213 protein-coding genes and 5 pseudogenes (2 of these 218 cut by a window edge) are annotated in these 228,548 nt (G+C 62.1%); 85 read left to right on the top strand and 133 right to left on the bottom strand.

All coding sequences use genetic code 11. The features are described 5' to 3' along the window. Positions 1-401 carry the 5' portion of a TetR/AcrR family transcriptional regulator gene (locus V1277_RS26410; RefSeq protein ID WP_334418826.1) on the bottom strand. Its footprint begins 235 nt before the window's first position, so the window shows 401 of its 636 coding nt (coding positions 1-401); the start codon lies at positions 399-401; its stop codon lies beyond the left edge, outside the window. Positions 402-647: 246 nt separating this feature from the next. On the opposite strand from V1277_RS26410, the gene V1277_RS26405 reads away from it, so the two are divergent. Genes V1277_RS26405 through V1277_RS26375 form a run of 7 tightly spaced genes read left to right on the top strand, consistent with a single transcriptional unit; the run spans position 648 to position 8,658 of the window. Further along, the gene (locus tag V1277_RS26405; protein WP_334418825.1) at positions 648-1,961 is read left to right on the top strand and encodes a phytoene desaturase family protein; all 1,314 of its coding nucleotides are present in this window, start codon (positions 648-650) and stop codon (positions 1,959-1,961) included. Between the two features lie 5 nt (positions 1,962-1,966). Beyond that, on the top strand, positions 1,967-2,821 hold the full coding sequence (locus tag V1277_RS26400; RefSeq protein WP_334418824.1) for an ABC transporter ATP-binding protein: 855 nt from the start codon (positions 1,967-1,969) through the stop codon (positions 2,819-2,821). After that, positions 2,818-3,612 (top strand): ABC transporter ATP-binding protein, encoded by a 795-nt coding sequence (locus tag V1277_RS26395; RefSeq protein ID WP_334418823.1) that lies wholly within the window; start codon positions 2,818-2,820, stop codon positions 3,610-3,612. Before V1277_RS26400 ends, V1277_RS26395 begins: the two co-directional genes overlap by 4 nt. Then, entirely contained in the window at positions 3,612-5,546 is a 1,935-nt protein-coding gene (locus tag V1277_RS26390) for an AMP-dependent synthetase/ligase (protein WP_334418822.1), read from the top strand. Before V1277_RS26395 ends, V1277_RS26390 begins: the two co-directional genes overlap by 1 nt. Then, on the top strand, positions 5,547-6,419 hold the full coding sequence (locus tag V1277_RS26385; RefSeq protein WP_334418821.1) for a branched-chain amino acid ABC transporter permease: 873 nt from the start codon (positions 5,547-5,549) through the stop codon (positions 6,417-6,419). Positions 6,420-6,422: 3 nt separating this feature from the next. Beyond that, on the top strand, positions 6,423-7,469 hold the full coding sequence (locus V1277_RS26380) for a branched-chain amino acid ABC transporter permease (RefSeq protein WP_334418820.1): 1,047 nt from the start codon (positions 6,423-6,425) through the stop codon (positions 7,467-7,469). A gap of 31 nt (positions 7,470-7,500) precedes the next feature. Continuing rightward, on the top strand, positions 7,501-8,658 hold the full coding sequence (locus V1277_RS26375) for an ABC transporter substrate-binding protein (RefSeq protein ID WP_334418819.1): 1,158 nt from the start codon (positions 7,501-7,503) through the stop codon (positions 8,656-8,658). Between the two features lie 45 nt (positions 8,659-8,703). Here V1277_RS26375 and V1277_RS26370 read toward each other — a convergent pair whose 3' ends face one another. From V1277_RS26370 to V1277_RS26345, 6 genes are read right to left on the bottom strand one after another with little or no spacing between them, the layout of a single operon-like run. Continuing rightward, complete coding sequence (locus tag V1277_RS26370; protein ID WP_334418818.1) at positions 8,704-9,897, bottom strand: acyl-CoA dehydrogenase family protein; 1,194 nt, start codon at positions 9,895-9,897, stop codon at positions 8,704-8,706. Further along, positions 9,894-10,829 carry an alpha/beta hydrolase gene (locus V1277_RS26365; protein WP_334418817.1) on the bottom strand — a complete coding sequence of 312 codons (936 nt, stop codon included), beginning with the start codon at positions 10,827-10,829 and terminating at the stop codon, positions 9,894-9,896. The genes V1277_RS26370 and V1277_RS26365 overlap by 4 nt, the downstream gene beginning before the upstream one ends. Position 10,830: 1 nt before the next feature. Beyond that, entirely contained in the window at positions 10,831-11,589 is a 759-nt protein-coding gene (locus V1277_RS26360; RefSeq protein WP_334418816.1) for an SDR family NAD(P)-dependent oxidoreductase, read from the bottom strand. Between the two features lie 3 nt (positions 11,590-11,592). Next, the gene (locus V1277_RS26355) at positions 11,593-12,387 is read right to left on the bottom strand and encodes an enoyl-CoA hydratase/isomerase family protein (RefSeq protein WP_334418815.1); all 795 of its coding nucleotides are present in this window, start codon (positions 12,385-12,387) and stop codon (positions 11,593-11,595) included. A gap of 17 nt (positions 12,388-12,404) precedes the next feature. Next, a complete protein-coding gene (locus V1277_RS26350; protein WP_334418814.1) occupies positions 12,405-12,902 on the bottom strand; it encodes an aromatic-ring-hydroxylating dioxygenase subunit beta in 498 nt (165 codons plus the stop codon). Then, a complete protein-coding gene (locus V1277_RS26345; RefSeq protein ID WP_334418813.1) occupies positions 12,899-14,158 on the bottom strand; it encodes an aromatic ring-hydroxylating oxygenase subunit alpha in 1,260 nt (419 codons plus the stop codon). Before V1277_RS26345 ends, V1277_RS26350 begins: the two co-directional genes overlap by 4 nt. Positions 14,159-14,347: 189 nt before the next feature. Between V1277_RS26345 and V1277_RS26340 the strand changes: the two genes are divergently transcribed. Further along, entirely contained in the window at positions 14,348-15,535 is a 1,188-nt protein-coding gene (locus V1277_RS26340; protein ID WP_334418812.1) for an enoyl-CoA hydratase-related protein, read from the top strand. Positions 15,536-16,505: 970 nt separating this feature from the next. Here V1277_RS26340 and V1277_RS26335 read toward each other — a convergent pair. The 17 genes and pseudogenes from V1277_RS26335 to aceE all read right to left on the bottom strand — a co-directional run bounded on the left by V1277_RS26335 (position 16,506) and on the right by aceE (position 39,194). Then, on the bottom strand, positions 16,506-17,537 hold the full coding sequence (locus V1277_RS26335; protein ID WP_334420457.1) for a PHA/PHB synthase family protein: 1,032 nt from the start codon (positions 17,535-17,537) through the stop codon (positions 16,506-16,508). Further along, positions 17,529-18,046: pseudogene (locus tag V1277_RS26330) on the bottom strand (class I poly(R)-hydroxyalkanoic acid synthase); the annotation flags it as partial. The gene V1277_RS26335 and the pseudogene V1277_RS26330, both read right to left, overlap by 9 nt. Before the next feature lie 342 nt (positions 18,047-18,388). Beyond that, entirely contained in the window at positions 18,389-19,765 is a 1,377-nt protein-coding gene (locus tag V1277_RS26325) for a sigma-54-dependent transcriptional regulator (protein WP_334418811.1), read from the bottom strand. After that, a complete protein-coding gene (locus tag V1277_RS26320; protein WP_334418810.1) occupies positions 19,755-21,590 on the bottom strand; it encodes a sensor histidine kinase in 1,836 nt (611 codons plus the stop codon). The genes V1277_RS26325 and V1277_RS26320 overlap by 11 nt, the downstream gene beginning before the upstream one ends. A 49-nt stretch (positions 21,591-21,639) precedes the next feature. Continuing rightward, positions 21,640-22,644 (bottom strand): cytochrome d ubiquinol oxidase subunit II, encoded by a 1,005-nt coding sequence (locus tag V1277_RS26315; RefSeq protein WP_334418809.1) that lies wholly within the window; start codon positions 22,642-22,644, stop codon positions 21,640-21,642. Further along, positions 22,641-24,032, bottom strand: a complete 1,392-nt coding sequence (locus tag V1277_RS26310) for a cytochrome ubiquinol oxidase subunit I (protein ID WP_334418808.1) — start codon at positions 24,030-24,032, stop codon at positions 22,641-22,643. The genes V1277_RS26315 and V1277_RS26310 overlap by 4 nt, the downstream gene beginning before the upstream one ends. An 86-nt stretch (positions 24,033-24,118) precedes the next feature. Further along, a complete protein-coding gene (locus V1277_RS26305; protein WP_334418807.1) occupies positions 24,119-25,441 on the bottom strand; it encodes an NAD(P)/FAD-dependent oxidoreductase in 1,323 nt (440 codons plus the stop codon). Between the two features lie 50 nt (positions 25,442-25,491). Beyond that, on the bottom strand, positions 25,492-27,768 hold the full coding sequence (locus tag V1277_RS26300) for an NADP-dependent malic enzyme (RefSeq protein ID WP_334418806.1): 2,277 nt from the start codon (positions 27,766-27,768) through the stop codon (positions 25,492-25,494). Positions 27,769-27,841: 73 nt separating this feature from the next. Beyond that, on the bottom strand, positions 27,842-28,267 hold the full coding sequence (phaP, locus tag V1277_RS26295) for a TIGR01841 family phasin (RefSeq protein WP_334418805.1): 426 nt from the start codon (positions 28,265-28,267) through the stop codon (positions 27,842-27,844). Positions 28,268-28,288: 21 nt separating this feature from the next. Beyond that, positions 28,289-28,645 carry an acyl-CoA thioesterase gene (locus V1277_RS26290; RefSeq protein ID WP_334418804.1) on the bottom strand — a complete coding sequence of 119 codons (357 nt, stop codon included), beginning with the start codon at positions 28,643-28,645 and terminating at the stop codon, positions 28,289-28,291. 54 nt (positions 28,646-28,699) lie between these two features. Further along, the gene (phbB, locus tag V1277_RS26285) at positions 28,700-29,425 is read right to left on the bottom strand and encodes an acetoacetyl-CoA reductase (protein ID WP_334418803.1); all 726 of its coding nucleotides are present in this window, start codon (positions 29,423-29,425) and stop codon (positions 28,700-28,702) included. A 125-nt stretch (positions 29,426-29,550) separates the two neighbouring features. Then, positions 29,551-30,723 carry an acetyl-CoA C-acetyltransferase gene (locus V1277_RS26280; RefSeq protein ID WP_334418802.1) on the bottom strand — a complete coding sequence of 391 codons (1,173 nt, stop codon included), beginning with the start codon at positions 30,721-30,723 and terminating at the stop codon, positions 29,551-29,553. Positions 30,724-30,767: 44 nt separating this feature from the next. Further along, positions 30,768-32,138 (bottom strand): dicarboxylate/amino acid:cation symporter, encoded by a 1,371-nt coding sequence (locus V1277_RS26275; RefSeq protein WP_334418801.1) that lies wholly within the window; start codon positions 32,136-32,138, stop codon positions 30,768-30,770. Between the two features lie 28 nt (positions 32,139-32,166). Beyond that, entirely contained in the window at positions 32,167-33,189 is a 1,023-nt protein-coding gene (locus V1277_RS26270; protein ID WP_334418800.1) for a TAXI family TRAP transporter solute-binding subunit, read from the bottom strand. Continuing rightward, positions 33,156-34,904: a dihydrolipoyl dehydrogenase gene (gene lpdA, locus V1277_RS26265; RefSeq protein WP_334418799.1), complete on the bottom strand. Its 1,749-nt coding sequence runs from the start codon at positions 34,902-34,904 to the stop codon at positions 33,156-33,158. The genes V1277_RS26270 and lpdA overlap by 34 nt, the downstream gene beginning before the upstream one ends. Positions 34,905-34,923: 19 nt before the next feature. Then, entirely contained in the window at positions 34,924-36,486 is a 1,563-nt protein-coding gene (locus tag V1277_RS26260) for a dihydrolipoyllysine-residue acetyltransferase (RefSeq protein WP_334418798.1), read from the bottom strand. Positions 36,487-36,506: 20 nt separating this feature from the next. Next, positions 36,507-39,194: a pyruvate dehydrogenase (acetyl-transferring), homodimeric type gene (gene aceE / locus V1277_RS26255; protein WP_334418797.1), complete on the bottom strand. Its 2,688-nt coding sequence runs from the start codon at positions 39,192-39,194 to the stop codon at positions 36,507-36,509. A 543-nt stretch (positions 39,195-39,737) separates the two neighbouring features. Between aceE and lipA the strand changes: the two genes are divergently transcribed. After that, on the top strand, positions 39,738-40,748 hold the full coding sequence (gene lipA / locus V1277_RS26250) for a lipoyl synthase (RefSeq protein WP_334418796.1): 1,011 nt from the start codon (positions 39,738-39,740) through the stop codon (positions 40,746-40,748). Positions 40,749-41,445: 697 nt separating this feature from the next. Here lipA and V1277_RS26245 read toward each other — a convergent pair. Further along, positions 41,446-42,174, bottom strand: a complete 729-nt coding sequence (locus V1277_RS26245) for an SAM hydrolase/SAM-dependent halogenase family protein (RefSeq protein WP_334376184.1) — start codon at positions 42,172-42,174, stop codon at positions 41,446-41,448. Between the two features lie 152 nt (positions 42,175-42,326). Between V1277_RS26245 and V1277_RS26240 the strand changes: the two genes are divergently transcribed. From V1277_RS26240 to V1277_RS35070, 3 genes are all read left to right on the top strand, one after another. Then, positions 42,327-42,533 (top strand): DUF2905 domain-containing protein, encoded by a 207-nt coding sequence (locus V1277_RS26240; RefSeq protein ID WP_249727198.1) that lies wholly within the window; start codon positions 42,327-42,329, stop codon positions 42,531-42,533. 1,305 nt (positions 42,534-43,838) lie between these two features. Beyond that, entirely contained in the window at positions 43,839-44,060 is a 222-nt protein-coding gene (locus V1277_RS26235) for a hypothetical protein (RefSeq protein WP_334376185.1), read from the top strand. A 284-nt stretch (positions 44,061-44,344) separates the two neighbouring features. Then, on the top strand, positions 44,345-44,488 hold the full coding sequence (locus tag V1277_RS35070; protein ID WP_442894519.1) for a hypothetical protein: 144 nt from the start codon (positions 44,345-44,347) through the stop codon (positions 44,486-44,488). A 147-nt stretch (positions 44,489-44,635) separates the two neighbouring features. Here V1277_RS35070 and V1277_RS26225 read toward each other — a convergent pair whose 3' ends face one another. The 5 genes from V1277_RS26225 to V1277_RS26205 all read right to left on the bottom strand — a co-directional run bounded on the left by V1277_RS26225 (position 44,636) and on the right by V1277_RS26205 (position 48,622). Further along, on the bottom strand, positions 44,636-44,830 hold the full coding sequence (locus V1277_RS26225) for a hypothetical protein (RefSeq protein ID WP_334418794.1): 195 nt from the start codon (positions 44,828-44,830) through the stop codon (positions 44,636-44,638). A gap of 593 nt (positions 44,831-45,423) precedes the next feature. Further along, positions 45,424-46,266 (bottom strand): CheR family methyltransferase, encoded by an 843-nt coding sequence (locus V1277_RS26220; protein ID WP_334418793.1) that lies wholly within the window; start codon positions 46,264-46,266, stop codon positions 45,424-45,426. A gap of 100 nt (positions 46,267-46,366) precedes the next feature. Next, positions 46,367-47,320, bottom strand: coding sequence for a ribose-phosphate diphosphokinase (locus V1277_RS26215; protein WP_334418792.1), 954 nt, complete (start codon positions 47,318-47,320; stop codon positions 46,367-46,369). Then, on the bottom strand, positions 47,320-47,538 hold the full coding sequence (locus V1277_RS26210) for a hypothetical protein (protein WP_334418791.1): 219 nt from the start codon (positions 47,536-47,538) through the stop codon (positions 47,320-47,322). The genes V1277_RS26215 and V1277_RS26210 overlap by 1 nt, the downstream gene beginning before the upstream one ends. A gap of 196 nt (positions 47,539-47,734) precedes the next feature. Continuing rightward, a complete protein-coding gene (locus V1277_RS26205; protein WP_442894518.1) occupies positions 47,735-48,622 on the bottom strand; it encodes a LysR family transcriptional regulator in 888 nt (295 codons plus the stop codon). 245 nt (positions 48,623-48,867) lie between these two features. Here V1277_RS26205 and V1277_RS26200 point away from each other — a divergent pair, with 245 nt between their 5' ends. After that, positions 48,868-49,395, top strand: coding sequence for a nuclear transport factor 2 family protein (locus V1277_RS26200; RefSeq protein ID WP_334418790.1), 528 nt, complete (start codon positions 48,868-48,870; stop codon positions 49,393-49,395). 50 nt (positions 49,396-49,445) lie between these two features. Beyond that, on the top strand, positions 49,446-50,255 hold the full coding sequence (locus V1277_RS26195; RefSeq protein ID WP_334418789.1) for an MBL fold metallo-hydrolase: 810 nt from the start codon (positions 49,446-49,448) through the stop codon (positions 50,253-50,255). A 232-nt stretch (positions 50,256-50,487) separates the two neighbouring features. Here the strand turns inward: V1277_RS26195 and V1277_RS26190 are convergent, their stop codons facing one another. Continuing rightward, the gene (locus tag V1277_RS26190) at positions 50,488-53,592 is read right to left on the bottom strand and encodes a DEAD/DEAH box helicase (RefSeq protein ID WP_334418788.1); all 3,105 of its coding nucleotides are present in this window, start codon (positions 53,590-53,592) and stop codon (positions 50,488-50,490) included. A 617-nt stretch (positions 53,593-54,209) separates the two neighbouring features. On the opposite strand from V1277_RS26190, the gene V1277_RS26185 reads away from it, so the two are divergent. Beyond that, positions 54,210-54,482 (top strand): hypothetical protein, encoded by a 273-nt coding sequence (locus tag V1277_RS26185; protein ID WP_334418787.1) that lies wholly within the window; start codon positions 54,210-54,212, stop codon positions 54,480-54,482. Positions 54,483-54,530: 48 nt separating this feature from the next. Beyond that, a pseudogene (locus tag V1277_RS26180) lies at positions 54,531-54,791 on the top strand (LysR substrate-binding domain-containing protein); the annotation flags it as partial. 187 nt (positions 54,792-54,978) lie between these two features. Here V1277_RS26180 and V1277_RS26175 read toward each other — a convergent pair. Both V1277_RS26175 and V1277_RS26170 read right to left on the bottom strand, forming a co-directional pair. Continuing rightward, positions 54,979-56,154: a Gfo/Idh/MocA family protein gene (locus tag V1277_RS26175; RefSeq protein WP_334418786.1), complete on the bottom strand. Its 1,176-nt coding sequence runs from the start codon at positions 56,152-56,154 to the stop codon at positions 54,979-54,981. A 13-nt stretch (positions 56,155-56,167) separates the two neighbouring features. After that, complete coding sequence (locus V1277_RS26170) at positions 56,168-57,223, bottom strand: sugar phosphate isomerase/epimerase family protein (RefSeq protein ID WP_334418785.1); 1,056 nt, start codon at positions 57,221-57,223, stop codon at positions 56,168-56,170. A 258-nt stretch (positions 57,224-57,481) separates the two neighbouring features. Between V1277_RS26170 and V1277_RS26165 the strand changes: the two genes are divergently transcribed. Both V1277_RS26165 and V1277_RS26160 read left to right on the top strand, forming a co-directional pair. Beyond that, positions 57,482-58,291, top strand: a complete 810-nt coding sequence (locus V1277_RS26165) for a hypothetical protein (protein ID WP_334418784.1) — start codon at positions 57,482-57,484, stop codon at positions 58,289-58,291. 133 nt (positions 58,292-58,424) lie between these two features. Next, positions 58,425-58,700 carry a hypothetical protein gene (locus tag V1277_RS26160; protein WP_334418783.1) on the top strand — a complete coding sequence of 92 codons (276 nt, stop codon included), beginning with the start codon at positions 58,425-58,427 and terminating at the stop codon, positions 58,698-58,700. Positions 58,701-58,846: 146 nt separating this feature from the next. On the opposite strand, the gene V1277_RS26155 is transcribed toward V1277_RS26160, so the two are convergent. The 4 genes from V1277_RS26155 to V1277_RS26140 form a co-directional block, all read right to left on the bottom strand. Next, positions 58,847-60,055, bottom strand: a complete 1,209-nt coding sequence (locus V1277_RS26155; protein ID WP_334418782.1) for an ABC transporter permease — start codon at positions 60,053-60,055, stop codon at positions 58,847-58,849. Continuing rightward, the gene (locus V1277_RS26150; protein WP_334418781.1) at positions 60,045-60,806 is read right to left on the bottom strand and encodes an ABC transporter ATP-binding protein; all 762 of its coding nucleotides are present in this window, start codon (positions 60,804-60,806) and stop codon (positions 60,045-60,047) included. Before V1277_RS26150 ends, V1277_RS26155 begins: the two co-directional genes overlap by 11 nt. Further along, positions 60,803-62,140 (bottom strand): efflux RND transporter periplasmic adaptor subunit, encoded by a 1,338-nt coding sequence (locus tag V1277_RS26145; RefSeq protein WP_334418780.1) that lies wholly within the window; start codon positions 62,138-62,140, stop codon positions 60,803-60,805. The genes V1277_RS26150 and V1277_RS26145 overlap by 4 nt, the downstream gene beginning before the upstream one ends. Positions 62,141-62,333: 193 nt before the next feature. Then, on the bottom strand, positions 62,334-63,356 hold the full coding sequence (locus V1277_RS26140; protein ID WP_334418779.1) for a calcium-binding protein: 1,023 nt from the start codon (positions 63,354-63,356) through the stop codon (positions 62,334-62,336). Positions 63,357-63,665: 309 nt separating this feature from the next. On the opposite strand from V1277_RS26140, the gene V1277_RS26135 reads away from it, so the two are divergent. From V1277_RS26135 to V1277_RS26125, 3 genes are all read left to right on the top strand, one after another. Then, positions 63,666-64,190 carry an RNA polymerase sigma factor gene (locus V1277_RS26135; RefSeq protein ID WP_334376202.1) on the top strand — a complete coding sequence of 175 codons (525 nt, stop codon included), beginning with the start codon at positions 63,666-63,668 and terminating at the stop codon, positions 64,188-64,190. Further along, complete coding sequence (locus tag V1277_RS26130; RefSeq protein WP_334418778.1) at positions 64,190-65,056, top strand: anti-sigma factor family protein; 867 nt, start codon at positions 64,190-64,192, stop codon at positions 65,054-65,056. The genes V1277_RS26135 and V1277_RS26130 overlap by 1 nt, the downstream gene beginning before the upstream one ends. Before the next feature lie 736 nt (positions 65,057-65,792). After that, positions 65,793-66,944 carry a S8 family serine peptidase gene (locus tag V1277_RS26125; RefSeq protein WP_334418777.1) on the top strand — a complete coding sequence of 384 codons (1,152 nt, stop codon included), beginning with the start codon at positions 65,793-65,795 and terminating at the stop codon, positions 66,942-66,944. Positions 66,945-67,099: 155 nt separating this feature from the next. Here V1277_RS26125 and V1277_RS26120 read toward each other — a convergent pair whose 3' ends face one another. From V1277_RS26120 to V1277_RS26095, 6 genes are all read right to left on the bottom strand, one after another. Further along, the gene (locus tag V1277_RS26120; protein ID WP_334418776.1) at positions 67,100-68,542 is read right to left on the bottom strand and encodes a glycerate kinase family protein; all 1,443 of its coding nucleotides are present in this window, start codon (positions 68,540-68,542) and stop codon (positions 67,100-67,102) included. Between the two features lie 45 nt (positions 68,543-68,587). After that, complete coding sequence (locus V1277_RS26115) at positions 68,588-69,958, bottom strand: SLC13 family permease (protein WP_334418775.1); 1,371 nt, start codon at positions 69,956-69,958, stop codon at positions 68,588-68,590. A 438-nt stretch (positions 69,959-70,396) separates the two neighbouring features. Further along, positions 70,397-71,887 carry a tonB-system energizer ExbB gene (exbB, locus tag V1277_RS26110; protein ID WP_334418774.1) on the bottom strand — a complete coding sequence of 497 codons (1,491 nt, stop codon included), beginning with the start codon at positions 71,885-71,887 and terminating at the stop codon, positions 70,397-70,399. Positions 71,888-72,336: 449 nt separating this feature from the next. Continuing rightward, positions 72,337-72,591: a hypothetical protein gene (locus V1277_RS26105; protein ID WP_334376218.1), complete on the bottom strand. Its 255-nt coding sequence runs from the start codon at positions 72,589-72,591 to the stop codon at positions 72,337-72,339. A 434-nt stretch (positions 72,592-73,025) separates the two neighbouring features. After that, positions 73,026-74,387 (bottom strand): NAD(P)H-dependent oxidoreductase, encoded by a 1,362-nt coding sequence (locus tag V1277_RS26100; protein ID WP_334418773.1) that lies wholly within the window; start codon positions 74,385-74,387, stop codon positions 73,026-73,028. Positions 74,388-74,423: 36 nt separating this feature from the next. Then, entirely contained in the window at positions 74,424-75,311 is an 888-nt protein-coding gene (locus V1277_RS26095) for a LysR substrate-binding domain-containing protein (RefSeq protein WP_334418772.1), read from the bottom strand. 175 nt (positions 75,312-75,486) lie between these two features. Between V1277_RS26095 and V1277_RS26090 the strand changes: the two genes are divergently transcribed. From V1277_RS26090 to V1277_RS26080, 3 genes are all read left to right on the top strand, one after another. Next, positions 75,487-76,239 (top strand): SDR family NAD(P)-dependent oxidoreductase, encoded by a 753-nt coding sequence (locus V1277_RS26090; protein ID WP_334418771.1) that lies wholly within the window; start codon positions 75,487-75,489, stop codon positions 76,237-76,239. Positions 76,240-76,313: 74 nt separating this feature from the next. After that, positions 76,314-77,162: a transketolase gene (locus V1277_RS26085; RefSeq protein WP_334418770.1), complete on the top strand. Its 849-nt coding sequence runs from the start codon at positions 76,314-76,316 to the stop codon at positions 77,160-77,162. Further along, positions 77,159-78,172 (top strand): transketolase family protein, encoded by a 1,014-nt coding sequence (locus V1277_RS26080; RefSeq protein WP_334418769.1) that lies wholly within the window; start codon positions 77,159-77,161, stop codon positions 78,170-78,172. Before V1277_RS26085 ends, V1277_RS26080 begins: the two co-directional genes overlap by 4 nt. A 220-nt stretch (positions 78,173-78,392) precedes the next feature. On the opposite strand, the gene tenA is transcribed toward V1277_RS26080, so the two are convergent. Beyond that, a complete protein-coding gene (tenA, locus tag V1277_RS26075) occupies positions 78,393-79,067 on the bottom strand; it encodes a thiaminase II (protein ID WP_334418768.1) in 675 nt (224 codons plus the stop codon). Positions 79,068-79,284: 217 nt separating this feature from the next. Between tenA and V1277_RS26070 the strand changes: the two genes are divergently transcribed. Beyond that, positions 79,285-80,787, top strand: coding sequence for an AMP nucleosidase (locus V1277_RS26070; protein WP_334418767.1), 1,503 nt, complete (start codon positions 79,285-79,287; stop codon positions 80,785-80,787). Between the two features lie 24 nt (positions 80,788-80,811). Here V1277_RS26070 and upp read toward each other — a convergent pair whose 3' ends face one another. The 6 genes and pseudogenes from upp to hutI all read right to left on the bottom strand — a co-directional run bounded on the left by upp (position 80,812) and on the right by hutI (position 88,679). Beyond that, positions 80,812-81,441 (bottom strand): uracil phosphoribosyltransferase, encoded by a 630-nt coding sequence (gene upp / locus V1277_RS26065; protein WP_028350870.1) that lies wholly within the window; start codon positions 81,439-81,441, stop codon positions 80,812-80,814. Positions 81,442-81,537: 96 nt separating this feature from the next. After that, positions 81,538-82,776 (bottom strand): URC4/urg3 family protein, encoded by a 1,239-nt coding sequence (locus V1277_RS26060; protein WP_334418766.1) that lies wholly within the window; start codon positions 82,774-82,776, stop codon positions 81,538-81,540. A gap of 21 nt (positions 82,777-82,797) precedes the next feature. Continuing rightward, positions 82,798-84,048, bottom strand: a complete 1,251-nt coding sequence (locus V1277_RS26055; RefSeq protein WP_334418765.1) for a GTP cyclohydrolase II — start codon at positions 84,046-84,048, stop codon at positions 82,798-82,800. A gap of 174 nt (positions 84,049-84,222) precedes the next feature. Then, entirely contained in the window at positions 84,223-85,893 is a 1,671-nt protein-coding gene (gene hutU, locus V1277_RS26050) for a urocanate hydratase (RefSeq protein ID WP_334418764.1), read from the bottom strand. Continuing rightward, a pseudogene (gene hutH, locus V1277_RS26045) lies at positions 85,890-87,468 on the bottom strand (histidine ammonia-lyase). Before hutH ends, hutU begins: the two are co-directional and overlap by 4 nt. Continuing rightward, positions 87,465-88,679: an imidazolonepropionase gene (gene hutI, locus V1277_RS26040; protein ID WP_334418763.1), complete on the bottom strand. Its 1,215-nt coding sequence runs from the start codon at positions 88,677-88,679 to the stop codon at positions 87,465-87,467. The pseudogene hutH and the gene hutI overlap by 4 nt, the downstream one beginning before the upstream one ends. A gap of 87 nt (positions 88,680-88,766) precedes the next feature. Between hutI and V1277_RS26035 the strand changes: the two genes are divergently transcribed. From V1277_RS26035 to V1277_RS25995, 9 genes are all read left to right on the top strand, one after another. Continuing rightward, a complete protein-coding gene (locus V1277_RS26035) occupies positions 88,767-90,125 on the top strand; it encodes a formimidoylglutamate deiminase (RefSeq protein ID WP_334418762.1) in 1,359 nt (452 codons plus the stop codon). Beyond that, positions 90,122-90,874 carry a histidine utilization repressor gene (hutC, locus tag V1277_RS26030; protein WP_334376231.1) on the top strand — a complete coding sequence of 251 codons (753 nt, stop codon included), beginning with the start codon at positions 90,122-90,124 and terminating at the stop codon, positions 90,872-90,874. Before V1277_RS26035 ends, hutC begins: the two co-directional genes overlap by 4 nt. A 102-nt stretch (positions 90,875-90,976) precedes the next feature. Further along, positions 90,977-91,921, top strand: a complete 945-nt coding sequence (locus V1277_RS26025; protein WP_334418761.1) for an ABC transporter substrate-binding protein — start codon at positions 90,977-90,979, stop codon at positions 91,919-91,921. Positions 91,922-92,007: 86 nt separating this feature from the next. Then, positions 92,008-92,781 carry an ABC transporter permease gene (locus V1277_RS26020; protein WP_156795989.1) on the top strand — a complete coding sequence of 258 codons (774 nt, stop codon included), beginning with the start codon at positions 92,008-92,010 and terminating at the stop codon, positions 92,779-92,781. Next, on the top strand, positions 92,778-93,563 hold the full coding sequence (locus V1277_RS26015) for an ABC transporter ATP-binding protein (RefSeq protein ID WP_334418760.1): 786 nt from the start codon (positions 92,778-92,780) through the stop codon (positions 93,561-93,563). The genes V1277_RS26020 and V1277_RS26015 overlap by 4 nt, the downstream gene beginning before the upstream one ends. Positions 93,564-93,744: 181 nt before the next feature. Next, on the top strand, positions 93,745-95,028 hold the full coding sequence (locus tag V1277_RS26010) for a cystathionine gamma-synthase family protein (protein ID WP_334376234.1): 1,284 nt from the start codon (positions 93,745-93,747) through the stop codon (positions 95,026-95,028). A 98-nt stretch (positions 95,029-95,126) separates the two neighbouring features. Continuing rightward, positions 95,127-96,215, top strand: a complete 1,089-nt coding sequence (locus V1277_RS26005; protein ID WP_334418759.1) for a mandelate racemase/muconate lactonizing enzyme family protein — start codon at positions 95,127-95,129, stop codon at positions 96,213-96,215. A gap of 420 nt (positions 96,216-96,635) precedes the next feature. Continuing rightward, a complete protein-coding gene (locus V1277_RS26000) occupies positions 96,636-97,088 on the top strand; it encodes a (2Fe-2S)-binding protein (protein WP_334418758.1) in 453 nt (150 codons plus the stop codon). 2 nt (positions 97,089-97,090) lie between these two features. Then, on the top strand, positions 97,091-99,409 hold the full coding sequence (locus V1277_RS25995) for a xanthine dehydrogenase family protein molybdopterin-binding subunit (RefSeq protein ID WP_334418757.1): 2,319 nt from the start codon (positions 97,091-97,093) through the stop codon (positions 99,407-99,409). Between the two features lie 71 nt (positions 99,410-99,480). On the opposite strand, the gene V1277_RS25990 is transcribed toward V1277_RS25995, so the two are convergent. After that, the gene (locus tag V1277_RS25990; protein ID WP_334418756.1) at positions 99,481-101,211 is read right to left on the bottom strand and encodes a methanol/ethanol family PQQ-dependent dehydrogenase; all 1,731 of its coding nucleotides are present in this window, start codon (positions 101,209-101,211) and stop codon (positions 99,481-99,483) included. A gap of 67 nt (positions 101,212-101,278) precedes the next feature. Further along, a complete protein-coding gene (locus V1277_RS25985) occupies positions 101,279-101,872 on the bottom strand; it encodes a QcrA and Rieske domain-containing protein (RefSeq protein WP_334418755.1) in 594 nt (197 codons plus the stop codon). Between the two features lie 586 nt (positions 101,873-102,458). Between V1277_RS25985 and V1277_RS25980 the strand changes: the two genes are divergently transcribed. Continuing rightward, positions 102,459-103,769, top strand: a complete 1,311-nt coding sequence (locus V1277_RS25980; RefSeq protein WP_334418754.1) for an ABC transporter substrate-binding protein — start codon at positions 102,459-102,461, stop codon at positions 103,767-103,769. Positions 103,770-103,952: 183 nt separating this feature from the next. On the opposite strand, the gene V1277_RS25975 is transcribed toward V1277_RS25980, so the two are convergent. Next, positions 103,953-105,122: a Gfo/Idh/MocA family protein gene (locus tag V1277_RS25975; protein ID WP_334418753.1), complete on the bottom strand. Its 1,170-nt coding sequence runs from the start codon at positions 105,120-105,122 to the stop codon at positions 103,953-103,955. Between the two features lie 132 nt (positions 105,123-105,254). Beyond that, the gene (locus V1277_RS25970; RefSeq protein WP_334418752.1) at positions 105,255-105,677 is read right to left on the bottom strand and encodes a DUF6766 family protein; all 423 of its coding nucleotides are present in this window, start codon (positions 105,675-105,677) and stop codon (positions 105,255-105,257) included. Positions 105,678-105,878: 201 nt separating this feature from the next. Between V1277_RS25970 and V1277_RS25965 the strand changes: the two genes are divergently transcribed. The 5 genes from V1277_RS25965 to V1277_RS25945 all read left to right on the top strand — a co-directional run bounded on the left by V1277_RS25965 (position 105,879) and on the right by V1277_RS25945 (position 111,542). Next, the gene (locus tag V1277_RS25965; RefSeq protein ID WP_334418751.1) at positions 105,879-106,535 is read left to right on the top strand and encodes a cytochrome c oxidase assembly protein; all 657 of its coding nucleotides are present in this window, start codon (positions 105,879-105,881) and stop codon (positions 106,533-106,535) included. A gap of 71 nt (positions 106,536-106,606) precedes the next feature. Next, the gene (locus V1277_RS25960; RefSeq protein WP_334418750.1) at positions 106,607-107,668 is read left to right on the top strand and encodes a c-type cytochrome; all 1,062 of its coding nucleotides are present in this window, start codon (positions 106,607-106,609) and stop codon (positions 107,666-107,668) included. Continuing rightward, on the top strand, positions 107,665-108,669 hold the full coding sequence (coxB, locus tag V1277_RS25955) for a cytochrome c oxidase subunit II (protein ID WP_334418749.1): 1,005 nt from the start codon (positions 107,665-107,667) through the stop codon (positions 108,667-108,669). Before V1277_RS25960 ends, coxB begins: the two co-directional genes overlap by 4 nt. After that, a complete protein-coding gene (gene ctaD, locus V1277_RS25950; RefSeq protein WP_334418748.1) occupies positions 108,670-111,192 on the top strand; it encodes a cytochrome c oxidase subunit I in 2,523 nt (840 codons plus the stop codon). It begins immediately after the preceding gene. Beyond that, positions 111,189-111,542, top strand: coding sequence for a hypothetical protein (locus tag V1277_RS25945; protein ID WP_334418747.1), 354 nt, complete (start codon positions 111,189-111,191; stop codon positions 111,540-111,542). The genes ctaD and V1277_RS25945 overlap by 4 nt, the downstream gene beginning before the upstream one ends. A gap of 15 nt (positions 111,543-111,557) precedes the next feature. Here the strand turns inward: V1277_RS25945 and V1277_RS25940 are convergent, their stop codons facing one another. The 5 genes from V1277_RS25940 to xoxF5 form a co-directional block, all read right to left on the bottom strand. Next, positions 111,558-112,754, bottom strand: coding sequence for a fumarylacetoacetate hydrolase family protein (locus tag V1277_RS25940; RefSeq protein WP_334418746.1), 1,197 nt, complete (start codon positions 112,752-112,754; stop codon positions 111,558-111,560). Between the two features lie 434 nt (positions 112,755-113,188). Beyond that, positions 113,189-113,758, bottom strand: coding sequence for an S-(hydroxymethyl)glutathione synthase (gfa, locus tag V1277_RS25935; RefSeq protein WP_334376248.1), 570 nt, complete (start codon positions 113,756-113,758; stop codon positions 113,189-113,191). Between the two features lie 34 nt (positions 113,759-113,792). After that, complete coding sequence (locus V1277_RS25930) at positions 113,793-114,899, bottom strand: S-(hydroxymethyl)glutathione dehydrogenase/class III alcohol dehydrogenase (protein ID WP_334418745.1); 1,107 nt, start codon at positions 114,897-114,899, stop codon at positions 113,793-113,795. 73 nt (positions 114,900-114,972) lie between these two features. Beyond that, entirely contained in the window at positions 114,973-115,434 is a 462-nt protein-coding gene (locus V1277_RS25925) for a c-type cytochrome, methanol metabolism-related (RefSeq protein WP_334420455.1), read from the bottom strand. A 116-nt stretch (positions 115,435-115,550) separates the two neighbouring features. Then, on the bottom strand, positions 115,551-117,356 hold the full coding sequence (gene xoxF5, locus V1277_RS25920; protein WP_334418744.1) for a lanthanide-dependent methanol dehydrogenase XoxF5: 1,806 nt from the start codon (positions 117,354-117,356) through the stop codon (positions 115,551-115,553). A 415-nt stretch (positions 117,357-117,771) separates the two neighbouring features. On the opposite strand from xoxF5, the gene V1277_RS25915 reads away from it, so the two are divergent. After that, a complete protein-coding gene (locus V1277_RS25915) occupies positions 117,772-118,740 on the top strand; it encodes a helix-turn-helix domain-containing protein (RefSeq protein ID WP_057847777.1) in 969 nt (322 codons plus the stop codon). A 77-nt stretch (positions 118,741-118,817) separates the two neighbouring features. On the opposite strand, the gene V1277_RS25910 is transcribed toward V1277_RS25915, so the two are convergent. Both V1277_RS25910 and V1277_RS25905 read right to left on the bottom strand, forming a co-directional pair. Beyond that, the gene (locus V1277_RS25910; protein ID WP_334418743.1) at positions 118,818-121,007 is read right to left on the bottom strand and encodes a TonB-dependent receptor; all 2,190 of its coding nucleotides are present in this window, start codon (positions 121,005-121,007) and stop codon (positions 118,818-118,820) included. A 407-nt stretch (positions 121,008-121,414) separates the two neighbouring features. Continuing rightward, positions 121,415-122,764: a histidine kinase gene (locus V1277_RS25905; RefSeq protein ID WP_334418742.1), complete on the bottom strand. Its 1,350-nt coding sequence runs from the start codon at positions 122,762-122,764 to the stop codon at positions 121,415-121,417. A gap of 186 nt (positions 122,765-122,950) precedes the next feature. On the opposite strand from V1277_RS25905, the gene V1277_RS25900 reads away from it, so the two are divergent. The 7 genes from V1277_RS25900 (at position 122,951) to V1277_RS25870 (ending at position 128,999) form a co-directional block, all read left to right on the top strand. Next, positions 122,951-123,607, top strand: coding sequence for a response regulator transcription factor (locus V1277_RS25900; RefSeq protein ID WP_334376254.1), 657 nt, complete (start codon positions 122,951-122,953; stop codon positions 123,605-123,607). Next, a complete protein-coding gene (gene fghA / locus V1277_RS25895; RefSeq protein ID WP_334418741.1) occupies positions 123,604-124,449 on the top strand; it encodes an S-formylglutathione hydrolase in 846 nt (281 codons plus the stop codon). Before V1277_RS25900 ends, fghA begins: the two co-directional genes overlap by 4 nt. 111 nt (positions 124,450-124,560) lie before the next feature. Then, positions 124,561-125,742 carry an ABC transporter substrate-binding protein gene (locus tag V1277_RS25890; protein WP_334418740.1) on the top strand — a complete coding sequence of 394 codons (1,182 nt, stop codon included), beginning with the start codon at positions 124,561-124,563 and terminating at the stop codon, positions 125,740-125,742. Further along, entirely contained in the window at positions 125,727-126,731 is a 1,005-nt protein-coding gene (locus V1277_RS25885) for a YVTN family beta-propeller repeat protein (RefSeq protein ID WP_334376257.1), read from the top strand. The genes V1277_RS25890 and V1277_RS25885 overlap by 16 nt, the downstream gene beginning before the upstream one ends. A 68-nt stretch (positions 126,732-126,799) precedes the next feature. Beyond that, a complete protein-coding gene (locus tag V1277_RS25880) occupies positions 126,800-127,549 on the top strand; it encodes an ABC transporter ATP-binding protein (protein WP_334420454.1) in 750 nt (249 codons plus the stop codon). Then, a complete protein-coding gene (locus V1277_RS25875; RefSeq protein ID WP_334418739.1) occupies positions 127,546-128,394 on the top strand; it encodes an ABC transporter permease in 849 nt (282 codons plus the stop codon). The genes V1277_RS25880 and V1277_RS25875 overlap by 4 nt, the downstream gene beginning before the upstream one ends. After that, on the top strand, positions 128,391-128,999 hold the full coding sequence (locus V1277_RS25870; protein WP_334418738.1) for a hypothetical protein: 609 nt from the start codon (positions 128,391-128,393) through the stop codon (positions 128,997-128,999). Before V1277_RS25875 ends, V1277_RS25870 begins: the two co-directional genes overlap by 4 nt. Positions 129,000-129,002: 3 nt before the next feature. Here the strand turns inward: V1277_RS25870 and V1277_RS25865 are convergent, their stop codons facing one another. Further along, on the bottom strand, positions 129,003-129,578 hold the full coding sequence (locus V1277_RS25865; protein WP_334418737.1) for a PQQ-dependent catabolism-associated CXXCW motif protein: 576 nt from the start codon (positions 129,576-129,578) through the stop codon (positions 129,003-129,005). Then, complete coding sequence (locus V1277_RS25860) at positions 129,575-130,459, bottom strand: substrate-binding domain-containing protein (protein ID WP_334420453.1); 885 nt, start codon at positions 130,457-130,459, stop codon at positions 129,575-129,577. Before V1277_RS25860 ends, V1277_RS25865 begins: the two co-directional genes overlap by 4 nt. A gap of 234 nt (positions 130,460-130,693) precedes the next feature. Here V1277_RS25860 and V1277_RS25855 point away from each other — a divergent pair, with 234 nt between their 5' ends. Both V1277_RS25855 and V1277_RS25850 read left to right on the top strand, forming a co-directional pair. Continuing rightward, positions 130,694-131,620, top strand: coding sequence for a quinoprotein relay system zinc metallohydrolase 2 (locus V1277_RS25855; RefSeq protein ID WP_334418736.1), 927 nt, complete (start codon positions 130,694-130,696; stop codon positions 131,618-131,620). A 56-nt stretch (positions 131,621-131,676) separates the two neighbouring features. After that, positions 131,677-132,495, top strand: coding sequence for a quinoprotein dehydrogenase-associated SoxYZ-like carrier (locus V1277_RS25850; protein ID WP_334420452.1), 819 nt, complete (start codon positions 131,677-131,679; stop codon positions 132,493-132,495). 207 nt (positions 132,496-132,702) lie between these two features. On the opposite strand, the gene V1277_RS25845 is transcribed toward V1277_RS25850, so the two are convergent. Continuing rightward, complete coding sequence (locus V1277_RS25845) at positions 132,703-133,062, bottom strand: hypothetical protein (protein WP_334376262.1); 360 nt, start codon at positions 133,060-133,062, stop codon at positions 132,703-132,705. A gap of 86 nt (positions 133,063-133,148) precedes the next feature. On the opposite strand from V1277_RS25845, the gene V1277_RS25840 reads away from it, so the two are divergent. The 5 genes from V1277_RS25840 to V1277_RS25820 are packed head-to-tail and all read left to right on the top strand — an operon-like array spanning position 133,149 to position 136,802. Next, positions 133,149-134,123, top strand: coding sequence for an ABC transporter substrate-binding protein (locus tag V1277_RS25840; RefSeq protein WP_334418735.1), 975 nt, complete (start codon positions 133,149-133,151; stop codon positions 134,121-134,123). A 1-nt stretch (position 134,124) separates the two neighbouring features. Next, positions 134,125-134,862 carry an ABC transporter permease gene (locus V1277_RS25835; protein WP_334418734.1) on the top strand — a complete coding sequence of 246 codons (738 nt, stop codon included), beginning with the start codon at positions 134,125-134,127 and terminating at the stop codon, positions 134,860-134,862. After that, on the top strand, positions 134,852-135,580 hold the full coding sequence (locus V1277_RS25830) for an ABC transporter ATP-binding protein (protein ID WP_334376265.1): 729 nt from the start codon (positions 134,852-134,854) through the stop codon (positions 135,578-135,580). Before V1277_RS25835 ends, V1277_RS25830 begins: the two co-directional genes overlap by 11 nt. 48 nt (positions 135,581-135,628) lie before the next feature. Next, positions 135,629-136,423 (top strand): pentapeptide repeat-containing protein, encoded by a 795-nt coding sequence (locus V1277_RS25825; protein ID WP_334418733.1) that lies wholly within the window; start codon positions 135,629-135,631, stop codon positions 136,421-136,423. A 34-nt stretch (positions 136,424-136,457) separates the two neighbouring features. Further along, positions 136,458-136,802, top strand: a complete 345-nt coding sequence (locus V1277_RS25820) for a hypothetical protein (protein ID WP_334418732.1) — start codon at positions 136,458-136,460, stop codon at positions 136,800-136,802. Positions 136,803-136,820: 18 nt separating this feature from the next. Here the strand turns inward: V1277_RS25820 and V1277_RS25815 are convergent, their stop codons facing one another. The 4 genes from V1277_RS25815 to V1277_RS25800 form a co-directional block, all read right to left on the bottom strand. After that, positions 136,821-137,057 (bottom strand): hypothetical protein, encoded by a 237-nt coding sequence (locus V1277_RS25815; RefSeq protein ID WP_334418731.1) that lies wholly within the window; start codon positions 137,055-137,057, stop codon positions 136,821-136,823. 120 nt (positions 137,058-137,177) lie between these two features. Further along, positions 137,178-138,008, bottom strand: coding sequence for a hypothetical protein (locus V1277_RS25810; protein WP_334418730.1), 831 nt, complete (start codon positions 138,006-138,008; stop codon positions 137,178-137,180). Between the two features lie 321 nt (positions 138,009-138,329). Then, on the bottom strand, positions 138,330-138,410 hold the full coding sequence (gene pqqA / locus V1277_RS25805) for a pyrroloquinoline quinone precursor peptide PqqA (protein ID WP_035728097.1): 81 nt from the start codon (positions 138,408-138,410) through the stop codon (positions 138,330-138,332). A 294-nt stretch (positions 138,411-138,704) separates the two neighbouring features. Continuing rightward, positions 138,705-139,031, bottom strand: a complete 327-nt coding sequence (locus V1277_RS25800) for a hypothetical protein (RefSeq protein WP_334376270.1) — start codon at positions 139,029-139,031, stop codon at positions 138,705-138,707. Positions 139,032-139,168: 137 nt separating this feature from the next. Here V1277_RS25800 and V1277_RS25795 point away from each other — a divergent pair, with 137 nt between their 5' ends. After that, on the top strand, positions 139,169-139,432 hold the full coding sequence (locus V1277_RS25795; RefSeq protein WP_334418729.1) for a hypothetical protein: 264 nt from the start codon (positions 139,169-139,171) through the stop codon (positions 139,430-139,432). A 22-nt stretch (positions 139,433-139,454) separates the two neighbouring features. Here V1277_RS25795 and V1277_RS25790 read toward each other — a convergent pair whose 3' ends face one another. Genes V1277_RS25790 through phnG form a run of 9 tightly spaced genes read right to left on the bottom strand, consistent with a single transcriptional unit; the run spans position 139,455 to position 146,406 of the window. After that, on the bottom strand, positions 139,455-140,066 hold the full coding sequence (locus tag V1277_RS25790; RefSeq protein WP_334418728.1) for a pyridoxamine 5'-phosphate oxidase family protein: 612 nt from the start codon (positions 140,064-140,066) through the stop codon (positions 139,455-139,457). A gap of 1 nt (position 140,067) precedes the next feature. Beyond that, a complete protein-coding gene (gene phnN / locus V1277_RS25785) occupies positions 140,068-140,679 on the bottom strand; it encodes a phosphonate metabolism protein/1,5-bisphosphokinase (PRPP-forming) PhnN (protein ID WP_334418727.1) in 612 nt (203 codons plus the stop codon). Beyond that, positions 140,676-141,830 carry an alpha-D-ribose 1-methylphosphonate 5-triphosphate diphosphatase gene (locus V1277_RS25780; RefSeq protein ID WP_334418726.1) on the bottom strand — a complete coding sequence of 385 codons (1,155 nt, stop codon included), beginning with the start codon at positions 141,828-141,830 and terminating at the stop codon, positions 140,676-140,678. The genes phnN and V1277_RS25780 overlap by 4 nt, the downstream gene beginning before the upstream one ends. A gap of 13 nt (positions 141,831-141,843) precedes the next feature. Beyond that, positions 141,844-142,542 (bottom strand): phosphonate C-P lyase system protein PhnL, encoded by a 699-nt coding sequence (gene phnL, locus V1277_RS25775; RefSeq protein ID WP_334418725.1) that lies wholly within the window; start codon positions 142,540-142,542, stop codon positions 141,844-141,846. Between the two features lie 8 nt (positions 142,543-142,550). Further along, positions 142,551-143,351, bottom strand: coding sequence for a phosphonate C-P lyase system protein PhnK (gene phnK, locus V1277_RS25770; RefSeq protein WP_334418724.1), 801 nt, complete (start codon positions 143,349-143,351; stop codon positions 142,551-142,553). Continuing rightward, a complete protein-coding gene (locus V1277_RS25765) occupies positions 143,344-144,228 on the bottom strand; it encodes an alpha-D-ribose 1-methylphosphonate 5-phosphate C-P-lyase PhnJ (protein WP_334376277.1) in 885 nt (294 codons plus the stop codon). Before V1277_RS25765 ends, phnK begins: the two co-directional genes overlap by 8 nt. Beyond that, the gene (locus V1277_RS25760; RefSeq protein ID WP_334418723.1) at positions 144,225-145,328 is read right to left on the bottom strand and encodes a carbon-phosphorus lyase complex subunit PhnI; all 1,104 of its coding nucleotides are present in this window, start codon (positions 145,326-145,328) and stop codon (positions 144,225-144,227) included. Before V1277_RS25760 ends, V1277_RS25765 begins: the two co-directional genes overlap by 4 nt. Before the next feature lie 3 nt (positions 145,329-145,331). After that, the gene (gene phnH / locus V1277_RS25755) at positions 145,332-145,940 is read right to left on the bottom strand and encodes a phosphonate C-P lyase system protein PhnH (protein WP_334418722.1); all 609 of its coding nucleotides are present in this window, start codon (positions 145,938-145,940) and stop codon (positions 145,332-145,334) included. A gap of 4 nt (positions 145,941-145,944) precedes the next feature. Next, positions 145,945-146,406, bottom strand: coding sequence for a phosphonate C-P lyase system protein PhnG (gene phnG / locus V1277_RS25750; RefSeq protein WP_334418721.1), 462 nt, complete (start codon positions 146,404-146,406; stop codon positions 145,945-145,947). Between the two features lie 104 nt (positions 146,407-146,510). On the opposite strand from phnG, the gene phnF reads away from it, so the two are divergent. Then, positions 146,511-147,236: a phosphonate metabolism transcriptional regulator PhnF gene (phnF, locus tag V1277_RS25745; RefSeq protein ID WP_334418720.1), complete on the top strand. Its 726-nt coding sequence runs from the start codon at positions 146,511-146,513 to the stop codon at positions 147,234-147,236. 4 nt (positions 147,237-147,240) lie between these two features. On the opposite strand, the gene phnE (V1277_RS25740) is transcribed toward phnF, so the two are convergent. From phnE (V1277_RS25740) to phnC, 5 genes and pseudogenes are all read right to left on the bottom strand, one after another. Further along, positions 147,241-148,098, bottom strand: coding sequence for a phosphonate ABC transporter, permease protein PhnE (phnE, locus tag V1277_RS25740; protein ID WP_334418719.1), 858 nt, complete (start codon positions 148,096-148,098; stop codon positions 147,241-147,243). Next, positions 148,098-148,982: a phosphonate ABC transporter, permease protein PhnE gene (phnE, locus tag V1277_RS25735; RefSeq protein WP_334418718.1), complete on the bottom strand. Its 885-nt coding sequence runs from the start codon at positions 148,980-148,982 to the stop codon at positions 148,098-148,100. The genes phnE (V1277_RS25740) and phnE (V1277_RS25735) overlap by 1 nt, the downstream gene beginning before the upstream one ends. Positions 148,983-149,080: 98 nt before the next feature. Then, a pseudogene (phnD, locus tag V1277_RS25730) lies at positions 149,081-150,020 on the bottom strand (phosphonate ABC transporter substrate-binding protein). Positions 150,021-150,080: 60 nt separating this feature from the next. Beyond that, positions 150,081-151,016 (bottom strand): phosphonate ABC transporter substrate-binding protein, encoded by a 936-nt coding sequence (phnD, locus tag V1277_RS25725; RefSeq protein WP_442894602.1) that lies wholly within the window; start codon positions 151,014-151,016, stop codon positions 150,081-150,083. Between the two features lie 63 nt (positions 151,017-151,079). After that, a complete protein-coding gene (gene phnC / locus V1277_RS25720) occupies positions 151,080-151,895 on the bottom strand; it encodes a phosphonate ABC transporter ATP-binding protein (RefSeq protein ID WP_334418716.1) in 816 nt (271 codons plus the stop codon). Between the two features lie 189 nt (positions 151,896-152,084). Here phnC and V1277_RS25715 point away from each other — a divergent pair, with 189 nt between their 5' ends. Genes V1277_RS25715 through V1277_RS25705 form a run of 3 tightly spaced genes read left to right on the top strand, consistent with a single transcriptional unit; the run spans position 152,085 to position 154,650 of the window. Further along, complete coding sequence (locus tag V1277_RS25715) at positions 152,085-152,750, top strand: transferase hexapeptide repeat family protein (protein ID WP_334418715.1); 666 nt, start codon at positions 152,085-152,087, stop codon at positions 152,748-152,750. Then, positions 152,747-153,940 (top strand): alpha-D-ribose 1-methylphosphonate 5-triphosphate diphosphatase, encoded by a 1,194-nt coding sequence (locus V1277_RS25710; protein WP_334418714.1) that lies wholly within the window; start codon positions 152,747-152,749, stop codon positions 153,938-153,940. The genes V1277_RS25715 and V1277_RS25710 overlap by 4 nt, the downstream gene beginning before the upstream one ends. Before the next feature lie 20 nt (positions 153,941-153,960). After that, entirely contained in the window at positions 153,961-154,650 is a 690-nt protein-coding gene (locus V1277_RS25705) for a DUF1045 domain-containing protein (RefSeq protein WP_334418713.1), read from the top strand. A gap of 12 nt (positions 154,651-154,662) precedes the next feature. On the opposite strand, the gene V1277_RS25700 is transcribed toward V1277_RS25705, so the two are convergent. Genes V1277_RS25700 through V1277_RS25690 form a run of 3 tightly spaced genes read right to left on the bottom strand, consistent with a single transcriptional unit; the run spans position 154,663 to position 157,630 of the window. Then, on the bottom strand, positions 154,663-156,162 hold the full coding sequence (locus tag V1277_RS25700) for a tripartite tricarboxylate transporter permease (protein ID WP_334418712.1): 1,500 nt from the start codon (positions 156,160-156,162) through the stop codon (positions 154,663-154,665). Positions 156,163-156,189: 27 nt separating this feature from the next. After that, positions 156,190-156,639 carry a tripartite tricarboxylate transporter TctB family protein gene (locus V1277_RS25695; protein ID WP_334418711.1) on the bottom strand — a complete coding sequence of 150 codons (450 nt, stop codon included), beginning with the start codon at positions 156,637-156,639 and terminating at the stop codon, positions 156,190-156,192. Between the two features lie 10 nt (positions 156,640-156,649). Beyond that, positions 156,650-157,630, bottom strand: coding sequence for a Bug family tripartite tricarboxylate transporter substrate binding protein (locus tag V1277_RS25690; protein WP_334418710.1), 981 nt, complete (start codon positions 157,628-157,630; stop codon positions 156,650-156,652). Positions 157,631-157,867: 237 nt separating this feature from the next. Here V1277_RS25690 and V1277_RS25685 point away from each other — a divergent pair, with 237 nt between their 5' ends. Beyond that, positions 157,868-158,794 (top strand): LysR substrate-binding domain-containing protein, encoded by a 927-nt coding sequence (locus V1277_RS25685; protein ID WP_334418709.1) that lies wholly within the window; start codon positions 157,868-157,870, stop codon positions 158,792-158,794. A 64-nt stretch (positions 158,795-158,858) separates the two neighbouring features. Next, the gene (kdgD, locus tag V1277_RS25680; protein ID WP_334418708.1) at positions 158,859-159,809 is read left to right on the top strand and encodes a 5-dehydro-4-deoxyglucarate dehydratase; all 951 of its coding nucleotides are present in this window, start codon (positions 158,859-158,861) and stop codon (positions 159,807-159,809) included. 10 nt (positions 159,810-159,819) lie between these two features. Here kdgD and mmsB read toward each other — a convergent pair. From mmsB to ytfQ, 11 genes and pseudogenes are all read right to left on the bottom strand, one after another. Then, a pseudogene (gene mmsB, locus V1277_RS25675) lies at positions 159,820-161,002 on the bottom strand (multiple monosaccharide ABC transporter permease). Continuing rightward, entirely contained in the window at positions 160,999-162,561 is a 1,563-nt protein-coding gene (gene mmsA, locus V1277_RS25670) for a multiple monosaccharide ABC transporter ATP-binding protein (protein WP_334418707.1), read from the bottom strand. The pseudogene mmsB and the gene mmsA overlap by 4 nt, the downstream one beginning before the upstream one ends. Positions 162,562-162,636: 75 nt before the next feature. Beyond that, positions 162,637-163,710 (bottom strand): multiple monosaccharide ABC transporter substrate-binding protein, encoded by a 1,074-nt coding sequence (gene chvE, locus V1277_RS25665; protein WP_334418706.1) that lies wholly within the window; start codon positions 163,708-163,710, stop codon positions 162,637-162,639. A gap of 113 nt (positions 163,711-163,823) precedes the next feature. Continuing rightward, complete coding sequence (locus V1277_RS25660; RefSeq protein ID WP_334418705.1) at positions 163,824-164,726, bottom strand: SMP-30/gluconolactonase/LRE family protein; 903 nt, start codon at positions 164,724-164,726, stop codon at positions 163,824-163,826. Further along, entirely contained in the window at positions 164,723-165,862 is a 1,140-nt protein-coding gene (locus V1277_RS25655; RefSeq protein ID WP_334418704.1) for an aldose epimerase family protein, read from the bottom strand. The genes V1277_RS25660 and V1277_RS25655 overlap by 4 nt, the downstream gene beginning before the upstream one ends. Beyond that, on the bottom strand, positions 165,859-166,791 hold the full coding sequence (locus tag V1277_RS25650) for a Gfo/Idh/MocA family protein (RefSeq protein WP_334418703.1): 933 nt from the start codon (positions 166,789-166,791) through the stop codon (positions 165,859-165,861). The genes V1277_RS25655 and V1277_RS25650 overlap by 4 nt, the downstream gene beginning before the upstream one ends. Then, complete coding sequence (locus tag V1277_RS25645; RefSeq protein ID WP_334418702.1) at positions 166,788-167,567, bottom strand: FadR/GntR family transcriptional regulator; 780 nt, start codon at positions 167,565-167,567, stop codon at positions 166,788-166,790. Before V1277_RS25645 ends, V1277_RS25650 begins: the two co-directional genes overlap by 4 nt. After that, a complete protein-coding gene (gene yjfF, locus V1277_RS25640; RefSeq protein ID WP_334418701.1) occupies positions 167,564-168,547 on the bottom strand; it encodes a galactofuranose ABC transporter, permease protein YjfF in 984 nt (327 codons plus the stop codon). Before yjfF ends, V1277_RS25645 begins: the two co-directional genes overlap by 4 nt. Beyond that, positions 168,544-169,527, bottom strand: a complete 984-nt coding sequence (locus V1277_RS25635) for an ABC transporter permease (protein ID WP_442894601.1) — start codon at positions 169,525-169,527, stop codon at positions 168,544-168,546. The genes yjfF and V1277_RS25635 overlap by 4 nt, the downstream gene beginning before the upstream one ends. Further along, positions 169,527-171,071, bottom strand: a complete 1,545-nt coding sequence (locus V1277_RS25630) for a sugar ABC transporter ATP-binding protein (protein WP_334418699.1) — start codon at positions 171,069-171,071, stop codon at positions 169,527-169,529. Before V1277_RS25630 ends, V1277_RS25635 begins: the two co-directional genes overlap by 1 nt. 136 nt (positions 171,072-171,207) lie before the next feature. Next, positions 171,208-172,173, bottom strand: coding sequence for a galactofuranose ABC transporter, galactofuranose-binding protein YtfQ (ytfQ, locus tag V1277_RS25625; RefSeq protein ID WP_334418698.1), 966 nt, complete (start codon positions 172,171-172,173; stop codon positions 171,208-171,210). 322 nt (positions 172,174-172,495) lie between these two features. Between ytfQ and garD the strand changes: the two genes are divergently transcribed. Next, positions 172,496-174,031, top strand: coding sequence for a galactarate dehydratase (gene garD, locus V1277_RS25620; protein ID WP_334418697.1), 1,536 nt, complete (start codon positions 172,496-172,498; stop codon positions 174,029-174,031). Between the two features lie 162 nt (positions 174,032-174,193). On the opposite strand, the gene V1277_RS25615 is transcribed toward garD, so the two are convergent. After that, the gene (locus tag V1277_RS25615; protein ID WP_334376306.1) at positions 174,194-174,649 is read right to left on the bottom strand and encodes a host attachment family protein; all 456 of its coding nucleotides are present in this window, start codon (positions 174,647-174,649) and stop codon (positions 174,194-174,196) included. Between the two features lie 143 nt (positions 174,650-174,792). Here V1277_RS25615 and V1277_RS25610 point away from each other — a divergent pair, with 143 nt between their 5' ends. Continuing rightward, positions 174,793-175,125, top strand: a complete 333-nt coding sequence (locus V1277_RS25610) for a hypothetical protein (RefSeq protein WP_334376307.1) — start codon at positions 174,793-174,795, stop codon at positions 175,123-175,125. Positions 175,126-175,256: 131 nt separating this feature from the next. Further along, positions 175,257-175,688 (top strand): CBS domain-containing protein, encoded by a 432-nt coding sequence (locus V1277_RS25605; RefSeq protein WP_334418696.1) that lies wholly within the window; start codon positions 175,257-175,259, stop codon positions 175,686-175,688. Positions 175,689-175,964: 276 nt separating this feature from the next. On the opposite strand, the gene V1277_RS25600 is transcribed toward V1277_RS25605, so the two are convergent. Beyond that, positions 175,965-176,174, bottom strand: coding sequence for a DUF6496 domain-containing protein (locus V1277_RS25600; protein ID WP_057847722.1), 210 nt, complete (start codon positions 176,172-176,174; stop codon positions 175,965-175,967). 515 nt (positions 176,175-176,689) lie between these two features. On the opposite strand from V1277_RS25600, the gene V1277_RS25595 reads away from it, so the two are divergent. Both V1277_RS25595 and V1277_RS25590 read left to right on the top strand, forming a co-directional pair. Beyond that, entirely contained in the window at positions 176,690-177,001 is a 312-nt protein-coding gene (locus V1277_RS25595) for a hypothetical protein (protein ID WP_334376308.1), read from the top strand. A gap of 240 nt (positions 177,002-177,241) precedes the next feature. Continuing rightward, positions 177,242-177,964 (top strand): DUF72 domain-containing protein, encoded by a 723-nt coding sequence (locus V1277_RS25590; RefSeq protein WP_334418695.1) that lies wholly within the window; start codon positions 177,242-177,244, stop codon positions 177,962-177,964. 262 nt (positions 177,965-178,226) lie between these two features. On the opposite strand, the gene V1277_RS25585 is transcribed toward V1277_RS25590, so the two are convergent. The 3 genes from V1277_RS25585 to V1277_RS25575 all read right to left on the bottom strand — a co-directional run bounded on the left by V1277_RS25585 (position 178,227) and on the right by V1277_RS25575 (position 178,906). Further along, entirely contained in the window at positions 178,227-178,463 is a 237-nt protein-coding gene (locus V1277_RS25585; RefSeq protein WP_057847844.1) for a hypothetical protein, read from the bottom strand. Positions 178,464-178,546: 83 nt separating this feature from the next. Then, a complete protein-coding gene (locus V1277_RS25580) occupies positions 178,547-178,732 on the bottom strand; it encodes a hypothetical protein (protein ID WP_334420550.1) in 186 nt (61 codons plus the stop codon). A gap of 18 nt (positions 178,733-178,750) precedes the next feature. Further along, complete coding sequence (locus tag V1277_RS25575; protein ID WP_176722019.1) at positions 178,751-178,906, bottom strand: hypothetical protein; 156 nt, start codon at positions 178,904-178,906, stop codon at positions 178,751-178,753. Positions 178,907-179,348: 442 nt separating this feature from the next. Here V1277_RS25575 and V1277_RS25570 point away from each other — a divergent pair, with 442 nt between their 5' ends. Beyond that, on the top strand, positions 179,349-179,576 hold the full coding sequence (locus V1277_RS25570; protein ID WP_334418694.1) for a DUF2188 domain-containing protein: 228 nt from the start codon (positions 179,349-179,351) through the stop codon (positions 179,574-179,576). 124 nt (positions 179,577-179,700) lie between these two features. Here the strand turns inward: V1277_RS25570 and V1277_RS25565 are convergent, their stop codons facing one another. Beyond that, positions 179,701-179,850 (bottom strand): hypothetical protein, encoded by a 150-nt coding sequence (locus tag V1277_RS25565; RefSeq protein ID WP_156795607.1) that lies wholly within the window; start codon positions 179,848-179,850, stop codon positions 179,701-179,703. Between the two features lie 29 nt (positions 179,851-179,879). Beyond that, the gene (locus V1277_RS25560; RefSeq protein WP_334418693.1) at positions 179,880-180,224 is read right to left on the bottom strand and encodes a cupin domain-containing protein; all 345 of its coding nucleotides are present in this window, start codon (positions 180,222-180,224) and stop codon (positions 179,880-179,882) included. A 540-nt stretch (positions 180,225-180,764) separates the two neighbouring features. On the opposite strand from V1277_RS25560, the gene V1277_RS25555 reads away from it, so the two are divergent. Further along, entirely contained in the window at positions 180,765-180,989 is a 225-nt protein-coding gene (locus tag V1277_RS25555; RefSeq protein ID WP_334418692.1) for a hypothetical protein, read from the top strand. A gap of 18 nt (positions 180,990-181,007) precedes the next feature. On the opposite strand, the gene V1277_RS25550 is transcribed toward V1277_RS25555, so the two are convergent. From V1277_RS25550 to V1277_RS25490, 13 genes are all read right to left on the bottom strand, one after another. Continuing rightward, positions 181,008-182,342: a c-type cytochrome gene (locus V1277_RS25550; protein WP_334418691.1), complete on the bottom strand. Its 1,335-nt coding sequence runs from the start codon at positions 182,340-182,342 to the stop codon at positions 181,008-181,010. Positions 182,343-182,354: 12 nt separating this feature from the next. Further along, entirely contained in the window at positions 182,355-182,735 is a 381-nt protein-coding gene (locus V1277_RS25545; protein ID WP_334418690.1) for a DUF971 domain-containing protein, read from the bottom strand. Positions 182,736-182,749: 14 nt separating this feature from the next. Next, positions 182,750-182,905 carry a hypothetical protein gene (locus V1277_RS25540; protein WP_334418689.1) on the bottom strand — a complete coding sequence of 52 codons (156 nt, stop codon included), beginning with the start codon at positions 182,903-182,905 and terminating at the stop codon, positions 182,750-182,752. Between the two features lie 34 nt (positions 182,906-182,939). Beyond that, positions 182,940-183,968 (bottom strand): formate dehydrogenase subunit gamma, encoded by a 1,029-nt coding sequence (locus V1277_RS25535; protein ID WP_334418688.1) that lies wholly within the window; start codon positions 183,966-183,968, stop codon positions 182,940-182,942. A 68-nt stretch (positions 183,969-184,036) separates the two neighbouring features. Next, positions 184,037-184,633, bottom strand: coding sequence for a formate dehydrogenase FDH3 subunit beta (gene fdh3B / locus V1277_RS25530; protein ID WP_028348819.1), 597 nt, complete (start codon positions 184,631-184,633; stop codon positions 184,037-184,039). 14 nt (positions 184,634-184,647) lie between these two features. Next, positions 184,648-187,614, bottom strand: a complete 2,967-nt coding sequence (locus V1277_RS25525) for a formate dehydrogenase subunit alpha (RefSeq protein WP_334418687.1) — start codon at positions 187,612-187,614, stop codon at positions 184,648-184,650. A 13-nt stretch (positions 187,615-187,627) separates the two neighbouring features. Continuing rightward, a complete protein-coding gene (locus V1277_RS25520) occupies positions 187,628-187,837 on the bottom strand; it encodes a hypothetical protein (RefSeq protein WP_334418686.1) in 210 nt (69 codons plus the stop codon). Positions 187,838-187,871: 34 nt separating this feature from the next. Beyond that, positions 187,872-188,660, bottom strand: coding sequence for a molecular chaperone TorD family protein (locus tag V1277_RS25515; RefSeq protein ID WP_334418685.1), 789 nt, complete (start codon positions 188,658-188,660; stop codon positions 187,872-187,874). Between the two features lie 123 nt (positions 188,661-188,783). After that, positions 188,784-189,488, bottom strand: a complete 705-nt coding sequence (locus V1277_RS25510; RefSeq protein ID WP_334418684.1) for a DUF3306 domain-containing protein — start codon at positions 189,486-189,488, stop codon at positions 188,784-188,786. Then, positions 189,485-189,997, bottom strand: coding sequence for a DUF3305 domain-containing protein (locus V1277_RS25505; protein ID WP_028348823.1), 513 nt, complete (start codon positions 189,995-189,997; stop codon positions 189,485-189,487). The genes V1277_RS25510 and V1277_RS25505 overlap by 4 nt, the downstream gene beginning before the upstream one ends. A gap of 28 nt (positions 189,998-190,025) precedes the next feature. After that, a complete protein-coding gene (locus tag V1277_RS25500) occupies positions 190,026-191,048 on the bottom strand; it encodes a DUF6352 family protein (RefSeq protein ID WP_334418683.1) in 1,023 nt (340 codons plus the stop codon). After that, positions 191,045-191,620 carry a DUF6505 family protein gene (locus V1277_RS25495; protein ID WP_334418682.1) on the bottom strand — a complete coding sequence of 192 codons (576 nt, stop codon included), beginning with the start codon at positions 191,618-191,620 and terminating at the stop codon, positions 191,045-191,047. Before V1277_RS25495 ends, V1277_RS25500 begins: the two co-directional genes overlap by 4 nt. Positions 191,621-191,627: 7 nt before the next feature. Next, positions 191,628-192,362 carry a biotin/lipoate--protein ligase family protein gene (locus tag V1277_RS25490; RefSeq protein WP_334420451.1) on the bottom strand — a complete coding sequence of 245 codons (735 nt, stop codon included), beginning with the start codon at positions 192,360-192,362 and terminating at the stop codon, positions 191,628-191,630. Positions 192,363-192,551: 189 nt separating this feature from the next. On the opposite strand from V1277_RS25490, the gene V1277_RS25485 reads away from it, so the two are divergent. Next, entirely contained in the window at positions 192,552-194,591 is a 2,040-nt protein-coding gene (locus V1277_RS25485) for a 4Fe-4S binding protein (protein ID WP_334418681.1), read from the top strand. A 7-nt stretch (positions 194,592-194,598) separates the two neighbouring features. Beyond that, entirely contained in the window at positions 194,599-195,450 is an 852-nt protein-coding gene (locus V1277_RS25480; RefSeq protein ID WP_334418680.1) for an Mrp/NBP35 family ATP-binding protein, read from the top strand. Positions 195,451-195,459: 9 nt separating this feature from the next. Here the strand turns inward: V1277_RS25480 and V1277_RS25475 are convergent, their stop codons facing one another. The 3 genes from V1277_RS25475 to V1277_RS25465 all read right to left on the bottom strand — a co-directional run bounded on the left by V1277_RS25475 (position 195,460) and on the right by V1277_RS25465 (position 197,572). Further along, positions 195,460-195,693 carry a hypothetical protein gene (locus V1277_RS25475; RefSeq protein WP_334418678.1) on the bottom strand — a complete coding sequence of 78 codons (234 nt, stop codon included), beginning with the start codon at positions 195,691-195,693 and terminating at the stop codon, positions 195,460-195,462. Between the two features lie 122 nt (positions 195,694-195,815). Then, the gene (locus V1277_RS25470) at positions 195,816-196,841 is read right to left on the bottom strand and encodes a histone deacetylase family protein (RefSeq protein WP_334418677.1); all 1,026 of its coding nucleotides are present in this window, start codon (positions 196,839-196,841) and stop codon (positions 195,816-195,818) included. Further along, positions 196,838-197,572, bottom strand: a complete 735-nt coding sequence (locus tag V1277_RS25465) for a GntR family transcriptional regulator (protein WP_334418675.1) — start codon at positions 197,570-197,572, stop codon at positions 196,838-196,840. The genes V1277_RS25470 and V1277_RS25465 overlap by 4 nt, the downstream gene beginning before the upstream one ends. A gap of 126 nt (positions 197,573-197,698) precedes the next feature. Between V1277_RS25465 and V1277_RS25460 the strand changes: the two genes are divergently transcribed. From V1277_RS25460 to V1277_RS25435, 6 genes are all read left to right on the top strand, one after another. Next, on the top strand, positions 197,699-198,487 hold the full coding sequence (locus V1277_RS25460; RefSeq protein ID WP_334418673.1) for a class II aldolase/adducin family protein: 789 nt from the start codon (positions 197,699-197,701) through the stop codon (positions 198,485-198,487). A gap of 61 nt (positions 198,488-198,548) precedes the next feature. Further along, a complete protein-coding gene (locus tag V1277_RS25455) occupies positions 198,549-200,102 on the top strand; it encodes an ABC transporter substrate-binding protein (protein ID WP_334418672.1) in 1,554 nt (517 codons plus the stop codon). A gap of 74 nt (positions 200,103-200,176) precedes the next feature. Beyond that, on the top strand, positions 200,177-201,148 hold the full coding sequence (locus V1277_RS25450) for an ABC transporter permease (protein WP_334418671.1): 972 nt from the start codon (positions 200,177-200,179) through the stop codon (positions 201,146-201,148). After that, entirely contained in the window at positions 201,145-201,984 is an 840-nt protein-coding gene (locus V1277_RS25445) for an ABC transporter permease (RefSeq protein WP_334418670.1), read from the top strand. The genes V1277_RS25450 and V1277_RS25445 overlap by 4 nt, the downstream gene beginning before the upstream one ends. After that, entirely contained in the window at positions 201,981-203,594 is a 1,614-nt protein-coding gene (locus V1277_RS25440; RefSeq protein ID WP_334418668.1) for an ABC transporter ATP-binding protein, read from the top strand. Before V1277_RS25445 ends, V1277_RS25440 begins: the two co-directional genes overlap by 4 nt. Positions 203,595-203,625: 31 nt before the next feature. Continuing rightward, complete coding sequence (locus V1277_RS25435) at positions 203,626-204,561, top strand: 2-hydroxyacid dehydrogenase (RefSeq protein WP_334418666.1); 936 nt, start codon at positions 203,626-203,628, stop codon at positions 204,559-204,561. Positions 204,562-204,928: 367 nt separating this feature from the next. Here V1277_RS25435 and V1277_RS25430 read toward each other — a convergent pair whose 3' ends face one another. From V1277_RS25430 to V1277_RS25415, 4 genes are read right to left on the bottom strand one after another with little or no spacing between them, the layout of a single operon-like run. After that, a complete protein-coding gene (locus V1277_RS25430; protein WP_334418665.1) occupies positions 204,929-205,819 on the bottom strand; it encodes an alpha/beta fold hydrolase in 891 nt (296 codons plus the stop codon). 29 nt (positions 205,820-205,848) lie between these two features. Beyond that, positions 205,849-206,898 carry a hydroxyacid dehydrogenase gene (locus tag V1277_RS25425; RefSeq protein ID WP_334418664.1) on the bottom strand — a complete coding sequence of 350 codons (1,050 nt, stop codon included), beginning with the start codon at positions 206,896-206,898 and terminating at the stop codon, positions 205,849-205,851. Then, positions 206,895-207,809: an amidohydrolase family protein gene (locus V1277_RS25420; RefSeq protein WP_334418662.1), complete on the bottom strand. Its 915-nt coding sequence runs from the start codon at positions 207,807-207,809 to the stop codon at positions 206,895-206,897. Before V1277_RS25420 ends, V1277_RS25425 begins: the two co-directional genes overlap by 4 nt. Before the next feature lie 4 nt (positions 207,810-207,813). Continuing rightward, positions 207,814-208,779: a Bug family tripartite tricarboxylate transporter substrate binding protein gene (locus V1277_RS25415; protein ID WP_334418660.1), complete on the bottom strand. Its 966-nt coding sequence runs from the start codon at positions 208,777-208,779 to the stop codon at positions 207,814-207,816. A 177-nt stretch (positions 208,780-208,956) separates the two neighbouring features. On the opposite strand from V1277_RS25415, the gene V1277_RS25410 reads away from it, so the two are divergent. The 3 genes from V1277_RS25410 (at position 208,957) to V1277_RS25400 (ending at position 210,563) form a co-directional block, all read left to right on the top strand. Next, the gene (locus V1277_RS25410) at positions 208,957-209,511 is read left to right on the top strand and encodes a decarboxylase (protein ID WP_334418658.1); all 555 of its coding nucleotides are present in this window, start codon (positions 208,957-208,959) and stop codon (positions 209,509-209,511) included. Between the two features lie 7 nt (positions 209,512-209,518). Next, entirely contained in the window at positions 209,519-210,133 is a 615-nt protein-coding gene (locus V1277_RS25405) for a thiamine pyrophosphate-dependent enzyme (RefSeq protein WP_334376339.1), read from the top strand. 76 nt (positions 210,134-210,209) lie between these two features. After that, positions 210,210-210,563: a VanZ family protein gene (locus V1277_RS25400; protein ID WP_334418657.1), complete on the top strand. Its 354-nt coding sequence runs from the start codon at positions 210,210-210,212 to the stop codon at positions 210,561-210,563. A gap of 162 nt (positions 210,564-210,725) precedes the next feature. Here V1277_RS25400 and V1277_RS25395 read toward each other — a convergent pair whose 3' ends face one another. From V1277_RS25395 to gcl, 4 genes are all read right to left on the bottom strand, one after another. After that, positions 210,726-211,109, bottom strand: coding sequence for a DUF1236 domain-containing protein (locus V1277_RS25395; RefSeq protein WP_334418656.1), 384 nt, complete (start codon positions 211,107-211,109; stop codon positions 210,726-210,728). Between the two features lie 129 nt (positions 211,110-211,238). After that, positions 211,239-212,126 carry a 2-hydroxy-3-oxopropionate reductase gene (locus V1277_RS25390; RefSeq protein WP_334418655.1) on the bottom strand — a complete coding sequence of 296 codons (888 nt, stop codon included), beginning with the start codon at positions 212,124-212,126 and terminating at the stop codon, positions 211,239-211,241. A 27-nt stretch (positions 212,127-212,153) separates the two neighbouring features. Then, positions 212,154-212,939 carry a hydroxypyruvate isomerase gene (gene hyi / locus V1277_RS25385; protein WP_334418653.1) on the bottom strand — a complete coding sequence of 262 codons (786 nt, stop codon included), beginning with the start codon at positions 212,937-212,939 and terminating at the stop codon, positions 212,154-212,156. 17 nt (positions 212,940-212,956) lie between these two features. Beyond that, entirely contained in the window at positions 212,957-214,756 is a 1,800-nt protein-coding gene (gcl, locus tag V1277_RS25380) for a glyoxylate carboligase (RefSeq protein ID WP_334418652.1), read from the bottom strand. Here gcl and V1277_RS25375 point away from each other — a divergent pair. After that, positions 214,755-216,209, top strand: a complete 1,455-nt coding sequence (locus V1277_RS25375) for a tetratricopeptide repeat protein (RefSeq protein ID WP_334418651.1) — start codon at positions 214,755-214,757, stop codon at positions 216,207-216,209. The genes gcl and V1277_RS25375 overlap by 2 nt on opposite strands. A gap of 31 nt (positions 216,210-216,240) precedes the next feature. On the opposite strand, the gene V1277_RS25370 is transcribed toward V1277_RS25375, so the two are convergent. After that, on the bottom strand, positions 216,241-216,492 hold the full coding sequence (locus V1277_RS25370; protein WP_334418650.1) for a PepSY domain-containing protein: 252 nt from the start codon (positions 216,490-216,492) through the stop codon (positions 216,241-216,243). Between the two features lie 169 nt (positions 216,493-216,661). Between V1277_RS25370 and V1277_RS25365 the strand changes: the two genes are divergently transcribed. Beyond that, positions 216,662-218,080: an APC family permease gene (locus tag V1277_RS25365; RefSeq protein WP_334418649.1), complete on the top strand. Its 1,419-nt coding sequence runs from the start codon at positions 216,662-216,664 to the stop codon at positions 218,078-218,080. A gap of 7 nt (positions 218,081-218,087) precedes the next feature. On the opposite strand, the gene V1277_RS25360 is transcribed toward V1277_RS25365, so the two are convergent. From V1277_RS25360 to V1277_RS25345, 4 genes are all read right to left on the bottom strand, one after another. Further along, a complete protein-coding gene (locus tag V1277_RS25360; RefSeq protein ID WP_334418647.1) occupies positions 218,088-219,149 on the bottom strand; it encodes a ketopantoate reductase family protein in 1,062 nt (353 codons plus the stop codon). Between the two features lie 232 nt (positions 219,150-219,381). Continuing rightward, positions 219,382-220,146, bottom strand: coding sequence for a Crp/Fnr family transcriptional regulator (locus V1277_RS25355; RefSeq protein WP_334420450.1), 765 nt, complete (start codon positions 220,144-220,146; stop codon positions 219,382-219,384). 449 nt (positions 220,147-220,595) lie between these two features. Further along, entirely contained in the window at positions 220,596-221,444 is an 849-nt protein-coding gene (locus V1277_RS25350; RefSeq protein ID WP_334418646.1) for an IclR family transcriptional regulator, read from the bottom strand. A gap of 180 nt (positions 221,445-221,624) precedes the next feature. Further along, positions 221,625-223,790 carry an acetate--CoA ligase family protein gene (locus V1277_RS25345; protein WP_334418645.1) on the bottom strand — a complete coding sequence of 722 codons (2,166 nt, stop codon included), beginning with the start codon at positions 223,788-223,790 and terminating at the stop codon, positions 221,625-221,627. Between the two features lie 219 nt (positions 223,791-224,009). On the opposite strand from V1277_RS25345, the gene V1277_RS25340 reads away from it, so the two are divergent. From V1277_RS25340 to frc, 3 genes are all read left to right on the top strand, one after another. After that, entirely contained in the window at positions 224,010-224,705 is a 696-nt protein-coding gene (locus V1277_RS25340; RefSeq protein ID WP_051379524.1) for a GntR family transcriptional regulator, read from the top strand. A 66-nt stretch (positions 224,706-224,771) separates the two neighbouring features. Continuing rightward, the gene (gene oxc, locus V1277_RS25335) at positions 224,772-226,502 is read left to right on the top strand and encodes an oxalyl-CoA decarboxylase (RefSeq protein WP_334418644.1); all 1,731 of its coding nucleotides are present in this window, start codon (positions 224,772-224,774) and stop codon (positions 226,500-226,502) included. A 59-nt stretch (positions 226,503-226,561) separates the two neighbouring features. Next, on the top strand, positions 226,562-227,839 hold the full coding sequence (frc, locus tag V1277_RS25330; RefSeq protein ID WP_334418643.1) for a formyl-CoA transferase: 1,278 nt from the start codon (positions 226,562-226,564) through the stop codon (positions 227,837-227,839). Between the two features lie 223 nt (positions 227,840-228,062). Here frc and V1277_RS25325 read toward each other — a convergent pair whose 3' ends face one another. Further along, on the bottom strand, positions 228,063-228,548 hold the final stretch of the coding sequence (locus V1277_RS25325) for an MFS transporter (protein WP_334420449.1). The gene runs 675 nt beyond the window's last position; only the last 486 of its 1,161 coding nucleotides appear in the window; the start codon falls outside the window, past its right edge; it ends in the stop codon at positions 228,063-228,065.

The following is a 228,548-nucleotide window of genomic DNA, read 5'->3' as shown; positions in this document are numbered from 1 at the left end:
ATATCGACGAGCTGCCGCTCGAGATCCTTGATGGCCTGCTGCTCATCCTCGCTCAGGAATGAGAGGTCGTGAATCAACACGCGCTGCTCATGCGGCGATTTGGCGTTGACCTCGACAATCGCACGAATGACGTTTTGAAACTGTGTCAGCGTCGGACCGCCGGTAGCCACAGCGGTTTCGACATGCTGGATCATTTCCCGGATATGGGCGTCAAGGATCGCGAACAGGATCGCTTCCTTGGAGTCGAAATAATGGTAGAGCGCGCCACGCGACAGCTTGCAGGCATCGGCGAGGTCGGCGATCGAGGCGCGCATATAGCCCTGGGCCGAAAACAACCTGGCCGCATTTGTCAGTATGCCGAGGTGGATACCGTCGTAATTTTCAGAGCGTGTTCGCGCCATGGGATGTTGTCCACTTCGAATTCAGCTTTTAGCTCGTATTCCCAAAGACATGCTTAGCTGATTCAGCAGCCTTCTTTACATATCGATGCTTTGGCCGGGGCCGCCGGTCCCGCGCGGACCTGCGACCGATTGACCCTATCGTCCTTATTGCAAGAAATTATTTGAACGGCCAGTCGGATTATAATACAATGAGCTAAATCAAAGGACAGCCCGGATCAACCGTGCAGCGCGCTTTGGGAGGTGGGAATGACGGTCGTTCGTGCGGATGCTGTCGTGATTGGGGCCGGTGCCGGCGGACTTTGCGCTGCCGCGCGGCTCGCCCATGCCGGGCTATATACTGTGATCGTCGAGGACAAGGACCGGCTCGGCGGGCGGGCCTCGACCGAACAGATCGATGGCTTTACAGTCAATATCGGCGCCATCGCGATCGAACTGGGTGGGGTCTTCGAGGAGACCTTCAATACCGTCGGCGCGCCGCTCGATATCCGCGCCCCCGAGCCCGCCAGTTCCTTCTTCATCGACGGCAAGCTGATCGATGTCGGCCGCGGCGGCTGGTCGCTGCTGCTCGGGCAACTGACCAAACAGGCCTCGCGTATCTTGGAGAAATTCGCCGACGCCCGGTCCGGCAACCTTCCCGACGGGCGGCAATCGACCGAGGACTGGCTCAAGACCTACACCAGCAACGCCTCGGTACACGCCATCTTCCGCAACCTTTGCGCCGCGATCTTCGCCTGCAACGCCGCCGAACTGCCGGCGCGGGCCTTCCTGACCTATTTCACCAGCAAAGGCGCCTTCAAGCGCTTTGGGTTCTGCCCAAAGGGCACGATCGGCGTCTGGAATACGCTCGGGACCGCGATCAAGCGTCATGGCGATATCTGGCTGTCGACCCCGGCGGTGCAAATTCACACGACCGACGGCCGCGTCGAAGGCGTGACGGTCGTACGCGATGGTCAGAGATTGCGGATCGAAACCGATCTCGTCATCAGCAATGCCGGCCCCAAGGCTACCGTGGCGCTCGGTGGTGAAACCGCTTTCCCGCCCGCCTATGTCGCAGAGGTACATACCGGCCTGCGGCCCGCCGCCAACATCGTCATCAATATCGCGAGCCGGGAGCCGCTGATCTCCCATCCCGGCATCGTGACCTTCGGCAAGACGCGGCGGCTCTGCAACATGGCGAATCTCACCGCCACTTGCCCTGAGCTGGCGCCACCGGGCTGGAACCTTTACGTCGCCTACGCGGTGCCGGTCCCGGCGCTCGGCGATTTCGATTCCGACGCGGAAGTCGCCCTTGCGCTGCAAGATTTGCGTGAACAATTCCCGAACTTCGATCAAGCCAAAATCCTCTCGATCCGGGTAATGCGCGACGACTGGCCGGCGCAACGCAGCTGCGCCGGTTACGACCTACCGCGCGAGACCGGCATCGAGGGCCTGTGGTGCGTCGGCGACGCGGTCAAGGAATATGGCAATGGCGGCACGCAGGCCTGCGCCGAGACGGCAAAACTAGTGACCGATGCGATCCTCGCCAGGCGGCCGCGTATGCCGCAACCGAGCCGGGCTTGAGAACGATGCCGACGACGATCCCCACCCAGGCACAAGGTCCCGGCTCCCATGCAAGACCCGAAGCCTCCTGCCTGCTCGAATTCCGCAACATCCGCATCGTCTATGACAATGCCATCGAAGCGATCCGGGACGTGAGTATCGCTGTGCCGGACGGGCGCATCGTCGCCCTGCTCGGCTCCAACGGCGCCGGCAAATCGACGCTGCTGAAGGCGATGTCCGGCATCCTCTATACCGAGGAAGGCGTCATCGAAAACGGCTCGATCCGTTTTCGCAACAAAGAGGTTCACCGCCTCGCGCCCGACGAACTGGTGCGGCGGGGCATCGTGCAGGTGCCGGAAGGACGTCGGGTCTTTCCGGCACTGACGATCGACGAAAACCTGCAAATGGGCGGCTACACGAGATCCAAGGCAGAGGCGCGCGACCGGCGAGAAAAGGTGTTTGCGTTGTTCCCCCGGCTGTTCGAGCGCCGCGACCAGATCGCGGGCTACATGTCGGGCGGCGAGCAGCAGATGCTGGCGATCGGCCGCGCACTGATGACGGACCCAGTGCTGCTCGCGCTGGACGAACCGTCGCTCGGGCTCGCGCCCCTGATCATCGACCGCATCTACGAGGTGATCGTCCGCCTGCGCGACGAGATGAAGGTGACGGTGCTACTGGTCGAACAGAACGCGCAGCGCGCGCTCGATATCGCGGATTATGCCTACATCCTCGAGACGGGCCGCGTCGTGTTGGACGGCTCGGCGCAAAAGCTCGCCGCCAATGAGGACGTGCGGGAATTCTATCTCGGTGTCTCCACATCAGGCAGGAAGAGCCTGCGCGACGTCAAGCACTACAAGCGGCGCAAGCGGTGGCTATCGTGACCCAGCTTCTCGCGATCGAAGACCTGAGCAAACGTTTTGGCGGCCTACAGGCCGTCGCCGACGTCAGCCTCGGCGTGACGCAGGGCGAGATCTGCAGCGTGATCGGGCCGAACGGCGCCGGCAAGACCACGCTGTTCAACATGATCTCCGGCGTGCTGAGGCCGAGCGGCGGACGAATAATGTTCGATGGCATCGATCTCTCCACCGTCTCGCCCTGGCGCTTCGCTGCGATCGGGATCGGCCGCACCTTCCAGAATCTCGCGTTGTTCAAGCACGGCACCGTGGTCGAGAATGTCCTGACCGGGCGCCATACCCATTTGCGCTCCAATGTGCTCGATGCCGTGCTGTTCTTCGGTCGCACCCGCAAAGAAGAAATCGAGGCGCGGCGGCGGGTCGAGCACATCATCGAATTCCTCGAGATCGAGCCCATCCGCGATGCCGTCGTCGGAACGCTCTCCTACGGTCAGCAGAAACGCGTCGAGCTCGCACGGGCGCTCGCCTGCGAGCCAAAGCTGCTGCTGCTCGACGAAATGGTATCTGGCATGAACCAGGAGGAGACCGAGGACATTGCGCGATTCGTTCTCGATATCCGCGACGAGCTCGGCATTACCGTTCTGATGATCGAACACGAGATGCGGATTGTAATGGACATCTCCGATCGTGTTCACGTGCTCAATTTCGGTCGCAAGATCGCCGAGGGAAAGCCCGCCGAGGTGCGCCGCGATCCAGCGGTGGCGGAAGCCTATCTCGGCGGCCACCGCACTGAAGCTGCTGCAAAGGTGGGGACGTGATGACGACCCTCGACACAATGCGAACCGCACGGCTGGTGCTGCCGGCAGCTTCTGCGCAAACGGCGTCCATGACCGACAGCCATTCCCTGCGAAAGGCGCTGCAGGACGCCGCGATCACGATTCCCCAACTGCTGCGCCAGCGCGCCGCGATGCATGGTGGCGCGCTTGCGCTGCGCGAGAAGGAATACGGGATCTGGAACCCCTATTCCTGGAATCATTACTACGAAACCGCGCGCGCCGTCGCGTTTGGCTTGCTGTCGCTGGACGTCAAGCCGGGCGACCGCGTCGCGATCGCCGGCGAGAACACGCCAGAATGGTTTTATGCCGATCTCGGTGCTCAGATGATCGGCGCCGTGGCCGTCGGCATCTATCCGACCAATCCATGGGTCGAGCTGCAATATATCGTCAAGCACTCCGGCTCGCGGGTCGTCATCACGGGCGACCAGGAACAGACCGACAAGGTGTTCGACGCGATGGCGAACAATGACGGCCTGCCGGCCGTCGAGGCCGTCGTCTGCGTCGACATGAAGGGCTTGCGGAACTATCGCCAGTCGCAGTTGATGTCGTTCGACCAGCTCTGCGACCGCGGCAGGGTCTTTGCGCGCGAGAATCCCGAAGCCAACGCCACGCTGGACCGATTGATCTCGCAAGGCGCGCCCGACGACGTCTGCATCCTCGTCTACACCTCAGGAACGACCGGCCCGCCCAAGGCCGCGATGCTCACCCATCGCAATCTAATCTACGCGGCCTATGCCTACGCGCAGGCGGTCGGCATCGCCGACAAGCCCTTCGAGGCCGTCAGCTATCTGCCGCTGTGCCATGTCGCCGAGCGCTGCTATGGCGAGGTGACGCATCTGGTGCTGGGCGGCGCCGTCAGCTTCGCGGAATCGATCGACACAGTCGCCATCAACATCCGGGAGATTGCGCCCACCTTCTTCGTCGGCGTACCCCGCATCTACGAAAAGCTGCAGCAGAATTTTCTGTTCCGGCTCGGTGAAAGCGGAAGATTGCGGCCGGCCTTCACAAAGACCTGCCTCGCCTGGGGACGAAAACTCTCGGACCGCCGGCAGGACGGAGCGGGTAACTGGCTCGACCGCATTGCCTACGCGTTGCTCTACCTGTTGATGTTCCGCAACATCCAGCGCCATCTCGGGCTTGCCTATAGCCGCCACCGGCTCTGCGCCGGCGCATCGATCTCGCCCGAAACCCTGCGCTTCTTCGACATTATCGGCCGGCCGGTGTCGCAAGGCTACGGCCTCACCGAATCCGGCGGCGTCGCCTTCATCCAGACGGAAAGCCATCACGGGCTCGGCGGCTGCGGCCTGCCCCTGCCCCGCACCGAATGGAAGCTGGATAGCGATGGCGAGATCCTGCTGAAAAATCCCGGCGTCTTCAAAGGCTATTTCCTCGACGAAAAAGCCTCGACTGCCTCGCTCGAGAGCGGCGGCTGGCTACGCACCGGCGACATCGTCGAGGTGATGGAGAACGGCGAGATCACCGTGGTCGACCGCAAGAAGGCGATCATTATCACCGCCGGCGGCAAGAACATCGCGCCATCCGAGATCGAGAACGCGCTGAAGGATAGCGCGTTCATCAAGGAGGCGATCGTGGTCGGCGAAGCCAAAAAGTATCTCGGGGCGATCATCCAGGTTGACTACGACAATGTCGGGCGCTGGGCGCGCGACAAGGCGCTGGCCTACACCAACTACAAATCGCTGTCGCAACTCCCCGAAGTGCATGAACTGGTCGACCGGATCGTCAATGAGACGAACAGGCGCTTTGCGCGAGTCGAAAACGTCCGCCGCTTCGCCATCCTCGAAAAAGAGCTCGACCATGACGATGGCGAGCTCACCGCCACCCAAAAGGTCCGCCGCGCCATGATCGAAAAGAAGTTCGCGCGCGAGCTTGCCATCATCTACAAGGCGGAGGGCTGAATGCAGTATCTCATCCAGCTCCTGATCTCCGGCCTTGCGATCGGCGCCATCTACGGCCTGATCGCGATGGGCTTTGCCGTGATCTACAAATCCACCGGCCTAGTCAATTTCGCGCAGGGCGAAATGACCATGATCACGGCCTATATCGCCTGGACCATTTCGACCACGGTGAGCGGCAACGTATTCGTCGTGACCCTCGGCGCGATTCTTGCCGCCGTGCTGCTCGGCCTTGTCATCGAGCGTGTAGTGATGCGGCCGATGCTGGGCGAGCCGGTGTTTGCCACCGTGATGGTGACGATCGGACTTGCCGTGATTCTGCGCTCCTCGATCAACTTCATCTGGGACGCCTACCCCCACGGCCTCGACATCGGCATGGGGCGCGACATCGTGCGGATCGGCGGCATCGGCGTGCGGACGGGACAGATCGCTGTCATCGTGACGTTGCTGACGCTGCTCGCAGCGATCTGGGCCTTCTTCCGCTACAGCAAGATCGGGGTGGCGATGCGCGCGGTGGCGGCCGACGACCGCACCGCGCTGCTGATGGGCATCAGCGCCACCCGCGTCCACGCGCTGGCCTGGGCCGCCTCTTCCGTGATCGCCGGCATCGGCGGTGTGTTCTTTGCCCTGTCCTACGATTTGTCGCCGGCGATGTTCCAACTCGGCCTGAAGGCATTCCCCGCCACCATCCTGGGCGGCCTCGACGCCGTGCTGGGCTCCGGCCTCGGCGGCCTCCTGATCGGCATCACCGAAAATCTCGCCGGCGGCTATCTCGGCTCCGGCATGAAGGAGGTCGCGGGCTTCGTCATGATCATCGTGGTGCTGATGGTCCGTCCGTTCGGCATTTTTGGCGAACGGGACATCGAGAGGGTCTAGGCGATGCGTACCGGCGATTACAAGCAAACCTACGGCGAACTGGTGACGCTGGTCGATTCACCGCCGGTGTGGCTGTGGTCGGTGCTGCTGGTCGCGGGCCTGATCGTCGCGCCCTATCTGTTGAACTCCTATGCGCTGTCGTTCCTGATGATCATCCTGATCACCGCGACCGGCGCGCTCGGCCTCAACATCCTGACCGGCTATACCGGCCTGATCTCGCTCGGTCATGTCGGCTTCCTCGTCACCGGCGCCTACGCCTATGCGGTGCTGGTCTCCAAATATCAGATGCACCCGCTGGTCGGTTTTCTCGGCGCCGGGCTGGTGCCGGCACTCGCCAGCCTGATTGTCGGTGCGCCGTCGCTGCGGCTGAAGGGTCTTTATCTCGCCATCACCACGCTGGCGTTCTCCTTCATCATCAACACCGTGATCCTGGAGGCGCGCTGGCTCACCAACGGCGCCCGCGGCATTTCGGTGCCGCGGCCCGAAATTTTTGGCGTCAGTTTTGACAGCGACCCGGCCTTCACCCATCTTTGCCTTGGCGTCGCCATCCTGACGCTGTTCGCGACGCTCAACATCCGCCGCAGCCGCGTCGGCCGTGCCTTTGTCGCGATCCGCGACAACGACACCGCCGCGCGCGCGATGGGCATCAATCTGCACGCCTACAAGCTGTTCGCCTTCGTCACCTCGGCTTTCATCACCGGCATCTCCGGCGCGCTGTACGGCCTCTACCTTTCCTTTGTCAGCGTCGAGGGCTTTCCGTTCCTGCTCTCGATTGAGGCGCTGGCGATCCTGATCGTCGGTGGGCTCGGCTCCGCGGTCGGCGCCGTGCTCGGCACCGTCCTGATCGTGCTGCTGCCGGAAGGGACGCGTCTTGTATTCAGCCTGTTCAGCACGCATCTGGACGCGATGTTCACGACCGGCGCGCAGGAGCTCAAGAGCATGCTCTACGGTCTCGTCATCATCCTGTTCCTGCGCTTCCAGCCGCGCGGGCTGGTCGGCGCCTGGCATGACATCAAGCGGGCATGGGTGCACTGGCCGCTCCGTTACTAACCAAAAGCAATCGAAACCAAGGGAGGAGACCATGAGGAAATATCTGGCGGCGGCATCGCTGCTGGTTGCGGGCGCTTATCTCACCGGCGGCGCATTGGCCGCCGATCCCGGCATCACCGACACCGAAATCCTGATCGGCGACGTCGAGCCGCTCACCGGCCCGCCGGCACTGCTCGGCGTCGCTGCCTCGATCGGCCACAAGATCGCGATCGCGGAGGCCAACAATTCCGGCGGCATCAACGGCCGCAAGATCAAATATGTGCTGGAAGACGACGGCTATGTCACCGCACGCACCATCCAGGGCGTCAAGAAGGTCATCGACGTCGACAAGGTGTTTGCCCTGCTCGGCATCTCCGGCTCGGGCCAATCCATCGCCGTGATGCCGGTGCTGGAAAAGGCCGGCATTCCCACCGTGATCGATGTGGCGCCCGTCAAGTTCCTGTGGGAGCCGCCGCGCAAGAACGTGTTCGTGGTCGGCCAGTCCTATGAGGAAGGCATTATCCATCTCGTCAAGTATCTGGCCGACAAGAATCCCGGCAAGAAATGGGGCCTGATCACGCAGGATGACGATTACGGCATCACCGTGCGCGACGGTTTCGATACCGTTGTGAAGGAGAAGAAGCTCAGGGTCGTCTACAGCGGCAATTACAAGAAGGGCCAGCAGGACTTTTCGTCCGACATGCTGCAATTGAAGGACTCCGGCGCCGAGGTCTTTCTGGCCGGCGGCATCATCGCGGAAAATATCGCGATGATGAAGGAACTCGAAAAGCTCAACATCAAGCCCGCGGTCGGTATCTTCTGGCCCGGCCGTGTCGAGCCGGTGCTGAAATTGATGGGTCCGGCCGGTGACGGAATCTACGCCGTCGATTATGTCGAGCCGTTCGCCAGCCCGGCCGGCAAGGCATTTCTGGAAAAGGCAAAGCCGCTGGTCTCGGAAGCCGAGTTCAAGGGCATCAACCGGTACACCATGACCGGTTATGCGGCGGCAAAGGTGCTGATCGCCGCGATCGAGCGCTGCGGCAAACAGCCGACCTGGGCCTGCACCATCTCGGAGCTGGAGAAAACCAAGAATGTCGAGACGGGCGTGATGGCCTCGATCAGCTTTGGCCCGGGCGTGCGCTTCTCGAACCAGAAGCTGCAGATCATGCAAGCGGAAACCACCACGCTCAGCTTCAAGCCGGTGAACTGAGACAAGAACCCGCTGACCGGCGCATCGGCGCCGGTCAGCATCCCCTTACATCCGCTTGGCGACTTCTTCCAGCATGACTTCGGTAGCGCCGCCGCCGATCGTCAGCACCCGGGCGTCGCGCACCATCCGCTCGATCGGCGTCCCCCGCATAAAGCCGGTGCCTCCATGCAGTTGCAGGCAGCCGTGCACGACCTCATGCAGAACTTCCGGCGACAACGCCTTCACCATCGAGACCTCCCGCTCGCAGGGCTTTCCGGCCTCGGCCAGTTCCGCAGCTTGATAGGCCAGCGCCCGCGCGGCGGCGGCCTTGCTTGCCAGCATCGCCAGCTTGAGCCGCACGCCCTGCTGATTCCATAGCGGGCCGCCGAACGCCTGCCGCGTCTTCACATAATTCGCCGTCAACTCGATCGCCTTGGCGCATTCGCCGGCACAGATGCCGCCAATGCAGATCCGCTCGTTCTGAAACGTTTCCATGATGCCGTAGAAGCCGCGATTCTCCTCGCCGAGCAGGTTCTCGAGGGGAATGCGCACATCCTGGAACGCGATCTCGGCGGTGTCGGAGCAGAGCCAGCCGTGCTTGTCGAGCTTCATCACGGATATACCGGGCGTGTTCCGCTCGACGATGAACAGCGAAATGCCCCGGCTGCCCTTGGCATTCGGATCGGTGCGCGCGGCCACGATCAGGATGTCGCCATAAACGGCGTTGGTGATGAACATCTTTGAGCCGCTAATCACCCAGTTATCGCCGTCGCGGCGCGCGCGGGTCTTCAATCCGGCCACGTCGGAGCCGGCGTCCGGCTCGGTGACTGCGATCGAGCAAATGGTCTCGCCGCGGATAATCGCGGGCAGGTATTTCTGCTTCTGCTCCGCCGTGCCGCGCAGGGTGATATGGACCGCCGACATGTCAGTGTGCACCAGCACGGAGGACGTGAACCCGCCGAAAGTTGAGCGGCCAAGTTCCTCTGCCCACACCATAGAGGCCAGCGGGCCCATATCGGTTCCGCCATACTGGGACGCATGGCGCATGCCGAGAAAGCCCAGCGCGCCCATGCGGCGGTAGATCTCGCGCGGAATCTTGCCATCGCGCTCCCAGGCTTCGCCATGTGGAACGACCTCCTTTTCGACGAAGCGGCGGACCTGCTCGCGCAGCATCCGCAATTCCTCGGAAAGGTCGGGCTGTTCCGAGAAATGGAATCCGCTCTCGACGTGGCTGCGCGGATCGGATGGCATGATATTCATTCTGGCGCCCTCTCAGGCCGGATGTGAAGATGCCCCCGCAAGAATTTTGCGATGGAGGCGATGGCTTCCCGCGTTTGCGGAATTTCCGGAAACATCTGGAACACGTGGATCATGCCGTCCCAGATCTCGAGTTCAACATCGACGCCGGCCTCACGCGCGGTGTCGGCGAGCATGATCGAATCATCAAGCACGGTTTCGCGGTCGCCGGCCTGGATGAGGAGCGGCGGCAGGCCGGCTAGTTCAGCATAAAGCGGCGATGCCAGAGGATCGTAGGGGTCGCCCTCCTCACCCAGATAATTCTTCGCCAGCGCCAGAACCATGGCGCGCTGATGGATCGGATCGGCCTTGGCCCGGCTTTCGTAGCTCGCGCCGGTCGCGGCAAGATCGGTCCACGGCGACATCAGGACAGCCGTGGCTGGCAAAGGCTCGCCGCGGCCGCGCAACGCCAGCATCGCCGCAAGCACCAGATTGCCGCCGGCGGAGTCGCCGGCGAAAGCGATGTTCTCCGCTTTCAAGCCTTGATCCAAAATGTAGCGATATGCCGCAAGAGCATCCTCCAGCGCCGCCGGAAAGGGATGCTCCGGTGACAGGCGATAGTTGATCGCCAGCACGCGGCATCCACTGCCGTCCGCAATTTGCGCGATCAGCTCGCGATGGGACGTGACGGAGCCGATGCGAAAGCCGCCGCCATGAAAATAGAGGATGGCCTTGTCGGGTGGCGCATCGGCAGGAACGATCCATTCGCCGTCGACGCCGCCGGCGGATACCAGCCCGCACGCAACGGCGACAGTGCAGCCGGCAAAGGCCGCATCCCAATCGCTTCGCATCTGTGCCACGGAAGTCCCGCGATCCCAGCTTCGGTAGACCGACCGGATGCGCTCGATCGCGCGGTCGACCGGCGTCACCGAAACATCGTCGTGCGCATCCGCCATCTCAGGCGCCTATTCCCATGCCGCCGGAGACGCCAAGCGTTTCGCCCGTGATGTAGGCGGCCTGATCGGAGGCCAAGAACAGCGCCGCTGCGGCAATCTCCTCCGGTTCGCCAAGACGCTGAAGCAAGGTTGCGTCGGTCATGGCGCGCAGGATTTTTTCGCCGCCCTTTGCCACCGCTTGCTCCAGCATCGGCGTGCGGATCGGGCCCGGCGCGATCGCGTTCGCCGTGATGCCGTAACGCGCGTTCTCGCGCGCGATGCTCTTGGTGAAGGCGATCACGCCGCCCTTGGCGGCGGAATAAACCGCACCGCCCTTCGAGCCCAGCCGCGCAGCTTCCGAAGTGATGTTGATGATGCGCCCGAAACCGCTCCCCTGCATCGCGGGCAACGCAGCGTGGGTACAGGCAAGCACCGAGACCAGATTGACTGCGAGCAGCTTCGTCCAATCCTGCGGAGTGGTGTCAGTGAAGAACGCGTGCTGGTCGATGCCGGCATTGTTGACGACGATGTCGAACGGACCATGCTGCGCCATGATCTGCTGCACCATGGCTGTTTCGCCGACATCGAGCCTGACTGCGATCGCGCCCGTCTGCCCGGCCAGTTCGGATGCGGCCGCGATATCGATATCGGCAATCACCACCCTGGCGCCGGCGCCGGCCAGGCTTTGCACGATCGCAGCACCAATGCCTTGCGCGCCGCCCGAGACGAAGGCGCGGCGGCCGTCAAGGCGTCCAAAGGGCAGCGTGCCGGAGGCCGCCACGCGCTAGCGTCCCGTAAATTTCGGCTTGCGCCGTTCGATCACCGCGGCGAGACCTTCGCGCGCGTCAGCCATGCCGGACAATTCGGACACTGTCCGTGCTTCCTCCGACAGGCACTGTTCGACGCTGGTGCCGACCCCGGCCCATACCAGCCGCTTGGTCGCGGCGAGCGCCTTTGGCGCGCCCTCGGCTAACTCGCTCGCCAGCGCCAATGATGCACTGGCAAGTTCTCCGTCCGGGACAACCTTGGTGACGATCCCGAGATCCAGCGCCTCGGCCGCGGAGATCACCGGATTGGTGAGCAGGATCGACATCGCCCGGCGCAACCCAACCAGGCGCGACAGCGTGACGGAGACCCCGGCATCCGGCGCCATCGCCACGCGCGTCGCGCCCGCCAGGAATTTTGCGGACTCAGCGGCAATCACGATATCGGACGCGCACACCAGGCCAAACCCGCCGCCACCGGCAGCAAATCCGTGCACGGAAGCGATCACCGGCGCCTCCAGCCGCAGCAAGCCCGTCACTGCGTTCTGCAAATAGGCGGTCGCCTGCCGGATATAGTCCGGCAGCTTCTCGCCCTTTGACGCAAAGGCTCGCACGTCCCCGCCGGCGCAGAAATTGGCGCCCTCGCCGCTGAGCAGCACCACGCGCAGATCCGCCCTCCCATGGCAGATCATGATGGCGTCGCACAGCGCACTCAGCAATTCCAGGCTCATGCCGTTAGCGGCATCGGGCCGGTTGAGCCGCAGCCGCGCAATGCCGCCGGCGATATCGAGCAGAACAGGTCCCTTGTCGATCATGGCCAGATTCCCGACGGCTAGATAAGGAACGAGAGCGTGAACAGCGCCTTGTCGTTGTTGACCAGGATCACTTTCTTCCAGGCCATCCGCAGTTCGCCATCGACATAACGCAGCCGATACTCGTTGCGGGCGGCCCAGATGGTGTCGTCGCGCAGGCTGGATTCGAAGATCAGGCTGTTGCTGGCGACCGCGATATCGCCGCCCGGCGGGGGATCCATCAGTTCGATGTTGGAGACCAGCCGGCGCAGCCGCGACTGCGGCGTCTGGGTGTGGTGCTTTCCGGTGAGCAATTGCCTGACCCGCAGCGAGATGCGCGAACGGTTGTCGTAGATGATCGACATTTCCTTTTCGGGATCGATGTCGGCGCCGTTGGCCGGGACCCAATAGACGCCGTCATCCGTCCACAGCGCCTCCCAGGCTTCGTACTGGTGCTCGTCCTGCAATCGCGCCTCCTTGTAGATGAAGGCGGTCACGGCATCGATCATCGTGGCGGTGCTCTCGCGCGACAGCATCATTTGGACTCCATCAGGCTGCGATAATGCCGCCAGATGCCGCGCGACGGAATCTCGTCCGTGACATGGCCGACCTTGAAGCCGAGTTCGTCGTGACGCTCGCGCTTCTCGCCGCGGCCAAGAAAGATCCATTCCGGGCTGCGCGCCAGCACGCCGCGATGGCAGCGTTCATACATCTCTGAATCGTCGGCCAGCAGAAATCCGGCGGGACCTACCGATCCCATGGTTTGCTGGCGTAGCCGCCTGTTGAGGTCCGGCGCGCCCTTGAACTGGAGCGCCGTGACATGCTGCACGCTGTCGTCGACCGCCAGCGGCTGGATCACGAACATCTGGATTTCCGCGATGAACAGGTTCGGAAAGATCATCACATGCGGCGTGCCGTCGATCATGATCTCGCGCGCCTGCTGATCGCCATAGGCGGCCTTCATCCGCGCCGCGTAGTCCGGCAACCGCTCCTCCGTGGTGCCGAACCAGCTCATCGGCTGGCCGCGCTTGCGAAATTCGGGGCGCAAATCGATCTCGGTATGCCCGTTGCCGTAGTCCCGCGTCAGTGCAGTGGAGGCGCCGCCATAGAGCTTTCCGATCGCGCTGTCGGCCACGCCAAAGATCGAGGAATGCACGAAGGCCGGATGATAGCCGTCGCATTCGTTTTCGAGAATGAATTTCCAGTTCGCCTTCACGCGATGCTTGAGGAATCCCGCCGTAATCTCGACCTCACCTTCCGGCGAGGTCCGGACCAGACGATTGATGGTCTCGGCGGCGCCGCCAAGGTGCTCTTCCAAGGTCGGGCCTTCGGCCGCGAACGATCCGAACACAAAGCCGCGATAGGACTGCACGCGGGTGACGCGGCCGAGCGCCAGCTTTGACTTGTCCTGGCCTTCATAACCGTCCGGGAAGGCATAGCCGACCAGGCGGCCGTCATTGGCAAAGGTCCAGGAATGGAACGGGCAAGTGAAGGAGCGCGCGTTGCCCCTGTCATAGGAGCAGACCTGGTTGCCCCGGTGCGAGCAGCGATTGAGCAGGAGATTGACCTTGCCCCGCTCGTCGCGCGTCATGATCACGGACTGTGGGCCGATCGACTTGACGACGTAGTCGTTGGCGTTCGGCACCTCGCTTTCGTGCCCGACATAGACCCAGCTGCGGTACCAGATGTTCTGCAGCTCGGCCTCGAAGATCGCGGGATCGCTGTAGAGCGAGCCGTGCACCCGATCCGGCCGGATCAATTGATCCCACTGCGACGCGCGCGGCACTACGTTCATCGCTGCATCTCCCATAACTCCGCCCGCGGCCCCTCTTGCGCAGGCCTTCGGCATGCGGTAAAAATAATCCGACCGACCGTTTAACTAATAGCACCGAGACTCGGCCGCTTCAAGGGCAAATTTTCGACGCGCGAACCCGATCCGTGTCAGGCCCGGCGGGAACAAAGCACCTGAAAAAAGGATCAGAGGATGGAACGCCAAAACGCAGCCGACCTCGCCCGCGCGCTATATGCGGCGCTCGCTTCCGGTGACCGCGAGCAACTCGACGCCCTGTTGCATCCGGATTTCTCCGGCCGCATTGCCGAGGGCATGCCGTTCGGCATTGGCGGCGAACGTGCCGGCCCAGCGGCGATGCGGCGGGACGGCTGGGGCGCCATCGCCCGTCATTTCGAGGCGCACGCCGAGCCTGAACGTTTTCTCGATCTCGCCGATGGCCGGCTGCTGGTGACCGGGCGTTATCGCGGACGCGGCAAGCAAAGCGGCGCGCCGCTCGATGCCGCCTTCGCACATCTCATTACGATCGACCAGGGACGCATCAGATCGCTCGAGCAATATACCGACACCGCGCGCTGGCATGACGCGGCCGGGCCGCTGCGGACCGTGCTGCTCGATTTCAAGGACGGTATCGCGACATTGCGGCTCAACCGCCCCGACAAGGGCAACGCGATCGACGCGGAGATGGCCGCCGATCTCGCGGAGGCCGCAACGCAGATCGCCGAGCGAGCCGATGTTCGCGCCGTGCTAATCGCCGGCAACGGAGCAAATTTCACCGTCGGCGGCGATCTCGGCCTGTTCGCCGGCACCGCGCGCGAGCAATTGCCGGACCGGCTTCGCCGCATGATCGACGCCTATCATCTGACGATCGAACGGCTGACCGGCATCGATGCGCCGGTCGTGGCGGCCGTGCGCGGCGCCGCCGGCGGCGGCGGGCTCGGGCTGCTTTATGCTGCCGATATTGTTGTCGCGGCAGATGATGCGAGATTTGCACTCGGGTACGGCGCGCTCGGTTTGACGGCCGACGGTGGCAATACCTGGTTTCTGCCGCGCATGGTCGGAATGAGGCGCTCGCAGGAATTATTCCTGCTCAACCGCCGCCTCACCGCGCAAGAAGCGCTTGAATTTGGACTGGTCACGCGGCTCGCTCCCTCCGAGGCGGTGGAAACCGAAGCCGCGGCGCTCGCAGCGTCGCTTGCTGCAGGACCGACGCGCGCCTATGGCGCCGTGCGGCGCATGCTGCGCCAGTCGTTCGAGACCAGCCTCTCCGATCAACTCGACGCCGAAAAGGATTCGATCGTGCAGGCGAGCCGTTCGGACGATGCGCAGGAAGGCATCGCCGCCTTCGTTGCCAAGCGCCGCCCGACGTTTCTCGGCAGGTAAGGGTAAAAACATGGCGAACGTACGGATCACAGTTCTTCAACCCTGCGGATGAGCGTCGTGATTGACTTGTCAGTTTGCGTTGCGGCGAGCAATCAAGCGGGCGTCTAGCGACATTCCGTCGCTGCTCATTCCGCGAGCATCGCGCGTGCGTGTTCGATCGGCTCTCTATTCGAAGAGGGCAACTAAGTAGCTTGGCCCAGTCCGCTGCGATACGCCACTGCCGCCGAACGTAACAGGAAGCCGAACTTCGTCGGCTAAAGAACGCTCATCAACGGTGCGGTACTTCATTCGGTACGACACGGGCGATGGGCTCAGGCCTTAAGTGCTGATTGTACTTCGCTTTTTGAGATGTCCCGGTCCAATTCATCATGGGGGCAATGCAAAATCGATGCGCTAACATGTTGATGTTATTTCGCTTTATCGTCCGATCGGGAATAGCTGATTTTTGGGCCGACAGAAATTCGAAGCTGACTATTGGGTCATTTTCCTTTCATTTCAAGTGCTTAAGTCGATCATCTGTTCGTCCCTCGATGTGCCGCGCCTTCTCCGGTACAGCATTGCAGTACCCAATGAGCTCGTGCAGTACCGCGCTAGTTCCGACCCTCTCTACCAATCCCGTTTGCCTCGACCGCAAAGTAACGTGCTGGTCTGGCTACGCATAGGATAGAACAAGCACCATCGTAGTTTTGGCGGTGATAGAGCAAGGAAACCTGCGGGCGGCGATTCCGAGGTTGGCATTGCGCTATCAGACCGCAGGCTTGCGAAAGCTTCGGCCCATATTGGGCTCGAAGAATGAGCATCACCCTCCGAAGGCAAGGTCACACGTTCGAATCGTGTTGGATGCCCAAATCTCTTTGCTCTGCAGATCGATGCGTATCACCAAGGCGAAACTGCAGCTTTGACATGTTCGCGCGAGTAAGCGACCACGCTCTCACAACCGATTTTTGAGGCATGCGCGCCATAGCTGCTGTCAACTCGCCTTCGCTTTCACATATCGCCCGGGTGCAGATTCGCCGGGCGGATAGAGGTTGCCGCCGAGTTGCGTGCGCGCCGGCTGCTGTTCTTCCGCCCACGGCTTTAGCCAAGCGATCCAGTCGTTCCACCAACTGCCTGGCTTCTCATCCGCACCTGCGAGCCACGTTGCCGGGTCGTCGCATCGATCGGCAGATACCCAGTAGCTTCGCTTGTTTTTCGATGCCGGATTGATCACGCCCGCAATATGCCCGCTCGCGCCAAGGACAAAGCGAATGTCGCCGCTGAACAGGCCTGTCGTTCGATAGGCCGATCGCCAGGGCACGATGTGATCCTCGACGGTAGCCAGGACATAGGCAGGTAGATCGACCCGCCCCAGATCGACTGATGTGCCGCACATCGTCAGCCGGTTCGGCTCCCGGAGATTGTTCTCCAGGTACATGTTCCTGATGTACCAGCAATACATCGGTCCCGGCAGATTGGTGACGTCGGCGTTCCAGAACAGAAGATCGAAACGCTCCGGCGGCTTCCCCTTGAGGTAATTGTTGATCACGTTCGGCCATATCAGCTCTTTCGAACGTAGGGTCTGGAAGACGAAACCCAGTTCGGCGCCGCGGTAGATGCCGCCGTTTCCGATCGTCTGCTCGCGCTGCCGCACACTCTCCTCGTCCACGAACACGCCGAGATCGCCAGGCTCTCGGAAATCCAGCATGGTCGTCAGCAACGTCACGCTAGCGACCGATTCATCGCCTCGCGTCCGGAGAATGGCGAGTGCCGATGACAGGATGGTTCCTCCAACGCACCAGCCGACCACGTTGACCTTGTCGGCGCCGGAAATCGATCGGGCGATCTCGATGGCGCGCATTGCGCCATGCTCGACGTAGTCATCCCATCCAAAATGGCCGCAAGAGGCATCCGGATTACGCCAGGAAACAACGAAGACCGTCAGGCCGTGCTCGACCGCAAAGCGGACGAAGGAATTGCTCGGCTGAAGGTCAAGAATGTAGAACTTGTTGATGCAGGGTGGCACGATCAGCAGAGGCCGCACAGCGACCTGCTCCGTCGCTGGTTCATACTGAATGAGCTGAAAAAGATCGTTCTCGAATACGACCGCCCCTCTGGATGCCGCGACATCCCTTCCGACCTCGAACGCGCTCTCGTCCGTGATCGTCAGATTGCCTTTCCCGAGATCTGCGATCAGATTGTCGAAACCGGCTTTGAGGCTCTTGCCTTCGGTGTCCGTCGCCAGCTTGATGACGTCGGGATTGGTGGCGACAAAGTTCGTCGGGCTCATCGCCTCGAGAGCTGGCGCGTGAAGAAGCGCAGGCGGCGTTTTTCCTTCTCCTCCAGATCCAGCGCTTCGACGAAATCGACGCAATAGCGCGAGTTCAGCAGGTAGGCCTGCTTCAGCACACTGTAGAGCGCGTTGTCCCGCCATTCCGTTGCGCTGAACCTGCGATCGCCGCGCGGTGGTTCGAGTGCGGCCTCGGCCTGAACGCCTGCGGCCGATTTGATGACGTGCTCGGTGAGTTGGTACATGCGCATCAGATGCTCGGCCTGCAATTCTGCGATGCGTCCCGGCGAACCCAGGGCGGAAGTTAACTTCGTACCATCTCCATCGGCGCCCGGTATCCACCCCAGAGACCGCCACAGGCTCGCGCCCGCCTTCATGAACCCGTCGACAAATTCGTCCGGCATGTTGAATGGCCGATTCATCAGTTACCCTCGCTGCAAACTGGATGCTTGTTGTTTCCTGTCCCCGGGCGCTTCTAACCCGGCGCCCTTCCGTCTGTTAGACGCCATGCGCCCGCATGTCGGAGCGATCGCGTGACATCGGCCGGCAAGCCCATCGGGATGGCGCGCCTGGCTGACTCATCATCGTCAGGATCCAGAGCGAATGATTGAGCCCTCGCGGATACCATCAACATTCACCGAAAGACGCTTGATCTTGTCGTACAATGTCTGCTTTGGGATGCCCAGGAGAGCCGCAGTTGCCTGGACGTCGCCCTGCTTGCGCCGCAGCCCGTCCTCGATGATAGATCGCTCGATGTTCTCCAACTGTCGAGGCAACGACACATCCGATGTGCCAAAGCCGGACTTGTTGATCGCCTTGCTATCGAGAACGCCAAGCACAAACCGATCGGCGACGTTGCGAAGCTCCCGCACGTTTCCCGGCCACGAATAGGCCAAGAGCGCGGACATGGTCTTGTCGTCCAAAATCGGCGCGTCACGCTCGAACCTTCGGGCGGCATCCAGCGTGAAATGCTCGAACAGCAACGGAATATCCTCGCGCCGCTCCCGAAGCGGCGGCAGCTCGATAAAGGCGACGCCCAGGCGGTAGTAGAGGTCGGCGCGAAAAACCTTCTTGTCGCTCAACTCGAGCAAGTTCACCTTGCTCGCCGCTACCACGCGGCAATCCACGGCGATCGGCTTGTTCGAGCCGACGCGCTCGATAGATCGATCCTGCAGCGATCTCAACAGCTTCACCTGCACGCTCAGCGGCATGCTTTCGATTTCGTCGAGGAACAGCGTTCCGCCATTCGCGTATTCGATCTTTCCGATCCTCTGACGCGTAGCGCCGGTGAATGCGCCTACCTCATGGCCGAACAGCTCGCTCTCGACCAGCGACTCGGGCAGCCCCCCGCAGTTCACCGGGACGTAGTGTCCGCCCCGTCGTACGCTGTGATTGTGCAGGCAGCGCGCGACGACATCCTTGCCGGTTCCGGTCTCGCCATAGATCGTGACGTCAACATTGGTCGAAGCCAGCGTGGAGACCAGCCTGCGCACTTCCTGGATCTGCGGCGATCGGCCCAGCAGGCTTGCCTCGATGCCCTGGCGATCCGCCAAGGCGGATCTCAGCGAACGGACCTCGAGGGTCAGCCGTCTCTTTTCGACTGCCCTACGCACAACAGAAACTAGTTGTTCGGAAGAGCATGGCTTCTCGATGAAGTCGTAGGCGCCGTTACGCATCGCCTGTACGGCCATCGAAATGTCGCCGTGCCCGGTGATCAGGATCACCGGCAAATCCTGATCCAGCCGCCGCAGATCAGACAACCATTCAAGCCCGCTCTTGCCGCGCAGGCGCACGTCGCAGACCACGACGAATGGCATTTCGAAGCGAAGAGCTCCATCGGCGGCTTCGACTGAGACAAAGCCCGAAACCGAAAATCCCGCAAGCTCGAGGGCTTGAACGCCGCCGATCCGGACATCGTCATCGTCCTCGACGTAGATCACGCCAATGGATTGGTCATCGCCCATGCGAAGCCCCTGCTACGTCGGCTAGTGGAAGGATCACAATGAATTCGGCTCCGGATGGCCCGAGATTTCGCGCGCGCAATTCGCCGCCGAAAGAGCGCGCGATGTGGTTGGAGAGCATCAGTCCAAGGCCGAGCCCTTTTCCTGCAGGCTTGGTCGTCACAAAGGGCTCGAACATGCGCTGGAGAACATCGGGCGCAATTGCCGGACCGCTGTTGCTGATGGCGATGCGGCAACGGGCGGGCTGTCCGTCTTCTCGCCTCGCCCGGATCTGGATGGACTTCTGGTCTATGCTCTCCACCGCGTCCAGCGCATTCGCCACGATGTTGCACAACAGTTGCTCAAGTCGCGTCTGATCGGCGAGCACGCAGAGATTCGCCTCGATGTCCGTCACAACATCGACTCCTCCCTCTTTGACACGCCCGGCCAGTATCTTGAGGGATTCAGCCAGCGCATGTTCGACGGAGACCGTATCGAGCGGGCTGCTCGACTTGTAGGCGAAGACCCGCAGCTGGCTGGTCAAGCGCCCGAGCCGACGCACCAATTCGCCAATCCGGGTGAGATTGCCACGGGCATCGCCGATGGAACCGCGGTCAACGTACGAGATCGCGTTGTCAGCGGCAGTCTGCAGGGCCGCCAATGGCTGGTTCAATTCATGCACGATGCCGGCGGACATCTGGCCGAGCGCAGCCAGCTTGCCGGCATGGACAAGTTCATCCTGTGCAGCCCGCAGTTCGGCGGTTCTCTCCAGCACCCTGGTCTCAAGCATGTCGTGCGCGGCCTGCAACGCAGCCTGATTGGCCAGGCGTTGCCTGATCTCTCTCCGGCGCTGGAGCACGAGCCCAGTTGCCAGCAACGCAACCATGGAGGCGAGGCCCGACATCGCACCGATTACCAGCGCGGTCTGCCGTATCGGCGCCTCGTCGTCGAGAAGGACGAGCTTCCAGAGACCTCGGTTAGTTGGAAGCTCGCTGACCGCATAAGCGGTTCCGCTCTCGGTCGTGACACGCGCGCCGCCTTTGGATTGCGCGACCACGGTCCATCCGAGCGGCGTCAGGTCGTGGTTGCCGTAAGGTTTGGATCGAGAAATGTCATCACGCATCTGAACCGACAGCGGCGCCATTGGCCGATAGCGCCACTCGTCACGGGAGGCGAGTATAGGGACCTGACGCTCGTCGAGCAGAAGAATGTCGCCTTCAGCATTGCGCCACTCACGCTCGAACGAATCCAGATTGACCTTGACTGCGGCGACCCCGCGGGTCGCCCCGCCATCCTTTAGGGCATAAGAAAGATAATAGCCGGCGCGCGCGCTCGTAATACCGATACCGAAGAACGCCCCTCGGCCGCTGGCGAGAGCTTCGCTCACATATGGGCGGTACGAAAGGTTTCGGCCAACCGGCGTGCCTGGCTGCTCGAAATCGGCCGCCGCCAAGGTGTCGCCCGAAACACCTAAAACGTAAAGGTTGTCGGCTCCTGCAAGCAGATTGATCGATTTCAAGTACAGGCTGACCGATTGCTGCAGCGCGGCATCCTGGGAAGAGCCAAGCAGCTGGAAGACGCTCGGTGATGTCTCCAGCAATGACGGCAAGAATTCAAATCTCGAAAGATGACCGTCTAATCTTGCTGCTTCCATCGCCAGCCGCTGCTGCGCGGCAATGTGCACATGATCCAGTCCACGCTGGAAAGCAACGGTATACCCGAGCCACGAAGCGGCCACGACCAGCGCGAGGGCGGCTGTTCCGCGAACCAGCCAGCGCGTCGAATTGGGGATCGCCGACCTGACTTCGGGCTTCCCCTTGACGTCCACCAGGGATGGAAGGTCCGTCATGCTGTGAACCAAACAAATCCGGGGAGTGTCGGCTACAACCGACGACCACTCAGGCATAGTCCAACTCTATGGTTTTGCCTCGGAATACGCGATAGGAAAATCCCGTGTAGGCGATAATGACGGGCAGCGTGATGCAAACCCCGACCAGGATGATCTTGAGCGATTCGGGGCTGCTGGCGGCCTGCCAGACGGTGAGCCGGTCGATCACGATGAAGGGATAGATGCTGTAGCTGAGCCCGAGGAAGCTCAGGAAGAAGACGAGCACCAGCAGCGCGAAAGGCAGCCAGCACAGGCTGCCATGCACGGCTTGCGAGCCGAGCAGGAGCCGCACCGTCAACAGCGCAATTGCGGCCGTGATCGGGATCGACGCCACCGCGATCATCGCCGGCAGGGTGAACCACCTGACGCGAACGGTCTCGCTGATCCACGGTGTTGCCATCGAAATCAGGATCAGACCCAGCACCATGGGCGGCCAAGCGATCTTGCTCCATTGGATCGCCTTGTCCTGGAGCTGCCCATCTGTCTTCATCACCAGCCATGTGGCACCGAGCAGCGCGTAGGCCATCGGCAGCGCCACCGCGATTGCACCGGCAAAGACCGGATAATTCCAGCCCTCGCCGAAGCCGCTGATATAGCGGCCGAGCATCCATCCCTGACACACCGATGCCAGCATCGACCCGGCAATGAACAGGCGATCCCACATCGCTTTCCGGTTGGTCTTTGCCTTGACCCTGAAGTCAAAGGCCGCGCCGCGCAGGATCAAGCCAATCAGCATGAGAGCGGTCGGCAGATAAAGTTCCGACAGCACCAGCCCATGCGCCTTCGGAAAGGCAACCAAAAGAAGGCCGACGCCGAGCACCAGCCAGGTTTCATTGGCGTCCCAGAACGGGCCGATGGAGGCGACCATGGTATCTCGCTCGTCAGGCGTCGCTCGATGCATCAACATGCCGACCCCAAGGTCGTATCCGTCGCTCACGACGTAGACGAGCAGCGAGACGCCCATCAGCCCGATGAAGATCAGCGGAAGCAGTTCGTCGAAAGACATCGAGATCATGCGAATTCTCCCTCGCGCTGATACTGGCGCGGGCCGCCAGCGAGGTCCTCCGGACCGATCACGCCCTTCGGTTTGTCCGCCGTCTCCGCCATGTATTTCAGAACGCCGACATAGGCGACGAGCAAGGCAACATAGAGCGCAATATAGATACCGAGCGTCAGGGCAATGCTCGACGACGGGACACGCGAGGCGACGTCGCTCGTTCGAATGAGGCCGGAAACGATGAAGGGTTGGCGTCCGATCTCCGTGACGTACCATCCGGCAATGGTCGCGACCCAGCCGGCAAAGGTCATCGCGGCGAACAACTTGAGCATGGGCCGCGGCATCCGGCCAAAATCCAAGCCATCTCGCCAATGTCTCCACAGGCCGATCCAGCTGACCAGCAGCATCAGGATGCCGATCCCCACCATGATCCGGAAGCACCAGAACACCGGAAAGACCGGCGGATGGGCCGATGGAAACTCGTTCAGTCCCTTGATTTCGCCGTCAGCGTCGTGTCGGAGGATCAGGCTCGCGAGTTTTGGTATGGCCAGCTCGAAACGATTTGATCTCGTTACGTCGTCCGGGATCGCGAACAGGAGAAGCGGCGCTCCCCGCGTTGTTTCCCAGACACCTTCCATCGCTGCGATCTTCTGCGGCTGATATTTAAGTGTATTGAGCCCATGAAGGTCGCCGGCCACCATCTGTGCGGGCGTGGCCAGGGCAGCGAAAACGAGCCCGGTCCGCAGCACGCGTGATGCGCTCTCGGTCGCGACGCCCTTCAGAAGTTGCCAGCCGCTGATCCCGATGAGCAGGAACGCGCAGGTCAGCGCGGAGGCCAGCACCATGTGGGTCAGGCGATACGGGAAGGACGGATTGAAGATGATTTCCAGCCAGTTCCTGGCGTGAAACTGGCCATCGATGATTTCGTATCCCGCCGGCGTCTGCATCCAGGAATTTAGAGCAAGGATCCAGAACGCGCTCAGCAGCGTACCGAGGGCGACCAGAAAGGTCGATCCGAGGTGAACCATCTCGCCGACGCGGCGGTGGCCGAACAGCATCACGCCGAGAAAACCCGCTTCCAGAAAGAATGCGGTCAGCACTTCATAGCCGAGCAATGGGCCGGCGATATTCCCGACGCGCTCCATGTAGCCCGGCCAGTTGGTGCCGAACTGAAAACTCATGGTGACGCCGCTGACGACCCCGAGCGCAAACGTCAGGGCGAATACTTTTGTCCAAAGCCGGTAGGCACCCAGCCAATCCAGCTTCTGCTGCGGATCGGTCGCGCGCAGGTGCTTCAGGCGAAAAAACAGCAGAACCCACCCCAACGCGATCGAAATCGAGGGGAACAGAATGTGGAACGTGATATTGGCGGCAAACTGGATGCGCGCGAGGAACACGACGTCCATCAGCATTCCCTCCGGGTTCGGCGCAGCACCTTCGCATCACTCGAGCTTGCATCGACCGGCACGGCATCCCTCCCCGCGACCCGATATCAATGAAGCTTCACATGCGGCTCGGTGCGCCGGGTGATCAGGCGTGCCAGCGTGTCGAGCGCAACCTTCACCGAACCGTGCAGCGCGTGTTCGTGCATCTTGTAGAGAGACAGGTACATCATCCTTGCGAAGATGCCCGCGAAGACGAGATTGCCGCCGACCAGCGTTCCCATCATCGAGCCGACCGTGCTGAATTCGCCGAGCGACACCAGTGATCCGAAATCCCTGTACCGATAGGGCTTGAGCGGCTCGCCTTGCAGATAGCGCGGAATCTGGGAATAAAGATGCGAGGCCTGCTGGTGGGCCGCCTGCGCGCGCGGCGGCACGTTGCCGCGCTCGCCCCATGAGCAGGCAGCGCAGTCGCCGATTGCAAAGATGCCGTCGTCGCGCGTCGTTTGCAGCGTTGGCCGAACGACGAGCTGATTGATGCGGTTGGTTTCGAGGCCGGCGATATCTTTCAGGAAATCGGGCGCCTTCACTCCTGCAGCCCAGACGATCAATTCGGCGGGGATCGTCCGGCCGTCCGTCAGGTTCACACGGTCGGAGCCGACCTCGGAAACCTTGGCGCCGACCAGCAGATCGACGCCCAGCCTGACAAGCAACTTCTCGGTCTCTTTCGAAACCCGTTCGGGCAGTGCGGGAAGCACCCGCTGGGCGGCTTCGATCAATGTGATCCTGATGTCCTTCTGGGGATCGACCTGATCGAGGCCATACGCCACCACTTCACGCGTCGTTCTGTGGAGCTCGGCCGCAAGTTCGACGCCCGTCGCACCGGCCCCGATGATCGCGACTTTCAACTGGTGCGCTCCGAGAGGCGACGATTGTGCATGCGCGCGAATACATGCATTGATCATTCTTTCGTGGAATCGCCGTGCGTCCGACTGCGATTCGAGCTTGATCGCGTGGTTGGCGACTCCAGGCGTGCCAAAATCATTGTTCTGGCTTCCGACGGCGACGACGAGAACATCATAGTCAAAGGTCCGCTTCGGCGTGACCTCGCGGCCTTCAGCGTCGAAATACGGCGCCACCAGCACTTGACGACGATCCCGATCGATCCCGATCATGTCGCCGATCCGGTAGCGAAAGCCGTGCCAATGGGACTGAGCGAGATAGTCTACTTCGTGAGCTGAAATATCCATACTGCCGGCGGCAATTTCGTGCAGCTTCGGCTTCCATACATGCGTGCGGTTTCGCTCGATCAGCGTGATGTCGAGCCTCCCCTTGCGTCCGTATTTGTCGCCCAGACGCGTCGCAAGCTCCAATCCGCCGGCTCCGCCTCCGACGATCACAATCCGGGGTTTTCCCAATTGCGGCTTACTCATGATGGCCTCAACCGATCGAGTTCACTATCCGTCCAAACGCGTCCTCCCAATCATGCTCTCTCGGAGACCGCATCTGCGACCGCGACGGCGGCCATGTTCACGATTCGCCGGACCGTGGACGATGGCGTGAGGATGTGAGCCGGCTTTGCCGCCCCCAGCAGGATGCCCCCGACCGTCAATCCCTGGCCCGCCGCCATCCTGAGCAGATTGTAGGAGATGTTGGCGGCGTCGAGATTCGGCATCACCAGCACGTTCGCCGGTCCCTCGAAGCCGGAATCGGGAAACTCGTGGTGAAGCACGGATGGCGACAGCGCGGCGTCGCCGCGCATCTCGCCTTCGACCGCCAGATCGGGAAACAGATGGCGAATGATCGCCCGCGCCTCCCGCATCTTGTTGGCTTCCGGAACCGCAGAGCTGCCGAAGCTCGAATGCGACAACAGGGCCACCCGCGGCGTGATGCCGAACCGCCTGACCTCCGCCGCCGCCAGCAAGGCAATGTCGGCGACCTGATCGGCGGTCGGACTAAGGTGACAATGAGTGTCGCAAATGAACAGCTGATGCTGCGGCAGAATCAGCATCTGCATCACGGCGAGCGTCCGCACATCGTCGCGGGTGCCGATCACGTTGCGGATGGCGGCCAGATGGTCGGCAGTCCTGCCGATGACCCCGCACAGCATCGCATCACCAATGCCTCTCGCGAGAAGAAGCGAGGCCAGTACGGTTGCATTGCTTCGGGTCTCCGAGAGAGCGAGGCCAGCCGATACGCCGTCGCGCTTTCTGCGCGAATGGTACACTTCAGCGCATTTGGAATAGATCTCCGCATCATGCGGATCGATGATGTCGCAGTCCATGCCCGGCCGTAGCCGGAGATCGAACGACTTGATCCGATCCTCGATCGTCGAGGGCCGGCCGACCAGCAATGGTCTTGCGATCCTCTCGTCAACGACCACCTGGGCAGCGCGCAGCACGCGCTCGTCTTCGCCCTCAGCCAGAAGCAGGGACTTGCCGCTTCCCTTCGCCACCGAGAAGACCGGCTGCATCGCGTTGCCGGATTGATAGACGAACCGGCTGAGCTGCTGGCGATAGGCTTCCATGTCCGCGATCGGACGCTTGGCGACACCGCTGTCGGCCGCGGCCTTGGCCACCGCCGGCGCGACGACCTCGATGAGCCGCGGGTCGAGCGGCTTTGGAATGAGATAGTCGCGGCCGAATCGAAGCTTCTCCCCCTTATACGCAGCGGCCACCACCTCGGGCACTTCCGTCATGGCCAGATCCGCCAGCGCACGGACGGTGGCAAGCTTCATTTCCTCGTTGATCGTCGTCGCTCCGCAGTCGAGCGCGCCTCTGAAGATGAACGGGAAGCACAGGACGTTATTGATCTGGTTGGGGTAGTCCGACCGCCCCGTGCCGATGATCGCATCCGGACGGACCGCCAATGCGTGTTCCGGCATGATTTCCGGGATCGGGTTGGCCATGGCGAAGATCAGGGGATCTCGCGCCATCTTCTTGACCATGTCTGATGTCAGAACATTGCCGGCCGACAAGCCGAGGAAGATATCCGCGTCCTGAATGATCTCGTCCAGCTTTCGCGCATCCGTTTTCACCGCATAGCGCGCCTTGTTGTCGTCCATACCCTCGGTGCGGCCCGCATAGACGACGCCTTTCGCGTCGGTCACGATGATACGGTCGTGCCGCAGGCCAAGGCTGACAATGAGATCAAGACAGGCCAGCGCCGCTGCGCCAGCGCCGGAGCAAACCAGCTTGACCTCGGCAATGTCCTTCTTGACCAGCTTCAGGCCGTTCAGGATTGCCGCGGCGGCGATAATCGCGGTGCCGTGCTGGTCGTCGTGAAACACCGGAATCTTCATTCGGGTGCGGAGCTTCTGCTCGATGTAGAAGCATTCCGGCGCCTTGATGTCCTCCAGGTTGATGCCGCCGAAGGTCGGCTCCATCCTGGCGATCGTCTCGATCAGGGCGTCAGGATCCTCTTCGGCAAGTTCGATGTCGAATACGTCGATTCCGGCGAACTTCTTGAACAGGCACGCCTTGCCTTCCATGACCGGCTTGCCGGCCAGCGCGCCGATATTGCCGAGACCAAGCACGGCGGTGCCGTTGGTGACGACAGCCACGAGATTGCTGCGTGCGGTCAGCACATCGGCCTGCAAGGGGTCCTTGGCGATGACCAAGCAAGGCTCCGCCACGCCCGGTGAATACGCGAGCGACAGATCGCGCTGTGTCGCCATGGCCGTGGTCGGCACCACGGAAATCTTTCCCGGCCTCGGCAGGCGGTGATATTCGAGTGCGGCTTCCCTCAGATCCTGGTTCATCGTATTCCCCGATTCTACCCTTGTTCGAGAGGCGGACGCTTCCGCCCCTCTTCCCGCTGCCGGTCAAGTGACCTCAGACGCTCCCATCCCGCGTACGCATGGTCGCCATTCCGTCTTCGAAACGCCGGCGCAATATCTCAATCATTTGCTTCTGCTGTTCGGTCGCTGTCTCGGCGAGCTGACGCATGTTGGCGAGAGCTTTCTCGAACCCCTGCCGGGCGATTTCAGTGCGCCGTCCCGCGACCGTTTCGTTGCTGGCCTCTGCGGCGATCGCCTTCATGGTTTCCTGGAACACCTCGGTCTGTCGCGCCATCAAGCTTCGCCAACTGTCATATGCCGAACGGTTGACCTCAATCAGCGCATCGATGTTCTTCTTCTCCGTATCGATCAGGGACGTCATGTCGACACCGCTGATCTGGCAGGATTCGATGAGCTTGGCGAAGTCGAACCCGGCGAAGCCCCAGTCAGTATCGTTTGCCTTCGATTTGCCGTCGGACATTTCCCTCTCCTTCATTGGTGGTTACTGCGATGCTTGTCCTTGTCGATCCGACCCGATCGGCGCCGGTCGCCCTTCGTTATCCAGCGCGACGAACGTGAAGATGCCTTCAGTCACCTTGACGCGATCACCCAGCCGGCTGCGCAGGGCCCAGGCTTCCAGCCGGATCGCCACCGAGGTGCGCCCGACACGCTCGGGCGCGGCGTAGACGCACAAGACATCCCCGACATGCACCGGTTTGATGAAATGCATAGCCTCAATCGCGACCGTTGCGACACGCCGCTGCGCACGTTGTCCGGCATGAATTCCTCCGGCGATGTCCATCTGCGAAAGGACCCAGCCACCGAAGATATCGCCGCTCGGATTCGCATCCGCAGGCATGGCGAGCGTTCGCGTCGTGAGATCCCCTCGTGGCTGTATCGACATGGCGGCGGCTCAAACCATGCTCTGGCCTCCGTTTGCGGATATCGTCGAACCCGTGATGAACCCGGCATCGTCGGATGCCAGGAACAGGACCGTACGCGCGATCTCGTGCGGTTCACCCAAACGGCCGACCGGGATCTGGGGAAGGATGTTCTTGGCCACCACGTCCGGGTTGATCGCCTTGACCATTTCGGTGGCGATATAACCGGGACAGATCGTGTTGACGGTAATGCCGGAGCGAGCTCCCTCTTGGGCAAGCGCCTTGACGAAGCCCATGTCGCCAGCCTTGGCGGCGGAGTAGTTAACCTGGCCCATCTGGCCCTTCTGGCCGTTGATCGATGAGATACAGATCACGCGGCCGAACTTGCGCTCGCGCATTCCTTCCCACACCGGCCGCGTCATGTTGAACAACGAGTTCAGGTTGGTGTTGATGACCGCGTACCATTGGTCCGGGGTCATCTTGTGGAACATGCCGTCCTTGGTGATGCCAGCGTTATTGACCAGCACGTCCACCGGGCCCAGATCGGCTTCGACCTGCTTCAGACCAGCGACACAGGCATCGTAACTAGACACGTCCCATTTGTAGGCATTGATGCCGGTCTCTCCCTTGAACTTCGCGGCCGCTTCATCATTGCCGGCATAGCTTGCGGCCACCTTGTACCCGGCCGCCTTGAGCGCGATCGAGATCGCCTCACCTATGCCTCGCGTTCCACCGGTCACCACCGCAACTCTGGACATCGTTCCCTCCTGATCCTGATCGGCTCATTCTGTATTTGCTGGCTCTCATGGAGCCGTTATCGTTCGCTGACGGCCTGGTTGCTGTCCGCGACTGGCTCCGGCAACGACCGGGCTCGTCCGCTGGCTTAGCGCTCAACCGTGAGGGCGACGCCCATGCCGCCGCCGATGCACAGCGTGGCAAGGCCTTTCTTCGCGCCTCGCTTCTGCATCTCGAACAGGAGCGTCGTCAGAACGCGCGCGCCGGATGCGCCGATCGGATGGCCGATGGCAATGGCGCCGCCGTTCACGTTGACGATCGAGGGATCCCAGCCCATATCCTTGTTGACGGCGATGGCTTGCGCCGCGAAGGCTTCGTTGGCCTCCACGAGATCGAGATCCCTGACCTTCCAGCCGGCCTTCTCGAGCGCCTTGCGCGAAGCAGGGATTGGCCCCGACCCCATCACCGCCGGGTCGACGCCCGCGGTCGCCCAGGAGACGATCTTTGCCAGCGGCATGAGACCACGCTTGCTCGCTTCGTCGGCGCTCATCAACACCATCGCGGCCGCGCCGTCGTTGAGCCCGGAGGCGTTACCGGCAGTTACCGTGCCCTCCTTGTTGAAGGCGGGCTTCAGCTTTGCCAGCGCATCCAGCGTCGTGCCGGGACGGATATACTCATCCTGGTCGACGACAACGTCGCCCTTTCTGGTTTTGACGGTGACGGGAACGATCTCGTCCTTGAACCTGCCGGCCTTCTGCGCATCTTCGGCCTTGTTCTGCGAGCTGGTGGCGAACGCGTCCTGCTCTTCCCGGGTGATCTGCCATTTGGCGGCGATGTTCTCCGCCGTGACCCCCATGTGATAGCCGTGGAACGCATCCATCAGGCCGTCCTTCAGCATGGAGTCGACGAACTTGACGTCGCCCATCTTGGTGCCGCCCCGCATGTGCGACAGATGCGGCGCCATCGACATCGATTCCATGCCGCCGGCGACGATGACCTTGGCATCGCCGTTGGCAATCTGCTGCAAGCCGAGCGCAACCGACCGCAGGCCCGAACCGCAAAGCTGGTTCATGCCCCACGCCGTCTTCTCCTGCGGAATGCCGGCCGCCATGGCGGCTTGCCGCGCCGGATTTTGTCCCTCGCCACCGGCAAGGACCTGGCCCAGGATGACCTCGTCGACCTCTTCGGGCGAGACCCTGGCACGGTCCAGCGCTCCCTTGATCGCCACCGCTCCAAGTTCATGGGCAGTTAGCGATCCGAACGCCCCATTGAAGGAGCCAACCGGCGTTCGCGCGGCAGACACAATTACCACTTCAGTCATGATCAACTCCTCGTTTAGCGTTCCCTGCACTTCGGTTTTCAACGTCAAGCAATGACTGGACGGGGCGCGCCTGCCTCGATCTCGTCATCCGCAATCTTCACTGACTCCGGATTATCAGCTTCGACATCGCTCTCCTGGTTCAGACGTCGATGGAGCATTTTTTCATCGAGTGCCCCTTCCCATTTGGCGACGACGACTGTCGCAACGCCATTTCCTATAAGGTTGGTGAGCGCGCGCGCCTCCGACATGAAGCGGTCAATGCCAAGGATCAAGGCGATGCTCGCGACCGGAATCGTCCCGACGGATGCAAGTGTTGCGGCCAGAACGATGAAGCCGGATCCCGTGACGCCGGCAGCGCCCTTGGATGTCAGAAGCAGAACGCCAATGATGCCGAGCTCTTGCCAGATCGTCAGGGGCGTGTTGGTCGCCTGCGCCAGGAAGATCGCGGCCATTGTCAGGTAAATACAGGTGCCATCGAGGTTGAACGAGTAGCCGGTAGGAATGACCAGACCGACGACCGACTTTTCGCAGCCAAGATTTTCAGTCTTGGCGATCATGCGCGGCAGCACGGATTCCGATGACGAAGTGCCGAGCACAATCAAAAGTTCTTCCTTGATGTAACGGATGAACTTGAAGATCGAAAAGCCGCTAAGGGCAGCAACGGCGCCGAGCACGACGAAGACGAACAACAAGCACGTGACGTAAAACGCCAGCATGAAGTTGGCCAGCGAAACCAGCGTCGCCACGCCATACTTGCCGATCGTGAACGCCATTGCGCCAAACGCTCCGATCGGGGCCACTTTCATGATGTAGCCCACGATCTTGAAGAACACGTGGCTCACGACATCAATCAGCCGCAGCACGCCCTCACCGTGCTGACCGAGAGCTTGCAAACCAAATGCAAACAGGATTGCAAAGAACAACACCTGCAAGATTTCACCTTGGGCAAAAGCGCCGACGACCGTCGACGGAATAATGTCCATCAGGAACTGGACCGCGCCCTGCTCCTTCGCTTTTGCGGTGAAGGCCGCGATCGATTTTGTGTCGACGGTCGACAGGTCGACGTTCATGCCGGCGCCGGGCTTCCACAGATTGATAACGATGAGTCCGATTATCAGCGCAGCTGTCGTCAGCACTTCGAAATAGATCAATGCCTTCAAACCAACACGTCCGACCTTCTTCATGTCGCGCATGCTGGCAATACCGTGCACAACCGTGAAGAAGATGATCGGGGCGATGATCATCTTGATGCATTTGATGAACGCGTCACCGAGCGGCTTCATCTGCTCGCCAAGATGAGGATAGAAATGGCCCAACAGTATGCCGGCCGTGATTGCAGCCAGAACCTGCACATAGAGGTGCTGATACCATTTTCCGGAATGGTGACCTTCTGTCGTTGCTGCCGCTGTTGCCATGCCTCATTCCTTCTCTGAAGATTGTTTCTCAGTCCGAATGCACAACCCCGGGCGTAAGCCTGCTGCGATACCAACTGACCGCGCCGCCGTGCAGCGGAATGAAATTGTTGCGCGTGATGTTGGAGGGGATCGTTTCCGCCGCCGCCGGATGAAATTCGATCATCTGGTCGTTATGGGCGAACACCGTGTTGACGATGGCTGTGACCAGATCGTCCGGCAGATCCTTGTGCGCTACGGCAAAATTGAACAGGCCGACCGTGTCGTAACGGCGCCGCAAGGTAGGATACGAACCCGCCGCGACAACGGATGCGGAGAGTTCGGGCATCGCCAGGCGCAGCGTTGCGATCTCCTGCCGCGTGAGAGGGAGGTAGCGCACCTTCGCCTTTCGCTCGATATCAATAAGGAATGGAGCCGGTACGCCGGCGCCAACCGCGAGCGCATCGATGCTTCGCGCCAACGATTTCTCGGCGAGCACCGCCCAATCGCCGGAAACCAAGGTGGCCTCTACCTTCAGCGCCTTGAGGAACTCGGGAAAGTAGGTGGCGGTGGTGCCGCCCTCGGGCCCGACACCGATACGTTTGCCGGCGAAATCGGCAAACGATTGAATCGGCGAGTCACTTAGCACCTGAAACTGAAAAGGCGTATCGTACATCGCGAACATGGCGCGCATGTTTCGGTATTGCCGCCCACCGGTCCAGGCAGCGTTGGCGTTCCAGGCTTGCAACGCCACGCCTTGTGTGACGAAGGCCAGTTGAATTTCACCCGTCTCAAGCAGCTTGATATTATCAACCGGGCCACCCGTTGGTCGCGCCACCACCACGATGCCGAGTTCTCGCGAGAGCAATCGAGCCAGCCCTTCGCCATAGGCGTAGTAAGTGCCGCCTTCCGACGCGGTGCCAAGAGTAAGCACCTGGGGCCAATGCGCCTCCGCCGCCGACGCCAGTTTGGGCGGAAGCAGAACAAATGCGAGAAGGACAAGAACTCGCCACGCTCTTGAAACCATGGCTGTCTCCGGCGTCACTTTTTCTTCTGCGGCGGAAGATCCGTGCAATCGCCCTCGAACACCTCGGCCGCCATGCCGATGGACTCGCCGAGTGTCGGATGCGGGTGAATGGTCTTGCCGATATCGGCCGGCTCGCAGCCCATCTCGATCGCAAGGCAGACCTCGCTGATGAGATCGCCGGCATGCGTCCCGACGATGCCGCCGCCGATGACGCGGTGCGTCGTCGTGTCGAACAGCAGCTTGGTAAAACCCTCGTCGCGACCGTTGGCGATGGCGCGGCCGGAGGCTGCCCATGGAAAGACCGCCTTGCCGACCTTTATGCCCTCGGCCTTGCACTGCTCCTCGGTCTTGCCGGCCCAGGCAACTTCAGGGTCGGTGTAGGCGACAGACGGAATCTGTCGCGCGTCGAAGTATGACTTTTGGCCGTGCGCGACCTCCGCAGCCACATGACCTTCGTGCACAGCCTTGTGCGCCAACATCGGCTGACCGACGATGTCTCCGATCGCGAAGATGTGCGCCACATTGGTGCGCATCTGCTTGTCGACGTCGATGAAACCTCGCTCGGTCACGGCAACGCCGGCCTTCTCAGCGCCGATCTTCCTGCCGTTCGGGCTTCGGCCGACCGCCACGAGAACGAGGTCATAGACCTGCGGCTCGGCGGGCGCCTGCTCGCACTCGAACCTCACCTCGATCCCGGTCTCGGTTGCTTTCGCGCCCGCCGTCCTGGTCTTCAGCATGACCTTCTCGAAGCGGCCCGCGTTCGCCTTCTCCCAGACCTTGACCAGATCGCGGTCGGCCCCCTGCATCAGGCCGTCGAGCATCTCGACCACATCTATCCGGGCACCAAGGGTCGAATAGACCGTCGCCATTTCGAGCCCGATGATGCCGCCACCGATCACCAGCATGCGCCTGGGGATCGACTTCAGCTCCAGCGCGCCGGTCGAATCGACGATGCGCGGATCGTCAGGCAGGAACGGCAGTTTCACGGCCTCGCTGCCGGCGGCGATGATGGCGTTGGCGAACTTGACCGTCTTCTTGCCTGCGGTCGAGACAATCTCGAGATGATGCGGGTCGAGGAAGGCACCGACGCCGGTCACGACTTCGACCTTGCGGGCCTTTGCCATGCCGGCAAGGCCACCCGTCAGCTTCTTGATGACGCCGTCTTTGAATCCGCGCAGCTTGCCAAGGTCGATCTGCGGCGCGCCAAAGGAGATGCCATGGTCAGGGAGATGACGGACCTCGTCGATCACAGACGCCGTATGCAGCAGCGCCTTGCTTGGGATGCAGCCGACATTGAGACACACGCCACCGAGCGTATCGTAGCGCTCGACCAGCACAGTCTTCATGCCGAGATCGGCGGCGCGGAAAGCGGCCGAGTAGCCGCCAGGACCGGCACCCAGCACCAGCATATCGCATTCGATATCCGCCTTGCCGGAATAGGATGCCGCGGAAGGCGCAATCTGCGGCGGAGCTGCGGCAGCCGGTTGCGATGCCGGCGCGGGCTTCGGCGCAGTCGCGGCCCCTGCTGCCTCGAGCACCAGAATGGCCGAACCCTCGCTCACCTTGTCGCCGGTCTTGACCTTCACTTCCTTGACGACGCCGGCGTGCGAAGATGGGATCTCCATCGACGCCTTGTCGGATTCGACCATGATGAGACTGGTCTCGACCGCGACGGTCTCGCCGGGCTTCACCATGACCTCGATCACGGCAACGTCCTTGAAGTCACCGATATCCGGGACCTTTACTTCGATCTGCTGAGCCATGCTGCTGCTTCCCCCGATCTCAGAACAGCACGCGCCGCAAATCGGCGAGCACGTTGGCGAAGTAGACGTTGAAGCGCGCCGCCGCCGCGCCATCGATGACGCGGTGATCCCATGACAGCGACAGTGGCAATGTCAGCCGCCAGTCGGCCGTCTTTCCATCCGACGAGTGCTGCTTCCAGTAACCCTTGCAGACGCCCATGATCGCAACTTCGGGCGCGTTGATGATCGGCGTGAAATAGATGCCGCCGATACCGCCGAGCGAGGAGATCGAGAACGTGCCGCCCTGCATCTGGTCGGGCTTGATCTTGCCTTCGCGCGCGAGCTTGGCGAGGGCGTTCATCTCCTTGGCGATTTCCGGCACCGATTTCTTGTCGGCATCGCGGATCACAGGCACCATCAGGCCGTTCGGCGTGTCCGCGGCAAAGCCGATGTGCCAGTAGTTCTTGTAGACGAGCGCGTCGCCGTCGAGGCTGGCATTGAATTCCGGGAATTTTTGCAGCGTCGCTACCGCAGCCTTCACCATGAACGGCAGGAGCGAGAGTTTTGCGCCGCTCTTCTCCAGCTCCTTGTTCATCTGGACCCGGAATTGTTCGAGATCGGTGATGTCGGCCTCGTCGTGCGTGGTGACGTGTGGGATGACGACCCAGTTGCGGTGCAAGTTGGCTGCGGAAATCTTCTTGATGCGGCCGAGCTCCTTGCGCTCGACCGGTCCGAATTTGGCGAAATCAATCTTCGGCCAGGGCAGAAGATCGATGCCGCCGACGTTCCCGCTTGCAGCTGCGGTTTGCGGCTTTGAAGGCGCCGCCCCGCCCTTGATGAAGGCCTCAACGTCTTCGCGCAGAATGCGGCCATGATTGCCAGTACCCTTGATCTTGCCGAGATCGGCACCCAGTTCGCGCGCCAGCTTGCGCACCGCCGGGCCGGCATAGGCGAGCGCAAAGCTCTTTTCGTCAAAGGTGCCGACCACCGCCGCTTCGGCAGCGGCGGCCGGCGAGACCGCAGGCGGTGACGCGGGAGAAACGTCGGCCTGCACAGGTGATGCTCCGGTTGCGAGCGACAGGATGATCGAGCCCTCACTGACCTCGTCGCCGGTCTTGACCTTGATCTCGCGGACTGTGCCCGCGAGAGGAGCCGGCACCTCCATCGTCGCCTTGTCCGACTCCAGTGCGATGAGCGGATCTTCGGCCTTCACGCTGTCGCCGGGCTTCACGAATATCTCGATGACGGGAACATCCTTGAAGTCGCCGATATCGGGAACTCGGACTTCCGCGACACCCGCCGGTGCGCTGACAGGCGACGGCGGAGCGCTGACGACCGGACGTGTGTCGGCCTGTTCCGCGCCCGCGCCCACGAACTGCACGATTACGGTACCTTCGCTGACCTTGTCGCCGACTTTCACGACGACCGACCTCACCACGCCTTCGCGAGGCGACGGCACCTCCATGGTCGCCTTGTCGGACTCCAGCGCGACCAGCGGATCTTCGGCCTTCACCTTGTCGCCGGGCTTGACGAAGACCTCGATCACGGGGACATCCTTGAAGTCACCAATGTCGGGCACCTTGATATCGATCAGACCACTCATCGCTCTGTCCTCGGCTCCGCTCACACGGTCCAGGGCGCAGCACGCCCGGAGTCGATCTTGTATTTGGCGATGGCTTCGGCCACGATCGCCGGCTTGATCGCTCCGTCGTCGGCGAGCGCTTTGAGCGCCGCGACGGCGACGTAATGCCGGTCGACCTCGAAGAATTTTCGGAGCTTCACGCGATAGTCGCTGCGGCCAAAACCGTCCGTGCCCAGCACGACGTAGCGACGGCCAGCCGCCTGCACATATTCCCGGATCTGGTCGGGATAGTTGCGCATGTAGTCGGTCGACGCCACGACCGGACCGGGATGTCCCTCGAGCTGCGTCTCCACCCAACTCTTGCGGCGCGGCTCGGTCGGATGCAGCAGATTCCAGCGCTCCGCCGCCATGCCGTCACGGCGCAGTTCGTTGAAGCTGGTCGCGCTCCAGACGTCGGCGGTGACGCCGAAGTCCGCCTTGAGCAGATCGGCGGCCGCGATCACCTCGCGCAGGATCGTGCCCGAGCCGACGAGCTGGACGCGCAGTCCTTTCTTCGGCGTCTCTCCGCCAATCTTCAGGAGATACAGCCCCTTGAGAATTCCCTCCTCCGCGCCCTTGCCTGCCTCGGCGAGCGAGGGATGCGGATAGTTCTCGTTCATCAGGGTGATGTAGTAGTAGACGTCCTCCTGCGCCTCGTACATGCGGCGCATACCTTCGCGCACGATCGTCACGACCTCATAGGCAAAAGTCGGATCATAGGAGATGCAGTTCGGGATGGTGCCGGCAAGCACGTGGCTGTGGCCGTCCTCATGCTGCAAGCCTTCGCCGTTGAGCGTGGTGCGGCCGGCGGTGCCGCCGAGCAGGAACCCGCGCGCCCGCATATCGCCCGCGAGCCAGGCGAGATCGCCGACGCGCTGCAGGCCGAACATCGAGTAGTAGATATAGAACGGGATCATCGGCACATTGTTCGTGCTGTAGGACGTCGCGGCGACGATCCAACTCGACATCGCGCCGCCTTCGTTGATGCCCTCCTGCAAAACCTGCCCGCTCTTGTCCTCGCGGTAATACATGAGCTGATCGGCGTCCTGCGGCCGGTAGAGCTGGCCGACCGACGAATAGATGCCGAGCTGGCGGAACATGCCCTCCATACCGAAGGTACGGGATTCGTCAGGCACGATCGGCACGATGTGCTTGCCGATCGCCTTGTCGCGCACGAGGGTGCCGAGCATCTGCACGAACGCCATCGTGGTCGAGATTTCGCGGTCGCCCGTAGAGTCGAGCAGCCGCTGGAACGTCGATAGCGGCGGAATTTGCAAGGAAGCAGACTTGCGCCGGCGCTGCGGCAGGCTGCCGCCGAGCCTTTCGCGCTGTGCGCGGAAATACTTCATCTCCGGGCTGTCTTCCGGCAGGCGGAGGAAAGGCACCTTCGCCAAATCCTCGTCGGCGACCGGCACCTGAAAACGGTCGCGGAAGCCGCGCAGCGCGTCCTGCGTCATCTTCTTCGCCTGATGCGCGATCATCTGGCCTTCGCCGGACTCGCCCATGCCGTAACCCTTGACGGTCTTCGGCAGGATGACCGTCGGCTGGCCCTTGTGCTTCACCGCCGCTGCGTAGGCCGCAAAGACCTTTTCCGGATCGTGGCCGCCTCGGGCAAGCTTCCAGATATCGTCGTCGCTCATGTCGGCGACGAGCTGTTTCAGTTCATCGTACTTGCCGAAGAAGTGTTCGCGGATATAGGCGCCGCTCTTGCTCTTGAAATCCTGGTACTCGCCATCGACGCACTCTTCCATGCGCTTCAGCAGCAATCCGCTCTTGTCCTTTTCGAGCAGCCGATCCCAGCCCGAGCCCCACAGCACCTTGATGACGTTCCACCCGGCACCCCGGAAAACGCTTTCGAGCTCCTGGACGATCTTGCCGTTGCCGCGGACGGGCCCGTCGAGCCGCTGGAGGTTGCAGTTGATGACGAAGATCAGATTGTCGAGATTTTCGCGTCCAGCGAGCGCAATCGCGCCGAGCGATTCCGGCTCGTCCGTCTCGCCGTCGCCCATGAAGGCCCAGACTTTGCGGTTCGATGTCTCGGCCAGCTTGTGGTTCTGAAGGTACTTCAGGAACCGCGCCTGATAGATCGCCAGCAGCGGTCCCAGCCCCATCGACACCGTCGGGAACTGCCAGAAGTCCGGCATGAGCCATGGGTGCGGATAGCTCGACAAGCCCTTGCCGCCGGTCTCCTGCCTGAAGCCGAGGAGCTGCTCCTCGCTCAACCGTCCCTCGAGGAAGGCGCGCGCGTAGATTCCGGGCGAGCAATGACCCTGAACAAAAATCAGATCGCCGCCATGCGCGTCCGTCGGCGCGTGCCAGAAATGGCCGAATCCGATGTCGTAGAGTGTGGCCGCTGATTGAAAGCTCGCGATATGACCGCCAAGCTCTGAGCTTTCCTTGTTGGCGCGCAGAACGATGGCGAGAGCATTCCACCGGATGATCGAGCGAAGCTTGTGCTCGATCGCGCGATCACCCGGCAGCGCCGGCTGCTGATGCGGCGGGATCGTGTTGCAGTAGGGCGTTGTCAGCGACTGCTCTACCTGAAGCCCGCCACGGCGTGCGGCGTCGAGCATCGTATTGACGACGAACTCGGCTCGTTCATTGCCGCGATGTCCTCGGACTGCCGACAAGGCATCCAGCCACTCCCCGGTTTCCTGCGGATCCAGATCTTTCGCGTCCGCGACCTTCATTGCTCTCTCCCTTGCATGCCGAGCCGACGTCAAGCGTCAACGCTCATTGCGTTCCGCGCACATGCGAAAGCGCAACGCCACACAGGCGATATCGCCTGGCGCTCTAGGTGATGAGTTGGATACTGGCTGGCATCTGAACGTCCCCTCGCGTTGTTTATTCTCGAGCTATTGCTTCTTCTTTTGCAGATACCCAAGCAGCATTCGTGCCAGACGATGAAAAGCGCGGCCATTCGCGCGCATGCCATTCATTTTGCTTGAGATTGCGATGCAAGCCGTCGCATCCTCGGATGCGATCAGCCCGGATCTGTCCGAAGCTCCGGAAAACCGGGCGGGAGGATCACCCGAAATGTCGGACCGGCGCGGCGACGGGTTCCAAAATGCAAGGCTCGAAGTCGGAAACCGGCCTGCGCGCTCGAAGCCGGAGGGCCCGCGCAACGCAGCTCCGGTCACGACACGGCCGCTCGTGGAAGACAAAGAATCGAATTGACGAAGTTCGCTTAGATAGCTGAATGTCCGCGACCGCGCATTCACGGGGCTGACCAAATGACAGTCTTACTCGATCTCCTCAAGAACGATCCGCGAGAGAGGATGCAGAGGCAACGCCACCCTGAAAAGGCTAACCGACCCGACACGCCCATACAGAGCAAGCCTGCGTGGATCCGCGTGAAGGCTCCCGGCTCCGCCGAATGGGCCGAGACGAAGCGCATCGTGCGCGAGAACAAACTCGTGACCGTCTGCGAGGAAGCCAGTTGTCCCAACATTGGCGAGTGCTGGGCGAAGAAGCACGCGACCTTCATGATCATGGGCGATACGTGCACGCGCGCGTGCGCGTTCTGCAACGTGCGCACCGGCCTGCCCGGTCCGCTCGACGCCGATGAGCCGGATAAGGTCGCCGAAGCGGTGGCCAAGCTGGGACTGGAACATGTCGTCGTCACCTCGGTCGATCGCGACGACCTTGCCGACGGAGGTGCCGCGCATTTCGCTGCGACGATTGCGGCCATCCGCGTAGCAAGCCCGGGTACGACGGTCGAAATCCTGACTCCGGATTTTCTCCGCAAGAAGGGCGCGCTCGAAACCGTCGTTGCGGCGAAACCCGACGTGTTCAACCACAATCTGGAGACGGTGCCGTCGAAATATCTGACGGTGCGGCCGGGCGCGCGCTATTTCCACTCGGTCCGGCTGCTGCAGCGAGTGAAGGAACTCGACCCACAGATCTTCACCAAGTCCGGGATCATGGTCGGGCTCGGCGAAGAGCGGAACGAGGTGCTGCAATTGATGGACGATCTGCGTTCTGCCGACGTCGATTTCCTGACCATCGGCCAGTATCTCCAGCCCACGCGCAAGCACCACGCCGTTGTACGTTTCGTGCCGCCCGACGAATTCGAAGCCTACGAGAAGGTCGCCTACGCCAAGCGCTTTCTGCTCGTATCGGCCACACCGCTGACACGCTCCTCGCACCACGCGGGCGATGACTTCCGCAGGCTGCGCGAACGCCGGCGGCAACAAGCAGCCACTGCGATCGAACCCGCTGCTCTGCCCGAGGATCGGAACTGATCCGAAGCCGAAATTATCCTTCCGCTCGCCACAGTTTGTTGCAGCGACCGCGATTAAAGGAAATCGCCATTTGGCGGAGAAAATCGCAGAACTGGTAGCGGCGGAGCGCGCTACCAACAACATCTTCTCCAACCTTTGTCGTGAAGTTCACGGCAAGATCGACCGCTCAGATTCGCGGACGCGACTACAAGTCTCTGTGGCCGCCGTACGCCGCCTAACGCAGAATTTTGTTCGCTAAAGGGAAATCGTCAGTCGGACGGTACAGCATTTGGTACAGCATGACTCGCAACGCGCGTGCTTAAGTGCTGATCGTGCTTCGCTTTTTGAGATGTCCCGGTCCAATCCATCATCGGCGCGACGGAAAATTTCCATTCCATCTCAATTGCTTACCCGCAACGCCGGCTCAATGCAACATGATGCTTTTCATAACCTTGCCCGTCTGATCCAACTAAAATATCGAAAACAACCCCATGCAAAGTAGCACCCCAGTGCTTGCTTCAAAGCTCAGACTTCGCGATTTCACTGCACCCGGTATTTGCTCATGTAGTGTTTGCGCAGGATCTTGCGGGTCTGCTCAGCAAGGCGCCTGTTAGCGTCAGCTTGCGGCTTGTCGCGGCGCTCCGGCGGCTTCGGCCGATGCGGATGTGGGCGCTGCTTGGTGGAATGTTGCCTTCGGGTCAAAACGGCACGCCTTTGTTCATGCGACGATCTCGACCGGACTGCCGATGGCAAGACCGAGATCGCGGTCCGCCCGCCCCTGATTGACGGCAATTTCGGCAAGCCCGTTGGAGTTCTCATACCAGAAAGCCGCGCCTGGCGGCAGATCACTGAAGGTCCTCGCGCGGTCCAGAACCCGCCCCGCCGCGGTGAGCCTTGCGCCGGGCGGCAGCGTAGCCGCCCTCAGTCCGGTCATCGCATTGCCGTAGTGATCGACGTAAACGATCTCGCAGAGGTCATCCGGCCAGTCTGCCCGGCGATCTGCGCCGTCGTGACGTGGCTGGCCGGGGGGCGGATCACCGCGCGCCAGCATGGCTGCCACCGGAGCGAAGAGGTCGCGCCCGTGAAAGCTGGCCGAGAGATGCTTCGGCTTCCAGTCGATGTCCCAGCTGCGCGTCTCTTGGGCTCTGCGCTGGATCAGCTCAAGCAAGCCGTTGCCGGGACCGATATACCAGCGGCCATCGGCTTCGACAAAAATGGATGGCCGCGTCCCGCCGACGCCGGGATCGACAACGCAAAGAAAGACGGTTCGTACCGGAAACCATGCAGCATAGGCGGCCAACAGATACGCCGATGCCTTGGGATTGCTGACTGGCGCATCGGCGAAGAGGTCGACAACGGGAATGCGCGGCGCCATCTGGTGCAGCACCGCCTTCATCTGACCCGTATACGGGCCGTGCAACCCAAAATCCGTGAACAGGGCAATCATGGTGTCAGCCTGCCCAACTGTGTGTCCGCTTCGCTCGAAAACGCTATACTGACCCATCCGAGCCGTGCGACGGACCGCGGTCACAGCAGCACGCCAAATCCTGCTTGCTCTCCCTCAATCGGCTCGCCCACTGTGATCGTAGGCTCGGCGCAATGTCGATCTCGCGTCTGCTCATCATCTTCGGCTTGTCGCTCGTTGCGCTTGGGCTGCTATGGCCCGTGATCAACAAGATTGGCTTAGGCCGGTTGCCCGGCGACATCGTCATCGAGCGCGACAACTTCCGCGTTTATATCCCGCTCGCAACATCGCTGCTGGTCAGCGTGATCCTTTCCCTGATCCTTTGGCTCGCTAACCGTTAGCCGTCGGCGCCTCTTGCTCAGGGTGGACGACGCTCGGGAGCGTTCGCGGCCGGCCTGCCGGCAGCATCATCGTCTGCGCCGTGAGCAGCCACGGCATCCACATAAATCGCGTGGCCTGCGCCCAAAACGTGAAAGGGTTGGCCGCCTCGAACGAGGACCCGAGCGCTTCGAACGATGGCGTTGCCCGGAGGTTGATTGATATCTGCTCCCAATCACCAGTCGGCGATTGCCGGTGAATGATGTCGATGTCGAGGCCGGCCAAACGAGCGCTTGCTCTCGTGGCATCGATATCGCTGCCTCGACTGTACGTTCGCTCAGGCATCGGCCTTTACCATCTTCGTGCACCGATTCCGTCCGCTTGGCACTTGCCGCCGCGCCGGCTTATTGATTATCGCTCATTATTTTCGGCAATGAAAGCTCGGAAAGTTGCTGCCACGAACCATGGCTGCACCTTGCGGAACGATGGAACCCCGCCTCCTTGAGGCGCGCGAGGAGCTACATCTGCTGAATTGGCCAAGCTTTCGGAACTCATGGCCTGCTCGCGTGCAGACCTCGCTGCTATCCATGATCGCGACGAGCAGCATCTACCGAATATTTGCCGGCACCATAATAAGCGACCAGGGCAAGTCCGCCAATCAACCCGAATGTTCAACAATACTGCTGCGCCGGCCTGAACTTCGGATATTTCTACGCAAACTCCCCTATCATCGCTTATGATGGCGCCACGGCACCGGAATACACGATGGGAAGCTTCATCCCCTCGACAGTGCCCGGGGCGCGACTGCTGCATGTCTGGCTGCCCGAGGGCCAGTCTGTCTATGACAGGCTGGGTCCTTACTACACGCTGGTCCGATCGGATCCTAACGTGGACGTGGCCTCCCTGTTGATGGGCGCGAAGGCACACAACGTGCCGCTTGAGCTTCTTGACGTTGGAGGAGAACCGTCTGAGCTGGACCATAAGTTGATTATTGTTCGCTCTGACCGGCACGTAGCGTGGCGGTCCAATACATCGCCCGCGGATTCGTTAGGCCTCCTCAAAACATTGGTGGGTAGTGGTTCTGTCAACGCTTGCACTGATCCGACACCTCAGCGGCAAACGTCAGCGAGCGTGAAGGGCTCCGCTGGATGCAGGACCGTACCGTAGCCGGGATTGATCGGCGATACCTGCCCGGAGTGCCCGCCGGCCTGAGTGCGGGCCGCGCGAACCGGGTCTTCCGATTGAGGTGTTCTTCTATTGAAAGTCCGTCGGGTCGGTCCGATACTGGGTGCGGTCCTTTGGCTATCATCAATCCGAGGAGGACGATCATGGCAATCCAGATCGTGATGGACCGCACCGGCGACAGCCGTCACCCTTTCAACCCCGAAGACGTACAGGGCGTGGCGAAGGCGGAGCAGCGGTTCAATGAGCTGACGAAGGCCGGTTTCACCGCCGCGGTCCGGACGAGTTCCGGTCAGACCTCACAGATCCGAATGTTCGACCCCACTGCGGAACAAACCCTCTTCTTCCCCAGGTTGGTCGGCGGTTAGTCGCTATGTTTGGTTTTCGACCGTTACTGCCGGGCGCCCGCTCCCGCCTGAGAGCGACGCGAAGCCTCTTCATCAGGCACGGCGCCGAGGGCACGCCGGAGGGCAGGTCGCTGCGGCTATTGCAAAAATGGCTGTCGCCGAGCCAGCGGGAGCAGTTCGGCAGAAGGGGCTACTTCGAGGTCGTCGGAAGCGACAGTGGAAAGCGGTACAGGATTCACGCCGGAGCCTCGGTGAACGTGTGTGAGATTGACGAAAGAGGCCGCTTGCAGGAGGGTTTGTGTTTCATGCCGATCGGCGCGCTGCCGATCGGAGATGTCATGCTCGCCCAGAAGATCGCGCTGGAGACCTGCGAGGACAAGGCGCGCGCCGTGGCCCGCAGGTTCACTCCGAACGGCTTCCAGTTCAGACAAACCCGACCTCTCGGCTGATACCGCCGACCTCATCGCCGCTGCGGCGGAGCCGTTCTATGCCGACTTCCGCTGCGGCTTCGGCGTCGTCTTCTTTGCGGCGTTCTCCTTCGCCGGCTTCTCACGTGAGATCGCGAGCAACATCTCGCCAGATGCCAACACACACAATCACTCGAGTCCGATACGTAGGAGGGCTCGTGCCACCTCGAGCTCGCTGATGGCTGCACGTAGTGCTTTTCGCGCTGCTGTCTTGTCGCCATTTTCGCAGGCCGCAGACAGCTCTTTGAGATGGTCGGCCGCCGATTCCGCGTGCGCGACAAGCTCCGCAGCACCAGCAAAACTGCTTCGGCGTTTTGTGTCCATCATAGTATCCAATTCCGATCTCGTCTGCCCGCCGTATTGGCGGCATTCGCCAACGTGCTATGCGCGCAGCATTCGTCACAGGCTGCCCGGGCCCTCGGTCCGCCTCGTTCGGTCGGCGACTTATGTTCCCCTTATCGGGTTCGCGATGGTCGGTTGCCGCAGCTCCCGTCCCGTCGATCCGCAGGAAGACACTCCGTCGCGTGCGAGGTCCGCGAGCACGCTGCGCTCCCGCTCAACTGAATGCTCGCCAGCATTACACTTATGAGCACCCCTCGACGCATTTCAAGAAGGCATCGTTCTGGCGATGAGCATTCTGCAAAGCAGCTTAGCGAAGATCAACCGACTGGCTCATCGGTGACTGCAATGAAAGCGGTACGACCGCATACCTTCGGTGGTTCCGAAACGGCTGCGGCCCCGACGAAGTTCCGATGCTCTCAGCCACACGGCGACGCTCAACTGAACAAAGACGGCCGAGGTGAACGATTCTGGCGCGAGCGCATTTCAATTTCGCCGCGCGTTCCAAGAAATGTCAGTTTCATGTCACCAGACCCTGCCCTGGGCAGCGGCAATCGATCGTAGGATTGGTACGAAACTCAACGCTCGGTGACCTCAGTCCGTTCGAAAATCTGCGGCGCGCCACACAGGGGTCTCAACATCGGCTCGACGCTCGGCAGCCGCTCATGCGCTCCAATGACGAGATAGCCGTGCGGCGCAAGGCGATCCATGATGCCCCTCAGCACATGACGTTGCAGCGGTTCCGCGAAGTAGGTGAACGCGATGTTGCGGCAAAGAACGAGATCAAACGTCCATGCTGGCCCTCCTCTCCGCAAGTCCTGAGGCAGGAATTCAATCCCTTCCCGATGTTTCGGCTTGATGCAGTAGAGGAGCCCGACCCGGTCGAATGCCTGGTCAATCAACCGTGTCGGGAATTCGCCGAGGCTGGTTGGCTCAAAGCACCCTCGCCGCGCCCTTGCGAGAACGGTCTCATCGATATCGGTCGCCACGATTGACACCGATGCATCGGGAAACTCACGCGCTACATCGTAGTCCCAGATGACTTTCAACGTGTATGGCTCTTCGCCAGACGCGCAGCCGGCAGACCAGATGCGGACCATTCTTCCTTCGCGAACGGCGTGCGCCGCGATCTCAGGAAGCACGCGTTCGCGCAGGGTCTCGTACACGCTCCTGTCGCGATAGAAACGGGAAATGATCACCACGCAGCAATTATCAAAGGCCATCCACTCGGCAGGATCGGCCTCGAGGCGGCGGCGGTAGGCCGCAAAATCAGCAAGTCCGAGTTCGCGGACTCGCCGGTTCAGGCGCTTGCAGACTTGGCGGCGCACCTTACGAAAACCGGGCCAGCGGAAATCGCGCTGCGCGAGCGCCCACTGGAGAAAACCGGTGCAATCTCGATCGTCCATGGAACTGCCGATCAAGCGTGCTCAAACTCCTTGGCGGACCGCACCTACGTCATCCTCAAGGCGGACAATTCATCCTCAAGCCGGACAATTCGCTATCGCTCGGCTGGCACGACACTTAGATAGCGGCAATATTGCGAATCCCGTCTGCAATCACTTGGCTTGCGGAAAGGATCGTGACCTTCTCCGTAACCAGGCGCGCGTCGAGACGGAAGGGCGGTATCGTATCCGAGATAATAATGCGATCCACCAAGCCGCTCGCAACGAGTTCCTCCGCGCCGCGTAGGAATAAGCCGTGTGTAGCCGCCGCGATGACAAAGGCCGCCCTGCCCTTGCGACAGGCCTTCACTGCGCCCAGCATGGTGGAGCCGGTGGCGATCATATCGTCAAAAACAACCACCGTTCGCTCGCGGACGCCGCCCGGGATCTCCTCGGCACTGACGACGTGATCTATCCGCCGTTTGCCAAGCGCGCCCAAATCGACGTCTTCATTCATGATCGTGCTAAGGGCGTCCCGGAAATGTTCGGCGCGTTTCAGGCCGCCGATATCGGGCGAAATGACCTCGATCTCCTGATCGGCGAGGGCTTTCCCGAAATGCGTGGCGAAGAGCTGAGCGCACTCGACGTTCACTGCCGGTATCCGAAACGCGTTCTCGAAAGCGGCGGGATTGTGCACGTCCAGTGCGACAATCGCATCCACGCCGGCTGCTTCGTGTACTTGCGCAACATATCTCAGAGATAGTGGCTCTCCCGATTTCGTGCGCCTGTCCTGCCGCGCGTAACAAAGATAAGGCGCGATCAGAATCACGCGCGCCGCGCCGGAATCTTTCAGAGAGCCTGCGAAAAGCAGCACATCACAGAGCTTGTCATGCACGCTGCGCGAAGGCCCGTCATACAACGACTGGACGACGAGCGCTTGCCCGCCGCGTATGTCCGCAACCGGCCCCAGCTTGCGCTCGCCATCATCGAATCGCTTTTCTTCATGTTCGGCCAGACCAGCACCCAGGCATCTGGCGATGCCTTCTCCTTCGGCGCGGCTGGTCTCGAGAGCGAAGATGACCGGGGTATCCATCAGGGCCCCGCAGCGATGCGAATGCCCATGACCAGAAGAATGCAGCCCACAAGACCGGCTATGAAAACCACACGCATCCACGGCTTGCGCAGAATGATCTCGCCCTGACGTGCCCACTCGCCGGGATAGGTCCGGGGACCATCCGAATGCAGACGTGTTGGATTTTGCTTTTCAGGCATTGGCGTATCGCCCTGACAAAGACCCGCCGGATGGTCCACGAAGCAGTTCCTGACGGAACGTCGCCCCGCGCCATCGCGTTGCGGATAAAGCTAGTGGAATAACTATCCATGCCACGATTTGATCCCCGAATCCGTATTGGTTTCGCGGTCAATGTGCTGCGAGACGCCCTCGCGATGACCAGCACGCTCCACGTGTCCGTTCAGATCGCCACGATTACTTATCGTCGAGAGCCAACTATTGTTGAGAAAGTCGCAGCGCGTTCGTTAGTGCAGAAAGCGCGGCCGGTTGATGCTGACGACTGGGGTAATACATGAAGAAGCCGGGAATTGGCGGCGTCCAGTCCTCTAACACACGAATAAGGCGCCGCTTCGCGAGATACTCTGAGACTTGCTCTTCATATGCGAGTCCTAGGCCGGCGCCAGTGAGTGCGGCCTGGATCACCAAGTGGGTATCATCGATTATGAGTGGGCCGTTCACGCCGATCGTAACCGCCTTTCGTCCTTTCTCGAATTCCCACCGATATGGACCGCCCGGAAGACGCAAACCTATGCATCGATGATCGTTTAGATCCTTGGGCTTCCGAGGAATGTTTCGTGATGCAAAATAACCAGGCGATCCGACCACCGCCAATCGCAGCTCCTTCGTGACCCGCACCGCGATCATGTCCTTTTGAATATACTCGCCGAGTTGAATACCGGCATCGAACTCGCCCGCAACGAGGTCTACAGGGCCAGTGACAGTAACAAGGTCAAGAACGATGTCGGGGTAGGCCTCGGCGAATGCCGTGAGCCGGGGTAACAATACCATCACAGCAGCCGACCGGGACATTACAATTCGAAGGCGTCCGGCAGGCCGGTGCCGAACGCTTCGGGCATTGTTGATAGCACGCGTAATTTGGTCGAGTGCCGGAGACAATTCTTTCAAAAGAGCAGCCCCTGCAGCGGTTGGCGCGACGCTCTTGGTCGTCCGAGCAAGAAGCTGCAACCCGAGCCGTTGCTCAAGTCCCCGAATCGTGTGGCTCAGGGCAGACTGAGATACACCAATCTTTGCCGCAGCCCGCGTAAAGCTTCGTTCACTGGCGACGGTTGCAAACGTAGCGAGGTCGTTCAGTTCGCTTTTCATGATTTATGAATATTACTCATAACCCCATGCCATACAACACGACTAGTTTCATAAACCACTTTGTCCTAGTTTTGGCCAACAACGAGACGCGGCAACTTTCCGCACCTTTGTGGCCGGCTTGACGTTCGGCACAGGTAACTGGGCCTGAGAGTTTCGTTGTAACAACTTGAGCGCCTGTAGCCGGCGATTTCAGTCTTCATCTGAAGAACGCAACTTGGACTAACGCGGGCCTTTAGGAGAGCAGAATGTTCAAAATGGATCGACGAGCATTTTTGAGTCGATCTGCCAGCGCAGCTTTTGGAGCTGCGCTCGTCAGCGCTCCCGGTTTGATGCTTGGAGATCGAACGATCGGCCATGCACAATCTCCTACCGTTCCAAATAACAACCTTATGGATAACAACCTTATGGATACCGATATTCGCGCCTTGCGCGCTCTAGCGCAGACCTATTTCGACGGTGCCTATGAAATGGATGCCGACAAATTTGCGTCCATATTTCACCCATCCAGTTCCGTGACCAAGGTCGGCGACGATGGCAATGTGAGCGTGACGCCAATTGCGACGTGGCTAGCAGCCGTCCGGACCCTGAAAGCTCCGAAACAACAGGGCTTGGAGCGTCACGATCAGATCCTATCGATAGACGTTGAAGGAGAGCTCGCACTCGTGAAGTTGAAATTGCAGATTCCGCCACGTTACTTCACCGATATCTTGTCATGCCTAAAGGTCGACGGAACCTGGAAGATCGCTCAGAAAGTGATGACGTCGAAAACCTAACGGCTTCGGTGCCGTTTTGAAAACATGACCCGCACGCTTGGCAGGTGTCCATGGAATTTCTGTCACAAAGCGCCAACGCCTTGGGCTGCGCCTCTGGATCATGGAGGATTTGGTCACTCTCTGATGGATATGTCGACCTGCCCGCCGAATCCCTCAGATATCCCAACAAAAAAATATGTAAGCGGACCGGATCGCCTCAGCGGGACAATTCGCTAGTTCGATTGTCGGTCAACTGCTTCCTATTTGATCGCTCTGGCATGGACCGCGTTTTGATTGATTGTGGAGCTGGCGGGAGTTGGGACCCGTCCATGGGTCACCTCATGGAGGCGATGGCGGAGGCAGGCATCGACACGTCATCGATCACTATGATCGCCCTCACTCATGCTCATGGCGACCACATCAATGGTCTCCTAATGCCTGACGGTCGACGAGCATTTAACGGCCTGAGGAAGATTGTAATAGGGCAAGACGCGGTTGAGGAGTTTCTTGCGGAGCCAGAGCTAGAGCAGTTTCGTTCAGTTCTTGTCCCAATTAACGGAGGAGACCGGCTGGCCGATCATTTACTGGCAGTGGCGATACCTGGGCATGCTCGAGGCCATATGGGTTATCTCCTCAACACTGACGAGGACGATGTCCTATTCTGCGGCGACCTGATCCACGTTCCTGCTGCACAGTTTGCCCGTCCCGAGCTTACCTGGGCCTATGACGATGACGAAGCCATGGCGAGGGCTAGCCGGATCACGTTACTCAAGGACGCAGTCAATACACATACGTGGCTAGCCGGCACTCACCTGGGTCGGCCAGGCATCGGTAGAGTAGTCGAAGAAGGGCAAGGATATGTATTCATTCCGGCCGCGTAGCCGCCGGTGAGCCCGCCGTCGCCTTATGCAGGCTCGACAACGGCGCTGACCGCCAGGCGCCTGATCAGTCGAATTTGACTTTGTGGTCGAAGCCAAGCTGGGCCGTGAGCACGCGTGTTGCGCCTGCGCACCCTGCCCGCCTCCCGGCCAGCGTCGCAGATCTGGCGTGGCGCGCAGGCGAAGCCGGAGACGCGGATCAATTGTCTCTCATGTAGATGAGTCGTCACCTTGATCACTCGTCCAGAAGGTCGAGGAACTCTTCGACCTTCCTAAGCGGTCCCTCGCGTCCGTTGCTGATGTAGACCACCCGATCGCCATCACGTTGCAGGGATCGCGCCTTGGATTTCCGAAGTCGTCCCGGCAGGAACGTCGCGGCTACGGCATCCGTGCCGACATCAAGTCTTATGATTCCTCTTCGCCTGCACTCGATCCTGAGCCTTGCTGCGGCAAAGAAATCGCGGGCCGCCGGAGGCAATTTGCCGAAGCGACGGAAGGTCTCCTCCTCGAGATCGTTCAGTTCATCTTCGCTTCGGCATCTGGCGACGCGGCCATAGATTTCCAGCCGAACCGCCTCCGATTGCACGTAACCCGCGGGCAACATATCCCCTACCGGCAGATTCAGGTCAGGCACCCACAGGTCGGCCGTTCTATCGTCAGCTTTCTCCGAGGCCAATTTCAGAAGGTGGCTGTAGAGCACGGGTCCGAACACCTGCACATGGCCTGACTGCCGTTCGGAAAGCAGGTCCCCCGCTCCCCTGAGGTCCAGATCCCGCGCACTGATCGCGAAACCTGCGCCCGGTCTGTTAAACTCCTCCAGAACGGCCAATCGCTTCTCAGATCGCTCCGAGCCAGAATCGGTCAGCAAATGCGCAAACGCGCGTATCCCGCTGCGCCCCACCCTTCCTCTGAGTTGATGAAGTTGCGCAAGACCGAACTTTTCGGGCCAACAGACCACGATCGTGTTTGCACGTGGGATATCTAGACCGCTCTCCACGATGTTGGTCGCCAGCAGCACGTCCGCCGCGCCTTCGACGAAGCTCATCATTCGGTCGTCTATGTCGTCGGCAGGCAACTTGCCATGCAGACAGACGATGCGGAGATCCGGGGCCATCGATTGAACACGCGCCAGCATCGGATCGAGATCCTGAATTCGCGGACAGATCAAGAAGCTTTGCCCGTGGCGCCTTTGCTCGCGCAGCAATGCCGAGGCAATAGCAGCATCCGAAAGCGGAGCGACCTTTGTGACGACCGGGAGTCGATGAATGGGCGGAGAGGCAATCACGCTGAGATCCCTGAAGCCAGCAAGACCGCCCGCGAGAGTCCGTGGAATCGGCGTGGCGCTCATCCAAAGCGCATGAATACTCTTGGCCAGCCCGGAAAGTCTCGCCTTCTCCGTCGCCCCAAAATGCTGTTCCTCATCGATGACGACAAGGCCGAGGCCGGCGAACTTCACGTCCTTCGAGGCGAGAGCCTGCGTTCCGACTACAACCTTCAATTTTCCACTCTTCAGCCCCTCCTTCACCTCTCTTGTCTCCGCGCCCGAATCGGTCCGCGACAAACTTCCCACTTCGATACCAAACGGAGCGAAGCGTTTGCGGAAAGTCGCGACATGCTGTCTTGCCAGGACCGTCGTCGGCACCGCGATCGCCACCTGCTTCCCTGACAACACGACGGCGGCCGTGGCTCGCAACGCCACCTCGGTCTTGCCGAACCCAACGTCGCCGCAAACGACCCTGTCCATGGGGTGGCCGGACGCAAGATCATCCAGGACGTCCCGAACGGCCTTCGCTTGGTCGACCGTCGTGAAATACGGAAAACGCGCGACGAACCTCTCATAGGCGGGACCAGGGGGTAGAAGTTTCGGAGCTCGCCGGCGGCGTCGCTGGCCGATATGTTTGGAGAGCTGCTTGCCGGCGACTTGGATTTCGCGCTCCGCCTCGGTACGCCGAGCCCACCATGTACTTCCGTCCGCTTTGTCCAGCGTCAGCTCGCCGCGCTCCGACGCGTATGGCCAGATCAGGGCGAGGTCAGCGGGCGGAGCGAGAACGGCATCGTCTCCCGCAAATACCAGCCTGATCATTTCGCGAGACGACCCGCCCCCCGTTGCCACGGTCTGCAAGCCGTCGAGCAAGGCCAGTCCCCGCTGCAGATGAACGACCGCGGTGCCCTGCTCCGGTACATCTGCGTGGTCGAAAGCCGCATTCCAGCTTCTGGCCAGGGGTTGCGGATGATGAGCCCTGCTGCCGAGCACATCGGAAGCCGTCACGACGACAAGAGGTTTCCGGCCAGGTAAGACAAACCCTCTATCAAAGTCGGCCAGAAGCGCCCCTTCGCGACTACGTCCGGTCGCCGCCTCGTTCCAATCCGTAAAGCGATCCACCTTGAGCCCGCTCATCCGCTCGATCACGCGCAGGTCGTCCTCCTGCGCTGCGACGAAAACCAGTCGCGAACCGGCGCGTTGCGTCTCGTCGACGAATTCACGGAGCGCCTTCCTCGGCGAGGCGACCTGCGAAAAGTCCGGTGTGGGAGCGAAAGATGCCCTTTGCGACAGCACGTTCATACGCCTGGTCGCCTGCTTCCATTCGCGCCTCCCAAGGTACTCGCGCTCTCCGTCCGTGCGACCGGCCGCCTCCTCGATCGTGCTAAGCCAGCTATCAGCGTGCGCTGAAACTCCTGCATCCGCAATCCACTTGGATCGGCCACAATAGTCGAACAGAGTCGAGCGCTTTCCGCGTATGTTCCCGAACGCCAGCCGCTCCGACATCGGGTCGATGAGAAGCTCTTTCGTCTCAAAAACGATGTCATGTTCTATCGGATCGAACGCCACGATCCGACGTAGCACCCCACCGGAATGCTCTACCCTGAACGGACCAAGTGCGCCGGCAGGAAAAATCTCGAATGTCTTCCCGTGAAACAGCGCGCCACCGGGATAGTCCGCCTCCTCACCGAGGTCGTATCCGAGGGCCTCAAGCCGCGCCCGGAGATCTTGTTCAGAAAACGCGGCGCCCACTTTCAAACGGAGGATTACGCGGAACCAACTCGTCGGCTTCGGGAGGCGCTCCATCACGGCCTCTGCCGTGGACACGAGCAGGATCGGCTTCTCGGGCTTGGCAAGGCGCCTCAAGACCGAGCTTCGCCTGCCCGCGATCTCGTGCGACGGCTCCAGCTGATCGAACGGCAACGTATTCAGTCTTGGAAAAACAAGCACATCGCACGAAGGATCGAGGGCATGAATGACGGCACCGAGCCGCTCGGCCCTATTCTCGCTTTCAGCAAGAAAGACGACGCCTTTGCGGCCCGACTTCTTCCACTGCGTGAGCAGATGGAGAGCCATCATGCCCAGCGGGGATGAAGAAGATATTGCAGTCCGCGATGAAGATTTCTTTCGCTTCGTTGCCCTACCGGCAACGCGCGCTTTGCTAGAACGGCCCACCTTGAACCCGTCATTGATTCGCGACCAGCTGAGGCTGATGGCGAGTGTTGCTTCGAACAGGCCCGCTCCGATGTGGGAGCTACGCCTGGGGCTGTGTACATATGCGAATTTCGTAGGGGACGCACGTTTCCAATCTAATCGTCCCGTGAAACATCGCTTGGGAGCGGAGGCGCCTCGATCATCCCCCCTTCTCCGCTCGACAGATCGCGGTCCTCAGCATCGGCTCATTTCGGTTCGCCTTTCAGATCGCCTTCGGTGGGCGCTTGTCTTCCCCTGGCCCTAGCTGAACTTTGGCTTGTGGGCCGCTTTGCGCCAATATGGGCAAAACTATTGGGGATGAAGTCGGCGCATCCGGTCAAAAACTTGAGATCATTTCGATTTCATAGCAAGTCCCACGCCGGACGCAGCTGCAGGGGCCCAAATCAAGCTATGCGCGCCGATACACCGGCCCTTCCAAGAAAGGTACTCGTTGCTGCAAACTGTACAGCATGTCTGCGATTCGAGAGACGTTTTGAGGACCCATGAACGAGACTCTGATATCTGCCTGCACGATGTTTCTCGTTCCGGCAACGCTTTTGTTCGGCGCCTTAGGCGTCGCGAACTCGTCCTTCCTCAAGGTATTGGTCTGCTTGCTTGGCGTGGCCACGACGGGAATATGGCTTTACCGGGTATGGTGGTGGACAAGTCTGTCTTTGATTGATCGAAGAACGGCTCTTGGTCTTGCGGGCATGTATGTTTGCGCGTGGCTAATAACGTTCTTCGTGCAGTTGAAGAATGTGTTCTCGCCGCGCTGACTGACTCCGTTTTGCTGAATTGACTATTAGTAGCATCGGCGATCATGGCGCGTGCTGAGAGTCGAGACCAGCCTGTCGGAGATCATGTGCGGGTTGGTGTCGTCAGGGCTTGGGGTTGCGATCTGCGATCCATTCACCGCGAAGGAGTTCACGAATCGAGGGATCGTCGCGCGCCGGTTCGTGCCACGAATCGATTTCGAATTTGCAGCCGTTTTTCCGGCACAACGCAGTCCCTCGCCTGTGGCTTTAGATCTGGTGGAGACTATGCGACGGACGCTCGACGAATTGGACGGGCTAGCCGCTCGCTAGATGCACAAGAGTTTGCCCGAGCTACAAAAGTGACCATTCATGTAGTCATCGTTCACGTTCCCCAACGGCTCATTGCGCGTCGCCACGCTGCGGGTGAGCGCTTCGCGCCTCCCGCGCTATCAAGTGTAGGAAATCGCCGAAAATCTCAGGCTGGCGCGCAAAATCTGCCTGACAGACACGTCCGCATTTACCTGATCCGAACCCAGGCGCCATTGCTTGCGGATGAGTTTACTGCAGCTTCGATGAACTTCACGCCGGCGAGGCCATCCTCGACGGTCGGGAAAATCACCGCCGGATCGGGCGGTTTGCCGGCCTGTGCTGCGCGGATAGCGCGCGCTGCCTCAGTATAGATTGTTGCGAACCCCTCAAGGTAACCCTCGGGATGCCCCGATGGCACGCGGGTGAGACGGCCCGCCTCGACCAAGGCGCCGGCACCACCGCGGGTGAGGAGTTGCTTGGGCTGCCCATAGCGGGTGAACCAGAGATGGTTCGGATTTTCCTGTACCCATTCGAGGCCGCCCCTGGTCCCATAGACGCGCAGCGTCAGGCCGTTCTCATTGCCGACCGCGACCTGGCTCGCCCAAAGCATACCTCTGGCACCTCCCTTCCACTTGAGGAGAATCTGGACGTCGTCATCGAGACGCCGGCCGCCGACAAAGGTCGAGAGCTGGGCGAGCAGTTCGTCAAGCTGAAGTCCAGTGACGAAGCAGGCGAGATTGTAGGCGTGGGTGCCGATGTCGCCGATGCATCCGCCAGGGCCGGATCGGGTCGGGTCCGTGCGCCATGCGGCTTGCTTGTGGCCGCTTGCTTCTAACCGCTCCGTCAGCCAATCCTGCAGGTATTCGGCCTGCACCAGCCGGATCTCGCCGAGAGCGCCGTTCGCGACCATGGCGCGGGCCTGTCGGACCATGGGATAGCCCGTGTAGTTGTGGGTCACGACGAAGACCTTGCCCGTCTTCCTGACCAGTTCCACCAATTCCTCTGCCTCGGCGACGGTCGTCGTCAGCGGCTTGTCGCAGATGACGTGGATGCCGGCTTCAAGGAAGGCCTTGGCGACCGGGCCGTGCAAGTGGTTGGGGGTCACGATCGAAACCACCTCGATCCCATCGGGACGCGCGGCTTCCGCCTTCGCCATCTCTTCGAAGGAGCTATAGGCGCGGTCGTTGGCGATACCGAGCTCCCTCGCCGAGGCCTTGGCTCGGGCCGGATCCGACGCCAACGCGCCGGCTGTCAACTCGAACTGGTCGTCGATACGCGCGGCAATGCGGTGGACGGCGCCAATGAAAGATGCCTGGCCGCCGCCAACCATGCCTAGCCGGATACGACCATGACCGCCGGCTTCGCTGCTTGCCTCAATAGCCATTGTTCTTCCTCGCTCAGGAGATACCAAGCATCTTGCGGTTCATCTGGTCGTCCGTGCCGGAACCTGCGAAATCGTCGAAGGCCTTCTCCGTCACCCGAATGATATTTCTTTTGATAAATTCGGCGCCCTCGCGCGCGCCTTGCTCAGGATGCTTCAGCGCGCATTCCCATTCCATCACCGCCCAACTGCCGTAGTCGTACTGCGTGAGCTTGGAGAAGATCGCGCCGAAATCGACTTGACCATCGCCCAGTGAGCGGAATCGGCCAGCACGATCGACCCAGCTCTGGAACCCGCCGTAGACGCCCTGGCGGCCCGTCGGGTTGAACTCCGCGTCCTTGACGTGGAAGGCCTTGATGCGTTCGTGATAGATATCGATGTAGTCGAGATAGTCGAGCTGCTGTAGCACGAAGTGCGACGGGTCGTAGAGCAGGTTCGCGCGCGTGTGGCCATTCACTCGCTCGAGAAACATCTCATAGGAGACACCGTCGTGCAGGTCCTCGCCTGGATGGATCTCATAAGCGAGATCAACGCCGTGCTCCTCCGCATAATCAAGGATCGGCTGCCAGCGCCTGGCGAGCTCGTCAAAGGCAGCCTCGACGAGGCCGGCCGGGCGCTGCGGCCAGGGATAGACATAGGGCCACGCCAATGCGCCGGAGAAGGTCGCCTGAGCCGTAAGCCCGAGGCGCCTTGAGGCGCGGATCGCGCGCTTGACCTGGTCGATGGCCCACTCGGTGCGCGCCTTCGGATTGTCCCGCACCTCGGGCACGGCGAAGCCGTCGAATGCTGCGTCATAGGCCGGATGAACCGCGACGAGCTGGCCCTGGAGATGGGTCGAGAGTTCGGTGATGGCAAGGCCGTGACCGGCTGCGATCCCCTTCACCTCATCGGCATAGTCCTGGGACTCCGAGGCCCTGCGGAGGTCGAAGAGCCGCCCATCCCAGCTCGGGATCTGAATCCCGTCGTAGCCGAGCGAGGCGGCCCATTCGCAGATCGCGTCGAAGGAGTTGAACGGCGCGGCGTCGGCAGTGAACTGAGCGAGGAATATCCCTGGTCCCTTGATCATCTTCATGAAATGCTCCTTCGCCTCTGGATGCTCCAGAGCGCTCGATATCCTACCAAAACTCTGCAGCGCTCGCATTTCGGGAGGAAATTGAGGAGATTGGCCCCTGAGCCACCTTGCAGCAAGGCCCCGAGCACTTCTGATTCCTCGTGGGCCGTGCGGGCCAAACGCAGAAAGCGGGTGGAGCCTCGTTTGACCAAAAGAACGCGGAATAACGGACCAGCGATCGCGTTATTCCCGCGTGGTCATGCTTATGAGGAGCCGCCGATGCTATTCCGTTCCAATCGCCGCACGCCGGAACTCGACACCGGATCCCGCCCGCAAACAGAGGCCGAGCTGCGGGTCAACAAAGGCAGCTCGATCGAATTTCTATGCCAGGCGGACGACTTCGGCGTTATTGCCGAGCCTGCGCCGGCCAAGGCAGCGCTGCCGGAGTGGTTTCGACGCATTCCACCTGTCGATCAATCGGTGCTTTCGGCTACGAACAACGGCCTGACCATCAAGCGATGCATGCCTTTTCTCGATGCAATGACGCTTGGCTTTGTTCTGCCGATCGCTGCGACAGTACGTCTGCAAATCAGCGAGCAAGGCCGCAAGGTTGATGCCGGCTGGGAGTTCGACCGCGTGATGGTGAGCAATCACGGCAGCTACCAGATCGCCGGACACCCCCTCGCAGACAGACCGCCCATGAAATTTCATAACTACTGGACCATCAAGACGCCGCTGGGCTGGAGCTGCCTGTTCATCGCACCGCTCAACCGGCATAACCTTCCCGTCGAGATCCTGGCCGGCGTCGTCGATACCGACACCTATGCTTCGCTGATCAACTTTCCCTTCATCGCGACCGGACCCGATGGGATCCACGTCATTGAGAAGGGTACGCCGCTGGTGCAGGTCATTCCATTCAAGCGTAGTGAGGCCGACCTCGAACTACGCAAGGAAAGTGCGTCACGCGAGCGCCTCGGGCCTGTCGTTGCGGCAGAGACCGCAGTTGAGAGACGCGAGCGCCAGCAGATTCTGCGGAACACCCAGGCCTCCGAGGGATGGTATCGAAAGTTTGCACGCGCGAGGCGATGAGGCGATGGCGACACTGTAGACGAGGCGCCGGAACTTTGGCGGCATTCGGAATAAGCTCTCGTCGCGCCTCGTTTCATTCTGGGGTCGAAAAGAAATCGGCCCCGTATCGCAACCAAGGAAAGAGGATCTTGCCATGAAACGAGAAGCTATCTTCACCGCCAGTGCGATTGTCCTGGCGCTCGGGACGACCGGCGCGCAGGCTGCCGTCGGCGCACCGTTCGACACTGCGGTGAAAGCCGTGAAGGCCGAGCGGGGCCAGATCATTCTGGCCGGCAACAGTTCGTCGAACTCGAGCTCCAACAGTTCATCGAACTCCAGCTCCAACAGCTCTTCGAACTCAAGCTCCAACAGCTCTTCGAATTCCAACTCGAACAGCTCGTCGAACTCAAGCTCCAACAGCTCTCGCTAAGCGAGTCTTGGCCAGGTTCGGCCAGTCGACGCCAACGGAAAGGGCCCGGGCTTCCGGGCCCTTTCTGCGTGTCTCATTGCGTGCAGGCAGCCATCGACCGGCAACATGACGAGCCGCCCCTGGCCCCTCGGCGCGGCAACGTACGACTACTCGCGGGACAACGCTTCAATCGGGTCAAGCTGCGCAGCCCGCGCAGCCGGCATGTAACTGAACGCCAGTCCGATCGCGCACGATGCGGCCACCGCGATGACGACGGTTGCGGGATCCACGACGAGCGGGATCCGAAGCCAAAGGCGCGCGGCCGCTGCGAGAGCCAGCCCGGCAACAATGCCGGCCAGCCCGCCTCCAACTGCCAGCAGAACCCCTTCGGCCAGCACTTCCGCCTTGATCTGGCGCGGCAGCGCCCCGATTGCGAGGCGGATTCCGATTTCTGCAGTCCTGTCCGCGACCGAGACCAGCATGATGTTCATGATCCCTATGCCGCCCACCAGCAGGCTGATCGCTGCGATAGCGGTCAGCAATGCGGTCAGCGTTCGCGACGTGCTCGCCATAGCCTCAGCGACCTGGCGCATCTCGAGCAGATGGAAGTTATCGGCCTGCCCGGGGGCAATACCGCGACGTTCGCGCATCAGTTCCTCGATCCGCTCCTTCATGTGCGAGGTATCGACGTCATGCCGGACCAAGACATTGACTGACTGGATGTCCATGGTGCCCTGAATTCTGCGTTGATAACCGGTGAGAGGCATGACCACGATGTTGTCGTCGTCCTGCGACAGCCCCGACTGCCCTCGCCCTCGAAGCACTCCGATCACTTCGCAGGGCAACGTCTTGACGCGAATGGTTTCGCCAACTGCGGCACTGCCGCCGAACAGCCGCTCATGGATGGTCGCTCCGACAATGCAGACATTCTTGCCGGCCTGAATTTCGTGACCGGAGAAAAGCCTTCCCGCGGCGAGGCCCCATCGCTTGGCGATAAAAAAATCATTGTCTGCACCAGTGATACTGGCGACCCAGTTTGACTGTCGCAAAACGACGCGAACCGGTTGCGAAGCGACGGGCGCGACCGCCTGTGCGCTGCGAAACTGACGGATCGCGTCAACGTCGGCGTGGGTGAATGGCTTCGCCTCGATCTGCGCGCCCTTGCCGCCGCGAGTATCCTGGCCAATGCGGAGCGACAGCAACTGCATGCCGAGTTGGTCGATCTGTTCTTTCACCTTGGCATTGCTCCCGCGCCCGATCGTGACCATCCCGACCACGGCGCTCACGCCGATAACGATACCGAGCGCGGCCAGCGTCGAACGCAGGACATTGCGCTGCAAAGCGGAAACGGCCAAGCGCAGAATCTCATGGGCCATCACTGCACTCTCCATCGAAGTGTCTTCGCCGGATGCGGCCGTCGGCGAAGCGAATGGTGCGGCGCGCATGCGCGGCGATCGAGGGGTCATGCGTCACCATGACAATCGTGGTGCCTGCTTCGCGATTGAGTTGTTTCAGCAGTTTCATGATTTCGGCACCTGTCGTGCTGTCGAGCGCGCCTGTCGGCTCGTCGGCGATCAGCAGGTCGGGCCGGACAACCAGGGCGCGGGCGATCGCGACGCGTTGCTGTTGGCCGCCGGAGAGCTGGTCCGGAGTGTGGTGCTGGTGTCCGGACAGGCCGACCGAGATCAGGGCCGCTGCGGCGGCCTCGCGGCGCACGCGCCGCGAAACGCCCTGGTACAGCAGCGGCAGTTCGACATTGTCCAAAGCGCTGGTGCGCTTGATGAGATTGAACCGCTGAAACACGAATCCCATGCTGCTTCGCCGCAGCAGCGCCCGGCGCGCGGCGTCGAGCGCTCCGGTATCGATCCCCTTGAAATGATAGCGTCCGCTGGATGGTGTATCGAGACAGCCGATGATGTTGAGAAACGTCGACTTGCCGGAACCGCTAGGCCCAACAACCGCGACGAATTCGCCCGGTGCGATCGACAGATCAACACCTGCGAGGGCGGTCACCGAAGCAGGTCCACGACCGTGAATGCGCGCAACATTCTCCAACAGGATCAGGGGCTCGATGCCGCCATTTGAGGCGTGCTCTCTCGCCTTGCTTTCGACAGCGCCGGAGCTCATGGCTGAACCGCAGCCGTGTCGATGACGACGCTATCGCCTGCTGCAATGTCGCCATCGAGGATTTCGCTGTGCGTGCCGTCGGTCTCGCCAATCCGCACGTGAACGGATGTGAGCACGCCGCGAACCAGCTTGTAGATCTGCCGACGCCCGGGCAGAGAAGAATCAGCGGCGCGCGCCGTTGCGGGCGCCGCGGCGATGGCCGGTTGGGGCCGGGCCGCCGCATTCATCGCCTGAGCGATCGCTCCAGGCACGCTCTGCGGAGCAGGCACCTGGGCCGGCGGCACGAACCGCAGCGCAGCGTTTGGCACCAGCAGCACGTTGCGGCGCTGTGCGACCGTGAGGTCCGTTGTGGTCGTCATGCCGGGCTTGAGCTGAAGCTCGTCATTGTCGAAGCCGAGAATCGCCTTGTAGGTAACGACGCCCTGCACGACCTCGGGACCAAGATAGATTTTTTCGACAACAGCCGGGATGGTGCGATCGCGCAAGGCCTGGCCCTTGAACACGGCAGGCTGTCCCGGTCGCACGGCGAGAGCATCGGCTTCATCGACATCGACCTTGACCTGCATGTGCTTGAGGTCGGCTGCAATACGAAACAACACCGGCGACTGGAACGAGGCTGCGATCACCTGGCCACGCTCGACGTTGCGCCGAAGCACCACGCCGTCGACGGGTGCGACGATCCGCGTCTTGTTGAGATTCGAAGCCGCGAGATCGATCTCCGCGGCAGCGATCCTGAGTTCTGCCTCAAATATCTCGACCTGGGCTGTTGCTCTCATGAAGGCGCCGACCGCCGCCTCCAGTTCGCGTTCGCTGACGGCTTGCCGCTCCGCGAGCTGCTGCTTCCGGTTTCGTTCGCTCTCGGCAAGCGCGAGATTGATGCGTCCTTCACGCAACCGCGCTTCGGCAAGACCGTGCGCGGCACGGGCGCGGGTGAGCTGCCTTGCGGGCACGGCGTCGTCGAGCGTCGCCAGGAGTTGCCCAGCCTTGACCCTGTCATTGTAGTCGACAGCGATGTCCCCGATGGTCCCGGACAGTTCGGTCGAGACTTCCACGATCCTGACCGGCTCCACGGTCCCGGTTGCAGAAACCTTGGCCTCAAGATCCCCGCGAAAGGCTGCCTGTACGACGAACTGTGTGTCGATCGCCTGAGACCCATCTCCCTTGCTGAAGCCAATCACGATCGCGGCCGAAACAATGGCGATCCCCGCCAGCCCGGTTGCGATACTGCGCCTTCTGCTGCGAAGCTGCAGCTCGGCGAGGCTCCATTCGGCGACCGCGCGTCGAGAGCCGGTCCAGGCCGAGTGAAGCTGGTTGAGTTTTGGAGTTTGCCACATCAGCGCTGCTCCGTCGGGCGTTCCAGGTGAACCTCAACGCCTTCAACGAACGTCTTGGCAGCTTATTCCGGCCTTTGCTTCGCCGAGGTCTTTCACTTGCCGCGCCTTCGCCTGTAAAAGCGGATGATTCCCCGCCTCGCGGACCCGCGGATGCAGGAAGCAGGGATAACCGTGCTTCCTGCCCGAGGCAGACTCAGACGATAAGGAAGTCGCTGACGCTGAGAGTCTGAACACCCTGTAGCGTTGCAATCAACTGGGCACTCTGGTCGCCGGCGCCATCGGCATCCCAGCTCAGCGAGCCGTTGTCGGTGTCAAACAGAAACGTCCCGACTCCGGAACTTGTCGCAACAGGTGCTGAAGATGCGACGAGCTGGCTTGCGTCGAGCGAATTACCACTGCGAATTCCGCCGCCGAACATGGCCGCTTCGATCTGCAGTTCGTCGCTACCGATCAGGAAATCAGTGATCGTGTCGCGGTTCGCGGCGATGTTCGATAACACGAACGAGTCCTGATCGGCTCCGCCGGTCAGAGTATCGCCGCCCAGCCCGCCGATCAGCACGTCGCTGCCGATGCCGCCGATGAGGTTGTCGGTTCCGATACCGCCGTCAAGCCGATCGTTGCCGCTATCGCCGATGAGCTGGTCGTTTCCGGCATCGCCGATCAGCCAGTCGCTGTCTTCGCCGCCGAACAGACGGTCGTTACCGGATCCACCCGCGACCAGGCCGTCGCCCGAACCTCCGGAAACGATGTCGACGCCGTCACCGCCGTATAGCCGATCGGCGTCCTTGCCGCCGTCGAGACGGTCGTCACCGAGACCGCCGTACATTTCGTCCTCGCCCTCCTCTCCACAAAGGACGTCGTTCGCGTCGCCGCCTTCGACCAGATCGGCGTCCTCCCCGCCATAGAGCGTATCGGCTCCGCTGCCGTTGCCTGCGGCCAGCGTATCGTCTCCGTCCTCGCCTTCGAGCAAATCGTTGCCTTCGCCGCCATCAAGGACGTCATTTCCGGCCCCACCCAACAGCTCGTCATTGTCCTTGTCGCCGTAGAGCCGATCGTCACCGCCGTCGCCATACAAAATGTCGGTGCCTTCTCCGCCATTCAACGTATCGTTGCCGTTGAATCCTTCCAGAATGTCGTTGCCCTTGAAGCCGAAAATCGTGTCGGCCAGATTCGTGCCGCGCAGCCGATCGTCAAAGTCAGTTCCATTGATCTGCATGGACCACTCCCGTTGTTCGGCCGCGATGCGGCCTATTCGTACGGCTCCAACAGGAGACGGTTCGATCCGCTCCTGCGCCACGCGAAGCTAAACGGAAGCCCGCAGTGCTTATTCCCGGATGAACCGAAAGGGCTTGCACGGCTCAGGCCATCCTGAGATGATCTCCAGGATGTTGCTGTTACCGGAACATAAATAAAGATGGTAGCTTTCGGAATATGCGAGAGAGCGCCGCGTTATTCCTTTACGACTACGGCCCTCGACGTCGAGACGTGAGGAATGAGTTATGCCGTCGACGTCGAGACATGAAGAATGAGCGGCTTCGGTGACGAACTTGTGAGCTTGCTGCCTCGTCTGCGCCGATTCGCGCGCTCGCTGACCGGGCGAGCCGACGAGGCTGACGATCTTGTACAAGCTACGTTTGAGCGCGCGCTGCGCGCCCAAGCGCTGTGGGAGCCGGGCACACGGCTGGACGCATGGCTATTCAGAATCATGAAGAATCTCTGGATCGATCAGATCCGGCGCCGGAAGATCGAGGGAGCTCAGACGGCGCTTGAGGATGCGGAGCACCTTTCCGGTTCCGATGGTCGAGCCGTGGCTGAAAGCCGCATTGTGCTTGCGGACGTCAAGGCGTTGCTCGCGTCGCTGCCGAGTGACCAGCAGGCCGTTGTTCAGTCCGTTTGTGTTGAGGAATTGAGTTATCGAGAGACCGCCCAACGCCTCAAAACTCCAATCGGAACAGTGATGAGCCGTCTGGCTCGCGCCAGGCTTGCTCTGTCGGCCGGACTCGATTTCGATCAACTCGCCGAAGCCCGCCACAACGCGAATAAACCCTGATGACCGCGATCACCGACGAAACCCTGATGGCTCTGGCGGACGGCGAACTTGAACCCGCGGAGGCGGCCCGCGTGCGCGAGGCGCTTGGCCGCGACAACGATCTTGCTGCGCGATTTGCATCATTCGCAGAATCGCGGGCGCTTTTTTCTGGAGCAGCCAGTCGCGCCGACGATGACGCAGTGCCCGAACATCTTGTCGGCATGGCCCGCAGGCTCGGGAATGCATTGTCGGAATTTGGCCGAGGCACCCAGCACGGCTCCACCGATGTTCCGCGGCCTGAAACGGGCGCAACCAACGAAGCCGACGACCGTGCCCGAAAAGACGATACCATCGCGCCCGCCAACGCATGGCGCGAACAAGCCTCGCGCAACTTGCGTCGGTCCGATCGCTTCAAGGCCATGGCTTTGGCCGCCTCAATCGCACTTTGTGCCGGAGGCGTGCTCGGCTTTGCACTCAGCGCGCTTCGACAGCCCGACAACACGTTCGCGAACAAAGTGCCGCTGAACAGCATTGCTGTATCGCCTGCAGAAGCGGAGTTGCTGTTCCAACTCGCGAGCGGCGAGTCGCGGCAAGTCCCAAGCATCTTGGGAACGGCGACGGCCAACATCACCATGGTATCCACGCATCGGATGGAAGACGGCTCCATCTGTCGCGAATTCACGACGGCGATCGTCGGCACGCAGCAGACACGGGTCGCCTGCCTACGGGAACGAGCGTGGTATGTCCATCTCGTCGTGGTTTCGTCGTCGAGCGGCAGCTTCACGCCTGCGAGCGGCCACGAGACGGCGGATCAGTTCATCGAAGCGCTCGGGAGCAAGGGAATCCTGACCGGCGACGCGGAGCGCAAGGCTCTCGTTCAGCCTTAACGCCGAGCCTGTAATTCGGCGGCCTCCTGGCGCGCTTTCAGGCATGGTGCAGGCCCGATGATGCGCCGGCTCCTGCAATCTCGGGCCCTCCGCGCAGCCGTTATGGATCGCGGCCGTTGGACGCACCGTCGTCCAACGTCCTCAGATGATAGATGAAAGCCGAAGTTGTTGTGCGCAACCGGACGCCACTGGAACTCATCCGTTCCATGAACGTTAAGCTCCTTGCCGATCAGCTGACGTGAAGTGCTTTCGTTTCCGATCGCTCCGGCGCTTTTTTTACGCCGGGCGGGAATAGGCGGGGAGCATCCTCCGTTGTTGTAAGGCGACGAAGACGCAGTCAGTGTATCACCACGGATAGCGAATGTGACAAGAGGAAGCCGCCCGTATGGCCACGAGCGGGCGCGCGCCTAGCGCGAGCGCGCACACCCAGAGCAACAATTCTAGTGATCCGCCCATGAGAACCGTGATTGCCTGCCGTTCATTCGCGACCGTCGTCGGCCTATTTCTGGGCTTCGCCGTGGTCGGCCAGTCCCCAACACACCCTGCACTGTTCCCGCCTGCATTCGCTGATGACGGTGGTGGTAGTGGTGGCGGCAGTGGTGGCGATGGTGGTGGCGGGGCCGGCGCTGGCGGAGGCCCCCCGATCGGCAGCCATTGGACCCCTGGCGGAAGAGGTAGACACTTCTCGCTGTTTCGCGGCTTTCGGTTGCCGTGGGATGCAAGACCGCGTCGTGCCGTGAGGGCGCGTGCGAATACACCTGAATATGTGCTGTCCGGATTAGAGGCTACTCAAACCCAGACATTGCGCGACCGCGGGTTTCGCGTCGTCGCCGAACGCTCGCTGAGCGGCGGCAGGGGTTCGCTGCTGCGCGTCGCTGCGCCGGGCCGGATTTCGAAACAACGCGCGCTCGCATCATTGCGTGAGATCGCGCCGGGACGACCTGTCGATGAGAACACCTTATATCTCCAGCGATTCCGGATGCAGGGCGGCCGGTCAACGCTACGCAACGCGTTCCTCAACCCATTGGCGACCGTGGATTGGCGATCGCTGGAAAATTGCGGTGACCTGGGTGCCATCGGGCTGGTGGATTCGGGTATCGATGCGGACCACACAGGGCTCGCCAGCAAGCGACTAGAAGTGATTACGCAGCGCGCGCCCGACCGACAGGCGTCGAGCAAGCGCCACGGAACGGCGGTCGCGACGCTCTTGCTTGGCGATGGCGTATTCCCTGGACTGACGCCGAAGGCCCGGATTGTAGCGGTGGATGCGTTCCATTCGCAAAATGGCGTGGACCAGATCGACACGTTCGATCTGGTTTCCGCGATGGATGCTTTAGTGGAGCGCGGCGTCGCCGTCATCAATCTGAGCCTGGCCGGATCGGCAAACGAGGTCCTGGACGCGGAGGGAAAGCGCGCGCAGGCCCGAGGCGTCATCGTGGTTGCCGCGAGCGGCAATGACGGCGCCGCCGCCAAACCGCGCTATCCTGCAGCCTATCCATGGGCGATCGCGGCAACCGCGGTTGACAGGAATCTCGTCGTCTACAAGCGAGCGGTTCGTGGGCCCCATATCCGACTTGCCGCTCCCGGCGTCGATCTTGTTCTTCGCGATGGTGACGGGAGGCTACGACAGCACACCGGCACCTCCTTCGCCGTACCGTTCGTCGCCGCGCGGCTGGCGCTGGCTCACTTGGGAGAACAGACCCGGCGCGCCGAGGCAGCAGGCCTACCCACCGGTGATCTCGATTCCGCGCGCACTGCGGAAGCCAGCGTCGCGGCACTTGGCAGCCAGGCGATCGATCTCGGCGAACCCGGAAAGGACATCGTCTACGGAGACGGCCTCGTGCAGTTTGGCTCCGCATGCCGCTCTGCAACGAGTGCGACACGATGAAACTTGCCGCAACCAAGTTGCGACCACAACTGAAATCGCCGAGCTAGAAACGGACGCGATGCTATGATCCCGCCAACTGACGAGCTCGCCCATAGTTAGTTTGTAAGCGCGGGGTAGAGTTGAACCAACCATCATGCGAAGTGGTTCTAATGTGGTCAGATGCCTTCGCTCAGGAGTATGCGCTCAGGTTCGTGGTAGGAGCGTGCAGCCCCGCAAGATCTGCCATGCTCCTCATCCTGGGGACTCTGCAAATGAATAGCCCCTGATAACATCGTCGGCGGCGCTACAGTGTCCGACGAGCCGAGCGGACGGCGTCGGGCTGCGTCGAGGTCCGTGACGACCGTGCGCAAGCGGTGGCTATGGCGGCCCGCGGGATCAAGCAGGCGCATGCCGACCAGGACCATGCGAATCGTATCTTCGGTCGCGTGGCGGAGCAGATGAGACGCCGACGCCATCGCCTCGTCGAGCGTCCAGGGCCGCATCTGGATGCTCGCGAACGCGTCGATACCGCAATCGAGATTAACTTTGGCGCCTTCGCCGATTGAACCGGCAAGGGCGATCACTGGAAGGCCGCGTGCCTTCGCGCGCCGCGCGACTTCCGCCGGCACCTTGCCGAACGGCGTTTGGTTATCGAGAGTGCCCTCTCCGGTGAGCACGAGATCGGTCTCGGCCAACAGGGCGTCGAAGTTGGTGTAGTGCATGACCATGTCGAAGCGCGGACGCAGCACCGCGCCGAGGAGCGCATGCAACCCCGCGCCAATGCCCCCGGACGCTCCGCCGCCCGCCACCGTCTTGACATCGACGCCGGTTGCGACGCGCACGCACGCTGCATAGTTCCCAAGCGCCGCCTCAAGCATCACAATCTGTGCGGGCGTCGCACCCTTCTGCGGACCGTAAACGCGCGTCACGCCATGTTCGCCGAGCAACACATTGTGCCAATTGACCGCCGCCTCAATCTGCACGCTGTCGAGGCGCGGATCTCGATTCGACAGGTCGACGGAGGCAAGCCGCGCCAACGCGCCGCCGCCGCAGCCGATCGCCTTGTCGTCCGTGTCAAGTAAACGGATGCCGAGCGCTTCCGCCATGCCGGCGCCGCCGTCGTTGACGCCGCTGTCCCCACATCCGACCAGAATGTGCTCGGCTCCGGCATCGAGCGCCGCGCGGATGAGTTCGCCGACGCCGCGGCTCGTCGTCACCGCCGGATCGCGCGCTTCGCGCGGCACTAGCCGCAGGCCGGCCGCCGCCGCAATCTCGATCACGGCCGTCTTAGGCCCGGAACCGCCAAGGAAGCCGATCGGCGCGCGCACCGGCGCGTTGACGGGACCACTGACCGTTACCTGTCCAAGCGTGCCGTTCGTCGCCGCTACCAGCGCCGCCGTGAAGCCTTCGCCGCCGTCGATCATCGGCGTGGAGAGCACCCGAGCATCGGGCAGCGTGCGCCGTACGCCCGCTGCCATGGCTCCGGCTACTTCGGTGGCGCTCAGGCATTCCTTGAAGCCCGAGGGAGCGATCAGAACGGTAAGGGCCATCTTGTCCTCCGTTGTGGGGTGGCAGAAGAGCGTGCGAGGATAACGGATGGGATCCAGGATTATTCCCATGCATGGAAGAGCACACTTCTGATTGCCATGTGGTGCGGCCGATGATCATGGTTGTAGCGAGATACCGAGAAGCGGCCAGACGACCAGCGCGAACGCCACCAACAGAAGGAGGTGTATCGGCAAGAGCACAGCTGAAAGGAGCATCAGATCCCTCGGCGCATAGGTCGGCTGCGTTAGCGTGGCGTAGAGTGCCACCGCTTTCGCGCTCACTGGCAGCGTCTGGCAGAAGCCAGTTCCGACTGCGACGAGCAGAATGAGCGCGGCCGGATCGTATCCGAACCCGGCGAGCGGCAACGCGAGTATCGGAATGAGAACGACCGCTCGAGCGGTCCGCGACGTCACGACCAGATGCGCGCAAAGTGCGGTCGCGGAGACAACTGTGGCGACCGCGAGCGGGCTGCCGAATGCCTGCCAGTCGATCCTCATCACAAGATCCGCCGCAACCACGCGCGCGGCGCCGGAGACGATCAGCGCGTCGCCCATCAGCATGGTAGCAGCCAGGAACACCAACAGCTTCCATTCGATCGCTTTCAGGGCCGTGGCCGGCAAGAGCGCGGGGGATGGTCCGATCACGAGCAGTGTGGCCGCCACCAAAACGACAAGAGCGGGCTCGATTCCGACGGCCGTCGCGCTGAGAAGCGCGACCAGCATGACGGCGACGATCATTGCGACCGCGCGCTGCCGTGGATTGAGCGGGTCTCGCGGAATACTTGGCAGCTTGGGCGCCGCCATGCGCGTCTCGCGGTCGAGGAATAGCCAAAGGATCACACTCGTTGCCACAAAACTGCTCGCGACCGCGAACGGCAAACACAGCACGGTCCAGCGCGCGTAATCGAGGAACGCTCCGCCGGACCGCGTGATGAACTCGGCGGCGACCAGATGCGCGCCCGCGCCAGTAAGCGAAGCGCATGCCGAGAGCAGAACGATACTCGGGATAAGAAGCGCGAGTGCACGCACGACCTGTAAATCCCGGATCGAAGCGGCGAGCGTCAGAAACACCGGCAGGAACAACACAGCGCGACCGGTCGTCGAGGGAATGACAAAAGCGGTTGCCAAGATCAAGAAGGCGAGCCGATGGAACAGGCGCGTGACCGATCGGACATTGCCAATCGTGGCGATCACCACGCGTTCCGCGAGTCCCGATCGCGTAAGTGCGGTGGCGATCACGAAGGCTCCGACCAAGAGTCCGATTAGTGGGTTTTTCAGCGTCGTCGCGATGGTGGAGAGGGGAACGGCGCCACCGACAAGGAGCGCGGCCACGGCTGCGAGCGCGACTACTGTGTCGTCGATTTTGAACAGGGTCCATCCTAGGATCGCGAGCGCAAACACGACCAGCACGAAGCGTGCCTCGGCCGGATAAGGCAACCCCACCCCGAGGACAGCCACCGCGGCGAACGCGACCAGGATAGCTATCACCGACCGCGGGCTTGAGCCGCCAGCCGCATCTGTCGGCTCTCGAGCAATTTTCTTACTGACCGATACGGTTTGTTCATGGGCCATGCCACAACAACGGATGGCGTAGGGGATTATTCCCGGATTGACATCGCGTCGCTCAGCGCATCCGTTAGCGGCGGACTTGACCGGCAGACTACGAGATCGCGGCGGATGCTCAAGGACTCCCGACCTTTCAGTATTGCCGGCCCACCTCTATGGAAGCACTACGCCAGCACACCGCGTCGACCGGGGGCGTGGATAAGATGGTGGGTGCGCCCATCAACGCCATCCACGATCGCATAGGAGGCGCCTCGTCACTGACGCCAATGGCGTTCAGGAGCGGCGCCGTTGTCCGCCTTGACCAGCGTAGAGAGCCTCAACATCGTTCGCGGCACGCTCGCAAAATGCGATAGGCCAGCACTATTCCTCGCGGAACGCGCGGTTGAACTGATCCCGCAGCGGCTTGACCAGATAGGAGATGACCGTTCGATCGCCGGTCTGAATAAATGCCTCGGCCGGCATCCCCGGCACCAGCGCGAGCTTGCCGAGACGCGCAAGCTCCCGCGGCGGCACGGCAATGCGAACGACATAGTAGGATAGTCCGCTCTTCTGATCTTGCGTCAGATCGGCAGCAATGCGGTTGACCTCACCGTTCAACTCCGGTGTAGTTCGCTGATTGAAGGCCGACATGCGCAAAACCGCCTTCTGGCCCAGCCGAATCTGGTCGATATCCTGCGGCTGTATCTGTGCTTCCAATGCCAGCCTATCGCTATCAGGCACGATCAACATGATCGTATCGGCCGGAGAAATCACGCCACCAACGGTATGAACTGCGAGCTCGTGCACCAGACCGCTTTGCGGCGCGACGAGATCGATGCGTTTCAGTTGATCCTCAGCCGAAACCTTGCGTTCGACGTACTCGGCCGTTTGCGCTTCGATCTCGCGCAGGCTGTTGGCCACTTCGCTGCGAAGGTCCTGATCGATCTGGATGACGTTATAGATGATCACCGCCGGAATGGCCGCGACAAGGCCGATGGCGGTCGCGAGCAATGCTTCGGCGATTCCGGGCGCAACGACGGCAAGGTTCGTCGTCTTCGATTGCGAGATGCCGATGAACGAATTCATGATACCCCACACCGTGCCGAACAGGCCGACGAACGGCGCCGTTGCGCCGATCGTCGCGAGAAGTCCGGTGCCCCGCGCCATGTCTCGGCTCGCTTTTGCCTCGATGCGGGACAGCGCGATCGCGAGACGCTCCTTGATCCCTTCCGCGGACAGATCGGTCGAGCGCTGCAGTTCCTGAAGCGCAGCATTGACCAGATCGGCGACGCGGCCATTCTTCGCCCATCCGGCATTGATCTCTCGTGATGCGTCTGCGAGGCTTTCGGCGCCACTAAGCTTGCGCGTGGCGCTACGGGCGTTGCGTTTGGCGCCTGTGAGTTCGACGCCCTTGGCCAACCACACCGTCCAGGTCAATAGCGACGCAAAGGCAAGGCCGACCATCACCGCCTTCACGACCATGTCCGCCTGCATGAACATGCTCCACGGCGACAGATCGTGCGGAAGCGTCGCGGAGCCGGCTGCCGGGGCGACGACTGGCGCATTCGATGGTACCGGCGCAGCGGCCGGAGGTTCGGCCATTGCCGGTGACACTTGCGGCAGCGGCGCCGCCGATACCGCGGCGTCAGCGCCGACAGATGTCGCTGATGATGGCGATGTCACTGGCCGCTCCACACCGGGCGCGGGAGATGCAGGAGACGACGGCAGCGGCGATGCGGGTTGCGCCTGGGCCGTCGGCTCCCCTTCCTGGGCCGCCACTGGGCCGACAACACCGGCCGACACGACAAGCGCCATCAACGCCATCCGCCCAAACCTGCACCCTGTCTGCAGCGCTTCGGCCAGTTTCGTCATCTCGCCCATCATCGTTCAATCTTCCATTCTCGTTCAACCGCGCACGTCATGAGGCGCGTAAGCGCCTCTCACCGGCAGGGCCTGTATCAATATTATCGTCACGCCAGCCGCGGCCTTGCGGCTCCTCCAAAGTAAGACGTTTAAGGATGATGTTTTTCCCAGCGGTCGGGGTACTATTTTCGCGCCGCCGCCATTTGACGACGGCACGCCTGCGTCAATTCTAGGCGCTGCGTACACTTATGCTTCGCACCAGCGAAATTTTAGAAACGCTCAAAATCGAGAAGACGAGCGACCGCGCCGAGATGGATTATTCCGGCAGCGGAACCGCCGCAATATTGGTCGTTCGGCCGTGAACATGAAAGGGACTTCCGGAGCGGGCCGTGGGCTCAATGTAGACGTCGAACCCCACCGATATGTACGAGAGCTGCGGGGCTCGCGCGCATCATGGCTTATGCACGTCCGACAGCCTGCATGATACGCAGATCAGCAGATGGGATGGCTTCTATTGACGCGGCCAATGTCGCCTGCAGAACCGCGATATCGGTACGCGGATTTGGCTTCCAGCCGCAGGGACAACCGCCATCGGTGCCATGCTGATCGGCGACTTCCTTGTAGATTGCTCCGAGGGCGGACGCGGCGAGGTTCATCACCGTCATGGGCGGAAGCTGACTGGTACGAAGAACGTCGCAGAAGGCGGCCATCATGGACCGGTGCATCTCTGCGCCTGCAGACTCGTTGTCAGGGCTTGACTGCGTCACTGCTCGCCTCCTCTTCTTTAGTCTCGTCATGACAGGCGGCCGCGGTAATCCCGATGCGCTCAGAGAAGAGCTCCGCGCATCGACCCCATCAATGCCGAGGACCGTTACGCCCTGTTATAGCCGCCATCAAGCCATCGGGCGTCTATAGCAATTTGAAACATTCGAAATCTGGAAGCACAGGTGCCTTGCCGTTACATGTTAATCGCTTAGACAACTTCTAAGTCTGATTCTGCTTTGTGAACGGACGGCGCCTCCGCCGCCGGCGTCCGAGCCGCACGATCATGCGATGGGAATTGTAGTAACGGGAAGACTAACGCGTAGCGACCGCGGGCATTGGAGGCGTCGGGCCGCCGCGGTTGGCGCATTGACAGAGCAACAAGCTAGGCGCGTTTTCGTGTAGCGGCCGGGGAATAGAGCGCCTCCTGCTCGCGTCGGATACGCACTGCGGGCAGCGTCTCGTCGATCGCTACATCGGCCCAGGTGATGCAGGAGTCTTTGGCCACTGGCCGGATCAATCGCACATTGTGAGCAAGGCCCAGCGGCAGATATCCCTTCGCCAGCGATGTGCTGGCAGGCGTTAGCTTTCCGAAGACGGTGTAACCTCCTTCCCCATCGAGCATATCCCCCGGACGCAAATCCTTCTTCGCGGTAGCGGCAACATCGGCATTGAAGCTAGTTGCAACACCCGTCGGTTCACCGCGAAGCGCTATGGCTGCAACCGAAATTCCGAGCTCCAGACCAATCAGATGCCATTTCTTATAGGAGCTCATGTAACGGCCAGTCGGATCCGTGACGACCTTGTACTCCTCGAAGCAATTGCGGATGTACTCGCTATCACCTTCGAAGCAAACCCAGACGCCCTTTCGGATGTCGTTTGGGATCAGAGCGCCGTCGGCCGTGAGGCAGGACACGACCTCGACTTGCCCCTTGGCCTCCAACACTCCTCCTTCCGAGCGGGGGCGCATCAGCGTAGGAATGTCGTCGACTGATCCCGGAGGGAACGCAAGCCCCTGCGAGGGCGCCTGTAGGCCGGTCGCGTTCGCTATTGCAGCGGATTCGATCGCCGGCTTCGATCCGTCAAGGAAAGCGTTGAACATCTTCGGGTTCATGCCACCGCGTGCAGCCTGCTCGGCGGTCAGCCCCCAGTGATCCCAGACCGTTTCAGGCGTCGATTCCCGATATTGCGGCAGCCATTTGTGACCGCGACCAGCCGCGACCACTGGGAAGCCGCATGCTCTCGCCCAGTCAACGAGATCACAAGCCAAAGCCGGTTGATCGCCATAGGCAAGGCTGTAGATCACACCTGCCTGCCTGGCTTTATGCGCCAGGATCGGTCCGCAGAACGCATCAGCTTCGACCGTCACGTTGATGATCGGCTTGCCGGCCGAAAATGCTGCCAGACAATGTTCGACGGCAGCCACCGGGTTACCGGTGCATTCGGCAATCAGGTCAATGCCGTGGTAATTGACAAGCGCTTCCCAGTTGTCGGTCAGGAAGGTCGAGCCATTCTCAAGGGCATCATCAAGAGAGACTGCGCCATACCGCTCCTCGGTCCACCCGACGCGCTTCAGGTTCTCGATCGCACGAGATGGCGATAGATCGGCGATGCCGACGAGATGCACGCCGGGCGTACGCAGAACCTGATGAAGGTACATCGCCCCGAACTTTCCCGCACCGATCAACCCCACCCTTACAGGGCGTCGCTCTGCTTCACGCTCGAGGAGTTTTGCGTAGAGGTTCACGATGTCTCTCCAGTCATTAGGTGGCGCTGCCTTGTTTCAGATCTTTGGCGGAGGCAGGCTCAACTCCTGCGTCAGCCAGTGCGTGAACATCCGAACCGATCGGCGGGCCTTGGCCACACGTGGAAAGACGAGGTAGTGCCCGACATAGCCCACGTCCTTCGCCCGCCCAGCGAGCGGAGCGACGAGCTGGCCGGCCGCAATCTCACGCTCGGCCAGCCGTGTCGATTCCAGGGCGACGCCGAGTCCGTCGACGGCTGCGGCGATGGCCATGAAGGACCGGTCGAAGCGCGAGCCACGGGGAGCCGGAGGAGCGATCTCGTTCGCATCGAACCAGCTATTCCACCGCACGCGCTTGTTGTCGCTTTCGATGAGCTTCGCGTCGAGGAGATCCTTCGCTGAAGTGATCTGCGCGGCAAGATCCGGCGCGCAGAGAGGAGTGACGGTCTCCTCGCCGAGCGGGATGACGATCAATCCCTCCTGCCGCGGTGGCCCGTAGCAGATGTCGGCGTCGAACTCGTCGTGCTCAAACCGCGGATAGTCGACCCCGGCCGCAAGCCGCACCTCGAGCCCGGGTTGCTTGGCCAAAAGATCTCGCAGGCGCGGCATGAGCCATTGCGCGGCCATGGACGGCGCGCAGTGCAACCGCAGCAGGTTGCCGGAGCGCGAGCCGACGGTCTCGATGCCTTGCCGCATCTCGTCGAAGCCAGACGCGACGTGGCGCATCAGCGCTTCGCCCGCCGTGTTGAGATGGACGGCACGGCTCTTCCTGTCGAACAGCACCGCACCCATCAGGCTTTCGAGCTTGCGGACCGCGTGGCTGACCGCGCTCGGCGAAATGCCGAGCTCCTCGCCGGCTGCCCGAAAGGAGCCCGTCCGGGCTGCGGCCTCGAAGGCCTGGAGCGCGGAAAGCGGCAAGCGTCTCATGTCTTCCTCAGGAGCCCGATTCCCCGACGTTTGATGATTGCGGACACCGGCCGACCAGCGCGAGGACGCCGGCAGGATGAATTCAATTCATCAAATAGCGCAATTTTTGCGTTTCTCCCATGGAAAAAGGCGAGTCAGTATCACGCAACAAAAATCACACCGTTCGAGGGATGGAATGTTGCTTCAGAACAAGACCGCCGCGATTTCCGGCGCCGCCAGCGCTCGCGGCATCGGCTTGGCCACGGCGAAGCTTTTCGCGAGCCATGGCGCGCGCATCGCCATCCTCGATATCGACGAGGCGGCCGCGCAAAAGGCCGCCGCCGAGCTCGGCCCGCAGCATATCGGCCTCGGCTGCGACGTCGCGAACAAAGCGTCCTGTCAGGCCGCCGCGGACAAGGTCATCAAGGCCTTTGGTCAGCTCGATGTCCTGATCAACAATGCGGGCGTCACCCAGCCGGTGAAGACGCTGGAGATCGACGAGGCAAGCTGGGATCGGATCCAGGATATCAATTGCAAGGGTGTGCTGTTCCTGAGCCAGGTCTTCATCCCGCATATGCAGGCGCGCAAGCAGGGTTCGATCGCCTGCATGTCCTCCGTCTCGGCGCAACGCGGCGGCGGCATCTTCGGCGGGCCGCACTATTCCTCGGCGAAGGCGGGCGTACTCGGACTCGCCAAGGCGATGGCGCGCGAATTCGGGCCTGACGGCATCCGCGTGAACTGCGTGACGCCGGGCCTGATCCAGACCGACATCACCGGCGGCAAGCTGACCGACGAGATGCGCAGGGAGATTATCAAGGGGATCCCGCTCAACCGGCTCGGCGACGCAAGCGACGTGGCGGGCATCTACCTGTTCCTCGCCTCCGACCTCTCGGCCTACGTCACGGGCGCGGTGATCGACGTCAATGGCGGCATGCTGATCCACGGCTGAGCGGCAGCCACCGGCTCCGGCCGGCAATCCTCGCCACTGTCGCCAATGCTTACCTTCAAGAAGGCTCAGTACTCATGAGAACCGCTCCACTCGGCCACAACGTTTCGCTCGAACGCCGTGCCTGGAATATCCGGCGCCATGCCGTCCTGATGGGCGAGGTCCAAGGGCAAGGATACATCGCGCAGGCGCTGGATGTCGCCGACATCCTGGCCACCGCCTACTTCCACGCTATGCGCTACCGGCCCGACGATCCCGGCTGGGAGGAGCGCGATCGTTTCCTTCTCTCCAGTGGCCATTACGCAATTGCCCTTTACGCAGCGTTGATCGAGGCCGGGATCATTCCGGAGGAGGAGCTGGAGACTTACGGCTCGGACGAAAGCCGCCTGCCGATGTCCGGCATGGCGAGCTACACGCCCGGCATGGAGATGTCGGGCGGCTCGCTCGGACTCGGGCTGTCCATCGCGGTCGGCAAATGCCTCGGCCTCAAGCGGAAGGGTTCCGACAGTCGCGTCTATACGCTGTTCTCGGATGGCGAGCTGGACGAAGGCTCGGTCTGGGAGGCGATCATGTCCGCCGCCCATTACAAGCTCGACAACCTTATCGCCATCGTCGACGTCAACAACCAGCAGGCCGACGGTCCGTCGACCACAGTCATGGGCTTCGAGCCGCTGAGCGAGAAGCTCAATGCCTTCGGCTGGTTCGTCCAGCGCATCGACGGCAACAATCTCGCGGCGGTGCGCACTGCCTTCGATGCAGCCAAGGCGCAGCACGGCCAGGGCAAGCCCAGCATGATCATCGCCGACACGCTGATGGGCAAAGGCGTGCCCTTCCTCGAGGCGCGTGAGAAGAACCATTTCATCCGCGTGGAAGCCCATGAATGGCGGCTTGCGCTCGACGCACTCGACGAGAGGAAGCCTTCATGAAGCCCGCAGCTCCGAAGACCGACGCCGGCAAGCCGCGCCTCACCACCTCCGCGATGATCGCCTCGATCGCGGGCGAAGGGCAACGAACGAAGCCAGCTCCATTCGGCCACGCGCTCGTCGAGTCGGCGAAAGAGGACGGCTCGATCCTCGGCATGACCGCCGATCTCGGCAAGTACACCGACTTGCACATCTTCGCGCAGGCCTTTCCCGATCGCTACTACCAGATGGGGATGGCGGAGCAGTTGCTGTTCGGTGCCGCCTCGGGACTGGCGGCGGAAGGCTTCACGCCCATCGCGACGACCTATGCCGTCTTCGCCTCGCGTCGCGCCTACGACTTCATCCACCAGACGATCGCGGAGGAAGACCGCAATGTGAAGATCGCCTGCGCGCTGCCGGGACTCACCTCTGGCTACGGCCCCTCCCATCAGGCGACCGAAGACCTCGCGCTGTTCCGCGCCATGCCGAACATGGTGGTGATCGATCCTTGCGATGCACACGAGATCGAGCAGGTCGTGCCGGCAATGGTGCGCCACAACGGGCCGGTCTACATGCGCCTCCTGCGTGGGCAGGTTCCGCTCGTGCTCGACGAGTACGGCTACAGCTTCGAACTCGGGAAGGCCAAGCTGCTGCGGGACGGGTACGAGGTCCTCTTCATCTCCTCGGGCATCATGACGATGCGTGCGCTGGAAGCCGCGAAGGCACTGATGAGCGACCGGATCGATACCGGTGTCCTGCACGTGCCGACAATCAAGCCGCTCGATGCCGCAACGATCTTGGCCTGCTGCGCAAAGCCCGGCCGACTCGTCGTGGTTGCCGAGAATCACACGGTCAATGGCGGCCTGGGCGAGGCCGTCGCCGGCCTGCTGATGCGCGAAGGGGTGCATCCGGCCTTTCGCATGGTCGGCCTGCCGGACGAATTCCTCGCGGCGGGCGCGTTGCCAACGCTGCACGACCGCTACGGCATATCGACGGAAACGCTCTGCGCCAGGGTCAAAGGGTGGCTGAAATAGCCTCAGAACGCTGCAGTATGAGTACGCTCCAAGTCAGCCCGCGAGCGGGCGCCCATTCGTCAGAGACTCTCTCGGCAGAGGGTGGGCAAGTGGCGAAATCTGATCAAGGAAGCCAGATCTCCAGCAACTGACGACAATACGAAAGAATAGCGGCGCATCGTCCCGAGTCAGGCAATGCACTCGTTCAACTTGAAAACCAAACGCATTACGCCGTCACTGACTATTGTGCACGCTGGCCCGCGCGCCAGCCCATCTCCCAGAAGTCCGCCTCGAGTCGGGTGGCTTCCTTGAAGATCGCGATCAGCTCGGCCTCGCGGGCGGGCGTGGCGTAGAGATCGGCGAGATTCTCCAAGTGAGCCCGCGCTTTCGCCGCGACGTCCTGGTATGGCGCGCCGGCATATTCGGTGATCCAAACGCGATATGGGTTCGTTGCAGCGAGCGCATCTGGTCGCGACGCAAGCCGCGTCGCAATCTCCGCGTAGCCGATCACGCAGGGAGCAAGCGCCACCTTGAGTGCCAACAGATCGCCGCGCATTCCGGCGTCAAGTACGTAGCGTGTGTAGGCCAGCATCTCGACGGCAGGCGGGGCCTTCTCGAGATCGCCAGGCGACAGGCCCCAGCCGGCGCAGAGCTTCACATGCAGGTTCATCTCGACGTCGAGGATGGCCGAGAGGCCGGCGGCTGCTTCACGCATGTCGGCAAGCTCGGGCGACTTGTAGACGGCGAGCGCGTAGGCGCGGGCAAACTCGATAAGGAAAAGGTAGTCCTGGACGAGGTAGTGGCGAAACGCCGCCTCGGCGAGCGAACCATCCGCCAACCCGTTCGTGAAGGGATGCTCGGCGTAGGCCCGCCACTCGGCGGATGCTGCTGTCTTTAGGCGTTCGAAAAAGCTCATGATCGTTCGCCGGCTCCGGGTAAATCCAAGCTTCGGTTGCGAACACACTGTACCAGTTTCGTACTAGAAGCGACCCGGCGCGATCTTATCCCCGGCCCTTTGCGCCCAAAACCCCTGCGGTGGCCGACGAAGTCCGGCAAGCGAGCCTGCTTCTGGGCCGGGAAGGTTCCCTTGCCAAAGCCTCCCCAGGGCGGGTCGAAGATACTACGTTAGGGCCATGAAGAATCACGGCCGTCCCCAAGCCATCGGGCCAATAGCCACGCCAGAGCCCTTCGTGCGGCAAAGCTTCGACGACGCGCGCAAGGCGGTCGCAGCTTTGCGATCACTTTATGCTCGAAATACCCAGTTCCTGCGCGATTCCTTCGCCGCGCTCGCGGCTGGCAGCGACAGTAACCGGCGATACCGGGCGTTCTATCCGGAAATCAGCGTCACCACGAGCTCATACACCCAGGTCGATTCTCGTCAGTCCTATGGCCACATGCCGACGCCCGGGCACTACTCGACCACGATCACCCAGCCCGACCTGTTCGAAACCTATCTCATCGAGCAACTCGATTTGATCATGCGCAACCATGGCGTTCCGGTCATCGTATCGGAATCGGAAACCCCCATCCCGCTGCATTTTGCTTTTCAGGAAGGCACCTACGTTGACGGCGCCGCCGCCAGGAACATCAAGCGACCGATCCGAGACCTGTTCGACGTTCCAGATCTTGATGGAACCGACGATCAGATCGCCAATGGCACATACGAAGCACCGGTCGGCCGGCCGAGGCCGCTGGCGCAATTCACGGCGCAGCGCGTCGACTATTCCCTGCATCGCCTGCAGCACTACACGGCCACCAGCCCAAACCACTTTCAGAACTTCGTGTTGTTCACCAACTACCAATTCTACATCGACGAATTCTGTGCTCGCGCCAGGGACCTGATGGCGAATGGCGATACCGGCTATACTGAATTCGTCGAGCCCGGCAACGTCATCATCAGGCGCGGCGAACAGCGACCGGCCGCCGGCGTCACAACGGCGCGTCTGCCGCAAATGCCGGCATATCATCTGAAGAGGCCCGACTACGCAGGCATCACCATGGTCAATATCGGTGTCGGGCCCGCGAACGCCAAGACGATCACCGACCATATCGCGGTGCTCAGGCCGCATGCGTGGCTCATGCTCGGGCACTGCGCCGGATTGCGCGACACCCAGGCGCTGGGCGACTACGTGCTGGCGCATGCTTATGTGCGGGAGGATCATGTTCTCGACGACGATCTCCCGCTATGGGTGCCTCTTCCCGCGCTGGCCGAAATCCAGGTCGCGCTCGAGGAGGCCGTGGCGGAGGTGACCGGGCTATCCGGATATGATCTGAAGCGCGTCATGCGCACCGGCACCGTTGCTTCCATCGATAATCGCAATTGGGAATTGCGCGACCGGCGTGGTCCGATTCAGCGGCTCTCGCAGTCGCGCGCCATTGCGCTCGACATGGAATCGGCGACCATCGCCGCCAACGGGTTCCGCTTCCGCGTACCCTACGGCACCTTGCTGTGCGTGTCCGACAAGCCGTTGCACGGAGAACTGAAGCTGCCCGGCATGGCCACCGAATTCTACAAGCGGCAGGTCGCCCAGCATCTGACCATCGGCATCCGGACGATGGAGAAGTTGGCGGACATGCCGTTGGAGCGGCTGCACTCGCGCAAGCTCAGAAACTTCTCGGAAACGGCCTTCCAGTAAGGCGCGCCGAGAGCTGTCGGGGCCTTATCGCGTCCCGTAGGCGCGATCCCCGGCATCACCAAGGCCAGGCAGGATAAAAGCGTTTGCATCGAGCCCCTCGTCGATACCGGCCGTCCACAACCGCACGTCGGGATGCAGGCCGCGGAAGCGCTCCACACCTTCCGGCGCGGCAAGCAGGCATACCAGCCGAATATCCTTCGCGCCGCGTTCCTTCAGCCGATCCACCGCCGCCACAGCCGTGTTCGCCGTCGCAAGTACCGGTGACACCACGATTGCCAGCCGCTCGTGAAGATCGGACGGCGATTTGAAGAAGTATTCGACCGCCACGAACGAATGCGGTTCGCGGTAGAGCCCGATATGCGCGACGCGGGCGGTCGGAACGAGGTCCAGCATTCCGTCGACAAAGGTCACCCCTGCCCGCAACACCGGCACGAAAACCAGTTTCTTACCCGCGATCTTGGCGGAGTGCATTCGTGCAAGCGGAGTCTCGACCTCCACATCGGTTAGCGGCAGGTCGCGCGTCACCTCGTAACAAAGCAGCATCCCGATCTCCTTGAGGAGCTCGCGAAAAGACTTGGTCGAAATCGTCTTGTCGCGGATCAGCGTAAGCTTGTGCTGGACCAACGGGTGATCCACGATCGTAACGCCTTCCATGCTTTTGCTCCCTGCGGGTAATCGAATCGCGTTCCATAGCATTTTTGAGCGAACCGGATACGCTGTTCGCATGAAGAAAAACGCGTCAAACAGATACTAGAAAACCGTACCGTCGCTACTGACCTTGACGGGCGGCGAACCATCGGACCGGCGCGCGAACGCCAGCGCCCTGCCCGCCGCCCAGGTGCCGCCTTCCAGAATCTTCGCCAGTGGAAGCGAGACCGCGTCAAGGCCAACGCGTTGCCGCAACAGATCCGCCAGCCGGTCCAGCAGCGCGACGGTCAGCGCCCTCCACTCGACCACGAGCATCGAGGCGACATCATGTTCGCGTTGCGCGTCCATGGGGTCGCGCAGCAGCAGTACCCCGGCGTCGACGAACAATCCGCCGTTGCGGTATTCCGCCAGGCCCGTCAGGCCGTCGATGTCCGTCACCCGCAGGCCCGTCCGCTGTATCGGCTCGATCAGCGAATACGATAGCCACTGCGACAATTTGTGCAGCGGCACCAGCTCGCTGGTCGCATCCTCGGTCTTGAGCGCCGGATGACGCCAGCAATCTCCTAACGGAATTCCGCCGAGCGTTATACGCGACGGCCAGATCGGCCCCAGTTGGCGCAAAAGTTCTGACAAAATCGTCGAGGCAGCGATCACCCCCGCCTCGGCCGTCCCTGTGAGGTGATCGAACAATCCACCCGGCCGAGCCGTGTCGTCGCGGGCGAAAATCTGCGGCAACGCCGATGCTACTTCGCCGAGTCGGCGAAGAAGGTTGATGCGGCCCTCGAGACCAACCAATGGATTGTCGTCCGCAACCTGAAAGCCAGTCTGCAGATCGGCAACGGTCAGTCGTTCAAGGCTAACGGCATCGGCCCGCAGCGGCTCGTCAGCCTTCGCTGAGAACACGCCGCGCGCAAACATATCCAGACTGGCAAGCGCCAGCCCCTCCGAACGGCCGATACTTGCGCCCGTCAAGGGATCGCGATAGCGCCACGACGGACCCGCTCCGGCGTCGAGCAGCACGCTGATTATGGCAAGGTCAAACTCGGCGCGGGCGCGCTCCTTGCTATCGCGCCAGTTCCTGGCGCCGGCAAGTGCCGCCCAGCGATCGATGCCGCCGACGACAAAATGGCGCCAGCGCGAATGAAAGGGAACATCGAACGTCGGATAGGCTTTGCGTGTTGTCGCAAGCACGAGATCAACCGCCTCGTCGAGCCGGCCAAGATCGACTTGGAAATGCTGAAGCTGGTCGTTCAAGCCGATTTCCAGCATCCGGTGCGCGCGATTGCGCACCGCTCCCGCACTTAAGAGAGATAAGCCGTCTGCCGCCGCGTCTGCTGTCACGATCAATGGCCCTGGCTCGCCCTAGTATTTTTCGAGCGGCCGACCGGAAGCGATCAGATCCTCAGGCTTCGTGTCAGGTGAAAAATATCCCGCGGCTTTCTTGGCGGCCATTTCCACATGGGCGTCGGCGGGAATCATGTAGTCGGGAATAGCGACGCGCTCGACAATGTCGATACCCTGCCCCGTAAGCGCATCATACTTCATGTCGCTCATCGAGATGAAGCGATCGATGCGCTTCAATCCCAGCCAGTGAATGACATCCGGCATCAGTTGCTGGAAACGCGCATCCTGCACCCCGGCAACGCATTCCGTTCGTTCGAAATAGGCGGATGCATCGTCGCCATCTTCCTGACGCTTGCGCGCATTGTAGACCAGAAATTTCGTGACCTCGCCGAGCGCCCGGCCTTCCTTGCGGTTGTAGACGATAACGCCCAGACCACCCGATTGTCCGGCGCGCGCGCATTCCTCGATGCCCTGAATGAGATATGGACGGCAGGTGCAAATGTCCGAGCCGAAAACATCCGAACCGTTGCACTCGTCATGGACGCGACAGGTGATTTTGGTCCGATGGTCCGGAAGCTTCGTGACGTCGCCGAACAGATAGACGGTCGTTCCGCCGATCGGCGGAAGAAAGACTTGCAAATCGGGGCGCGTGACGAGCTCGGGAAACATGCCCGCAGTCTGTTCGAACAGCGCGCGCCGCAGATTGGTCACGCTCGTGCCGAAGCGGTGCGCGATCCCGGGCAAGTGCCAGACCGGATCGATCGCTATCTTGACAACGGAGACGGAGCCGCTGGCGTGAACGAACTCGCCGTCGGGCACCAACCGCTTGGCGGCCAGAGCCGCCTGAATTTCCGGCAGGTCGAGCCGGGCCCGCGTGATCGCGATGCTCGGCCGGATATCGATGCCTTCCGTGATTTCGGCGCGAAAGTTCTCCGCGACGAGATGTCCCCACGGATCGAGCGCAACGATGCGTTCCGGATCTATCCATTGCGAGAACGGCCCAACGGTCGCGGCCGGGTGTGTATTGGTCAGATCGGGGCGACGGATCGGATCCAGCGCACCCGAAGAAACGGCAAGTGCGCGGTAGACCGCATAGGAGCCCCCGTGACTGCCAATCACGTTACGATCCTGCGGACGCGATACCGTCCCGATGATCGGACCACGTTCACGCGCGGTCGGCGCTCCCCATACGATCGGGAATTCATGCGTCGCACCGGGCACCGGATGCGATGTCAGGCGAATATGGTCGATACGATTGGAATGGCTCATCGTTCGGTAGTCCCAAAACGGCAACGGCCCGCCTGAATGACGGGCCTGACCGGAGAACCAAATGAATTATGCGGGTCAGTGACCCCGCAGTACTATATAGGTAAACTGTGTGTATTTACAATAAGGAAGGAAATCCTCCCCTCTGGAAATACCGGCGCAAGAAAGCCCGGAGCGCTACAGCGTCAGACCGGGCAGATCGAGCCCGTTGGCGCGGGCACATGCAATCGCGCTTTCATAGCCGGCGTCGGCATGACGCATGACTCCCGATGCCGGATCGTTCCACAACACGCGTTCAAGTCGACGCGCAGCCTCCTGCGTTCCGTCGGCGACAATGACCATGCCGGCGTGCTGCGAATAGCCGATCCCGACGCCGCCGCCATGATGGAGCGAGACCCAGGTGGCCCCGCTGGCACAATTGAGCAGCGCATTGAGCAGCGGCCAGTCCGACACTGCATCCGAGCCGTCGCGCATCGCTTCGGTTTCGCGGTTCGGGCTCGCAACCGAGCCGCTGTCGAGATGATCGCGACCGATGACGATCGGCGCCTTCAGTTCGCCGCGCGCCACCATGTCATTGAACGCCATGCCGAGCCGGTGGCGATCACCCAGACCGACCCAACAGATTCGTGCTGGCAGCCCCTGGAACTTGATCCGTGCTTTCGCCATATCGAGCCAGTTATGGAGATGCTTATCGTCCGGCATCAGCTCCTTGACCTTGGCGTCGGTCCGAAAAATATCTTCGGGATCTCCTGATAGCGCCGCCCACCGGAACGGGCCGACGCCGCGGCAAAACAGCGGACGGATGTAGGCCGGTACGAAGCCGGGAAAATCGAACGCGTTCTTCAGTCCCATGTCCTTCGCCATCTGGCGAATGTTGTTGCCATAGTCGAGCGTGGGAATACCTTGCGCGTGGAAATCCAGCATGGCCTGGACGTGGCCGACCATGGAGGTCTTCGCCGCGACTTCAACTGCTTTCGGGTCGGCCTCGCGTTTCGACTCCCACTCGGCAAGCGTCCATCCCTTCGGCAAATAGCCGTTGATCGGATCGTGCGCGCTGGTCTGGTCGGTAACGATGTCGGGCCTGACGCCGCGGCGCACAAGCTCGGGAAAAACTTCGGCGGCATTGCCGAGAAGGCCGACGGAGACCGGCTTCTTGTTCTGCGCCGCCTCCGTCATGATCGCGAGCGCCTCGTCAAGCGAGCTTGCCTGCCGGTCGAGGTAACCCGTGCGCAGCCGCATCTCGATGCGGCTCGGTTGGCATTCGATCGCGAGCATCGACGCCCCGGCCATGGTCGCGGCGAGCGGCTGCGCGCCGCCCATGCCGCCGAGACCCGCCGTCAAGATCCACTTGCCCGCGAGGTTGCCGCCGTAATGACGCCGCCCGACCTCGACAAACGTTTCATACGTCCCCTGCACGATGCCCTGGCTGCCGATGTAGATCCACGAGCCGGCCGTCATCTGGCCGAACATCATCAGCCCTTGCTTGTCGAGCTCATTGAAGTGATCGAGCGTCGCCCAGTGGGGCACCAGATTCGAGTTCGCGATCAGCACGCGCGGCGCATCGGCATGGGTGCGGAAAATTCCGACCGGCTTGCCCGACTGCACCACCAGCGTCTGGTCGCCTTCGAGCTTGCGCAGCGAGGCAACGATCCGATCAAAACTGTCCCAGTCGCGGGCGGCACGGCCGATTCCGCCATAGACGACGAGTTCGCTCGGCCGTTCGGCAACATCAGGATCGAGATTGTTCATCAGCATTCGAAGCGGCGCTTCCGTCAGCCAGCTCTTGGCGCTGATCTCGGGCCCGTGGGGCGCCCGGATGATGCGGTCGTTGTCCAGTCGGCGGTTCATGACAAAGAGCCTCTCTCGGCAAGGATTGGAAACGGGTTACTTTCAAGCACCGACATAGCGGCCGTCGGCAACGCGCCGGATTCAACCAGCGCCGTTGCCTTCGCGAGGTCATCGGCCATGTAGCGATCGCTACCGAGCGCCGGCACCTGCTCGCGCAATACAGTAATCACAGCAGCCAGCGCGGGACTGGTCGAATGCGGTGCGCGCAGCCCAATGCCTTGCGCTGCAACCAATAGCTCGATGCCGAGGATGATGGCGAGATTGTCCGCCATGTCAGACAACCGCCGCGCCGCGTGTGCGGCCATCGACACGTGATCTTCCTGGTTGGCGCTGGTCGGCGTCGAGTCGATCGAGCAGGCCGAGGCGCGCTGTTTATTCTCCGCATAGAGCGCGGCTGCCGTCACTTCGGCGATCATGAAGCCGGAGTTGAGGCCGGGATCGGGAGTCAGAAACGGCGGCAGGCCAAAGTTGAGCGCGGGATCGACGAGGGTCGCGATGCGTCGCTCGCTGATCGCTCCAATCTCGGAGAGTGCCAGCGCAATCTGATCGGCGGCAAAAGCGACCGGCTCGGCGTGAAAATTGCCACCCGAGACGATCTCTCCGGTCTCGACCAGGACCAGCGGGTTATCGGTGACGGCGTTCGCTTCGATCGTCAGCGTGCGGGCGGCTTGCGTCAGCAAATCGAGCGCGGCGCCGGCGACCTGCGGCTGGCAGCGCAGGCAATAGGGATCCTGCACGCGCTCGTCGCCTTCGAGATGCGAGTTCCTGATGTCGCTGCCGTCGAGCAGTGCCGTTAGCGCAGCGCCGGCGGCGATTTGCCCGGCATGCCCGCGCAGTTGCTGGATCTCGGGACGAAACGGCGCCGTCGACGCCATCGCCGCATCGACCGACAACGCGCCCGTCACCAAGGCCGCACTGGCCAGGCCATGGGCGCGCAGCAATCCGGAAATGGCGTAGGCGGTCGAAAACTGCGTGCCATTGATCAGAGCAAGGCCCTCCTTCGGACCGAGCGCCACCGGCGCAAGACCGGCGGCCGCCAGTGCTTCGCGGGCCGGCACAACGCTTCCGCCGATCAGCGCCTGCCCCTCGCCGATCATGACCGCCGTCATATGCGCAAGCGGCGCCAGATCGCCGGACGCTCCGACCGATCCCTGCTGCGGCACCAGCGGACAAATGCCCTTCGCCAGCATGGCCTGAAGGTGCTCGATGATTTCGCGGCGCACGCCCGATGCACCTCGCCCCAGCGAGACGATCTTGAGCGCCATCATCAGACGAACGATCGGCTCCGGCGTCGGCGGCCCTACCCCGCAGCAATGCGACACAATGAGATTGTGCTGCAGCAGCACCGTCTGGTCGGCAGCAATCCGTTTCGACGCCAGTTTTCCGAATCCGGTATTGATACCGTACGCCGGGGCTTCCGCGCGCGCGGCCGCCGCAACAATCGCCGATGCAGCTTCAACGCCGCGGCCAGAACGATGGATCGAGCACGACCGGAGCGCCGGCAAGGACTTGCGCCAGATCGTCGAGGCTGACCCTTCCAGGCGAAACCACAATGGGGGCATCGGGGCGGCTCACTGTCCCCTCCACACCCGGCTATGCAACGGATTAAAACCGATCCGGTAAACAAGCTCGGCCGGCCGCTCGATCTCCCAGATCGCAAGATCACACCATTTGCCCGCCTGGAGCGTTCCTGTCTCGCCGAGAATTCCGAGCGCGCGCGCACCTTCCCGCGTTACGCCAGCGAGGCATTCGGCAACGGTCATCCGGAACAGCGTTGCACCCATGTTCATGGCCAAGAGAAGCGACGTCATCGGCGAACTGCCGGGATTGCAGTCGGTCGCAAGTGCCATGTTGACGCCGTGGGCGCGGAATAGTTCGACCGGTGGCTTCGTCGTCTCGCGAATAAAATAGAATGCGCCCGGCAGCAGCACCGCCACCGTCCCTGCCCGCGCCATCGCCGCGGCGCCGGCGTCATCGGTGTGCTCCAGATGATCGGCCGACAAGGCCGCGAATTCCGCAGCAAGCGCGGCGCCGCCGAGATTCGAGAGCTGATCCGCATGCAGCTTGACCGGCAATCCAAGCGCCGTTGCCGCGCGGAACACCCGTGCCGTTTGCTCTTCCGAAAACGCAATACCTTCCATGAAGGCATCGACGGCGTCGGCCAATCCGGCCTGCGCCACCGCCGGCAACATCTCGCGGCAGACAAGGTCGATATACCGATCCTTGTCACCGTCAGCTTCCGGTGGCGTCGCGTGCGCGCCGAGAAACGTCGTCTTGATGGCGACCGGCCGCTTATCACCCAGCGCACGCGCCGCCGAGAGCTGACGCATCTCGGTTTCGGTATCGAGGCCGTAGCCGGATTTGATCTCCAGCGTCGTCACGCCCTCGCCGATCAGGGCGTCGAGCCTTGGCAGCGCGCCGGCAACTAGCTCGGCCTCGCTGGACGCCCGCGTCGCCGCGACCGTGGAGACAATGCCGCCGCCTGCGCGCGCGATCTCTTCGTAGCTCGCTCCCTGCAGCCGCAGCTCGAATTCATGCGCACGGCTTCCGCCAAACACCAGGTGGGTATGACAATCCACCAGTCCCGGCGTGATCCAGCGCCCCGCGCAATCGATCCGCTCGACCGCATCGGCGTCCAATGGAAAGTCGGAACGGCTGCCGGCGAACGCGATGCGGCCGTCGCGCGCGGCGATCAGGCCGTCCTCGATCACACCGAGCCCCGGCAGATCCTCGCGGACCGTGGCGAGCCGGGCGTTGAGCCAGATTCGATCGAAGCGCTCGGCCATGCAGCTCTCCTCACAGGCAGGAGCTTGACGTCTCTATATGTCTATACATAAAATCGCGTGGGTGTTCTGTCCAGCCGGTTTCGAAACATGTCGATACTGCATTTCGCATCAGCGCTGCTCCCCTCGGGGTGGGCCGATGACGTGCAGGTGGTGGTGGCGGACCAGACCATCACCAAGGTTACGACCGGCGTGGCGCCGGGACGGCATGACGAACGCCACAAGCTCGCAATTCCCGGCATAGCGAGCCTGCATAGCCATGCGTTCCAGCGTGGCATGGCGGGGCTCGCCGAAACGCGCGGCAATTCCGCGGATACGTTCTGGACATGGCGCGAGACGATGTATCGCTTCGCGCTCGAAATGACGCCGGAAGACGTCGAAGCCGTCGCCACGCTGCTCTATGTCGAGATGCTCGAGCGAGGCTATACGCGCGTGGGCGAATTCCACTATCTCCACCACGACCACGACGGCGCGCCCTACGCCAACCCCGCCGAGATGGCGACGCGAATTGTGCGCGCCGCTGAAATCTCCGGCATCGGGTTGACGCTGCTGCCGAGTTTCTATGCACACAGCTCGTTCGGCGGAGCGACACCACATGCCGGCCAGCGCCGGTTCATCTGCTCGGTCGATCAGTTTGCCAAACTAACTGATGCCACGCGGGCAGCCGTCCGCGCGTTGCCCGGAGCCAATGTCGGCATCGCGCCGCACAGCCTGCGCGCCGTAACGCCTGACGAATTGGCGGCCCTCGCGCCATTGGCCGAAGCCGGGCCGATGCATATCCATGCCGCCGAACAGACCAGGGAAGTCGAGGAATGCATCGCCTGGTCGGGCCGGCGGCCGGTTGAGTGGCTGCTCGAACATGCGCCCGTCGATCAGCGCTGGTGCCTGATCCATGCGACCCATATGACCGAAGCGGAAACCACCGCGCTTGCAAGAAGCGGTGCAGTCGCCGGACTCTGCCCGGTCACCGAAGCCAGTCTTGGCGACGGCATTTTTTCGGCCCGCGAATTCCTCGATGCCGGCGGGCGGTTCGGCATCGGGACGGACTCCAACGTGCTGGTCGGCGTCACCGACGAACTGCGTCAGCTCGAATACGGCCAGCGCTTGAAACATCGCGAGCGCAATGTGCTGTCCGGCGGTCCCGGCCTGTCGACCGGCCGCGCGCTGTTCGACGCCGCGCTCGCCGGCGGGACGCAGGCGCTCGCACAGCCAACTGCCGGCCTGCAGGTAGATGCACGCGCCGACATCGTGACCCTCGACACCACCCATCCTTCGCTCGCCGAACGTCGCGGAGACGCTGTCCTCGACGGCTGGATTTTTGCAGCAGGCGCAGGTGCCGTCGACGCGGTCTGGGCCGGCGGCGCCAAAGTCGTTGAGAAAGGACGTCACAGGCTCCGCGAGAGCGCACGTGAGACGTTCAACGCAGCGGTGCGGAGGCTCGTGGCATGAGCCTCGCCACCGATCGCGGCAAACTCCAATCGGCCGACAAGCCGACGCTGTACAAGCAGATCCGGATCGACATCGAGCGCCGCATCCTGACCGGAGAATGGCCGCCCGGGCACCGCATCCCGTTCGAGCACGAGCTGATGTTGCGCTATGGCTGCTCGCGCATGACAGTGAGCAAGGCGCTGTCGGAACTTGCGCAAGCCGATCTCATCGAGCGACGGCGCAAGGCCGGCAGCTTTGTCCGCCGCCCCACATTTCTGTCAGCGGTGCTCAAGATCGTCGATATCCGCGCAGAGATAGGCGCGCTCGGCCGCAGTTACGGCTATGAGTTGATCCAGTGCTCGCGGCGCACCGCAAACGCCGCCGACCGCGCCCGTCTTGGCGCAGGGAAAACCGGAAAGGTGATCGCGATTGCATGCCGTCACAGCGCCGATGGCGTGCCGTTCGCCATCGAGGACAGGCTGATCGATCTCGACGCCGTGCCCGAAGCGGCTGCGGCGGATTTTGCGGCCGAGCCGCCCGGCTCGTGGCTGCTGCACCATGTGCCATGGACGGAAGCCGAGCATTCGATCAGTGCCATCGTGGCTGACGAACAGGCTGCGGCGGCACTGGATATCGCGATCGGCGCCCCCTGCCTCGTGATCGACCGGCATACCTGGCGCAGCGCCCGACCTCTGACGGCCGTACGCCTGCTCTATCCGGGCGAGTCCCATAAACTGATTGCTCGCTTCAAAGGCGGCTTGGAGGGATAACAATGCACGCAAGATCTGGCACAAGCTATGCAGCAGTTTTGGTAACGGCTTTGCCGCAACCAGTCTGAAGACCAGTCGATGAACCAGCAAAGGGATATAGCCATGCGTAGTTTTGGAATTTTCGCGGCAACGGCCGCCCTCCTGATGGCCGCACCGGCCGCCGCCCAGGACGTGAAGGTCGGCATCGGCATTTCCGGATGGACCGGTTTCGCCCCGCTCACGCTCGCCAATCAGGCGGGCATCTTCAAGAAGAACGGCCTCGATGTGACGATCAAGAAGATCCCGCAGAAAGACCGCCATCTGGCTATCGCGTCGGGCGACATCCAATGCGCGGCGACCACGGTCGAGACCTGGATATCCTGGAATGCCAATGGCGTCGCCACCAAGCAGATCTTCCAGCTCGACAAGAGCTACGGCGCCGACGGCATGGCAACGCGAAACACTATCGCCTCGATCAAGGACCTCAAGGGCAAGACGGTTGCCGCATCCGCGCCCGGCACCTCACCGTATTTTGCTTTGGCTTGGATGCTCAAGAAGAACGGCCTTTCGGTCAAGGATGTCACGATCGTGAACCTGGAGCCGGCGGCGGCGGCACAGGCATTCGTCTCGGGCCAGAACGATGCGGCCATGACCTATGAGCCTTACCTCTCGACGGTGCGCGCAGCGCCGGACAAGGGCAAGATCATCGCCACCACGCTCGACTATCCGATGGTGATGGACACGTTCGGCTGCACGCCGAAATTCCTGACTGAAAACCCGAGAGCTGCCAAGGCGCTGGCCGACAGCTATTTCGAGGCGATCGCCTTGATCGAAAAGGATCAGGCCAAGTCGTACGAGATCATGGGTGCCGACGTAAAGCAGTCCGGCGAGCAATTCGGCAACTCGGCCAAATTCCTGCGCTGGCAGGACAAAGCCGCGAACCAGAAATTCTTCGCGGGCGAATTCCTGACCTTCAACAAGGAAGCTGCAGACCTGTTGCTCGAGATCGGCATCATCAAATCGGTTCCGAAGATCGACGACCTCTTCGACGCAAGCTTCATCAAGTAGTTTTGCGTGTACCACGCCAGTCCCGCTCTCGGTCATGAGAGCGGGACGACGGCGATCACCGCACAGCTTTTTAGGATATGCCTGTGATACGTCCCCTGGATCCCGTGACATCGAGGCAGCGCGCGGCCTATGGCCTGGCGTTCTTCGTGCTTTTCGTTGCCGTGTGGGCTTGGGCGACCTTTGGCGGTTACGTCTCCAAGACGTTTCTCGCCAACCCGCTGACGATGCTGCAGGAGGGTTGGGAGCTGCTGACAAAGCACGGCTTCCTGTTCGACATCGGCATGACGGTCTGGCGTGTCGTCGGCGGCTTTGTGCTGGCGGCCATCATCGCTGTGCCGCTCGGCGTTCTGATGGGGGCTTACAAGCCGATCGAAGCTTTCCTGGAGCCGTTCGTCTCGTTCGCACGTTACTTGCCCGCCTCGGCCTTTATCCCGCTGTTGATCCTGTGGGCGGGCATCGGCGAGTTGCAGAAGCTCCTGGTCATTTTCATCGGTTCGGTCTTCCAGATCATCCTGATGGTCACCGTGACAGTCGGAAACACCAGGCGCGACCTCGTTGAAGCCGCCTACACGCTGGGCGCCAGCGACCGCGGCATCATCAACCGTGTGCTGCTGCCCTCCTCCGCGCCCGAGGTTGCGGAGATCCTTCGACTCGTTCTCGGCTGGGCGTGGACCTACGTCATCGTCGCCGAGTTGATCGGTTCATCGTCAGGCATCGGCCATATGATCACCGACAGCCAGGCCCTGCTCAACACCGGCCAGATTATCTTCGGCATCATCGTCATCGGGCTGATCGGGCTCGTATCGGACTTCCTGTTCAAAGCCTTCAACGCCTGGCTGTTTCCGTGGAAACTGGCATGACCGAACTGAAAATCGATCAGGTCGCCCGCACCTTCCCCGCGCGCCAGGGGCATGCGCCGACACGCGCGCTGGAGCCGATCGACCTCAACGTCCGCAATAATGACTTCGTCACCATCCTCGGCCCTTCGGGTTGCGGAAAATCGACGTTGCTGCGCATCGTCGCCGGGCTTGACCGGCCGACCAGCGGCCGGGTCATTCTTGATGGGCAAGAGGTCGTTGGCCCCGGCGCGGATCGCGGCATGGTGTTTCAGTCCTACACCCTGTTTCCATGGCTGACCGTGCGCGAAAACATCGCGTTTGGCCTGCGCGAGCGCGGGATTTCCGAAGCGGATCGCGGCAAGATCGCCGACGGCTTCATCCAACGGGTCGGCTTATCGGGCTTTGAGAATCATTGGCCGAAGCAACTCTCCGGCGGCATGCAGCAGCGCACGGCGATCGCACGGGCGCTCGCCAACGATCCAAAGATCCTGCTGCTCGACGAGCCGTTCGGCGCGCTGGATAACCAAACCCGCGTGCTGATGCAGGAAATGCTGCTCGGCATCTGGGAACGCGAGCAGAAAACCGTGCTGTTCGTCACCCATGATATCGAGGAAGCGATCTTTCTCGGCAGCCGCGTCATCGTCATGAGCGCTCGTCCGGGCCGTATCAAGGCCGAGATCGCGGTCGATCTAGCCCACCCGCGATCCTACAAAATCAAGACCACGCCCGAATTCGTCAGCCTGAAGGAACGGCTCGTCGAAGAGATCCGCGCCGAGGCATTGAAGGTTGCGGTTCATGCCTGACGATCGAGCACTGCGAAATCCGCTCCGGATGCGGTGAAATCAGTCCCGAATTTTGCTACGCTGATCCCTGATAACGTCAACTGGAGCCGCTGGATGCGATCGCATCCATCACTCCTGATCGCTCGCGATTGCGCACCCCCAACGCAGTGCGGCGTTCCGCATCCCGGCAGGGAGACAGCCCATGGTGAAACCGTTTCCGTCGAAAACCCACATCGGCAACCACATGCTGCATCCGGAAACGCTGATGCTGAACTACGGCTACGATCCGCAACTGTCGGAAGGAGCCGTCAAACCACCGGTCTTCCTGACCTCGACCTTCGTCTTCAGGACCGCCGAAGACGGACAGGACTTCTTCGATTACGTTGCGGGCCGGCGCGAGCCGCCCGAGGGGATGGGCGCAGGTCTGGTTTACTCGCGGTTCAATCACCCCAACAGCGAGATCGTCGAGGACAGGCTGTCGGTGTACGAGCGCGCCGAGAATTGCGCACTGTTCTCTTCGGGCATGGCCGCGATTTCGACGACAATCCTGGCCTTTGTCCGCCCTGGTGACGTCATCCTGCACTCCCAGCCGCTGTATGGCGGGACGGAGACTCTGTTTGCGAAGACGCTTGCGAACCTCTCCATCGGTGCGGTGGGCTTTTCCGACGGCATTGACGAAGCGGCGGTCAGAGCGGCAGCGGGTGACGCCATGCGCAAAGGCCGGCTTGCGATGATTTTCATTGAGACACCGGCCAATCCCACCAATGGCCTGGTCGACATAGCGATGGTCCGCCGGATCGCCGAGATGATCGGCCAAACCCAGGGGAGTACGCCGATCATCGCATGCGATAATACGTTGCTCGGACCGGTGTTTCAGAGACCGATCGAACACGGTGCAGATCTTTCGCTGTACTCTCTGACCAAATATATCGGCGGACATTCCGACTTGATCGCAGGCGCTGCGCTCGGCTCAAAGGCGCTCATGAAGGAAGTCAAAGCGTTGCGAGGCGCGATTGGTACCCAACTGGACCCCCATTCCTGCTGGATGATCAGCCGGTCGCTCGAAACACTGGGCATCCGCATGGAGAAGGCTGACGCAAACGCGCGCCTCGTCGCAGATTACCTGCGCGACCACCCAAAAGTGGCAAAGGTCCATTACCTTGGTCACCACGATGAGGCATCTCCCGCCGGCCGCCTGTTTGCGAGGCAATGCACCGGTGCGGGCTCCACATTCTCGTTCGACATCGTCGGCGGCCAAGCCGCCGCGTTCAAATTCCTCAACGCCCTGCAGATCTTCAAGCTGGCCGTGAGCCTGGGTGGCACTGAATCGCTTGCCAGCCTGCCCGCAAGCATGACCCACTCCGGCGTTCCGGCTGACATCCGCCAAAAAATAGGCGTTCTCGACTGCACGATCCGGCTGTCGATCGGCATCGAGCACCCATCCGATCTGATCGCTGATATCGCGCAGGCCTTGAACGCGACTTAGCAGCACGTTGGGAGGTCGTTCCCGTCTGAGGGCCGCAGGCAATTGCTCTGCCGACAAGATCGATTTAGCGTGCAATGAAAAGACCGGGTGGAAACACAATGGCGCTTATCAAGACAACCGAGGCCGGACTCTACCGGATCCCCCTGCCCGTTACCCTCTCCGACAGCACGCACGGCGAACTCAAAGCTTTCGAGCTGGTGACATGCCGTGTCCGCGATTCCGACGGGGCCGAAGGTGTCGGCTATACATACACCGTCGGCCGCAATGGCGGCGCGATTGCCGACATTCTCTGGCGGGAGATCCCCGAACTGATTGAGGGCCGCGAGGCCGACGACACCGAAGCCATCTGGCATCACGTCTGGTGGAGCTTGCATTACGGCGGGCGTGGCGGACCGCCGGTGCTTGCGCTCTCGGCGCTCGATATCGCCCTGTGGGACCTGAAGTCGCGCCGCGCCAATCTGCCGCTGTTTCGCATGTTGGGCGGCTTCGACGCCCGCGTGCCCTGCTACGCCGGCGGCATCGACCTCGATTTGTCCATCGAGCAGCTTTTGAAGCAAACCGACGACAATCTCGCCAGGGGCTTTCGCGCCATCAAGATGAAGGTGGGCCGCCCCGATCTCGCATCCGACGTCGCACGCGTGCAGGCGATGCGCCAACATCTCGGCAACGGCTTTCCCCTGATGGCGGATGCCAACATGAAATGGACGGTCGAGGAAGCCATCCGCGCGGCACGTGCGCTGCAACCCTACGATCTCACCTGGCTCGAAGAGCCGATCATTCCCGACGATATTGCCGGTCACGCCCGCATCATGGCGGCCGGCGGCGTCCCGATCGCGGCCGGCGAAAACCTGCGAACGCTCTGGGAGTTCAAGAACTATATCGCGGCCGGCGCGGTGTCCTATCCGGAGCCCGACGTCACCAATTGCGGCGGGGTTACGGCTTTCATGAAGATCGCCCGGCTGGCGGAAGCGTTCAATCTACCGGTGACCAGCCACGGCGCACATGACGTTACCGTGCATTTGCTCGCGGCGTGTCCGAACCGTTCCTATCTCGAAGCGCACGGATTTGGGCTCGAAAGTTACATCGAGCACCCGCTTGTCCTCCAGGAAGGCATGGCATTGGCGCCGACGCGGCCCGGCCATGGAATCGCATTCGACTGGAAAGGGTTGGCGCAGCTCGCAAAGTAACGGGACAGGCTAGTCGGCGACGCAGTGCTGATCGCACCGGCCTGTCCGCGAACCCTTGCAAGGCAGGTTCTGCATGACGGCCGGCAGGAAAAATTGGCAGTCGATGAGGGCGGCCCTGCTTTCGTCCAAAATTGAGTGCAAAGACAACACGTTGTGAATTCGATCTGGCGTGCTTTCTGATAGCGTCCGCTAGGCGCCTGTCTCGCCGCGCCGTCCTGTAAACACGGATAAATGTTTAAGCAGGAGGATGGCCCACCAAAATTCAAAGCAAATCGTACAATTCAGCCAGCGGTTGCCAAGCAAGGCCGGCTCTCCGGCCACGCGATCAAACTCGTAAAGCAACGGCGTTGAGCGGTTGGGAAATATGTTCTCGCTCACGTCGAACAAACATCAGCAGCTTATGAAGAGCGAGGAACGATCATGATCAAGGTGAAGATCAATAGCCAAGAGCATAGCTGGGACGGCGACCCGGATCTTCCATTACTCTGGTTTCTCCGCGATGAGGCCGGCTTGACGGGCACGAAATATGGCTGCGGCCAGGCCTTGTGCGGTGCATGCACGGTGATCGTCGACAAGCAGGCCGTCCGCGCCTGCGTCACCTCGGTTTCCGACGTGGTCGGCCGGGAGGTCACGACAATCGAAGGCCTTCATCCCACCGGGGATCACGCGGTCCAGAAGGCCTGGCGGCAACTGAACGTCCCCCAATGCGGCTTTTGCCAGGCCGGCCAGATCATGCAGGCCGCGGCACTCCTCATCGAAAATCCAAAACCCAATCACGACCAGATACGCGAAGCGATGTCGGGCAACATTTGCCGTTGCGGCGCTTATCAACGCATCGAGAATGCCGTGCATCTCGCATCGACGGGGGTGTGACCATGAATATCCTCACCAATCCCAACAAGCTCCGTGGCTTTGAACGGCACATCAAGGTCGACAACGTTTCACGCCGCAGTATCCTGAAGGGCCTCGGGCTGGCCGGCGGTTTTGTGCTCGCCGCTCCCGTGATGTCACGCCCGGGCTTTGCTGCATACCAGACCGGTGCGGACAAGATGCCGCACGGCACCGTGGTGAACCCGCGCGTTTTCGTTTCTATCGCATCCGATGGAATAGTGACGATCGTCGCGCACCGCGCCGAGATGGGAACGGGTGTCCGCACCAGCCTGCCGATGATCGTCGCCGAAGAGATGGAAGCCGACTGGTCGCGCGTTCGCGTCCAGCAGGCGCCTGGCGACGAGGTCAAATACGGCAACCAGGATACCGACGGATCGCGCAGCACGCGGCACTACCTGATGCCGATGCGCCAGATCGGCGCTTCGGCCCGCACCATGCTCGAAACCGCAGCGGCGAAACGTTGGGGCGTGCCGGCGACCGAAGTGAAGGCGATCAATCACGAGGTCGTCCACAATGCGAGCGGACGCCGCATCGGCTTCGGCGAGCTGGCAGCCGATGCCGCCAAGGAGTCGGTACCGAGTGTCGAAGGCCTGAGGCTGAAAGACCCAAAGGATTTTCGCTATCTGGGCAAGGGCCAGATCGGCATCGTCGACGGTCGCGATATCACGGTGGGCGCCGCGCGCTACGGCGCCGACGTTCGCCTGCCCGGCATGAAATATGCCGTCATCGCCCGGCCGCCAGTGACCGGCGGCAAGGTGGTCTCGTTCGACGGGGCGGAAGCGATGAAGGTTTCCGGCGTCGAGAAGGTCATGGAAGTCAGGGGCTGGCCGTGGCCTTCAAAATTCCAGCCGCTCGGCGGGATCGCTGTGATCGCGCGCAACACCGGCGCGGCCATCAAGGGCCGCAACGCGTTGAAGATCGTCTGGGACGATGGCGCCAACGGCAAATACGAGTCGGTCGCCTACCGCGCCGAACTGGAGCAAGCCGCACGGAAACCCGGCCTGGTGGTACGCAAGGAGGGCGACGTGGAGGCCGCCTTGAAGGGCGCCGACAAGGTGATCGTCGGTGAGTACTACGTGCCGCATCATGCCCATGCCAGCATGGAACCGCCGGTCGCGGTCGCGGACGTCAAGGGCGACAAGGCGGAGATCTGGGCACCGGTGCAAAGCGCGGGCGGAACGCGCGAAGACGTCGCCAAGACGCTCGGCATACCCCAGGAGAACGTCACCGTTAACGTCACGCTGCTCGGCGGCGGGTTCGGGCGCAAGTCGAAATGCGATTTCGCCCTCGAGGCGGCCCTGCTTTCCAAGGAGCTCGGCGCGCCCGTAAAGGTGCAATGGACGCGGGAAGACGACGTTCGCAACGGCTTCCTGCACACCGTCTCGGTGGAGCGCATCGAGGCCGGCCTCGACAAGAGCGGCAAGGTGACGGCCTGGCGGCATCGCAGCGTCGCGCCGAGCATCGCCTCGACGTTTGCCGCCGGTGCAAAGCATCAGGCGCCGTTTGAACTCGGCATGGGGCTTGTCGACATGCCCTTCGAGATCGCCAACGTCCAGTGCGAAAATCCGGAAGCGGCCGCGCATACCCGCATTGGCTGGTTCCGCTCGGTGTCGAATATCCCGCGCGCCTTTGCGGTGCAATCGATGGTGGGCGAACTCGCCCATGCCACCAACCGCGATCAAAAGACCATGCTGCTGGAGCTGATCGGCTCTCCCCGGATCCTCAAGCTAGATTCCGTGAAGGACCTCTGGAACTATGGTGAGCCCTATGACAGCTATCCAATCGATACCGCGCGCCTTCGCAAGGTCGTCGAGCTGGTTGCGGACAAGGGCGGTTGGGGGCGGTCCGTGCCCAAGGGCCACGGGCTCGGCATTGCTGCGCACCGCAGCTTCGTCAGCTACATCGCGACCATTGTCGAGGTAGCTTTCGACGACAAGGGCAAGCTCACCGTGCCCCGGGTGGATACCGCGATCGATTGCGGAACCCACGTCAATCCGGAGCGAATCCAGGCGCAGATGGAAGGCGCTGTAATCATGGGCATGAGCTTCGCCAAGTATGGCGAGATCACTTTCAAGGACGGCAAGGTGCAACAGAGCAATTTCGACGATTTCCCGGTAATTCGGATCGACGAAGCCCCTGCTGTGACCAACGTCTATATCGCGCCTGCCGGCCCCGACACGCCGCCCAGCGGCGTTGGCGAGCCAGGGCTGCCGCCCGTTGCGCCGGCGCTGATCAACGCGATCTTCGCCGCGACCGGCAAGCGCATCCGCGCGCTGCCGATCGGCAAGCAACTTGAAGCCTGAGGCGGGTTAGCCTGTTGCAGCAAAAGAGCGGCGGGCATCTCGTCCGCCGCTCTTCTTTAGATTATCGCCAGTTACTTCTTGACGGCGAACACCCAGACGACGCCGCCCTGGGGCACGTTATTCTCAAGACCGACATTGTTCTGGGTCACCAATGAGTCCTGGATGCGCTGCGCGTCTACGCCCCAGCCCGACTGGACAGCGATATACTGAGTCCCGTCCACTTCGTAAGCAACCGGCATACCCACGATGCCGGAGTTGGTCTTCTGTTCCCAAAGCAGTTCGCCTGTCTTGGCATGAAAGGCGCGGAACATCCGGTCATTGGTACCGCCCACAAAGACGAGATCGCCCGCGGTCGCCGTCACCGAACCAAACAGCTGCGATCTGGGGAAATTGTGCGACCAGACCTTCTTTCCCGTGCCCGGATCCCAGGCCTGCAGCTCGCCAAAATGAGTGGCGCCGGAGCGAACCTTCAGGCCGATATCTTCGGGCTTGGTCCCGAGCCAAAGCTGACCGGGAACCAACGGCACCTTCTCGCCGGTAAAGCCGCCGCAGAAATTCTCGTTGGCCGGAACATAGACAAAGCGGGTCTTCGGACTATAGGCCGCCGACGGCCAATCCTTGCCGCCCCATAATGACGGACAGAAGTCAACCCGCTTGCCCATAACTGGCTTGTGAGCCGGATCGACAATCGGCTTGCCCGTCTCGGGCTCAATGCCCTTCCAGACGTCGGTATAGACATAAGGCCAGCCGGCTACATACTTGATGCTGTCCGGCTTGCGCTCGAGTACCCAGAAGATCGCGTTGCGTCCCGGATGGATGAGGCCCTTGAAGATGCGTCCATCCCTCTGCACGTCGACCAGCATTGGTGCTTCCACCTCGTCCCAATCCCAGGAATCGTTTTGATGGTACTGGAAATAGGTTTTGATCTTGCCGCTATCCGGGTCGAGCGCTAGCACCGAGGTTGTGTAAAGATTGTCGCCGGGGTGAGTATCTCCCGGCCAAGGCGCGGCGTTGCCAACGCCCCAGTAAATGGTCCTGGTGTCGGGATCGTAGTTGCCCGTCATCCACGCAGAGCCGCCACCCGTTTTCCAGTCGTCGCCGCTCCACGTTTCGTTGCCAGGCTCGCCTTTTCCGGGAATGGTGAAGGTCCGCCACAACTCTTTGCCGTCATTGGCATCATACGCGACGACATAGCCCCGCACGCCGAATTCGCCGCCGGCGGCCCCGACGATAACCTTTCCGTCGACAATCAGCGGCATCAGAGTCAGGTACTGGCCCTTCTTGTAGTCCTGGACTTTGGTATCCCAGAGGACCTTGCCCGTTTTGGCATCGAGCGCGACCACATGGTCATCCGTTGTAGCCAGATACAGCTTGTCTTGCCACAATCCCACCCCGCGGTTGGTCGGATGCAATTGGAAGAGATCGTCGGGGAGCTGGCGTTTGTAACGCCAGTACTCATCGCCTGTCTTGGCGTTGAGGGCGATCACCTGACCCATTGGGGTCGAGACGAACATCACGCCATTGTTTACGATCGGCGGAGCCTCGTGCCCTTCAATCACGCCGGTCGAGAAGGTCCACACCGGTACCAGATCTTTCACGTTCGAGGTGTTGATCTGATCGAGCGGGCTGTATCCCTGGCCGTCATAGGTTCGGCGATAGAGCATCCAGTTGCCGGGTTCCGGGTTCTTCAGGCGATCGGCTGTCACCGGAGTGTATTTCTCAATCGGGCCGGCAAAGGCACCGATTGAAAACAGGCACGTGGACGCGACAAAGCTCGACAATAGCCATTGCTTCATGGTCATAGACGCTACCTCCCGTTTGTTTCTTCATCTTTCTTGGTGGTTGTGCGGCATTTGATGCGGGCTGCGATCACCCTCCTTGCTGTGCTCCTACCTTTCCAACGAATGTTCCAGCGACGGTGAGCGAACCGTCAGCTATCGCCAACGGAAGTGCCGCAAGGCGTCGAGGCGCCGGTCCAAACACCACTTGCGCGTTTTGCCGGGGGTCGAACTCGGAATTATGGCAAACGCATTTGAGCACGTCTTTTTCGCCCTGCGCCGCCTTCCCCCAGGCAGTGATAGGGCACCCGGCGTGGGTACAAATCACCGAATACCCAACGATGCCGTCAGCCGACCTCGCGCGCGTGTCGTCATCAAGTTCGGCCGGATCAAGTTTTACGACCACCACCTCATTCAACCGCGAGCCTTTTCGGACCACCGAGGTCGTGGGATCCTTTGGCCAAGCGCGCACGAACGGTCCGCCGGGCGTTAGATTCTCCGGCTTGATCACCTCACCCGCATGATCCCCCTCGGCGAAGACCAGGACGTCGGCTTTTTGCGGTCGCAGGTCGCTGCCAGGGGCGTCCTCCTCGGCAGCGGACGGTCTGGGCGCTGCTGCGTGCACCGCGGTGGCAAGAGCGGTCAGGATAATCGTGCGCCGGGTCTGATCTGAAGGCGATGACATTTTCGTCTCGCGTTCTGCATTGATGCCATCGGGCGATGGTGTAGTGCGTAAGTGGATTCAGATATCACAAACTGAAAGGGCGAACCCGACCAAAAAGAGGCAGCGGACAAATTGTCACGTGCAGCCTTCCTGTTTTCACACCACTCGGATTGTCTGACCCAATCGCAGCAAATTGCATTTTGCCGTGTTCCAGGCGCTGCGCGAGATCGGCAAGCCTTCGCCGCCCGAAAGCGGGCAGTCAGTTCGAACGCAACCTCGGTCAGTCCACCGCAATCGCCCTCGACTTGGCGTTCAATGCAGTCGTTTGCTCTTGGTGATCGCCGCGCCAGTGCTAGTTATCATCAACATCGGATTCTCCCGATACACGAAAATGCACGCGATGGTCTCCCTGCTCCACACCCCGTCCTCTACCAGACTTTGCGGTGAACCCTGCCCTCGCGCCTGCCCAGCCGCACGTTTGCACTGCCATAAGCACCCCATGACGAGCATGCGCGCAGGTTGACTTCTCGCGGTATTCTCCAAATACTTGACTGAAAACCTGGAAGAACCAGTCCCGGCGATAATAATAATTCAGTGGGAGGAGACGATGCCGACTTCACGCAGAACACTGCTGAAGACTTCTGCGGCGGCCGCCGCGGCATTCAGCTTCGATTGGACCCGCGCGCAGGCACAAGCCGAGACGGTGCGCATCGGCCTGATCTACGACTTGACCGGCCCCTTTGCCGCCGGCGGGTCGGTCGCCTCCTCGATCGGCGCGCAGATTGCCATCGATCTCGTCAACGAAAAGGGCGGCATCGGCGGCAAGTACAAGGTTGTCCCTGTCGCTGCCGATTCCCAGAGCAAGCCAGATGTGGCGATCAATGAGGCCAATCGCCTGATCGACCAGGAGAAGATCGACATCATCAACGGCGTCTATGCGAGTTCGCACGCGGTTCCGCTCTCGGCCAAGGTCGAACAGCAGAAAAAGATTCTCTGGATCACGACTGCGGTTTCGACTGCCGTGTTCAAGGACAAGAACCTGCAATACGTCTTCCGCGCACAGATTCATTCCGACCAGTATGGCCAGGCCTTTGCGAGCTTCATCACCGAGCACGCCAAAGCCAAGCTCGGCATGGAGCCCAAGGACGTCAAGGTCGCGCTGATACACGAGGATGGCCCATACGGGGTCGGTGTTGCCGTCGCCGACGAAGCCTATGCGAAGGAGGCCGGCCTGCAAGTCGTGCTCAAGGAAGGCTATTCGGCATCCGCCCCCGACCTGTCGGTGCTGGTGACCAAGATCAAGCGCGCCAGAGCTGACGTGATTTCCCATGCCGGATACAATCCGGATATCACTCTTTTCCTGCGCCAGGCGCGCGAGAACGGCCTCAAGTTCAAGATGCTGTTCGGCGCCGGCGCAGGCTACAGCCAGCTCGACAAGTTGCGCGCGACCTTCGGCGCGGACATCGACAACTTCTGCAACATCGATCCGGTGCCGGCGCAATTGCTTGATCCCGCGAAACTCGCGCCCGGCATCGGCGATCTCACCAAGGTCATGGTCGCCCGCTACAAGGAAAAAACCAGCGCGACCGACGTTCCGCCGCATTGCTCGATGGGTTTCAACCAGACCTGGATCCTGCTTAACAACGTGCTGCCCGTGGCCAAGGAGAAATACGGCGGCTTCGATCCCGAAGCGGTTCGCAAGGCGGCACTCGACGTGGACATCCCGCCGGGCGGCACTATCCAGGGCTACGGCGTGAAATTCTATCGGCCCGGCACGCCGCTCTCCGGGCAGAACGAGCGCTCGACGCCGGTCGTGATGCAAAATGCCGGCGAGCATATCTCGGTGGTCTGGCCCACCAACATCAGGACGCGGGATCCGGTGTTCCCGCTGCCGAAGTCATCGGTCTACGCGGCGTAAGTCATCTTTCACCCTCTCCCCTTGTGGGAGAGGGTGGCTTCGATGCTTCGCATCGAAGCCGGGTGAGGGGTCTCTCTCCGCGAGTGAACCTCTCGCAATTGAGTCAGCGGATAGTACCCCTCATCCGCCGCGCTGCGCGCGCCACCTTCTCCCACAAGGGGAGAAGGAAGAGAGGGGTCGCCACTAAAGCGTGACGCGCCGTCCCTCCTCAGCCGCCCAATAGCCGGCGTAGTTGACCTTGATCGTCTCAAAGGCCAGCGCCAGATCGGAGAGCGGCTGCCGGCCGCTGGCGACGCACTCCATGAAGTCCTGGATTTCCTGCGTATAGCCGCGCGTCCATTCCTCCTCGAGGCAGACATATTGCCAGCCGGTCTTGCGGTCGACCTTTTCGGTGATGTAGACGCCGGCGAGCTTCTCTTCGCTGGTCTGGTAGCTCATCATCTGCGTGTTCGGCGTGATGTTGGCAAACAGCGAGCCGCCGCTGGTATAGGTCTCGATCAGGTTGCGGACGCCGCCCATGATCATGTCGCCGGAAAATACCGTCGCCTTGGTGCCGTCGGAGAAGGTCACCGTGAGCATGCCCCAATCCTCGACGTCGACCGGATTGGCCTTGATGCAGGTGCGCTCCTCCGGTTTGAGGATAGCCGTGACATTGCCGACGTCACACGTCACGCTCGCAACCCCGATCGTCTCGCCGCGAGCCTTTGCCTCAACCTGCTTGAGATAAAGCACCGCCGAGAGCGGATGACATCCCATCCGGATCAGCGAGCCGCCGCCGGTCATCGCCCATTGCGCGGCGTGCGCCGCGTGCGAGCCGGAGTGGCTCTCCTCCCCCTTCATGAACAGGATTTTGTCTTTCGTGGCCTTGAGGATCTCGACTGTCTTGGTCACCGCCGGCGCGTAAATCCAGTCCTCCGCATACATGAAAAGCTTGCCGGTCCTGTTGATCGCCGCGCGGGTCTCCGCCATTTCGTCCAGCACGCGCTCATACATCAACGCCTTCGGCACATGTTTACCGATCGGCGCCTTGTCGCCATCCCGGCCGAAATAGCCGGCGAACGGCTTTTCGCAGATGACGTGTTTGCCGGCCTGCATCGCATCGATAATCATTGAAGTGTGCAAGTTGGGCGGCGTGCAGATGTCGATCACATCGATCTCACTGTCGGCGATCAGATCGCCAAAGCTGCGGTGCACCGCCGGGATCTGGTGACGATTGGCAAACTCGAGGACATAACTGCCCCTCGCTGCAACAGCCCTGACCTCGACATCCACGCCATAAACGCGCCGATAGGCATGCATGTGCAGCTCGGACACGAAGCCGCAGCCGGCCAGACCGATCCTGATTTTCGCCATTGCGGATACATCCCAGGTTGTCGTTAATCGGGATCGTACAACAGGGAATCAGGGCGAGTCACTCTCTTGCCGAGAGCGGTGCCGTCTCACATGAGACGGCCCGCGGCTGGGTGCGGCCGCCCGACGGTGGGCTCAGCTATGTAGACGCTCCAGCTTCCGTACAAAGCCGGAGTCCGTATGACGCCCTTCATATTCGTCATCGATTTCCTTCAGGAGGCTGTCGCCTTTCTTCGGCTCCACAGCAAGCAATATAGCGTCGATCTTGGCCTCTATCCGGTCCTCACCCTCCTTGGATTGCGGCGAGCCGACGTGCAACAAAATGGCCAGACCGGCGACCTGCCAAAGCAACTGCAAAAACTCAGATTGCCAGTTCTCCAGCATGTCACGCATCATCTGCATGGTGTAGTCGCTGATTTCAACTGGCTGCTTGAGCGCAAGCTGCTCGTTGGCGTAGGTATACCAACCGAATATCCAGTGACCGGTCAGCGTGATCAGAAATAAAGCCCCAGTAACCCAAGCGAACCCGTACCGCGTCCAGATCGATCTCCGAGCCATATCATGCTCCTGCTTCGCGTCTGCGAGCCATGAACGCCGCATCTTTCAATGCCGTTTTGTTCCGTAAGTTCCTTTAGGTGCGCTGCTGCTGCTGCTGCTGCTGCGCCAAGCGCCGCCGCGCGAAGGGGAACATCTTTGGGAACTTAGACTTGATGCTTTGATGCCCGTTGAGGGCGATAAGCCAGACGGTTGAACGTCCGGATGACCAGTCCCGCCATCGCGAGCGCTACTGCCGTTCTCTTGACTGGGGCGGCGGTGCTTTTGGTTTACGATCTTGGTCATTTCTCGACCCATATGATGCTGCATATCGCGTCGATGAATATCATCGCGCCCTCGGTCGCCGCGCTGATCGTTGCTCGCCGCCCCATCGGCGGCACCCGACCAATCTGGCTCTGGACTGCGACTTTCCTTCAGATTGTTCTGCTCTGGACGTGGCATTCCCCCGCGGTCCATCACCTTCTCCTCCAGTCTCCGGCGGCTGGTTTGACGTTCCACGCAGCTCTATTGCTAGCTGCGCTCTTCTTCTGGTTGTCCCTGCTGACAACGTCCGCCGCATCGCGGTGGCAGACAATTCCGGCGCTCCTGCTTACTGGAAAACTGACATGTCTGCTTGCGGCGCTGCTCATCTTCGCGCCGAGAACACTTTATGGATTCACGGGCCATCTTGCTGACGCTCCTGGACATTTCTCATTGCATTACGCGCTGGAGGATCAACATCTAGCCGGCCTGCTCATGATCACAGCCTGTCCACTCAGCTATCTGGTCGCGGCCGTGATCATCACCGTGCAGTTAATAACACGCGCGGAGATGTCGGCAGCAGCTCCCATGCCGGACGGCAGGCTCCCCATCGGGCGTTAGCGATGTCCCTGCTTTCACGCCCACGCCTGATACGAAGCATCCGTTTCATTCTCTATGGCCTCATCGCAATCGTGCTCGGCGGCTTTCTCTTCGCATGGTCCGGTCTTTACAGCGTTGCGGCAAGTCGTGGCCATTTCGCACTGACCAACGCCATTCTTACATTCGGAATGCGTAATTCCGTAAAGACTCATGCGCTTGGCATCGAGGCCCCGCAAACCTACAGCGACGATCTTTCGGCACTCGGCGCCGCTCATTTCCACGATGGATGCGCCTATTGCCACGGCGCACCAGGCGTTCCGACCGATCCGATCGCGCAAAGCATGTTACCTTCCCCACCTGAGCTTTCGAAGGCGGTGCGGGATTGGCGCGACCGGGAGCTGTTCTGGATTGTCAAACATGGCATCAAGTACACCGGCATGCCGGCCTGGGTCGCGGCACAGCGCGACGACGAAGTATGGGCGATAGTCGCATTTCTCAGGAAACTTCCCACCCTTGATGCGGCGGGCTATCGCGAATTGGCGCTTGGCGGCTTGTCAATTCGGCCGCAGATTGGGAGAGAGATCGCCACCACCGAGGATACGTCGGAGGCGATGAGCGCCTGCGCGCGTTGTCATGGTGCGGACCGCCGCGGACCCAAGAGCCACCTGGTACCGGTGCTGCACGGCCAGCCCGCCGAGTTTCTGATTGCGGCGCTGGAAGACTTCGCCGTGGGCCGCCGTGCGAGCGGCATCATGCAGCCGGTGGCAAGCGGGCTCTCTCCCGCCGAACGCGAACGGGTGGCACGCTACTATGCAGGGCTTGCGCGGCCGGGCGCGCCGAACCGATTGGAGAACGCTGCGGCCGTCGAGCGTGGGCGCGAACTCGCGACGCGGGGGGATCCGAACGCAAAAATTCCTGCATGTATGGATTGTCACAGCGCGTCCGCGCTCAATGTCTATCCGCGTCTCTCGGAACAGCATGCCACCTACATCGTCAATAGGCTGCGGAACTGGAGGAAGGGAATCACATCCTCCTCAGCAACCGATCCGATAATGGCGCCTATCGCCCGGTCTCTAAGCGAGCAGCAGATCGACGATGTCGCGGCCTATTTTGCGTCGACAAGCGCGTCGGCTTCGAAAGAAGAGAAGCAATGATACAGGCCCGACCATTCTGGTACCTGTTCGGCGTCTCTATACTTCTCGGCGGCTGTACCAGCGATGTTCAATCGGTGATGAATCCGAGCAGTCTCCAGGCAGTGCGGATTGCTGAAGTAGCCTGGTTTCTGTTCGGGTTCGGGACATTCGTGCTCGTCCTCGTGATCGTGACGTTGTTGCTCGCCATCCGCGGGCCATTGCGAGCACGCCAAGCGCTGGCGCGAGAGAGCACCGTGATCTGGCTCGGCATCGCATTTCCTGCCGTAACGCTGACGGTGCTTCTGGTCTATGGCGTTTGGGTGACGCGTTCGCACCTCAACCTGCCCCGCGGTGGCAGCAACGTCAGCATCGAGGTGGTCGGAGAGCAATGGTGGTGGCGCGTCATGTACCACGCCCCTACTGGTCCACAGATTGCCAGCGCCAATGAAATTCGTATTCCGGTTGGATCTCCGGTCACATTGAAACTCAAGGCGGCTGACGTCATTCACAGTTTCTGGGTGCCGAACCTTGGTGGAAAGGTCGACATGATCCCGGGGCGCATGACCCAATTGCAGCTCACAGTCGATCGCCCGGGGATCTATCGCGGACAATGCGCCGAATATTGCGGCGGGCCTCATGCCCTCATGGCCATGGACGTGATCGCTATGTCTTCATCCGATTATGCGGCCTGGCTCAAGCGCGCGGCGACGGTGCCCGCGACGCCCGAGACCGACATCGGCCTGCACGGAAGATCGATCTTCCTCGCGGCCGGCTGCGGCGCATGTCACACTGTGCGCGGCACCGCTGCCGCAGGCTCGGTTGGTCCGGATCTGACGCACATCGGCGCGAGACGCTCAGTCGGCATCGATACCCTGCCGCTGACCCGCGAAAACCTGATGCGCTTCATTGTCGATGGCCAGCACGTCAAGCCCGGAAATTTGATGCCTGAGTTTCGCGTCCTGCAGCCACAGCAACTGGAAGCGCTTGTCTCCTACCTTCTGAGCCTCAAGGCAGCAGACTAGATGGTTGACGCAGCCTCCTACCCAAACACATTACCCCGGCCAAGCGAGGAACTGGCTCAGCTCGAAGCAGTATGGGCTATGCCTAGAGGCTGGCGTATTGTCACTGACGTCAACAACACGGTGGTCGGCCTTTTTTATGCCGCTACTGCGGTTCTGTTCTTCCTGCTGGCCGGCATTCTCGCACTGCTGATGCGCCTTCAGCTCGCGGTGCCTAGCAATACCTTTCTCAGTCAGGAAGCCTACAATCAGATCTTCACGATGCATGGCACCGTGATGATGTTTCTGTTCGCCGTTCCCGTCGTCGAGGCAATGGGTATACTTTTGCTTCCCCAGATGCTCGGTGCGCGCGACCTGCCTTTTCCGCGACTCGGCGCTTACGCGTTCTGGGCCTATCTGGTCGGCGGACTGATCTTCTTCAGCACGTTGTTCTTCGACCTCGCGCCATCGGGCGGCTGGTTCATGTATCCGCCGCTGACCAGTTCGCGGTTCTCGCCCGGACCGGGGGCGGACTTCTGGCTCCTGGGTATTGGTTTTATCGAGATCTCAGCGATCGCCGGTGCGATAGAAATCATCGTCGGCGTGCTGCGCACCCGGGCGCCCGGCATGACCCTCGACCAGATGCCGATGTTTGCGTGGACGATGCTGATCTTCGCCGGCATGATCGTCTTCGCATTCCCGGCCGTGATCCTGGCCACGCTGCTGCTTGAGCTGGAACGCGCGTTCGACTGGCCTTTCTTCATCGCCGCGAGGGGCGGCGATGCGTTGCTCTGGCAGCATCTTTTCTGGTTCTTCGGACATCCGGAAGTATACATCATTTTCCTGCCGGCTGCCGGCATGGTGTCGATGATCGTGCCGACCATGTGCGCTACACCACTTGTGGGCTATCGGCTTATCGTCGTGGCGCTGATCGCAACCGGCTTTTTCAGCTTCGGCCTGTGGGTCCACCACATGTTCACCACCGGGATTCCGGCGCTGTCGCTTAGTTTCTTTTCGGCCGCCAGTATGGCGGTGGCGCTACCCAGTGGAATTCAGGTTTTTGCGTGGATCGCGACAATCGCATCAGGCCGCTTACGGTGGACAACGCCGTCCCTGTTCGTGCTGGGCTTCCTCTTGATTTTCAGCCTCGGCGGCCTCACTGGCGTAATGGTCGCGATGGTCCCGTTCGACTGGCAGGCGCACGACACCTATTTCGTGGTCGCGCATTTCCATTACGTGCTGGTCGGCGGAATGGTGTTTCCGCTGTTCGCCGCATTTTACTACTGGGCGCCGGCATTTAGCCGTGTGGCACTGTCCGAGCGACTTGGAAAGTGGATCTTCTGGCTGATGTTCGCGGGCTTCAACGTCGCGTTCTTTCCGATGCACCTCACTGGCCTGAAGGGGATGCCGCGGCGCGTCTATACCTATCCGGCAGTTATGCAATGGGACGTGCTGAACATGATCTCCACGATCGGCGCCTTTCTGCTTGCCGCCGGCATTGCCATGTTTCTGGTCGACATGATTCGAAGCCTGCGTCCCGCCATGGCGAAAACGGCCGGCAATATTTGGGGAGCAGCAACCCTCGAGTGGCTGCCCAATAATGTCTATGGGCTGCGCAGCATTCCGGCCGTCACCAGTGCATATCCGCTGTGGCATCATCCGCAGCTAGCTAGGGAGATCGAAGACGGACGGCATTTCTTGCCCGGCTCTATCACCGGTCTGCGCGAAACCATCGTCACCTCGCCTTTCGATGCGACGCCGCAATACCTGCTCCGCCTTCCCGGCCCGGGCTGGCCGCCGCTTTTGGCGGCGGTACTCACGGCTGCCTTCTTCATGCTGCTCACCGTCAAGGCGGTGGTGCTCGCGCTGATCTGCGGGCTGCTCGGAATTGCGATGACGGTCGTGTGGATGTGGGGTAGCGACTTGAAGCCGCTGCCGTCAGTCGATATCGGAGCGGACCTCAAACTCCCAACCTATGCAACCGGTTCGTTGTCGCATGCCTGGTGGGCCATGATCGTCCTGTTATTGGTCGCCGGTTCGCTCTACCTCTCCTATGTGTTTTCCTACCTCTATTTGTGGACTGTCTCACCGCAGGTTTGGCCGAGGCTTTCAGCGCTTGCGCCGATCGCATACCCTGTCGTATCGGCTTTGCTGCTTGTTTTTGGCAGTGCAATCCTCGAAATCGCCCGACGTGTTTTGCTTGGCCGGTCTCGCAGCAGTGGCGCTTTCGTAGGACTTGCCGGGCTCGCTGCGGTCGCGTTGACCTGCGCACTGGTGATCGACGTGCTCGCGCAATGGCGGGCCGGGCTGCGCCCGGAATCCGATGCGCATGGTGCTATGGTCTATATGGCCGCCTTCCTGCAGGGGCAGTTGACCCTTGCGGTTCTAGCCATGACGGGATTTGCGATTGCGCGGAGCTTCGCTGGCCGCCTTGATCGGAAACGACGCGTGGTCTTCGACAATCTGGGCCTGCTATATCACTACACGGTCGGCCAAGGCCTGCTGGGGCTTCTCCTCGTGCACGGATTTCCGAGGCTTGCAGGATGAGCGACACTTTCAAGCCATCCCTCGGCAATCTTCTGCCGGTGCTTGCTCCGCCCCTTATCTGGTTTCTGCATCTGACGACCGTCTATGCCGCCGAAGCGCTGATCTGCATTGGACCAGCGGCCGCAGCGGCTACCATGATGGCCTGGACGATTGCTCTTGCCACTGCCGCAGCTTTAACCGCCCTCCTCCTGACGGCATGGACGCTCTATCGTGGTGGTAATGCCCGGCACACCCAGAGCCTCGGCAGCTCTCGGTTCCTGCATGGCGTATCGCACCTTCTGATCCTGCTTTCGCTTCTTGGGATCGGGTGGACGATCCTGCCGGCTATCTTTCTGCCCACTTGCGCATAGATTCCCAACCCGTTTCTATCTGCTATTGCTGCTCCGGCCGACGCCCTTACGGCGCATCAATGAGGCGAAGAGATCGGCCAAGCCGAACTGCCAGGGCTCGCAATCGCCGCTGTGGCGCATCCGGTTGGTCAGCCGGCCAAGTTTCGGCGTGGCGACCGTCACCAAATCGCCTTCGACATGCGTGAACCCCTGCCCCTTCGCGACACGATCCTGGATCGGCGCGAACATCGTGCCGAGGAACAGCACAAAGCCGTCGGGATATTGATGGTTCTCGTTAATCGTCTGCCCCACGATGTCGGCCGGGTCGCGGCTGATCTGGGTCAGCGAGGATGCGCCGTGCAGGACGAAGCCTTCCGGCCCCTTCACCTCCAGCGAGATCTCCATGCCCCGCACATCATCGAGCGTGAAGCTCGCGTCGAAGAACCGCACGAACGGCCCGATCGCACAGGAGGCGTTGTTGTCCTTTGCCTTGGACAGGAGCAGCGCCGAACGCCCCTCAAAGTCGCGCAAATTGACATCGTTACCGAGCGTGGCGCCAACGATGCGCCCATCGCTCGCCACCACCAGCACGACCTCCGGCTCCGGATTATTCCAGGTCGATTTCGGATGCAGGCCTGCATCCACGCATGTACCGACCGCCGACAGCACGGGCGCCTTGGTAAACACCTCGGCGTCGGGCCCGATGCCGACCTCGAGATACTGGCTCCAGGCGTTCTGGGAAACCAGCACGTCCTTCACATGCTGCGCTTCGGCCGAGCCCGGCTTCAGTTGCGAAAGGTCGGTGCCGACGATCCGCGTCACCTCGGCTCGGATCGCCTCGGCCGAATCCGGATTGCCGCGCGCCCGCTCCTCGATCACCCGCTCCAGCATCGACACGGCGAACGTGACGCCGGCAGCCTTGATCACCTGCAAATCGATCGGGGCGAGCAGCCATGGCCTGGTCGGATCGCGGGTGTCGGGCGGCGTGTTGTCTAGGAGATCCTGCAGTGCGCCGACGCGCTCGCCACGCGCGGCGCGCAGCGCTCCGGCCGGATCGGCAGCGGCGGCAAGCTGGCTGGCCGTGGGGAAGTCCTCGGTGATGTCGAACACGCCGTCCTGGCGGATCGCGACCACCGACGGGCCGGCAAGATCGGGCCGCCAGACGCGCCCCATCAGCGCGGCACCGGCGAAATCGTCGGGCAGAATGAAGGCGGCGTCTGTGACGATCGGCATCGTGGGAATCCTCGCGAGCATCTATGCGGTCAGCACCGTCCATAGAAGGGAACCGCTCAATGGGTCAACACCTCCCGGGAATGTCCTTCTCCGGCATCGCGGCCCCATGACAGACCACCGCACCGCAGCATGCAAAATCGGACGATCGGTCAAATGCAGCCGATTGCACGCCCTGCAACGACCATGGCGGCATGGCGACTGCGCGAAGACTTCGAAGGGCTTCGATGTCTGGGAATTAGGCGGGACGCACCACCGGCCCGATCGCTGAATACTAGAGGCCGGCAGGCCTGCTCACCTGTCGGTCCAACGGAAAGGCATGGGACCGCCTCGCCGTACGCTCGAAGCGCGGTTGCGCTGACGGCGGCCGCCATCAGCGCAACTTTGGTACCGCGCGAACTCAGGCCAGCGACCGCTCCAAGCCGCCTTATTCAAGTTCAAGCAGCCTTGGCCTTGGACTTGGCCACGTGGCTTGAGATCGCATCCATCAAGGGCGGCGACAGGCAATCATACGGCTCCAGTCCGAGTTCCTTCAGCCGGGCCCTGATGCCATCCATCTCACCCGGCTGAACACCGGACTCCAGCACGGACGACACGAACGCAGCAAACCCCGGAGCTGCCCATCCGCCTTCCTGGAACAGTTCAGGATGGATGAAGTCGAGCCCGTAGAACGGATGCCCCGTGTTCTCGATCCGGCCGTACATATGCGTACCGCAGGCCTTGCAGGCGTAACGCTGAATTGCCGCCGCCGAATCGACGATCTGCAGCTTGTCGCCGTTCTCGGCTACTTTCACATTGTCGCGCGGGACGACGGCGACGACAGAGAAGATCGCCCCTTCGGGCTTCCAGCATTTGGTACAGCCACAGGCGTGGTTGTGGGCCACGTCGCCCTTGATGGCGACCTTGACCGGCTTGTCTTTGCATTTGCAGACCAAGGTGCCGCCGGCGAAGCTGCCAGTGCCCTGCTTGACGCCGCTGTCAATCGATGGGTGGATATGAACAGTCATAGGCCTATCCTCCTTGTGTTTGAAGTTCCCCGACTCAGAACACGACAACCGAACGGATCGACTTGCCTTCGTGCATGAGGTCGAAACCCTTATTGATCTCCTCCAGCTTGAGGACGTGGGTGATCATCGGATCGATCTCGATCTTCCCGTTCATGTACCAGTCGACGATTTTCGGCACATCCGTACGGCCCCGCGCGCCGCCAAACGCCGTGCCCTTCCAGACGCGGCCGGTCACGAGTTGGAACGGCCGGGTGGCGATTTCCTTGCCGGACTCAGCGACCCCTATCACGACCGAGACGCCCCAGCCGCGATGGCACGCTTCGAGCGCCTGCCGCATCACGGTGGTGTTGCCGGTGCAGTCGAAGGTGTAGTCGGCGCCGCCGTCGGTGAGCCCGACCAGATGCTGAACGATGTCACTGACCTTGGTCGGATTGACGAAATGCGTCATGCCGAAGCGGCGGCCCCAATCCTCCTTGGAATCGTTGATGTCGACGCCGACGATCTTGTCGGCGCCCACCATCTTCGCGCCCTGGATGACGTTGAGCCCGATGCCGCCGAGACCGAAAACGACGACGTTGGCGCCCGGTGTCACCTTTGCGGTATTCACCACAGCGCCAACGCCCGTCGTCACCCCGCAACCGATGTAGCAGCTCTTGTCGAAGGGCGCGTCCTCGCGGATCTTTGCCACCGCGATTTCCGGCAGCACGGTAAAGTTCGAAAACGTCGAGCAGCCCATGTAGTGATAGATCGGCTTGCCCTGGTAGCTGAAGCGCGACGTGCCGTCCGGCATCACGCCCTTCCCCTGCGTTGCGCGGATAGCCGTGCAAAGGTTGGTCTTGCCGCTCAGGCAGCTTTTGCACTGGCGACATTCCGGCGTGTAGAGCGGAATCACGTGATCGCCGGCCCTGAGCGACGTCACGCCCGCCCCGACTTCGCGGACGATGCCCGCGCCCTCATGACCGAGTATCGAAGGAAAGATTCCTTCGCTGTCGAATCCGTCGAGCGTGTAGGCGTCGGTGTGGCAGATTCCGGTCGCCTTTATCTCAACGAGGACTTCACCGGCCTTCGGGCCTTCCAGATCGACCTCGACGATTTCAAGAGGCTTCTTGGCCTCGAATGCGACAGCAGCGCGGGTCTTCATTCTAAACTCCACCTTAGCTTTTCAAATCGCTGCACGGACGTACCAGGATGTGCACCTCGCATGTTCGGCATGATCATTTGCTTCCCATGCAGGACTTTTCGGTCTCGGTGTACGCGTCGGGTTTGTCTTCCTTCTTGGCAGGGCGGACGCGCCCGACGGCGTCATGGGCGCGGGCACGCAGATACACATAAAGGTCGTCCATGTAGCAGGCGACATTGGGATTATCGCCGAGGGCTGGCATGACGGAATTGCCGTTCTTGCGGCCGCTCGCGACGACTGCGACGAAGTCGCCATAGCTCATCGTCTTCAGCGAATCCTGTAACGCCGGCGCATAGGTCGATCCCATCCCGTCAGGGCCATGGCAGACGTGGCATTCGGAATGATAACGACGGTATCCGGAGTAGGTGTACCAATCGACCGTGCCATCGGCCCCGACTTTGTAGGTCGGGTTTCCTTCCTTGTCGAAATATTTGCCGTCCTCGGTCTTGACCGCGGCAGCATCATCCGCAGCGAAGGCAATTGTTCCCGGCGCCACCAGCGTGAGAGTGGCCGCAATCAACCAGATTTTACGCAAGAGTTCATCCTCGACATCAGATGCAGGCCACAACCGGCGCGTGGAGCGAGCCACGCGCCGGACGAGGTGGTCCTGCTTTACTGCGGCAGCGCGAACACGGTGAGCGTGCCGCCAAGCGCGGTATAGTTGCTCAGCGCGGCATAACCACCGACGGCACCGAGGCCCGCAGTCGGATCGGTCAGACCAGCGGCAAGGCCGATACCTGCCCAGCCACCGACGCCGGACAGCACGGCCACATACTGCTTGCCGCCCTGCTCATAGGTCGTGACGTTGCCGATGATGCCGGACGGCGTCTTGAACTTGTAAAGTTCCTTGCCGGTCTTGGCATCGACTGCCTTGAGATAGCCTTCGAGCGTTCCGTAGAACACCACGCCGCCAGCGGTTGCGAGCGCTCCCGACCACACCGAGAACTGCTCCTTGTTCGACCAGACGATCTTGCCGGTCTTGTTGTCCCAGGCGATGAAGTTGCCCATATGGCTCTCGCCCTGAGGCGGATACATCGAGAGCGTCGCGCCGACATAGGGCTGGCCCGCGGTGTAGCTCACCTTGAACGGCTCGTAGTCCATGCAGACGTGGTTCGTCGGCACGTAGAAGAGCTGCGTGTCCGGCGAATAGGCTGCCGGCTGCTCGTCCTTGGTACCGAGCGCGGCCGGGCAGATACCCTTGGTGTTCTTGTCTTCGCCGCCCTTTTCCGTCGAATACTGATCGACGACCTTGGGACGGCCGTAAGTCGGCGAGCTCTTGTTCATGTCGACGCCGGTGGTCCAGTTGACCTTCGGATCGTACTTCTCGGCGACCAGGAGTTCGCCGGTTACGCGGTCCATGGTGTAGGCCAAACCGTTACGGTCGAAATGGGTCAACAGCTTGCGTTCTTGGCCGTTCATCTGCTGGTCGCTGAGGATCATTTCGTTGACGCCGTCATAGTCCCATTCGTCATGGGGCGTCATCTGGTAGACCCAGCGGGCCATGCCGGTGTCCGGATTGCGCGCGAAAATGGTCATTGACCACTTGTTGTCGCCCGGACGCTGCTTCGGGTTCCAGGTCGAGGGGTTGCCCGAGCCGTAATAGACGAGGTTCAGACTCGGATCATAGGACATCCAGCCCCATGTGCAGCCGCCGCCGATCTTCCACTGATCGCCCTGCCAGGTCTTGATGCTCGAGTCCTTGCCGACCGGCTTGCCGAGATCGGTCGTCTTTTCCGGATCAAACATGATCTGATCATCCGGCCCTTCGGAGAAGGCACGCCAGACCTGCTTGCCGCTCTTGAGGTCGTAGGCCGTAACGTGACACTGCACGCCAAACTCGCCGCCGGAAATGCCAACCAGGACCTTGTCCTTGATGACGAGCGGGGCCGAGGTGCCCGTGGCACCCTTGCCCGGATCACCATTCTTGGCGCTCCACGCGACCTGCCCGGTCTTGGCATCGAGCGCGACCAGGGTGGTGTCGGCCTGATGCAGGAAGATCTTGCCGTCGCCATAGGCTACGCCGCGATTAACCGTGTCGCAGCACATCACCGGAATGACGTTCGGATCCTGCTTCGGCTCGTACTTCCAGACGATCTTGTTCTCCTGCGAAAGGTCAAGAGCATAGACCTTGTTGGGGAACGGCGTATGGACGTACATCATGTTGCCGATGATGAGCGGGCCGCCTTCGTGGCCGCGCAGCACTCCGGTCGAGAAGGTCCAGGCGACCTGAAGCTTGCCGACGTTGGATGCGTTGATCTGATTCAGTTTCGAGTAACGTGTGTTGGCGTAATCGCCGGCCGGCTGCACCCAGTCCTTTGGGTTCTGCGACATCTTGATCAGTTCTTCGTTGGCGTATGCGACGCCGACAACGAATGTCGCCATAGCGCCAAGACAGGCTGCGGATAGCACCTTGCGCATAGTGGTTTCCTCCAAGATACGAGTTTTGGGTTTCCGCCGAAACGGCCCATTCTTCCATTATTGGTCCCTATTCCTATCCCGCCCGGAGATGGGAAACTTGCCCAAGAGCGAAGCGCGTTTGCTCAATAGCGAAACCCAACTGAATTTTTTAATTTCGCGCTGGCACGCTGTTTCGGCTCTGCCGTGATGCTGCGAAGCATCATGCCGTGGGCGTGTTCCCACGGCCTTCCCTGCGCGACTCCCGGTCTAGGTTTCCCTTGACGCCGCCGAAACTAAGTTGGAGGATTGTCAAAGGGATATTCGGAAGAATCTGCGCGCTTCCCTGACGACTGCCTAAATTGGGGCCAAATGTCGCGACCATCTGACCGACGCCTCGGCGGAGGTTGCAGCCTGTTCTCAAATCGGTGGCTGGGCAATGCCTGATACAGTTCGTTCACTCAGCACTTCCGGGTTAGCGCCGAAGAAGCAGATCCAAACTTGGTCAGACGCACTGACCGATCTATGTGGCCAGTTTGATGTCGATCCGCTGGAAGGTTCCTCGCTGGAGGGGCGGATAAATTACACGACCGTCTCGCAGCTCAAACTCTGTCAGATCGAGGCGAGCCAGCATCGTATCGCGCACACGATCTCGGGCACAAAGCTGAGCGAACATCCCTACGTCAAGATACTGTTCCAGACTTATGGCATCTCGCATTTCGAACAGAACGGCCGCCGCATCGATATCATGCCTGGCGATTGTCTTGCCTATGACGTCTCCTGTCCGCACACGATCGTCAGCCCCTCGCTGACGCGGCACGAGGTCGTGATCGTCCCGAAGGAGCTGCTTCACGAGCGAGGCTTCCGCACGGCGAAGATGTTGCCTTGCAAACTCTCCGCGCGCAACGGCACCGGCCGCATCGCCTACGACTTCGTGCACACCGCGTTTGATGAAGCAAAGAGACTGTCGCCTCACAACGCCATCGGCGTCGCCGATTCGCTCATCGATCTCTTGCTGCTACCGCTGCGCGAAGCCGACACGATGTTCGATCGCGTCGGTCCCGAAGCGATGTACATTCGCGCGCAAGCCTTCATCCGCGAACATTTGCGCGACCCGGATCTTTGCATCGACCAGATATCCGCGGCATTGGGCTGCACCAAGCGCTATCTGCACATGCTGTTCAGCGACAAGGGCATGACCGTCAGCGATTACATCTGGCGGGCGAGACTGCTGCACTGCCGGCAGGAGCTGGAAACCCAGCACGGAAAGACGATCACGGATGTCGCATTTTCGTGGGGCTTTTCGAGTTCGTCGCACTTCAGCCGCGTGTTCCGGAAGCATTTTGGCTTCGTTCCGTCCGCGATCCACAAGGCGCACTGCGTCGATCCGTCGCCGGATGTTTCCTGACGAGAACATCCCGGTGGCGCGGCAGGCTGAATACCCTGCCGCCATCATCGCTGAGCCGCCTTTACGCCCCCCATTCTCTAGAAAGTTGCCTTCAGGCCCGCGTAAAAGGCGCGCGGCCGCGCCGGACTGACCGAGCGGGCGTCGGTAAATTCCAAGCCGCCGTTGGTGAAGTTGGGGATGTCATCTTTCTCGAAGAACGTCCCATAGACCGCATAGCGGTTGTCGAAGATGTTGTCGACGCGGCCGTAGAGCTGGAACGTTTTGTTGATCTGATACGAGGCGTGCAGGTTGAAAACGGAATAGCCCGGCAGCCTCGGCGTCTGATTGGATTCGTCACCGACAAAATACTGACTGCCGACGAACAGCGCGTCGCCGCCGATCTTGAAGGCATCAGTTACCGAATAATCGATGCCAACCTTGAACCGGTTGCGGGGTATCGCCGGAATTCGATTGCCTGGCAGGACCTGGATTAGGTCGTCAACGGCGAGCGGGCTGTTGGAGGTGAGCGTCAGGGCGTCGAGGAAGCGCGCATCCACGAGGGCATAGCTGGCATAAAGTTGCAGTGTCTTCGACGTCAGATTGACCTGGGCCTCGATACCCTGGCGGCGCGTCCGGCCGACGTTCTGGAAATAGCCAAATCCCTGCAACTCCGGGCTCGGGATCGCCAGGATGTCATCGGCATTGGTTGCGCGGAAAGCGCCGACTTTCCACCCGAGCATTCCGATATTCAGCTCCTGCGTTCCACGGAAACCTGCCTCTATGGTGCGGGAGACGACCTGTTTCAGCGGCGGGTCCGCGATCAGGAATGCCGCAGCGATACAGGGGCGCAGAGGGTCGGCGCATGCGAGCTCCAGCGGCGTCGGTGCGCGATTAGCTTCGGAGTATCCCGCATAGGCCGTCAAGCCCGGGGTGATCTTGTAGGTGCCGCCGATCATCGGATTGAAGCGACTGAATGTGTGATTGCCGTTGAGGTCGGTGCCAATCAGATCCTGAAGGACGATGTTTGCATAGTTGAACCGGCCGCCGCCCGAGATAGAGAACGCATCCGTCACGTCGAATGTGTCGAGCGCATACAGGCCCGTGTACCGGTTGGTGGCTCGAAGCGAGACCGGGCCGATGGATACAGGCTCGCCAGACCGCCCGAGAAATATGCCGCTGCCGCTGACGACGTAGTTTGAGCCGATCGTGCCCAGTTCCGCGCTGGCTCCGAAGCGGGTGACGCCGGAGTCGAAACTGGCGCCAACCATGAACTGGTTGTTGTGTCCGAACAACTGGTCGGTGTTGGTTGCCTGCAGGGTCGCGCCAGTCGTCGTCGAACGGGTTGTTGTCCGGTCGATCTGCCCCAGCACCGCGGTGTCTGGGAACGGATTTACGATCGGAACTCCGTTGACGCCATTTGCAAACGAGGTGTCGTCGTTGAAGCAAAGCAAGGCGTCGTTGGGGGGCGCACACGGCTCCGTCTCGGTCGGGTTTCCGTCCACCGTCTTCTGCCGGAATGCCCGGACGCGCGCCGAGCCTTCGATCGTCCAGGTCGGCGTCACCTCGACCTTTCCGGTCAGATTGGCGTAGGCAACGCGGTTGTCGTGGGTCTGCGGCGTCGTATAAGTCGCCCCCCAATATTTCTGGAGCAGTTCGACCGGAACAGCCGCCGCCGCGCCGAAATTGTTCTTGGCGACGCCCACGTTGAGGTGAAATTCGCTGCTGTCGGTCCGGTAGCCGACGTCGCCGTAAAACCGGCGAATCGCCGACTCCGAAAAATTGCGATAGCCATTGTCACGCACGCCTTCGAGCGCGCCATAGACGGAAAAATTGTCGATCTGCTTGCCATACTGTGCCGAGCTCTGGATCCGTCCGAAAGATCCACCCATCGTGTTGATTTCAGCGCCTTGATAATTGAAGCCATCCTTCATCAGTACGTTGACAGCTCCGCCAAGGGCGTTGAGGCCGAACGCGGGGTTGTTGGTTACGACGGTGACCGATCTGATTGCGGCGGTCGGGATCAAGTCCCAATGGACGGTGTCGCCGAACGCTTCGTTGATACGCATCCCGTTCTGGTAAACCGCCAGTCCCTGGGGAGTCCCTGAGACCGGAGATGCAACGAACCCTCGAAATTGTACGTCAGGCATGAAGGGATTTCCGGTCGTATCACTGAGGACGATACCCGGCACCTGTTGCTGCAATGCGTCCGCGATGTTCGGTGAGCCGGTGCGCGCGATTTGCCCCGCACCAACGGCATTGATCGCTGCCGGTACCTTATCGACATCCATTCCCGATCGCGCCGTCGGCGTAGGCGCGGTCGGGTAAACATAGACCCTGCGCACATTTCGGGTGGCTCGAGGTGCGGTACTGCCGCGGGCTGGTCTGGCCGCTGGTCTGGCTGATGTCGGCGGGGCGACTACCTCGATGGCGGGCAAGACCTCGCTCTCGCCAGATGCGGTTTGGGCCTCGGCACGGTCGATCCCGGGAACCAGGCATAGTGAGATTGTCCCGATCACCAGTACGCGTACGCCCATGTCCCCACCCCACTGCATTCCGGCACATTGGCGATGCCGGTTCGATGCGGACGATACTAGTGAGAAGACATCGACACGCGCTAGCCGCAAAAGGTCGGGCCTCCTAAATGTCCTCATTCCCGAAGAAACCGGGAAAAATTCCCGCCCATCGCTTCGCCGCCTCACTGCAATCCGTGGGGAACGACCGCCTCTACCGTGAGGCCCCCGTTGCCGGAGACGACATTCAGCGTACCGCCCAGCGCCAGTATTCTCTCGCGCATGCCGATCAAGCCGAAACCGAGCTTGTGATCCGGCGCCAAACCGCGGCCGTTGTCGCTGACGCGCACCAAGGCGCAGACGCGACTTCCATGCATTCCTGCAGCGTGTTCCACCGTGACGCTGACGGCGGTCGCCTCAGCGTGGCGGAAGGCGTTCGTCAGGGCTTCCTGGACGGTACGATAGATCGTCAAGTCCGCGACTTCTCCGGTCTCGCCCGGCGCGCAGGCAATGTTCGCCTCAATGGCAACGTCGGGACGGGACTCACGCCACAAACGCAAGAGCACGCCGAGTGCCTCGCGAAGTCCAAGCTCTGCAAGTCCAACAGGCCGCAGCTTTTCCAGTATCCTGCGGTTGAATTGCTGGAGCGCGTTGATCTGCTCCATGATTGCGGTGCCATGCTTGCGTAACGCATCCGCGCTCGGCGCGCGCCCGTCTTCCGCTAGCCGCATCAGCGCGCCGGCGTGGGCACGCAGCGTAAAGAGATAGGGCCCAAACTCATCATGCAGCTCGCGCGCAATTTCCTTGCGTTCCATATCCTGCAGCGAGACTGTGCGCTCGGCGAGCCGCCGCTTGTCCTCGATGGCTTCGCCAAGGGCGCCCGCGAGGTGGTTCAGCTTGGCACAGATCGCCGCCAGCTCGGGCGTGCCGCCGGGCTCGACGCGTGATCCATAGTGCCCGGCCTCGATATTTGCCATGGTCTGCGAAAGCGCCTGCAGCGGCGCCAACGCGCGGCCAACCACGACTATCGTAACCAGAAAGAGCGCGATGGCGAGCGCGGAACTAACCGCTAGCTGGGTGACGATTCCGTCCCAGATTTCGGCCATTTCGTCGTTCGGATGCGAGGTGATCAGGAGCGACTGCGGCTTTCCGTGGATCGTGATCGGTACGCTTACGGTCGTCGTTTCGGGATGCACAAGCGCGATAAACCATGCCGGCGGCGATCGTTCGTCGCCGCCATCGGCCGAGCGCTCGGCCACGCTTGCATCGCCCTGCCGCGTGATACTGACGTGACGGAGCCTGCTGAGGTCGTGGACGATCTGGTTCAGCCGTGCCTCCGGATCTGCCGCCTCGTTCAGGCCGGGAACGATCGTCTCCACGAATTCGCGTGCCAGCCGGATGACGCTTTGATCTTCGGCCCGGACACGGGGCGCCGCTTCGACCACCAGCCGCGCGATATTGATGGCCAGGCCAAGCGTGAGCCCCAGCGCCAGCAGCAAATTGATCCGCCCGCGCAACGATAATTTCTGCCACATGACGTCTGCCCCAATCGCGTCGCAATCTGTTCCTCGTCGAGAGGACCGTTGACAGTCGAAAAACCGACGATCAGATTGAAGCGTACAGCAATCCTGTCGGCGTTGCATGATAGGCCTTGCGCCGAGACCAGCGCAGCCTGACGCGATGCAGCAACGCGACCGAAGCAGATATCGGGGATCGATGCCATGCGAGTACTGATCGTCGACGATCACCCCATCGTTGCTTCGGGCTGCCGCACCGTATTTGCGGACGAACCGGAGGTCGTGCTGCTGGAGGCCGCCGACGCGGAGAGCGGCGAACGCGTATTTGTCGCCGAACGCCCCGACATCTGCGTGATCGATATCAACCTTCCGACCGTCTCGGGGTTTGAACTGGCGCGGCGCATTCTTGCGCGCACTGCGTCGGCACGAATCATCATGTTCAGCATGAACGACGATCCGGTCTTCGCCGCACGCGCCATCGAGATAGGCGCCAAGGGCTATGTCGCGAAGACGGGCGACCCGCAGGATCTGGTCGAGGCCATCCGTGAAGTCGGCAAGGGCGGAGTGTATCTGCCCTCCGCGATCGCGCGAAGCATCGCATTCGCCGGACCCGCTTTCGCTCGCAGCCCGCTTGCAAAACTCACCTCGCGGGAGATGGAGATCCTGCGCCTGCTCAGCGCGGGCAAGAGTCTTTCCGAGATCGCGTGGCTGGTTCATTCCTCGTACAAAACAGTTGCCAACACATCCTCGATCATGCGCCAAAAGCTCGGCGTGCGAACTTCCGCAGAACTGGTACGGCTGGCAATCGAAAGTGGCATTGGCGTAAGCGTGCCGCACGGCGCCGGAGTAGCAAGGCTATGAGCATGCAGACAGTTTCACTGAACAAGGCATATGGCGGAACGCAAGGCGTCTACCGGCACGCCAGCCGCGAAACGCGAACCGACATGACCTTCTCGGTGTATGTGCCCCCGCACGCCGCCGGCACCAGGCTGCCGGTCGTCTGGTATCTCTCAGGCCTGACCTGCACCCACGCCAACGTGACGGAAAAGGGTGAATTCCGCAGCGCCTGCGCCGAACTCGGCCTGGTCTTCGTCGCGCCCGACACCAGTCCGCGTGGCGAAGACGTGCCGGGCGATCCTGCCAATGCCTACGATTTCGGGCTTGGCGCCGGCTTCTATGTCGATGCGACGCAGGAGCCGTTCGCCCGCAATTACCGCATGTGGAGCTATATCACGGAGGAACTGCCCAAACTGGTCGCCGAAAACTTTCCTGTCGACGCAAGCCGGCAATCCATTCTTGGCCATTCCATGGGCGGGCACGGCGCACTGACGATCGCGCTGCGCCATCCCGGCCGCTACCGCGCTGCCAGTGCCTTTGCGCCGATTGTCGCTCCCTCGCAGGTGCCATGGGGCATCAAGGCGCTCGGCGGCTATCTCGGCAGCGACCGGCAAGCATGGCGCAAGCACGATGCGGTAGCCCTGATCGAGGACGGCGCCAGATTACCCGATCTGCTGGTCGACTATGGCGATGCCGACCAGTTTCTGACCGAACAGCTCCGCCCGGAGCTGCTGCAAGGCACCTGCGAGAGAGCCAAAATCCCCCTCACCTTGCGCCGACAGCCCGGCTACGACCACAGCTACTACTTCATCTCCTCATTCATGGCCGATCATCTGCGTTGGCACGCCGCGCGCATGAAGGGCTGAAACGACGCGAAGTCGGCGCAACAGAATTGAGTTGCAAGCCCATACAATTCGGTCATGGTTCAAACTAAAGGTCTTCCATACCAAGTCGAGAAGACCTGTCAGGGAGAAGCCATGATCCGATGCCTGGTCGCTGCGATCGGCTTGAGCATTGCAGCTACCTCCGTGCTCGCTGCCGCCCCTATCGAGATCGGCGTCGGCTATCTTGGCCGCGCCGGCATCAAGGCGAAATTGTCCCTCGTCGAACTGCCGGCGGAGAACGACGGGCTTGCCGGCGCACGCCTTGCCATCGAGGACAACAACACCACGGGCAAGTTCCTCAATCAGCGGTTCACGCTGGAAGAGGTCCGTCTCAAGGACGACGAGGACGTCGCGAAGGCGGCGGCGGCGCTTGCCGAGCGCACCGGCTTCATCATTGCCGACCTTCCGGCGGATGACCTGCTGAAGGCCGCCAACGCGCTTCGCGAACGTGGGACGTTGCTATTGAACGCCGGAGCGATCGACGATCGCCTGCGCGAGCAGGATTGCCGCGGCAACGTGATTCATGTCGCGCCCACTCGCTCGATGCTTGCGGATGCGCTCGCGCAATATCTGGTGTGGAAGCAATGGAAGCGCTGGTTGCTCGTGGTCGGCTCGCATGACCAGGACAAGCTCTACGCCGACGCACTGCGGCGCGCGGCCACGCGCTTTGGCGCCAAGATCGTTCAGGAGCGAACCTTTGAAGACACGGGCGGCGCGCGCCGCACAGACAGTGGCGTCACCCTGATCCAGCGGCAAATTCCGGTATTCACCCAGCAAGCACCGGCCTATGACGTCCTCGTGGCAGCCGACGAAAGCGAGGTGTTCGCGTCCTACCTGCCCTACCGCACCTGGGATCCGCGCCCGGTTGCCGGCTCGGCGGGTCTCGTTCCGACCAGCTGGCACGCCGCGCAGGATCAGTGGGGCGCGATCCAGATTCAGAACCGATTTGCCAAACTGAACTCGCGACACATGACCGCATTGGACATGCAGGCCTGGACGGCAGCACGCATGATCGGCGAAGCTGCGTCGCGCACGAAGTCCGGCGACCCAAAGGCGGTGTCGGATTTTCTTAGAGGGAAAGACTTTTCCGTTGCTGCGTTCAAAGGCCGGCGGTTGACGCTGCGGGACTGGAATTTGCAGCTTCGCCAGCCGATTCTGCTGGTCGATGGACGCATGGTGGTCTCGGTTTCGCCGCAGGAGGGTTTCCTGCATCAGGTGTCGGAGCTCGACACGCTTGGCGCCGATCGACCGGAAACCAAATGCAAGCTGAATTGAAGGAGGATGGATTGCATATGTGGCGTCATTGCCTGCTTTTCGGGGTGGCTGCATGGCTCGCGGCGGCGACGCCCGCATCGGCCTTCATCGCCTATGTGTCCAACGAGAAGAGCAACACTGTATCGGTGATCGATACGAACAGTTGGACCGTCATCAAGACTATCAAGGTCGGCCAGCGGCCACGCGGCATCGAGTTCACCAGGGACGGCAAGTTTGTGTTCGTCGCGGTCGGCGACGATGACAGCATTCAGGTCATCGACGTCGCGAAGCAGGAGGTCGTCGATTCCCTGCCCTCCGGCCCGGACCCCGAGCTGTTCGCCTTGGATGCAGACGGCAAGATCCTTTACGTCGCTAACGAAAACGACAACACGGTAACCATCATCGACGTCGAGAAGCGCGCCCGTCTCGGCGAGATCCAGGTCGGCGTCGAGCCGGAAGGCATGGCCATCAGCCCGGACGGCAAAATCCTGATCAATACGTCCGAGACGACCAACATGGCGCATTTCATCGACACCACGACGCGCGAGATCGTCGCCAACGTTCTGGTCGATGCGCGCCCGCGCTTCGCCGAGTTCAAGCGTGACAATTCCGAAGTATGGGTGTCGTCCGAGATCGGCGGCACCGTTTCGGTGATCGACCCGGCCAAGCGGGAGGTGACGAAGAAGATTTCATTCGAAATTCCCGGCCTGCGAAGCGAAGCCATCCAGCCGGTCGGCATCGGCATGACCAAGGACGGCAAGACCGCTTTCGTCGCACTCGGCCCGGCCAATCGCGTAGCCGTCGTCGATGCCGTCAGCCACAAGGTCACCAAATATCTGCTGGTGGGCCAGCGTGTCTGGCACATGGCATTCACGCCCGACGAGAAATATCTGCTGACCACCAACGGCGTGTCGAATGACGTCTCGGTGATCGACGTCGCAGCCCAGAAAGTCATCAAGACGATCCAGGTCGGCGAACTGCCCTGGGGTATGACGATTGCACAACCATGACGGCCACTGACGCCTTTTCCGCCGGTCAGAGCACGCAAGATTTCCCTCCCCGGCCCAATGCCGTGGAGATGCCTGCGCTGTCGATCGAAGGCGTCAGCCATGCCTATGGCACCCGGCGCGCGCTGATCGAGATCGGCTTTTCCGTCGCCCCGGCAAGTTTCACCGCATTGCTCGGCCTGAACGGCGCCGGCAAGAGCACCCTGTTCTCGCTGATCACGCGGCTGTTCGGAATCCAGCACGGGCGTATCGGGATCTTCGGCCATGACGTCGCGCAGGCACCCGGCGAAGCCTTGCGGCTGCTCGGCGTGGTGTTTCAGCCCCGCACGCTCGATCTCGACCTCTCGGTGACGCAGAATCTGCTTTATCACGCCGCCTTGCACGGCATCGGCAGGCGCGATGCCCGCGCGCGCAGCGGTGAGGTGCTGGCGCGCATCGGCCTTGCCGATCGCGCCAGCAGCAAGGTGCGCGATCTCTCCGGCGGCCAGATGCGACGATTGGAAATCGCGCGGGCGCTGCTACATCGCCCGCGCCTGCTCCTGCTCGACGAGGCAACCGTCGGCCTCGACGTCAAGGCGCGCGCCGACATCCTCAACCACGTTCGGCAGCTCGTTGCCGAACACGGAATAAGCGTTCTTTGGGCGACGCATCTGTTCGACGAGATCAGTTCGAACGACGATCTCGTCGTGCTGCATCAGGGCCGCGTATTGGCCCATGGCAAAGTGGCGCAGGTCATCGCCGATGCGGGCGGCAGCGATATCAACACGGCGTTCATGCGGCTGACCGGCTCCACCGCTCAGAGCGGGAGTTCAACGTCATGACATCGGCAGCCATGACGCCAATCCAGCGCGGCTTCTCGGCGGCCGAATATCTGATCTGCCTGAACGGCATCGTGTGGCGCGAGGCGCTTCGCTTCCTGCACCAGCGCGAACGCTTCATCTCCGCGCTCGTGCGCCCCCTGGTGTGGCTGTTCATCTTCGCCGCCGGCTTTCGTCAGGTGCTCGGCCTCTCCATCATCCCCCCATATGAGACCTACATTCTTTACGAGGTCTATATCGCGCCCGGGCTGATGGCGATGATTCAGCTCTTCAACGGCATGCAGTCCTCGCTTTCCATGGTCTACGACCGCGAAATGGGCAATATGCGGACCTTGCTGGTGAGCCCGCTGCCGCGATGGTTCCTATTGTCCTGCAAGCTTCTGGCGGGAACCGCGGTTTCGCTGCTTCAGGTCTATGCCTTCCTGCTGATCGCCTGGTTTTGGGATATCTCAGCGCCCCCGACCGGCTATCTTACGGTGCTGCCGGCGCTGGTCCTCTCAGGCCTGATGCTCGGCGCGTTGGGGATGCTGATCTCGTCCGGCATCAAGCAGCTCGAGAACTTTGCGGGCGTGATGAACTTTGTCATCTTTCCGATGTTCTTTGCTTCCTCGGCGCTTTATCCGCTATGGCGCATCCTGGAGAGCAGCCCGATGCTCTACTATGTCTGCTTGTTCAATCCGTTCACGCATGCGGTGGAGCTGATACGTTTTGCGCTGTATGGGCAAATGAACTGGATCGCGCTTGCGGTCGTCGGAGGCTGTACGATCGCCTTCATGATCGGCGCCATCCTCGCCTACGATCCATCGCGCGGCATGATCCGCCGCGGGCCGGCCGGAGGCGAGACATGAGATACCGGACCGCGATCTCCGTACTTGCCGTTGCGGCCATGAGCGGGTACGGCCATGCCGCCGATCCACGCTATCCGGACTGGCCGTGCACGCAGGCCAAGGTACCCGAGATCTCCGTCGCCGCGGTGTGGGCAGGCCCGCCACTCGACGACGTCTCCAGCAAGTGGAAGGACGATGCCAAGGTCAGCGCGCTGATTGCAAAACTCGCGGCAAGGCGGACCCCCCTCGAGGAGGCGCAAAAGGCAATCGCGGAGTATCTGAACAGTGCAGCCGACAAGACCGCAAGCGGGAAACTGCTGTTTGCCGGCCTGTTTGAATCCCTCAATGCCCAACGCTCCCAGGTTATGAACGGGCTGGAGCGTGTCACCCGCAAGCAGCGCGAGGCAGCGGATAAAATCCGCACCGACACGCTGGCCTTGCAGGCGCTGCAGGGCGAAACGCCGCCCAACCAGGCGAAGATCGACGAACTCGGCAATCAGCTTGTCTGGCAGACGCGCATCTTCGAAGACCGGCGGAACGTCATCAAATTCGTCTGCGAGGTGCCGACGGCGATCGACCAGCGGCTGTTCGCGCTCGGACGGACGATTCAGCAGGAGATCGAATAGTCGCTAACGCGGCGATGCGATCTCCTCGCCTGTCCGCGGCTCAGGTTGCGACTCCACCAGCGCCAGACCGGCCCGTTCCCAGCCATCGGTTCCGTCAGGGTACCATGCCACGTTGGAATAGCCGTAAGTGAGGATGCGCTTGGCCGCGTTCCATGACATCCAGCAATCGGCAAGGCAGTAGACCACCACCAGCGCAGCATTGTTGCCTGCTGTCGCGCGGACAAGCCCGCGCTGCAGATAGTCTTCCGTTACAGCCGCGAGCTTTCCGTAGCCGGTGTCTGGCAGCCACACGCTACCGGGAATGTTGAGCCGCGGCTTGTCGCGCCAGATGGTGCCTTCGGGAAGATTTTGCGGCTTCGGCGCGCGAGGCATCACGTCGATGAATGCGCCGGCCTTGGCGCGCCAGATCGCCTCGGCCTCTGCGGTGGTCAGCACGCGCACACCGGCAAGGGTCGCGGGAACCGGCGTACGGTAGTCCTCCATGCGATACCCGTCGGGCTCGGGAGGCCTCTCCTGCGCGAGGGTCGAGACGATGAATGGGAATGCCGCAAGGATCAGGCCTGCGAGCGCTTCTCTCATGGCGTTTTGGTTGCCGTCTCCGCGCCGATCGGTCGGTCATTCTCGTCGAGCAAGGGAACGCCGAAGTCCAGCAGTATCTTGTTGACGGCCGGCTGGTTTTCCTGGATCAGGCGATTGAGCTGCCGCTTCCAGTTCTGGTCGGCCGCCCGCACTCCCATGCCGATACGGTACGCCAATCGAGGGCCTGTCTTTTCCTTCACGAGGGGCGTGACATGGAGCGGCGGGTCCGCCTTCTTCGCATAGAAGCCCGCCATCGGCCCCCAGAGAATGCCGGCGTCGATCTTACCGGACTTTAGGTCGGCTATCATGGCCTCCGCTGACGAATCCAAACGGGTATCGACCATCAACTGATACGGCTTGGCATTCGCCATCAGGCCGTTAACCGCCATATTCGTGGCAGGCGGTGTTCCGGCCACGATGCCGATATGCTTGCCCTTGAGACGCTCGTCTTCCAGCGTTGTCACTTCGTCGAGGCCGCCGCCCTTCTTAGCAACCAGCGCGTAGGCGGTGCGGTAATAGGGATTGGTGCCCTGGACCAGGTCATCTCCCTGGGGGAAGCCCATGATGACATCGCAACGATGGGCGCCAAGCGTCATCCGGACGAAACCCGTCGCCTGCGGGAAGTACATGTAGTCCAGCTTCTTGTTCAGCTTCTCGGCGAACAGTTCGGCGAGCTTGTTCTCGAATCCCTCGCCCTTGTCGTTGGAAAACGGCAAATTGTGCGGGTCGGAGCAGACGCGCAGCACCTTGGGATCGACGAGCTCAATCGACAGATCGCCGCCTTCCTTGATCTGCGCGCACGCAACATCGCGCCCGAAAAACGCCGCGAGCACCACCAAGGTTGAAATCGCCAGCCAGCGCTTGTGTCCGGCACATGTCATCGAAAGCTGCAGCACTTCCGGCTCGCTATTGTTGCCAACTCGCAAAAGATATCGGCCACCTCGACGAACGAAGTTCCGTTGAAGCCGCAGACAAGCAAAAATGCTATGCTTGTCAATTGGGGCGCGCAACAGGAATAATCCTGGCGAACTCGCCGCCCGTGCTGCGATGCAAACGCAGCCGCAATGAAACGTTGAATTGCCGGCTGCGCTTCGTGGAGAGACGAAGGCCGAATTATGGCTCATCCCGCATGGATCCTTGCCGCGCTCGCGATGATCGCGACGATCACAGCTTCTTTCGCGCAGCAACAGGAGCTGCCCGTCAACTCCATTGCGGATGGCGTACTCGTACACAACGGCCAAACCGCGCAGATGACGCGCGAGAACGCGGGCGCGATCGCCAATGTCGGGTTCATCGTTGGCCAGGATGCCGTCGCGGTGATCGATACCGGCGGCAGCCTTCGCGAGGGACGGCAATTGCTGGCGGCGATTCGCGCCCGGACCGACAAGCCGATACGCTACGTCATCAATACGCACGGCCACCCCGATCACATCTTCGGTAACGGCGCTTTCGTGCAGGACGGAACGACGTTTGTCGGCCACGCGAACCTGCCGCGCGCGCTGGCGGCGCGCGGTCAATTCTATCTCGACGCATTTCGCCGCACGATGGGCGATCAATTGATCGACGAAATACGCATCGTGCCGCCGACGCTGCTCGTCAGTGGCACGCTCCAGCTCGATCTCGGCGGACGAACTCTTGCCGTGCGGGCATGGCCTGCCGCGCACAGCGATTGCGATCTCACCGTGCTTGATGAAAAGACCGGAACCCTGTTCGCGGGAGACCTCGTGTTTCTCGCCCACACGCCCGTGCTGGACGGCAGCATCGGCGGCTGGCTGGCCGTCATCCGTGAGCTCGGCGCCTTGCCCGCGGAGCGCGTGGTTCCCGGTCACGGTCCCGTGAGCGGATGGCCGGCCGCCCTCGCCGACCAGCGTCGTTATCTCGAAACGCTGGCCTCAGATATACGCGGGCTCATCGCCCGCGGCCAACCGATAGGGGCAGCGGCGGGTACTGCAGCAAGCTCCGAGCGATCCCGGTGGGAATTGTTCGACGACTTCAACGCCCGCAACGCAACCGCAGCATTCTCGGAAATTGAATGGGAATAGCGCGCGCATTGCCCTATATTGCGCGCGTTGCTTCCATCGGCGTGAAGGTCGTGACCATGTCCGGATATCTGTTCCGCCTCTTCGGCGTCGTTGGCTTGCTACTCTGCGGCGCACCGATGGCGCTCGCGGCAGAGACGAGCGACCTCTGGCCCGGCCTGGTGCAGGACATCTTCAACAATCGTCCGATGAACGACGGCAGTGACGTGATCGGCATCGAAATGCCGTCGCGTGCCGAGGATGCCGCAATCGTCCCGGTCACCTTGCGAACGAAGCTCTCGCCCGGCGATAGCCGGCAGGTGCTGAGCATTACGCTGGTCATCGACCAAAATCCCGCGCCGATGGCGGCGAAGTTCCAGCTTGGACCGGACGCCAACGTCTCGGAAATCGCCACCCGCGTCCGCGTCAACAATTACACCGATGTCCATGCGGTGGCCGAACTCAGCGACGGCAAACTTTACATGACTAAAACCTATGTGAAGGCCTCCGGCGGTTGTTCGGCGCCTGCCGCCAAAAACGCCGACGAGGCCAAGGCGAGGCTGGGCCAGATGCGCTATCGGCAGTTCGCGAAGGCCGGCGAAAGCCCGGCCAGTGGCGCGCGCGAAGCCCAGATCATGATCGGCCATCCCAACAATTCCGGCTTGCAGATGGACCAGGTCACGCACCTGTATGTCCCGGCTTTCTTCGTCAATGAACTGCGGCTCTGGCAGGACGACAGCCTGGTGTTGACGATGGAAGGCGGCATTTCCATTTCAGAAGACCCCAATATCAGGTTCACCTACGTCTCCAATCGCGCGAAACGTTTCCGCGCCGAGGCAAAGGACACCGAGGGGCACGTCTTCCAGCGCGAATGGAAGGTGGATGATTCGGGGACTTGATTCGACTGTCAGGCGTCGGCCATTTCTCTCGTGCCCCGGACGCAGCGCAGCACGGAGTGATGCGCTGCAGAGCCGGGGCCCATGTCAGCAGAGCGTAATGTCGGCAATAGGTCCCGGCTCTGCGGAGCAGCGCTGTCGCGCTGCACCGCGTCCGGGACACGGATGCTACTCTGCCCCTGGACGCGCTTTCGAAACGGCGGTCCGCCTTCAGAAGCAGCGCACCTCCGCTTCGGCCTGCGCTCGCCTAAGATCGTTGAGTGCGCTCGCCGCTTGTTCGGAGGTGCGGAACGGGCCGCCCAGATCGCTCCGGACCTGCGACATGCTGAGCACGGTTTCGGCCGTGACATAGCGCTCGTAGGGCAAGAGTGAAGCCACGACGTCGACCGAACAGGAACATTGCTCGATCGCCTGCCGCGTCTCGCCATTCGCCTTGAGGCACCCGAAAACATATTCGACGCGCGCCGACGTCGGATAATCATTGATGTCCTGGGCGTGCGCGACCACCGCAATCGTCATCAGCGCTGTCAACGTGGCGACAATACGTCGTACCCATCCGACAAGCGTCATAGTCTTCCTCCCGCTGTTAACCGTGGAAGCTATGCTATGACTGGCCCGCTGAAAAGCAGACGTTCAAGGATACGGCTCACGGCACCATGACGCATTTTGTTCGCACGCTGCTTGCTACGATTGTCTTGGTCTCGCTCGGCACGTGCTGCAGCGCCGAGGCTTTACGCGTTGCGGTGCAGAAGACCGGAACATTCGCCTGGGAACTTGCAGTGATCCGCGCGCACGGCCTCGACAAGCAGGCCAACCTTTCGGTCCAGGTTCTCGAACTGGCGAGCCCCGAGGCGGGCAAGATTGCGCTTCGCGCCGGGAATGCCGACATTGTGGTCACCGACTGGCTTTGGGTGTCGCGCGAACGCGGGCTTGGCGCCAAACTGACATTCTATCCCTATTCGAGCGCGCTCGGCGCCGTGGTGGTCCCTGCCTCATCACCGATCCAGACCTTGGCCGATCTTAAGGGCCGCAGGCTTGCCGTCGCGGGCGGGCCGATCGACAAGAACTGGCTATTGCTTTTGGCATGGTTGAAACAGGGCGGCATCGACCTGAAGTCGGACGCGACAATCGCTTACGGCGCGCCGCCGCTGCTGGCAGCCAAGACGCTCAGCGGCGAAATGGATGCGACCGTGAACTACTGGAATTTCTGTGCGGCACTGGAAGCAAAGGGCTTCCGCCGCATCGCCGGCATCGAGGACCTGCTGCCGAAACTGGGCGCCAAAGGCCGCACCGCGATGCTCGGCTACGTCTTCGACGAAAAATGGGCGAACGCAAACCAGGATAAAATTGCCCGCTTCATCGCCATGACCCGGGCGGCGAAGGAGATTCTGTCGACCTCGGATGCCGAGTGGGAGAAAATTGCGCCACTGACCGGCGCTCCCGACGCCGCAACGTTGCGCGCCTATCGTGATCGCTATCGAGAGGGAATTCCGCGTCGCCCGATCGCCGACGAGGAAGCCGACGCACGCATTCTCTACCGCGTGCTGGCTGAAATCGGCGGTCGCGAACTTGTCGGGCCAGCGCCTGAACTGGATGCCGGAACATTCTATCACGCGATCCCGGGAGATTGAGGTGGCACGCCTGCTGTCATTCGCCGTGTTCGTCGCAATCTGGTGGATCGCCTCGCTGTTTGCCGGTGACGCGAAGCTGCCACCTCCGCCCGCCGTGCTCACGGCCATGATCGCGGAAGCCAGGTCGGGCAACCTGTTCTTTCATCTTGGCGCGACATTAGCGCGCGTTACGCTCGCCTTCACGCTGGCGATGGCGCTGGGCGCGGCCATCGGATACCTGATGGGCCGGGTACGGCTTGCCGATCGGCTTGGCGACCCCTGGCTGATCCTGCTGCTCAATCTGCCGGCGCTCGTGGTCATCGTGCTCGCCTATATCTGGGCCGGATTGACTGAAGTCGCTGCAATTGCGGCAATCGCCATCAACAAGCTCCCGACCGCCGTCGTGACGCTACGTGAGGGCACGCGTGCCCTCGACGCGGCGCTCGACGAAATGGCGACGGTGTTCGCGTTGCCCCGCTGGAGCAGGTTTCGACACGTCATTTTGCCGCAACTGTCGCCCTACATCGCAGCCGCGGCACGATCAGGACTTTCCCTGGTCTGGAAGATCGTACTAGTTGCGGAATTGCTTGGACGTCCGAACGGTGTTGGTTTCGAGATTGGCGTGGCGTTCCAGCTATTCGACATTCCTTTGTTGCTTGCCTACTCGCTGAGCTTCGCCGCGGTCGTGCTCCTCATTGAAACCTTGTTGGTGCAGCCATTTGAGGCCCGGTCATCCCGGTGGCGTCCCCGTGCGGCTTGAGGTCGAAATCGCCAGCAAGACGTTCAAGAGCGCGGCGGGCGAACAGCACGACGTGATCGCTGGCGTCGCCTTTGCGCTTAATGCAGGAGAGGTTGGTGTATTGGTCGGCCCATCCGGCTGCGGCAAGAGTACGATGCTTCGGATCCTCGCCGGCCTCGACCCCGACTTTCAAGGGCGCGTCTCGCGACCCGCCGGCGCGCGGATCGGCTTCGTATTCCAGGAGCCGCGGCTATTGCCGTGGCGGTCGGTCGAGGAAAATGTGCGACTTGCCGCGCCTCTTGCCGATGAACCAAAGCTTTCAGCACTCTTCGAAATTCTGGAGCTGAAGGCACATCGCAACCATTTTCCCGGCGAGTTATCGCTCGGCCTCGCGCGGCGCGTTGCGCTTGCCCGCGCGTTCGCCGTCGAGCCGGAGTTGCTCATTCTCGACGAACCGCTCGCCTCGCTAGATGCCGCCCTTGCGAGCCGCCTGCGCGATGAGATCGCCATGTTGATGGACGGTCGCTCCGTGATAACGCTGCTGGTCACCCATGACGTAGACGATGCGGTTCGTCTCGGCGATCGCGTGATCCTGCTGTCGCCGCGCCCGGCCCGGGTTCTCGCGGACCTGCCTATCCGCACGCCGCGAAGCGCACGCGGAGAGGTCGAGATCGCGGCAATCAAATCGGAAATCATGCGGCGGATCGATGGCTGTCCCACCAAGCAGGATGGGTCATAGGCAGTACCTTAGGCCGGTGCTAGGATGCGTGATCGGTTGGGGTTGACGATGAAACGCTCGATCGGAACTGCAGCGCTCGGTCTTGCTCTTGTGGCGATGACGGCAACGGCCCAGGACATGATGCGTCATGTTGACCTGTCGTCGCCCGATATGGTCTCGGCCGAATTGACCCGCGGAGAGGTCGAGGCCGCGCTCGCCGCAGCGACCATCGCCGCGCCCGCCGATTTCACCGGGAAGAGATTATCCGGCCTCGACCTGTCGGGACTCAACCTGTCCGGCGCAACTTTCCGCGCGGCCCGGCTCAACAAGACAAAGCTCGCCGGCGCCAGACTCGACGGGGCAATCCTCGACCAGGCATGGCTAGTCGAAGCCGACCTGACCGGAGCAAGCCTGAAGGGCGCAAATCTCTTCGCTTCGCAGATGGCTCGCGCCCGTCTCGACGGCGCCGATCTTTCGGGAGCACGCGTCGCTGCCGATCTCACCGGTGCGAGCCTCGTTGGCGCTTCGATCGCGGGCGCAAATCTCGGTGCCGACATGCGCAACCAATCGATGGGTTTGATGCGCGCGGTGCTGAAATCGGCCAATCTGGAACGTCTGAACGCGCGCGGCGCCGATCTGTCTCGCGTCGATCTCGAATTTGCGGTGCTGAAGAGCGGCGACCTCACCGGCGCTTCTCTCAAGAGTGCCCAACTGGGCGGAGCCGACCTGACCGGCATCACCGTCGTCGATACCGATTTCGACGGTGCCGATCTCGATACGGCCCGGTTGATCGCCCCGATCGGTCTCGATCGGGCAAGAAACTTCGATAAAATCAAAAATCGAGACCGTCTGATCAGGCAATGACGGCTCCAGGAGCCCCGCGACGAAAGGATGACCGATGCGATGGATACTGGCTTTGGTGGCACTGCTGTCAACGAGCGCCAACGAGGTGGCCGCGCAGGGAAAAGGCATCCGGTTGTGGAATCTTACGACGGCGACCATTTCCGAGTTTCAGCTTTCCCCGCCCGGCAAGAACGATTGGGGTCCCAACCTCACCCTGAACGACAGGGACAAGGAGGTCGACCACGACGAACGCCTGCGCATCACGGGCGTCGAGCCTGGACGTTATGATGCCAAGGTCGGCTATCGCGGCTCAAGGCACTGCTTCGTTCGCGACGTCGAAATCAAGGCTGACGCCGTGTTTTCGATCGCGGACAAGGATTTAAAGGACTGTAACAGATAGCCGCCACTGGACGACCATTCAGCCTGCCGACCACACGGCGTCGCCGGATGCCTTTCGGTTGGTGCCTGGATATTCGCAGTGCCACTTGACCGCGGTCCATTTCGGGTGTTCGCCAATCCACTGCGCGATGTAGGGCTGCGCAGTCATGGCACATTGCTGCAACGAAGTATTTGAAGAAAAGACCAAATGGGTTTCCTCGCAAGTGGTGGGCGAGAGCACCGCACAGACGGTCACGACCAAATCTATCGGAGTCATTTCTGATATCCCTTGCATTGTTCCCGAACAGATAACGCAAAGAGCTACGCAATGGGCGGCCTGACGTTTCACTACCCCGTGAAAAAGTCGGAACTCGGGCCGTGCGCGCAGCCGCCAGCCCTAAAAGTTGACGCCAAATACCAGCCGCGCCTGGTGACGTTCGAAATTGACGAGATCAAGGCCGGCAGTCGACCCCGCCGGACGCCCCCACGCTTGCAAGCTCCAGCTCGCGGTCAGCCGCGAGCTTTTCGACAACTGGAAATATGCGGTCGGACCAACAAACAACGCCTGCCCTGCAAGTTTGTCCAGACTGATCCCCTCATATTTTCGCAGGTAACGCGCCTCTCCGCCTAGCAAGAAACCGGGATACAACTGCGCCATGACCCCAAGCGCCGTGCCGGCGGTGGACTCCCGCTCCATCGCGCCACTGCCGATCAATCGTGTCCACTCTGGTTCGTAGATCAGGTTGAACGCGGCGACGACGCGATTCGGTACGAGCTCGCGATCGAACGCCAGCCTGAATTCAGTCCCGAAACTCCGGACCGCTTCAGCGGTCGTCTCCTCGACACGATGCGCGTGCGCTTCCGTCGCGAACGTAACTCCGAATGGTGCCGTTTCCCGATCGAGAAAGCGGTAGCGCAAATCGATCGACCCGCCCTGCCATGACAGCCGGCGCTGGTCGTCAATGCCCGGCACGCCACTGATCAGATGCGACGCAAACGTGCTTCCCACCTCGATTCGAAAATTCCGGACCGGCACAAATTCCAGTTCAAACTCCTGGCCAACCGCCCGATAAGTACCCCCGTTCCTGCCGAAGCGCCCGGTCGTCTCGCTCTGAAACTCCCGTTCGCCGACATTGCCGACATTGGTGCCGATCATAAAGCCGAACAGATGCTCGGTGTCGATGCCCTCGGCATAGCCACAAGCCGGCAGCAGCGCAGCAAAGAACACGACCGCCGCCTGGAAGGTCCTTGCACGCATAGACATTCGCATTCAGCGGGTCATGGGGTTGAACAGGTGATTCCCGGCGGTGCCGACCGGTCATACCCTAGCATGATGCGGCGACCATTCGCGAGCCATGGGAAGACACGGAATGCAGGTGGAGCGGCACAGAAACTGGACTGGATCGGCGCACCATCGGCAGCCTACAGGAGATCCCGCTGGCTTTGGCAGGATCCGCGGGCTCACTCGTGGTGCAATGGAGGACTTGAACAGCCTGCCCGGCCCGCAGCAACAGGCTGTTGCCGGAGCCGGGCGGACCGCTTCGACGCTCTATTTACGCGCCGCGCAGGCGTACATGTTGATTTCCATGCCCACCGACACTTCCACGATCTTCGGAGTCTTCCAACTCATCAGGGTCCTCCCAAGCAGTGCTGACACGACGTTCGTGCCGGGACGAAAACTAGGGTCACGGTGGACAGAGCGCAAGTACGGAAGGTCGAAGGTCGCACTAAGCGCACGATCTCCGAAGGAAGAAGTTCGCTCTTGGGCAAGCCTACTTCCCTCTTGGACAAATCCTGCGGATGAGGGGCGCGGAATCGACGCATGCACCGCGAGGGTTCGTCCAATCACAGTTCGAACGACCTTCTATTACGCATCCGCGCTTGTCTGCCGAAGCAGTATGACGACCAGTGTCGATACGTATCTTCAGCAGTCCTTATCTGCCTCTGTGACCTTGTCGCCCTTGGCGCCTTCAGCCTGCTGTGCCGCCGTCGGTTCGCCTTGCATCTGCCGCTGCGTATCTTGTGAAGATGCAGCAGTGTCTCCCGCCGCTCGATTCATCTTATCGGTCGGCGGATGTTGATCGGTGCTGCCGGCCATACCGGTTGTCTGGCTGTCGCCCATCTTGGCCGGTCCGGAGCCAGCATCCTTCAGGTTGGCCGCGCGTCCCGTCTCGCAAGGACCCGCAAGTGCTGCGCCGGTGCTCAAGACCAGGATCGAGCAACCAGCAAGAATGAGCCGTTTCATTTTCATCTGTCTCTCCTTCCTTTTCTTGTGAAGCGCGCGCAACACGATGAGAGGCAACCGACCCGCTGTCCGCAGGTTCCGGGTGGCTATGCTAATATCGACACGTTTAATCTGACGCGTGCGTTACTAGTGAGGACAATCCGATGGAACCGATTCACCGAGGGTTGATCAGTTTTCTTTTCGCGCTGTGCTTGGCATCGGGGGTGTTTGCGCAGGAAAGGCAGCCTGGCCAAACCGCACCGAATGCGGAAACCGCCCTGCCCGCTGACGGGTCACCGCTGACCGGAAAAGAGCGCCTAGGAAAAAAGTGGATGGACGAGCAACGGATCGACAATTGCAACGTGCCCATCGACAAGCGCGGCAGCAAGCCGCGATCCATGACCTGCCCGCATGTTCCGGCAGGATGATCAGCGGCGACGATCAGCGCCCTCACCACATCGTCTGCCGCGCGCGCTCCGGCCATTCCCGATCGTATTTCTCGCCACCGACGGCGTTGTCGCTCATTCCGGCAAGGATCTGGCCGGGCGTCGGCAAGCTTCTCGGGTCGACGCGCTTGTCGGGATTCCAGAGATCGGAACGCACGATGGCGCGCGCGCACTGGAAGTAAACCTCCTCGACCGTCATGACGATGACGGTGCGCGGCGCCTTGCCTTCCATCTTGAACGACGCGAGCAGTTCCGGATCGGCGGAGACGTGTGCGCGACCGTTGATGCGCAGCGTGCTGCCGGAGCCGGGGATGAGAAACAGGAGCGCCACCCGCGGATCGCGCACGATATTACGCAGCGAATCGCAACGGTTGTTGCCGCGGCGATCCGGCATCATCAGCGTTTTCTCATCGTGGATGCGAACGAAGCCCGGCAGGTCGCCGCGCGGCGAGCAGTCCAGCCCCTCCGGTCCGCAGGTCGCGAGCGCTGCGAACGGCGATTTGTCCATCAACGCCCGATAGGCTGGCGTGACGCGGTCAGCGACTTTGACCGTCGAGGCATCGTTGGGAAAGCCGTAGATGGCCTCGAGCTGCTCGATGGTAGCGATAACAGTCACTTTAGCTCTCCCGTCGATCGTCCCATTTCTCGCCCTTGATGACGCGGACGAGCTGGCGGGCATGGTATTCGGCGCTGCCGGTGTTGACGATGGTGACGTCGGGCGCGGCCGCCGCATCCTCCACCGTGCGACCCAAGCGGGCTTCGAGCCTGCCGTCGCTGCTCCGCCGCCGCATCGCCAGCCGCTCGGCCAAAACGTTTGGCGGGGCCGTGATCGAGACCACCACCACGTCGGCATAGGCACGGCGTATCGCGCCGATCACGGTGCGCGATACGTTGGCAACGATGGTTCGCCCGGCGCGGATTTCGTCGTCGATCGCGCGCGACAGTGCGTAGCAATGACCGTGGGCTTCCCAATGCATGGCGTATTCGCCACGCGCCAGCGCCTCCCGGAACGTTCCGGCGCTGACCTGTTCGTTTTCTTCCGACGCCGACGCCTCGCGCGTAATCACGCGGCGTGGAAACACAATTTTGCTGTCATCGGCGCAGGTGGCCTTGGCGAGGCCGAGCAGCGTGTCTTTGCCGGCGCCGCTTGGGCCAACCACCAGGATCATACGGCCCGGCCCGATTGCGACGGCCTGGCCTGGCGCTGTGGTTGTCAAGGTTTCCGTCATGCCACGCGCCGCCCTTCCCGCCAGACGCTGCGCACCACCGGAATGTTGCGGGCGACATGCACCCGGATGACATCGGCCCGCTTGCCGGCTGCGATCTCGCCACGGTCCGCAAGGCCGACGGCCTCGGCTGGTGTCTTGGTGACGGTGCGGACGGCGGAGGCCAGATCAATCGCCGGCACATGCTGCGGCAATTGCAGGGCTGCCATCAAAAGACTCGAAGGGATGTAGTCGGACGACAGGATGTCCAACAGTCCCTCGCGGGCGAGATCGATGGCGGCGATGTTGCCGGAATGCGAACCGCCGCGGACCACGTTCGGCGCGCCCATCAGGATGCCGATGCCGGCCTGATGCAGGCCGCGCGCGGCTTCCATCGTGGTCGGAAACTCGGCGACCGAAACGCGATCCTGGATCGCATCGGCGACATTTTCCTCGGTCGTGTCGTCGTGGCTGGCGAGCGGGATTTCATATCGATGCGCAAGCGCCACGATTTCGCGCAGATTGGTCGCGGCATAGGCCTTCTGATAGGCAAAGCGCTTCTCGAACAGTGTATCGAGCTCGGCGTCGGTCTTGCCGCCGCCCTTGCCGCGGTAATAATCGCGGAGCTTGACCTCGTCGCGAAACTGGCGTTGGCCCGGCGTGTGGTCCATCAGCGACATCAGCCGCACGTCTGGCCGATCGATCAGCTCCCTGGCCTCCTCGACCACGCTGGGCATCGGGATTTCGCAGCGCAGGTGCAGGAAGTGGTCGGCACGCAGCAGGTTCGCCTCGCGCGCGGATGTGATCGCCTCCGCCAGTACGCCTGCCCTGCCGTCAACCTCCTCGGCGCCGTCCTCGCGCCAGACCCGGAGCGAATCCAGAACCGTGGTGATGCCCGAGGTTGCCAACTGTCCGTCGTAGGAAACCACCGCCGCGATCGGATCCCAGAACACCTTTGGGCGCGGCACATAGTGCATTTCGAGATGGTCGGTGTGGAGCTCGATCAGGCCTGGCATGATCAGGTCGCCGCCAGCGTCCTCGCTGCCGGACGGCGCAGTGCCCTCGCCGTATTCGGCAATACGGCCATCTGCGAAAGTGACCCAGCCGTGCTCGATCACACGATCGGCCAGTACAAGGCGGGCGTTGCCGAGGATGGTTTCGTGCTTCGAAGTCATCTCACATCTTCCTTCATGCCGCGGCGGCAAACGATGTCACGTCGACGATGCGGTCGGCGATCAGATGGCGAATTTCATCGTCATGGACGATCGCCACCATCGCGACGCGCTGTCGCTTCTTCTGTTCAATCAACTCAACGACAACGGCGCGATTGGCCGCATCGAGCGAGGCGGTCGGCTCGTCCAGCAGCAGAATCGGCAGCTCGGAAATGAAGCCACGCGCGATATTGACGCGCTGCTGCTCGCCACCGGAGAACGTCGATGGCGGCAGCGCCCACAGGCGCTCGGGAATGTTGAGGCGGCGCAGCAGCGCGCCCGCCTTCTCGCGGGCTTCCGCGCGTGCAATTCCGTTCGCAATCAGCGGCTCCGCCACCACATCGATGGTAGCGACCCGCGGCACCGCCCGCAAGAACTGGCTGACATAGCCGATTGTCGAGCGGCGCACGCTAAGCACCTGCCGCGGCTCGGCCGTGGCAAGGTCGATCACCGTGCCCTGATGCCGGATGCCGATCCGGCCGCCATCACAGCGGTAATTTCCAAAGATCATTTTCAGGATCGAGGATTTGCCGGCGCCGGAAGGGCCCGACAGCACCACGCATTCGCCCGGCTCGACCTGAAACGAGACGCCGCGCACCACGGGCAGCTCGACGCCGCCCTGCAGATGCATGGTAAAAGTCTTTTCGGCGCTGGTGATGTCGATCATCGCAGTCATTGGCGTGCTCATGCCGGCAAAATCGAGGAAACGAGCAATTGGGTATAGGGCTCGCGGGGGTCGTCGAGCACCTGGTCGGTCAGGCCGGTTTCGATGACGCGCCCCCCCTTCATCACCATCACGCGGTGCGACAACAGCCGCGCCACGGCGAGGTCATGGGTGACGACGATGGCGGCAAGGCCGAGCTCGCTGACGAGATTGCGCATCAGATCGAGTAGCCGCGCCTGCACCGACACGTCGAGCCCGCCGGTCGGCTCGTCCATGAACACCAGCCGCGGTTCGGTGACCAGATTGCGCGCGATCTGCAACCGCTGCCGCATGCCGCCGGAATAGGTGCGCGGCGCGTCGTCGATACGCGCTGTATCGATCTCGACGCGCTCCAGCCAGGACGACGCGGTATCGCGGATGCGGCCGTAATGATTCCGGCCCACCGCCATCAGCCTTTCGCCGACATTGGCGCCGGCCGAGACCGCCATCCGCAGGCCCTGCGCGGCGTCCTGGTGCACATAGCCCCAATCCGTACGGAACAAGAAGCGGCGCTCGGCCTCGCCGAGGCTGCCGAGATCGCGCAACACGCCATCCCGCATCCGGTATGACACCCGCCCGGCGCTCGGCGCGAGCTGCGCGGACAATAGTTGCAGCAGCGTAGACTTGCCCGAGCCGGACTCGCCGACGATAGCCAGCACCTCGCCGGGATAGAGCGCAAAGGATACGTCGCGGCAGGCGATCAACCGGCCGTAATTCTTGCCGAGATGTTCGGCGACCAACAGCGGCTGGTCGTCTTGCATGGGGTCTTGCGGCTCAGCCATGCGCCCTCTCCTTGTGCGGCGCCGCGCTCTCGCTGCCGCGATGGCCGGCCAACTGGCGAGACTCGCAATAATCGGTATCCGAGCAGACGAACATCCGGCCGCCCTTATCGTCGGTGACGATCTCGTCGAGATAGGAATCGCCGGCGCCGCACAGCGCGCAAGGCGCGTCGAACCGGTAGCGCGCGAACGGGTGATCCTCGAAGTCGAGCGATACCACGTCCGTGTGAGGCGGGATCGCGTAGATGCGCTTTTCGCGCCCTGCGCCGAACAGTTGCAGCGCTGGGCAATTGTCCATCTTCGGATTGTCGAATTTCGGCGTCGGCGACGGATCCATCACATAGCGCGCATTTACCTTCACCGGATAGGCGTAGGAGGTCGCGATATGGCCGAAGCGCGCGATATCTTCGTACAGCTTGACGTGCATCAGGCCATATTCGCCTAGCGCATGCATGCGCCGCGTCTCGGTCTCGCGCGGCTCCAGGAACCGCAGCGGCTCGGGGATCGGCACCTGATAGACCAGCACCTGCCCGGCATGCAGCGGCGCTTCGGGAATCCGGTGCCGGGTCTGGATGACGGTGGCATCCGACGTAGCGGTCGTCGTTGCGACGCCCGCGGTCTTGCCGAAGAATTTCCGGATCGAGATCGCGTTGGTGGTGTCGTCCGAACCCTGGTCGATCACCTTCAGCACGTCGTCGGGCCCGAGGATCGCCGCCGTCACCTGCACGCCGCCGGTGCCCCAGCCATAGGGCATTGGCATCTCGCGGCTGGCGAACGGCACCTGATAGCCGGGAATAGCGATCGCCTTCAGGATCGCGCGGCGGATCATCCGCTTTGTTTGTTCGTCGAGATAGGCGAAATTGTAAGCTGGCGCGTTCATTCCGCGGCCTCCTGCATGTCCGGCGCCTCATTGGCCTCGGCGAACTCCTTGCGCAGCTTGCGCAACAGACCGAGCTCGGACTGAAAGTCGACGTAATGCGGCAACTTGAGATGCTCGACGAAGCCGGTCGCCTGAACATTGTCCGAGTGCGACATCACGAATTCCTCGTCCTGGGCCGGAGCGATCACTTCCTCGCCCAGCTCGCGGGCACGCAGGCTGCGATCAACCAACGCCATCGACATGGTCTTGCGCTCGCTTTGCCCGAAGGCCAGACCATAGCCGCGCGTAAAGCACGGCGCTTCCGTCGCCGATCCCTTGAACTGGTTGACCATCTGGCACTCGGTCAGCTCAATTGAGCCGAGCGGGACGGCAAAGCCCGCATCCTCGGCGAAGAATTCCACCTCCACCTCGCCGAAGCGGATTTCGCCGGCAAAGGGATGGTTGCGGCCATAGCCGCGCTGTGAAGAATAGCCGAGCGCCAGCAGGAACCCCTCGTCGGCACGCGCAAGATTTTGCAGCCGCAGATCGCGGTCGGCCGGAAAGCTGAGCGGCTCGCGCGTGAGATCGCCGACCGGCGCGTCGGCATCCGCTGCCGGCGAAGGTTCGATCAAGCCATCACGACCGAGAATGTCGGTGACGCGCGGCGTTGCCGCCTGCGTTACCTCCGACGTCGCCGGCTGCTCCGGCACAAAGCCGTCCGCAAGCTGCGGGTCCAGCAAGCGGTGGGTATAGTCGAAAGTCGGCCCCAGGATCTGGCCACCCGGAATATCCTTGAACGTCGAGGAGACACGCCGGCGGACCTGCATCTCGCCGGTGTTGACCGGCTCGGTCGCGCCAAAACGAGGCAGCGTGGCGCGGAAGGCGCGGACCAGGAAGATCGCCTCGATCAGATCGCCGCGCGCCTGCTTGATGGCGAGTGCCGCCAGCTCGCGGTCGTAGAGCGAGCCTTCGGTCATGACGCGGTCGACACCGAGCGAGAGCTGCTCGGCAATTTGCTCCAGCGAGAGTTCGGGCACATCACGGTCGCCACGCCGCTCATGCGCCAGCAGGCGGTGGGCGTTCTCAATGGCGCGTTCGCCTCCTTTGACGGCTACATACATGGGCTACGCTCCGCTTGCGACCAGCCGCGTGGTTCGGGGGATCGCGACAATCAAGTCGTCATGGACCAGCACGACATCGATGCCGCGCGGGAACAGGGCTTCGTTGATGGTGAGCCGCTGAAAGAGGTCGCGCGGCTGGAGCATCGCCTGCAGCAGCGCTGTACCGTCGATGCCCGACCCCCTCATCTCGAAGGTGGGTCCCTGCGTCAGGCTCTCGGCCTGCAAGATCAGCGTCGTCGACCTGTCAGGATATTCGTTGCTGCCGAACGCGAAGCGATCGAGCGCCGGCAGGTTCTTGGCGTCGCCGACCAGGGCGAAGCTGGCGATCGATGAATCCGCGACCACCGGCGCGCTGGTATGGAACTTGAGCCACTTCGCCACATCAGGCGTGGCCGACATCGCGGCATCGAGCCAGATCGGCGTATCGTGATCGAACAACGTCAGCGCGATCGCCGCCGCGCCGCGCATCATCCCGGCCGGCGCGCCGACAGCCGCCGTGACCCGTTGCACGCTGCCGGGACGCGCCATCGCATCCATCACGGAGCGGAAGGTCGACTGCGCCGACAACACCTTGTCGGCAAAGCCTGCGGGCAATTCTGCAACCGTCGTCATCGCATCACCCCTCGCCGCGCACCATGGTGTAGAAATCGACCCGCGTCGCCGCAGCCTCTGCCGCCTTGCGGTTGCGATCGGCGATCATGGCAGCGCGCAAAGGCCCGATCACCTTGGTCTCGACTTCACCCGAAAGCGCCGTCGACTGCACCATGGCATCGCATAGCGCGACCATCTGCGCCTTCTGCCTGTCGCGGCCGAGCACGTAGCCGAAGCCGATCTCGCCGGTCGCAAGACGCACCGCCGCGCGCGACACCGTGGCCTCGCCGAGATTGAACGGCGCACCGTCGCCGCCGATGCGGCCGCGCACCATCACGAGGCCATTCTCAGGCTCGCGCAGGTTTTCGTGCGCGGGTACCGCGATCGCCGCGAGATGGCCCGCAATGTCGCCAGCCTCGGAATGCGCCAGCACCGCCATCGCGGCCTTGCGCTGCGCTTCTCTGCTGTTCCGCCCGGTCAATCCCATGAGCAACCTTGCCTGAATCAAGTTGTCTATGATAATAGACAACTTGATAGCGGAACGCTATGACTGTTTCGTGACAAACGGATAATTTCTGGTATCACCACGCCATGAGCCTGCAGGAGAGTTCCGGCGTCGCCTTGTGGCGGCAGGTTGCCGACGGTATCGAGCGCGGCATTGCCGACGGCCGCTTTGCTGCGGGCGAAAAGCTGCCGGGCGAGATCGAGATCGCCGATACCTATCGGGTCAACCGCCACACCGTGCGGCGTGCTCTGGCTGCGCTTGCCGAACGCGGCCTGGTGCGCGCCGAACGCGGCAGCGGCACCTATGTCGAGGCGCAACGCCTCGCCTATCCCTTGCGCTCGCGGACGCGATTTTCCGAAATCGTCGGCGCCGGCGGCCGCGAGCCGCGCGGCCAATTGATAGATGCCTCCGAAGAGCCCGCGACGCGCGAACTGGCCCGTGAGCTTGGACTGAAGACCGGTGCGCCCCTGATCCGGATCGAATCGGTGCGGCTCGCTGACCGCACGCCGATCTGCGTCAGCACCAATTGGCTTTCCGCCGATCGCTTCCCGGGCGCCGGAGCGGTCTTCGCCAACGCACGCTCAATGACCAAACTGCTGGCGCATTACGGCGTTCGCGATTACCGTCGCGCCTCAACCCGCGTCACCGCCGGGATTGTGGACGCCACCGACGCGGCAAGGCTCGATCTCGCGCTCGGGCGTCCCGTTCTCGTGGTCGACAGTACCGATGTCGATACCGACGGCAAACCGCTGGTAACCAAACGCGCGCGCTTCGCCGCGGAGCGTGTCGAGTTTCTGGTAGAGAACAGCTAAGGAGTTACCCGACGGCGCGCCGCCCGATGATCGCGAAGCGGAGACGCGATGAAATGGCGTCAATGATCGCCACAGTGATCAGGATCATGATGATCAGAAAAGCAACGCGATCCCAGTTCTGCTGGCTGATCTCGTTGGAAAGATAAAGACCAATCCCGCCTGCCCCAACGATGCCGATCACCGTCGCGGAACGCGTATTTGACTCGAAGTAATAAAGCACCTGGCTCAGGATCACCGGAAGCACCTGAGGGACGATGCCAAATCGAATCTTGTGAAGGCTCGACGCGCCGGCCGCAGTTATACCGTCGACGGGTTTGGTGTCAGCCGTTTCGATCGCCTCGGAGAACAGTTTGCCGAAGGTTCCGAGATCAGACATGGCGATCGCCAGGATCCCGGCAAAGGGACCGAGCCCCACCACATTGATGAAGATGAGCGCCCAGATCAGCGTGTCGACACCGCGGATCGTGTCGAGCGCACGACGTGAAAGAAAATGAATGATGCGTTGGCCGACGACATTCCGGGCCGCAACGAATGCCACGGGATAGGCAACAATCGCCGCCAGGAGGGTTCCCAGAAAGGCGATGGCAAGCGTTTCCGCCAGGCCCTTCAGATAGAGGTGAAGCAGGCTACCGGGGTTCGGCGGAAACATCAGGCCGACGATCACACCAAGGCGGCCGATCCCGGTCGCCAGCTTTTCGAACGAGAAGCCGAGCCATATCATGCCGAAGATGAACAGCCCGACGAGCGCAGCAACCACTGACAGGGTCTGCATTCGTTTGAGAAGCGATGGCCTGAAGATCTCCGGATAGGCCTGGACAAGGCGGGTGCGATCGGTCTCGGTGAGGCTTGAAAGGTTCGACATCACGCACGCCCTTCCATGCCAATGAGACGGAAGCGCAGACGCTCGGTCAAGAGATCGATTGCAAAAACGGTTACAATGATCATCAACAGGATCGCGCTGACATCGGAATAGTAGAATTGTCGAATCGAGCTCAGCAACTCCTTGCCAATACCGCCGGCGCCGACAAACCCCATGACAGAGGCCCCGCGCACATTGATCTCGAAGCGCAACAGCGTATAGCTCACGAAATTCGACAACACCTGCGGCAGGACCGCGAAGCGAATCTGTTCAAACCAGTTCGCGCCTCCCGCCTTGACGCCGTCGATCGGGTTCATGTCGATATTCTCGACGACCTCGGCAAACTGCTTGCCTAGTGCGCCGACGGTATGGATCGCAATCGCCAGGACGCCTGGCACCGGGCCGAGGCCCAGCGCATATACAAACAACAGCGCAAACACGATGTCGGGAACGGTTCGACAAAATTCAAGCGAGCGCCGCACCAGCGTCCGTGCGACCACACTCTTGACGAGGTTGGCGCTCGCGAAAAAACAAAGACAGAATCCGATTCCCGCACCGAGGAACGTGCCGACATAGGCGACCAGAAGCGTCTCGCCCAATAGCGCGAGCCAGCCGTCCCAGTTCCAGAACCACTCTGCGAGGTCAGTGGTGAGATTGGCGGGCCGCAGCTTCGGCAGAATATCGTAAAGGTAGCTCCAAAATCTTGGCAGCCCTTCCGCGAATTTGTGCAGATTGACCTCGCCACCCCAGGCGGCAAGCGCCGCACAGAGCGCGACCGCAATTGCAAGGAGCCAGGAGCGGCGGCGCTTCGCAGCCGTTGCCGCAGCATATTGCTGCAGGAGCACCGCGGCTCGTGGCTCCGAAATGCGATAAAGATGACTGCTCAACGAGCTAACTCTTCCGGGCGATGCGCCCTGAGGATGAAACGATTTTCGCGGATCGGTGGCGAACGCCTCCGATCCGCTACGAATACGATGGTTTCGAGCTATGAAGCCTTTTTCTTGCGCTGCTCATCAAGCCAAAGGTTCATCTTGACCGACTCTTCGTAGTCCTTGGCAGTCACCTCTACGAAACCCAAATCCTTGCCATCCGAAAGCTTTGCGAATGCATCCTTATCTTTCTGGGGCGCCTCGACGAACGCCTTGGCGATTGCCTTTTTCAAGTCTTCCGGCATGTCGGCAAGATATGCGAACGGTGAACCGGGCAAGAGCGGCGACTTCCATGCGATGCGGAAATCAGCCTTAGTCATCGGCGATCCGTCTGCTTTCTTCACCATGCCCTTGTTCAGCATGCGGGTGAGGTTCGAATCGTCCTCCGAATTCCACCAGTTCACGGCGGCATCCACGGTGCCGGCGGCGAGTGCCAGCACTGCGTTTTCGTGACTTCCGGTCGTTTGCCCGACCTTGAAATACTTGTCGATCGGGAAGCCCTGCTGCGTCAGAAAGAAGTTGGGCGCCTTGAAACCGGACGTCGATTCGACATCGACGAAGCCCAGCGTCGTTCCTTTCAGATCCTCGATCGATTTGTACTTGCTGTCAGCACGGACATACATAACCGAATAATAGCCGATCGAGCCATCGCTGTTCTTTGTCGTCACGAACGGCACGACCTTGCCGCCCGAGACGGTATTTGCGCGCGCATACGAGCCCGGCCCATAGAAGCCGATATGAATTTGCTTGTTCTTCTGCCCCTCGATCACCGCGGTGTAGTCGCTTGCCACGCGCAACGTAACCTTCACGCCCAACTCCTTCGAAAGGTTAATTTGCGAAGGGCGTGTAACGTTCAAGCGTTCCGGTCGCGTTTTCCGCGGGGACCAGCGCCATCACCAGTTCGGGGTACTTCTCTTTCCACGACTGGGCGAAGGCGGGCGTTGCAACGATAGCCAGGCCGGACGCCAACAACAGCAATGCACGTCGGTTCAACATTTCTCTCTCCTCTGATTTTCTGAAATGGCCGCAAGCTGAAAGACGACGACCCGAACAAGATCAGTTTGTAGGTTTGCGTTTGCGTTGCTCATCAAGCCACAGGTCCATCTTGACCGACTCGACGTAGTCTTCCTTCGAGACGCGCGCAAAATTCTCAACCTTGCCGTCGGTCAATGCGTCGAAGGCAGCCTTGTTCTTTTTGGGCGCAGCCAGGAAGGCCTGAATGATCGCGGACTTGAGGTCCTCGGGCATGTCAGCAAGCAGCGCAAAGGGTGACCCCGGCAGCAGCGGTGATTTCCAGATGACGCGGAAATCGGCCTTCGTCATCGGTGTGCCGTCGGGCTTCTTCAGCATGCCCTTGGTGAGCATTCGGACCAGATTCGAGTCGTCCTCGCCGTTCCACCAGTTGGCCGCCGCGTCGACCGTTCCGTTCGCCAACGCGAAGATAGCGTTTTCGTGGCTGCCGGTTGGCTGAGCCAACTTGAAATGCTTTTCGATTGGGAAGCCCTGGTCGGCCAAAAAGAAAGTCGGCGCTTTGGAACCGGAGGTCGATTCAACATCGACCAGCCCCAACGTCTTTCCTTTGAGATCATCGATGGATTTGTATGGGCTGTCGGCGCGCACATAGATCACGGAGTAGTATCCAATCACGCCACCCGAACTGCGCAGGGTCGCGAACGGGACAACGTTGCCGCCGGATACGGTGTTGGCTCGCGCATAGGAGCCGGGCCCATACTGGCCGATATGGATTTGCCGGGTCTTCTGGCCCTCGATCACCGCCGTATAGTCGTTGGCGACACGTAACGTGACTTTCACGCCGAGTTCATTCGTTAGATACTCAGCAAAAGGTCCAACGCGCGCCAGAACCCCGGTTGCGTTCTCGGCCGGCACCAACGCCATCACCAATTCGGGATACTTCGCTTTCCATTCCTGCGCCGAAGCCGCGGAAGCTATTGCGGCCAGCGCAGCGGCGAGAACAAACCGACGATTGAACATCATGAACTGGTCCTATTACGAGTTCGAGGTCACATGGATCGACGGTCGAAACGGATGCCAGCTTCAGGCCGCAGCAGCGGTGCCGAGTTCCGGAACGGCTACTCCATCGGGCGCCGGCGCAGGCGCGATGCCCATGACGTCATTGGCTTCGAGGTCATAGAGCTCGCGCGCGATGCGATCGGTCAGCGTCTCCGGCGCGCCGTCGAACACCACCCGCCCGGCCGCCATGCCGATCAGGCGGTCGCAGTACGTCCGCGCCAGGTCGAGCGAATGCAGGTTGCAGATCACGGTGATGCCGAAATGCTTGTTGATGCGCAGCAGCGCGTCCATCACGATCCGCGTGTTGCGGGGATCAAGCGAGGCGATCGGCTCATCGGCGAGAATGATGTCGGGCTCCTGCACCAGTGCGCGGGCGATCGCGACGCGCTGCTGCTGACCACCGGAAAGCTGGTCGGCGCGCTGGGCGGCGATCGCCGCCATATCGAACTGCTCCAGTGCCGACATTGCCAGCGCCCTGTCCTCTTCGGGCCAAAGCTGGGTCAGCGAGCGCCAGGACGGAATTTCAGCCAACCGCCCCATCAGTACATTGGTTAGGACATCGAGCCGGCCGACCAGATTGAACTGCTGGAAGATCATCGCGGAGCGCGCGCGCCATTGCCGCAAATCCTTGCCGCGCAGCGCGGTCACGTCGACGCCTTCGAACAGGATGCGTCCCTCGGAAGGCTCGGCGAGGCGGTTGATCATCCGCAGCAGCGTCGACTTGCCGGCGCCGGAGCGGCCGATCACGCCGACGAAGCTGCCGGGCTGGATCGAAAATGACGCATTGTCCACCGCGGCCTTGGTGCCAAACCGGCACGTCAAACCCTCTACCACCAGCATGCACTGCTCCAGAATTCCGATCGTGAAGCATCGCTAGCGGCTCGATCTTACAGTTGTGTGACACGAGTGCTGCGCTGCGGCGTTCGTCCACAGCAGCGGCTGGCGTCATGTGTCCGTCATGATCCTGTCATCAAGCGCATCGAAGACGAGCGGGTGCCCCTTTCCCCCAATTGTTGATGGACGTTACCGATGGCCGGCAAGATGCTTTCCACTGAACCATTGGTCGACCCCACCGCGTCAGTGCGCGACTGCCAGCTTGGCGCCTACACCGAGGTCGGCGCCCGGACCATTCTGCTCGAAGTCGCGATGGCCGATTATTCCTACGTCGTGAACGACTCGCAGATCACCTACACGACGATCGGGAAATTCTGTTCGATCGCGGCGATGACACGCATCAACCCGGGTAATCATCCGATGCACCGGGCCTCGCAGGCGCATTTCACCTACCGTGCCAGCAGCTACTTTTCGGGCGAGAGCGACGATGCCGAGTTTTTTGCTTGGCGCCGCAAGCATCACGTCCATATCGGCCATGACGTCTGGATCGGCCACGGCGCGGTTATTCTGCCCGGCCGCTCGATCGGCACCGGCGCGGTGGTCGCGGCCGGCGCCATCGTGACCAAGGATGTCCCCGCCTATACGATCGTTGCAGGCAATCCGGCACGGCCGATCAAGCGGCGCTTTCCGGAATCCATTGCCGGGCGGCTTGCGGAACTCGCGTGGTGGGATTGGGGCCATGAGATGCTGCGCTACGCCCTGCCCGATTTCCGCAAGCTCGATGTAGAGGGCTTTCTCGAAAAGTACGAAGCTGCCGCAGCAGCTACGCGCCGTCCATTCAACCAGAGCGCCGCATCGTGACCGAACTGTTCATCGAAGGTGGCCGGGCCCTGCTCGGCCACGAAATCGTCGAAACCTCATTGCGGATCGCTGGCCGCGAGATCGCAGCTGTAGCTGCGTACAGCAACCACAGCATCGGCGGCGTCAATGCCGATGGCCTCCTGGTATTGCCGGGCATTGTCGATCTGCATGGCGATGCCTTCGAGCGGCAGATGATGCCGCGCCCCGGGGTCGACTTCCCGATCGATGTGGCGCTTGTTGACAGCGACCGGCAGGCGATCAGCAACGGGATCACGACCGTCTACCATGCCACGACCTGGTCGTGGGAGCCCCGCCTGCGCAGCGCCGACAATGCCAGGCGCTTGCTGGAGGCGATCGAGCAGATGCGGCCGCAGCTCGCCGCCGACACTCGCTTCCACTTGCGTCACGAGACCTACAATCTCGACGCAGAAAGCGAAATCATCGACTGGCTGTCGGAAGGACGCGTCGACCTGTTCGCCTTCAACGACCATATGGACTCGACGGTCGCCAGCCTCGCCAAGCCGCAAAAGCGCAGCCGAATGGTCGAACGCACAGGCCTCAGCAATGAGGCGTTCGATCGCCTGGTGGAACGTGTGGTTTCCCGCGGCCACGACGTGCCGGCTTCGATCACCCAGCTGGCGCAGGCAGCGCGCGCGGCGGGTGTCCGGATGCTCTCGCATGATGACGAGAGCCCGGCGAAGCGGCAGGCCTTTCGTGCGCAGGGCGTTGCAATCGCCGAATTTCCGGTCAACGAGGAAACCGCACGCGATGCTGCCGAGGCCGGTGACTTCATCGTGTTTGGCGCGCCCAATGTGGTGCGCGGCGGCAGCCATACCGGCTGGACCAGGGCCTCCGACATGATCGCCAAGGGCCTCTGTTCGGTGCTTGCGTCGGACTATTATTATCCGGCGCCGCTATTGGCGGCATTCCGGCTTGCGACCGACGCCGTTCTGCCGCTGGGCGCGGCATGGCAATTGATCTCGGCGGCACCGGCACGCGCCGCCGGCCTCACCGATCGCGGCACGCTCGCCGCGGGGCAGCGTGCCGACATCCTTCTCGTCGATGACACAGTGCCGCTGCGGCCGCGGGTAGTCGCAGTCATTGCCGCGGGGCGTCTCGTACATCTGACGGAGGCGAACCGTCTCGTCCATTCGTCCACAGCACCACGCAAGGCGGTTGCAGCCGCGTGAGGCGGCCCTATTCTGGCGCAATGGCAAATTACCCCCGTTACGCAATCTATTATACCGCCTCGCCCGGCAGCGCGCTCGACCGGTTAGGCGGCTCTCTGCTCGGCTACGATGCCCTGAGCGGCGAAGACCTGCCCTTTCCGGACGGACTCCCATCGGACTGGCGCGAGCTGACGCGCGATCCGCGCAAATACGGCTTTCACGCCACGCTGAAGGCGCCGATAGCGCTGGCCGACGGCAAGGCCGAGGCACAGCTTGCTGCGGCATGCGAATTGTTCGCCGATCTGGCCCGGCCAGTGCCCGTGATCCAACCGGTCGTCGATTCGATCAGCGGTTTCATTGCGGTCATTCCCGCCGAACCGTCGGCAGATCTCGACCTGCTTGCCGCCCAGGCGACCAGGGCATTCGATCCGTTCCGCGCTCCCCTCAGCCCGGAAGATCGCGCGCGGCGAAGTCCGGAGGCGCTGACGCCACGGCAGCGCGACTATCTCGACCGCTGGGGCTACCCTTACGTCTTCGAAGAATTTCGCTTCCACATGACGCTGACGGGGCGGCTTCCCGCCGAACGGCGCGAGCCGGTTGTGGCAATGCTACGCAGCAGGTTTTCAACAACCGGCATCGGCCCGCTCGCGATCGACGCCATCGCGCTGTGCCGTCAGGACAATCCGAATTCGCACTTTCGGGTCATCGGTCGCTGGCAATTGCGCGACTGACGCCCACACCGCTCATTCCGCCAGCGCCTCTTTCCGCGTTCTCAGAATTGCCGGCGAAAGCATTGCCAGCAACAAGGCGGCGACGACTGCGAGGATGACCGCGCTGATCGGCCGCGACAGAAAGACGGTGAAATCGCCGTCCGCGATCAACATCGCGCGCCGGAAGTTTTCTTCCAATTGTGGACCTAGCACGAGGCCGAGCAGGAGCGGCGCCGGCTCGACGCCGATCTTGATGAAGAAATAGCCGATCAAGGCGCAACCCATCATCAGCCAGACATTGAACAGGCTGTTGGCGATTCCGTAGGTGCCGATACAGCAGAACAGCACGATGGCGGGAAACAGCAGGCGGTAGGGAATCTTCAGCATCGAGACCCACAGGCCGATGAGCGGCAGGTTGATGATCAGCAGCATCAGGTTGCCGACCCACATGCTGGCGATGACGCCCCAAACCAGCTTGGGCTGCTCGGTCATGATCTGCGGGCCGGGCTGGATGCCCTGCATCATCAGCGCGCCGATCATCAGCGCCATCAGGGCGTTGGCGGGAATGCCGAGCGTCAGCAGCGGAATGAAGCTGGTCTGGGCGCCGGCATTGTTGGCGGCCTCCGGACCGGCAACGCCCTCGATGGCGCCCTTGCCGAAGCGTGAGGGATCGCGGGCGAGCTTCTTCTCCAGCGCGTAGGAGGAGAACGGCGGAAGCGCGGCACCGCCGCCGGGCAACACCCCCAGCACAGAGCCCAGCGCCGTGCCGCGCACCACGGCCGGAAAAGCCGCCCGCAAATCCTGCCAGCTCGGGATAAGGCTGCGGATCGACTGGCTGACGACGCGGCGCTCGGCGGGTCTTTCCAGATTGGCGATGATTTCACCCAGCCCGAACAGGCCCATCGCGATCGGCACGAAATCAAGACCATCCGATAGAGCGGCGATGCCGAAGGTCATGCGCGCGACGCCCGAGGAGACATCGATCCCGACGAGGCCGAGCAACAGCCCCAGCAGCACCATTGCCAGCGATTTGGCGACCGAGCCATGCGCGAGCACGACCGCGGCAATCAGGCCGAGCACGAGGAGACTGAAATATTCAACCGCGGTGAATTTGAGCGCCAGCACCGACAACGGCACGCTGAGTACCGCGATCACGATCGTCGCCATCGTGCCGGCAAAGAACGAGGCAATCGCGGCAATGGCCAGCGCGGTTCCGGCCCTGCCCTGCTTGGCCATCTCGTGACCGTCGATACAGGTGACGACCGACGACGTCTCGCCCGGCACATTGACCAGGATGGCGGTGGTCGAACCGCCATATTGCGCGCCGTAAAAGATGCCGGCCAGCATGATCATGGCGCTCGCAGGCGACAGACCGAAGGTGAAGGGCAACAGCAACGCCACCGTTGGAATCGGACCGATACCGGGCAGCACGCCGATCGCAGTCCCGATGACCACGCCGATCAGGCAGAAAATCAAATTGTTGAGTTGAAGGGCCGTCGAAAGCCCCATCAGCAGATTGTCAAAGAGTTCCATATGCGTCTGCCTGCGAAGCGTGCCGCCCTAGCGGGGCCAGATCGGGATCGGCAAGCCCAGCAACTTGACGAACAGAAGAACGGCGGCGCCCGAAAGCACGATGGCAAACGCCACGGTCTCGACAAGCCGGCCTTCTCGCGTGGCGAAGCTGGCGAGCATCACGGCGGCGACGGAGGCGATCGCAAGGCCCAACCGCTCCGCCGTCAGCGCGAAAACGCCGACAGAAGCCAGGATCGCCAGCAGCGGCCGCAACTGAACGGGTGCGATGCCGCGACCCGCGCGCCAGAGCCCACGCCCAGTAAAGAAGATGCCGAACGCCATCAGCGCGAGTGCGACGACGCGGGGCATGTAGCCGGGGCCCATGTCCGCGGCATGACCGACCGTCAGATTGCGCGTGGCGACGAGCGTACCCGTCGCCACCGCCACGAGGAACAGGCCAAACAGTAGGTCCTGCAGGTCGGTCCGGGAACGCGTCATCAGCCCGCCCTTAGCTGCCCTTGATGCCGGCCTCGCGAATGATCGTGCCCCAGCGCGTCGTCGCGTCCTTGAGCCAGTTGCGGAATTCCTCCGGCGATTGGCCGCGCACCACGCCACCCTGCTCGGCGATCTTCTGCTGAATCTCGGGCAGCTCCAGGATCTTGCGGATTTCGGCGTTCAATCGTGCGACCATGGCGGGCGGCGTGCCACCCGTGGTCAGGATGCCCTGCCAGGTCCCGGCGTCGCCGCCGGGCAGGCCGGCCTCCTTGAAAGTCGGCAGATCGGGAGCCGAGGCAATCCGCTGCTCGCCGGTGACAGCAAGTCCGACAAGCTGCTTGTTTGTTACAAAAGGCATCGTCGCCGCAGCGCCGTTGATGATCACGCCGCTCTCCCCGGACACGACGGCGCGCGAGGCGGCGGCCCCGCCCTTGTAGGGAACATTCTTCCACTGAATTCCGAGTTCCTTCGCCATCACCACGGCGGTGATATGATTGGCACCGCCGACGCCGGAATTGGCGACGGTGAGCTTGTTCGGATTGGCCTTGGCGTATTCGATCAGCTCCTTGGACGTCTTCGCCGGGACCGATTCGTGGACGGCCAGGACGTAGGGGCCGAACATCACCATGGAAATGGGCGCAAGGTCCTTCTGAACATCGAAAGTGAGATCGGAGAACAGGCTGGGCGCCGTTGCCAGCGATCCGACATCCATCAGCAACAGCGTGTGGCCGTCGGGCTGCGCCTTGGCGACGGCGTCGGCCCCGAGATTGCCCGCTGCGCCCGGCTTGTTCTCGACCACGACCGACTGACCGATGGCGGCGGATAGTTTTGGGCTGATCAGGCGCGCCAAAATATCCGAGGTGCCGCCGGGGGCGAACGGCACGATCAGCCGCACGGGCCGCTCAAAATTCTGAGCGCCGGCTCCGCTTGGCGCCAAGGCACACACTGTAAGGACAGCGGCGGCAATCGCCCGGGCGCGAGATGGCATAGACATCGGTCGTTCCTCCGTTTCAAAGCGCAATTCAGCGCGATCCCGCCGTTTTCGCCGGCAGGCTGCAGACCTTCGAGGCAGCGTTGGGGAGGAATGATAGGTCATGGGCAGGGTGGCCTATGAATTAGTCTGCGGATAGGTCGATACCTTTTTTGGATGGATCGTCCGCGCATCAGCCGGTAGAAGTCGGACATCCGGCCGGTCACCGGCCCTTCGTCTCAGGTTGAAAATACAGATTTCATGTTTGAGTTGAGCCAGTTGCGCTGCTTCGTTGCAGTTGCGGAAGAACTGCATTTCGGGCGCGCGGCGCTGCGACTGAACATGACGCAGCCGCCGCTCAGCCGTCAGATCCAGATTCTCGAACGCGTCCTTGACGTGACACTGCTGGAGCGCAGCAACCGAGCCGTCCGGCTGACGCCGGCGGGGCAGCGTTTTCTGGTCGATGCGCGGCACCTCCTCAAGCTCGCGGAAAGCGCGGCCGTGCTGGCCCGGCGGATGGCAAGCGGCAAGGCCGGATCGATCAATATCGGCTTCACGGCCACATCCGCCTACAGTTACGTGCCGGCGCTGGTCGCGGCCTGCCGGCGTGAACTTCCCGATATCGAGATCTCGCTGAAGGAAATGGTCTCCAGCGATCAGCTCAAGCGGCTCGATTCCGGCGAGATCGATATCGGCTTGCTCCGCCCGCCGATACCGCGCGGTGGTCTTGACGCCTTCCGCGTGACGGCGGAACCGCTGGTCGCGGCACTGCCGAGCGACCATCCGCTGGCTCAGGCGGAGGAGCTACGCCTGGAGGATCTCGCAAGCGAGCCCTTCATTATGTACGAGCCCTATGAAGCCCGCTATTTCCACGATCTCCTGGTCGAGCTGTTCTCACGCGCAAATCTAGTGCCGAATTACGCGCAGCATCTTGCGCAGATCCATTCGATCCTCGCCATGGTGCATTCGGGTGTCGGTGTGGCGTTGGTCCCCGAGACCGCGGCTAACCTGCGCTTCAGCGGCGTCGTGCTGCGGCCCGTCTTGATGCAGTGGCAGCGGCCGGCCGAACTGTTCTTTGTCCGGCGCAGCGACAATGACAATCCGCTTCTCCCCGTCATTGCCGGCATTGCCCGAGACCTTGCCGGCCAACCCGGCTCGATGCAATCAATGGATCGATCGATACAGTGATTGGGTCTCCGTCCGTGGGCATCTTGCATTAATCCTTCGGCGTAAGCCGCTGAAGGATCAGAGCATGAGCAAGATGACCCCCAAGGAGATGGCCAGCCGGATCGGCGATGGCCTGCTGTCGTTCCCCGTCACACCATTTCGGCCCGACAACACGTTCAACGAGACCCGCTACCGCTCCAATCTCGACTGGCTGTGCGGGTATGAGGTGGCGGGTCTGTTTGCCGCCGGCGGCACCGGCGAATTCTTCTCGCTGAGCCCGGCCGAGGTCGCGAAGGTCGTGGCAACGGCTGTGGACGAGACCAAGGGCCGCGTGCCGGTGCTCGCCGGGATCGGCCATGGCACCGCGATGGCGACGCAACTTGCCGTTGGGGTAGAGGCGGCCGGCGCCGACGGCTTGCTGCTGCTGCCGCCCTATCTGGTCTTTTCCGAACAGGAAGGACTGGCGGCCCATATCGAAGCGGTGTGCAACGCGACCAAGCTCGGTGTCATCGTCTACAACCGCGATAATGCGATCCTGAACGAGGATACGCTCGAGAGACTGTGCCAGCGCTGCCCCAACCTGGTCGGCTATAAAGATGGTATCGGCGACATCGAGCTGATGACCCGCATCCACCTGCGCATGGGCGACCGGCTGACCTATATCGGTGGATTGCCGACGGCCGAGACTTTTGCACTGCCTTATCTGGAAATGGGCGTAACCACCTATTCCTCCGCGGTATTCAACTTCGTCCCGGAGTTCTCGACCAAGTTCTACGCGGCCGTGCGCCGCCGCGACCGCGAGACGGTGCAGGCCGGGTTGCGCGATTTCATCCTCCCCCTGATCGCGATCCGCAATCGCAAACGCGGCTATGCTGTCTCGATCATCAAGGCGGGGATGAGGGTGATCGACCGTGACAGCGGCCATGTGCGTTCGCCACTGACGGACCTGACGCCCGCCGAGACCGAGGAAGTGGCGGCACTCGTCGCGCGTCTCAAGACCAGCGAGTTCGCGAAGCGGGAGCTTGCGGCTGCGTAGCCGCAGCGCCCTATCTCCGCTGGTTGTAGACGTCCAGGCAGACGGGCGCCGAGCAGCACCAGGCCCTTGATCACCTGCTGGTAGTCGATGCCGATGCCGAGGATGGACATGCCGTTGTTCATGACGCCCATGATCATGGCGCCGATCACGGCGCCACCGACCTTGCCCACGCCGCCATAGGCGGACGCGCCGCCGATGAAACAGGCCGCGATGACGTCGAGCTCGAAGCCGGCGCCGGCCTTCGGCGTCGCGGTATTGAGCCGCGCGGCAAATACGAGACCCGCGAGAGCCGCCAGCACGCCCATATTGACAAAGGTTAAAAACGTCAGCCGTTCGGTCTTGATGCCGGACAGGCTGGCGGCCCTGGCGTTGCCGCCGATGGCATAGATGTGGCGGCCGATCACGGTGCGGGTGGTGACGAAGCCGTAGAGCGCGATCAGCGCCGTCATGATCACCAGCACATTGGGCAGGCCGCGATGCGAGGCGATCAGGCCGGCGAAGAACACGATCACGGCGAACAGCACCGCGCTCTTGGCGACGAAGAAACCAAACGGCTCGACCTCGATGCCGTGCGAGGCCTGCCGCGCCCGGCTCTTGGCACTGGTATAAACCAGAGCCACCGCCAATACCGCGCCGATCAACAGCGACGTCGGATAAAGCGTGCCGGCGCCGGGAAACAGTTCGGGAATGAAGCCCGAGGACAGTTTCTGGAAGGTCGGCGGAAATGGCCCGACCGACTGACCCGCCAGGATGGCAAGCGCAAGCCCCTTGAACACCAGCATGCCGGCCAGCGTCACGATAAAGGACGGGATCTTGAAGTAGGCAACCCAATAACCCTGCGCGGCGCCGATCAGGGCGCCCACCAGCAGGCAGGCGATGAAGGCCAGCGGATAGGCGACGTGATAGCGCACCATCAGCACGGCTGCGACGGCGCCGACAAAGCCCGCCACCGAGCCGACCGACAGGTCGATGTGACCGGTGACGATGATCAAGAGCATGCCGAGCGCCATGATCACGATGTAGCTGTTCTGCAGCACCAGATTGGTCAGGTTCAGCGGCTGCAGCAGCGTGCCGTCAGTCATGACCTGGAAAAACAACATGATCGCAAACAGCGACAGCAGCATGCCGTAGTTGCGCAAATTGTTCTTGATGAAGCCGGCGTGCCCGGGCAGCGCAACCGTCTTGTCGGTCATGGCCGCAAGTCTCCCTGAAGTACCTTCTTGTGCATTTCCTTGTTGCGCATGATGGCGCGCATGATCCTTTCCTGGGTGGCTTCCGCAGCGGCGAATTCTCCGACGAAGGCGCCGTCATTCATCACGCAGATGCGGTCGCAAACCCCGAGCAGCTCCGGCATTTCCGACGAGATCATCACCACGCCCTTGCCTGCCTCGGCAAGCTCGTTGATGATACAATAGATTTCGTATTTTGCCCCGACATCGATGCCGCGCGTAGGCTCGTCGAGGATTAATACTTTCGGATCGGTCATCAGCCATTTCGATAGTACGACCTTCTGCTGATTGCCGCCGGAGAGCTGCCCGGTCTCCTGATAGACGTCGGAACAGCGAATCCGCATCCGGTTGCGGTATTCGCTCGCGACACGCAGCTCGGCCATGTCATCGATCCTGCCCTGGCGCGCCACCCGGCTCAGGCTCGCCAGCGTGATGTTCTTGCGGACGTCGGCATCCAGGATCAGGCCAAGCTGCTTGCGATCCTCGGTGACGTAAGCAAGGCCGGCGTCGATCGCCGCAGCCACGCTCGTCAGGTTGACCTCCCTTCCGTCGAGCCAGATGCGCCCGCTGATCCGCTCGCCCCAGGCTCGGCCGAACAGGCTCATGGCGAATTCGGTACGGCCGGCGCCCATCAGCCCGGCGATCCCGACCACCTCGCCGCGCCGGACTTCGAAATCGACGCTCTTGATAACCCTGCGGTCTCTGTGCAGCGAGTGATGCACTGTCCAGTCCTGCACCGCGAAGACCGGTGCGCCGATGGCGGCGGTGCGTTGCGGAAAGCGATGCGCCAGGTCGCGATTGACCATGCTTTTGATGATCCGGTCCTCTTCCACCGGCTCGACCCGGCAGTCGATGCTGTCGACGGTGCGACCGTCGCGCAGCACCGTGATCCGGTCGGCGACGCGCGCTACCTCCGACAATTTATGCGAGATCAGGATCGAAGCGATGCCCTGGGCGCGGAAGGCAAGCAGACGGTCCAGCAATGCAGCGCTGTCGTTCTCGTTCAGGCTGGCGGTCGGCTCGTCGAGGATCAGCAGTCGCACCCTCTTGGACAAGGCCTTGGCGATCTCCACCAGTTGCTGCTTGCCGACGCCGAGGTCCGTCACCAGCGTATCGGGCATCTCCGTGAGGCCGACCTGGGCCAGCAGTTCCTGAGTGCGGCGGTAAACCGTGTCGCGGTCGATCACGCCGAGCCGCGAGGGCGGATGCGACAGGAAGATGTTCTCCGCGATCGACATCAGCGGAATCAGCGCCAGCTCCTGATGGATGATGATGATGCCGAGAGCCTCGGAATCATTGACGTCGCGAAAGCGCCGCTCCTCGCCGTCGAATATGATGCTGCCTTCGTAATCGCCATGGGGATAAACGCCGCTGAGGACCTTCATCAAGGTCGACTTGCCGGCGCCGTTTTCGCCGACCAGCGCATGGATCTGCCCCGCCTCTACCGTGAAGTTGACGTCGCGCAGGGCCTGCACGCCGGCAAAGCTCTTGCTTACGCCGCGCATTTCGAGAATTGCGGTCATCGCACCATCACGTCCTTATCTGCGGTCGGATGCAGGCAAGTGGCGGCGCCGGCGATGACCGGCGCCGCCCTCCCTTTAGTCGATCTGCGATTTCTTGTAGTAGCCGCTGTCGATCAGCACCTTCTCCCAGTTGCTCTTGTCGACGACGACGGGCTTCAGGAGATAGGACGGCACCACCTTGACGCCGTTGTTGTAGGTCTTGGTGTCGTTGACGGTCACTTCCTTGCCGCTGAGGGCCGCATCCACCATGTCGGCGGTGACGCGGGCGAGATCGCGGGTGTCCTTGAAGATGGTCGAATATTGCTCGCCGCGCAGCATCGATTTGATCGACGGCACTTCGGCATCCTGGCCACTGACGATCGGCATCGGCATGTTGCCGCTGCCGTAGCCGACGCCCTTCAGCGACGAGAGAATGCCGATGGAAAGGCCGTCATAGGGCGAGAGCACTGCATCGACCCGCTTGCGGCCGTAGAACGCGCTCAGGAGGTTGTCCATCCGCGCCTGGGCGGTGGCGCCGTCCCAGCGCAGGGTCGAGACCTTGTCCATGCCCTTCTGACCGCTGCCAATGACCAGCTTGCCGCTATCGATATAGGACTGCAGCACTGACATCGAGCCGTTGTAGAAGAAGTAGGCGTTGTTGTCGTCCGGCGAGCCGCCAAACAGTTCGATGTTGAACGGGCCCTTGCCTTCCTTCAGTCCCAGCTTCTGCTCGATCGATTGGGCCTGCAGCACACCGACCTGGAAATTGTCGAAGGTGGCGTAGTAATCGACATTTGGCGTGTCGCGGATCAAGCGGTCATAAGCGATCACGCTGATCCCCTTGGCCTTGGCTTGCTTCAACACGTCGGACAGTGTGGTGCCGTCGATCGCCGCGATCACCAGCACCTTGGCGCCCTTGGTCACCATATTCTCGACCTGCGAGAGCTGGTTCGGAATGTCGTCCTCGGCATATTGCAGGTCGGTGCCGTAGCCGCGCTCTTTAAGGATCTTGACGATGTTGTTGCCATCGTCGATCCAACGCGCCGACGATTTGGTTGGCATCGCGATGCCGACGGTCCCCTTGCTTTGCGCAAACGCGCCGGTCACCGCCGTCGTGGCCATGGTCGCTGCCAGCGCCAAGGCCGACAATGTGGTTTTCAGACTAATCATGCTTCTCTCCCTTGAACACCGAGGATCTGTGATTCCTAGATTGTCGGACCGCTGGCTGCGGTTTCTTGAAACTCAGTCGCTCCCGCGTTTGTGCCGCGCCTCGTATTCCTCCATCAAGCCGTTGCAAGTTTGACGTCTGGTTCAGGGCGGCCACGCGCTGCAACGTCGAGCAGGAAGGTGCGGCCATGATCAGGATCGGCGCGTTTCGCGTCCTCCCCCATCCCCTGCCAGGCCGAGGTAACGAGCAGGCGCGAAAAATCTTGGCCGACAAAAGCGGGACAACTCGATTGCCGTGCCGGAACGCCGAGGCTGCGCAGATGCTCGCCTTGCGGACTGTAGACGTCAACGCAGCCGCCACCCCAGCGCGCGTTCCAGATCAGCCCGTCGGCATCGACCACCGCACCGTCGATGCCGCCGCCGCCTCGCCGGGTGATCAACGGGGCGGGCGCACCGCGCGGCAGGCCGGTCGCCGCATCGAGCTCGACGCGGAACAGCACGTTCTCCCCGGTGTCGGCGAAATAGCCGATGGTTCCATCCGCCGAGAAGCAGATCGCGTTGGGAATCGTGATGTGATCATAAAGGCGCGATAGCTCGCCGCCGTGCAGCGCATAGATGGCGCCCAGTCCGCGCTCAGCCTGGCGGCCCATGGTGCCGATCCAGAAGGTGCCGGACGGGTGCACCCGTGCATCGTTCGAACGCGTCGCGGCATTGTCGGCTTCCAGCGGGCGGTACAGCGTCATCCGTCCATCCGCGGTATCGCGGATATAGAGGCCGTCATCGGCGACGAGCAACTGTCGATGCGCGTCGATCCGCCCAAGCGCGCTGCCCATCACGCCGAGGGAATGGATGGTGGTCCGCCCGGTATCGAGCCGCGCCTCGAACAGCCGGCGCCCGATGATATCGAACCACCAGGCGGTATCGGTGGCGATGTCGTAGGTCGGCCCCTCGCCAAGATGGCACCGCTCGCTGCAGAGAACGGTCGTCGGCACCTCTTCCTTCTTGCAACCACCAATCATCGCCCGCTCTCCCCGGGCAACTCTACCACGGATTGTGTCCCGATTGCGCCTTGGATCGCATGCGTGAAGCGATACAGCGTGGAGTGGCGATAGACCTCGCCCGGCGAAAGCCGCGCCGTCGGGAAGTCCGGCCGGTTGGGCGTATTAGGCCAGGCGTGCGGCTCCAGGCAAATGGCGTCGGACTGGCGGTAGAGACGGCCGCCCTTTCCGGCGGTGGTGCCGTCCAGGAAGTTTCCGGAATAGACCTGCAGGCCTGGCTGGTTGGTGAACAGTTCGAGCACGCGGCCCGATATTGGCGCTGCGAGCCGCGCGGCGAAGCGAGGCTCGCCACTTGGCGGCGCGAGACAGAAATTATGATCGTAGCCGCGCCCCACGCGCAATTGCGGATGATCGTTGCGGATCCGCGCGCCAATTTCGAAGCCGTCACGAAAGTCGAACGGCGTACCCTCCACTGCGCTCGGCGGCTGCGGCAACGGGATCGCGCCGGCATCAATAGCGAGGAAATGATCCGCCGCGACGGTCAGGTGATGATCGAGAATGTCCCGGCCCGAGCGCGCACCGGACAGATTGAAAAAGCTGTGATTGGTGAGATTGACCACGGTAGGCCGATCGGTCCGTGCGGTCATGTCAAGCCGGAGCTCCATCGGCCCAGCAAGGCGCCAGGTTACCTCCACATCCAGCCTGCCGGGATACCCCTCTTCGCGATCAGTGCTCGTGTAGGCAAGCGTCACGGCCGGATGATCTCCATTATCGATCCGGACAATACGCCAGTTACGGCGATCGAAGCCCTCCAGCCCACCATGCAACGCATTGGCCCCGTTATTGGCCGCGAGTTGCACCTTGGCGCCATCGAGCACAAAGCGCGCACCGGCGATGCGGTTGGCATAGCGCCCGACGGTTGCACCGAAGAACTGGCGGCGAGCGAGATATCCCTCGAACGCGTCGTGGCCAAGCACGACGTCGTCGCGACGTCCGGCGGCATCCGGCACCAGCAACGCCTGCAAGCTCGCGCCATAGGTGATGATGCGCGCCTCCAATCCGTCGGCGCTTTGCAGGACGATGCGCTCGACTTCGCTGCCGTCAGGCATCACACCGAAGCGAGAACGCGCCACGCGAGGGACAGACGGACTGTTCATGTCTCGTCCTCGAATGGCTCAACCGCGCGGCGGCGCCCCAGCAGAAACGCGTCGGCGACGAGTTGCAGCGGCGCAAGATCGACGTCGCTGTCGCCGGTTGCGGCGAGTTCGCGAAAGCGGCGATAGAGCCCGGCATACTCGGCCTCAGCGGCATCGACGAGCTCGATGCCCCCTGCCCTCAACCTCGCGCCACCCAAGGAAAGTGTGACCGGGCCGCCGTCGGTATCGAGATCAATGTCCCAGCTCTGCGGACCGGTCTGGCGGAAGTCGAACTCGGCCGTGATCTTCAGTCCCTGCGCGTCACTGAGTGCAAGGGTCGCGGCGATCGGCGCGTCGCGATTGGCGGGGAACGCGAGATCGGCCGAGGTCACAAACAATGGCTGCGGCAAAATCCGCGTTAAAATCGAAAGCGCGTTGATGCCGGGGTCGAACACACCGAGCCCGCCCGGCTCAAAGATCCAGACCTGTCCGGGATGCCAGACCAGCACATCTTCCTTCCAGGTAATTTTGACAGCCGTGACCTTCCGGCCGGCCAGCAATTGCCGCGCAGGCTCGACAGCCGGAGCGAAGCGCGAGTGCCATGTGGCGAACAGCGTGCGTCGCGCGGTCCTGGCAGCGGTCACGAGCGGATTGATCTCAGCCACCGTGGCGCCGGGCGGCTTTTCCAGCATCACGTGCTTGCCGGCGGCAAGCGCCATCGTCGCCTGCGCCTGGCGAACCTGCGGCGGGGTGCACAGCGCCACTGCGTCGATCGGTGGACCGTCGCGCAGGAGTTCATCGAGCGTCGCCGCATGCGACACGCCGGGAAGCGAGGCATTGCGGCTCGCGACGGCAACCAGCTCCACGCCGTCGGTCGCAGCGATCGCCGGCACGTGCTGGTCGCGCGCGATCTTGCCGAAACCGACGATGGCGACGCGAAGCGGGTTCATGATTGCTCTCCAGGCTCGACCACCGCGGAGACCGCAGGCGCGGCGCCGGACAATGGCGAAACGTCCTCATGACGGCGCAATCCGTTGTGGATCACCTCGGTCATGGCTGCGGTGGCTGCCTCCGCATCGCTGCTGGCGATCGCATCGACGATGCGCTGATGCCACAGCAGCACGGTCTCGCGGTCCTGCGTTTCGACCGGGGCGCTGAGCAGGAAGGAGGCCCGCAACGCCGCCTCGATGACGTTGCCGATCGAGCGCATGAACAGATTGCCGGAAGCGTTGGCGACGGCCAGATGCAGGGCAAGATCGCCGTCGGCAAAACCGACGGAGTCGGAAGCCTCACGCCGCATCCGCTCCATGCTCCGATTGAGTTCGGCGATGTCGGCCTCCGAGCGGCGGCTAGCGGCGAGCGCAGCCGCCCGCGGCTCAACCGCAAGCCGGATTTCGGCGAGATCGTTGAGAAAACGCCGGTCGATGCCGGCATCAAGATGCCAGGCCAGCACGTCGGCATCGAACATGTTCCAGGCGCCGCGCTCGCGCACCACGGTGCCGACCCGTGCCTTGGTGGTGAGCAGGCCCTTGGCAACCAGGGTTTTGACGCTCTCGCGCAACACCGGTCGCGACACGCCGAACATCGCCGTGAGTTCGGCGTCGCCCGGAAGGCGGACGCCTTCGGCGTAACGGCCGGCGATGATGTCGACGCCGATGCTGCGGGCGACCTCGGCGTGGTTGGAATGCGCGCGCCGCGTCGGGATGACGACAAGCCGGGAGGTCATGATTTGAGAACTCCTGCCTTACGGGGGCCGGCGCGGCGGGCGCTGCCGAGCATGGCCTGCTGCAGGGCGATGAAAGCGAAAAGCAGGATACCGGTCACGATCTTGGTCCACCAGCTCGACAAGGTTCCATCAAAATTGATGTAGGTCTGGATCAGGCCCTGGATCAGCACGCCGAGCAACGTGCCGACCACCGAGCCCTGCCCGCCGGTCAGCAAGGTGCCGCCGATCACCACGGCCGCGATCGAATCGAGTTCGACGCCGACCGCGGACAAGGAGTAGCCCGCCGCAGTGTAGAAGGAGAACACAATGCCGGCGAGCCCCGCAAGCACGCTCGACAGCATGTAGATGCGCACCGTCATCGATCCGACCGGTATGCCCATCAGTGCGGTGGTCGCGCGGCTGCCGCCGAGCGCATAGACGTTGGCCCCGAAGCGGGTGAAATGCAGCAGCACGGCGCCCACCGCGACCACCGCGAGCATGATCAGGGCAATGGCGGTGAGCCGGCCTCCCCCGGGCAGCCGCAGCGCGAAATCCGATACCGTCGAATAGAGCGGCGCGCTGATCGGCGTCGATTCCGTCGACATCAGAAAGCTGGCGCCGCGGGCGAGGAACATGCCGGCCAGCGTGACGATGAAGGGCGGCATGTCGAAGACGTGGATGATGGCGCCCATGGCCGCGCCAAACGCGGCGCATAGCAAGAGGATCGCCGCGAAGGCGACCAGCGGCGGCACGCCGAGGCGCTCGATCGCCAGCGCGACGAAGACGGTGGTAAAGCCGATCACCGAGCCGACCGACAGGTCGATGCCGCCGGAAATGATCACGAAGGTCATGCCGGTAGCGACAATGCCGAGAAAGGCATTGTCGGTCAGCAGATTGGCCGCCACGCGGGTGGAAGCGAAATTGGGGAATTGCGCCGTGCAGAGCGCAAATCCGACGACAAAAACGATGGCCGTTATCGCGACCGGCGGCAGCCGCCTCATTGTCGCGCCCTCCCCAGCACGGCCCCGGCGCTGGCGAAGCGCGGCGACTGCAGCAGCAGGACGATCAACACGACAGCCGCCTTGACCAGGAGATTGAACTCCGGCGGATAGCCTGACAGCAAAATGCCGGTGTTCATGGCCTGGATGATTAACGCGCCGACCATCGCCAGCACGAGGCTAAAGCGTCCGCCGAACAGCGAAGTGCCGCCGATCACGACGGCCAGAATGGCATCGAGTTCGAGCCAGAGCCCGGCATTGTTGGCGTCCGCGCCCATGATGTCGGCGGCAGCGATAACGCCGGCAAGCGCCGCGCACAGGCCGCACCAGACATAGACCGCGAGGATCATGGTGCGGGTGCCGATCCCCGCCAGTTCGCTCGCCCTTGCGTTGCCGCCGGTCGCCTCGATCAACAGGCCGAGCGCCGAGCCGCGAACCACCGCGCCGGTGACAACCAGCATGCCGAGAACGACCGCGACGGGCGTCGGAACGCCGAGCACGGCGCCGTTACCGAGCCAGACCAGGTCGGGCGCCGTGAAGGTGACGATCCGCCCCTCGGTAATGAGCTGCGCAACGCCGCGGCCCGCCACCATCAGGATCAGAGTGGCGACGATCGGCTGGATGCCGAGCACCGCAACAAGGAAGCCGTTCCACAACCCGCACAGCAACCCGGCGCCGAGCGCGGCGGCAAGCGCCAGCGGCAGGCCGTAGGCGTCGGCCAGGCTCGCGGCAATGGCGCCGGCAATCGCCATGACCGCCCCCACCGACAGATCGATGCCCCGCGTGGCGATGACCAGCACCATGCCGAGCGCAAGCAGCGCGACCGGCGCGCCGCGGTTCAAGACGTCGATCAGGCTGCCGAACAGCCGTCCATCCTGCATCCGCACATCGAAGAATTGCGGCGAGACCGCGCGGTCGATCGCAAGGATCACCAGCAAGGCGACAATCTGAGCGAGGCCACGGCTTTGCAGCAGTCTTTGCATCATGCTTGCCCGGCTTCCACGCCAATGGTGCTGCTAGCGGCAATCGCCCCAAGAATGTTGGAGATGTCGATGGCCTCCCCTTCCAGCTCATCGACATGGGCGCGATCGCGCAGCACGATCACCCGGTCGGAATAGGTCACGATCTCGTCGAGCTCGGAAGAAATCACCAGGAGCGCCAGGCCGTCGTCGCACAGTTCGCGGATCAGGCGGATGATCTCGGCATGCGCGCCGACATCGATGCCGCGGGTCGGCTCGTCCAGCACCAGAACGCGCGGCGCGGTGGCGAGCCAGCGGGCGAGCAGCACCTTCTGCTGGTTGCCGCCGGACAATAGCCCGATCGGCCGCTCCGGCTCCGGCGGGCGAATGTCGAGCAGGCGGATGAACCGCGTCGCGATCTCGTCCTGTTCGGAACGAGACAGCGGTTTTGCGAGGCCGCGCTTGGCCTGCAGCGCCAGCACGATGTTTTCGCGCACGGTCAGGTCAGCAATGATGCCCTCGGTCTTGCGCTCTTCGGGGCAATAGCCGAAGCCATGGGCAACCGCATCGCGCGGCGATTGCAGCCGGACCGGCTTGCCGTCGACCGTGGCGCTGCCGCTGTCGGCGCGCTCGGCGCCAAACACCAGCCGCGCGGTTTCGGTGCGCCCCGATCCGAGCAGGCCGGCCAGGCCAACCACCTCGCCGCGGCGAAGCTCGAGATCGAACGGCGCAACATAGCCGGCCTTGCCGTAGCCCTCGAAGCGCGCGCAGAGCTCCCCCGCCTGCCGTACTTGCGCTGCCGCGCGCTCACTCGTCGTCTCGGCGAGTTCGCGGCCGAGCATCATGCGGATCAACTCGATCCGCGGCAGTTCGGCAGTTTTCCGCTCGCCGATCAACCGGCCGTTGCGCAGGACCGTGATGCGGTCGCAGATCTCATAGACCTGATCGAGGAAATGCGTGACAAAGACGACGCCGATCCCGCGCGTGGCCAGCTTGCGCATCACCGCGAACAGGATCTCGACCTCGTGGCGATCGAGACTCGCGGTCGGCTCGTCGAGGATCAGCACGCGCGCCGACTGGTCGACGGCGCGGGCGATCGCAGTGATGTGCTGCACCGCGACCGAATAATTTCCGAGCGGCTCGGCGACGTCGATATGCAGATCGAACTCGGCCAGCAGCGCGGTGGCGTTCCGGCGCATCTCGGCCTCGCGCACCAGACCGAACCGCGTCGGCTGCCTGCCGAGATAGAGGTTTTGCGCCACCGACAGGTTCAGGAGCAGATTGACCTCCTGATAGACGGTCGCAATCCCCGCGTCGACCGCTGCCTTGGCCGAGCGCAGCGCAACCTCGGTGCCACTGAGCCTGACGATGCCGGCATCGCGCGGGAAGACACCGGTCACCGCCTTGATCAGCGTCGACTTGCCTGCGCCGTTCTCGCCGAGCAGCGCGTGGATTTCACCGGCCCGCAAGGTGAAATCCACCTCCTGCAGAGCCCGCAGCGTGCCAAAACTCTTGCTCAGGCCCCGCACTTCCAGCAGAGCCGGGCCCGGGTCGGAAACTGCATTCATGCCGGCATTACTCCCACCGACGTTCGCGTCGACCGCGAACGCCTGGCATGTGCGCCTCATGAGGCGGATTCGTCGAGAAGGCTTTTGCCGCCGGGACCGGGGCTGGCTTGGGACCCGGCGGCATAGCGTCGGCCGATCAGTAGCCGAGGCCTTTCTTGCTGTCGTAGATCTTCTGCGGATCGTCGGCCGCCGTGTAGAGCTTCGATTCTGTCTGGATCCATTTCGGCGGCACCGTTCCCTTCGCCTTGTAAGCCATGATGGCGTCCAGTGCCGGCCCCGCCATGTTCGGCGTCAGCTCCACGGTGGCATTGGCCTCGCCGGCCGCGATGGCCTTGAAGATATCAGGCACCGCATCGATCGAGACCGTCAGGATGTCCTTGCCGGGCTTGAGGCCGGCCTCCTTCATCGCCTGGATCGCGCCGACCATCATGTCGTCGTTGTGCGCATAGACCGCGCAGATATTCTTGCCGCCGCCTTCGGCCTTGATGAAGCTTTCCATCACCTCCTTGCCCTTGGCGCGGGTGAAGTCGCCGGTCTGGCTGCGCACCACCTTCAGATTGGCGTTCTTGGCGACGACGCCGTCAAAACCCTTCTTGCGGTTGGTCGCGACGCTCGCGCCGACCGTGCCTTGCAGCTCGACGACGTTGCATGCTTTCCCAGCTACCGTCTTCGCCAGCCATTCGCCGGCGACCGCACCCTCATGCACGCTGTCCGAGGTGACGGCAGTGAGATACAGCTCCTTGCCCGACGGATCGATGTCACGGTCGAGCAGCACGACCGGAATCTTGGCTTCCTTGGCCTCCTTCAACACCGCATCCCAGCCGCTCGACACGACCGGCGCGAGGAAGATCGCGTCCACGCCCTGGGCGATGAAGGAACGGATCGCCTTGATCTGGTTCTCCTGCTTCTGCCGGGCGTCGGCGATCTTGAGCATGACCTTGCGCTTGGCTGCCTCCGATTTGGAGACCGAAGTCTCCGCCGCCCGCCAGCCGGATTCGGATCCGATCTGGGAGAAGCCGACGGTCAATTCAGCGGCGGTTGCCGGGAGCGAGAGGGTGATGGCGACCAGAGCGGTGGCCGCAAGGAGGGCTTTGGAGGTCATGAGGCGCATTCTCCCAAAAATGTTGTCAGGGTGCCTTGCATCACCGAAATCGGTATCGAAGCACCTTTAGCGCTGTCCATTGGCGGCAGCGCGGGGAATATTTCACGGAAGATTAGGCCTGACTAGTCATATTATTTTACTATTTGGTTCCAAACCCGCGCCCCGTCAGCCGAGCATTTGCTTCCCACAGGAGGCAGGTGCCCTCACCGCCCGGCGTTTTGCCCGGCGGCTGCTTGATCACGCGCGCGGTTTGACCTTGATTGCCTCACTCACACAGCGCAGCTACGCGTTGTCTGATACCGCCCGCGAACAAGGATTCGATATGCAGCCTGTGACCGCGAAACCGCTCTACATCCGCATGCACGCGGACGATAATGTCGCGATCGTCGCGAACCGCGGAGGTCTGCATCCGGGCGCTGAGTTCTCGTGCGGTTTGCGGCTGATCGAACAGATCCCGCAAGGCCACAAGGTTGCCCTCGCCGATATCGGAGAAGGCGAAGCCATTCGCCGCTACGGCGAGGTCATCGGCCATGCCGCAACGCCGATCGCCAAAGGTAGCTGGGTCAAGGAATCGCTGGTGCAAATGCCCGACGCGCCCTCGTTCGATAATCTGCCAAGACCGAACGGCGGCGCGATCCGGCTGCCGCCGCTGGAAGGCTACACGTTCGAAGGCTATCGCAATGCCGACGGTTCGGTCGGCACCCGCAACATCCTCGCGATCTCGACCAGCGTGCAATGCGTCGCCGGCACGGTCGAATTCGCACTGGAGCGGGTTCGCAAGGAGCTGCTGCCGAAATATCCCAACGTCGACGACGTCGTTGCGGTCACGCATGCCTATGGCTGCGGCGTTGCGATCAACGCACCGGGCGCCGCGGTCCCGATCCGCACGCTGCAGAACCTGGCGCGCAATCCCAATTTCGGCGGCGAGGTGATGATCGTTGGCCTCGGCTGCGAGAAGCTGCAGCCCGAACTGCTGTTGCCCGAGGGCATGAGCGCCGATGACGAAATCATGCGCATGCAGGACGAAGGCCTCACAGGCTTCGGCGAGATCGTCGAGGATATCGTGCAGATGGCCGATGCGCGCCTCAAGATTTTGAACCAGCGCCGCCGTGAAACCTGCCCGGCTTCGGCGCTGGTGGTCGGCATGCAATGCGGCGGCAGCGATGCCTTCTCGGGTGTCACTGCCAATCCTGCACTGGGTTTTGCTGCGGATCTGCTGGTGCGCGCCGGCGCCACTGTGATGTTCTCTGAAGTGACGGAGGTGCGCGACGCGATCCATCTTTTGACGCCGCGCGCGGCGACCCAGGACGTTGCCGACGCGCTGGTGCGCGAGATGGCCTGGTATGACCGCTATCTCGCCGGCGGCGAAGCCGACCGCAGCGCCAACACCACGCCAGGCAACAAGAAGGGAGGCCTCTCCAACATCGTCGAGAAGGCGATGGGCTCTGTGATCAAGTCCGGCACCAGCCCGATCGCGGGCGTACTGGCGCCGGGCGAACGCGCCAGCCAAAAAGGGCTGATTTTTGCGGCGACTCCGGCAAGCGATTTTGTCTGCGGTACGTTGCAATTGGCCTCCGGCATGACGCTGCATGTCTTCACCACCGGCCGCGGCACGCCCTATGGACTTGCCGCCGTGCCGGTTATCAAGGTCTCGACCCGCAGCGAGCTGAAGCAACGCTGGCACGACTTGATCGACGTCGACGCCGGCAGCATTGCGACCGGCGATGCGACGATTGAGGACGTCGGCTGGGAGATATTCCGCTTGATCCTCGACGTGGCGAGCGGCCGCGAGACCTGGGCCGAACACTGGAAGCTGACCAACGCGCTCGCGCTGTTCAATCCTGGTCCGGTGACCTAAGTCAAAACTGAACCGTCGGTGGCCGGCGTTCCCCGGATGCTGCGCAGCGCGCCGCCGTAGCGGCGTGGTGCGCTGCTGATCCGGGGTCCACACGCTGCGGCGGTGGGTCCCGGCTCTGCAGTGCAGCGCTAAGCGCTGCGCCGCGTCCGGGACATGCGAGAGCTAGGCCGCCATCAGCCTTTCGATATCGGGTATCGGATGGGAAGTTAGTTGCTTCGGAATCTCGCCCACGACCCGCTCCGCCACTTCGGCATGAAAAGCCTGTCGAAGATTGCCCAGAACTTTTGCCGGTGCGACCACAACCAATTTGTCGAAATGATTGCCATGGGCCAGCCGATAGAGCGCGTCGGCAATGGTGCCAGCGAACCGCTCTTCGGCGATATAATGCCAGTCGGCTTGCTCCATTGCGCTTCGGGCCGCGCCGACGCTCTGGACGGAGCGCCCGGGACGATCGGTTCCCTGTTCGCGTGTTGCCGGATTTTCCTGCTCAAGCACGTGCTCGACTTCCAGATTGAGCTGCTGCGGGGTGCCTTTGTTACGGAGAAAGAGGGCCTTTTGGCCATCGCCGATGAGAACAAGTGCGTTGTGAGAAATGCGGGGTTTCGCTTCAGAGGTCATATTCGGTGCTCCATGTGGCCCAACGCGCGAATTTCTGGCTGGTTGCGTCTATCGGAACTTTCTCCTCCATTGACTTAGCTCCCGGAACCAAAGTGGGTGCGACGCTTTGTGCCCGCGGGCAGCATTCGAACGAGGAGGAACTTATGAGGAAGATCGCAATCGGCCTTCTGGCCGGCACGGGTCTGCTCCTGACAGGCAGTGCAAATGCGTCTGACATCTACACCGACAGCGAATACAAAAACTCCGACCTGATACAGCAGGTCCGCATGGTCTGTGACGATAGCGGACGCTGTTATCGCACCCGCGGCAGCAGCCGCGTCATCGTCCGCGATTCATACGCCTATGCACCGCGCGAGCGATATATCGAGCGTCGATACTATCGCGATCGCGATTGGGACGACGGGCCGCGAGCCGGCGTTGGTTTCCGGGCGCCTGGCGTAAGCGTGGGCGTCGGCGTGGACAGCAACCGCTGGTAGGACAATCGAGGAGAGACTTCGGGCTCGTCTGAGGTCTCTCCACCAGTGTCGGATTATTTCATTTGTCCCACTGGAACAGCGATCCGACGTGCCTGTTAGCGGGTGAAGAACCGGCAAGCGGAGAGACTCACATGAAAGTTTCCGATGCGATGACACCCGAGGTTCAACTCTGCATTCCCGATGACACGTTAAGAGACGCCTCGCAGGCCATGGCGGCGCTCGGTGTCGGGTTGCTCCCGGTAACGGACAATGAACGCCTGGTCGGCATGATTTCCGACCGCGATATCGCGATCCGCGGGATCGGCATGGGCCGAGGCCCGGAGGCGCGGGTCGGCGACGTGATGACGGCCGACGTCAAGTACTGTTACGAAGACCAGGATCTCGACGAGGTGTGCGCCAACATGGGTGACATCCAGGTCCGTCGCCTGCCCGTGCTCAATCGCGACAAGCGGCTCGTCGGCATCATTGCGCTGGGCGACATCGCGCTGGTGCAAAGCGGCAATAGGACCGGTGCGGCGTTGAGCCGAATTTCACGTCCCGGCGGGCAGCATGCGCAGGTTTGATCTGGGAAAAGCCGGTAGAGACGTCCCCGTTGATTTTGCGCGGGGTAACAGGAACCCTGGTCAACCGCTCGCCGTTCTAATGGTCGTCCTGCGGACGGGGGCGCCGACGGAGCGGCGTAGACCGATGACACGAAAGCCAACGTTTCCCCGAAGCCGAAAAATGTCGCCGTCCCGAAATCCCGAGCGCTATCGGCCTCGTGCACTCGACGATTTCGGGGATGAATTGCTTGACGATTGGATGGTAGCGTATCCCGCCGCTGATCTGGCCCGATTGGACTAAGACTTCTTCTTCGAACGCTTCTTGGGCACCTTGGCGCCCCTTTTCCGGGCTTCGGACAGGCCGATTGCGATCGCCTGCTTCCTGCTCTTTACCTTCTTGCCGGATCGACCGCTCTTCAGCGTGCCGGCTTTACGCTTCTTCATGGCGCGGCCTACCTTCTTTGCCGCGCCCTTTGAGTATTTGCGCTTCTTCGCTTTCTTCGCCATCTCTGCTAGTCCCGCAACAGCTCCGTATCAATCAGCGATACTCCCTATGGTTCCTTTGCACCCCGCTTTCGATCCCGGCGGTTCGGCCACCTTTCGCACTGCAGGAAATTCTCCTGCGTTTCGCTCCGCGTCGCAGCAAGGGCATATGTCAGGGATCAGACAGACGACTGCTCGTCGGGGGGGTTAGTCTCGCAACGAGGTTAGCCAGATGTTCGCCGCCCTCTTACCCATCGAATGCCCGCGTTGCGTCAGATGTCTGACTCGAATGCGATTGGCCAACGTTGTCTTGGGTGCCGACCGTTCCGAAAAGCGAACCTTCGAATGCGCAAAATGTAACGCTACCGAAATCAGGTTCGTTGCAGATCCGCTCGATTCAAAAGAACTCAACCGCCTGACAGACAACATCAGGCCACCGGCATGAACCTGACGCGAACTGCGATGCGGATCGGAATCTCCTGCGCACGTGTGGCCTTCAGCGCCGTCGGCCCCTTCATCAGACATATGGCTTGACTTGGATGACGTTGCTGCCCGCGATTTTTACCCTGGATATCGGCGGAAGACCCACCCTCGCTTTCGAAGCCAAGAACTTGCGGGAATCCCAGCAGCTTTGTCACGAGCATTGGCTGCGTCAGGACATCGCCGGCTTGACCTCGAACGGTGCACCTCTCTGGGATGGCAAGGCGCGGCTCCGGGCCCGACGCTCGACCGAGAACGAAATTGCCCTGTACCGGGAAGCTGCACGGGATGCCGCGCAGCCGCGGGAAGACCTGCTGCTGGCCTTTCTCGTGGAGCTGGACGACCTCGAAGAGGCGCCGGACCACGCCTGATGCTCACTCAGGTCGCGTTGTCGAAATGGCTGCAGCCACTCCGCCGCAGTCACCTCTGCCGCATGTCTGGTTGCTCACACTGATCCGATGCCGGAACAACTCAGCATCGCCGATCATTCTCATCATCAACCGATACGGAGGACTTTGGAATGAAAGCGCTGGCGTGGCATGGCAATAGCGACGCTTGCTGCGATCCCAAGAAGGACGGCTTCATCAAGGTCGTCGTGAAGCCGTGATGCCATGCCGCGGGTCCTGATCGGCACGTCGGGTTGGCACTACGATTCCTGGCGCGGGCCGTTCTTTCCCGAGGGACTGCCGCTCAAGGAGCAATTGCAATTTTACGCCGATCAATTCCCGACCACCGAACTGAACGGGGTGTTTTACCGGACGCCGACGCCGGAAGCGGTAAAGGGCTGGCGCGCGCAGACGGGAAGCAATTTCGTATTCGCCTGGAAGGCATCCAAATTCATCACGCATTGGAAGCGGCTCTCGGAGAATTCGGTCAACAGCCTCGAACTGCTCGAAAGCCGCCTCTCCCTGCTCGGCAGGAAGGCAGGACCGGTGCTGTTTCAGCTACCACCGAATTTCCAGGCCAACGCCGACCGGCTTGCCTCGTTCTTCAAGCTGCTTTCGAAGAAGCGCCGGTACAGCTTCGAATTCAGGCATCCGAGCTGGTACGAGCCCAGGATCATCCGGCTGCTGCGCGAGCAAAACGTCTCGCTTTGCATTTCCGATCATCATGACGCACCGGCGCCGTGGAAGCGCACCGCCGATTTCGTATACGTCCGCGGGCATGGGCCCGGCGGCCGCTATAGAGATCACTATGGCGAGGCCGCCCTTGCCGGTTGGGCCCGTCGCATCAGGGCCTGGAAAAGGCAGGGCTGCGACGTGTTCGTCTATTTCGATAATGACCAGAAGAGCGCCGCGCCGGCCGATGCCCGACGCCTGATCGAGCTAATGTGACATGCCTGATCGCGGGGTGCCCGGGGATTGATCTATCGCTCGCCGATCGCGCAGCAGGTCGCTGTGGATGGACGGAATGCGACGACGTCGTCATCGGCACGGGCATCGCAGGAATCTCCACCGGGCTCGCGATCGAAGGCTCACGCGTCGTGGTGATATCGCCGGCGGCATGACGGCGCGAACCACGACGCATCTCGGCTCGCCTTGCGACGATCTGACATCGGAGATGCTCGGACGCGGCGGGTTCCGATACAAGACGCCATCAGGCCGAGGCGAGCACCGGATGTTCGGACTGCTGCCGCCTGAATTGCTGATAGGCCGCGATTGCCTTGTTGGCCAGCATCAACCGCCGCCGCTCGCCACGCCGCACCATCAATTCTATCGTGTCGCTGAGGAAGCGGCCGGCCACCATCGCATCACCCAACTCTCCCGTACGCTCGAGATAGTCCCAGGCGATTTCAATCGAACTCTCTATCAACAGAGGCAGCGGTTCCGTCATCTTTGCGTCCAACCATTTTTGAAAGAACGTCCGGCGACAATCTCCGTTCCTGCAGTAGCGGATGGCAGCCTGTGCGGAAACGCTCACGGTCCTCCGGCAACAGCTCCCGCGATCACCATCGTCAGATCGTCCAAATCGATCTTGCCCTTGACGACGAGGCCTTCGGAGTCATCGATGCTGAGCGCCCGCGGATCATTCGCTGCCTGCCGTTTCAGTTCAGCAACGATTGCTTCCTTCAATTTCTCTTCAAGCATCTGCAGCGTCTCCATTTATCCCGCAGCGCCGGGCTAATGGGTGTTGGTCTCATGCCACTTTTCCAAGTCTACTTTCGACGACGACCGCTGCTCCTTCTCCGGCTTCTCTTTCCACGGCTTGTCAGTCTGCTTGTGTGATCCCCAGTCGGTCTGCTGGCGCGGATCATCGGTGGGCTTTTCCTTGCTCATTTGGACACCTCCAGAATTGGAAGCGGAATGCACGGGATTTAGTTCCGATAAATCGGTGGATCAGGGTTCCAACGTCTAGAATCGTACAGACAGGCGATGTTCCCGCCTCCTAATCTTTCCGAATGGACAAGAAAAAGGTCGAAGATCGGCCCCAACGGGACCTGCATTCCGAAGCGCTGGCAGCGCTGGAGAAGGCGCGGGCCATGCCTCATGGTCCTGCACGAAGCGAAGCTTTGAAGCGCGCAGGTCTTCTACAGAACGCGGCCGACATGCAGGGACTGACATTTGCCAAGCGTGGACGTCCCCCGAAAACCTGACCGTCCCCTGCAGGGATGTCCCCGGAGCCCGGCACAGCGCGCGTAACGCCCTGCCAAAGCGGTCACGCGATCGGAACCCGGCAACCGTCTCGACGTTGGCCTTGCGAACCGCAAGGGAGGCTCCGATGGGATTGGCCGAATACATGATCGTCTCCGAGCCGGACGGCTGGACGGTCCTCCATGACGGGAATGCGCAGAATAGATATGACACGAAGGAAGCAGCCTTCGAAGCGGCCGTCGCCGCCGCGTCGCTGGCAATGCGCGAAGGGCACGAGATTCATGTCAGCGTCCCCGGTCGCGACGGCGGTTACAAGACCCCACTCGGCGCCGAGGACGCGCAAGACGTGCTGTGATGCCCGCAGTCCAGCGAAGTCGGATGTAGATCGTCGTAGTCGGATGTAGAGTCATTACCCGGATGAGGAAGCGTCATCCGGGTTACGAAGATGCTCCCCTTAGAGAATCGAATTTTTCCCGACCTCAGCCCTGGTTCTCCCGATACCGCTGCTTCACGATTTCATCGCCGGCCCGCGTCGCAGCCCTGTTGCGATAACGATAGCTCAGCGTCCCATAGATCAGCGCGGTAAGAAGCACGAACGCTCCGATGAAATAGACTGCTTCGAGTCCCATCACGTTCTCCCAAAATCTGTTGTGTGCGACTACGCTTTTACTTCGTCGCGGCCATGCACTTGCGCGGGCGGCGCGGTCGCTTCCACGGCCGTAAATGGTTCGAGAATGCGATAGCTGTGTTCGGCATGCGCAGGCACCAGCCACGAGTCGCCCGGCTCCAGCCTTATCGTCTGGCCCTCGATAACAAGTTCAGCACGTCCATTCACGACATAGCCCACCGTTTCGTAATCTCTCGGCCGGGATATGTCGGTGTGCGGCTGTTCGTTTTCCCATAAGCGCATCGAAAGGTGTTTGCCGGAAACGAGATAGGTTTGACCCATCGTTCCCTTGGGTGCGGTCTTGCTGGATACCTTCTTGACGGTGCTGTCGCTCATCTGCCGCTCCATCTCGCTTCACCTGGAGTCAATTGGGCGTGGCACTGCCGGTTCCATTCAATGCTTCAATTTAACGGCGCCTTCCGACGGACGCAGGAGGAACCTGACTCTCCGGTCCGCGTTTCCCGAACGTGCGGATTTATGGAAGTCGGGGAGGATCTTGTGGACGACTTCAGGGACATTCAACACGGCGTCAACGATCCCGTTGGTGGCCTCGACGTCAAGCGAAGGTTCAAGGACAATCAGACTGAGCACGAACGCGCCCAATCCGCGGCGGACGTTCGCTCTATCGCCGTTGCCGCTCCGGACGAAAAGTTCTTGCCGGAAGCCTTGAGGCGCCGACCAACGGGTCCGCTCAACCCGCGAACCGGCCGTCGTCCTGCTCCGTGAGCAGGACGCGCGTTTTGTTACGCGCAAGGGAACCGGCCCGATCGTCAAAAACAAGATCGTGATAGGTGACGCAGACCACATTCGCGCGTGACCGTTGGCCGTAATGCAGTGGTGCAAGCCACACTGCATATCGAGCCAACGGAGTTTTCCATGAAGCGTCTGTTGATTTCCGGATTCGTGGCAGTCGCCCTGCTCGCTGTCGCAACCACGATGCGCTCGTACTCAATTTCCAATGAACGTTCTACCGTAACCACCGGCGTGGCATTGTCGAAGAAATCTCCGGCCTCCGCGGGCGTAACCAGGCTTCCGATCGAGGAGTTCGAGGATATGTCGCTGGTCTTTTCGGCGCCCGAGAAACATACGAAGCCGGAATAGCCGCTACGCCGCGCCGCTCTATCGTCTGGTCGCCCGCTCGAGGAATTGCACCAGCGCGGCGCGGTCCTGCTCCGAGCCGATGCGCTGCTCCGGCATCTTGGTGCCGGGCGTGTAGGCCTGCGGCCCGACTTCGAACAGTTTGGAAACCGTCTCCGGCGTCCAGACGATATCGAGGCGCTTGAGCGCTTCGGAAAAATTATATCCGGGCTCGGTTGCAATTCGTCGGCCGAAGATGCCGGCGAGCGTGGGGCCTGCGCGGTTGACCTGATCGGCACCAAGCGTATGGCAGGCCACACAGGCGCGAAAGACCTCCGCGCCGCGATCGCCGGCATAGGCGGCGAGCGGATCTCCTGCCGTTTCCACGAGAAGCGGATCGACCGGCTCGCCCGTTGCGGCGTTCCAGCGCCGGATGATGTTGTCAGCGCCGCCCGTGAGCAGCGTGCGGCTGTCGGGTGCGAATACGACCGACCAGACCGGAAGGCCCGGGCCGACCAGCGTGCGCGCGAGCGTACGCGCCTTGCGGTCGATCACCGCGACCGTACCACCGATGCCCGCGGCGGCCACATGCGCGCCATCAGGTGAAATCGCAATCGAAATCACCGGCCTTGGCCCTGCCGCAACCTCGCCGGCGCGCGCGCCGACGGCGGTCAGGAAGTAAACCTTGCCGTCGGCACCGCCGACCGCGATTTCACCGTCACGGCCTACGGCCACGGCGTTGAGCGGTGTCGGCATCGGAACGACGGTCGGCGGCTGCGCGCTCGACAGCGGCCAGATGCGGACGCTGAGGTCGTAGCTGACGCTGACCAGTGTGCTGCCATCGGCCGTAAACGCCACGCCGTTGACGTTCTGCGTATGCTCATCGAGCACGCGCGGCGCGCCGCCTGCGAGCGGCCAGAGCCGCACCGTGTGATCCCACGAGGCCGACGCGAGCGTCGCGCCATCAGGCGATACGGCGAGCGCCACGATCGGCGCCGTGTGGCCTTCGAGTACCGCGTCGGGCTCTGCCTTGCCAAAGGTCCATATGGCGATGCGACCGTCAGCGCCGGCGGTCGCTGCGCGTCCCGCCCCGAGCAGCGCGACCGCGTTGATCGCGTCGGAATGGAAACGAAGCACCTGCTCGGCGGCATTGCGCGTCATCGACCAGCGGATCGCGGTTGAATCGAAACTGCCGGAGATCGCGCTTTGGCCATCGGCCGAGATCGCCAGCGCCCGAACCGGCCCGCCATGCCCGCGCAGTTGCGCGACGGCGGCCGTTGCGCCGATCGGCAACGCGATCAGCACGGCCGCAAGCGCCAGAAGCGCCGACCGGCCTGCCTTGCGACGTGAAGCTTTCGCCGAATCGCTGGATGCCATTCCTGCCGGCCCTCAGCGTACGCCCGGCCTGTCGCGGTCGAGCCCCTTGGCCTGCAGATCGTCGAGGTAGTCCTGAAAGCGCCGCTCGGCATTCTCACCGAGATCACGCAAAAACACCCAGGAGTAGATGCCGGTCGCGTGCATGTCGTCGAACCCTATTCTGACGGCATAATTGCCGACAGGATCGACCGAAAGAATGGTGACATTGCGTTTGCCGCCGACGGTCTTGCGCTCGGCCTCGGAATGCCCCTGCACTTCGGCCGACGGGCTGGTGACCCGGAGCAACTCGGCGGAGAGATCGAATGTGCGGCCATCGTCAAAAGCAACGCGCAACGTGCGGCGATCCTTCGGCAGGCGAATTTCAACCGGCCACACCAGCGTGACGTCAGGCACGCCCACCGCCAGCGTCAGCCCGGGCCGGTCAGATTATGGCCGGGATCGCTGACCCTGGCGCCCGTGGTCGTAAAGGCGACGGAGCTCGACTGCTGAATGTTGTTGAGCACCATCGCGACGCCGACGGCAGCGACGATGGCAAACGCCAGGGCCGCAATAAAGGATCTCATGTCACTTCCTCACGTTTTGCTTGCCCTGACCGGACTATTCGGCCGGTACTGCGCGGGCCGTGCCATCCGATGGAGCTTCGCCCTTTGCCTGCTGTTCCTTGACCCAGATCGCGTGATGCTCCTTGGCCCAGTTGAGATCGACCTCACCGGTTCCCATTGCGTCAAACGCCCCCTCCATGCCGATCGAGCCGATATAGATGTGCGCCAGCATGGCGGCGATGAAGAGCATCGCGATCACGGCGTGGATCACGGTCCAGAACTGGAGCGCCGTGACGTTACCCGGAAGATACGGGAATAGCAGGAACCAGCCTGACACCGACATCAGCACGCCGCCGATGATCACGATCCAGAAAATGCCCTTTTGACCGGCATTGAAGCGCTTGGCTGGCGTGTGGTGCCCTCCCTTTGAGAAAAGACCGCCACCTTGCTTGATCCAGTCAATGTCCAGCTTTCCGGGGATATTATCCTTGATCCAGATCACGAACATGATCGCAAGACCCAGCATGAATGGGAATGCCAGGTAGTTGTGCGCGAGCTTGGCCCAGGCCGACATGGCCGCAAAGGCGTCCGGGCCGAACAGCGGCAGGACCAGGGTGCGTCCGAAGCTGACGTTCAGACCCGAGAGCGCCAGGATGATAAAACAGCTTGCCGTCAGCCAGTGGGTGAAGCGTTCGAAGCTGGCAAACCGCAGCATCGTCTTGCCCGAAAACCCGTCCTCGACGCGAATTCGGCCGCGCACCATCAGGAAGATCGCGAGCGCAGCCAGCATTCCGAGAATGGAGATGCCGCCGATCCAGGGCAGCTTGCTGCGCTGGAAATCGCGCCAGTCGCGCCCTGCGGGCTGGATCAGATTGGCCGCAGTTCTGTCGGGGATAGATACGCGCCCGGTGATCTTGTCGCCCTCCTTCAGCGCGTTCAGAAGCTTGTCTTCCTGAACGGCCTCGGCGGTCGGCTTGAAGGAAATCTGTGCGGCCGCAGGCTGTGCGAACACGAACAACAGCGCGAGCGCGGCAAGCAGCGGCTTGAAAACCGCGAATTTGAGATTTGAAAGAGAGCCTGGCATTTGCACAACGCCTTTCGGTTATCGGAATTACCCTGATGCCGCCGCGCCGAAGCGCGGCGGCCGTTGCATCAGCCGGTCGGCGAATCGCTGTAGGCGGTCTTCCAGCCCCACATGCCGGAGCCATAGCCGCGCTTCATCACCCGCTCCTTGTAGATCTCGGCGATGATCGCGCCGTCGCCGGCGAGTAGTGATTTGGTCGAGCACATCTCGGCGCAAATCGGCAGCTTGCCTTCGGCCAGACGGTTGGCGCCGTATTTGGCGTATTCGGCCGGGGTGGAGTCGGCTTCCGGCCCGCCCGCGCAGTAGGTGCACTTATCCATCTTGCCGCGCGATCCGAAGTTGCCGACCTTCGGATATTGCGGCGCGCCGAACGGACAGGCGTAGAAGCAGTAACCGCAGCCGATGCACAGATCCTTGGAGTGCAGCACGACGCCGTCGGCCGTGGTGTAGAAGCACGACACCGGGCAGACCGCGGCGCACGGCGCATCCGTGCAATGCATGCAGGCCATGGAGACCGAGCGTTCGCCGGGCTTGCCGTCATTGATGGTGACGACGCGGCGGCGATTGATGCCCCACGGCACTTCATGTTCGTTCTTGCAGGCGGTCACGCACGCATTGCACTCGATGCAACGGTCGGCATCACAAAGAAATTTGACGCGAGCCATGATCTATTCTCCTCTCACGCCGCTTGAATCTGGCACAGGGTCACCTTGCCCTCGTGCATGCCGGTGACCGGGTCGTAGCCGTAGGACGTGATCGTGTTGACGCTTTCGCCCAGCACGATCGGGTCTGAGCCCTTCGGATATTTGCCGCGTTGGTCGACGCCCTGGAACCAGCCGGAGAAGTGGAATGGCATGAACGCCACCCCCTTGCCGACGCGGTCGGTGACCAGCGCCTTGACGCGGGCCTTCGAGCTGTTTTCCGGACCGTAAACCCAAACCCAGCCGCCATCCTTGATACCGCGCTCGGCGGCATCCGAGGTGTTGACCTCCACGAACATGTCCTGCTGCAATTCCGCGAGCCATTTGTTGGATCGGGTTTCTTCGCCGCCGCCTTCGTATTCAACGAGGCGTCCCGAAGTCAGGATGATCGGGAATTGCTTGGCGAGCCCCTTCTCCACCGCGGCCTTCTGGATCGAGAAGCCCACATTGGCCATGCGGAACTGACGCCCGTCCGGACGCGTCGGATATTTCGCGACGAGATCGGGCCGTGCGGTGTAGATCGGCTCGCGATGCACCGGCACGGGATCCGGCAGATTCCACGCCACCGCGCGGGCCTTGCCGTTGCCATACGCCATCACGCCATGCTCCAGCGTGACGCGGATGATACCGCCCGACAGATCGACCGCCCAGCCGACGCCATCAGGGTTGTTGCCGCCGATCTTGTTGATGGTCGCAAGCTCGTCCGCGGTCAGGTCCTTGTCCCAGCCGAGCTTCTTGAGCACACCATAGGTGAACTCGGGATAGCCGTCGGTGAGCTCCGACCCCTTGCTGTAGGAGCCTTCGGACAACAGGTTGACCTTCTTGACCGAGCCGTCCGGCTGCTTCTCCTCGTAGACCACGCCGAAGCGCGCGCGGAACGTGCCGCCGCCATCCTTGGCGTGCAGGTTGGTGTTGTAGAGCGTATGCGTGCCCGGATGCCGGATCTGCGGCGTGCCCCAGCACGGCCACGGCAGGCCGTAATAGTCGCCGCCGATCTCCGGCTCGTCGGCCTTGGCGCGCAGGGTCACCAGGTCGAACTTGCCCTGGTTCTTCATGTGCGCCTTCAGCCGCTCCGGCGACTGGCCGGAATAGCCGGTCGAGAAGCCGCCGCGGTTGATTTCGCGGAGCAGGTCTTCGGCAGACGGATGATTGTTTTCCACCTTGATGTTCTTGAACATCGGATCCGCGAAACCGAGCTTCTTGGAGAGCAGGTAGATGATCTCGTAGTCGTCCTTCGATTCGAAGATCGGCTTGACGATCTGCTCGCCCCACTGCAGCGAACGGTTGGACGCCGTGCGCGAGCCGGAAGTTTCGAACTGGGTGCAGGCCGGCAGCAGGTAGGTGCCGTTCTTGCGCTCGGAGATCGCGGCAAAGGTTGTCGGATGCGGATCGGCGACCACGAGCAGCTCGAGCTTCTCGAGACCCTTCACCATTTCCGTCATGCGCGGCACGGTATTGCCGCCGTGCCCCATGACCACCACGCCCTTCACGGCATCGCGCTGGTCGACGTCATCAGGGTTGGACAGAGTCGCATCGAACCAGCGGGTCCACGGGATGCCCGGCAGCTCCATGTTCTGCTTGCGGGTGCGCGCCGGACGGCCCGCCTTCGCCGGGACTTCGTCGAAGCGCGACTGCAGGTAGTCGTATTCGACCTCCCAGACCCGTGCCCAGTGCTTCCAGGCACCTTCGACGAGGCCGTAGTAGAGCGGCAGCGTCACGATATCGAGGCCGATATCTGTCGCGCCCTGCACGTTGCAATGGCCGCGGAAGATGTTGGCGCCACTGCCGAAGCCGCCGACATTGCCGGTCGCCAGTAGCAGGTTGCAGTAGGCGCGGACGTTGGCAGTGCCGACCGTGTGCTGCGTGCCGCCCATGCACCAGACAAAGGCCGATGGCTTTTGCTTGGCAAAGGTCTCGGCGACCTTTTTCAACTGCTCGCCGGGAATGCCGGTAACGCGTTCGACCTCTTCCGGGGTCCACTTCGCGACTTCGGCGCGGATCTGGTCCATGCCGTAGACGCGCTGCTGGATGAATTCCTTGTCTTCCCAGCCATTGTTGAAGATGTGGTGCAACATGCCCCAGATCACCGCGATGTCGGTGCCGCCGCGGAAGCGGACATATTCGGTGGCATGCGCTGCGGTGCGGGTGAAGCGCGGATCGAGCACGAACACGTTGGCGCGGTTCAGCTCCTTGCCGGAAAGGATGTGCTGCAACGAAACCGGATGCGCTTCGGCAGCGTTCGACCCCATGAAGACGATCGTCTTCGAGTTGCGCATGTCGTTGTAGGAATTCGTCATCGCGCCGTAGCCCCAGGTGTTGGCGACGCCGGCGACGGTGGTCGAATGACAGATGCGGGCCTGGTGGTCGATCGAGTTGGTGCCCCAGAACGCCGCGAACTTGCGGAACAGATAGCCGCCCTCGTTTGAGAACTTCGCGGAGCCGAGCAGATAGACCGAATCGGCGCCCGACTTGGCGCGGATCTCGAGCATCTTGTCGCCGATCTCGTTGATGGCCTGGTCCCACGAGATCTTCTGCCACTCGCCGTTGACCAGCTTCATCGGATATTTCAGCCGGCGGTCGCCATGGACGAGTTCGCGCACGGCTGCGCCCTTGGCGCAATGCGAGCCGCGGTTGATCGGGCTGTCCCAGGCCGGCTCCTGGCCGACCCAGACGCCGTTCTGCACTTCGGCGATCACGGTGCAACCGACCGAACAATGCGTGCAGATATTCTTTCTGATTTCGGTGGGCGCACCGACCTTCTCGGGCCCTGCCTGCGCCTTGCGCACCGAGCCGAGTGGCATCAGGCCGATCGCGGCGCCCGCGCCGGCCGCCAGACCGGACCGCCGCAGAAACGTACGGCGGTCGAGAACTCCCGACGCGAGGCCGGCGGCGATACCCTGCAAACGCGCCTTGCCCGCGGATCCGTCTCTTCGCTTCATCAACATGTGCGTGGTCCCATCAGTAGCGGTTGACGCGATAGAAATTCTTGACGTGATCGGTTTCCTTGTAGCGCGGCTTGACGCGCTCGGCCTGCGACTCGTCCGCCGCCGCCTCGCTGCCCGCAAGCGGCACAACGGCTGCTGCAGCGACCGCCGAACCGCCCATCAGAAACAGGCTGCGCCGATCCACTCCTGTGGTCGGTGACTTACCGTCAGATGGCTTGCTCATTGCGTTCTCTCCTTGTCACGTTGCCTCATCGCCGTCACTCGGACAGCGTGAAGGCCTCAGATTCCAATTCCATGAAGACACGGCCGGTGCGGCCGACGGCGCGGTAGAAGCGCGCCGATTGCAACATTTCCAGATCGGCGAACATCCGCGCCGCCCACGGCTTGAGATGACGCTCGAAAAAGCGCGCCTGCTCGGTGAACTCGGCTTCGAAGTCGCCGCGTGCGAGGCCCGCCATGACCTCGAGCAGGATAGCTATATGGTCTTCCGGCTCCCGCGAGGTGCCCGCGCGCTCGATTCCGAGCGCACGCAGATCCTCGCGCACCCGCGCCAGCGGACGCTCGTGAAGAAAGCCGGTCAGATAGTAGGAGGCATAGGGCAGTAGTTCGCCGCGGCCGAGTCCGATGAAGAGATCGAAGAACTCCTTGCTGACGGCGCGATCATCCGTCGCCGCAGCGGCAGATGCGAGTTCGACATGCGCCATGCCGAGATCGGATCCGTCGCCCTTCAGCGTTGCAACCCGTTGCAGCGTTTCCGCATCCGGCGCCTTGCCGAGCAGCAACGACAACAGCCCGTATTCCGCGGCACGCAGTTGGTCGATCTCGTCGATTTCGGATTTCGATGTCACCTGATCCTCGGACGATCCGTAGAGATCGGGACGCAGAGCGAAACGGTCCACCTGCGTCAGCGTCTCGACCGCGAGAACCCGCTCGGCGGGAATGCGCGACCATGCGGAAACGGAGGGCTGCGCAATGCCGAGCCCTCGCGCCAGCGACCCGACGCCGCCTGCTGCCTTGATTGCTAGTTCCAGCCCGGCATCACGCATGGTGCTACCGAATTCTCCCCGCCCGCCTGTGTGCCTCTTATTCAGGCACACACTTTAGAACTGGAATTATTCCAGGGAGAAAATTAGTAGCATAGGCCTCGCCTATGTCCGCAATACTTTTGTCTAAACGATTGGTTTTGCTGTGCCATGACGTCGCAGTGGCTGCTGCGGTGCAGCAGGTCTCGCCGACCGGGGCTCGTGGGTCGACGCGGGTTCCTCGACATGGTCTTTCGCCTTTGCAGCGCCTTCCATTTCCGCTGCCGCTTCCTCAGACCGTCTCAGAGACCCCTCCGGGAGGTCCTTTTGCGGTTTGGCTGGCAGGTCGCCTTCGAACGGCTCCACCGCAGAACCTGCCACCTCGGTTCCGGAATTTGCGTCGGAACTGGTTGTTTCGGCCCTGGATTCGCCCATGATTTGAGCGACCAGCCTCGCCACGTCGACGCCTGCGCCGAGCTCGCCGCCGCCGGGCACCCCGCCCGGCGTATTCCAGTCATAGGCATATTCGAGCGCCGGGCTGACATAGTTGCGAATCGCGGGATCCAGCGCCCAGGATTTTCGCAAAGCCGCATTCCGCAGGTGTTCGGGAACGCCTTTGCGAAGGAAGGCGGTGATATCGCTGGTCTCCGTCAGTTCCTCGAGGTTTGGCAGCGTCGAAAGATCGAACTCCGGCACGACCTCTTCGGGCTGCGCTGAAGGTGGAGCTGACGAATCGCCGCTTTCGGCAGCCGGCGTATCCCGCTTCGGCTCGGTCTGCTTGGCTTCCTGCTTGCGCTGCGACCATCGCGCCAGAAAGCCCTTGTCCCGATCGGCTTCGTCCGGACCACTCATTTGCGACCCATCTTCTCGTCCGGCCCGCCGCCCGGCACGCGCGGCCGATCGCCGCTGGCGCGATCCCGCTTGCGCTTGTGAAAGACGCGCTCGACATGGAATCGATCGACGAAGGCGGCAATCCATGACGCGATCTCAGGCGGCATCGGCACGGTGCCGATCACGTCGCAGCCGCTTTCGAACATCGCCTCCCCTTCGGTCGGGTCGGCGGTCACTTTCGTCAGCTCAAGCTCAGGGCCACCGTCCTGGCGCCGCAACGCGACCCAGATTCGCGGCTCGCCGTCGGCAAGGTTGTCGCGATAATTCGCCGTCTCCGAGCTGAACAGATCGATGCTGGCCGAGCCCGCGTAATAAATCGTCGCATCGGCTTCGGTGGACAGCGCAGTCCAGGGTGCGGTCGCGGGTACCTCATCCAGGATCATTGCCGGCGACCACAACTGGTCGATCCAGGGATTGTCGATCGAACGGCGCCGCACCACCACGCCGACCTCGCGGGATGCTTCCGTCATCGCCATGTCCCATCCTCCATTCGGTGGATCATGTGGCATTCGCGGCCGCGGCCAGCGGCAACCCCGCGACCAGATTTTGCGGCTTTAGTCTCACAACCTTGTCCGCGCCCATGGCGAGGATGAGGTAGACCGGCTTGTCGCCAACCCTCTCGTCCACCAGCCGCGCATCTTCGAATCTCAGGCGCATCAGCGCTACGATACGTTCGCCAATACCGCCCTCCAGCCGCTCGCCGCGCCACAGCGCATTGCCGATCCGCGTCGCCTCGCTGTCGAGGCCGATGAACCAGCGCCAGTCGCGATCCTCGATCGCGGCGATGGTTTCGACGCTGACGGCGATGCCGAGCAGATGAGCGATCCACCGCTCGATGACACGGCAAAGCCCGGCCCGCGCTTTCTTGTTGCCGCCGATGTTCATCACCATCGCATGCGCATCCGACCGCGACCAGTAGGTCCAGGCGTTTTCGTCGTCCATGACGTCCATCTCGCCGAACGACTTCGGCTGCTGCAGCATGGCCGTGAGCGGCGATGAATGCAGGTCGTGCTGGGCATGCTGCTCCGCTTCGATGACTTCCGCATCGGCCAGCAGCAACGTGCCTTCGTGAACGGCGGCCAGTTGGCCGCGATAGAACAGCTCCGCGGCACGCAACATATAAGGGTCGTTGCAGCCTTCGAGCGCGTTGCGCAGGATCAGGTGGCACAATTGCGACAGAAAGATCGGCGGCAGATCGCCGGCCCCCTTGCGGGCGAGCGCGACATAGACCGCCTCCAGCGACGGCGCCGCCATCAGCCGGTCGCGGAAATTCACCATGAAGGACCAGTTTTCGCGCGCATCGGCATCGGCGAGCGCGGCGATATCTGCGTTCGAGACCGGGCGCAGCGGATCGGCCATCAGACTCGCATGCAGATGGCGCTCGGCCTCGCAGGCATCGGCCGGCGGCATCAATTCGGGCCGCGCCAGATAGGCCATGATGAGTTCGGGCGTCGCGACCAGTCCGCCGTGATCGGCGCGGCGCGTGAGGTGATGGCCCGAGGCGACCCAAAATTCTCTCATGTACGATCCGTCGTCCTGGCGTCGGTCCTGATCAGCCCGAGAAGATCGACCTCTTCGGCAGGTTCAACATCGCCTTCGACTTCATGGAAGGTAAAGGCGCTGGCATGGGCGTGCAACCGGTCGGCATCCGCGGCAGCCGGGCGGGCTTTAAGGGTACGAAAGCGTTCGCGGATTTCGCCGTTTTCGATGCTGCGCTGAACAGCAAGCAGCGTCTGCGGCGGATGTTCGCACAGGGAAGCTGCGAACGCGATCTCTTCCTCGGCGGCAAGACGCGCGGCATCCGCATCGGGCGCCCCGAATTTCTCCAGCAACTGGCTTGCAAGCCGCTCGATCATCGCCTCCCGTTCCGCTTCGCTCGCTTCGGTGACGACGGCAAGGGTCGACCATCCGAGACTGTCGATCCCGAGAAAGCCGGAACGCAGCGCCACACGCTGCTTTTGGCCGAGCGTGGCTGGATCCCGGTTCCAAAAAACGAACGCGCCGGAAACCGCCCATTCGCCGGGTTCCGCCGCCCGTTCGAAGACGAAGGTATCTGACGGGTCCAGCCTGATGGTTCGCGGAAATTTCAGCATGTCCGCCTCATCCGAATTTCGGACCGCGCGCCTGCGGATCATACCAACTGGCTCTTGCCAGCGCATCCACAAGACTGCTCCGCTCCGGCGCTCCGCCGCCGGCCGGCATGCTGACCAGGAGATCGCCGTTAACGTCGATGCCCCGGCGCTCGCCGGCCTTACTCTTGGGAAGCCGCTCCAGATAATCCCGCGCGATCGCCTCGAAGCCGCGCTCTTTCCAGCGATCGAACGCGGTCATCAGGTGCCTGGTGAAGCTTTCGATGATCGCATCGGTATCGACCATCTCGAAACCTTCGCTCAGCAGGGACACGCCCGAGGCCGCCTGCACCTCCGGAACATGCGCCATGGCGGCCGCGCGCAGGATCACGCCGAAAACGAGCCATGACGGTATGTCGTCTTCGGTGCATTCAGCGGGCCAGCCGAGCCGCCCGCCGCCAAGCAATCCCGCGTCAAACCGGATCGCGTCGGGCCAGTCGAAACTGACCTCTCGTTCCGGCGGACAATGAGCCGCAATCGCATCCGCCAGCGCATTCATGCCGGCAAAGAACGCCCGCCGCGCCGACCTGAGCGGCTCGTCGGGTTCAAGCACCACCGCGAACTCGACCAGATCGTAGCGGCGTACCCATACCAGCGTTCCGGCCCCCGCCTCCGCCGCGATCTCGCGAGCATGGGCAAAGGCGTCGCCGAGCTCGCGCAACGCGACCAAAGTATAACCGGGTGGCAAATCGAGCGTCTGTTCCATATCTCTTGGACGAACGATCACGAGCGGCTAATCCCTAATTGCTCCACGAGCCGCTTGTGTATGCTATTCCGTGCAAGTTGGCCACGTGAGCGGCCTTTGTATCTTGCAGATATCCGTCCGAGCGGTTACCGCAGAACCGTAGGATGAAGCAACAACCCGCTTGATGCTCCGGGTTCAAGGTATTTCAAAATGAGTGCGGCGACGTCGCGCCTCCTGATTTGCAGTTGCGAGAAGACCATGCCGCTCGATGCGGAAGCGATCGGTCGCGGCTGCACGAGCAAGATCACGCAGGCCAATCAGCTTTGCGGGCTCGACCTCGACCGCTTCAAGGAGGCGCTCGCCGAGGGCGCGCCGATTACGGTTGCCTGCACCCAGGAAGCGCCGCTGTTTCGGGAAGTGGCGGAGAACACCCCGCAAGCCCAGCTCACCTTCGTCAACATCCGCGAGACCGGCGGCTGGTCGAAGGATGCCGCGTCGGCCGGTCCGAAAGCAGCCGCACTGATTGCTGCGGCGGGCGAAGACATGCCGCCGCTCTCGCTGGTGACGCTCGAGAGCAGCGGCGTTGCCCTGATCTACGGCCGCGACGAAATCGCCATCGAGGCGGCGCAGCGTCTCGCCGATCGTTTGGACATTACCGTGCTGCTGACAAAGCCCGGCGATGTGATCCCACGCCGCACGAATGAATTTCCGGTGCTCAAAGGCACGATCCGCAACGCCCGCGGCCATCTCGGCCAGTTCGAGCTTGCGATCGACGACTACGCGCTACCATTGCCCTCCTCGCGCGCCAAGCTCTTGTTCGGATCGTCGCGCAATGGTGCGACGTCGACCTGCGATCTGATCCTCGATCTCTCGGGCGGCACGCCGCTGTTCCCCGCGCATGAACTACGCCCCGGCTATCTGCGCGCCGATCCGCGCGACAAGGCCGCCGTCGAGCGCGCGATCGCCGATGCCAGCGGCTTGGTCGGCACCTTCGACAAGCCGCGCTTTGTCAATTTCGAGCCGTCGCTCTGCGCGCATTCCCGCTCGTCCATTACCGGATGCACGCGCTGTCTTGACCTCTGTCCGACCGGCGCGATCACGCCGAACGGGAACGCGGTTGCGATAGATGCCAATGTCTGTGCCGGCTGCGGCTCCTGCGCGTCGGTATGTCCGACTGGTGCTGCGTCCTATGCATTGCCGAGCGCGGACGCGCTGATGCGGCGGCTGCGAACGCTGCTGCAGACCTACCGCAAGGCCGGCGGCAGCGACGCCGTGGTCTTGTTTCATGACGGCGAGCATGGCGAGGACATCATCGATGCGCTGGCGCGGTTCGGCGAGGGCTTGCCGGCCAACGTACTGCCGCTGCGCGTCAACGAAGTAACGCAGGTCGGGCCGGAAATCATCGCTTCCGTCTTCGCCTATGGCGGCAGCGGCGTCGCGCTGCTAACGCGAGCCAAACCCCGCCACGATATCACGGCGCTTCGCCGCGCGGTCGAGACGTCCGATCGGATCATTGCCGCGTTGGGTTTCGGTGCCGGGATCATCCAGATCATCGAGACTGACGATCCGGACCAACTGCGCGCCATGCTGGATGCCGCTCCACGCGGGGTCATGACGCAAAAGCCGGCCGGCTTTGTGCCGCGCGGTGCGAAACGCGGCGTGCTCGAAACGACGTTTCGCGAGCTGCACCTCGCGGCCCCCACGCCCGTCGAGGTCGTGCCGCTGGCGCCAGGCGCTCCCTTCGGCACCGTGAACCTGAATGTCGAAGGCTGCACGCTCTGCCATGCCTGCGTCACCGCCTGCCCGACTGGCGCGCTATCAGATAACCCTGATCGCGCGATGCTGCGCTTTACTGAAAGCCTCTGCGTGCAGTGCGGGCTCTGCCAATCCACCTGCCCGGAAAAGGTCATCAGCATCGAACCGCGTCTCGACTTCCAGGCCTGGAACACGCCGCAGCGCGTGCTGAAGGAGGAAGAGCCGTTCAACTGCATCGCCTGCGGCAAACCGTTCGGCACCAAGAGCTCGATCGATCGCGTGCTGGCCAAGCTCGGCGGCGAGAGGCACTGGATGTTCCAGGGCGCCAACGCCAGGCGCCTCGACGTCATCAAGATGTGTGCGGATTGCCGCGTCGAAGCGGTCGTAAACGAAAGCTTCGACCCGCATGCGGTGCCGCAGCGCCCGCCGGTCATGTCGACGGAAGATTATCTGCGCGCGCGCGAAGTGAAGAAGGACGATCCGCTTGGATCGTGAGCAGCAAGTGTCCGCCACCCCTCCGGATCTCAAGGCCCGCGCGACGTCGAAGGCATCAGGCATTCCCGGCGTCAAGCACGTCATCGCCGTCGCCTCCGGCAAGGGCGGCGTCGGAAAGTCCACTACCTCGTGCAATCTCGCGCTCGGCTTCGCCGCGCTCGGGCTGAAAACCGGCATTCTCGATGCTGACATCTACGGTCCGTCGCAACAAAAACTGTTCGGACTGCGCGGCAAGCCGCGGCAACTCGGCCCGCGCATGCTGGAGCCGTTGGAACGCTTCGGCGTCAAGGTAATGTCGATCGGCTTTCTGGTCGAGGAAGACAATGCCATGATCTGGCGCGGGCCGATGGTGATCTCCGCGATCACGCAGATGCTGCGCGAAGTCGCATGGCACGATCTCGATATCCTCGTCGTCGACCTGCCGCCCGGCACCGGCGACGCGCAGCTCACCATGGCGCAACAGGCGCCGCTGGCCGGCGCGGTCATCGTCTCGACGCCGCAGGACATCGCGTTGATCGACGCGCGGCGCAGCATCGCCATGTTTCAGAAGGTGAGCATTCCGATCCTGGGCCTGATCGAGAACATGTCGAGCTTCTGCTGCCCGACCTGCAACCACGTCACGCCGATCTTCGGCCACGGCGGCGCGCGGACGGAAGCCGAACGCCGCGGCATTCCCTATCTCGGCGAAATTCCGCTGGATATGCAGATTCGCCAGACCTCTGACGATGGCCGGCCGATCGTCGCCGTCGAGCCCGACGGCGTTCACGCCAAGCATTATGTGAGTATTGCGCGTGAAGTCTGGACCGCGATCGTAACCGGCGCGGCGCACCGGCCACGGCCGCGCATCGTCATCGAATAGGCGCCCACGTCACGGGCTCATGAAGACCGGATTGATCCGCTCTGCTCCACCGACAAGACCGAGCGCTTGCAATTCGTCGCGATGCAGATCGATCACGAGGATCGACAGGATCAGGAAGAGAACGGCGGTGACGTACATCAGAAGCGGCGAGGCCGAGCTACTGGTCGCATCGCGCCGCGCAGCCGTCCGCTCTCGGGAATAGCTCCAGAACGGAGCCACTAGAGCCCGCAAAGCATAGAGCATTCGGACCGTTCTTCGTTGCATTGCGCCCTGAGCCTAGATCGGCTCCTGGCCGATGTCGAGATTTGGGCAACAGGACATCGTGCCACACCTGCAGGCAGGCGTGGCAGAAGCCGATGCGTGAGCTAACGCGCCTCTTCGAAGCCGCCGAGTACAGCCGTGAGATTGGCGCCGAGAATATCCGAGAGATAACCGCCCTCCTGAACGAAAACCGTCGGCAGGCCGAGCCGGGCGATCGCGGCGCCGATGCGGCGGAAGCCGGCCGTGGTGACCGCAAGACCGGCGAGCGGATCGTGCTCCGAGGCATCTAGGCCGAGCGCTACCACCAGCGCGCCGGGCGCAAACGCGCGGATGGTTTTTTCGGCGTCGCCGATCGCCCTGATGTAATCGTCATCCCCGGTGCCCTTCGGCAGCGGGATATTCAAATTGGCGCCGAGGCCTGGACCGGCACCGCGCTCATGCGCATATCCCCACACGAACGGATAGAAGAAGACGGGATCGGCGTGGATCGACACCGTCAGCACGTCGGAGCGCTCGTAGAAGATGCCCTGCGTGCCGTTGCCGTGATGCACGTCGACGTCGAGGATTGCGACGCGCTCATGCTGCAGCCGAAGCTGCGCCGCTGCCACCGCGCTGTTGTTGAAGAAACAGAAGCCGCCCGACATGTCCGCATAGGCGTGATGGCCCGGCGGCCGGCACAGCGCATAGACAGCATCTTCGCCGTCCATGACGAGTTGCGCCGCAGTCGTGGCGACATCGGTGGCGGCACAGGCGGCGGCGTAAGTGCCCTTGCCGATCGGAGCTGCCGTATCCGCCGCGTGCCAGCCGAGGCGGCCGACGATATGGGTTGGGTATGTGGCGCCGTAGCGAACCGGGTGGATGTTGGCGATCATCTCCGAACCGGAATCGCCGAGTGCGACCCAGGCGTCCCAGGCTTCCTCCAGAAAACGCAGATATTCCGCGCTGTGAACACGCGCCCGCGGGCCCTGGCCGAACACCGTCGGCTCGACGAGGCTGTGCTTGCCGGCCTTCAACCCTGCCAGCAACCGGTCGGCGCGTTCGGGCTGCTCGGTGGTGCGCTTGATGACGCCGCGCACCAGGAAGAATTGCGGATCGTGGCTTCGATGCAGTTCGGTGTAGACGGCCTTCACGCGGACACTCCGTTGGTTGGAAATAGGATGCTGCTCGGCTCGGCGGCATTGCCGAGCGGCGTGAGCTCTCGCACCAGCCTGCCGACTTCGCGCCAGGCGTGGCCGATATGGTAGTCGACATGCGCGGTGATGCGCTCGGGATGACCGGCTTCGATCGCTGCCAGCAGCGGCTCGTGGGTTCGCGCGATCTCATGCGGGTCGTCGTAAAGGCGGCCGATCAGGCCGATGACCATGCGCAGCTCTGCTGCGAGATCATCGAACAATCGCAAAAGGCGGCGGTTATCGGCGATTTCAAAAATCAGCCGGTGAAAGCGATAATCCTCTTCCACCTGCCGGGCCGGATCGTCGAGATCGGCGGTCCGGTGCAGAACATCAATTTGCCGCCGCAACATATCGCGCGACTCCGGAGTGAGCCGCCGCGCCGCCAGCACACTGGCGTGCCGTTCGATGCACAGACGCAGATCGTAGATCTCGTCGATATTTCTGATTTCGAGTTTGCGGACGAAAAAGCCGCGTCGCGGGCTCGCGACCAGCAACCCCTGTTTCTCCAGAAGGCGCGCCGCCTCGCGCACAGGCGCACGGCTGACGCCCAATTCCCGGGCAACCCCTGCCTCCACAACTTTGGAACCAGGAGGCAGTCGCCCCTGAACAATGGCCTGCATCAAAATTCGAGCGATCTGGCCGACCAGATCGCTGTTCGCAAGTGCCGGTAATCCAACCGGAAGAGACATAGGCCGCATCGGCTAAACCCGCGCCAGTCCGTGGTTATTTTTTAATCGTCGATTGTCGACACTTTAATCTTGCCCAGATGCTGCCTCGCACGCAAGCTGAAAAACTTGAAAATGGACAAGGCGGAAATGACAAGCGCAGCCCACCACACCGCGAAGGCCTGGCCGGCGGTGGATGACCAGACCCAGCAAATCCGGATCGACCTCGCGGCGGCCTACCGGCTGATTCACCGGCTCGGTCTCGACGACAGTATCTACACCCACATCTCCGTCCGCCTTCCCGGCAGGCAGGACCGTTTTCTCATCAACCCCTACGGCCTGCGCTTCGAGGAAGTCACGGCGTCCAACCTGGTGACGGTCGACCTCGACGGAAACGTTATCGACGATCCCACAGGGCTCGGCATCAACCCGGCCGGTTTCACCATTCACAGTGCGATCCATGCCGCGCGCCATGATGCCATCTGCGTCCTGCACACGCACACGGTCGCGGGCATCGCCGTTGCCTGCCAGAAGCAGGGGTTACTGCCGCTCAATCAATGGTCGCTGCAGTTTACTGATGGCCTCGCCTATCACGACTACGAAGGCATCGCGCTCGATCTCGACGAGCGGTCGCGCCTGGTCGCCGATCTCGGCGACAAGTTCGTGATGGTGTTGCGCAACCACGGCATGCTGACCTGCGGGCGCTCCGTCGCCGAAGCCTTCAAGCTGATGCACAATCTGGAGCGCTCCTGCCGCGCCCAACTGGCAATCCAGTCGTCGGGTGCCGAGGTCATCGAACTATCCGCAGCCGTCGCCCGCAAGACGGCCGGCCAATACGCAAGCTTCTACGACGCGATCGAAACCAATGGCGTGCCCGACAGCGAATGGGCCGCCTTCAAGCGGATGCTCGAGCGGACCGATCCCGACTTTGCGAACTGACGGACCCGCCCTCGCCGAAGTGAGAGCGCCAAATCCTTTTTTCTTTAAAACGAGGTATGCGATGTCCAAGCGTAAGATTTTGATGAGCTTTGCTGCGATGTGCATGCTGAGCACCGCAGCGGTGGCCGAGGGGCCGAAAGCAGGCGGCGTTGTCAACGCCGTGATCCAGCCCGAGCCACCGAGCCTGATGATGGGTCTGGTGCAGAACGGCCCGACGCAGATGGTGGCCGGCAATATCTATGAAGGCCTCTTGCGCTACAGCCCCAAGCTCGATCCCCTTCCCGGCCTCGCCGAAAGCTGGTCGATCAGTGAGGACGGCAAGGTCTACACGTTCAAGCTCGTGAAGGGCGTGACCTGGCATGACGGCAAGCCGTTCACCTCGGCCGACGTGCTGTTCTCGATCGAATTCCTGAAGCAGACCCACGCACGCGCCCGCGGCAATCTCGTGCAGCTCGAAAAAGTGGAAGCGCCGGACGAATCCACCGTTGTCTTCACGCTGAAGCAGCCGTTCGGCCCCTTCATCGGCATTTTCGAGGTCGGCTCGCTGCCGATGATCCCGAAGCACATCTATGAAGGCACCGACTTCAAGACTAATCCGGCCAACAACACCCCTGTTGGTACCGGCCCCTTCATGTTTAGGGAATGGCAGAAGGGCTCGTTCATCCGCCTCGTCAAGAATCCGAACTACCACGTCAAGGGCAAACCCAACATCGACGAGATCTACTGGCACGTCATTCCGGACGCTGCCGCGCGTTCGGTCGCCTATGAGACCGGCAAGGTCGACGTGCTGCCGGGCGGCTCGGTAGAGAATTTCGACGTGCCGCGCTTGAGCAAGTTGAAGAACACCTGCGTCACCGGGGCGGGCTGGGAATTCTTCAGCCCGCATTCCTGGCTCTGGCTCAACAACCGCTCAGGTCCCACAGCGAACAAGAAATTCCGCCAGGCGCTGATGTTTGCGATCGATCGCAACATGGCCAAGGACGTGGTCTGGAACGGCCTCGGCAAGATCGCGACCGGTCCGTCAGGCTCGGCGATCAAGTACTACACGAGTGCGGTACCGAAATACGACTACGATCCGGCCAAGGCCAAGGCCCTGCTCAAGGAATCCGGCTATAAGGGCGAGAAGCTTCGCATGCTGCCGCTGCCCTATGGCGAGACGTGGCAGCGCTGGGCCGAGATGGTCCGCCAGAACCTGCAGGACGTTGGGATCAACGTCGAGATGATCGCGACCGACGTCCCCGGCTGGAATCAGAAAGTCAGCGAGTGGGACTACGACATCGCGTTCACCTATCTCTACCAGTACGGCGATCCCGCGCTTGGCGTCGGCCGCAACTATGTCTCGAGCCAGATCGCCAAGGGCTCGCCGTTCAACAACGTCGAAGGCTATTCCAATCCCGAGATCGACAAGCTGTTCGCCGACGGCGCGGTCGCCTTCCCCGATTCAGCGCGTGAAGAGATCTATGCCAAGGCGCAGAAGATCCTCGTCGAGGACGTACCGGTCGCTTGGATGCTCGAGCTGCAATTCCCGACCATCACCCGCTGCAGCGTCAAGAACCTGATCACGACCGGCATCGGCGTCAACGACGGTTTCCGCGACGCCTGGATCGAGAAGTAACCGCCGCCTCGTCGGGCGTCAGGGTTCAGGCCTGACGCCCGGGATATCCGCGCCTCCAACGCAAGCGACTGCCCATGATCTCCTTCATCGCCCAGCGGATCGCGAAAGCCATCGTCGTCCTTCTCGCGCTTGTCGTCATGAACTTTTTCCTGATCCGGATGGCGCCGGGCGATCCGGCGGTGGTGATGGCGGGCGAAGCCGGCGCGGGCGACCAGCTCTTCATCGCCCAGCTCCGCGAGAAGTTCGGCCTCGACCAGCCGCTGCCGGTGCAACTGTTCCTGTATGTCAAAGGCATCCTCAGCCTCGATCTCGGATTTTCGTTTCGCCAGCAGATGCCGGTCTCGAAGCTGATCCTCGATCGCCTGCCGGCGACGCTGTTGCTGACGGGCACCGCATTCGCCATCTCGCTCGCGTTCGGCATCCTGTTCGGCGCATTGGCCGCGCGCTTTGCTGGCACCTGGGCGGATACCGCGATCACGGTCGCGGCGCTGATCTTCTACGCCACCCCGCTGTTCTGGGTCGCGCTGATGGCGATTCTGTTGTTTTCGGTCACGATGGATTGGCTGCCGAGTTTTGGTTACGAGACGGTCGGCGCGGGCTACACCGGCCTTGCGCATGTCCTCGACGTCGCCGCCCATCTGATCCTGCCGGCGACGACGATCGGGCTGTTCTTCATGGCGACCTACGCCCGCATGACGCGCGCCTCGATGCTGGAGGTTAGCCGGCTCGACTTCGTCAAGACCGCGCGCGCCAAGGGCCTGTCTGATACCGTGATCCAGCGCCGTCACGTGCTGCGCAACGCGTTGTTGCCGGTTGTCACTTTGGCCGGCCTGCAGGCCGGCACGCTGGTCGGCGGCGCCGTGCTGACCGAAACCGTGTTCGCCTGGCCCGGCATCGGCCGACTGATGTACGAGGCGCTACTGCAGCGCGACTACAATCTGTTGCTCGGCGTCTTCGTCGTCTGCTCGGCCATGGTGCTGGCCTTCAACCTGATCACGGACCTCGTCTATCGCTCCGTCGATCCCCGCATCGAGTTCGCCGCATGAAACAGGTTTCGCGAATGCTGTTGCGCAATCCCGGCGGCATGATCGGCATCATGATCCTCATCGTTGCGGTGACTGTCGCCCTGATTGGCCCGCTGCTGTTTCCGACCTCGCCGTGGCGCATGGTGCAGCGGCCGTTCCTGCCGCCGTTCACGCTTGCCGGCTTTCCGCTCGGCACCGATGTGCTCGGCCGCGACGTGATGGCCGGCATCATCTACGGTGCCCGCGTCTCGCTGCTGGTCGGCCTGATCTCGACGCTGGCCTCGCTCGCGGTCGGCATTCCGCTCGGCGCGGTGGCCGGATACTTCGGCGGCAAGATCGACGATGCCCTGATGCGGTTCACCGAGTTCTTCCAGACCGTTCCGAGTTTCGCGCTGGCGATCGTGCTGGTCGCGATCATGCAACCGTCCATCGTCTCGATCGTGGCCGCCATCGCCATCGTGAGCTGGCCGCCGGTGGCGCGGCTAGTGCGCGGCGAAGTGCTGTCGTTGCGCACACGCGAATACGTCCAGGCGGCGGTCGTGACCGGCCAGACCAACTGGTGGATCATCTGGCGCGAGATCCTGCCCAACGCGCTGTCGCCCGTCATCGTGCTGGCCTCGCTGATGGTTGCAACCGCGATCCTCCTGGAGTCCTCGCTCTCCTTCCTCGGCCTCGGCGACCCCAACCTGATGTCGTGGGGCTACATGGTTGGCGCCGGCCGCACCGTGATCCGTCAGGCCTGGTGGATCACCGTATTCCCCGGCATCGCAATTCTGGTTTCGGTGCTGGCGCTGAACCTGATCGGCGAAGGCCTCAACGACGCGCTCAACCCTCGCCTCACCAAGGGAGGGCGATGAGCATGACCGTCGTCGTCAAGAACCTGAAGCTGGCGTTGCCGCCGGGCGGTGACCGTGCCCACGCCGTGGACGACGTTTCGTTCGATCTCACCGCCGGCAAAATCCTCTGCGTGGTCGGTGAATCCGGCTCCGGCAAATCGATGTGCGCCCATGCGCTGATGGGACTGCTGCCGGATACGGTGACGGCGGAATCCGGAGAGATTCTGTTCGAGGGAAAGAACCTCTTGGCGCTCAGCCCGGCGGAATGGCTGGCGTTCCGCGGCCGCGGCATCGCGATGGTGTTCCAGGAGCCGATGACGGCACTCAATCCATTGATGCGCATCGGCGAGCAGATCGCCGAGATGTTCGAGGCGCATGGCCTATTGACGCCGAAGGAGCGGCAGCAGAAAGCACTCGCCTTGATCCGCGAAGTCGGCCTGCCCGATCCCGAGCGCGCGGTGCGCGCCTATCCCCATCAACTGTCCGGCGGCCAGCGCCAGCGCGCGATGATCGCGATGGCGCTGGCGCTCGAGCCGGCCCTACTGGTTGCCGACGAGCCGACGACGGCGCTCGATGTCACGACGCAGGCGCAGATTCTTAAATTGATCCGCGACCTGCAGCGCCGCCGCAACATGGCGGTGATGTTCATCACCCACGATTTCGGCGTCGTCGCCGAGATTGCCGATCGCGTGGTCGTGCTTCAGCACGGCAAGGTCGTCGAACAGGGCACTGCCGACGACGTGCTGCTCCGCGCGCAACATCCCTATACCCGTGCGCTGCTCGCCGCCGTTCCCACGCTGCAGCCGCCGCAGCGGGCGCTTCTGCTCGACCGCAGCAAGGCGGTGGAAGTGATCGGGCTTGGCAAGACTTATGTCAGCGGCGGCGGCTGGTTCCGCAGCGAGCGCCGCGTGCAGGCGGCCAAGGACGTCAGCTTCGACATTTTTCGCGGCGAGACGTTGGGCCTGGTCGGCGAATCCGGTTCGGGAAAATCGTCGGTCGCGCGGCTCGTCATGCGCCTGATCGAACCCGACGCCGGCACCGTCCGCATCGGCGATGTCGATCTCACCCGGATCGGCGGCAAGGCTTTGCGCGAGCAGCGCCGTCGAATCCAGATGGTGTTTCAGGATCCGTTCGCTTCCCTCAATCCGCGCCGCAAGGTCGGCAACATCATCACCGATGGGCCGATTGCGCATGGAGTCGATCCGGCGACAGCGCGAAAGCGCGCCGGCGAGTTGCTCAGCCTTGTCGGCCTCAACGCCAGCGCGATGGAGCGCTTTCCGCATGAATTCTCCGGCGGGCAGCGGCAACGCATCGGAATTGCGCGGGCGCTCGCGCTTGACCCGGAAATCCTGGTCGCCGACGAGGCAGTGTCGGCGCTCGACGTCTCCGTTCAGGCGCAGGTCCTGGACCTCCTGGAAGATCTGAAGGCCCGCCTTGGCCTGTCGATGCTGTTCATTACTCACGATCTGCGCGTGGCCGCGCAGATTTGCGACCGCATCGCCGTCATGCAGCAAGGCGCGATCGTCGAGCTCAAATCCGCATCGCTCCTGTTCGCGGCCCCCGAGCATGCCTACACGCGCGAGCTGCTTTCCGCGGTACCCGGGCAAACGTCGTCGTCCAAGGCTGCATGAACAAGGCAGCATGAACAAGGCCGCTTGAACGATGCGTTGTGTTCTCGTCAGCAAGAGCCTCGATCTCCGCTTCTATCTCGGCCCGCAATTCATGCGCGCCGCAGAACGCATCGAAATCGTCAGCCACCCCCACGATGGTCCGGCAACGGACGTGCGGCTGGCGGTGGCCTGGCATCCGCCGGACGACGCCTTCGAGCGCTACCCCAACCTGCAGGCGGTGTGCTCGATCGGCGCCGGCGTCGACAACATCTTGGCATGTCCCAGCCTGCGCCCTGATGTCGATGTGATCCGTGTCGTCGATCCGGCGCAGGCGCAGATGATGTCGGGCTTTGTTGCCTGGCACGTGATCGGCCATCAGCGGCGCTTTGCAACCTATCAGGCGCAGCAACGCGAGGAACGCTGGCAGCGTCTCGGCCAGCGCCGGGCGCAGGACGTGGCGGTCGGCATTTTGGGCTTTGGCCAGATTGGCCGCCGGGTCGCCGCCGATCTCGCTTTGCTCGGTTTTCCGGTGATGGCGTGGAGCCGGACCGCGAAGCCGACGCCGCAGGGCGTGCGCAGCTTCCATGGCGCGGCGGGCCTCGAAGCCATGCTCGGCCAGACCGAGGTTCTCGTGAACCTGCTACCACTGACGCCGGAGACAAAAGGCATTCTCAACCGCAAGACATTCGCCCGAATGTATCGCGGCAGCTACCTGATCCAGGTCGGACGCGGCGAGCATCTGGTCGAAGCCGATCTGCTCGCCGCGCTGGAGGACGGGCAATTGGCCGGCGCTGCGCTCGACGTCTTCGCAACCGAGCCACTGGCGCCGCGCCATCCGTTCTGGCGGCATCCCCGCATCGTCGTCACGCCGCACGATGCCTGCGAGGTGAGCGTGGAAGCGATCGGCGCGACGTTTCGCGCGACGGCGGAAGCGATACGGGCCGGCCGCCGGCCACCGCACTCGATCGACCGTGAACGGGGCTATTGAGGACCTGCTCGTCCAGCGCCTCGATCAGGCGCTGACAGCGTCAGACGTGATTTCGGAGCAGCGAAGGACGCCCGCGCCTCAAGCGCCGGCGGACGGCAAGCTGGCGGCGGCAATGGCCACGATTTGGGAAAGCCGGCGCCCGATCCGGGAGGACGCCCTGCTCAGCAATGAACGAACCTGTCGCATCTCTTCGTCTTTCCCTGTGCGCCGGGGGGCAAGGCGCACAGGGAAAATGGTCTCAGGCCGCTAGCTAGTCGAGATGTCAGGGAAAATAGCAACGCCGGCTTCGTCCGGAGGCCGTCCGGCAGTGGAATTATTGCCGCAATCAGCTCGCCCGCGGATGAAATTTTCTCCCCAGATTCTGACCTCAGAGTCCGGTGATTCCGCTATCGACCGCCAGCTCAGCCTCTGGCGCCCCGAGAAACCGTCGCAGCGACGCCAGAACCACATCGAGCCGGTCATGATGGAGCCAGTGCCCGGCGCCCGCGATCTTTTCCAACTCGGCGCTCTTGAAATGCGCGAGCAGGCTGGCGGGATCGGGGAGAAAGCTTTCGTCGCCCCACATCAACAGGGTCGGACAGGTGATGCGCGACCATAGGGCGGCATAGTCGTCCGGCGACAGCCGGTATGGCGCCCGCGCCCGCTGATAATGATCGAACTTCCAGCGATAGAGGCCGTCGGAGCCTTGGCGGACACCGTGGCGGGCAAGATGCAGCGCCAGTGCCGATGTCAGCCGTTTGTTGCGCGTGGACAACCGCTTCGCCGCCTCCTCGATCGTCCGGAACGTGCTCTCTTGATGCTCCGAGATGCGGTCGAGCTGGTCGATCCAGCGCGACATCTGTTCGTGGAACGGCACGCGTTGGGAGCTCGACAAAAAGGCGCCGTCGAGCACCGCCAATTGCGATACCCGCTCGGGATAGGTGCCGGCATAGACCAGCCCGACCATCCCGCCCATCGAATGACCGACGATCGCAGCATCCTGCAGTTCAGCGAAACGCATCAGCCGGTTGAGGTCATAGACATTGTCGGAAAGGGCGTAGCTGCTTCCCTTCGCCCATTCGGAATCGCCGTGTCCGCGCAGATCGGGAGCCATGACGTGGAAGTGGGGCTGCAGTGCCTGCGCAATCGCGTCCCAGCTACGGCAATGATCGAGCCCGCCATGGACCAGGATCAGAGGCGGCGCGGATTCATTGCCCCAGTCGACATAATGCAACCGCAGCCCCTGGGACTCGTAAAAGCGGTCTTCCGGTTCGGCCATCGTGGATCGTCCCTCGCGGAGGTGATGGCCTATTTCGGCGCAAATCCGAACGTCCGCTCGAAGCGCTTGGCGTAGTCGGACCACACCTCGGGATTGACGATGCGCGGCGGTCGCTTGCCGTCGAGCGCATCGAGAATTTGTTCGGCGGCGATCCGGCCCATGTTGATGCGCGCTTCCCTGGTCACGCCGGCCGTGTGCGGGCTCGCCAGCACATTGTCGAACTGCAGCAGCGGATGCTCCGGCGGGGGCGGCTCCTTGTCCCAGACGTCGAGGCCGGCTCCCGCAATGCGTTTGTCGCGCAACGCCTCGTACAGCGCCTCCTCATCGTGAATGAAGCCGCGCGCCGTGGTGATGAAGAAGGCGTGCGGTTGCATCAGCGCGAACTCGCGGGCGCCGATCATGCGGCGATTGTCCTTGGTCAGGGGACAGGAGATAGAGACGAAATCCGAGCGGCGCATCAGATCGTGAAGCTCGACCTTTTCGCCACCGCGGGCGGCGATTTCTTCCGCGGTCAGATAGGGATCGTAAGCGATCACCTTCATATGCAAGAGGCCGTTGCAGAGCTCGGCGATACGGCGGCCGACATTGCCGATCCCGACGATGCCCACCGTCTTGCCCTGCACTTCGTTGCCGATCAGCGCGTTCCGATTGACATTGGCCTGGCGGCGCAGCGCGCGGTCGGATTCGAGGATGCGCTTGGACAGCGTCAGCATCATCCCCAGCGCATGTTCGGCGACCGAATTGGCGTTGCCGCCGGACTGGTTGACCACGAGGACGCCGGCCGCTGTGCAAGCGTCAACGTCGACGGGGTCGAAGCCCGCGCCGTTCGAGGAGACGATCAGGAGGTTCGGCGCCCGCCGCAACAAATCCTGGTCGACATGGAAATGCCTGGCGATCTCGTCGCGCGCCGCGCCGACCTGATAGGCATGTGCCGCCGACAAGATCGGCGCTGCGATGGCATCCGGGGTTTCGTTCTCAAGCCGGTCGAGCCGCACATCGACGCGGGCTTTCAGGATATCGATATAGATCTCGTGGGCGAGATATTTGACGTAGAACACGCGCTTGTTGTTGACGGTCATGTTTCTTGGCAACTTTCAGTTCGGAAACCGTAGAGTTTGGCGGGATTGGCGACGAGGATGCGGTGCTGCGTCGCCTTATCAGGCGTCCACGTCTGAAACAACTCGAGCAGGTGCCCGGCATCCGGCATTTCGCCCTCGACACGCGGATGCGGCCAGTCGCCGCCCCACACCAGCCGCTCCGGATTGGTCTTCACCAGCGCTTCATGAAACGGCCGCGCATCGGGATAATCAGGCGCGTTCTGGCTGAGGCGATGCGCGCCCGACAGCTTGGCCCAGCACCAGCCTTCGTCGACGGCGCGCAACAAGCTCTGGAATCCCTCCGTCCAGATTCCGGCGCGGGCGTCGGTGCGGCCCATATGGTCGATCACGACCGGCAGCCGCAGCGTTTTCAGTAGCGGTATCGTCTGCGGCAAATCCTTGACGTCGATCCACAACTGCAGATGCCAGCCGAGTTCGGCCATGAGCGGCGCAAGTTTCTCCGCTTCGCTCAACGGAACGCCGCCGCGATAATGCAACTGCCCACCGCGAAAGAAGTGGTTGAAGCGCAAGCCACGGACGCCAAGCGCATTCCACGCGCGCAGATCGCCTGGCGATATTTCGGCGTCGGCCACCGCGACGCCGCGCAGGCGCTGCGGTTGCCGCTTCAGCGCATCGAGCATCGCCGAATTGTCGCGGCCGTGCGCACTGCCCTGCACCAGCACGCCGCGCGCAAAGCCGATCGCATCGAGCATGCCGAGGTATTTTTCCAGCGGCGCGTCCGGCGGCGTGTAGCTGCGATCGTCCGCATAGGGGAAACGATCCGCCGGTCCGAACACATGCGCGTGCGTGTCGCAGGCGCCTGGCGGCAACGGCACGCGCGGACGGGTGACTTCGCGTGGCGGCAGGCAGGCCGGAATTATTGGAGGCGCCACGTTATTATTCCGCTTTCATTCCGGCGGCCTTGATGATCGGCCCCCATTTCTCGTAGTCGGCACGGATTTTGGCATCGAATTGCTGCGGCGTACTGCCGATCGGCTGGGCGCCGAGTTTGGCCAGCCGCTGCTTGACCGCGTCCGTGTTCAACGCCGCGACAAAATCCTGCGAGAGTTTGGCCAGCACATCCGATGGCATTCCGGCCGGTCCGAGCAGGCCCCACCAGACGCCGGTGTCATAGCCCGGCACGGTCTCGGACATCGCGGGTACATCAGGCAGGAACGGCGCGCGCGCAGCCGTGGTGACCGCGAGCGCGCGAAGCGTGCCGGCCTGGAGCTGTCCGACCGATTCCGGACCGTTGTTGAACGACATCGGAACCTGTCCGCCGAGCAGGTCATTGATCGCAGGCGCGCCGCCCTTGTAGGGGATGGCGGTGAGATCGACCTTGGCCAGGTTCTTCAAGAGCTCGCCGGCGAGATGCGTCGACGTACCGTTGCCGGCATGCGCAAACGACAGGCTTCCAGGTTTGGCTTTTGCCGCCCCTATCATCTCGGCCAGCGTCTTAAAGGGAGAGTCCGCTCTCACCAGCAGGATATTGGGTGACGACGCCAGCAGCGAAATCGGCGTGAAATCCTTGAACGTGTCATAGGGGATCTTGGAATACAGGAACGGATTGGTGGCGTGGCCGCTCGCCACCATGATCAGGGTGTAGCCATCAGGCGGAGCGGTTGCGACCGCCTGCGAGGCAATCACGCCACCGGCACCCGGACGGTTCTCCACCACAACCGACTGCCCCCATTGCTTGGAGACGACATCGCCAAGCGTGCGCGTCAGGACATCGACACCGCCACCGGCGGGATAAGGCACGAAAACATGCACGGGCCTGGACGGAAACGTCTGGGCGAATGCGCCGCCGCATACGACATGCATGGCCGCCGCAACAGCAGCGATCCGGAACCACCTGCCCATAGCGTCCCCTCCCGATATTTTTCTTACTTATCTCACATCGTCGCATGCCGAGTGTAGCGCCGCGCGGCGCAGAGCCGGATACGATCGGGACATGTTGACAATCCCGCCGATGACGTCAAGTTTCGCCGCTCCAGGGATGAGCGCGAACGAAAGACGTCGCGGGTTAAGGAGACCAAAATGGCGGTTGCGGAGGAAAAAACCTCGCCCGAAACCTCTGACAAGAGCTGGCACGGTATCGTGCTGCAATCCCTCAAGCGCAACGATATCCGCCTCGTCCCCTACGTGCCCGACCGCGTCCTGACGACGCTGATCAAGAACCTGCACGCCGATCCCTTCTTCACGACCTTCCCCGCGGCGCGCGAAGAGGAAGCGGTCGGCATCGTCTCCGGCGCCTGGATGGGCGGCATGCGCGGCGCGGTGCTGATGCAGACTTCGGGATTCGCCACTCTGGCAAACGTGCTGGCGTCGCTGGCGATCCCCTATCAGATCCCGCTGATCATGTTCGTGTCCGAACGCGGCACGCTCGGCGAGTTCAACTACGGCCAGTCGCTGGTGTGCCGCACCATGCGGCCGGTGCTGGACTCGCTTGCGATGGAGCATCACACCGCGACAAGGCTCGACGAGTTCGAATTCATCGTTGACCGCTCCATCAAGCAGGCCATCAGCACACAGGCACCGGTGGCCCTGATCCTCTCGCCGCTTCTGACCGGCGGCAAAGTCTTCGACAAGTGAGCGACTCATGAACAGCGCCAACGATACCCCTGCCCGCAATACCAAGGTCATGAACCGCTTCGACCTCACCTCGCGGCTGATTGCGAAGTTGAAGAACGAGGAAGCCGTGATCGGCGGCATCGGCAACACCAATTTCGACCTGTGGGCCGCCGGCCACCGGCCGCAGAATTTCTACATGCTCGGCAGCATGGGTCTCGCCTTCCCGATCGCGCTCGGCGTCGCGCTCGCGCAACCGAATCGACGCGTGTTCGCGCTGGAGGGGGACGGCTCGCTGTTGATGCAACTGGGATCGCTCTCGACGATCGCGACATTGGCGCCCAAAAATCTCACCATGATCGTGATGGACAACGGCATCTACCAGATCACCGGCGCACAACCGACGCCGGGTGCCGCCGTGGCCGACATCGTCGCCATCGCGGTCGCGAGCGGCCTCGCCAACAGCGCCTGGGCGGCGGACGAAGAGGACTTCGAGCGCCTGATCGAGCAGTCCATGTCGGCCGCGGGCCCGGCACTGATCGGCGTGCGCATCGACGACAAGCCAGGCGTCGGCACCACCCGCCGCGATCCCGTACAGATCCGGGAGCGCTTCATGCACGGTATGGGCGTACGGGAGCCGCTCTGAGGGGCGATTAACCACAGACATCGCCAATGCCGTGTGCATGGGATGGCCGGCACGGAAATCGTGCTATGCCATTCCGATGACGATCATCCTTCGACTATTCGCCTGGGGCCTTGCCGCGGCAATCGCCTTCGTAACACTCGGTCCGGCGGAACAACGGCCGCATTCAAACCTCGGGCAGAACGGGGAGCATGCGCTTGCCTTTGTGCTGCTCGGACTCGCCTTCGGATTGGCCCACACGCGCAACCGGTTGCACACGGCGTCCTTCGTCATCGCTTACACCGGCCTGGTCGAGATCCTGCAGTTCTGGGCGCCTGGCCGGCACGCCCGCCTGGAAGACTTTGTGGTCGACGCGCTGGCGGCATCCGTCGGGCTTGCGGCTAGTATGGTTCTCGACTGGAAGATCAGGCGATCGCGCCATAGCGCATCCTGACAAGAAAAATCCTCGCGGGACGATCGCCCGCGAGGATGGCTCGGTAAAAGCTGCGTTCGTTAGAGCGTTTTCCAGCGAAGTGAACACCGGTTCGCATCAAGAAAACGCGTCAAGACAAAAATCTAGAGCCCGGTTCTGATTTCAATCAGAACCGAAACGGCTCTAGTCGAGAACCCTGACGACGCGGCGCGTGCGCGGCTCCACGATCACGCGGCGATCGTTGACCACCGCATAGCGGTATTCGGTGTATCGCGGCACCGGACGCAGTTGGACGGTCGGCGGCAGCGGCTCGCCCACCACCACATGCTCACGAACCACGACAGAACGGTCTCGTGGGACGGAATTGATCACGGCGTTCGGAATTTCCACGGCCGCGCCAAGCGCAGCACCCACCGTGCCGCCAACGATAGCGCCGACCGGGCCACCGACTTCAGCGCCCGCGGCGGCGCCGTCCGCGGCGCCTTGCGCGGTTGTCGATTGAGCGAATGCCGCGCCAGAGGTCAGCAACGAAGCCGCAATCAGTGAAACGGCCAAACGATTATTCATCACATTCTCCAGTAAATTGATGATGTGTCTCAACCACGGGAGGCGTGAGAAGGTTCCGGTTCCAATGCGGCAGCAAAAAGGGCCGCGCCGAAATTTCGGCGCGGTTCCAGTCACAGGGAGAAACAGAGATCAGGCTTTCGCGATTTCGTGGCTTGCCATCATTTCGAGCGCGCGCACCATTCCCGAATGGTCCCATGCCTTGCCGCCATGAGCGGTGCAGGCGCTGAACAATTGCTGGGCCAGCGCCGTGCTCGGCAAGGAGAGGCCGAGCGCACGCGCGCCCTCCAGCGCCAGATTGAGATCCTTCTGGTGCAGCTCGATACGAAAGCCGGGCTCGAAATTGCGCTTCACCATGCGCTCGCCATGCACTTCGAGAATTCGCGACGATGCGAAGCCGCCCATCAGCGCCTTGCGCACCAGCGCCGGATCCGCGCCGGCCTTCGATGCAAACAATAGCGCCTCGCCGACGGCCTCGATCGTCAGCGCGACGATGATCTGGTTGGCAACCTTGGTGGTCTGCCCGTCGCCATTGGCGCCGACCAGAGTGACGTTCTTGCCCATCTTGTCGAACACCGGCTTCATCGCGTTGAACGCGCGCTCCGGTCCGCCGACCATGATGGTGAGGCTCGCCGCCTTGGCGCCGACTTCGCCGCCGGAGACCGGTGCGTCGAGATAATCGGCGCCGAGCGCCTCCACCTTCTTGGCAAACTCCTTGGTGGCGAGCGGCGAGATCGAACTCATGTCGACGACGATCTGCCCCTTGGAGAGCCCCTCGGCGACGCCGCCGGGCCCGAACAAGACCGCCTCCACATGCGGCGTATCAGGCACCATGATAATGACGACGTCGGCCTTCTCGGCGACTTCCTTGCCCGATTTGCAGACTTCGCCGCCTGCTGCAACAAGCTCTGGTGCAATGGGTCCGACATCGTGCAGGAACAGGCGATGGCCGGCGACCTGGAGATGGCCCGCCATCGGGCGCCCCATGGTGCCGAGGCCGATAAAGCCGATATCGATCATTTCAACTCCCCTTACTTCGTTTCTTGTTTAGGTATCGGCCGTCAGCGCCGCGTGCCAACCAAGGCCCTCGACCGTCGTCGTCCTCGGCTTGTATTCGCAGCCAATCCAGCCGCGATAACCAATAGCGTCGAGATGGCGGAACAGGAAGGGATAGTTGATCTCGCCGGTGCCGGGCTCATTGCGGCCGGGATTGTCGGCGAGTTGCACATGGGCGATGCGCGGCAGATGCTTTTGCAGGCTTCGCGCGATGTCGCCTTCCATCACCTGCATGTGGTAGATGTCGTATTGCACGAACAGATTGCTCGAGCGCACATCGGCCATGAGCTGAAGCGCCTGTGCGGTCTTGTTCAGGAAAAAGCCGGGGATGTCGATGGTGTTGATCGGCTCGATCAGGAGTTTGATCTGCTGCTTGGCGAGCGCGTCCGCCGCAAAGCGCAGATTGCCGATCAATGTCTCGTTGAGATCGGTCGCATCAGCATCGTCAGGCGTGATGCCGACCAGACAATTGAGCTGGCGGCAATCGAGCGCCTTGGCGTAATCGATGGCGCGTCCGACGCCGTCGCGAAATTCGTCGACGCGATCAGGCAGGATGGCGATGCCGCGCTCGCCGGCTGCCCAGTTGCCGGCAGGGAGATTGTGCAGCACCTGGGTCAGGCCGTGCTGGTGCAACTGCTCGCGCAGATCGGCCTTCTCGAAATCATACGGGAATAGATATTCGACCCCGTTAAATCCTGCCGCCTTGGCGGCCGCAAAGCGATCGAGGAACGGCTGCTCGCCGAACAGCATGGTGAGATTGGCGGCAAATTTCGGCACGATTCATTCTCCTCGCGTTATGCCGGCAGCAGCTTGCCGGATTGCGACGCGCTCGGTTTGGCCGGCGTGTCGTCCAGCGGCAGATCGAGCACCTCCTCGAATTCGACGATGTTGTCGATCTCGGTGCCCATCGAGATGTTGGTGACCCGCTCGAGAATGAACTCGACCACGACAGGCACCTTGAATTCCGCCATCCATTCGCGTGCGGTCGCGAACGCCGCCTGCGCATGGTTCGGATCGGTGACGCGGATCGCCTTGCAGCCGAGCCCCTCGGCGACTGTGACATGGTCCACGCCATAGACCCCGATCTCGGGTGCGTTGATGTTCTCGAAGGAAAGCTGGACGTGATAGTCCATGTCGAACCCGCGCTGCGCCTGGCGGATCAGCCCGAGATAGGAGTTGTTCACGACGACGTGGATGTAGGGCAGCTTGAACTGCGCGCCTACCGCAAGCTCCTCGATCAGGAACTGGAAATCGTAATCGCCCGACAGCGCGACGATCTGGCGCGACGGATCGGCCGCACGCACGCCCAGCGCCGCCGGCAGTGTCCAGCCGAGCGGGCCGGCCTGCCCCGCATTGATCCAGTTGCGCGGGCCGTAGACACCAAGGAATTGCGCGCCGGCGATCTGCGACAATCCGATCACGCTGACGTAGCAGGTATCGCGTCCGAACGCCTTGCTCATCTCCTCATAGACGCGCTGCGGCTTGATCGGCATGTCGTCGAAATGGCTCTTGCGCAGCATCGTGCGCTTGCGGTCCTGGCATGCCGCCGGCCATGCCTGCCGCTCCCTCAGCTTACCGGCCTTGCGCCACTCTCTGGCGACCGAGACGAACAATTCCAGCGCCGCCTTGGCGTCGGAGACGATGCCGAAATCGGGATTGAACACGCGTCCGATCTGCGTCGGCTCGATATCGACATGCACAAATTTGCGGCCCTTGGTGTAGGTCTCGATCGAGCCGGTGTGCCGGTTGGCCCAGCGGTTGCCGATGCCGAGCACGAAGTCGGATTGCAGCATGGTCGCGTTGCCGTAGCGGTGGCTGGTCTGCAAGCCGACCATGCCTGCCATCAGCACGTGATCGTCGGGGATAGCGCCCCACCCCATCAGCGTCGGCACCACCGGAACGTTGACCGTCTCGGCGAACTGCACCAGCAGCTCGGACGCGTCGGCATTGATGACGCCGCCGCCCGCCACGATCAGCGGCCGCTCCGCCGCATTGAGCATCTCAAGCGCCTTCTCGATCTGCTTGCGGGTCGCGGTAGGCTTATAGACCGGCAGCGGCTCATAGGTCTCGTCGTCGAATTCGATTTCCGCAAGCTGCACGTCGAGCGGCAGGTCGATCAGCACCGGCCCCGGACGCCCGGAACGCATGATGTGAAACGCCTGGCTGAACACGCGCGGCACCAGCGCCGGCTCGCGCACGGTCACCGCCCATTTCGTCACCGGCTTGGCAATCGATTCAATATCGATTGCCTGAAAGTCTTCCTTGTAGAGCCGCGCCCGCGGCGCCTGCCCGGTGATGCACAGGATCGGGATCGAATCCGCGATCGCCGAATAAAGCCCGGTGATCATGTCGGTGCCGGCCGGCCCCGAGGTACCGATGCAGACGCCGATATTGCCCGCCTTGGCGCGGGTATAACCCTCGGCCATGTGCGAAGCGCCCTCGACATGGCGCGCCAGGATGTGCCCGATCGAGCCGCGCTTCTTGAGCGCGGAGTAAAGCGGATTGATCGCGGCGCCCGGAACGCCGAAGGCGATGGTCACGCCTTCCTTCTCCAGGATCCGCACAGCCGCATCGATCGCCCGCATCTTCGCCATGTCGCGCCTCGCTCAAACAGTGTTGGCTCTGGCGGCGATCTTCGTGGCGACGAGACGCAATCTCAACGCGGGTGATTTTATTTCCCGCGGAGTGGGAGGGATCGACGAAAGGAACAATAAATCAACGGGTTACTTCCATCACGAGATGGAAATGCGCGCATTAAGAAGACTGGTTTGCTTGGCAACAATACATGCTAACGTTGTATCAGGGTTCGGCGGAAGAAATTGCGAAATGCTTTGGTTGGGAAGTCGTGAAGTGCTCGGCTCGTACGCGGACAAAAAGTTCTGGCGTTGGCATCACAGGCTTCCCCTTCAAACGGCCTCGTTCAGGCAACTGGCCTTCACCCTGCCGGCATGCTTGGTCATCATTGGTGGAATGGCTGATCCGGCTCAGGCAGAGGATCAGCAGCGACAGCGGATCGTCTCGGCCTGCCGCAGCAATAGCCCACCCTCGGCCGCGGGCAAGATTCCGGATGGGCCGCCCAAGAACAGAGAGGCAGGCCGCCTGGCCGCAAGCGCGGCTCCAGTGATGTTCGCCGGCGGCTTTGAAAAGGCGATCGAACGGTTGAACCAGGCTATCGAACTCGATCCGGACAACCCTCACTTCCGCTTGAACCGAGGTTCGGCCTACGCCGGAAACCGGCAGTTCGACAAGGCCATCGAAGACTATGATCGTGCGATAGCCATCGACCCCAGCTCTTCGCTCGCCTTTCTCGCTCGCGCAGAGGCCTATGTCAGAATGGCCGACTATGAACATGCGATCGAGGATTTCGGCGAAGCCATCAGGCTGTTCCCCGGTAACGCTCGCGCCTACCTGACGCGCGGTACTACCTACGCGAACAAGCGCGAATACGACCGGGCCATCGAAGATCTTGACCAGTCGATCAAGCTCGATCCCGAGTGCCCAACCGGCTATCTCACAAGAGCGCTGCTCTTCAAGCTGAAGGGCGATCGTGGTCGCGCCGACGCCGACTATGACCACGCGATCAAACTGGACCCGGATCCCGGAAATGCGAGGACATTCTTGCGTCGGGCCGGCGCCTATGGAGGTAAGCAAGACTACAATCGTGCCATGGAAGATCTCGGCCAAGCGTTGAAGCTTGAGCCCCGTAATGTCTATGCCTTGAACAATCGCTGCTTGTTCCGAGCGATCCTCGGCTCGTTCGACGCCGCGCTGGCCGATTGCGATGAAGCGCTGCGGATACGGCCAGACGACGCCAACATCCTCCACACCCGCGGCATTGCCTACCTCAAAAAGGGAGCGCTCGACAGGTCCATCGGCGACTATGACGCCGCACTGCGGATCGATGCGAAAAAGGCGGCCTCTTTGTACGGACGTGCAATAGCCAAACGGCAAAAGAGTGATGTCGAGGGCAGCAAGGCCGACATCTCCGCGGCGCTGGCCCTCAGACCAAACGTCGCGGACGAACTGGCAATCTACGGCATCAAGTGACTGCTTTCGCCCGCGCATGCGCGTCCGGAACTCAGTCCAGATTTTTCCGCTTCAACTTCATTTGCATGTCGAACTTGAGGTCATACTTCTTGCCGTCTGCGCAGACGGCGTCATCGACCTCAAACTGCTGGTCGTCTTCATCCATCTCGAACTTGCCTCCCGAACATCCCTCGACCTGAACCGCAGCGACAAGCTTTGCGCGCTCGTCTTCGGTGACCGCGCGATCGGCGAGCGCAGGAAGCACCGATAGGACCAGTATCGCCGTTGATGTGATCAATCGCATGATCCAAGTCCTCCTGAGATCGGCTTCGAGCCAGCCAATTGAATGCCTGTAACTGGCAATGGTTCCGGCGTTCAGCCAATTCGCACCGCCGGACCCCAGGCAGAATTATTGCACAAAGCCTTCAACTACCAGTAGACTGCGCTGGCGCCACCGATAAAAAGGACGTGCGATGACCGATGTCCCCATGAACGCGGGTACTCAATCAGTCGCCACTGAACCCAGCCTTCGTAGGGTCATGGGTCCCTGGCTGCTCTTGCTGTTCATCGTCGGCGATATTCTCGGCACCGGAATCTATGCGCTCACAGGCCAGGTGGCGAAGCAGGTCGGCGGTGTCGTATGGCTGCCTTTTGTGGTTGCGTTTGTGGTCGCCCTTGTGACCGCGTTCAGCTATCTCGAGCTGGTCACGAAATATCCAAAAGCCGCGGGCGCGGCCCTCTACACTCACAAGGCTTTCGGCATCCATTTTGTCACGTTCATCGTTGCATTTGCGGTGATGTGCTCAGGTATCACCTCGGCATCGACCGCTTCCCGGGCTTTCGCCGCGAACATGTCGAACGCAATGGGCCTCAACCTATCGGCCTTTGCCATCACGATTACCGGTCTCGCTTTCATGGCAGTCGTTGCTGCAGTCAATTTCCGCGGTGTTGGCGAAAGTCTGAAAGCTAACGTCGTTCTCACCTGTGTGGAGCTGACGGGACTGCTGATCATCATAGTGATCGGCCTTTGGGCGATCGGGTTGGGCCAAGGCGATGTCTCGCGTGTCATTCAGTTTCGTTCGACCGCTGACGGCGGCATGTTCTGGCCGGTGATTGCCGCGACCACGCTCGCATTCTTTGCCATGGTAGGCTTCGAGGATTCGGTCAACATGGCCGAGGAATGCAAGGATCCAAGTCGTCACTTTCCAAAGGTGCTGCTTGCAGGCCTTGTGATTACCTGTCTCATCTATGTCCTTGTCTCGGTCTCGGCAATCACCCTGGTGGCGCCGGAGCAATTGGGCGAAGGCGAAACACCGCTTCTGAAGGTCGTCCAACAGGGCGCGCCAAATTTTCCGATTTGGATCTTTGGATTCATCACGATGTTTGCCGTGGCCAATACCGCTCTCATCAATATGCTCATGGCCAGCCGCCTTGTGTATGGCATGAGCCGCGAGCATGTGCTTCCGCCAGCTCTCGGGAGAGTACACAGGATGCGGCGGACGCCCTATGTCGCCATCGGCTTCACGACCTTGCTGGCATTTGCCCTGATCACATTCGTCGGTGAGGTGCCGGCACTCGGAGGCACCACCGCGCTCCTTTTGTTATGCGTTTTCACGGTGGTTAACGTTGCGGTGCTGGTGCTTCGGCGCGATTCTGTAAGTCATCAGCACTTTCGCACACCCACCGTTCTGCCGATCCTGGGCGCTGTGTTTTGCGCTTTCCTCGCCAGTCCCTGGACCGGCCGTGACCCCGTTCAGTACCGGGTCGCCGGTGTCCTGATCGGGGTGGGCATCGTTCTGTGGCTCATCACGATCATGCTCAACCGGATGACCGGGATAACGAGAATAGAGCCGGATATGGAACATTTAGGTCGCGGCGGGCCCATCAACTAGACGACATTCAATTCATCCGCAGTTCCGTAATGTGCCGCGGATCGGGGCTGAGTTCGCCACGCTCCACGCGCTTGACGATATCGGTCAGCGCCGCGTTTGCCGTGCAGGCGATGCCGAGCTTCTCGCCCTCTCGCACGACAAAGCCGTTGAGGAATTCGATCTCGGTGCGGCGGCCCTTCTGCATGTCCTGACCCATCGAGGGGCGCTGCTGGGAAGACGTGCGCTTACTGTCCTTGAAGCGCTGCTCGTCGCAGATGCGCATCGCTTCCTCGTCGCCCTCGCCGGCCCGCGCGATCATCTCCGGCGGCAGATGCAATATCTCTTCAAGCTGATAGCCGTGCGCCTGCCCGACGCGGATCGCTTCGCTGCCGAGCCGGGTGGAGAACCGGCGCAGCGGATCGCTTTGCAGGATTTCTCCGCCCGGCAGGCCGGTGCAGGCCGAGAGCCCGTTGCCCATGACGTTGGCGACCAGCTTCGACCAGCGCTCACCCCAGAGATTCTCCGTCACCTTTGCGCTGTCGGAATAGCCGACCAGGCGGCAGACTTCCTCCGCCCGCGGCGTGATACGGCCGTGCACCTCGCCGGCGCGAAACACCGTGTGCGCCGCCCCGCCCTTGCCGGCGCCGCGGTGGATATGGCCGGGCTCGGGCAGGTTCACCGTAATGCTGCTGGCAATGCAGCCCAGCGTCTTGCCCCAGCCGACGATGCCGGCAATCGTCTCCTCGTTCATGCAGTTCTGCAGCGATACCACGTACCCGTCCGGCGCCAGATATTGCTGGATCAGCATGGTGGCCCAGGCGGTGTCGTAGGATTTCATGCAGACGAAGGCGATGTCGACCGGCCTCTCCTTGGCGAGCCGCTGCGCGTCCGTGACGTGGAGCGCGCGCACCGGCACCGAGAATTCCGCGACGTCCATCGCGTGGGTAACGCGCAGCCCCTGCTTCCTCATATGCTCGACATGCTCGGGCCAGGGATCGATGAACGTAACGTCCTCGCCCGCCTGCATCATATGGGCGCCGGCATATCCGCCGACGGCACCCGCTCCGACGATCGCGATCTTCCGGCCCATGCTTTCTCCCCTCGCATTTTCTTGCGTTGAATTGTTCAGCTTCCCGGGCAAATGTCCACGGCCGATCAAATTGGCATCCGGCATATTCTTCTGTACGTATTCTTTACGTACTTCATCTTGGTCTGCTTAGGAACGAATGCCGTAGCAGTAGCCAACCAACAGCATCCGGACGTTGCGATTTCTTGAGCGTCCTCGTGGCCGTCTGTAGGCGGTTATGTCAGGTTGAAAACGATCATGCACCCTGGAGTTTGTCGGCCGACGCAAAATGCGGGCGCGACCCCACGGCTTCATGGGGGACGATCCGATCGGTTGCACAACGTATGATGTCGTAGCATTCACAGGTAGCTTCCTCGAGCCGCGCCCTGTCGATTTCGACCAAGCCCCGCCGAGCGGATCTGATGGCGCCTAAGGCGCGGAGTTTTGCAATCACCTGCGTCACGGTCGTTCGTCGGACCCCGAGCAACTGCGAAAGCGTTCCCTGCGTTAATGATAGGATGTTGTTGTCCTCCGTTCGATCGTGGAGGTGAAGCAGCCACCGGGCCATGCGGGCCTCAACCGAGTGCAGTCCGTTGCAGGCTGAGACGTGCTGGAACTGCATGAGTATCGACCTCGTGTGCGCCTCGACCACATGTCTGATGGCGCCGCTCTCCATGTAGGCTGCATGAAACCGCGACACGGAGATTTGCGATGCCGTGCCGCCCACCCGCACGACCGCGGTCACGGACGACAAGAAAGAGGGTCCCAGCACTGATAATGCGCCGATCGCTCCCTCACGCCCGATTACCGCGGTTGCGATGGTTTCTCCGTTCGGAAGGCCGAGCATGAAGGAGATGGCCCCGCTATGCGGAAAGTAAACATGCTCGCGTCGATCTTCCGCTCGTATCACCACGGCGCCCTGTTCAAGCGACACCTTCTGGAGATAAGGGGCGAGCAACGCGAGGTCTGCCGGCGGCAACGCGGTGAGGAGACGATTACCGGCGCTCGCCGGACGTCCCATCACGAGAGACTTCCTCCCTCAGAAGAACACGCAGCTCTCCTGGAAAGTCTTTGGCAGGAATGTCTTCTGCGCTGCGCCGACACTAACTCCACTTTCATCCGGCTCTGAACTGCCTTCTTGGATACGATACTTGCTGGGTACCTTAACGTGCCGCGCCGGTAAAGGTAAGGCGAACCCTTGACGGGCGTCGCAGGTGATCGGGGAACCGCTCAGACACTACCCTCAGGACCGCTGGAGAGTTCCCGCCAAGCGGCCTGCCACCGGTTCTGGATGCGCGCTCCCTTGGATGAAGGAAAGTCCCTGCAAAGACCGCTTCGAAGCTATTGTTTTTCTTGCTTCGAAAATCGTTTCCGTCCCGTTTTGTTCACGGTCGTTTCAGCCAGTTCGTTGCGGCTCGCTGGAGTGAGAACAGCATTTCGTTCGACAATGTTGCTCTTCGCGGCCAAGGTTCAGCCAGCCCTCGCCACCGGCATCACGCCGCCGAGCGCCACCGTCAACTCCGCCGCCACTTCCCGCACCGTCTGGCCGAGCGACGGCAGCCGCTCGTCGGTCAGCCGGCCTGTCATGCCGGAGACGGAGATCGCGGCCAAGGGCTCGGCGCAGTCGTTGTAGACCACGGCGGCGATGCAGCGCAGGCCCATGCAGGCCTCCTCGTCGTCGATCGCAAACCCCTGGCGGCGGATTTTTTCGAGTTCCTTGAACAAATCGCTCGGCCGCACGATCGATTTTTCGGTCAGCCGCGGCATGCCGTGATGGTGGATGATCGCGCTGACGTCCTCGTTGGAATAGGTCGCCAGCACCGCCTTGCCGACGCCGGAGGCGACCATCGCGACGCGGCCGCCGACCTTGGTCAGCGAACGCATGATTTCACGGCTTTCCATACGGGTCAGCACGATGATGAATTCGTCGTCGACGACGGCGAGATTCGCTGTCTCCCGCGTCAGGTCGCGCAGCTTGCGCAAATAAGGCATCGCCTGTGCCGTGAAATTGCGGCGGCGGGCGAAGGTTGCTCCCACCGTGAAGGCGCGCGTACCGACATGCCATTTCGATTCGGTGCGATCGAACTGCACGAAGCGGCGGCTTTCCAGCGTCCCGAGCAGGCGGTGCACGGTGGAGGTGGAAAGGCCGGTGCGGATGGCGAGATCGCTGAGGCGATAGCCTTCGTCGTCTTCGGCAAGCGTTTCAATGATGGAGAGTGCGCGATCGACGGACTGGACGCCGCCGTCGCGGGCGTTCTCGTCCTGGTCCGCACCGGATTTCGGCTCGATCGCCTTGCGCCGGATCACGTCTCTCTTCATCGCGACCTGCATCCCGTCAGTCAGACAAAAGCGCTAGCCGACTCCCTCCCCGCTCTGGCGGGGAGAGGTGATCGCAAAGATGCTATCTAGAACGCCGTCATTGCGAGAAGCGAAGCGACGAAGCAATCCAGCTTTCTGCGCGATGGATTGCTTCGCTTCGCTCGCAATGACGACTCAGTCTCAGAGCAAGCCCGCGCCGCGCGCCCACTTGTACTTGGCCCCTAACACCTCGACCGGCAGTTCGGTCGAATAGGCATAGGCGGGGATGCCGTTCTGGTAGAGATATTCGGCGGCCTCCTCGACCTCGACGTCGCCGGCGAGCGAGGCGACGATCGGCTTCACAAAGCCCTTGGCCTCCATCTCCTTCTTCACCTCGACCATGTTGCGGGCGAATACCATCGGCGGCGTCACGATCGTGTGCCAGTAGCCGAGGATCAGCGAATGGATGCGCTCATCCGACAGACCGAGCTTGACGGTGTTGACATAGGTGATCGGCGGCTCACCGCCGGTGATATCCACAGGATTTCCGGCCGCGCCGAACGGTGGGATGAATTTTCGGAACGCCGCGTCGAGATCCGGCGGCATCTGCATCAGTGACAGGCCGTTATCCACACAGGAGTCCGATAGCAGCACGCCCGAACCACCGGCGCCGGTGATGATCAGCACGTTTTCGCCCTTTGGCGTCGGCAACACCGGCACGCCGCGCGCAAACTCGAGCAATTGCCGCAAGGACCGGGCGCGGATCACGCCCGATTGCTTGAACACGTCCTCGTAGATCTTGTCGTTGCCGGCGAGCGCGCCGGTGTGCGACGAGGCCGCCTTGGCGCCGGCCGAGGTGCGGCCCGCCTTCAGCACCACCACCGGCTTCTTCTTGGAGACGCGCTTGGCGGCTTCCGCAAACGCACGGCCGTCCTTCAGGTCCTCGCAGTGCTGGGCGATCAGGTTGGTGTTGGGGTCCTGCTCGAAGAACGCCAGCAGATCGTCCTCGTCGATGTCGGACTTGTTGCCGAGACCGACGATCGCCGACACACCCATTTTCGCCGAGCGCGAAAAACCGATGATTGCCATGCCGATGCCGCCGGACTGCGACGACAAAGCCGCATGGCCCTTGACGTCGTAGGCGGTGCAGAACGTCGCGCAGAGATTCGACCACGTATAGTAGAAGCCGTAGATGTTCGGCCCCATCAGGCGGACGTTGTACTTCTTGCCGACCTCGACGATTTCGGCCTGCAATTCAGGCGCGCCGGCTTCGGCAAAGCCCGACGGAATCAGCACGGCGCCTGGAATTTTCTTCTCGCCGCATTCGGCCAGTGCGCCGGCGACGAACTTCGCAGGGATCGCGAACACCGCTGTGTCGATCACGCCCGGCACGTCCTTGACGCTCTTGTAGGCTTTATAGCCGAGGATGTCGGCGGCCTTCGGGTGGATCGGATAGATCTCGCCCTTGTAGCCGCCGTTGATCAGGTTCTTCATGACGGAGTTGCCGATCTTGCCGTCCTCGGCGGAGGCGCCGATCACGGCAACGCCCTTCGGCTGCATGATGCGGTTCATCGCCGCGACGATTTCTTCGGTCGGGCGCGGCGCCGGACGCGGCTTGTAATCGAAATCGACGACGATGCGCACGTCGGCGGCAATCGCGTCCTTCTTGGTGGCGAATACCGGATTGAGATCGAGTTCGACGATTTCGGGAAAATCGCTGACGAGCTGCGAGACCTTGACGATGACGTCAGCCAGCGCATCGCGGCTGACCGGATCGCCACCGCGCACGCCCTTCAGCATGTCGTGGGCCTGGATGCCGTCGAGCATCGACAGCGCATCGTCCTTGGTCGCGGGCGCGAGACGGAAGGTGATGTCTTTCAGCACCTCGACCAGCACGCCGCCGAGGCCGAAGGCGACAAGCTTGCCGAACGAACCATCGGTAATGGAGCCGACGATGACCTCGGTGCCGCCCGCCAGCATCTGCTGGACCTGGATGCCCTCGATCTTGGCATCGGCCTTATACTTCTTCGCATTGGCGAGAATGGTGTCATAGGCCTTCTCGGCATCGGCCGCGGTCTTTACCCCGACCATGACGCCGCCGGCTTCGGTCTTGTGGAGAATGTCCGGCGAGACGATCTTCATCACCACCGGGAAGCCCATGCTGGATGCGATCTTGGATGCATCAGCGGCAGACTTGGCCACGCCCTCTTTGGGAACCGGGATGCCATAGGCATCGCACACCACCTTGCCTTCCGGCGCGGTAAGGCTCGTGCGCTTCTCGGCTTTCACCGTATCGAGCACCCGGCGGACAGCCTCTTGGGCGCTGGGCTCGGCGATCTTGCGGGCCGCATCTGCAGAATTTGACATTGGCTTCCTCCTGGGGCTAGTTTTATGGCATTTGGTATGCCAGAGATTAGATTGTCAAGACAAACTATCGCGCGGAAACAGCGAAAACACGGGCATCTTGACATCCTGGTATTTGGTATGCCAAAAATCTTCGGGTGTTTCTTCTGCTAAGAAGACGTCTCCAAAACAGGGAGGAGACGAGTCGTGCCCGCACGTAAACAAACCAAGGCGCCGCCTGTCATGGCTGAGGCAGATATCGCAATCGTTCGGATTGCGCCTGAGACGAGCTTCAAGAACAAGGCCTACGAGGCCTTGAAGGAAGCTATTCTCAAGATGGATATCTATGCGACACCCGAGCAAGTGATGCTCGACGAGCGCGCGCTGTCCGAACGCCTCGGCGTAAGCCGCACCCCTATTCGCGAAGCCATCGCGATGCTCGAACAGGATGGCTTCGTCAAGACCGTGCCGCGTCGCGGCATCGTCGTGGTCCGCCGCACCAAGACCGAGATCGTCGACATGATCCGCGCCTGGGCCGCACTCGAGAGCATGGCCGCGCGCCTGATCACGACCACCGCGCGCAAGAAGGACATCACCGCGCTGCGCGATTTCTTCAAGGATTTTGGCAAAGACCGGCTGCCGCAGGATCATGTCGAGGAATACTCCAAGGCGAACATCGCGTTCCATCAGGCGCTGATCTCGCTTTCGGAATCGCCGGTGCTGGTCGATCTGACCAACGATCTCCTGCTGCATGTGCGCGGCTATCGGCAATTGACCATCGGACGGAAAGACCGCACCGCGACCTCGCTGCCCGAACATCTTGGCATCATCGAAGCGCTGGAAGCACGCGACACCGAACTCGCCGAGAAGCGCGCGCGCGACCACACGCTGGGCCTTGCCGCCTACGTCGAAGCGCACGGGCAGGAACTTTTTAGCTAGACGAACCTTCGCACCAGAAGACGACGAAAAATCGTCCGAACCAAAACGATCAGGGAGATGAAGCCCATGCTGAATACCGCGACCAAGTCCGAAGCACCGGGCACCGAGCAAGAGCTGACGGATGGCTTTCATCTCGTCATCGATGCGCTCAAGCTCAACGGCATCAATACTATCTATGGTGTGCCGGGCATCCCGATCACCGACCTCGGACGCATGATGCAGGCCGCGGGCATGCGCGTATTGTCGTTCCGTCACGAGCAGAACGCCGGCTATGCGGCCTCGATCGCCGGCTTTCTCACCAAAAAACCGGGCGTCTGCCTCACGGTCTCGGCGCCCGGCTTTCTCAACGGCCTCACCGCGCTGGCCCACGCCACGACCAACTGCTTCCCGATGATCCTGATTTCGGGTTCCTCCGAGCGCGAGATCGTCGACCTGCAACAGGGCGACTATGAAGAGATGGACCAGCTTGCGATCGCCAAGCCACTCTGCAAGGCAGCATTCCGCGTGCTGCATGCCGCCGACATCGGCATCGGTCTCGCCCGCGCGATCCGCGCCGCGGTGTCGGGACGTCCGGGCGGCGTCTATCTCGACCTGCCGGCGAAGCTTTTCGGCCAGGTGATGGACGCCGGCGCCGGCGCGAAGTCGCTGGTGAAGGTGATCGACGCAGCCCCCGCCCAGATCCCTGCCCCGCCGGCCGTCAAGCGCGCGCTCGACGTGTTCAAGGGCGCCAAGCGCCCCCTCATCATTCTCGGCAAGGGCGCGGCTTACGCGCAGGCCGACAACGAGATCCGCGCCTTTGTCGAAAAGACCGGCGCGCCTTTCCTGCAGATGAGCATGGCCAAGGGCCTGCTGCCGGATACGCATGCGCAGTCGGCCGGTGCCGCGCGCTCGACCGTGCTGAAAGACGCCGACGTCGTGATGCTGATCGGCGCCCGCCTCAACTGGCTGTTGTCGCACGGTAAGGGCAAGACCTGGGGCGATGCGCCGAAGAAATTCATCCAGGTCGACATCGAGCCGAAGGAGATGGATTCCAATGTCGAGATCGCGGCCCCCGTGGTCGGCGATATCGGCTCCTGCGTATCCGCTCTGCTCGAGGGCATGGGCGGCAACTGGCCGGCCGCGCCGGCCGACTGGGTCTCGACCGTCAACAAGAAGCGTGACGACAACGTCGCCAAGATGGCGCCGAAGCTGATGAGCAACGCTTCCCCGATGGATTATCACGGCGCACTCGGCGCACTGCGCACAATCATCAAGGAGCGGCCGGATGCCATCCTCGTCAACGAAGGCGCCAACACGCTCGACCTCGCCCGCGGCGTCATCGACATGTACAAGCCGCGCAAGCGGCTCGACGTCGGCACCTGGGGCGTGATGGGCATCGGCATGGGCTATTCGATTGCGGCCGCGGTCGAAACCGGCAAGCCGGTGCTCGCGGTCGAAGGCGACTCGGCGTTCGGTTTCTCCGGCATGGAGATCGAGACCATCTGCCGCTACCAGCTTCCGGTCTGCATCGTCATCTTCAACAATGACGGCATCTACCGTGGCACCGACGTCAATACGGGCGGTTCAGATCCGGCGACGACGGTGTTCGTCAAGGGTTCGCGCTACGACAAGATGATGGAAGCCTTCGGCGGCGTCGGCATCAACGCCACCTCGCCCGACGAATTGAAGCGTGCCGTCAACGCGGCGATGGATTCCGGCAAGCCGACGCTGATCAACGCCGTGATCGATCCGGCGGCAGGCTCGGAGAGCGGCCGCATCGGCAACCTCAATCCGCAGAGCGTCCTGAAAAAGAAGTAACCGACTTCCATCCATTCAATCTGCATCACGCAGTACAGACACAGTACGGAGCAATAACGATGACAAAGGCGCTCACGGGCGTTCGAATTCTCGATTTCACCCACGTTCAGTCGGGTCCGACCTGCACGCAATTGCTGGCGTGGTTCGGCGCCGACGTGATCAAGGTCGAGCGCCCCGGCGTCGGCGACATCACGCGCGGCCAGTTGCAGGACATCCCGAACGTGGACAGCCTGTATTTCACCATGCTGAACCACAACAAGCGTTCGATCACGCTCGACACCAAGAACCCGAAGGGCAAGGAAGTCCTCACCGCGCTGATCAAGAGCTGCGACGTGCTGGTGGAAAACTTCGGCCCCGGCGTGCTCGACCGCATGGGCTTCCCCTGGGAGAAGATCCACAGCCTCAACCCGAAGATGATCGTGGCCTCGATCAAGGGCTTTGGTCCCGGCCCGTACGAAGACTGCAAGGTGTATGAGAACGTAGCCCAGTGCACCGGCGGCGCCGCCTCGACCACCGGCTTCCGCGACGGTTTGCCGCTCGTCACCGGCGCGCAGATCGGCGACAGCGGCACCGGCTTGCATCTGGCGCTCGGCATCGTCACCGCGCTCTATCAGCGCACGCACTCGGGCAAAGGCCAGCGCGTCACCGCAGCGATGCAGGACGGCGTATTGAATCTTGCGCGCGTAAAGCTGCGCGACCAGCAGCGCCTCGCCCATGGCCCGCTGAAGGAATACAGCCAGTATGGCGAAGGCATTCCGTTCGGCGACGCCGTGCCGCGCGCCGGCAACGATTCCGGCGGCGGTCAGCCCGGCCGCATCGTCAAGTGCAAGGGCTGGGAGACCGATCCCAACGCCTACCTCTATTTCATCACCCAGGCGCCGGTGTGGGAGAAGATCTGCGACGTGATCGGCGAACCGGGCTGGAAGACCCATCCCGATTACGCCAAGCCGCCTGCCCGACTGTCGCGCCTCAACGAGATCTTCGCCCGCATCGAACAGTGGACGATGACCAAGACCAAGTTCGAGGCGATGGAAATCCTCAACAAGGACGATATCCCGTGCGGCCCGATCCTTTCGATGAAGGAGATCATCGAGGACCAGTCGCTGCGCGCCACCGGCACCGTGGTCGAGGTCGATCACCCGACCCGCGGCAAGTACATCTCGGTCGGCAATCCGATCAAGCTGTCGGACTCACCGAGCGAGGTCAGCCGCTCGCCGCTGCTCGGCGAGCACACCGACGAGATCCTGCGCCAGGTGCTCGGCTTCAGCGATCACCAGGTCGCCGAAATCCACGACTCCGGCGCGCTCGAGCCGCCGCGGAAGCAGGCGGCGGAGTAACGACGCCATCCGAACAGCACGAAAGGCCGCCGGTTTCGGCGGCCTTTTTGTTAGGGCGGGAGGAAGTCAGGTTGAATCGGTACGGCAGCCACCCGCTGCACCTCTCCCGCTCGCAGGGAGGTCGCATCGAAGATGCGGTACCTTTAAAGGGCTGGCAGCTTTATGAAGGCAAGCGGACGTTGGGGATAGCAGAAGCAAGGTCGGCTATGGGCCCCAATAGGAGTCACCTCCGCAATGCAATAGCGCAGGCGAAAGCCAGCGCCCCGCCGAAGGCTAAAGTGCAAAAAGCCAGCCCCCACGATACAGAAGCGGGCGTCATGTCGAGCGCCATGCCGAACACAATGGGCGACACGGACCCCGCCCCAACGCCCAAGATTGATCGCAGGCCAAGCGCCCGGCCCAGTTGCGATGCCGGTACTGCGTCAGTCATGGCGGACGAAAGCACCGACGAGTCGCCAATGATCGCGAAGCCGTAGACCCCGACCACAGCAAGCAGCAGCGCGACATTTAGCTCATTCAGCCAGCCTACGACGAGGGAACACGCGGCACCCACCAACGCGAAGCCCACCAGGACCGGTTTCGCGCCGAAGCGATCGGCTGCGTACCCGGACAGGAAAGAGCCAAAGAAGCCCGAAACGTGGAGCGTGACCGCTATCCAAAGGCCAATCTCCACGCCGGTCATTCGACCTTGTGATAGCAACGACGCGGT

Source organism: Bradyrhizobium sp. AZCC 1588 (assembly GCF_036924735.1).
In the GTDB taxonomy this organism is placed as follows: Bacteria; Pseudomonadota; Alphaproteobacteria; order Rhizobiales; family Xanthobacteraceae; genus Bradyrhizobium.
Note: the sequence above shows the minus strand (reverse complement) of the source record. Positions and strands in the feature narration are given on the sequence as shown.

What these genes read in the sequence shown, in the direction of transcription:
- V1277_RS26405 (WP_334418825.1), top strand. Translation starts at nt 648, where the DNA reads ATGACGGTCGTTCGTGCGGATGCTGTCGTGATTGGGGCCGGTGCCGGC.
- V1277_RS26400 (WP_334418824.1), top strand. Translation starts at nt 1,967, where the DNA reads ATGCCGACGACGATCCCCACCCAGGCACAAGGTCCCGGCTCCCATGCA.
- V1277_RS26390 (WP_334418822.1), top strand. Translation starts at nt 3,612, where the DNA reads ATGACGACCCTCGACACAATGCGAACCGCACGGCTGGTGCTGCCGGCA.
- V1277_RS26385 (WP_334418821.1), top strand. Translation starts at nt 5,547, where the DNA reads ATGCAGTATCTCATCCAGCTCCTGATCTCCGGCCTTGCGATCGGCGCC.
- V1277_RS26380 (WP_334418820.1), top strand. Translation starts at nt 6,423, where the DNA reads ATGCGTACCGGCGATTACAAGCAAACCTACGGCGAACTGGTGACGCTG.
- V1277_RS26375 (WP_334418819.1), top strand. Translation starts at nt 7,501, where the DNA reads ATGAGGAAATATCTGGCGGCGGCATCGCTGCTGGTTGCGGGCGCTTAT.
- V1277_RS26370 (WP_334418818.1), bottom strand. Translation starts at nt 9,897, where the DNA reads ATGAATATCATGCCATCCGATCCGCGCAGCCACGTCGAGAGCGGATTC.
- V1277_RS26365 (WP_334418817.1), bottom strand. Translation starts at nt 10,829, where the DNA reads ATGGCGGATGCGCACGACGATGTTTCGGTGACGCCGGTCGACCGCGCG.
- V1277_RS26355 (WP_334418815.1), bottom strand. Translation starts at nt 12,387, where the DNA reads ATGATCGACAAGGGACCTGTTCTGCTCGATATCGCCGGCGGCATTGCG.
- V1277_RS26350 (WP_334418814.1), bottom strand. Translation starts at nt 12,902, where the DNA reads ATGATGCTGTCGCGCGAGAGCACCGCCACGATGATCGATGCCGTGACC.
- V1277_RS26345 (WP_334418813.1), bottom strand. Translation starts at nt 14,158, where the DNA reads ATGAACGTAGTGCCGCGCGCGTCGCAGTGGGATCAATTGATCCGGCCG.
- V1277_RS26340 (WP_334418812.1), top strand. Translation starts at nt 14,348, where the DNA reads ATGGAACGCCAAAACGCAGCCGACCTCGCCCGCGCGCTATATGCGGCG.
- V1277_RS26325 (WP_334418811.1), bottom strand. Translation starts at nt 19,765, where the DNA reads ATGGGCGATGACCAATCCATTGGCGTGATCTACGTCGAGGACGATGAC.
- V1277_RS26320 (WP_334418810.1), bottom strand. Translation starts at nt 21,590, where the DNA reads ATGACGGACCTTCCATCCCTGGTGGACGTCAAGGGGAAGCCCGAAGTC.
- V1277_RS26315 (WP_334418809.1), bottom strand. Translation starts at nt 22,644, where the DNA reads ATGATCTCGATGTCTTTCGACGAACTGCTTCCGCTGATCTTCATCGGG.
- V1277_RS26310 (WP_334418808.1), bottom strand. Translation starts at nt 24,032, where the DNA reads ATGGACGTCGTGTTCCTCGCGCGCATCCAGTTTGCCGCCAATATCACG.
- V1277_RS26305 (WP_334418807.1), bottom strand. Translation starts at nt 25,441, where the DNA reads ATGAGTAAGCCGCAATTGGGAAAACCCCGGATTGTGATCGTCGGAGGC.
- V1277_RS26300 (WP_334418806.1), bottom strand. Translation starts at nt 27,768, where the DNA reads ATGAACCAGGATCTGAGGGAAGCCGCACTCGAATATCACCGCCTGCCG.
- phaP (WP_334418805.1), bottom strand. Translation starts at nt 28,267, where the DNA reads ATGTCCGACGGCAAATCGAAGGCAAACGATACTGACTGGGGCTTCGCC.
- V1277_RS26290 (WP_334418804.1), bottom strand. Translation starts at nt 28,645, where the DNA reads ATGCCTGCGGATGCGAATCCGAGCGGCGATATCTTCGGTGGCTGGGTC.
- phbB (WP_334418803.1), bottom strand. Translation starts at nt 29,425, where the DNA reads ATGTCCAGAGTTGCGGTGGTGACCGGTGGAACGCGAGGCATAGGTGAG.
- V1277_RS26280 (WP_334418802.1), bottom strand. Translation starts at nt 30,723, where the DNA reads ATGACTGAAGTGGTAATTGTGTCTGCCGCGCGAACGCCGGTTGGCTCC.
- V1277_RS26275 (WP_334418801.1), bottom strand. Translation starts at nt 32,138, where the DNA reads ATGGCAACAGCGGCAGCAACGACAGAAGGTCACCATTCCGGAAAATGG.
- lpdA (WP_334418799.1), bottom strand. Translation starts at nt 34,904, where the DNA reads ATGGCTCAGCAGATCGAAGTAAAGGTCCCGGATATCGGTGACTTCAAG.
- V1277_RS26260 (WP_334418798.1), bottom strand. Translation starts at nt 36,486, where the DNA reads ATGAGTGGTCTGATCGATATCAAGGTGCCCGACATTGGTGACTTCAAG.
- aceE (WP_334418797.1), bottom strand. Translation starts at nt 39,194, where the DNA reads ATGAAGGTCGCGGACGCGAAAGATCTGGATCCGCAGGAAACCGGGGAG.
- lipA (WP_334418796.1), top strand. Translation starts at nt 39,738, where the DNA reads ATGACAGTCTTACTCGATCTCCTCAAGAACGATCCGCGAGAGAGGATG.
- V1277_RS26245 (WP_334376184.1), bottom strand. Translation starts at nt 42,174, where the DNA reads ATGATTGCCCTGTTCACGGATTTTGGGTTGCACGGCCCGTATACGGGT.
- V1277_RS26240 (WP_249727198.1), top strand. Translation starts at nt 42,327, where the DNA reads ATGTCGATCTCGCGTCTGCTCATCATCTTCGGCTTGTCGCTCGTTGCG.
- V1277_RS26235 (WP_334376185.1), top strand. Translation starts at nt 43,839, where the DNA reads ATGGCAATCCAGATCGTGATGGACCGCACCGGCGACAGCCGTCACCCT.
- V1277_RS35070 (WP_442894519.1), top strand. Translation starts at nt 44,345, where the DNA reads ATGCCGATCGGCGCGCTGCCGATCGGAGATGTCATGCTCGCCCAGAAG.
- V1277_RS26225 (WP_334418794.1), bottom strand. Translation starts at nt 44,830, where the DNA reads ATGGACACAAAACGCCGAAGCAGTTTTGCTGGTGCTGCGGAGCTTGTC.
- V1277_RS26215 (WP_334418792.1), bottom strand. Translation starts at nt 47,320, where the DNA reads ATGGATACCCCGGTCATCTTCGCTCTCGAGACCAGCCGCGCCGAAGGA.
- V1277_RS26205 (WP_442894518.1), bottom strand. Translation starts at nt 48,622, where the DNA reads ATGAAAAGCGAACTGAACGACCTCGCTACGTTTGCAACCGTCGCCAGT.
- V1277_RS26200 (WP_334418790.1), top strand. Translation starts at nt 48,868, where the DNA reads ATGTTCAAAATGGATCGACGAGCATTTTTGAGTCGATCTGCCAGCGCA.
- V1277_RS26195 (WP_334418789.1), top strand. Translation starts at nt 49,446, where the DNA reads ATGGAATTTCTGTCACAAAGCGCCAACGCCTTGGGCTGCGCCTCTGGA.
- V1277_RS26190 (WP_334418788.1), bottom strand. Translation starts at nt 53,592, where the DNA reads ATGATGGCTCTCCATCTGCTCACGCAGTGGAAGAAGTCGGGCCGCAAA.
- V1277_RS26185 (WP_334418787.1), top strand. Translation starts at nt 54,210, where the DNA reads ATGAACGAGACTCTGATATCTGCCTGCACGATGTTTCTCGTTCCGGCA.
- V1277_RS26175 (WP_334418786.1), bottom strand. Translation starts at nt 56,154, where the DNA reads ATGGCTATTGAGGCAAGCAGCGAAGCCGGCGGTCATGGTCGTATCCGG.
- V1277_RS26170 (WP_334418785.1), bottom strand. Translation starts at nt 57,223, where the DNA reads ATGAAGATGATCAAGGGACCAGGGATATTCCTCGCTCAGTTCACTGCC.
- V1277_RS26165 (WP_334418784.1), top strand. Translation starts at nt 57,482, where the DNA reads ATGCTATTCCGTTCCAATCGCCGCACGCCGGAACTCGACACCGGATCC.
- V1277_RS26160 (WP_334418783.1), top strand. Translation starts at nt 58,425, where the DNA reads ATGAAACGAGAAGCTATCTTCACCGCCAGTGCGATTGTCCTGGCGCTC.
- V1277_RS26155 (WP_334418782.1), bottom strand. Translation starts at nt 60,055, where the DNA reads ATGGCCCATGAGATTCTGCGCTTGGCCGTTTCCGCTTTGCAGCGCAAT.
- V1277_RS26150 (WP_334418781.1), bottom strand. Translation starts at nt 60,806, where the DNA reads ATGAGCTCCGGCGCTGTCGAAAGCAAGGCGAGAGAGCACGCCTCAAAT.
- V1277_RS26145 (WP_334418780.1), bottom strand. Translation starts at nt 62,140, where the DNA reads ATGTGGCAAACTCCAAAACTCAACCAGCTTCACTCGGCCTGGACCGGC.
- V1277_RS26140 (WP_334418779.1), bottom strand. Translation starts at nt 63,356, where the DNA reads ATGCAGATCAATGGAACTGACTTTGACGATCGGCTGCGCGGCACGAAT.
- V1277_RS26135 (WP_334376202.1), top strand. Translation starts at nt 63,666, where the DNA reads ATGAGCGGCTTCGGTGACGAACTTGTGAGCTTGCTGCCTCGTCTGCGC.
- V1277_RS26130 (WP_334418778.1), top strand. Translation starts at nt 64,190, where the DNA reads ATGACCGCGATCACCGACGAAACCCTGATGGCTCTGGCGGACGGCGAA.
- V1277_RS26120 (WP_334418776.1), bottom strand. Translation starts at nt 68,542, where the DNA reads ATGGGAATAATCCTGGATCCCATCCGTTATCCTCGCACGCTCTTCTGC.
- exbB (WP_334418774.1), bottom strand. Translation starts at nt 71,887, where the DNA reads ATGACGAAACTGGCCGAAGCGCTGCAGACAGGGTGCAGGTTTGGGCGG.
- V1277_RS26105 (WP_334376218.1), bottom strand. Translation starts at nt 72,591, where the DNA reads ATGATGGCCGCCTTCTGCGACGTTCTTCGTACCAGTCAGCTTCCGCCC.
- V1277_RS26095 (WP_334418772.1), bottom strand. Translation starts at nt 75,311, where the DNA reads ATGAGACGCTTGCCGCTTTCCGCGCTCCAGGCCTTCGAGGCCGCAGCC.
- V1277_RS26090 (WP_334418771.1), top strand. Translation starts at nt 75,487, where the DNA reads ATGTTGCTTCAGAACAAGACCGCCGCGATTTCCGGCGCCGCCAGCGCT.
- V1277_RS26085 (WP_334418770.1), top strand. Translation starts at nt 76,314, where the DNA reads ATGAGAACCGCTCCACTCGGCCACAACGTTTCGCTCGAACGCCGTGCC.
- V1277_RS26080 (WP_334418769.1), top strand. Translation starts at nt 77,159, where the DNA reads ATGAAGCCCGCAGCTCCGAAGACCGACGCCGGCAAGCCGCGCCTCACC.
- tenA (WP_334418768.1), bottom strand. Translation starts at nt 79,067, where the DNA reads ATGAGCTTTTTCGAACGCCTAAAGACAGCAGCATCCGCCGAGTGGCGG.
- V1277_RS26070 (WP_334418767.1), top strand. Translation starts at nt 79,285, where the DNA reads ATGAAGAATCACGGCCGTCCCCAAGCCATCGGGCCAATAGCCACGCCA.
- upp (WP_028350870.1), bottom strand. Translation starts at nt 81,441, where the DNA reads ATGGAAGGCGTTACGATCGTGGATCACCCGTTGGTCCAGCACAAGCTT.
- V1277_RS26055 (WP_334418765.1), bottom strand. Translation starts at nt 84,048, where the DNA reads ATGAGCCATTCCAATCGTATCGACCATATTCGCCTGACATCGCATCCG.
- hutU (WP_334418764.1), bottom strand. Translation starts at nt 85,893, where the DNA reads ATGAACCGCCGACTGGACAACGACCGCATCATCCGGGCGCCCCACGGG.
- hutI (WP_334418763.1), bottom strand. Translation starts at nt 88,679, where the DNA reads ATGGCCGAGCGCTTCGATCGAATCTGGCTCAACGCCCGGCTCGCCACG.
- V1277_RS26035 (WP_334418762.1), top strand. Translation starts at nt 88,767, where the DNA reads ATGTCGATACTGCATTTCGCATCAGCGCTGCTCCCCTCGGGGTGGGCC.
- hutC (WP_334376231.1), top strand. Translation starts at nt 90,122, where the DNA reads ATGAGCCTCGCCACCGATCGCGGCAAACTCCAATCGGCCGACAAGCCG.
- V1277_RS26025 (WP_334418761.1), top strand. Translation starts at nt 90,977, where the DNA reads ATGCGTAGTTTTGGAATTTTCGCGGCAACGGCCGCCCTCCTGATGGCC.
- V1277_RS26015 (WP_334418760.1), top strand. Translation starts at nt 92,778, where the DNA reads ATGACCGAACTGAAAATCGATCAGGTCGCCCGCACCTTCCCCGCGCGC.
- V1277_RS26010 (WP_334376234.1), top strand. Translation starts at nt 93,745, where the DNA reads ATGGTGAAACCGTTTCCGTCGAAAACCCACATCGGCAACCACATGCTG.
- V1277_RS26005 (WP_334418759.1), top strand. Translation starts at nt 95,127, where the DNA reads ATGGCGCTTATCAAGACAACCGAGGCCGGACTCTACCGGATCCCCCTG.
- V1277_RS26000 (WP_334418758.1), top strand. Translation starts at nt 96,636, where the DNA reads ATGATCAAGGTGAAGATCAATAGCCAAGAGCATAGCTGGGACGGCGAC.
- V1277_RS25995 (WP_334418757.1), top strand. Translation starts at nt 97,091, where the DNA reads ATGAATATCCTCACCAATCCCAACAAGCTCCGTGGCTTTGAACGGCAC.
- V1277_RS25990 (WP_334418756.1), bottom strand. Translation starts at nt 101,211, where the DNA reads ATGACCATGAAGCAATGGCTATTGTCGAGCTTTGTCGCGTCCACGTGC.
- V1277_RS25985 (WP_334418755.1), bottom strand. Translation starts at nt 101,872, where the DNA reads ATGTCATCGCCTTCAGATCAGACCCGGCGCACGATTATCCTGACCGCT.
- V1277_RS25980 (WP_334418754.1), top strand. Translation starts at nt 102,459, where the DNA reads ATGCCGACTTCACGCAGAACACTGCTGAAGACTTCTGCGGCGGCCGCC.
- V1277_RS25975 (WP_334418753.1), bottom strand. Translation starts at nt 105,122, where the DNA reads ATGGCGAAAATCAGGATCGGTCTGGCCGGCTGCGGCTTCGTGTCCGAG.
- V1277_RS25970 (WP_334418752.1), bottom strand. Translation starts at nt 105,677, where the DNA reads ATGGCTCGGAGATCGATCTGGACGCGGTACGGGTTCGCTTGGGTTACT.
- V1277_RS25965 (WP_334418751.1), top strand. Translation starts at nt 105,879, where the DNA reads ATGACCAGTCCCGCCATCGCGAGCGCTACTGCCGTTCTCTTGACTGGG.
- coxB (WP_334418749.1), top strand. Translation starts at nt 107,665, where the DNA reads ATGATACAGGCCCGACCATTCTGGTACCTGTTCGGCGTCTCTATACTT.
- ctaD (WP_334418748.1), top strand. Translation starts at nt 108,670, where the DNA reads ATGGTTGACGCAGCCTCCTACCCAAACACATTACCCCGGCCAAGCGAG.
- V1277_RS25945 (WP_334418747.1), top strand. Translation starts at nt 111,189, where the DNA reads ATGAGCGACACTTTCAAGCCATCCCTCGGCAATCTTCTGCCGGTGCTT.
- V1277_RS25940 (WP_334418746.1), bottom strand. Translation starts at nt 112,754, where the DNA reads ATGCCGATCGTCACAGACGCCGCCTTCATTCTGCCCGACGATTTCGCC.
- gfa (WP_334376248.1), bottom strand. Translation starts at nt 113,758, where the DNA reads ATGACTGTTCATATCCACCCATCGATTGACAGCGGCGTCAAGCAGGGC.
- V1277_RS25930 (WP_334418745.1), bottom strand. Translation starts at nt 114,899, where the DNA reads ATGAAGACCCGCGCTGCTGTCGCATTCGAGGCCAAGAAGCCTCTTGAA.
- xoxF5 (WP_334418744.1), bottom strand. Translation starts at nt 117,356, where the DNA reads ATGCGCAAGGTGCTATCCGCAGCCTGTCTTGGCGCTATGGCGACATTC.
- V1277_RS25915 (WP_057847777.1), top strand. Translation starts at nt 117,772, where the DNA reads ATGCCTGATACAGTTCGTTCACTCAGCACTTCCGGGTTAGCGCCGAAG.
- V1277_RS25910 (WP_334418743.1), bottom strand. Translation starts at nt 121,007, where the DNA reads ATGGATGTCGATAAGGTACCGGCAGCGATCAATGCCGTTGGTGCGGGG.
- V1277_RS25905 (WP_334418742.1), bottom strand. Translation starts at nt 122,764, where the DNA reads ATGTGGCAGAAATTATCGTTGCGCGGGCGGATCAATTTGCTGCTGGCG.
- V1277_RS25900 (WP_334376254.1), top strand. Translation starts at nt 122,951, where the DNA reads ATGCGAGTACTGATCGTCGACGATCACCCCATCGTTGCTTCGGGCTGC.
- fghA (WP_334418741.1), top strand. Translation starts at nt 123,604, where the DNA reads ATGAGCATGCAGACAGTTTCACTGAACAAGGCATATGGCGGAACGCAA.
- V1277_RS25890 (WP_334418740.1), top strand. Translation starts at nt 124,561, where the DNA reads ATGATCCGATGCCTGGTCGCTGCGATCGGCTTGAGCATTGCAGCTACC.
- V1277_RS25885 (WP_334376257.1), top strand. Translation starts at nt 125,727, where the DNA reads ATGCAAGCTGAATTGAAGGAGGATGGATTGCATATGTGGCGTCATTGC.
- V1277_RS25880 (WP_334420454.1), top strand. Translation starts at nt 126,800, where the DNA reads ATGCCTGCGCTGTCGATCGAAGGCGTCAGCCATGCCTATGGCACCCGG.
- V1277_RS25875 (WP_334418739.1), top strand. Translation starts at nt 127,546, where the DNA reads ATGACATCGGCAGCCATGACGCCAATCCAGCGCGGCTTCTCGGCGGCC.
- V1277_RS25870 (WP_334418738.1), top strand. Translation starts at nt 128,391, where the DNA reads ATGAGATACCGGACCGCGATCTCCGTACTTGCCGTTGCGGCCATGAGC.
- V1277_RS25865 (WP_334418737.1), bottom strand. Translation starts at nt 129,578, where the DNA reads ATGAGAGAAGCGCTCGCAGGCCTGATCCTTGCGGCATTCCCATTCATC.
- V1277_RS25860 (WP_334420453.1), bottom strand. Translation starts at nt 130,459, where the DNA reads ATGACATGTGCCGGACACAAGCGCTGGCTGGCGATTTCAACCTTGGTG.
- V1277_RS25855 (WP_334418736.1), top strand. Translation starts at nt 130,694, where the DNA reads ATGGCTCATCCCGCATGGATCCTTGCCGCGCTCGCGATGATCGCGACG.
- V1277_RS25850 (WP_334420452.1), top strand. Translation starts at nt 131,677, where the DNA reads ATGTCCGGATATCTGTTCCGCCTCTTCGGCGTCGTTGGCTTGCTACTC.
- V1277_RS25845 (WP_334376262.1), bottom strand. Translation starts at nt 133,062, where the DNA reads ATGACGCTTGTCGGATGGGTACGACGTATTGTCGCCACGTTGACAGCG.
- V1277_RS25840 (WP_334418735.1), top strand. Translation starts at nt 133,149, where the DNA reads ATGACGCATTTTGTTCGCACGCTGCTTGCTACGATTGTCTTGGTCTCG.
- V1277_RS25825 (WP_334418733.1), top strand. Translation starts at nt 135,629, where the DNA reads ATGAAACGCTCGATCGGAACTGCAGCGCTCGGTCTTGCTCTTGTGGCG.
- V1277_RS25820 (WP_334418732.1), top strand. Translation starts at nt 136,458, where the DNA reads ATGCGATGGATACTGGCTTTGGTGGCACTGCTGTCAACGAGCGCCAAC.
- V1277_RS25815 (WP_334418731.1), bottom strand. Translation starts at nt 137,057, where the DNA reads ATGACTCCGATAGATTTGGTCGTGACCGTCTGTGCGGTGCTCTCGCCC.
- pqqA (WP_035728097.1), bottom strand. Translation starts at nt 138,410, where the DNA reads ATGAGTTGGAAGACTCCGAAGATCGTGGAAGTGTCGGTGGGCATGGAA.
- V1277_RS25800 (WP_334376270.1), bottom strand. Translation starts at nt 139,031, where the DNA reads ATGAAAATGAAACGGCTCATTCTTGCTGGTTGCTCGATCCTGGTCTTG.
- V1277_RS25795 (WP_334418729.1), top strand. Translation starts at nt 139,169, where the DNA reads ATGGAACCGATTCACCGAGGGTTGATCAGTTTTCTTTTCGCGCTGTGC.
- phnN (WP_334418727.1), bottom strand. Translation starts at nt 140,679, where the DNA reads ATGACGGAAACCTTGACAACCACAGCGCCAGGCCAGGCCGTCGCAATC.
- V1277_RS25780 (WP_334418726.1), bottom strand. Translation starts at nt 141,830, where the DNA reads ATGACTTCGAAGCACGAAACCATCCTCGGCAACGCCCGCCTTGTACTG.
- phnL (WP_334418725.1), bottom strand. Translation starts at nt 142,542, where the DNA reads ATGACTGCGATGATCGACATCACCAGCGCCGAAAAGACTTTTACCATG.
- phnK (WP_334418724.1), bottom strand. Translation starts at nt 143,351, where the DNA reads ATGGCTGAGCCGCAAGACCCCATGCAAGACGACCAGCCGCTGTTGGTC.
- V1277_RS25765 (WP_334376277.1), bottom strand. Translation starts at nt 144,228, where the DNA reads ATGAACGCGCCAGCTTACAATTTCGCCTATCTCGACGAACAAACAAAG.
- V1277_RS25760 (WP_334418723.1), bottom strand. Translation starts at nt 145,328, where the DNA reads ATGTATGTAGCCGTCAAAGGAGGCGAACGCGCCATTGAGAACGCCCAC.
- phnH (WP_334418722.1), bottom strand. Translation starts at nt 145,940, where the DNA reads ATGACGACGGTTGCAGAATTGCCCGCAGGCTTTGCCGACAAGGTGTTG.
- phnG (WP_334418721.1), bottom strand. Translation starts at nt 146,406, where the DNA reads ATGGGATTGACCGGGCGGAACAGCAGAGAAGCGCAGCGCAAGGCCGCG.
- phnF (WP_334418720.1), top strand. Translation starts at nt 146,511, where the DNA reads ATGAGCCTGCAGGAGAGTTCCGGCGTCGCCTTGTGGCGGCAGGTTGCC.
- phnE (WP_334418719.1), bottom strand. Translation starts at nt 148,098, where the DNA reads ATGTCGAACCTTTCAAGCCTCACCGAGACCGATCGCACCCGCCTTGTC.
- phnD (WP_442894602.1), bottom strand. Translation starts at nt 151,016, where the DNA reads ATGTTCAATCGTCGGTTTGTTCTCGCCGCTGCGCTGGCCGCAATAGCT.
- phnC (WP_334418716.1), bottom strand. Translation starts at nt 151,895, where the DNA reads ATGCTGGTGGTAGAGGGTTTGACGTGCCGGTTTGGCACCAAGGCCGCG.
- V1277_RS25715 (WP_334418715.1), top strand. Translation starts at nt 152,085, where the DNA reads ATGGCCGGCAAGATGCTTTCCACTGAACCATTGGTCGACCCCACCGCG.
- V1277_RS25705 (WP_334418713.1), top strand. Translation starts at nt 153,961, where the DNA reads ATGGCAAATTACCCCCGTTACGCAATCTATTATACCGCCTCGCCCGGC.
- V1277_RS25700 (WP_334418712.1), bottom strand. Translation starts at nt 156,162, where the DNA reads ATGGAACTCTTTGACAATCTGCTGATGGGGCTTTCGACGGCCCTTCAA.
- V1277_RS25695 (WP_334418711.1), bottom strand. Translation starts at nt 156,639, where the DNA reads ATGACGCGTTCCCGGACCGACCTGCAGGACCTACTGTTTGGCCTGTTC.
- V1277_RS25690 (WP_334418710.1), bottom strand. Translation starts at nt 157,630, where the DNA reads ATGTCTATGCCATCTCGCGCCCGGGCGATTGCCGCCGCTGTCCTTACA.
- V1277_RS25685 (WP_334418709.1), top strand. Translation starts at nt 157,868, where the DNA reads ATGTTTGAGTTGAGCCAGTTGCGCTGCTTCGTTGCAGTTGCGGAAGAA.
- kdgD (WP_334418708.1), top strand. Translation starts at nt 158,859, where the DNA reads ATGAGCAAGATGACCCCCAAGGAGATGGCCAGCCGGATCGGCGATGGC.
- mmsA (WP_334418707.1), bottom strand. Translation starts at nt 162,561, where the DNA reads ATGACCGCAATTCTCGAAATGCGCGGCGTAAGCAAGAGCTTTGCCGGC.
- chvE (WP_334418706.1), bottom strand. Translation starts at nt 163,710, where the DNA reads ATGATTAGTCTGAAAACCACATTGTCGGCCTTGGCGCTGGCAGCGACC.
- V1277_RS25660 (WP_334418705.1), bottom strand. Translation starts at nt 164,726, where the DNA reads ATGATTGGTGGTTGCAAGAAGGAAGAGGTGCCGACGACCGTTCTCTGC.
- V1277_RS25655 (WP_334418704.1), bottom strand. Translation starts at nt 165,862, where the DNA reads ATGAACAGTCCGTCTGTCCCTCGCGTGGCGCGTTCTCGCTTCGGTGTG.
- V1277_RS25650 (WP_334418703.1), bottom strand. Translation starts at nt 166,791, where the DNA reads ATGAACCCGCTTCGCGTCGCCATCGTCGGTTTCGGCAAGATCGCGCGC.
- V1277_RS25645 (WP_334418702.1), bottom strand. Translation starts at nt 167,567, where the DNA reads ATGACCTCCCGGCTTGTCGTCATCCCGACGCGGCGCGCGCATTCCAAC.
- yjfF (WP_334418701.1), bottom strand. Translation starts at nt 168,547, where the DNA reads ATGAGGCGGCTGCCGCCGGTCGCGATAACGGCCATCGTTTTTGTCGTC.
- V1277_RS25635 (WP_442894601.1), bottom strand. Translation starts at nt 169,527, where the DNA reads ATGCAAAGACTGCTGCAAAGCCGTGGCCTCGCTCAGATTGTCGCCTTG.
- V1277_RS25630 (WP_334418699.1), bottom strand. Translation starts at nt 171,071, where the DNA reads ATGAATGCAGTTTCCGACCCGGGCCCGGCTCTGCTGGAAGTGCGGGGC.
- ytfQ (WP_334418698.1), bottom strand. Translation starts at nt 172,173, where the DNA reads ATGACCTCCAAAGCCCTCCTTGCGGCCACCGCTCTGGTCGCCATCACC.
- garD (WP_334418697.1), top strand. Translation starts at nt 172,496, where the DNA reads ATGCAGCCTGTGACCGCGAAACCGCTCTACATCCGCATGCACGCGGAC.
- V1277_RS25615 (WP_334376306.1), bottom strand. Translation starts at nt 174,649, where the DNA reads ATGACCTCTGAAGCGAAACCCCGCATTTCTCACAACGCACTTGTTCTC.
- V1277_RS25610 (WP_334376307.1), top strand. Translation starts at nt 174,793, where the DNA reads ATGAGGAAGATCGCAATCGGCCTTCTGGCCGGCACGGGTCTGCTCCTG.
- V1277_RS25605 (WP_334418696.1), top strand. Translation starts at nt 175,257, where the DNA reads ATGAAAGTTTCCGATGCGATGACACCCGAGGTTCAACTCTGCATTCCC.
- V1277_RS25600 (WP_057847722.1), bottom strand. Translation starts at nt 176,174, where the DNA reads ATGGCGAAGAAAGCGAAGAAGCGCAAATACTCAAAGGGCGCGGCAAAG.
- V1277_RS25595 (WP_334376308.1), top strand. Translation starts at nt 176,690, where the DNA reads ATGACGTTGCTGCCCGCGATTTTTACCCTGGATATCGGCGGAAGACCC.
- V1277_RS25590 (WP_334418695.1), top strand. Translation starts at nt 177,242, where the DNA reads ATGCCGCGGGTCCTGATCGGCACGTCGGGTTGGCACTACGATTCCTGG.
- V1277_RS25585 (WP_057847844.1), bottom strand. Translation starts at nt 178,463, where the DNA reads ATGACGGAACCGCTGCCTCTGTTGATAGAGAGTTCGATTGAAATCGCC.
- V1277_RS25580 (WP_334420550.1), bottom strand. Translation starts at nt 178,732, where the DNA reads ATGGAGACGCTGCAGATGCTTGAAGAGAAATTGAAGGAAGCAATCGTT.
- V1277_RS25575 (WP_176722019.1), bottom strand. Translation starts at nt 178,906, where the DNA reads ATGAGCAAGGAAAAGCCCACCGATGATCCGCGCCAGCAGACCGACTGG.
- V1277_RS25570 (WP_334418694.1), top strand. Translation starts at nt 179,349, where the DNA reads ATGGGATTGGCCGAATACATGATCGTCTCCGAGCCGGACGGCTGGACG.
- V1277_RS25565 (WP_156795607.1), bottom strand. Translation starts at nt 179,850, where the DNA reads ATGGGACTCGAAGCAGTCTATTTCATCGGAGCGTTCGTGCTTCTTACC.
- V1277_RS25560 (WP_334418693.1), bottom strand. Translation starts at nt 180,224, where the DNA reads ATGAGCGACAGCACCGTCAAGAAGGTATCCAGCAAGACCGCACCCAAG.
- V1277_RS25555 (WP_334418692.1), top strand. Translation starts at nt 180,765, where the DNA reads ATGAAGCGTCTGTTGATTTCCGGATTCGTGGCAGTCGCCCTGCTCGCT.
- V1277_RS25550 (WP_334418691.1), bottom strand. Translation starts at nt 182,342, where the DNA reads ATGGCATCCAGCGATTCGGCGAAAGCTTCACGTCGCAAGGCAGGCCGG.
- V1277_RS25540 (WP_334418689.1), bottom strand. Translation starts at nt 182,905, where the DNA reads ATGAGATCCTTTATTGCGGCCCTGGCGTTTGCCATCGTCGCTGCCGTC.
- V1277_RS25535 (WP_334418688.1), bottom strand. Translation starts at nt 183,968, where the DNA reads ATGCCAGGCTCTCTTTCAAATCTCAAATTCGCGGTTTTCAAGCCGCTG.
- fdh3B (WP_028348819.1), bottom strand. Translation starts at nt 184,633, where the DNA reads ATGGCTCGCGTCAAATTTCTTTGTGATGCCGACCGTTGCATCGAGTGC.
- V1277_RS25525 (WP_334418687.1), bottom strand. Translation starts at nt 187,614, where the DNA reads ATGTTGATGAAGCGAAGAGACGGATCCGCGGGCAAGGCGCGTTTGCAG.
- V1277_RS25520 (WP_334418686.1), bottom strand. Translation starts at nt 187,837, where the DNA reads ATGAGCAAGCCATCTGACGGTAAGTCACCGACCACAGGAGTGGATCGG.
- V1277_RS25515 (WP_334418685.1), bottom strand. Translation starts at nt 188,660, where the DNA reads ATGCGTGATGCCGGGCTGGAACTAGCAATCAAGGCAGCAGGCGGCGTC.
- V1277_RS25510 (WP_334418684.1), bottom strand. Translation starts at nt 189,488, where the DNA reads ATGAGTGGTCCGGACGAAGCCGATCGGGACAAGGGCTTTCTGGCGCGA.
- V1277_RS25505 (WP_028348823.1), bottom strand. Translation starts at nt 189,997, where the DNA reads ATGACGGAAGCATCCCGCGAGGTCGGCGTGGTGGTGCGGCGCCGTTCG.
- V1277_RS25500 (WP_334418683.1), bottom strand. Translation starts at nt 191,048, where the DNA reads ATGAGAGAATTTTGGGTCGCCTCGGGCCATCACCTCACGCGCCGCGCC.
- V1277_RS25495 (WP_334418682.1), bottom strand. Translation starts at nt 191,620, where the DNA reads ATGCTGAAATTTCCGCGAACCATCAGGCTGGACCCGTCAGATACCTTC.
- V1277_RS25490 (WP_334420451.1), bottom strand. Translation starts at nt 192,362, where the DNA reads ATGGAACAGACGCTCGATTTGCCACCCGGTTATACTTTGGTCGCGTTG.
- V1277_RS25485 (WP_334418681.1), top strand. Translation starts at nt 192,552, where the DNA reads ATGAGTGCGGCGACGTCGCGCCTCCTGATTTGCAGTTGCGAGAAGACC.
- V1277_RS25475 (WP_334418678.1), bottom strand. Translation starts at nt 195,693, where the DNA reads ATGCTCTATGCTTTGCGGGCTCTAGTGGCTCCGTTCTGGAGCTATTCC.
- V1277_RS25465 (WP_334418675.1), bottom strand. Translation starts at nt 197,572, where the DNA reads ATGTCTCTTCCGGTTGGATTACCGGCACTTGCGAACAGCGATCTGGTC.
- V1277_RS25460 (WP_334418673.1), top strand. Translation starts at nt 197,699, where the DNA reads ATGACAAGCGCAGCCCACCACACCGCGAAGGCCTGGCCGGCGGTGGAT.
- V1277_RS25455 (WP_334418672.1), top strand. Translation starts at nt 198,549, where the DNA reads ATGTCCAAGCGTAAGATTTTGATGAGCTTTGCTGCGATGTGCATGCTG.
- V1277_RS25450 (WP_334418671.1), top strand. Translation starts at nt 200,177, where the DNA reads ATGATCTCCTTCATCGCCCAGCGGATCGCGAAAGCCATCGTCGTCCTT.
- V1277_RS25445 (WP_334418670.1), top strand. Translation starts at nt 201,145, where the DNA reads ATGAAACAGGTTTCGCGAATGCTGTTGCGCAATCCCGGCGGCATGATC.
- V1277_RS25440 (WP_334418668.1), top strand. Translation starts at nt 201,981, where the DNA reads ATGAGCATGACCGTCGTCGTCAAGAACCTGAAGCTGGCGTTGCCGCCG.
- V1277_RS25435 (WP_334418666.1), top strand. Translation starts at nt 203,626, where the DNA reads ATGCGTTGTGTTCTCGTCAGCAAGAGCCTCGATCTCCGCTTCTATCTC.
- V1277_RS25430 (WP_334418665.1), bottom strand. Translation starts at nt 205,819, where the DNA reads ATGGCCGAACCGGAAGACCGCTTTTACGAGTCCCAGGGGCTGCGGTTG.
- V1277_RS25425 (WP_334418664.1), bottom strand. Translation starts at nt 206,898, where the DNA reads ATGACCGTCAACAACAAGCGCGTGTTCTACGTCAAATATCTCGCCCAC.
- V1277_RS25415 (WP_334418660.1), bottom strand. Translation starts at nt 208,779, where the DNA reads ATGGGCAGGTGGTTCCGGATCGCTGCTGTTGCGGCGGCCATGCATGTC.
- V1277_RS25410 (WP_334418658.1), top strand. Translation starts at nt 208,957, where the DNA reads ATGGCGGTTGCGGAGGAAAAAACCTCGCCCGAAACCTCTGACAAGAGC.
- V1277_RS25405 (WP_334376339.1), top strand. Translation starts at nt 209,519, where the DNA reads ATGAACAGCGCCAACGATACCCCTGCCCGCAATACCAAGGTCATGAAC.
- V1277_RS25400 (WP_334418657.1), top strand. Translation starts at nt 210,210, where the DNA reads ATGACGATCATCCTTCGACTATTCGCCTGGGGCCTTGCCGCGGCAATC.
- V1277_RS25395 (WP_334418656.1), bottom strand. Translation starts at nt 211,109, where the DNA reads ATGAATAATCGTTTGGCCGTTTCACTGATTGCGGCTTCGTTGCTGACC.
- V1277_RS25390 (WP_334418655.1), bottom strand. Translation starts at nt 212,126, where the DNA reads ATGATCGATATCGGCTTTATCGGCCTCGGCACCATGGGGCGCCCGATG.
- V1277_RS25375 (WP_334418651.1), top strand. Translation starts at nt 214,755, where the DNA reads ATGTCGCGCCTCGCTCAAACAGTGTTGGCTCTGGCGGCGATCTTCGTG.
- gcl (WP_334418652.1), bottom strand. Translation starts at nt 214,756, where the DNA reads ATGGCGAAGATGCGGGCGATCGATGCGGCTGTGCGGATCCTGGAGAAG.
- V1277_RS25370 (WP_334418650.1), bottom strand. Translation starts at nt 216,492, where the DNA reads ATGCGATTGATCACATCAACGGCGATACTGGTCCTATCGGTGCTTCCT.
- V1277_RS25365 (WP_334418649.1), top strand. Translation starts at nt 216,662, where the DNA reads ATGACCGATGTCCCCATGAACGCGGGTACTCAATCAGTCGCCACTGAA.
- V1277_RS25360 (WP_334418647.1), bottom strand. Translation starts at nt 219,149, where the DNA reads ATGGGCCGGAAGATCGCGATCGTCGGAGCGGGTGCCGTCGGCGGATAT.
- V1277_RS25355 (WP_334420450.1), bottom strand. Translation starts at nt 220,146, where the DNA reads ATGGGACGTCCGGCGAGCGCCGGTAATCGTCTCCTCACCGCGTTGCCG.
- V1277_RS25350 (WP_334418646.1), bottom strand. Translation starts at nt 221,444, where the DNA reads ATGAAGAGAGACGTGATCCGGCGCAAGGCGATCGAGCCGAAATCCGGT.
- V1277_RS25345 (WP_334418645.1), bottom strand. Translation starts at nt 223,790, where the DNA reads ATGTCAAATTCTGCAGATGCGGCCCGCAAGATCGCCGAGCCCAGCGCC.
- V1277_RS25340 (WP_051379524.1), top strand. Translation starts at nt 224,010, where the DNA reads ATGGCTGAGGCAGATATCGCAATCGTTCGGATTGCGCCTGAGACGAGC.
- oxc (WP_334418644.1), top strand. Translation starts at nt 224,772, where the DNA reads ATGCTGAATACCGCGACCAAGTCCGAAGCACCGGGCACCGAGCAAGAG.
- frc (WP_334418643.1), top strand. Translation starts at nt 226,562, where the DNA reads ATGACAAAGGCGCTCACGGGCGTTCGAATTCTCGATTTCACCCACGTT.